We start from the raw sequence: 230686 nt of genomic DNA, 5'->3' as shown, positions 1-230686 counted from the left end.
GGAAGACTAGGATCATAAAGGCAGGGGGAACAAGTTACCTGCACCTTGACAGGATAGCTTGAATTTGGTTATATTTTGTATAATAAACATCTGATGAATGGATAAGTACAATGATACAGCCGATACAGAGAGCCGGGCATGACGCTGGAAGCCGGTACGGAATGACATTGGAATATGGTCCAGGAGGATTCGTTCTCGAGCCGTAGTCTGCTGACATAACGGTAAGGGATCGACGCGGAGCCGGCGTTAACGGCATGCCGTCATGTAAGACGGCACACGAAGCTATTACGCGGTGGGAATTACATGCGGTGTAATAGAAATTTGGGTGGTACCACGTGAGTATTCGTAACTCTCGTCCCATGTTGGACGGGAGTTTTTTGCGTTTTCTAAAGACTAAGGAGGGGTTCAGATGGCACAGGATAACCAAACATTTTATATTACGACACCGATCTATTACCCGAGCGATAAGCTGCATATTGGGCATGCATACACAACGGTTGCTGGTGATGCAATGGCAAGGTACAAGCGTCTGCGTGGCTATGATGTCTGGTATTTGACGGGGACGGATGAGCATGGACAGAAGATCGAGCGCAAGGCAAAAGAGAAGGATCAGACTCCTCAGCAATTCGTAGATGATATTGTTGTCGGTATCAAGGAGCTATGGAAGAAGCTTGAAATTTCCAATGATGACTTCATTCGGACGACTGAGCCGCGGCATAAAGAGGTTGTGGAACGAATATTCGAACAGCTGCTGAAGCAGGATGATATCTACAAGGGAGAATATGAAGGCTGGTATTGTACGCCTTGTGAATCCTTCTTCCTCGAGCGTCAGCTTGTTAATGGCAATTGCCCGGATTGTGGACGTCCAGTGGAGTTGGTTAAAGAGGAGAGCTATTTCTTCCGGATGAGCAAATATGCAGATCGATTGCTGAAGCTGTATGAAGACAACCCGCAATTTATCCAACCGGAATCCCGTAAGAATGAGATGATCAACAACTTCATTAAGCCGGGTCTTGAGGATCTGGCTGTGTCCCGGACTACATTCGATTGGGGCGTGAAGGTACCTGGCGATCCGAAGCATGTGATCTATGTGTGGATTGATGCATTGTCCAACTATATAACAGCGCTAGGCTATGGCCAAGATGGCGAAGCAGGAGCGAAGTATGAGAAGCTCTGGCCGGCTGATGTACATCTTGTCGGCAAAGAAATCGTCCGCTTCCACACTATCTATTGGCCGATTATGCTCATGGCTCTAGATCTTCCGCTTCCGAAGAAGGTATTCGCACACGGCTGGCTGTTGATGAAGGATGGCAAAATGTCGAAGTCGAAGGGCAATGTCGTCGATCCTGTAACCTTGATTGACCGTTATGGGCTTGACGCTGTCCGTTATTATCTGCTTCGCGAGGTGCCATTCGGTGCGGACGGCACGTTCACGCCAGAGAACTTCGTTGACCGTATTAACTATGATCTTGCCAATGATCTGGGCAATCTATTGAACCGGACAGTTGCAATGATCGACAAATACTTCGAAGGCTCGATTCCTGCTTATAATGGGAACGTAACGGCATTCGACAATACGCTGCAGGCTCTTGCGGCAGAGACAATTAAGCAGGTTGAGTCATCGATGGAGAACATGGAGTTCTCTGTAGCGCTTGCTGCGATCTGGCAATTCGTTAGTCGGACGAATAAATATATCGATGAAACTCAGCCTTGGGCGCTTGCCAAGGATGAAGCGAAGCGGGATGAGCTTGCTTCTGTTATGCATCATTTGGCAGAATCGCTGCGTATCACTTCGATCGTGCTGCAGCCTTTCCTAACTCATGCTCCTCGTGAGCTGTGGAAGCAGCTTGGTATTGAAGAAGGTGAACTGACCTCATGGGAAAGCACGAAGCAATTCGGATTGCTCCCAGGCGGCACACAAGTAAGCAAAGGAGCACCAATATTCCCGCGTCTTGAGACAGCTGATGAAGTAGCCTTCATTGCACAAGCTATGGGAGGAGGCGCAGCAGCGTCTCAACCTGAAGCTGAAGCTCCGTTCAAGGCTGAGGCAAGTGCACAAGCAGCGGCACCTTCTGCGGAAGAAGCCAAAGAAGAGATCGGGATCGATGAATTCGCTAAGGTGGAGCTTCGTGTAGCACAAGTCATTGCAGCTGAACCAGTTAAAAAAGCTGACAAATTGCTGAAGCTGCAGCTTGACCTGGGTTACGAGCAGCGTCAGGTTGTATCTGGAATTGCGAAGTTCTATACGCCGGAGGATATGATCGGGCGCAAAGTCATTTGTGTAACGAATCTGAAGCCAGTCAAGCTGCGTGGTGAATTGTCACAAGGGATGATACTAGCCGCTTCTCACGGTGATCAGCTGACACTTGCAACGGTACCGGATGGCATGCCCAATGGAGCAGTTGTGAAATAAATGACTGCTTGAATGAAGTCTATTGTTACACCGTCTGGGGGCAGCCCCTGACGGTTTTTTTTGCTTCGAGGGGTACGGGCCCGAGCCTGTGAAAGATTCACGAATGGTCTTGACGCAGCCTGCAAATAGTAGAAGCAATGGGTGGGTGGAAGGCGACTGTATGGAGTGATTTAGTGGTTGACAGTGCAAGGAACCACTCGTATAATCTAAAACGTAATAGTAACGATTACTAACAAGCATATAGAATGGGGAATCATAATAGTTATGAATGAAGGAATACGTAGTAAAAGAATGGTCTTATCGCTGCTGCTGCTTGCTATAGCGCTCGTATTTTCGGCCTGTGGGAACAGCTCCACTAACTCATATGTAGAAGGCAAGACGAATGTTGTAACGAGCTTTTATCCACTCTATTATTTGGCATCAGAAATCGGTGGAGAGCATGTGAACACGGTTAATCTCATACCGGCAGGCGTAGAGCCGCATGATTGGACGCCGAAGAGCCAGGATTTGAGCACCGCATCGAAAGCACAGCTGTTCCTGTATAATGGAGCAGGCCTAGAGGGCTGGACGGATGATTTTCTCAAAGGTTTGTCCAAAGACAGTAGTCTAGTGTCCGCTGAGATGAGTACCGGAATTACTCTCATTCAGGGCAGCGCCGAGGAAGAAGAAGAGCATGAGCACGAACATGAAGAAGAAGACGCCGACCATGCCCATGAGCATGCACTGGACGTTGATCCACATACGTGGGTTAGCCCTAAATCAATGATCGTTATGGCAGCCAATGTGAAGAACAGTCTAATTGAAGTAGATGAGGCGAATAAAGCCGCTTATGAGAGCAATTATACAGCATTATTGACGAAGCTTGAGGCACTGAATTCTACATTTGAGTCTGAGCTGTCACAGACTGTCCGCAAAGATATCGTCGTATCCCATCAGGCATTCGGTTATTTGACACGTGATTATGGATTGAATCAGATCGCGATTATGGGCTTATCGCCTGATGCAGAGCCGCGAGCTCAAGATTTGCTTAATATTGCGAAATACGTAAAAGCTAATAGCATTCCGTATATCTTTTTCGAGGAGCTCGTATCACCTGATCTAGCTAATACATTAGCAAGCGAAGCTGATGTCGAGACGCTGGTGCTGAATCCAGTGGAAGGCTTGACCCCTGAGCAAGAGAAACGAGGAGAAACGTATATTTCCCTGATGGAAGCGAATTTGCAAAACTTGCTCAAAGCATTACAATAATTAATGAAGTGAGGTTCTACTATGCTTCAGTCGGATAATAATCAAGCTGCTAATTGTCATGAGGATGTCATCTCACTTGAAGGTGTAACATTCTCCTATCAGCAGCAACGGGTCATAACTGGACTGGATTTCTCCGTTAGGGAACGGGATTTCATCGGTCTTATTGGAAATAATGGAGCGGGTAAAACAACACTCTTAAGGATGATAGTCGGTCTGCTGAAGCCGGAGAGCGGAACCGTGCGCTTATTCGGACAGCCTGTCTCCCAGTTCAAGCAGTGGGAGCGTATCGGTTATGTCCCACAGAAAAATGCTTTCAACCCTTTGTTCCCGGCGACGGTTCGTGAAATCGTCTTGTCGGGGCTCTACAGCAAGAATAAAATATTCCGTTCTATAACGAAGTCTGACCAGATTAAATGCGAGGATGCGCTTCATGCGATGAAGATCGAGGATTTGGCATCCAAACGAATCGGGGAGCTGTCAGGAGGACAGCAGCAGCGGGTATTCCTGGCAAGAGCATTAATCAACAATCCTTCCCTGCTAATCTTAGACGAGCCTACTGTAGGTGTGGATACAGAGACACAGGAAGGCTTCTTTCACATGATCAAGCATATGCATCAGCATCACAACATAACTTTTCTTATGGTTTCGCATGATATGGACATGATCCGGTCTTATCTTGGACAGGAGCCAGCTGCCGAGAGCGGCAAGCTGAAGTTTTACAAGAAGCATTCTCATGATCTGCAGAATTGTGAGGAAAAGGATCTAACGCACGGCCTGAGAGGGCTGCGGCAGCAAATGGAGAGCAGGAGAGAGGTTGTTCTGATTGGAGATCATAACTAGCGAATTTTTTCAACGGGCGCTTATTGGCGGTGTGCTGATCGGCATTACAGCACCGCTAATCGGTATTTTTCTGGTACTTAGACGATTGTCTATGATAGGTGACACCCTGTCACATGTATCTATCGCGGGAGTAGCCCTTGGGTTTCTAATCGGTGTATATCCAGTAGCAATTGGTCTCCTGTTCGCAGTAGCCGCTTCTTTCGCTATTGAGAAGCTTAGAAAAGCTTATAAATCGTATGCAGAGCTATCGATAGCCATTATCATGTCCGGAGGGGTAGCGCTCGCATCTATATTGTTCACGGTCGGCAAAGGCTACAATGTGAATGTGAACGGCTACCTATTCGGCAGTATCTTCACATTAGGCAATCTCGATCTAGTAACAATTGGAATCGTTACGGTCATCGTTCTGGTGGCAGTCCGTACTCAGCTGAAGGAGCTGTTCCTGCTGACCTTTGATGAGGATGCAGCAGCTGTTAGCGGCTTGCCGGTCCGCTTCTATAATGTTATGATTAGCGTGCTTACCGCACTGGTAATAAGTGCCTCTATTAAGATCGTAGGAGCCCTGCTTGTATCGGCTCTTCTGACGATTCCGGCAGCTTGCAGTCTCATTATCGCACGCAGCTTCCGCCAGAGTATTATTACCGTAGTCGTAATTGGAGAGCTTGCAGTCGTTATCGGGCTGCTGATTGCGGGTGTGTGGAACTTGGCACCTGGCGGTACGATTGTCTTGCTGCTTATCGCCATCTTGCTTATTCTGCTCTTGATCAAGCGTGGGGTTCGGACTAGCAGTTAACTTCGGGTGGAAGGTGTATAACTATTGAATGATATTAACATGTGGCTGGCATTCGGTGCTGGCCTTGCTTCCTTTATTTCGCCATGCTGCTTGCCTTTATATCCTTCTTATTTGTCTTACATAACCGGTATTTCTGTCAGTGATCTGAAGGAAAATAATCATACGAAGACCATGCGCGCCAGAACGATGACGCACACCTTGTTTTTCATCCTAGGCTTTTGTACCGTCTATTACACATTAGGGTATGGTTCGAATGTGTTCGCTGAATTTTTCAGTGAATACGAGGTGCTTATCCGGAAGCTGTCAGCCATATTAATTGTGCTGATGGGGTTATTCCTTATCGGCTTATTCCAGCCGCAGATCCTCATGAAGGAACGCAGATTGCAGATCGATCCGACGAAGAAATCAGGCTATATCGGATCTTTTGTATTCGGTATCGGCTTCTCTGCAGGCTGGACACCTTGTATTGGCCCAGCCTTAACGGCCATTCTGGCATTAGCTGCGACGGAGCCAGGCACCTGGTTCCGATTGACTACTGCTTATGCGCTTGGCTTCGCGATTCCTTTCTTCGCATTAGCATTCTTCCTGGGATCTGCCCGCTGGCTGTTGAAGTATTCGAATGTTGTCATGCGCATAGGTGGAGTAGTGATGATTCTTATGGGTATCCTGCTGTTCTCCGATCAAATGACTAAGATCACCATTTGGCTTAACCAGATTACGCCGGAGTGGATGAAGTTCTAACTATGTGAAGTATTCAATCTTCGCATTCGGAAAATGTTCGAAAATGCGCTCTGATATAAACATGCGGAGCGCATAGGCCTGTTCATCGGGATAAACGTATTTCCCCTGTCCCCAGCGACCCCACTTGTACTTTCTTTTCTCGATATCCATCTCGAGCTTAGATTTCGGATAACGTCTTTCTATGACGTTCTTGGCTGTCTTAGTGAAACGATGCTGAATGAGCTCGAAGGTCATATCCGTGTTAATGACTTCAGGTGGGAGTGTCTTCGCCAGAGAGTCTAGGAGCTCAGCATAGCCTTCCTCCCAACCTTCATGCCATATGATCGGAGCGATAATGAAGCCCATCGGATAACCCGCCTTGGCGACTTTAGCCGCAGCCTCAATGCGCTGCTCGAAGCCTGAGGTTGCAGGCTCGAAATGCTTGATTACATATTTGGCATTCACACTGAATCTTATTCGCGTATGTCCGTTATGCTTCAGATCAAGCAGAGAATCAACATGATGGAACTTCGTTACGAAGCGAAGACGGCCATTCGGCTGCTCTGCCATGAATGTAATAAGCTCGCGCAAGCTTCCTGTTATCGGCTCCAGACCAACTGGGTCAGACGTACAAGCAGCTTCGAAGCGGGTTATTTCGGGTGCCCGTTCATCGATATAGCCTTGGGCGGCATCCAGAATGTCGTTAATATTGACATACACGCGAATATACGGCTTAGCTCCGAGTGTGGTCTGTAGATAGCAATAGTGGCAATGGCCCATGCATCCTGTAGCAATCGGAATGGCATATTCAGCGGAAGGCTTGGACGTATCGAATTTCAATGTTTTCCTTACTCCGACAACTAGAGTACGCTTAGCAATTTTGTATTGCTCCAGCTCGCTGTCTCCAGGAAGATTGGTAATACGGTTGTGTGAGGTGGTCATCCGATAGGGAATGCCTTCCTTCTCCACCCATTCGAATATTCGTTTGCCCTTTGGATATTCTAGAGCACTAGGCTCGAAATAGACGAGCTCCGGTATGAAGGAGAGGGACTTGCGAGTGGACTTGGGACGTTCCAGTGATGTGGTTGCCATTGGCTTGTGCCTCCCGTGCGATCTAATGGATATTAGGTTACCTTAGTTTGCTGCGACAGGGCTTTGCTCAATCTGGAAGTTGCATGAAATTATCACTCCACCCATAATAGGTTGCAGAGCGAATGAAGAAAAGTGTATGATACTAAGAGTAACGCCGAGGAGACAAGGTGTAAAGAAGTTGGGTTAGGGGGTTCTTCAATGCCGACTCCGAGCATGGAAGACTACTTGGAACGAATTTATAAGCTTATTGATGAGAAAGGCTACGCACGCGTGTCGGATATCGCCGAAGGTCTTGAGGTACATCCATCCTCCGTCACGAAGATGATCCAGAAGCTCGACAAAGATAATTACTTAATCTATGAGAAGTACCGCGGGCTTGTTCTTACGAACAAAGGGAAGAAGATGGGCAAGAGGCTCGTCGAACGCCATCATTTGCTCGAATCTTTTCTGTCGCTGATCGGCGTCCAGGAGGAGAACATTTATCGCGATGTCGAAGGTATTGAGCATCATTTGAGTTGGGACTCTATCACTTGTATTGAAACGCTCGTTGAATATTTCCGCCGCGAGCCAGCAAGAATGGACGAGCTAAGAGGTATTCATGCCGAGATAGATACGGAATAAGGAAAGCCTGCCGCATGCGGTAGGCTTTTCTTATTGCTTGTTCTGGCATGCTGATGTTGGCTGGGCGCATATGTATTCTTGACGGAAGAGGATATTCAAGCTTGCTTCTGTTATTCTGGAGGATGCTTATGGAGATTAATGCGGTATTCGAAGGCGGCGGTGTGAAAGGGATATCTCTTGCCGGGGCAGTCAGAGCGGCTATGCAGCATGGTATCAGCTTCGGTAGAGTAGCAGGCACATCAAGCGGTTCAATTGTAGCAGCGCTGCTAGCAGCCGGCTATGACGGCTTGCAGATTAAGCGAATTGTCGAGCTGACTCCGTATTCTTCATTCCTGAAACGCTCCTTTTTATTCAATATTCAAGTGATTGGTCCAGCAGCAAGGCTGTTTATTAAAAAGGGGCTATACAGCGGAGAAGCGTTGGAGAGGTGGGTAGCAGGGTTAATGGAAGTAAAAGGGATTCGTACCTTCGGGGACCTGTCTTCCTGTAAGCTAAGAATAGTGGCATCGGACATTACGAATGGGAGATTGCTTGTTCTTCCGGATGATATGCGGTTGTATGGATATGATCCCAATATGCTGAGTGTGGCGAAGGCTGTGAGAATGAGCGCAAGTATCCCTTATTTTTTCGATCCAGTAGCCATACGCTACAACAATCCTCAGGGAATGAATAAGGCGATGAAGCAGGAAACCGCTTATGTGGTCGACGGAGGTCTATTAAGTAATTTTCCACTGTGGATATTCGATCATGAACAGCATAATAGTCGGCATCCAGTCCCTACGGTAGGCTTCCAAATGGTCGGTAAAAACGACAATAGACCGCATCCTATACGCGGTCCATTGTCGATGTTTCAAGCGATGTTCGAGACGATGCTCGAAGCCCATGATGAGCGATATATTCAGAAAAACAATCGAGATCGTACGGTGAAGATCCCTACACTCGGTGTTCGTACTACGCAATTCCATCTGCCGGCAGGGACGGCTGAGCAATTGTATCAGTCAGGCTATCAAGCATCCGACAAGTATTTTGAAGGATTTTGTTAGCTTAATGGTATTTAGGCACATCGTCGTCATCATCCTTGCCACCTTCAATGACACGGAAGGGCGCTCGGCGAGACTTCGGCCGCTGCTGAGGCTGGGTCCGGTTCTGCTTCACGTAGGGTTTCGGACCTTTATTGTTACTTCCCCAGCTGGAAGGCGGGTATTTATATAGTAGAAAAATGCCGCCAAGTATAATAATCGGAATAAGAAAACTGCTAGGATTCAGCAATAGCCCATACACAATTCCGATGACCATTAGCGCCAGTACGATAATTGACGAAGCATTCCATCTCCGCGGCATTTTTACCATTGTCTCATTCCCGCCTTTATGTTTATATTTTGGTCATTTGCTTATCCAGCTCAAGCATCCGGTTGAAGGAAGCGATAGATACAGCAACCTGCTCATCCTTCGGCTCTTTGGTGGTTAGCAGTTGCAGCCATAAGCCTGGGTACCCCAGGTATCGAAGCACGGGTGTATCACGCAGAGCATTCGTCCAACGAAGAACTTCGTAAGAAATTCCGAGTACGATTGGAATTAGCAGTACCCGAATGTACACGCGCTCCCAGATGCTATCCCAAGTAAAGATCGGCAGTGAATAGATAATAACTCCGACGATTACGGTGAAGATAATAAAGCTGCTCCCACAGCGATAGTGAAGTCGGCTGTATTTCTGTACATTGCTGACCGTTAGGCTTACACCAGCCTCGTATGCGCTTATTACCTTATGCTCTGCGCCATGATATTGAAACAAGCGCTTAATAATAGGCGTTAATGACATGAGGTACAGGTAGGCGAGCAGCAATATGATTTTGATAAGTCCTTCTAATAGGTTATGACCGATTTTGCTCTCAAATACATTTGCGAACAATAGCTCTTCAAGCGCAGCAGGTACGGCAGTAAATATAAGCTTGCCGAATATGAAGGATAAGACGCCTGCTACAGCCACGCCTACGATCATGCTTAGGCTCCAGCCTGATTTGCCTTCGGCTTTTTTGGCTGCTGCTGCTCTTTCTTCTTCGGTCTGTTCGCCAGCTTCATCCTCCGCATAGGCTTCCATGGAGAAATTCAGATGCTGAGAGCCTTTGGCGCTGGATTCCACGATTCCAACTACACCCCGCACGAGCGGGATTTTCTTCAAACGCTGTACCCAGCGCTGGGAAGTGCGGGGCACTTCATAGAACACGATTTCATCATTTTTACGTCGAACGGCGGTTACGTTAACGTGCTTACCGGCGAACATTACGCCTTCAATAACCGCTTGTCCGCCATAAATGCTTTTTGGTGTTTGCGGCAAGAGCTTGTCACCTTCCTTAAGTTGCATCGTCCCTATCAGGTGACGAAGATTATAGAATGAATTCTAAATTCTATTGTACTTGATCTATCATGCAATTGCCAACGTGGATCAGCAATGTCTCTCATGCTGCAGACCCTTCGCGAAGATGATTATGCAAGCCGATTTTTTCGCATACTACAAATAACTTGGAAGGATATGAAGAAATGGGGGCTAAGCAATGGCACAGTCAGATCAGCACTCTCCTGATGGAGACAGCAACAGCTATGGAGAGAACCATCATACGAATAAGTGGATTTATGGCCTTAAGATCGGCTTCTTCGCCGGACTCATATGGGGAGTGATAAGATGGCTGTTTTATGAAATGAAGTTCACAAGAGAACTGCCTGGGATTATGGCCGATCCGTTCTTTCGCTCTACTTTCTTGAAGACGGGGTGGGGAATTGTTATCGGTATTGGCAGCTTTATTATATTCTCCATAATTGCAGCTCTGTTATATATGTTCCTTCTCGGTAAGCTGAGAGGGCCTTGGCCGGGATTAATATATGGAGCGGTATGGTGGGCCATCGTCTTCCTCATACTGGGGCCGCTGCTTCGCATGACTCAGTCTGTTACAACAGCAGGCTGGAATACACTAAGCTCAGAATTTTGTGTTTTTCTATTATGGGGGCTGTTTATCGGCTATTCGATTGCCTTCGAATTTACGGATGAGGCGTCCAGAGAGCCGGTCACAGCACACTAACACAGTTATGACTTCTCAAGCAGCGGGCATTTGTGGTAAAATGGCAAGTGATCTTTTGCACTCTGCAAAAATCTGCTGCCTGGGAGGTGTAAAGTTGCTTAGAATCGTTGTATTAAACGGACCGAACCTCAATATGCTCGGAGTCCGCGAGCCAGGCATATATGGCACGGAAACGCTCGCTCAGATCGAAGAGGATCTAAGAGAACAAGCTGCAAAGCTTGGCGTGGAGGTTGACTTTTTCCAGTCGAACCACGAAGGCGCTCTTATTGATCGGATACATAGTGCAATCGGCCAAGCTGATGGCATCTTGATTAATCCCGGGGCTCTGACGCACTACAGCTATGCACTGAGAGATGCGCTAAGCACGGTTGCTCTACCGGTAGTTGAGGTTCATTTGTCCAATATTCATAAACGGGAGTCGTTCCGCCATGTATCGGTTATTGCTCCAGTAGCAGTCGGACAAATTGCCGGCTTCGGTGGACACAGTTATGTACTTGGATTAACGGCCCTTGTGTGCAAGCTTCAAAATGGTTAAACGTGAGAGGAGAGTCGTTCATGTCACAAGTTAGAGTGAATCGGCTGCGGCAATTACTTGTCGAACAGGGCTTGGAAGCGATCATTATCGCAAGCGAATACAATCGCAAATACATCAGTGGTTTTACCGGTTCTTCCGGTACCGTCCTCATCACGCTAGCTGACAGCTATTTATTGACAGATTTCCGTTACATGACACAAGCACCTGAGCAGGCTGTAGGATTTACTCTAATTGAGCATGGCCCTAAGCCCATTGAGAGTGTTCGTGAGCTGCTGAAGCAAAAAGGAATTCAAAGCGCCGCTTTTGAACAGGACTATGTTGCTTATGGTGAATATGCGGCTTGGGGTGGACTACTTGGCGACATTAAGCTGAAGCCAGCCTCTGGCTTGGTTGAGAAGCTGCGGATGGTTAAAGATGAAGCTGAGCTGCAGGTCATGCAGGAAGCAGCAGATTTGGCGGATGATACCTTCCAGCATATAGTGAAGCTATTGCAGCCTGGCGTCAAAGAAAGCGATATTGCGCTCGAAATGGAAATCTATATGCGCAGTCACGGTGCTACCTCGTCGTCCTTCGACACGATTGTTGCTTCTGGAGAACGCTCTGCATTGCCTCATGGCGTTGCAAGTGAGCGTATCATCGGGAATAATGAATTTGTTAAGCTGGATTTCGGCGCTTATTACAAGGGGTATTGCTCGGATATCACTCGAACAGTCGTGGTTGGAACTCCGACGGATAAGCATCGTGAAATTTACAGCATCGTGCTGGAAGCGCAGCTTCATGCTCTTGAGCATATTCGCCCTGGTATGACCGGTAAGGAAGCGGATGCACTGACACGCGACATTATTACGAAATACGGTTACGGCGAGCAATTCGGCCACAGCACCGGACATGGCCTTGGTATGGAAGTGCACGAATATCCAAGACTGTCGAAGCTTAGCGACATGATTTTAACCCCCGGCATGACTGTGACGGTTGAGCCCGGTATCTATCTCCCCGGCTTCGGTGGAGTGCGTATCGAGGATGATATCGTCATCACGGAATCCGGTATTAAAATATTAACCTCATCTCCAAAGGCATTATTGACTTTGGGATAGGAACCTATTATGCGGAAATTCAGGAGGGAATAAGCAGTGATCTCAGTAAATGATTTTAAAACAGGCTTAACCGTCGAGGTAGACGGAGATATTTTCTCAGTAACCGATTTTCAACACGTTAAACCGGGTAAAGGTGCGGCATTCGTTCGCTCCAAATTGAAAAACTTGCGTAACGGCAACGTGGTAGAAAAAACGTTCCGTGCAGGCGAGAGCATTGGCCGCGCGATCATCGAGAACCGTGCTGTTCAATATTTGTACAACTCCGGCAGCGAGTATACATTCATGGATAATGAAACGTATGACCAGTTCAACCTGGACAAATCGCAGCTTGAATGGGAGCTTAACTTCCTGAAAGAAAACATGACGGTTAACATCTCCAGCTATCAAGGCGAAATTATCGGCATCCAAATGCCGAACAGCGTAGACTTGAAAGTTGTAGAAACAGAGCCGGGCGTGAAAGGCAATACAGCACAAGGGGCAACGAAAAGCGCTAAGCTTGAGACAGGCCACAGTGTACAAGTTCCACTCTTCATTAACGAAGGCGATGTACTGCTGGTTGATACACGTGAAGGCAAATACATCTCCCGTGCTTAGCAGCTAGGGTCAGACCGTTCGAAGCTTTATTCGAGCGGTTTTTTTTATGGTTGGATATACCCAGATAAGCAGGTATTGTGTTATAATATTGTCTTGTATGTATATGTCAAGGTTGGGAGTGAATCAGCTTTGTCGTTGATAGTGATGAAGTTTGGCGGAAGCTCGGTAGGATCACCTGAGCGGATGCAGAGAGTTGCGAAACGGATAATTGAAAGTAAGCAAGCGGGCAACCGCATTGTTGTAGTCGTATCTGCTATGGGAGATACAACAGATGATCTAATCGACCAGTCGAAGCTGCTCAATCCGAATCCGCCCGCGCGGGAGATGGATATGCTGCTGACGACCGGCGAACAAATATCGGTTGCGCTCTTGTCTATGACCATACATCAGCTTGGTGATCAGGCGGTTTCCTTAACCGGCTGGCAAGCGGGTATTCGCACAGAGGCAGTGCACAGCAAAGCGAAGATAACAGATATTAGACCGGACCGGCTGTTCAAAGAGCTGGATGAGAATAACATCGTTATCGTTGCAGGCTTCCAAGGCATGTCCGAGGAAGGCGATATTACAACGCTTGGGCGCGGGGGTTCGGACACGACTGCCGTGGCGTTAGCTGCAGCGATTGAAGCGGATGTATGCGAAATCTATACCGATGTTGACGGTATTTATTCGACTGATCCGCGTGTTGTGAAATGCGCGCGTAAGCTGAATGAAATTTCGTATGACGAGATGCTGGAGCTTGCCCACTTGGGTGCAGCAGTGCTTCATCCACGCGCAGTGGAATATGCGAAGCATAACAACGTGAAGCTTGTTGTACGTTCCAGCTTTACGCAAAATGAAGGTACCAGTGTGAAGGAGGAAGCGGTCATGGAGCAGGGCGTGGTCGTTCGCGGCATCGCATTTGACAAAAATGTAGCAAGAATCAGCATTCTCGGTGTAGAGGATATACCTGGTGTGCTCGCGAAAGTGTTCGGTACATTAGCTAACAATAGCATTGATGTTGATATTATTGTACAGAGCAGTGCACAGGATGGGAAAGCAGACTTTTCCTTCACGTTATCCCTTGATGACAAGGACAAGGCGGTACAGGTGCTTGAAGGTATCCGTGGCGAGCTTTCCTTCGATGAGATCACATCAGAGCAGAACCTCGTGAAGGTATCGATCGTTGGTGCCGGCATGGTGAGCAACCCTGGAGTAGCAGCAACGATGTTCAAAGCGATCTCTGAGCTTGGTGTCAGCATCAAGCTGGTCAGCACGTCAGAGATTAAAGTTTCTTGTGTCATTGCTGCTGAGCCGCTGCAGGAAGTTGTGCGCGCGCTTCATACAGCTTATGGACTAGACACGACAGAGCAAGCATTCGTAGGCGGACCTCAAGACCGCAGATAGTGAATGCTTCAAAAAAAGGACGAAATGATAGATCAGGCTATAATCCTGATCGTGTCATTTCGTCCTTTTTTGCTTTGATATATACGGAATATCATTATGCAGATCCAGTTCAAGAGCTGATCAGCGTATCTCCTTGCAGCCTAGGTACCTCATTATATAGATCAACGAAAGAGCAGCTAACCACATCATTCTTCAATCCTAGCTTAATTAGCTTCCTCCCGCTGACTCCAGACAACACGGTATCTTGTATGAAGGAGCTGCGATGATGATAGAAGGCGAGCATCGCCATGCCGAAGTCATCCATCTCCAGAGGGGTACTCATTAGAAGCTTGAGTTTCTCCAGCAGCAAGCCCGCACATAGTCCATCCTCCATGGCGAATTCATCATTGTTGCCAGCACATAGAATAACTACATCACGACGCAGATCGACCGCCGCCTTCGCACAGGCCGAAGCGTTGAGCAAGGAAGCTGTTAATACATAATCCGCCCGCATGGACTTCTGAATAGCTCTAGTGCCATTCGTAGTCGTTAATATAATGCGATGGTTCTTAATTGCGCCAAGCCGATATTCATCAGGAGAGTTGCCCAGATCAAATCCAGGAATTTTGCGACAATAGCGTTCTCCTCCGAGTAAATCGCCAGGACGCTGAGCAGCGCGTGCTTCCATGACAGTCTCAATCGGTATAATACCGGATGCCCCGGCTGCAAGAGCAGTCACAATCGTACTAGTGGCTCTGAGAACGTCGACAATAATGGCGGTTTTATGATGAAATTGTGCGGAGCTAGCCTCATTCGTGCTGGATATCACCTGCACCTGCATAATGGTTCGTCTTCCTTTCCCCGTATCAATAAGTTCCTAAGATCCAATCATGCAAGCAATATATGCACAGAATGCTAGGCGTGTGCCCGTTAGACTGGCATGAATGCAAGACAAGCTTGCATATGATAGAGCATAGACCTAATGGAAGGCTCTTCAAAGGCATCGTTACGTCATATGCAAGGGAGGTTATTATGCTGTGATTAATAAAATCGTATTGACCATGGCCCTGCTGCGGATGACATCAGGGACAATTGAAATAAGTGCAGCTCTGCTGATGCTTCGACTGAATCAAGTGGATAAGGCGCTAGTCGTTAATTCATCTCTTGCTTTAGTAGGTCCGCTTATATTAATCGCTACGACAACAATTGGCTTGGTGGGTCTGTCGGATAAGCTATCATTCGGGAAGCTGGCTTGGATAGCGGCTGGAGTAGCTTGCTTGCTCATTGGTGTGCTGAAGAAATAGTAGATTCGATTCTACTAATTGCAAGCTTTGTAGACATATTTTTGCTAATGAAGCATACAAATGATACTACGAAGGACAAACATCCGGGAGTGATGATCACATGCTAAGCCGCGTGGTGCACCTGCTGCCGTTGGAGCTGAAGGCTGTTCTTGAGAGAATGCCAGAATCAGCTATGGAGCAGCTTGAAGAGATTCGCATACGTGAGGGAAGACCGCTCGAGATCGGGATTCGCGGGCAATCGCGATTCGCTGCGACGGACGGAACACTCCGATTAACAGCTGACGGAGCATTCAAGCCGACGGCCGATATGTGCAGAAAGCTGCTGGAGAAAATTACGAATTATTCACTCTATGCTATGGAAGAGGAGCTTAAGAGGGGGTTTATCACCGTCGCTGGCGGCCATAGAATCGGACTAGCCGGCCGTACGGTGCTGGACAGCGGGAACGTAAGAGGCATTCGCGATATTGGCGCATTCAACATTCGAATTGCGCGGGAGGTCATTGGTTCATCCAATCATCTTCTGCCCAAGCTGCTAGATCGAAGCCGCAGAACGATTCACTCCACGCTTATTCTTGCCCCTCCCCAGCAAGGGAAGACGACCATTATTCGAGATATAGCACGTTCCGTCAGCTACGGGCTGTGGGGACTTGGAGAAGCGGTTGGCTGGCAGGGCAGAAAGGTTGGAATTGTGGACGAGCGTTCGGAGATAGCAGCATCTATAAGGGGCATACCAACCTTCGATATCGGTCCTCGCACCGATGTCATGGATGCATGTCCGAAGGCGGAAGGCATGATGATGCTGCTGCGCTCCATGTCCCCGGAGATTGTAATAGCAGATGAAATAGGCCGTCCTGAGGATGGCGAGGCGATCAGGGAGGCTAGTCATGCAGGAATAAGTGTAATCGCAACTGCTCATGCTTATGATCTTCAGGATGCGCGTGGACGACCTGTTCTGCGCAAGCTGCTGGAGGATGGAGCATTCTCCCTTGTCGTTGAGCTTAGACGCACAGCCGAGGGCTTCATGCACCGGGTGGTCGCTGCTGACTCAAGTGGAAAGGGGCCTGGTGCAAGGGAGCCTACAGGTATCGATCTGCGAGGCGACATGGACCGAGCTCCCCTCGCTAGCAGTCTCCTTAGGGGCGATGGACTGTGATCAAGCTGCTAGGTGCTGTTCTGATTCTCTTCGCGGGAACAATGTACGGTTTTCAACAGGCCGCAAGGTTTGCAGCTAGGCCTCGTCAGCTTCGTCAGGTCGCCCATGCCTTGCAGCGGCTGGAGACGGAGATTGGCTATGGGCAGACGCCTCTGCCCGAGGCGCTGGAGCGGACGGCGCACAATGTTCCACCTCCCATGTCAGCCATCTTGGCGGAAGCAGCGAGCGGAATTTCTGGCTCCAGCGAGCTATCCTTTCGGGAGAGCTGGGAGCAGGCCGTTCATAACGGATGGCCGCTCACTTCGATGCGTGCTAATGAGCAAGCGGTTCTGCTGCGGCTTGGCTCAGCTCTGGGTATTAGTGACAAGGAGGATCAGATGAAGCATCTGCGTCTTGCGCTGCTTCAATTGAAGACGGAAGAAGACGCAGCAAGAGAAGATCAAGCCCGTTACGAGAAAATGTGGAAAAGCCTAGGCGTATTGATCGCAGTGCTTGTCGTCATATTGATGGTTTAGTGGGGTGCCGCTCAAATGAACATGGATGTGAGCGCCATTTTCCAAATAGCAGGCATCGGGATCATTATCGCAATGATTCATACGGTGCTTAAGCAGATGGGGAAAGAAGATATGGCGCACTGGGTTACGCTCATCGGATTTGTTGTTGTATTGTTCATGGTGGTCCGAATGCTTAATGATCTGTTTCAAGAGATCAAAACGATTTTTTTATTTCAATGAAGAGTACTGAGAAGCAGCAAGCAAGTAGGTGAACCAAGTGGAAATCATTCAAATTGTCGGTCTTGGACTTATTGCTACCGTCCTTATTCTCGTCATCAGGGAACAAAAGCCGCTGTTCGCATTCCTGCTTGCAGCATTTACAGGCATTTTCATTTTCTTATTCTTAATTGGCAAGATCGAATCGGTCATAACCGTTCTGGAAGATCTGGCAAACCGCTCTGGCATCCCATCGATCTATTTGAAGACCATTCTGAAGATCATTGGCATCGCCTATATTGCTGAATTCGGAGCACAGATTGTTCGAGATGCCGGACAAGAGAGCATAGCATCCAAGATCGAATTTGCTGGTAAAGTTCTTATACTCGTCATGGCTGTTCCTATTATCAGCGTCATTGTGGAGACGGTCATGGGCCTTCTGCCGGCGGGGAGCTGATGCGAAGAATGAATAAGTTATCCCGAGTGATTGCTAAGCTGCTTGCGGCTGTGTTGTGTTCGTTGCTGCTCTTCCTGCTGGCACCTGCTCCAGCGGTTTCAGGGGCAGAAGCTCCGAGCAGTCCGGAGGCGGGGGCAGGGATGCTGCCAGATCAACTGACAGGATCTCAGCTTGAGGATATGGACACGGAAGCGGTGGAGCAGTATTGGAATAAGCTGAAGGACGACTATGGGGGGTTTTTTCCAGATCAGCAAATACCGAGCTTCTTCGAAATGATCATGCCTGGCGGAGAAGGGCTCAAGCTGGAGACAGTGCTGAAGGGGCTGCTGAGCTATTTCTTCCACGAGGTGCTGTATAACGGTAAGCTTCTGGTCACGATCGTGATGCTTACGGTGTTCAGCATGGTACTCGAAACGCTGCAGAACGCTTTTGAACGGAACGCCGTTAGTAAAGTAGCTTACTCCATCGCTTACATGGTGCTAGTTATCATTGCGGTCAACAGCTTTCATGTGGCAATAGGCTATGCCAAGGATGCGATTGGCGGAATGATTCAATTCATGCTGGCGATGATGCCGCTGCTCCTTACACTGCTGGCTTCGATGGGCAATATCGTTACAGTGTCTGTGCTGCATCCCCTTATTATTTTTATGATACATGCGGTTGGCACATTGATCTACACCGTCGTGTTCCCGCTGCTGTTCTTCTCGGCGGTCCTGCATATCGTCAGTGCATTAACAGATAAATTCAAAGTTACACAGCTCGCTAATCTGCTCAAAAATATCGGGGTAGCCGTTATGGGGGTTCTGGTCACTGTATTTCTCGGGGTCATCTCTGTACAAGGTGCCAAAGGAGCCGTGACGGACGGCATTACGATGCGGACAGCGAAGTTCGTAACGGGTAACTTCGTTCCAGTAGTCGGACGCATGTTCTCGGATGCAGCAGATACCGTTATCTCAGCATCTATGCTTGCCAAGAACGCGATCGGTCTAGCTGGCGTGATTATTCTGCTGTTCCTCTGTGCATTCCCGGCTATCAAAATTTTGACGCTTGCGCTGATCTACAATGTATCCGCGGCGGTCATGCAGCCTCTTGGAGATTCACCGATCATTGATTGCCTGCAGACGATTGGAAAGACGATGATCTACGTATTCGCTGCACTTGCTGCTGTCAGTCTGATGTTCTTCCTGGCGGTGACGATTGTATTAACAGCCGGCAATGCTGCAATTATGGTGCGTTGACAGCAATCGTCAAGGAAAGGAGCTGGAGAGATGATTACCTGGCTGAGTGAGTGGCTGAAGGATATTATCGCTGTCATTATGCTTGCCGTGCTCGTAGAGCTTATCCTACCTAACAAATCGATGCAGCGTTATGCGAGACTTGTAATCGGCTTACTCATTCTGCTAACGATATTGTCTCCAGTGCTTCGACTATTGCAAGGCGATTTCAATGCGAGATTGAATAATGGCATACAGCTGTGGGAAGAGAGTGCCTCGGAGTACAAGATCAAGATGCCCACTCTGGAGGACATTAATCAAAATGCGACGAAGCTTAGCGAGAAGCGAAATGAGGAAGCGGCTGCCTTGACGAAGCGAACCTTGGAGTCTGCAATGAAGCAAGAACTTGTCGAGAGAACGAATGCTCCGATAGATACCGTTGAGGTGCAGCTGCGATGGGTGAAGAATGGACAAGAGATGGTGCCTTATATAGATGGCGTTATGGTCACCTTCGCATCATCGGGTCCATCCGGTATAGACAGTAATAAGGATTCACCCAAACAGCAGAGAAATGTTCAGGATGTTGAGCCTGTTGCGGTTGATGTTGATATTGGTGAGGTCGCTGTTGAGCCTGTAGGAGAAGAAGAAGCTGAGGGTGAGCATTCTGATGATGCATCAGTGAGTGAAGCCGCGGAGGTATGGGCCAGGGTGGAGCCAGCAGTTGATGAGCAAATCCGCAGTGTGCTGGCCGATGCTTGGGGGATTAAACCGGATATCATTGTCATACGTCAGCCGGCAGCAAGAGAGCTGGAAGAATAGAGCTGGGTTTGAGAGAGGGAGAGGGGTGATGCCGTGGCCAAATGGCTGGAAGGATTAGAATCCGTCGTTGGCGGAGGCGGTCCCGGAGGACCGAAGCGAGTAAAAACATTGCGTCTATTGCTTATTATCGGCTGTATTGGGGCAGCGCTTATGGTATTGAATTCCTTCCTAACCTTTGATAAGGTCGAGCCCTCCTCTCAGGATCCGAATCCTCTCCCTGTGGATGAGGCTGCATGGAACGGCAAGGTCACATCAGACAGCTCACCCTTTCAGGCCATCGAACAGCCGCTTGAGAGCAGGCTCAAAGAAATACTGGAGAAAATCGTTGGAGTCGGTACCGTGGACGTGATGGTGACGATTGATTCGACGGAGGAGACGATTTTTGAACGTGAAGAGAGTCAGTCACAATCGATTACGGACGAGAATGACAAAAACGGTGGTCGAAGACATATAAGCACGGTTACGAAGGAAGGCAAGGTCGTCATTGTAGAGGTGTCTGGTGATCAGAAGCCTATCGTAACCAAAACGATTAATCCGCGTATCCGCGGAGTGCTGATCGTCGCCAAAGGCGCTGAGAATGCGACCGTGAGACGCCTCATCATAGATGCAGTGGAGAAAGGCGTGAATGTCCCTGTCAACCGAATTTCCGTGGCGCCAAGCAAGCAATAAAACCAATTCCATTATTAGGAGGCTGTTCTTATGAACACGAAAAGACAAACGATTTGGCTCGTATCGATGCTTAGTTTAATGGTAGTATTATCAGCCTATTACTTATTCACACAGGACTCAAGCTCGCCAGATCTGCTGACAGATGGAACTCAGACGGAGCAAGGCACGAATCAAAATGCAACAAGCGCAGCAGCTGGAAGCACGGGAATTGTGCCAGATGAAGTTCAGACGACTGACAGCACGGAGATCAGCCCTGAGGATCAAGAGGTTCTGGAGCAGCTCGAAGCGCAAGGAACAGTGATCTCCAGTGATTTTGCCGAGGCACAGCTCAAACGAACCCAGCAATATGACGAGAAGTCGAATGAGCTTCTAGCTATCATAGCGAATACGCAGAAAAACACGCAAGAGCAAGTAACAGCAGCTGCTAATGAGCTTAGCCTTCTGGAAGAGAAAAACACGAAGCTGACGAGCCTAGAGGAAGAATTAATGAAGGATTTCCACACAGCCATTATCGATGAGCAGAATGACCGATACAACGTGCTGGTGGAAAGTGAAAAGCTAGAAAAAAGTCAAGCAGCTGATATTATTGAGCTTGTTATGACAACACTTGAAGTGAGCCCTGAGCAAATCTCTGTTCAGTTCGTACCTTAATAATAATCCAACTAAGGGTAATGCTACCAATAGAGGCTGGGCGGAGACTTCTCCTGCTCGGCCTCTTCCCTTTAGCCGCCAATTGAGCGTACCCTCACATCATTCGGGAACAATCTTCCCCTCCAAATGAGGATCATTAAAAAAGAGGTTCGTCTTCCGTAGTGTTTATGCTATAATATTAAACGTTATGTGAAAGAATTGTGTATAACAAACATAAAACGCCGTAAACAGGGCGGACAAGGTGGCTGCCGCTACCGTAAGAGCTTACGAAGCGGATTTGCTGCTGTAAAACTTAGGTGTAACCTTACGAAGCGGTTCTGCTACCGCAAACCTTTAAGGAGTGAAAAATTCATGTTCAAATTGAGCGAGATTAAAGAATTGATCAAACTGGTTGATCAAACCTCCGTTCAAGAGCTGGAAATTGAAAATGAAGGGGCACGTTTGCTCATTCGTAAACCAGGCAAGACAGAAGTGGTGAATGTACAAGCAGCCCCAATTACGCATACATATTCGCCATCGGCCGTTCCTGTATATGCTGAGCAACCGACTGGCAACCCAGGCGTTGCTCAACAAGCACCTGCAGCAGCTCCAACAATTAACGAGAATCTGCATCAGATCAAATCTCCGATGGTAGGTACGTTCTACAGCTCTCCTTCACCGGATGCCGCAGAATTCGTCAAAGCTGGCGATCGTGTAACGGATAAGAGCATCGTCTGCATTATTGAAGCTATGAAGCTCATGAATGAGCTGGAAGCTGAAGTGCGCGGAGAGATCGTCGAGGTGCTCGTATCTAACGGTCAACTGGTTGAATACGGTCAACCGCTCTTCCTCGTTAAGGCGGAATAACATATTTGCTCCTGATTGGAGAAACCGTTGTCTGAAAGGAGTAACTAAACGTGAAATTCCAAAAAGTATTGATTGCTAACCGCGGCGAGATTGCCGTTAGAATTATCCGTGCTTGTCGCGAGCTGGGGATTGCTACTGTTGCCGTATATTCGGAAGCCGACCGCGATTCCTTGCATGTTCGTCTAGCGGATGAGGCTTATTGCATCGGACCAACAGCTTCGAAGGACAGCTACTTGAATCTGACGAATCTGATGAGTGTTGCAACGATTACAGAATGTGATGCCGTACATCCAGGCTATGGGTTCTTAGCGGAGAATGCTGATTTCGCTGAAATATGTGAATCGTGCAACATTACATTCATCGGCCCTTCTCCAGAAGCGATTAGTAAAATGGGGGATAAAGCTGTAGCCAAGCTTACGATGAAGGCAGCGGATGTTCCAGTAATCCCAGGCTCTGATGGCCTAATTGAGAATATGGAAGAAGCTATTCGACTTGCGCGGGGTATCGGATACCCTGTCATTATAAAAGCGACTGCGGGCGGCGGAGGCAAAGGGATTCGTATTGCTGAGGATGAAGAGTCTCTCGTTCAGCAAATTACAACGGCGCAGCAGGAAGCCCAGAAGGCTTTTGGTAACGCAGGTGTATATCTAGAAAAATATTTGACGGGTATGAAGCATGTTGAGATTCAGATCATGGCTGACAAGCATGGCAACGCGGTGCATCTATTCGAGCGTGATTGCTCGGTGCAGAGACGTCGTCAGAAGCTTGTTGAGGAAGCTCCATGTCCGGTGCTGACACCAGCACTTCGTGAACGGATGGGACAAGCTGCAGTAAGAGCTGCGCTGGCTGTTAATTATTCCGGCGCAGGGACGCTTGAGTTCTTGCTTGGACCAGATGACAATTATTACTTCATGGAGATGAATACGCGTATTCAGGTCGAGCATCCGGTAACAGAGATGATTACGAACGTCGATCTGATTAAAGAAATGATCTCCGTTGCTGAGGGCAATCCGCTTTCATTTAAGCAAGAGGATCTGTCGATTAATGGCTGGGCGATTGAATGCCGGATTAATGCGGAAGATTCCGAGCGCAACTTCATGCCATCACCTGGTAACATTCCTTTTTATCTTCCACCAGGCGGTACGGGCGTTCGGGTTGATAGTGCTGTATATCCGGGCTATACGATTTCTCCGCATTATGATTCGATGATTGCGAAGCTTATCGTATGGGGTAGAACGCGTGAGGAAGCTATTGCTCGTATGAAGCGTGCTTTGTCGGAATTTGCTATTGAAGGCATTAAGACGACAATTCCGTTCCATCAGAAGCTGCTGAATCATCCTGTTTTTATCGAAGGCAATTTCGATATTAAGTTTTTAGAAGAATATGATGTGAACAGCCCGCAAACATAGTCTTATACAAACAGTAACTGTTTGTCATATTTCACGCCGAATGTTATAGTATAGGAATAAGATGCGGAGGATTCACCCGGTTTTTGAAACCTGGGACGCGCAACTTTAGGGAGGTGTACAACCATCATGAGTACAATTGCTGCAGATTATGAGAAAACGGACATTGGTACGATTCAGATCGCACCCGAAGTGATTGAAGTAATCGCCGGACTAGCTACCGTTGAGGTAGAGGGAGTAGCTGGTATGAGCGGGGGCTTCGCTGGCGGTATTGTTGAGCTGCTAGGTCGTAAGAATTTGTCCAAAGGTGTGAAAGTCGAAGTCGGTCAGCGCGAAGCTGCTGTAGACGTATCCATTATTGTGGAATACGGCAACCGAATTCCAGAGATCGCCTCGGAAATTCAGCGCAATGTGAAACGTTCCATCGAGATAATGACAGGTCTTAATGTCATTGAAGTGAACGTACATATTCACGATGTGCACTTCAAAGCATTGGATAAGCCGGATGAAGAAGAACAACAATTGCGCGTTAAATAATTAATTAGAACACTAACCCCCTCGTGATGGGCATGCCGCTCGGCGCAGGGGGTTTTATTCGCTCTGATGGGAGGAGGCCATACGTTGATTAGAATCATAGACAAGCTGCTCTTGTTTTTTTACAGCATAATCATTGGAGCGATCTCCATATTTATTGCTTGCGTCGGTTTCAAATGGATACCGAAGGGCAACCTCAGTGATATGATTGACGAATTATACCGTACCCAATCGATCCAGATTACAGTTATCGTTATTGGGCTGGTGCTATTTGTCCTTAGCTTACGTTTTTTTATCGTTTCACTACAGCGTGGTTCATCATCAGCGCCATCCATTGATCAGAGAACCGAATTTGGCGACATCCGGATTTCTATTGAAACAATTGAGAATCTTGCTCTGAAGGCGGCTTCCAAGCAACGCGGAGTCAAAGATCTGAGAGCACGCATAAGAGCTTCGGACGCAGGTCTAGATATTGTGCTGAGAGCGGTTGTAGATGGAGAGAGCTCCATCCCTGTATTGACAGAGGATATTCAACGATCGGTCAAAGAGCATCTGGAAGAAATAACAGGCATACCTGTTATGAATGTTGCAGTATTCGTAGCCAATGTTATTCAATCCGGGACCTATAAGAGTCGCGTGGAATAGAGGTGAGTTCGCCGATGTGGAGGGAGTACTGGGCATCCTATGGAAAACGGACGGTCGGCGCTGCTGCCGGACTGTTTTTTGGATTTGTGTACTTGTTTGCCGGGTTTTGGGACATGCTGTTTTTCATACTGCTCGTCTCTGCTGGATATTGGATTGGCAAACAGAAGGACTTACAGATTGGCTCTATGGTTCCATGGCAACGAATATGGGATGGGTTAATCGAAAGATTTCGTCCGTTTAGATGATCCTGTGATCTCCTCCGTACTCCGGAAGCCGGATTGCCGCAAGCTCCGGGCAGGGAAGAGATCATAGGTTTTTTTGAAGTAAAAGGCCTGTGCCTTTTGTTTCATAGACACAGACCGCTGAAATGCTGCTTACTAAATGAAAGCTTCAGCGGTTTTTATGACTTTATTACAATACAATATACATCGGCAGAGTAACTGCCCTTGGAGGGTAACATGAAACGAAGAATAGCACGTGAAATAGCAGTATCCAGCTTGTACCAGATGGAAATGAATGATGTAACAGCTACTGAAGCAGTCGATATGTTGATGGAAGAGGCTCGTTCGGAGAATGAGATCGGAGCTGAATTCATTGAGAATGACCAAACGGATCAATATGTCCGTGAGCTTGTTCTCGGAGTTGCAGAGCGCAAAGCAGCTATTGATGACATGCTGCAGCAGTTCTTGACAGGCTGGCAGGTAGACCGGCTATCACGCGTTGATCGCCAAGTTCTACGACTTGCTTGTTATGAGATGGTGTTCCGTGAAGATGTTCCGCCTAAAGCGGCCATCAACGAAGCCATTGAGCTTGCGAAGCATTTTGGCACCGAAGAATCCGGCAAGTTCGTTAATGGTGTGCTTGGCAAGCTCATGCAAGAGCTTGAGGGCATCAAGATTAATCCTGAATCGACTATTTAATTAGCGGCATACAGGCCTGCATGAAGGGGAGAGAGACACGATGAGTGCACAAGTTATTGAAGGAAAAAAGATATCTGACCAAATACGCGAAGAATTGAAAAGAGACGCTGCTGCATTGAAGGAGCTTGGAGTTGTTCCGGGTCTTGCAGTTGTACTAGTTGGTGAAGATCCTGCCTCTAAGGTATATGTAGGCTCTAAGGAGAAAGCCTGCCAGCAATTGGGCTTTTATTCCGAGGTGCACCGCCTTCCAGAGACAGCCTCTGAGGAGGAATTACTCGCTCTGATCGACAAGCTGAACAATCAGACTTCTATTAATGGTATTCTCGTGCAGCTTCCCTTGCCTAAGCACATCAATGAAAAAGCAGTTATTGATGCTATTGCAGTTGAAAAAGATGTAGATGGCTTCCATCCTGAGAGCGTAGGCAATCTTGTTATTGGCGATGACAGCCTGCTGCCATGTACACCTGCTGGCGTTATTGAGCTTATTAAACGCAGCGGAGTCGAAATTGCAGGCAAACATGCCGTTGTTATTGGTCGAAGCAACATTGTGGGCAAGCCGGTAGCGATGCTGCTGCTCAGAGAGCATGCAACGGTAACGATCTGCCACTCCCGTACGGCTAATATGGAAGAGCTTGCTAAGCAAGCGGATATTCTTGTTGTAGCCATTGGCAAAGCCAAAGCGATTGATCGTAAATTCGTTAAGCCAGGAGCTATTGTTATTGATGTTGGCATTAATCGTCTTCCAGATGGCAAGCTTGCTGGCGATGTTGATTATGAGGATTGCTTGGAGACAGCAGGACACATTACACCTGTCCCTGGTGGCGTTGGTCCGATGACCATTACTATGCTTATGACCAATACAATTACTGCTGCCAAACGTGCAAACCAAGTCGGGGAGTGACGGTTCGTATGGCGAATCAACCTCGCATTTATTCTATCAAAGAGATTAACCGATATATCGGAATGAAGCTTGAATCGGATTCCCTGCTCAGCGATGTTTGGCTGCGCGGGGAAATTTCCAATTTCACTCATCATTCAAGTGGACATATGTACTTTACTCTCAAAGATAAGGACAGTCGACTGAAATGCATTATGTTCGCTTCGCATAATGCCAAGTTGCCCTTTATCCCTCGGGAAGGTACTAAAGTGATGGCAAGAGGAAACGTGTCGGTCTATGAGCGGGACGGTAACTATCAATTTTATGTGAATTCCATGCAACCTGATGGGATTGGAAGCTTATATCTCGCCTATGAGCAGCTTAAATCTAAGCTGGAGACGGAAGGCTTGTTTGCCGAATCGCGCAAACGGCCCATTCCGCGTTTCCCTAGAGCGGTCGGAGTCATTACTTCACCTACCGGCGCGGCTGTCCGCGATATTATTATTACGCTTCATAGAAGATATCCTTCAATACCTATATACATATACCCTGTAGTCGTACAGGGAACGCAAGCTGCGCCCTCAATTGTACAAGCTATACAATCCATGAACCGTTTTGGCGAAATCGACGTATTAATTGTTGGAAGAGGCGGCGGGTCGCTTGAAGAGCTATGGGCTTTCAATGAAGAGTCAGTAGCTAGAAGCATAGCTGCGTCCATCATTCCTATTATTAGTGCTGTAGGACATGAGACTGATTTTACAATAGCAGATTTCGTTGCCGATCTACGGGCTGCTACACCAACTGCTGCTGCAGAGCTTGCAGTACCCCATGCAGCAGAGCTGGCGCAGCAATTGAGTCGTATGCAGCAGAGACTGGAGCAAGCGCTAAGATATATGCTCCAGAGTCGTAAGGAAAAGCTTCAACGTGCGCGGAGATCGCCCTTTTTCTTATACCCGCGTAAATATCTATTAGAGCAAGCGCAGCGACTGGACCGTCTGCAGGAACGGCTGCAGCAGCGCACGCTTCGTGTATCTGAACGTGGGAGAGCTAAGCTTGAGCGGTTGAGCAGCAGCTTAGCGGGCCATCATCCAGGTGAACAGGCTGCTTATGCTGTCAAGCGATTGCAGACTAATAGCAAGCGACTAGAACAAGCGATGCAAGGTGCGGTCAAACAAAGAAAAATACAGCTGTATGGTACGATTAGACAGTTGGATGCTCTAAGCCCACTAAAAGTTATGTCACGAGGCTATAGTCTTGTATACGATGAGTCAGAGCAGCATCTAATCAAATCAATTGCAGAAGTCCAGCCAGGCGATGTTGTAAAAGTCAAAGTAGCTGATGGACAGCTGGATTGCCATGTATGGTCGATGAGAGGGGCAGGAAACGATGGCAGCAAAGGACAATAAAGAACTTAGCTTTGAACAAGCGATGGAACAATTGGAGCTAATCGTCGCGCAGCTGGAGAATGGAGATGTACCGCTTGAGACGGCTATTGATTTGTTTCAGGAAGGTATGAAGCTATCCCAATTGTGCGGAGGCAAGCTTGAACAGGTAGAACGTAAAATTGAGCTTTTAATTGAAACGGAGCAAGGATTTCAGAAAAAACCGTTTGCACCAGCAAGCGAGGATAAAGGGGAATAACGTTGAACGTGCCAGTTGAAATCAACTCATACTTAGCGGAACGTGCGAAGCTGGTGGAACAATCGATTGCCAAGGCTTTGCCAACGCAGTGGAATGTTCCGGCTCAATTGCGAGAGTCGATGCTGTATTCTCTGGAAGCAGGCGGCAAAAGGCTCAGGCCCGTATTCGTTCTTGCTGCGGCGGAGGCAGTCAATGGGAGTGACTCTATACAGGAGCATGCCATGCCCGTTGCCTGTGCAATCGAATTTATCCACACGTACTCCCTCGTCCACGATGATCTGCCAGCAATGGATAATGATGATTATCGGCGCGGTAAGCTGACGAACCATAAGGTTTACGGAGAGGCACTGGCGATTCTTGCTGGCGACGCCCTGCTAACGCATGCCTTCCATCTCATACCACAGGCTGCTCGCAAGGGTGGCATAGACGCTCAGGTTGCTCTCGATATTGTCGAGGATTTAGCAATGCTGGCAGGAGCAAAAGGCATGGTAGGCGGGCAAGTGGCTGATATGCAGGGAGAGCAGGGAATTACATCTATAGAGGAGCTTGAGTACATTCATCTCCACAAAACAAGTGATTTGATCGTATTCTCCGTTACTGCGGGAGCAAGAATTGGCGGAGCATCTTCGGAGCAATTGGCGCATTTGGAACAATATGGCCGCAATATTGGTCTAGCTTTTCAAATCCAGGATGACATTCTTGACCTTATAGGTGATGAGCAGAAGCTGGGTAAAAAAACAAACAGCGACGTTGAGCAGCAAAAGGTTACCTATCCCTTCTTGCTCGGTATTGAGGAGAGTAAAGCTCGTGTTAAGCTGTTGACACGCGAAGCGAAATCGGCAGTATTGGAAGCGCGGCTCAAATCACCTGAAAGATTGCTTCAAATCGCAGATTATTTGGTACAACGTGAGTATTAACATAGCAATAGAAAGGCGTGGATTGGGAAACCATTCAGCCTTATGTTATAATTATTCAAATGTTTAACGTCTATTGGAATACGGAAATGACAGTATTCCAGAAAGCGAGGAAGCAACGTGCTGCTAGACCATATAAATGGACCTGAAGATTTGAAGCCACTATCAATGAAAGAACTGGAGCAGCTGTCGGATGAGATTCGTCAGTTTCTTATAGAAAAGCTTTCCGCTACTGGTGGACATCTAGCTCCGAACCTTGGAGTGGTGGAGCTCACACTTGTCCTCCATTATTTATTCGATAGTCCTGATGACAAATTTATTTTTGATGTGGGCCATCAATCTTACGTTCATAAAATTTTAACTGGCCGCAAAGATCGTTTTGATACTCTACGGATGTATAAGGGCTTATGCGGTTTCGTAAAGCGCTCTGAGAGCGAGCATGATGTGTGGGAAGCAGGCCATAGCAGTACTTCGTTGTCTGCTGCAATGGGCATGGCGCTTGCTCGGGATCTGAAAGGCGATAAGAATCGTGTAGTTGCTGTCATAGGTGACGGAGCTCTTACGGGCGGGATGGCCTTAGAGGCGCTCAACCATATCGGTGACGAGAAGAGAAATTTAATTGTTGTACTTAATGATAATGAAATGTCCATCGCACCGAACGTGGGAGCCCTGCATGCTTATTTGAGCAAAATACGTACGGATCGCCACTATCAGAAAGCAAAGGACGAGCTTCATCATTTACTCACTAAGGTTCCTGCAATTGGCGGGAAGCTGGCTAAGACAGCCGAGCGCTTCAAGGACAGTCTGAAATATTTGCTGGTTAGCGGTATTTTGTTCGAGCAGTTCGGTCTTACCTATCTAGGTCCTGTCGACGGACATGATATTGAGCAGATGATTGAGCTGTTCAAGCAGGCAGATTCCATTCCTGGTCCTGTACTTGTACATGTTATTACTGTCAAAGGTAAAGGTTATTCTCCTGCAGAGCAGGATTCATTCAAGTGGCATGGCATAACGCCATACAAAATTGAATCCGGCCAAGTGGTCAAGGCAGTTGGTCCTCCTATGTATACGGATGTATTCGGCAGTACGCTCATTGAGCTCGCAGAACAGGATGAGCGCATAATTGCCATTACTCCGGCAATGCCAGGTGGTTCAGGACTACTCAAATTTGCAGCCAGATTCCCGGATCGGATGATAGATGTTGGAATCGCGGAGCAGCATGCGGCTACGTTGTCTGCAGCGATGGCTTTAGAGGGTCTGAAGCCTGTTTTCGCGGTATACTCCACCTTTTTACAACGTGCATACGATCAGGTCGTACATGATATCTGTAGGCAAAATGCGAATGTCATCTTTGCGATTGATCGCGCAGGCTTCGTAGGTCCGGACGGTGAGACTCATCACGGTGTCTATGATATTGCATTCTTACGTCATGTCCCTAATCTGGTTATTATGATGCCTAAGAATGAGAATGAGCTTCGCCGCATGATGAAAACTGCGGTCGATTATAATGAAGGTCCAATCGCAATCCGGTATCCACGTGTAAGCGGTACGGGCGTACCAATGGATGATGCGCTGCTTCCTATTCCGATCGGAACCTGGGAGACAGTACGTGAGGGTGATTCAGCTGTCATTCTGGCGCTAGGGCCGATGATTACAGTAGCTGAAGAAGCAGCAGAGCTGTTGAAGCGTGACGGAATGAATGTACGCGTCGTGAACGCAAGATTTATTAAGCCGCTTGATGAGCAAATGCTGCTTGCTCTTGCTGCAGAAGGCAAGAACATCATTGTGCTTGAAGAAGGCTCAGAGCTTGGCGGGTTCGGTAGTTCTGTGCTTGAGTTCTATTCCTTGCAGGGTATCTACGGTGTACCTGTTCGTATCATTGGCGTACCGGATCTGTTCATTGAGCATGGCTCGATCAAAGAACAGCAGATTGAGGTTGGCTTGACTGCTGACAGAGTTGCAACAGAGCTTAAAAACATGCAGCCTGGCCGCAAAATGCGGGCTACAGGGCAGCACTGAATGGCTGAAGGAGAAAGATGACAACGACACCTAAGGAAAGAATAGATGTACTGCTGGTGGAGCGCGGATTCTATGACAGCAGGGTGAAGGCCAAAGCTGCATTAATGGCAGGACTGGTTCTGGTTGACGATGAGCCAATTGATAAGAGTGGAATGAAAGTGTCGAGAGATGCTGATATTAAGGTGAAGGGCGCTATTCATCCTTATGTCAGTCGTGGAGGCTTGAAGCTGGAGAAGGCCATTAAAGCATTCAGCATCGATCTCAAAGATCGTGTCATGCTTGATATTGGTGCTTCTACAGGAGGCTTTACAGACTGCGCACTTCAGAATGGCGCATCATTCGTCTATGCGATTGATGTTGGTTATAATCAGCTTGATTATTCGCTTCGCCAGGATGAACGAGTTTGTGTCATGGAAAGAACGAACTTCCGCTATACACAGCCAGCAGACTTGGAGGGTCCTCCACCAACGTTTGCTACTATAGATGTATCCTTCATTTCTTTAAAGCTTATATTGCCTGCACTAGGAGCTCTGCTTAGTCCAGGATCAGGTATTGTAGCACTTATTAAGCCGCAGTTCGAAGCCGGCAGAGAAAAGGTTGGCAAATCAGGCGTGGTACGTGATGCTGCTGTGCATGCAGAAGTACTTCGCACAGTATTGACTGCAGCTGCTGGATTTGGATATCAACTGCAGGATGTAACATTCTCACCTATTACAGGCGGGGAAGGCAATATTGAGTTTCTGGCTTATTGGCTTTGGACGAATGAGCCTAATTCTCATATTCCTAGTGATGAAGCATTGTCAGAGCTTGTTCGTCAGGCAAGTGACACTTTCATCGCTAAGAAGTCATAGTTCTTGCAAATAAGGGAATACCTTAACCATATTCATCGGTTGAGGTGTCCCTTTTATTTTTCACTTTACAGATAGGCGTTGGTTTTGATAAACTGAAGAAACCAAACATGCGTTCGCTTTGCGATATAAACAGGAATATGCATCCTTCGTCACGAACCATTTATGTAATGGATCAATTCAGACGGGGGGGCTGCATATGGAGAAGTACGGTGACTGGTTTGTTATGCTGGTTGCTGGAGCGTTTCTTTTATTTTGGCTGTACCGAGCTTTCTACCGTTGGCTGCATGAGCCTTATAGTGTGAACCGCCTGAAGCTTGGCAAAGGCGGGGTGCTGACTGCCGATGATGAGAACATTATCTTATTGGAGCGGGCAGGCTATGAGGTGTTGTCCGGCAAGCATCGTGTTCCTATTCATATTGAACTGGATGGCGAGCTGCTGGGCAGCAGACTGTATATTGATTATATTGCTGAGGCTGAAGGCAAGATGTATATCGTCAAGACAGCAAGGGATAGAATGCCGATGGATTGGACGGGCAGTGGAGTGAGAGATAGGCTTCTGGTCTATTCCCTTCTAATGCCTGAATGTGTAGGGATATTGTTCGTGGATGTGAAGGAACGTACCATACGCAAAATTGTTTTTCAAGTCAATGATTAGCATGTTTGGGGAGGAACGTTATGAAAGGCATAAGGCAATTTAAGATTAAAGAAATTATAACGAAGAATACGATCGAGACGCAGGAGGAGCTGGTGGAAGCTCTCCGAGACGCGGGCCTGCAGGTCACACAAGCTACAGTGTCCAGAGATATGAAGGAGCTTATGCTCATTAAGATCCCAGCAGGTGACGGAAGATATAAATATTCACTGCCGCAGGATCAGCAGCGACTGAATCCAGTTAATAAGCTGAAGAGAGCGCTCATTGATCATTTTGTTCATATAGATTATACGGAAAATTTAGTGGTGCTCAAATCTTTGCCGGGAACGGCAAATACGATTTGTGCCTTGATTGATAATATGGAGTGGCCAGAGGTAATGGGGACCATATGCGGAGACGATACGATTCTCATTATTTGCCGATCGAAGGATAATAGCGTTGTCCTTGTCGAGAAGCTGCTTGAGCTGCTGAATTAATCGAACATTTCTAGGAGGTAAATAACCATGCTGCGTGAGTTGTCCATTCGGAATTTAGCGGTTATTGAAGAAGTAAACGTTTCGTTTCATCGTGGATTTCATGTATTGACAGGAGAAACGGGAGCTGGTAAGTCAATTATTATTGATGCACTTAGCTTAATTGTCGGAGGACGCGGCTCCGCAGATATGGTGAGGTACGGCTGTGACAAGGCTGAGATGGAAGCGATGTTCGACCTTCCCGTCGTACATCCTGTGTGGACGGTGCTTGAGAGACTCGGTGTTCAAGCATCAAGGGAAGAAATGCTCATCATTAAGCGTGACCTGTCTTCCCAAGGAAAGAGCAGCAGTCGTGTGAATGGACAGCTCGTGACCATGACTATGCTTCGTGAAATTGGCGAATGTCTCGTCAATATACATGGACAGCATGAGCACCAATCATTGCTTCGTACAGAGCAGCATTTAGAGTGGCTGGACTTGTTCGCTGGAGATTTGCTTATTGAACGCAAGCAGGCATATAGAGCAGTGTATTCACAGCTCCATCAAGCACGGGTATCCATTCGTGAGCTTGAAGAAACGACTCGTCATAACGTTCAGATGCTTGATCTATATCGGTATCAGATCGAAGAAATCACGAATGCGAAGCTGAAGGCAGGAGAAGATGAGGCGCTGGAGGAAGAACGGCGGAAGCTGCAATATGCGGGGAAACGAATAGACAGTGTGGCTGATGCCTATTCATTGCTGTACGGCTCCAAAGGGTTAGATGCCATTAGCAAAGCAATAGCTAAGCTTACTGATATTCAAGATTATGATCCAAGTAAAATAACACCTTTACTTGAACAGCTTCAATCTGCCTTTTATCAAGCTGAAGATGCTGCATTTGAATTAAGGGATTACCGAGATAGCATTGAATCAGATCCCGAGCAGCTGGCAATGATTGAGGACAGGCTTGATATGATTAATAGTCTCAAGCGCAAATACGGTGAGACCATACCCGAAATTCTAGAATATTTGGAGCAAACTACACTTGAACGTGACAAAATTGAAAATCGCGATGAATATATGGAGAGACTGCGTAAAGACGAGCTCCGATTGTATGTACAGGCACTTGAGCTGGCACAGGAGCTATCCCAGCTCCGCAGTCATGCGTCTAAGCGTCTTGCTGAATCCATTGAGAATGAACTTCGTCAATTACAAATGTCGAATACGATATTCCGTGTACATATGGAGCAGATCGCAGCTGCCGAAGGATCATCTGATTCGATTTCTCTGAACATGAATGGATTGGATGAAGCCGTCTTCATGCTTTCAGCGAACCCTGGAGAGCCCTTGAAGCCAATCAGCAAAATTGCTTCCGGTGGTGAGATGTCGCGGATTATGCTGGCGTTGAAAGCCATTTTCGCAGAAATCGATCAAGTTCCCGTTCTTATATTTGATGAAGTCGATACAGGAGTTAGCGGAAGGGCAGCACAGGCTATAGCAGAGAAAATGTCTCAGCTATCGGAGCGCTGTCAAATTTTCTCGATCACTCATTTACCGCAAGTCGCGTGTATGGCTGATCATCATTATGAAATTCATAAGCAGGTCATTGGACAGCGAACATCTACAAGTGTGACACCGCTTATTGACAATATGCGTACAGAAGAGCTTGCAAGGATGCTTGGCGGCGTAGAAGTAACAGAAAAAACACGGCATCATGCACAAGAAATGCTTGATTTGGCACATCGACAGAAAGGAGCCTAATGACAGGCATTCAGGGAATGTTTTTGTGGTCATAAAACACTCGGGGCAGGGTAACTTAAAGGTACGCAAGTGGCGGGCGACCTTTCTCGTCATGCGATGGAATTACAGGGAGCGTGAAATCATTGAACTCCAGTCCAAGGAAGAGATGGTTTGGCTTAGTTCTCGTGTTCTTCGTTTGCGTGATCGGGCTCTCCACCCCGTTTCAACATTTTGCCGCATTCCCGAATGAACTTCGTTTATTCTCCGGCCAGCTGAAACGATTACAATATGGAGTTCCCGTTCATGCCGAAGTTACCGTGGATCCTCAAATGCTTCAAGTGAATGGTTCATCTAGCCAATCACTGTCGGTTAATTTGAATGAGCCATTATCACTGCAGCCGCATCACAGTGGTCAGACAAGTATGAAAGTGAAATTATTTGGTAAAATTCCATTCAAGACCGTTAAGGTGAATGTTGTACCCGATCTAAGAGTTATTCCAGGCGGACAGACTATTGGTGTTAAAGTCAAATCAGCAGGAATACTCGTTGTAGGACATCATCAAGTTACGGCAGAAGGCGGAGCCAAACAATCACCAGGTGAGGAAGCGGGCTTACGATTAGGCGATCTTATTGTGAAGATCGATGGTCGGTCCATTAATGAAGTGAAGAAAGTGGCAGAGCTGGTGGAGAAAGCCGGTAATGAACATCGTCCTTTAGCCATCACTTACAAAAGAAATGGGAAACTGAATGAGACGAATTTGAAGCCTGTTCTCGATGCGGAGGAGCGCAGCTGGAGGCTTGGTCTCTATATTAGAGACTCAGCGGCAGGTGTCGGCACTCTGACCTTCTATGCCCCTGAACAAGGTGTATACGGTGCTCTTGGCCATGTTATAACCGATATGGACACGCAGACACCCATTGAAGTAGGGGATGGTGAGATTCTGCAATCCAGTGTGACCTCGATTAACAAGAGTCAGAATGGGGAACCTGGCGAGAAGCGCGCTCATTTTGTGAAGGAAGGCAAAATTCTTGGGAACATCGAGAAAAACACGCCATTCGGCATTTTTGGTAAAATGAACGAGAATCCAAATCACAGTTACAGTGAGAAATCTGTACCTGTAGCCTTCGCTGAAGAGGTCAAAGAGGGTCCCGCTCAAATTCTAACGGTTGTGAATGGGCAGAAGGTTGAGCGATTCAACATTGAGATTGTTCATGTAACAAAGCAGCCTGTCGCTGCCACCAAAGGTATGGTTATCAAAATCACAGATAAACGTCTTCTTGATAAAACCGGAGGAATTGTCCAAGGGATGTCCGGAAGCCCTATTATTCAGAATGGCAAGCTCGTCGGAGCAGTAACTCATGTATTCGTTAATGATCCATCTTCAGGTTATGGATGTTTCATTGAATGGATGCTGCAAGACGCAGGTGTACTGCTGAAGGATGCCAAGCTTCAACCAACGAACAAAGAAACAGGAACTGCTGCATAACAAACAAACCGCTGAATTCGGCTCTTAAGCCTTCAGCGGTTTGTATATTTTTAAGCGACAAATGAGTAACTAAGTTTGTCGAAATAGAGCGAACTTCATCTGTAAATGTAATAAATTATTAATTATAACGAAATACAGTAAAAAAATAAAGGAAAATAATTTTCGACAGAAGGAATTTAATAAGGCGTGTCGAAAACTTAAGTCAAGACAACTAGGGGAAGGTAATCAAAAGTAAATATCATTTAAGGGAGGCCCAGACCTTGCAGAAGATCGAAGTATTGTTGGCAGACGACAACCGTGAGTTTACTAATTTGTTATCGGAGTACATATCCGAACAGAGTGATATGAATGTAAGTGGGGTAGCGTATAACGGAGAGGAAGTTCTCACCCATTTTGAAGAATCGAGAAGAATTCCGGATGTACTTATTTTAGATATTATTATGCCTCATTTAGATGGCTTGGGTGTATTGGAACGATTGAAAGAAATGAATATTTCTCCTATGCCCAAGATCATTATGCTTACTGCATTCGGTCAAGAAAATATTACTCAAAAAGCGGTTCAGCTCGGAGCTTCATACTATATTTTAAAACCGTTCGATATGGAAGTATTGGCTAACCGAGTTCGTCAACTAGTCGGCAATACGGCCTTCTCTTCATCAGCAACCTATAGCTCAGGATCAACTGTTCTGAAATCCAATGTCGTACCACTCGCAAAAGGGAAAAACCTGGATGCGAACATTACGAGCATTATTCATGAGATCGGTGTTCCTGCCCATATTAAAGGTTATCAATATTTACGTGAAGCGATTACAATGGTCTATAATAATATTGAGATACTAGGGGCCATTACCAAAACCTTATATCCAGCCATTGCCGAGAAATTCAAAACAACGCCATCCCGCGTTGAGCGCGCAATCCGTCATGCAATAGAGGTTGCTTGGACACGTGGCAACATCGACAGCATCAGCCACCTGTTCGGCTACACGATCAACATCAGCAAGTCGAAGCCAACGAACTCCGAGTTCATAGCGATGGTTGCAGATAAGCTTCGGATTGAGCATAAGGTTTCGTAAGTCTGTCACATTAATATTAATAGCAAGAAAACCGAATCCACTTAATTATTGGTTCCTTGAGAAGCCAATGATTAAGTGGATTTTATTATCGACCTCTATTTCTCGTATAGCGTTAGAAAAATTAGGCATAAATAACATCCTCCAAACATGAATGAGTGTCATCAGAGGGAGGGCTTGTATTACTTTTGAAATCGCTATCAAATAGGATTGACAATAGCAAAAATTCATGTTAATTTCTAAGAGGGAAACCGGTTTCCTATTCTGTGCAGTTAGTCTTCTTCCTACACTTCTCTTAATCCTCTCGATCGACCTTCTTCACGCAGTTTTGCATTACCGTACAACAAGCACCACTCTTGCCAACCTTCATGAACCGACACAACACTTCAATGCATCTTAGATTATTCATACATAATGAAAATGTAAACGCTTTATTAAAAGGAGGAAGTTTATGTTACGCAAGATTTGGTTCTCATATTTTCTTATTTTCGCTCTATTGTTCGTGACGCTGGCTGTTAATCTCACAGTGACGAAGCCTGAGACTGTCCATGCGGCAAGTCTAGGTACAATTGACGAGAACGACACCATTTATCAAATTATGGTGGACCGGTTTCATGATGGAGATTCAACCAACAATGCAACAGGCAACGCCATTCGTTACGGAGAGACCTCTGAGGAAGACTTCCGCTACATGAAGGGAGGAGATTGGCAGGGCGTCATCGACAAGCTGTCCTATATTCATAACATGGGATATACAGCCATCTGGATTTCGCCGGTAGCTGAGCCTCAAATGACGAACAGGGAAAACAACGGAAGTGGTAGGAATACAGCTTACCATGGCTACAATGTGAAGGACCCGAACGCAGCTAACCCTTACTTCGGAACGAAGGAGAAGCTCAAGGAGCTGGTCGACAGTGCACATGCTCTTGGCATCAAAGTCATCATCGACGTTGTGCCAAATCACATTGGCGACTACATGCTCGGCACACAGGCTTATTACGATATACCTGCCTTGCAGCCGGCTGCTCCATTCAACAATCCTTCTTGGTACCATCATAATGGCGATATTGACTGGTCTCTAACTGATGGACGCTATGATGCTTGGGCACAAAATTACTTAGAGAATCATGATCTTAGTGGACTAGATGATATTGACTTCGATGTCCCCGCAGCTAAACAAGCTATATTCGACTCAATCAAAGGCTGGTTCGATTACACTGGTGCTGACGGAGCGCGTGTTGATGCGGCTAAGCTGATGCATCCTACAGATATTGGAGAGCTGCAGAATCTGTTAGGCGTGAATACCTTCGGAGAAAACTTTGATGGCAATGCGGAATTTGTTTCTCGCTGGGTTGGTCAGAACAAGGAATGGGGAATGCTCGATTTCCCACTGTTCTTCTCTGTATTGAACAGCTTCGCGTATGGTCAATCCTTTGAATCCAATGTGAAAAGCACGCTGGCGCAGGATTCCTATTACAACGGCAATGCCAATCATATGGTTACTTTCATTGACAACCATGACCGCAACCGCTTCCTCACAGAAGCAGGCGGCAGCGTTGAAAAGCTGCAAAATGCGCTAGCCTTTATCTTCACCGTTAGAGGCATGCCTGTTGTATTCCAAGGAACAGAGCAAAATAAAGGAAATGGCCATGGCTCTATTATTACTGGCGGTATCTCAGACACATGGAACCGCTGGTCGATGGTGAAGCGTGATGCGAACGGCAATGTGATTGAGAACTACTTCAACGAGAACACAAGCACATTCCAGTACGTGGCTAAGCTAAATCAAATTCGTAAAAATAATGAAGCGCTGCGCAAAGGTACTCAGCGTGAAATGTGGGCAGCTCAGAATCTATATGCGTTCTCTCGTCGCATTGATACAGGAGCGAAGCTTGGTGAAGAAGTAATCTCTGTATTCAGCAACGCTTCAAATGGTACCCAGACGGTTACTATTCCACTGCGTGCAGAAAGCTCACTTACAGTAGGAACAGTACTGACTAATCAATTGAACACCTCAGAGACTATTACAGTAGCTGCTGGTGGAGTGACTGGCAAGCAAATTACGGTGTCCGTAAGCGCTAATTCAGCTAAAATTTACGCGAAGCAAGTTACTGATTCGGTTGCCCCAAGTGTGCCAACTAACATCGCTGCAACGGTGCAGAATGGAGCTGTGCAAGTAAGCTGGACGGCATCAACTGACAATATTGGAGTAACAGGCTATGAAGTGTACCGAGATGGAGTGAAGATCGGCACTTCAGCATCCGCTACGTATATCGACAACACGTTTACGCCGGAAACCACCCACAGCTATACGGTGAAGGCTTATGATGCAGCAGCCAACTTGTCAGCTCTAAGCGCTGCCGCCATGGTGTTAACACCGACAGGCAATAGTGTAACAATCTACTACAAGCAGGGCTATACCTCACCGAAAATTCACTATCGTCCTGTAGGCGGTACTTGGACGACATCACCTGGTGTCTCAATGCCAGCTGCAGAAGTCTCCGGTTATAACAAAATAACGATTAATTTAGGTTCTGCTACTCAATTGGAGGCCGTCTTCAATAATGGCAGTGGAACCTGGGACAGCAATAATGGCAGCAACTATCTCTTCGGAACTGGGACATGGACGTATACACCGCCAGGAAGCATCACAGCAGGGGGACCTATTGTCGATACGACAGCGCCAAGCATCCCTCAGAATGTGACTGCAACAGCAGCGTCCTCTGTATCAGCAACGGTCGCATGGACGGCCTCTTCCGATAATATCGGAGTTACAGGCTATGAGGTCTATCGTAATGCGGTGAAAGTGGGCACAAGTGCTACGACTACCTACACGGATAATGGTCTATCGGCACAGACCTTATACACCTATACGGTCAAAGCCTATGATGCCAAAGGCAATCTATCCGATGCCAGTACGGCAGCTAGTGTAACTACGCCTGAAGCACCAGCAGGCAACAGTGTAACGATCTACTATAAACAAGGCTATACCTCTCCGAAAATCCACTATCGCCCAGTAGGCGGTACTTGGACGACTTCACCTGGTGTTTCGATACCAGCAGCAGAAGTCGCGGGCTATAACAAAATAACGATTAATATTGGAACGGCAACCCAGTTGGAAGCCTGCTTCAATAACGGCAGTGGAACATGGGACAGCAACAATGGCAGCAACTACTTATTCGGTACGGGCACATGGACATATACACCGACTGGTAACATTACAGCAGGTGGTCCCGTTCCTCCAATCGTCGATACGACAGCGCCAAGCATTCCCCAGAATGTGACGGCAACAGCAGCATCTTCCGTATCAGCAACGGTCGGATGGAGTGCGTCCACAGACAATATTGGAGTAACAGGCTATGAAATTTATCGAGGTGGCGTAAAGGTAGGCACAAGTACTACAACAACATTCACAGACAGCGGTCTATCGGCACAAACCACTTATACCTACACCGTTAAGGCCTATGATGCCAATGGTAATTTGTCGGATGCCAGCACGGCTGCAAGTGTAACAACACCTGAAGCGCCGTCAGGCAATAGTGTGACGATCTATTATAAGAACACAGCGTATGCCAATCCATATATCCACTACAAGCTGGATGGTTCGACTACATGGACGACATTGCCAGGAACTGCGTTAATAGCATCGACAACCTACCCAGGCTATTACTCGACAACGGTGCAGCTTGGAAGTGCGACGGGTCTAACTGCAGCGTTCAACAATGGTAATAACATTTGGGATAACAATGGAGGCAACAACTATCATCTCAACAGCGGAACATGGAGCTTAGTGAGTGGTGGAACTCCAAGCTCGGGTGAGCCGCAAGGGGATAGCGTTACTTTCCGAGTAACCGTTCCTTCCTCAACACCAGCTAGCGGACCCGTGTATTTAACTGGATCGTTCAATTCTTGGAATGCAGCCGATGCCAATTATTTTTTGACAAAGGGTACGGATGGCGTCTATTCCATTACATTAAGCCTGCCAGCTGGAACAGCTGTCCAGTATAAAGCAACTAGAGGCTCATGGGCATCGGTTGAGGTTAATGCCAATGCGAGTGACATAAGTAATCGGACGATAACTCCAGCCGGAGGACCTCAGACAGTAGCTGTTACAGTAGCCCGCTGGAAAGATCAATAAGTAAGTTTGGAAATAGGCTGTTGAATCGTTCATCATTCAACAGCCTATCGTTTCGATTACAGTGTTGAGAGGAGATACATTCATGAGGAGATTTAGACGATTGGCATGGGGAATAGCCGGGTTAATTGGCTTGGTATTCTTCGCGCAATCATCGATTCAGCCAGTCTCGGCAGAAATAGCCGCATCCCATGTCTATCACAATCACATGCCGAATTTCTGGCCTTATTATGATACAAGCAAATATGCTACTACCCCTATTGGTGGCCCTGTTCGTTACACATACGATGGCGATGTTATCGAACTTAAGAAAAGTCCGCCAGCAGGCTACCCTTATTTTTTGTCTAATGGAACAGCAATGCCGCATGATGACTTAGTATCCTATTATTCTCATCATGCTAAGGTTGGTGCGTATTTGAGCTGGCCGTGGAGTGTAGCGAATACGCTGAAGAACAATCATCCAAGCGCGCAAATGTCAGTAACGATGTCAGGCTCTGCCGTCAATAACGTAAACAACCTTACAGCGCTAGGGAATATAAGCTCATACAACAATCCTCTGTGGTATGAGAATTGGAAGACAGCCTACAACAATCTGAAAACGCCGAATGGAAACCGGACGCTTGATCTTATCCATTTCTCCGGTCATCATTCACTCGGGCCACTTGTAGGCAATGAATATTTGCTGAAGGATTTAATCTATCAAGGGACAACACTTGCCCAACCATATTTTCTAGGCAGCAGCTATAAATCTTCCAATGGGTTTTTCCCAACTGAGCTAGGCTTCTCTGAGAGAATCATCCCTGTACTTGAGAAGCTCGGCATTGAGTGGTCGGTTATCGGGAATAATCATTTCTCCAGAACGCTGCAGGATTATCCGCTGCTTGATAGCCCAGGAATGGATACTCTAATATCTCCTCCGAACCGTGCTGATCTTCAGAACGTCAGCACCGTCGGCTCATGGACGAGTAAACAAATGTTTAATGAGCAGCAGGTTGTGTATAACAAATATCCATTTGCTTCAACCCCACACTGGGTACGTTATGTAGACCCTAGCACTGGTGATGAGAGCAAAGTGGTAGGCATTCCGGTTGCTCAGGCTGAGTCGTGGGAAGAGGGCTACATGGGTCAAGTAACAGCAGATGCCCTTAAGCCATATGAAGGACTTGTGCCTCAGAAGCAATTTTTCGTAATTGCTCATGATGGAGACAACGCATCTGGCCGCGCAGGATCAGAAGAGACATGGCGCAATGCAGGTAATGTCACGTATTCCGATACTGGAGTTAAGGGCATCGGTATTGATGAATATTTGGTCAACAATACACCTGCTGCTAATGATGTTGTACACGTTCAGGATGGCTCATGGATTGATACGCGTGATTCCTCTTCCGACCCTACTTGGTATCACTGGCGTCTGCCGTTCGGCATTTGGAAGAGCCAGTTCGCAGACTTCAATCGTGTAACAGGACTTAACTTAGCACCTAAGAAAAATTTGTCTGGTATTGATGATGGAATGACAGTTTCCTTCGAATATGGCTATCATTATCTGGAGCGGAACTTCGCTCTACTTCAAGCATCCTTGAATTATGCCAAGACAGCTGAGCAAATATGGCTGGATGAGCATCCGAATTACTGGCAGCCTACGACAGCCATTGATCATGAAGTGACCTATGAGGGCAACCAGTTGAATCCATGGATGCTGTCCTATCCAGTCAAAGGCAATGCAGCTAATGACTATGCGGGCGGTGCCAATCCTGCTGAACTGGCTTGGTATTTCCTAATGCCTGCAATGGATTCAGGATTTGGCTACTATGATGAGAACGTGGATGACAGTGTCAAGCCAGCCTTGTCCCTTAACCAATCCTTGTTCTTCTCCAAGCCTTATGTCACTCAGAAGCTCACTCAAGATCGTACTGGCCCATCGATGTGGTGGCCGCAGCGCTATCCGTACAATCCAGGAAGCGCAAATACGAGCAAAGCAGAAGGCTGGACGCTGCAGCATTTCAACAACGTATTTGGTATTTATACGTATGCCTATGATGTTAGCGGCTTAACGGATATTAAAGTGAAAATCCGTACGCATACGGAGAAAAGAGCGACTGCATCCGATAACACGTTCAAAGTGTATGATCCGGAAGCTCTTCAAGCAGCTGGTGTACCGAATATTGATCCTAGCAAAGTAAGTGATTGGACAGAATATCCGATGAATGTTCGCGATCTGAGTACGGATATTAACGGTGTTGACTGGCAAGCAAGCAGCAAAGCGATGCTTCAAAAGGTGCCTGCTACTGAAATTGGTGATTTGTATTATTCTTATATTGGAGATTACCGTGATCAGTTGCTGGATTACTATATTGAGGCAACTGATTCTAAGGGCAACGTTACGCGCAGCGATATCCAACAGGTATACGTTGGTGCAGGTAAATATAATCTGGTGAATGGCAAGTATATTGAGAGCATGCAAGGTACAATCGAGGGTACGCACCCGTTTGTTACGGATCAGCCTATCGTTCCAGACGAAGAAGCACCTACAGTACCAACTAATCTGAGTGCTACTGTTGTTAATGCATCATCCGTACAATTATCTTGGACCGCTGCAACGGATAACAATCGTATTGCAGGCTATGAGGTGTACAGGGATGGAACGAAGGTGGGCACATCCACTTCTACTACGTATACAGATAGTGGGCTTGCGTCCGATACGGATTACACATACTCGGTGAAGGCCTATGATCCTTCGGGTAATTTATCAGCTATTAGTGCGATAGTGGCGATCAAGACACCTATCGGGAACAATGTAACGATCTATTATAAGCAGGGATATACAGCTCCGAAAATTCATTATCGACCTGCCGGCGGCGCATGGACGACTTCGCCAGGCGTAGCTATCCCTGTGTCTGAGGTTGCCGGCTACAACAAAATAACGATCAACATTGGTTCAGCAGTCCAGTTGGAGGCTGCATTCAATAATGGCAGCGGGATTTGGGACAGCAACAATGGCAGCAATTATTTGTTTAATGTCGGGACTTGGACTTACGTTCCGAGCGGCACCATTAATCCGGGCGCTCCTATCATTGATATTCAGGCACCTACTGTTCCAAGCAATGTGACGGCAACGGTATCGTCAACAGCTGGAGCTGCTCTCTCATGGACGGCATCCACCGATAATGTGGGTGTAACAGGTTATGAGATATATCGGGATGGTGTGAAGATTGGAACTACCGCATCAGTCTCTTATTCGGATTCCGGTCTGGCTCCAGAGACAAGCTACAGCTATACTATCAAGTCTTATGATGCAGCTGGCAATGTGTCTGAAGTAAGTACTGCGGTTAGCATTACGACTCCAGCTGGGAACAGTGTAACGATTTACTACAAGCAGGGTTATACTGCACCAAAAATACACTACCGCCCAGTAGGTGGCACATGGACGACATCTCCAGGTGTCTCTATCCCAGCAGCAGAAGTCGCTGGCTATAACAAAATAACGATTAATCTGGGAACAGCTACTCAGCTTGAAGCTGCATTCAATAATGGCAGTGGGACATGGGACAGTAATAGCGGCAGCAATTATTTGTTCGGGGTTGGCACATGGACGTATACACCAACTGGCAATATCACATCCGGAGCTCCTGTACCGACTATTGTTGATACGATAGCACCTAGTGTGCCAAGTAATGTGGCGGCAGCGGTATCGTCTGCATCAGGTGCATTGATTACATGGACGGCATCTACCGATAATGTTGGAGTAACAGGCTATGAAGTGTATCGTGGCGGTGTGAAGATTGGAACCACCTCAACACTTTCTTATGCGGATTCCAGCTTAGCAGCGCAAACGACTTACAACTACACCATTAAGGCGTATGATGCAGCTGGTAATTTGTCTGTTGCAAGCGCTGAGGCTAGCATCACGACACCAGCTGGGAACAGCGTGACGATTTATTACAAGCAGGGTTATACCACACCCAAAATACACTATCGGCCTGTAGGTGGTACATGGACGACATCACCAGGTGTCTCGATACCAGCTGCGGAAATCGCCGGCTATAACAAAATAACGATTAATCTGGGAACAGCAACGCAGCTAGAGGCTTGCTTCAATAATGGAAGCAGTACATGGGATAGCAATGGTGGAAGCAACTATTTATTCGGAGTAGGCACATGGACGTATACACCGACAGGAAGCATAACATCAGGAGCACCAGCAGCAGCAGTTGTTGATACGATAGCGCCAAGCACTCCTACGAATGTTGCAGCGACAGCAGCATCCTCAGTATCAACTACGATTACGTGGACGGGATCTACTGATAATATTGCGGTGACAGGCTATGAAATTTATCGCGATGGTGTGAAAGTAGGGACTACAGCTTCGACGACATACACAGACACAGGGCTATTGGCACAAACGGCTTATAGCTATACGATCAAAGCTTATGATGCGGCCAGCAACCTTTCTGCTACAAGCACAGCCGTAAGCGTGACAACTTCAGCAGCACCAGCAGGCAATAGTGTAACGATCTATTATAAGAACACGGCCTATACCAATAGCTATATTCATTATAAGCTGGATGGCTCGACCACATGGACAGCATTGCCAGGTGTTTCATTAACGGCCTCAACAACGCACCCAGGCTACAAGTCGATTACCATTGCGCTTGGAAGTGCAACAGGCCTAACAGCATCTTTCAATAATGGCAGCGGCATCTGGGACAATAATGGGGGGAACAACTTTCATTTCGACACAGGGACTTGGAGCTTGGCGAGTGGTGGCAGTGTAGCTTCGGGTGAGCCGCAAGCCGATAGTGTTACTTTCCAAGTTACTGTACCTGCTAATTCACCTACAAGCAGCTCTGTTTATTTGACGGGTTCCTTTAACTCATGGAATGCAGCTGATCCTGCTTATCAGCTTACGAAGGGTACGGATGGCGTATACAGTGTGAAGCTTAATCTTAGTGCGGGTACGACAGTCACTTACAAAGTAACTAGAGGAGCGTGGACATCTGTTGAAGTGAATTCGAATGGCAGCGACATCAGCAATCGTTCAGTGACGCCAGCGGGGGGCGCACAGACGGTGCAGCTATCGGTTGCACGCTGGAAGGATTTGTAGAAGCAGGATTACTAGTATTGCAGATTGATTAATAGTCCACCAATAATATAGAGGCTATCCGCCAGGGTACAGTATTCCTGGAAGGATAGCCTCTATCATTACTTGGATTTGGGAATAGCTTGCTTATTGGATGAATCACGTATAATCAGCTGTGGTTTTAGCTGAAGACTTCGGTTCGGCTGATTCACATTCCGTATTCGTTCCATTAACATTTGGCCAGCAGCTGCGCCTAGCTCGAACGTATTGATGTTAAGGCAGGTTAGAGGAGGGGTGGTATAGGCTGATAATGGGTAGTCATCAAAAGCCGCAATGCCTAGCTTACTGGGTACATGTATATCCAATTGATTAGCAGCCCTAAGAACACCAGAGGCCGTATAATTACTCATACATACGATCGCGTCGGGCGGTTCAGCAGCTTGTAACAATGGATAGGCTAGTTGATAGCCCTGGGCTTCGTTAGCTACACCGTTCGCAATCCATTCAGATCGTATGTCCAGTCCTGCCTGCTGGAGTGAGCGCGCATATCCGTTGTATCGATTGGTGAACAGCTTCTCTGCATGCTGACCACCTACAAAAGCAATTTTAGAGTAGCCTTGTTGGAGCAAGTGTTCCGTCAGCATATAACCGCCTAGTTCATTGTCGAAGTCGACCCAGCTCGCCTGCGATTGGAATTCACCAATGGAGATAAAAGGAAACCGCAGCTCGTTGAGCTTGTCAGCCATTTCAGACGTCAGGACAGAGTTATTGGCAATAAGACCGTCTACGCGTTTGTTCAGGACAAGTCGATTAATTAAGGATTGATCAGAATCAGATAACTGCACATTGGAAATCGTAAGCTCGTATTTCATCGTACTAATAACGTTCTCTATCCCGCCAATTATATTGTAGAAGAAATGGTTCATGAACTCGCTCTCCTTGGACATGTCAATCAATAGTCCGACATTAGAGCTGCTCTGCTTAGCAAGCTGTGTGGCAATGCTGCTCGGCGTATAGTTCATTTGCTTGATAATCTCCCACACTCTCTGCTTCGTTTCCCAGGATATTTTGGGAGAATCATTCAGTACCTTGGAAACGGTTGACTTTGCTACGTTGGCTGCTTTGGCAATATCTTGAATCGTGACCTTCATTTTGTTCCTCCCTCATTAGGAAACCGGTTTCCCTCGCCAAAAAAAGAACTATCTATATGGATGAATCTCTTAACAATAGTAATAATATACCATATTATATAGACCTTATGCAGCTAGCAATTTGAATTTAATAGAATGATGAATAGTTGTACAACGATAAAAACCCGCCTAATGGTCCATAATGGACGATAGACGGGTCTCGATGGGTTCACATAGGTTAAGACTGAGGCTTAGGAGGCTTCACACGTTTGGGTCGGAAGCGAGGTGCAACATAATTGCGTTTTCTGTCCCGGAAAAAAATCCATCCGCCGATGAAGCTCACCCCCGCACCGAACATCACGAGACCGAGCAGGAACGTGAGCCACTGAAAGTCGGGTACGACTGCGTCATTGCCAAATTCAGAGAAATAATGGAATAAGGCATTTTTCATTTTCAAGAAGCCGAGGCATGCTAATATACCGGGTATAACGAGAAATAACACGGCGACTAAACGGGCGATGATCAATCTCATGAACAAAAAGTCTCCTTATTAATCATTATAAACATTTGTTAATATGATACCTTTTTCTACCTCAAGTGTCTATTTAGGAAATTTAACGATGTATTTGAGTTTGAAAAAAGGTACAATGGAACAATAGCATTAGTGTTGAAAATGCATGTTGGAGGTAATGTAATATGGCAATACAAGTAGACGTAGCCGTGCTTGGCGGAGGTCCCGGTGGTTACACGGCAGCTATTCGTGCCGCTCAGCTAGGCAAAAGCGTAGCTATTATAGAATCGGACAAGCTTGGTGGAACTTGCTTGCATCAGGGCTGCATTCCTAGCAAGTCGCTCCTGCGAAGTGCAGAGGTATATGCGACATTGCTCGAAGCAGATACATATGGGATTATGGCAACCGATATTTCGCTCGATTTCAATAAAGTGCAAGGCCGTAAGGAAAAGACAGTCGATCAGCTCTATCGCGGCTTGCAATATCTAATGAAGAAGCATGGTATTCAAATTATTCAGGGCAGAGGCCGTGTGATCGGCCCATCTATTTTCTCTCCACGCAGCGGTTCCTTGGCGGTTGAGCTGCCTGATGGCGAGATGGAATCTGTCGTATCGAAGAATCTCATCCTAGCAACAGGTTCGAGACCACGCTCCTTACCGGGGCTTAAGCCAGATGGGGTACATATTCTGACTAGTGATGAAGCATTAAGGCTTGAAGCACTCCCAGCATCCATGCTTATTATTGGTGGTGGGGTTATTGGTGTGGAGTGGGCTTCTATGCTTCAGGATTTCGGAGTGGAAGTGACGCTGGTGGAAGCGGGAGCTAGACTATTGCCTGGAGAGGATGCAGAGGTATCCGCCGAGCTTACGAGAATATTGAAGCGCCGCGGGGTTCGCGTCCTGACAGGCATTCAATTGAACACGGACAGCTATTCAGCTGCAGATGCAGGAGTATCGATATCGGGAGCCTCTGCTGAAGGTGATGTTGTACTGCAGGCGAGCAAGCTGTTGATCTCTGTAGGCCGTGAACCCAACACAGCAGGAATCGGGCTGGAGAATACAGACGTTCGAACCAAAAATGAATATATTGTTGTGAATGAGCATGGACAAACAAGCGAGCCGCATATTTATGCAATCGGCGACGTTATCGGCGGCGTTCAGCTTGCGCATGCTGCTTCACATGAAGGAATCATGGCAGCGGAGCATATCGCAGGAATCAAGAAGCCAGCGATTGATCCGAATCTAATTCCACGCTGCATCTATTCTCGTCCGGAGATCGCTTCTTATGGACTAACAGAGGACGGAGCCCGTACGAAAGGGCATGATATCAAAATCGGCAAAATACCTTTCCAAGCCATTGGCAAAGCTATCGTATTAGGTGAGACGGACGGATTCGTCAAGGTCATTGCTGATCGTAAAACAGGTGATATTCTTGGTGTTCATATGATCGGAGCGCATGCGACAGATTTGATCTCTGAAGCATCGCTTGCTGGTGTATTGGATGCTACGCCGTGGGAAGTTGGAGAAATGATTCACCCGCATCCGACCTTATCAGAAGCGCTAGGCGAGGCTATGCTTGCTGTAGATGACAAGTCACTTGCATTCTAATTCAATCATGAAGAAGAGACATCGATTTCTAGGTGTTTTCTTTTTCATTGAAATGCGGTTATAATATATAATATCAAGTCTTAGTACCAGGTTTTAATAGTAGGTTAAAGGAGGCAAAACCTCATGACCAAATTCAGTTCAACGGATCAAACATTTCTGCATACAGAATTAGGACTTTCCAACGAACAAGCGATTGAGATGTATGCGACCATGTTATTGGCGAGAAAATTTGATGAACGAAATTTATTGTTACAGCGTGCAGGTAAAATCAATTTTCACGTATCAGGGGTAGGACAAGAAGTGGCACAAGTAGCCGCTGCATTCGCCTTGGATCGGGAGAATGATTATTATCTGCCTTATTATCGTGATTATGGGTTTGTTCTTGCTGTCGGTATGACGGTGAAGGAGCTTATGCTGTCTGTATTCGCTAAGGCTGAGGATCCGAACAGCGGTGGTCGTCAAATGCCAGGACATTTCGGCAGCAAGCGTCTACGTATTGTAACGGGCTCTAGCCCTGTAACGACGCAGGTTCCACATGCCGTAGGCATCGCACTTGCCGCGAAGATGAAGAAGAAGCCGATTGTCAGCTTCGTTACCTTCGGTGAGGGCTCAAGCAATCAAGGAGACTTCCACGAGGGCTGTAACTTTGCTGGCGTGCATAAGCTGCCGGTTATTCTGATGTGCGAGAACAATCAATACGCGATATCCGTACCCGTCCACAAGCAGTTAGCTGGACGAGTTGCCGATAGAGCACTAGGCTATGGCTTCCCTGGCTTGCAAGTGGATGGCAACGATGCACTTGAGGTGTTCAGGGTAGTGAAGGAAGCCCGTGAGCGTGCAATTGCCGGTGAAGGGCCGACACTTATTGAAGCGATGATGTATCGTATTTCACCGCACTCTACCTCTGACAATGATCTGGCTTACCGGACGAAGGAAGAAGTGGATGCGAATCGTGAGAAGGACGGCATCCCTAAATATAAGCAGTATCTGGTTGACTGCGGATTATGGAATGATGAGCTCGATGCTGAGCTGCAAGCGTCAATCCGCAAGACGATTGATGAAGCGACTGAATATGGGGATAAAGCTCCATTCCCTGAGCCCGAGTCCATATTATTGCATGTCTATGCGGACGATGCGCAGCAAGGGAGTGGAAACTAATGGCGGTTATAGAATATATTGATGCCATTCGCCTCGCCATGAAGGAAGAGATGGAGCGCGATGAGGATGTATTCGTGCTTGGTGAAGACGTTGGCGTTAAGGGTGGCGTTTTTACAACAACTAAGGGTCTCTTGGAGCAATTCGGCGAGCATCGTGCAATGGATACTCCACTAGCAGAATCAGCGATTGCTGGTGTAGCCATTGGCGCTGCTATGTACGGGATGAAGCCAATCGCAGAGATGCAATATTCGGATTTCATGTTCCCTGCAACGAACCAGATCATAAGCGAGGCTGCCAAAATTCGCTATCGATCTAACAATGACTGGACTTGTCCTATTGTTATTCGAGCTCCTATTGGCGGAGGCATATTCGGAGGGCTGTATCATTCCCAATGTCCGGAATCTGTGTTTTTCGGCACGCCAGGACTTAAGATTGTGGCTCCTTACAGAGCGTATGATGCAAAGGGACTGCTTAAGGCAGCGGTGCGTGACCCTGATCCGGTCCTATTCTTCGAGAACAAGAAATGTTATAAGCTCGTGACTGGCGAAGTGCCAGACGATGATTATATCGTTCCAATCGGCCAAGCCAATGTGCTTCGCGAAGGGGATGATATAACCGTTATCGGTTATAGCGCGCCGCTGCTGTTCGTCGAGCAGGCGGCAGCTGAGCTTGCACAAGAAGGGATTAGTGCTCACATTCTGGATCTGCGTACACTGCAGCCGCTCGATAAAGAGGCGATATTGGAAGCTGTACGCAAAACAGGTAAAGTACTGATCATTCATGAAGATAACAAAACAGGCGGCATCGGAGCCGAGGTATCAGCGATTATTGCGGAAGAGCTGCTCTATGAGCTGGATGCTCCAATTCAACGTCTCTGTGGACCTGATGTTCCGGCGATGCCAATTAATCCGCCAGGCGAGAAATTCTTCTTGCTTAATAAAGAAAAAGTGAAAGAAGCTATGCGCGAATTGGCTCTATACTAAGAGCCAATTAACCAAGAGCTGGTTGGGAGATGGATAATATGAAGTCGGTGAAGGAGATCGTGATTCCGCAGCTCGCGGAGTCACTAGTATCAGCGACAATAGATAAATGGCTCAAGCAGCCAGGAGACCATATTGATCTGTATGAGCCGATCTGTGAGCTTATTACGGATAAGGTCAGTGCGGAGCTGCCCTCTACGATAACAGGAACACTAGTGGAAATATTAGTTCCAAATGGTGAGACAGTACCTGTCGGTACCCCGGTATGTCTGATTGAAACGGAAGTAGATAACGCGGAGCCGGTACAAGCTGCACCTGCTGCTTCTATCGCAGGAGCTGGACAGGCAGGCGGAGATACTGCGGATGAAAGTACGGCCATGCGCAATCGCTTCTCGCCAGCAGTACAGCAGCTAGCCGCTGAGCATGGCGTTAAGCTTACAGACGTTACTGGTACTGGCAACGGTGGACGTATTACACGTAAGGATGTTCTAGCATACGTAGCAGCAGGTACGCAAAGCTCGGCAGCCAAGTCGGAGATTAGCCAGGATGTGTCTAGAGCTGAAGTGCGTTCATCAGGTCTGCACCTGACGGAGACACCACGTTTACCTACCATTACGGCCTATAATTCTCCATCACCTGGAGGACGCGGCGAGGATTATATTGAAGTTACGCCGATTAGGAGCGCGATTGCGCGCAACATGAAGCAGAGCGTTACAGAAATTCCTCATGGCTGGATGATGATTGAAGTAGATGTCACGAATCTCGTACAGCTGCGCAATAAAATGAAGGATGAGTTCATGAAGCGTGAAGGCGTGAATTTAACTTATTTGGCATTCGTACTGAAAGCCGTAGTCAACGCTATTAAAGATTTCCCTATTATTAATTCGATGTGGGCAGTTGACAAAATCATCGTGAAACGCGATATTAATATTTCACTTGCGGTAGGGACTGAGGAATCGGTAGCTACACCTGTTATTAAAAACGCCGATCATAAAACCATATCTGGACTAGCGAAGGAAATTGATGATCTGGCGCGTCGTGGACGTGAAGGCAAGCTGACTTTGTCAGATATGCAGGGCGGTACCTTTACGGTCAATAATACAGGCTCCTTCGGTTCCATTATTACGAACCCGATCATTAATTATCCGCAAGCTGCTATTCTTACGTTCGAGTCGATTGTGAAGCGCCCGGTTGTCATTAATGATATGCTTGCGATTCGTTCGATGGCGAATATGTGTTTCTCGTTAGATCATCGTATATTGGATGGCATTATTTGCGGCCGTTTCCTTCAGCGTGTGAAGGATAATCTAGAGAGCTTCAACAGCGATACGAAATTGTATTAGAAATGGGGTACCGTCATGAATGATTCGATGCAGATTGAACATGAGAGACGGAAGCTGAATGCCACCTATATACCCATGATCGATTATGCTAAGGCTTGGGAGCTGCAGAAATCGATCGTGAAGCAAATAGACAAGGAGGAGCGTCCGGAGACGCTTCTCCTTCTTCAGCATCCGCCTACATATACGCTTGGTACGGATCGTCATCCGGAGCATCTGCTGCTGAGCGAGGAGCAGCTTCAGGAGCGGGGCATATCTGTGTATGAGATAGACCGTGGAGGCGATATTACGTTCCATGGTCCAGGTCAGCTTGTAGGTTATCCGTTACTTTATTTGGATGTTGTAGGCTTGGATCTGCATGCTTATTTGAGAAAGGTCGAACAGGCGATTATCAATTGGCTTGGGGATTATGGAATAGAAGCAAGTAGAAAGCCGGAATATACAGGGGTATGGGTAGGCAGCGAGAAGATCGCCGCCATAGGTATCAAGTTCAATAGATCTCGAAGCCGCGGAGGCTTCATAACAAGCCATGGATTTGCCCTGAATATTGAGGCCGGCATTGCGGATAGTGGATTCGATGGCATTATTCCTTGCGGTATCGAGCAATTCGGGGTTACTTCCTTCAATGACTTGACAAGTAAGAACATGACTGTTGCAGAAGCAGCTAAGGAAGTGCTGCCTCATTTCTGCAGGGTATTCGGCTATGAGGCAGAGCTATTAGTAGAACAGCCAGCCGACTGATGCTACTAAGGTTGACAATAATAGTGCGGCTACGACGAGAATCGCAACTATTCTCACATATTTTTGCATATTCAAAGGGCAACTCTCCTTTCCTTAATGAAATAATGGGAGGGTGGACAAGTGTAACTGCTTAAGCTCTATTGTAAACGATAATGCCGATTGGAGGAAATAATAATGGTACAACAACACCGAATTGTTAACGAATTTGTAGATTTGGTGAAGGTGGACAGCGAGACGAAGCATGAGCATGCGATTAGCCTAGTGCTGCGCGAGAAGTTCGAGCAGCTTGGTCTAACCATTACAGAGGATAATGCCGCAGCATTGACTGGGCATGGTGCTAACAATCTGTTCGCTTGGCTTCCAGGCACAGGCGCTGATCATGCACCTACGCTGCTGTTCACCTCACATATGGACACAGTAACACCAGGGAATGGAATTAAACCGCAGATTGACGAGGATGGCTATATTCGCAGTGACGGCACGACAATTCTAGGCAGTGACGACAAAGCAGGGCTGGCAGCGATGCTTGAGGCGATACGCGTGCTCAAGGAAGAGAATATAACGCATGGTCCGATCCAATTCGTCATTACAGTAGGAGAAGAGTCTGGACTATTAGGTGCTCGATCCTTGGATGCTTCGCTTCTAAGGGCGGATTATGGCTACGCAATCGATTCGAATGGCGAGGTTGGAGCAATCGCAGTTGCAGCTCCTACACAAGCTAAGGTCACTATTGCCGTACATGGGAAATCAGCTCATGCTGGAGTGAATCCGGAGGATGGGATTAGTGCCATACAAGTGGCATCCAAAGCGGTCTCATTAATGCCGCTTGGCCGTATTGATGAGGAAACAACTGCAAATATCGGAAGAATTGAGGGTGGTGGAGCGACGAATATCGTATGTGATTACGTAATTCTCAATGCGGAAGCTCGGAGTATCGTTCAGGATAAGCTGGATCGTCAGCTCGAGGCGATGCGGACAGCTGTTGATACAGCTGCGAAGGAGTATGGAGCAGAAGCGGAATTCGATAGTCAGATCATATACCCGGCGTACGCTCACGCGGACAATGAACCAGTCGTGAAGCTTGCGACAACAGCAGCAAGTGCAATCGGGCTAACACCGCGCACCTTCCATTCAGGCGGGGGCAGTGATGCGAATATTTTCAACGGATTAGGCATTCCTACCGTGAACTTGGCTGTAGGCTACGAGCATATCCATACAACCAAGGAACAAATTAAGGTATCCAGTCTAGTGCAGATTACAGAGCTTGTCCTGGAGATTATTAAACAATCCGCGAAAGCTTAGAGCACATTGGTTGTAACAATAAGCCTCAGACTTTCTTCCCGGCTAACAAGACGGAGAGGTCGTTTGTTGTACATTTATTTGGTTTTTGTCAGCAGCTGCTTCAGAGGCAGTTCACCAGCTTGGGATAATTTGCGCAGCTGATAACGGATCTCCCATGCTTTTCCTACAAGACGAAGCTGGTCATGTGTCATATATTGTTTCATGGCTATCGCATCCTTTATCATTTGATATAATGATAGATATGTGCGCATGGGACAAGTTATGTCACCAACAAGATAAGGGAGATGAGTGATATGAATAAGAAAGATACGAATATGTGGCGCGAGGAAACGATTAGCATAGAGCCTATTTTTGATGGAAAAATGATCTCCCTGCAAGTGGATACAGTTGCTATGCCGGATGGACGTACGGCGACAAGAGAAATCGTCAAGCATCCTGGAGCTGCGGCTGTTATGGGGCTCTTGGACGGGAAGCTGCTCGTTGTGGAGCAATTCCGCAAGCCGCTTGAGAAGTTTCAAATTGAGATTCCCGCTGGTAAGCTGGATCCCAATGAGGACCCGCTTGAAGCAGCTGCTCGTGAATTGGAGGAGGAAACAGGCTACCGCTCAACTAATCTGAAGCTTGTCAGCTCTTTCTACACCTCGCCGGGCTTCGCGGACGAGAAGCTGTATTTGTACTTCGCTGACGATCTGCAGCAAGGCGAGCAGAAGCCTGATGAAGATGAGTTTCTAGAAGTAGAAGCCATTACACTTGAAGAAGCAGAGGCTTACATAGAAGAGGGCCGTATTAGTGATGCGAAGACGATTCTAGCGGTGTACGCTTGGAAGCTGTATCAACTGACGGGCAAAATCTAATCCGCCCTCAGAGCTGATGTTCACACGCTTCTCTCGTCATAGGAATGAATAAAGGGTCATACACTTTATCATTCGGACAAGAGGGGAGTGGGCTATGCGTTCGCCTACATTTCAGGATTCTGCTAAGAATCCGTATACCTTGTATGTATTTGTAGCTGTGCTGTTCGTCGTCGGAGTCATATTCGGCGGCTTGATGGTTCAAGCTCTTACATTGGAACAGCAGCAGGAGCTCGCTTCTGACGTTAGTCAATATGTTCAACTGTTGAACAATGGGGTTGTGGCAGATGAGGCGCAATCGTTCTGGGACAGCTTCTTCTTTCATGGCAAATGGATGCTGCTGATCTGGCTGCTTGGCATAACGGTCGTCGGTATTCCCTTCGTGCTTGCGCTCGATTTCCTAAAAGGTGCATTAGTCGGCTTCGCTATCGGCTCACTAGTGACGCAGCATGCCTGGAAGGGCTTGTTGTTCTCACTCGTTTCCGTAGCTCCTCCGAACCTCATTATCGTGCCCGCGATCTTAATTACGAGCGTTGCTGCGATGTCATTCTCGACCTATGTCATTAAGAATAGACTGCTTCAGCAAAAGGGAACTTTGGCACCGCAAGTGCTGACTTTTTCTTCAACCGTACTTTTTATGATGCTGCTGCTGGTTGGTGCTGCATGGTTAGAAGCGTACTTATCACCGGTTCTCATGAAGTGGGTTGCACCACTCATAACCGCTTCTACTACTACGATCTGATGCCAAAACGTTGACTTTATTGAAGGTTAGCCCCTATAATGAAAGCAAACGTTTCCTAAAGTTGGCGCAGACATGTAGTAGGGGGGAAATCATGGAAGCCCGGATTGAGAAGATTAAACAACAGTTGCAGTCGCAGGGCTACAAATTAACCCCACAGCGTGAAGCAACTGTTCGTGTATTGCTTGAGAACGAAGAAGATCACTTAAGCGCGGAAGATGTGTTCATGCTCGTAAAGGACAAGGCTCCGGAAATCGGATTGGCTACCGTTTATAGAACATTGGAATTGCTTAGTGAAATGCATGTGGTGGAGAAGCTTAATTTTGGAGATGGTGTCGCCCGGTACGATCTTAGGACGGACAGCAGTAAACATCATCACCACCATCTAATATGTGTACAATGCGGAGCAATGGACGAGATAAAAGACGATTGGCTTCTACCGCTAGAAGAGCGGCTGGAGGAAGAATTCGGATTTACGGTTCTCGACCACCGACTGGACTTCCAAGGCGTGTGTCACCGATGCAATGCAAAAAACGAGAAATCAAATGAATCGTAAACGGCTTCGCTGCCCAGTTTCACTGGACGGCAAAGCCGTTTTGGCATTTGTAGAGCATGAATTACAATTGATCCAGCTGCAATAACCCAGAGCCTTGAGATGATACTTGGATTCCCTTCAATTGACGAGCCCATTTCTTCAGTCGGGTGGATACCTGAGTTGGCTGTAACTTGGGATTTAGTGAGAGCAGCAGGGCTGCGCCGCCGGCGACATGAGGACAAGCCATACTTGTTCCAGACAAGGTCATATACCCGCCGTTGAGCCAAGTGGATTTGATATCAACACCTGGTGCCGCTATCATGATGCCGTCGCCTCTGCTGCTGAAGGTTGCTATTCCATCAGTCCGATTGGAGGCGGCCACAGCGATCGTCTCGGGATAAGAAGCTGGCTCATCTATCCCTGAATTGAAAGGCCCCGAATTGCCCGCCGAGGCAATGATTATGATCCCTTTCTTCACAGCTCGTTTGATCACCGCATGAAGCGCTCCGCTCTCTTCTCCTCCAGCAATTCCGAAGCTCATATTGATGATTTGAATCTTATTCTTGATACACCATTCGATTCCCGAGATAATATCCGACACGTAGCCATCCCCGTTTTTATCTAAAGCTTTGACGGCGTACAGCTTAAGTTCCGGCGCCACACCTCGTGTATCACTTCCTTTATTCGCTGCAGCAATACCAGCTACATGCGTGCCATGCCCATTATCATCGGCATAGCTTCCTCCGTTAATCGTATTAATACCACCTGCAATAGATAGACCGGGATGATTAGCGATTCCCGTATCAATGATTGCCAGCTTGATCGGAGAGCCAAGCGTTTTATTCCAAGCCGTCGGAGCCTCTATCCGGCTTATATTCCATGTCACGTTCGCGGGATAAGTAACCGCGGCGAGAAGATGTGATTTATTGCGAATAGGAACGTAGCTGCGAGTGCTCTTTACAGCATGCATCTTAATTTTGACATCCTTCTCTATGCGTTTCACATCGGGGTGAGCTGCGACGGTAGTCCATGATTTGCGTTTATCGAAATGACAGCCGATGATTCGACTGCCGGGCATGCGTTTGAAAGGCTTAATGCCGCTCGCTTCCAGATACTTAAGACATCTTCTATAGGAACGGGAGTTGGTGAATGTAATAAGCCGTCGGACGGTATGCTTGGTTGCTTTGGGCTTGGAATGAATTGTCATCCATTGTTCCAGCTTAGGCATTACGGAATCCTCCTATCCAGGGTGGGCAGACAAAAACCATTAGTCCAGTTTATGGCTTTCCCTATCGATTCGGTGTGGGTGTCTGCCTTGCGGCACATATTTTTTGTTAGGAGAGGAAATCGTATCGCTGAGGACTAACATTTGTCCTTCCATGCACATACATCATATTAAGATGAGATGAGGAGGGAAATTATGAGAATTGGCATACCGAAAGAAATAAAGACTAGTGAATATCGGGTTGCTCTGACACCAGCTGGAGTCACCATGCTCCAAGCAGCAGGCCATGAAGTGATTGTAGAAGCGAGTGCAGGAGAAGGCAGCGGATTCGAGGATCGCGACTACGAACGAGAAGGTGCAAGCCTGGTGGCAACAGCGTCCGAAGTATGGGAGAGAGCAGAGCTTATCATGAAGGTAAAAGAGCCGCTGCCTTCAGAATTCGCGTTTTTTCGCAAAGGGCTAATATTGTTCACTTACCTGCATCTAGCAGCGGCCCCCGATTTAACGCAGGCTTTGGTGGACAAGGAAGTAACGGCTATCGCCTATGAAACGATTCAGCTAGCCAATGGAAGCTTGCCGCTGCTAACACCAATGAGTGAGGTTGCTGGCCGAATGGCCGTACAGGTTGGCGCTCAATTCCTGGAAGCCTTCAATGGAGGGCGTGGTGTATTGCTCGGCGGGGTGCCGGGAGTTCCACCTGCTGAGGTTGTCATAATTGGGGGTGGGATCGTAGGAACGAATGCGGCTAAGATCGCGCTTGGCATGGGTGCTAAGGTCGTCATTCTTGAGAAAAGTGCAGATCGCATGAGATATCTCGATGATATATTCGGAGGCAGGGTCCAGACGCTCATGTCCAGTCCTTATCATATTGCCGAGGCGGTAAGTATGGCTGATCTGCTCATTGGAGCTGTTCTGATACCCGGAGCTAAGGCGCCACATCTGGTGACGGAGCAAATGGTGGAAATGATGAAAAAAGGTGCGGTAATTGTCGATGTAGCGGTTGATCAAGGTGGATCTATTGCAACAGTGGATCATCCTACAACGCATAAGGACCCAATCTATGTGAAGCATGGCGTCATTCATTATGCGGTTGCGAATATTCCTGGAGCTGTACCTCGCACATCTACATTCGCACTTACGAATGTAACGATCCCTTATGCGATGGAATTGGCGAATCTGGGATGGGAGGCTGTGAGAAGAAGTGTTCCGCTTCAAAAAGGCGTTAATACGCATAGAGGCTCCGTAACCTATGAATCAGTGGCGGCAGCACATGGCATGGCATACAAATCTGTAGAGCAGTGGCTGCAGAGCATTCCATACGAGCAATTAGACCCGTGAGACGCATATTCGCTTCGTCTTCCTCATAAAGTTGTACTGGATGGGGATACGGACAACCAATCCAGCAGTGGAAAGGGGACGAAGCGGATGGTTCTGTCATTGCGCAAATGGTTCAGTCGATTAGTATTTGTTCTTATATTTGGCTTGTTGTTCATACTAGCAACGGGAGGGTACCACTTGCTTGTTGAAGTCATTTCTCCCGTTCATCCATATAAGACGCCTAAGGGAGAAGCGTTGAAAGTATTTCAAGTAGATCCGCAAACGCCGGGGTATGGCAGTGTTGCCGATCGCTTAAGATGGTTCTACTGGTATGGGGAGTAATATGTTCGACAAAATTAGGCAAGAAGAAGGATTTAAAGAGTCGAATGTGGAATATTTGTATCCAAGCTTGTCCAAAGGATAGTTAATGAAAGGAAATGCAATGAAAGCTCAAGTTCAAACCTTTATGCGGTTTTTATCCGTCGAACGCTCGTTATCTTCAAGCACTTTGGAGTCGTACGGCAGAGATTTAGAAGGACTTATCGACTATTTGGAGAAACAATCCGTAACACAGCCTGTTTCTGTTCAAAGGCATCATTTATCTCATTATTTAATGGGGCTGAAGGAAAAGGGACGCAAAGCGTCGACTCTGTCACGACATATTGCATCTATCCGCGCTTTTTTTCATTATTTGGCGGTAGAAGGCTTCATTCAGCAGAACCCTGCCATCTACATAGAAACACCTAAACAAGAGAAAAAAGCACCTAACATCATGTCTATTGAAATGGCAGGGCAGCTGCTCGAAACGCCGTTAACCGTTACAGCCTCAGGTAAGAGGGATAAAGCGATGCTGGAGCTGTTGTATGCGACAGGCATCCGTGTCTCTGAGCTTATATCTCTTAATGTCAGCAGTGTAAACCTGCAGCTCAATATTATCAGCTGTGTAGGCAGCGGCTTGAAAGAACGTATCGTACCGTTCGGACGAGTAGCGGCAGCGGCGCTGAATGATTATTTGGAGGTAGGACGAGGCGAGCTGGTCAAGCCTTTGAAGGAAGAAGAAGCATTGTTCCTGAATCTGCTGGGAACGCGTATGACAAGGCAAGGCTTCTGGAAGATGATTAAGAAATATGCCAAGGAAGCAGGTATAGAAGAAGATATTACGCCACACACACTGCGTCATTCCTTCGCAGCTCATTTGCTAGAGAATGGGGCAGACCTGCGCTCCGTGCAGGAGCTGCTTGGTCATGCGGATATATCGACGACTCAGAGATATACGAAATTATCGAAGCTTCGAATGAAGGATACTTACAATAACGCTCATCCCCGCGCCTAACAGAAGGCTAGCCTTCTCTATTTGGGATAGAAGCGGGAGGAAAGGAAACAGCATATGAAATTCGATCGAATAGCGGTAATCGTATTGGACAGCGTCGGGATTGGAGAACTGCCGGATGCCGCAGCTTTCGGTGATTCCGGAGCTCATACGCTAGGGCATATCGCTGAGAGAATAGCCGGTTTGGAGCTACCTCATCTTCGTAGATGGGGACTTGACCGAATCGCACCGATTAGTGACTGGAAGCCATCTGAAGCAGCAGCAGCGGCTTATTACGGGAAGATGGCTGAGGTATCAGTCGGCAAAGATACGATGACAGGTCACTGGGAGCTGATGGGGCTGAAGCTAACCGTTCCCTTCCAGACCTTTCCAGAGGGCTTTCCTAAGGAGCTAATTGAGGCTTTTGAGGAACGCACAGGACGCAAGGTCATCGGGAATAAGCCAGCCAGCGGCACTGAAATATTGGACGAGCTTGGCGCAGAGCAGCTGGAGACAGGTGCATGGATTGTATATACATCTGCGGACAGCGTGTTCCAAATTGCGGCCAATGAAGAGCTTATACCACTTGAGGAGCTCTACCGTGCATGTGAGATCGCAAGAGAGCTTACGATGGACGAGCGTTATGCTGTAGGCAGAGTGATCGCCAGACCCTATATAGGTAAGCCAGGCTCATTCAAGCGGACCCCTAATCGTCATGATTATGCAGTTAAGCCTCCGCAGCCTACCGTACTTGATGCCCTACAGGCGGCTGGCTATGATACGATTGCAGTTGGCAAAATCAATGACATATTCGATGGCGAGGGCATTACGGCGTCTACGCCTACCAAGAGCAATGCAGATGGGATAGCCCGTACGATTAGTGAGCTGGGGACAAGCTTCAAAGGCCTTCTCTTCACGAACTTAGTTGATTTCGATTCACTCTATGGACATCGCCGAGACCCGGCAGGCTATGCTGAGGCTCTGGAGGAATTCGATCGCGCTATTCCAGATTTGGAAGCAAAGCTAGGGGAGAGAGATTTGCTTATCATTACAGCAGATCACGGCAATGATCCGGTGCATCCCGGAACCGATCACACGCGGGAGTATGTGCCTCTTCTTGTGTACAGTCCAGTATTCCGGAATCCGGTGAGAATGGAGACTCGCGAGACCTTCTCTGATCTCGGGGCAACAATTGCCCACAATTTTGGAGTACAGGCACCACCGAATGGAACAAGCTTCCTTGACCAGCTCATCACGAGCGAGTAAGCAGCTACTTATAATGCAACTGGAGGGATACCTATGAATTTATTAAGTTCATCACATATCAAAGAAGCAGCTGCGTATATCGCAGCTCAGACTCCCCTTAAGCCTGAGATTGGGCTTATTATGGGTTCGGGCCTTGGTGTGCTCGGGGATCATATTGAGGATGCTGTTACGATTGCATATCACGATATTCCTCATTTCCCGGTGTCTACTGTTGAAGGACATGCGGGGGAGCTGCTAATTGGTCATTTATCCGGCCGTATCGTCGTTCTAATGCGCGGACGATTCCATATGTATGAAGGCTATGGTGCTGAGATTACCGCTTTTCCGGTTCGAGTTATGAAGGCCCTTGGCGTAACCTCTCTTCTCGTTACGAACGCAGCAGGCGGAGTCAACACTGACTATGAGCCAGGCAATCTGATGCTCATCTCGGATCATCTGAATATGACTGGCAAGAATCCGCTTATCGGTCCTAACGATGATGAGCTTGGAGTCAGATTCCCTGATATGTCCGAGGCATACAGCAAAAGGCTCCGTGAAGTAGCACGCCGTACCGCAGCCAGCCAAGGTCTATCGCTTCGTGAAGGTGTATACGCTGGTCTGCTCGGACCTACCTATGAGACGCCTGCAGAAATTCGTATGCTGCGTGTGCTCGGCGCGGATGCTGTCGGAATGTCGACTGTTGCTGAGGTGATTACAGCAGGTCACGCAGGCATTGAGGTGCTAGGAATTTCATGTATTAGCAACATGGCGGCGGGTATTCTGGACCAGCCATTGTCGCATGCTGAGGTAATGGAGACAACGGAACGCGTCAAGTCCCAATTCCTAGCCCTGGTAAAAGGACTAATCCCTCATTTCTAAAAAGTATTGTAACAGAAATGTAACAATTGGCTCGACTCATTGTGACAGTATTTTTTGCTCTTGTTATCGTATAATGTCCATTGATTACGAAAACTGGAGTGGAGAGAGAAATGGACAAGCAATTACTCTTAGAGATGGAAAAAATCCGCGACAAAATGGTCGAAACAGCTCTGGTTAAGCAAACTTTTCTTAACCGTGAGGTTCTTAGGCTTAGCCAATCTCTGGATGAGCTAATCGTAAGAGCTCAAGAGCAGCGAGCAATGACTCGGATGAAGTAATGCCGATGAATGGAGTGAAGGCATGCGTACGGTTGATTTAATACAGAAAAAGCGTGACGGCGGAGAGCTTAGCGCTGAGGAATTATCCTTTATTGTGGATGGCTATTGCGATGGTGTTATTCCAGATTATCAAATGTCAGCTTTCGCAATGGCTGTTTTGTTTCGCGGAATGACAGCTGCTGAGACTGCAGCCCTTACGCTTGCCATGGCTAATTCAGGCGATCAAGTTGATCTTGGGCCGATTAGCGGTATTAAGGTGGACAAGCATAGTACTGGCGGTGTAGGCGATAAAACGACCTTGATTCTCGCTCCTCTTGTTGCCTCGGTAGGTGTGCCTGTAGCCAAAATGTCAGGACGAGGCTTAGGACATACCGGAGGAACGATCGACAAGCTGGAATCAATTGAAGGCTTCCAGACTGAGCTGTCTCGCGAGAGATTTATTAATCAAGTCAACGATCTTGGACTTTCGGTAATCGGTCAGAGCGGCAATCTTGCACCTGCGGACAAAAAAATGTACGCGCTGCGAGATGTTACCGCTACGGTAGAATCGATACCTCTTATAGCAAGCTCTGTAATGAGTAAGAAAATAGCAGCTGGCGCTGATGCAATCGTGCTAGATGTTAAGACAGGCAGCGGTGCCTTCATGAAGACGCTGGAGCATTCTGAAGAGCTCGCCCAAGCAATGGTTAATATCGGAACGCAGGTTGGACGCCATACAGCGGCGGTCATTAGTGATATGGATCAGCCCCTTGGTTTCGCCATCGGCAATGCTCTTGAAGTGGCTGAGTCAATTGCTACACTCAAAGGGGAAGGGCCTGAAGACTTGACGGAGCTCAGCTTGACGCTTGGCGCACATATGGTTGTGCTAGGCGGCAAGGCATCGAATGTGGCTGAGGCTAGAGAGCTGCTGGAGAAGCAGCTTCATAACGGAGCTGCTCTGGAGAAGTTCAGACTGTTCGTAGCAGCCCAGGGCGGAGATGCATCCGTTGCTGACGATCCAAGCCGCTTGCCTCAAGCAGCAGTTACGGAGGAGGTGAAAGCCTCCGCAGCAGGCTACGTGTCCGCGATTGATGCGGAGCAGCTGGGGCTTGCAGCGATGGTGCTTGGAGCAGGCAGAGCAACCAAAGAAGCAGCGATCGATTACGCTGTCGGAATTACGATTCGCAAAAAGTTCGGTGAGTACGTAAGCTTAGGTGAGACAATTGCCGTGCTGCATGCTCGAGATCACGGACCCGCAACGACAGCTGTTGCTGATCAGGTGCGCAGCGCATATACCTTGTCTGCTGAGAAGCCGGAGGAGCGTCCACTGCTGCTGTCTGTTGTCACGCACGAAGGAGTAACGAGGTATTAACAGTAATCCTAATAAGATGTGGTAGAAGCCAGTTTATGAGCTTCCGCCGCATCTTTTTTATTTATATGCTTAAGTCTACGAGCAGGTGGAATATTTTGCATGAAAAAGGTCAAGACTGGAGAAGAAAATATAGCCGAATTGCGGCTGCTTCCTTAGTTCGTTTAATGGCAGCGTCGCAGCTTCTTTGGAGGAGACCTTGCTTATGAAAACTAACGTTTGTATCAGGCTGTTCACACTAGTTATCGCTCTTGCAGTTGTACTTCCAACCGCCGCCATGGCGAAGGAGCCGACTGCTGCTGACCAATCACAGCCACAAGCGGCAACAACGGATCTGGCACCGGAGGCTCGCTCAGCCATTCTAATGGACGCTGACAGTGGAACGATCATTTATGAGAAGAACAGTAATGATAAGCTGCCGCCAGCAAGCATTACGAAGGTCATGACGATGCTCCTCATTATGGAGGCGCTCGACGATGGCACGATCAAGCTGACTGACAAGGTGCAGGCGAGTGAATATGCGTCCTCGATGGGAGGCTCGCAAATCTTTCTTGAGCCGGGAGAGCAAATGTCAGTGGAAGAGATGATTAAAGGCATCGCACTTGCTTCAGGCAATGATGCATCCGTGGCGATGGCGGAGAAGCTAGCGGGCAGCGAACAGCAATTCGTCGCAATGATGAATGAAAGGGCTCAGCAGCTTGGATTGAAGGATACTCACTTTGTCAATTGCAATGGACTTCCTTCTGCAGATCATTATAGCTCAGCACATGATATCGCAGTCATGTCCAGAGAGCTGCTCAAGCATTCAGAAATAACGAAGTACACCGGCTTATATCAGGATTATTTGCGCAAAACGTCGGAGAAGCCATTCTGGCTGGTGAATACGAATAAGCTTGTTCGATTCTACAGCGGTGCCGATGGCTTGAAGACAGGCTTCACGAATGAAGCGAAGTTCTGCCTGACTGCCACAGCGAAGCGGGATAACCTGCGAGTTATTGCAGTCGTAATGGGAGAGCCGAATACAAAGATGAGAAATGCGGAAGTTTCGCAGATGTTCGATTACGCTTTTGCCCAATTCATGACGCATTCCATTCTCAAAGAAGGCGACACAATGGGGACAGTGGGTGTTGAGAAAGGCGCAGTTGCACAGCTCCCTCTAGTAGCGAAGCATCCATATAGTGTATTGCTCAAAAAAGGAACGCCTACGAAGGATATTCGTTATGAGCTTCAGATTGATACGCCGCTGAAGGCGCCGGTCGCCATCGGACAGTCCATCGGCAAGCTGATTGTATATCAAGGTGATGAAGTGCTGAAGGAATTCCCGATTGATGCACCAGAGTCAATCAACAAAGCAGGCTGGTGGCTGCTGCTGAAACGCTCCTTCGGTGGTCTGTTTACGTAAATATTGTCTGAATCAGTGAGGTTCCTGTCACATAATTTGTCAGCTTCTAGCGCTCTGCTTCTAGTTTTGTCGCCATGCAGGAAACAGAAGCGGGCTTGGAGAAATGCTAGTTCTATCCAAATGCGTTGCTAGAGGAGATGAACAGCGATAATGAGTTTACAAACGGAATTGGAGCATTACAGGAATGTGCTTATTGTACGCCTTCGGGGAGAACTCGACCATCATACGGCCGATCTTGTTCGGTTTAAGATGGAAGAAGCGATTGCCAGAGGCGTCAGCGATCACATTATTCTTAGCTTGAAGGAATTGCAGTTCATGGATAGCTCCGGGCTAGGCGTCATTCTCGGCAGGTACAAGCTGCTTAAGAGTAGAGGCGGCAGAATGGTCGTATGCGACGTTAATCCGAGTGTCTATCGCTTGTTTGAAATGTCAGGGCTATTCAAGATTCTAGAAATTCATGACAATGAAAGCACGGCGATTTCAAGTCTGGGGGTGGTCTCGTGAACAGACGAAACGAAATGACGCTTACCTTTAGCGCCCGCTCAGAGAATGAAGCTTTCGCACGTATTGCGGTCGCATCTTTTGTATCTCAGCTTGACCCTACAATGGAAGAGCTGAATGATCTGAAAACCGCGGTATCTGAAGCGGTAACGAACTCGATCATTCATGGCTATGACAGCGATCCTTCGGGGAAGGTTACGATTGAAGCAGCCATAGAAGGCGATGCAATATCCATTATTATTAGCGATAATGGGCGAGGAATTGAAGATCTGGATTTGGCCCGTCAGCCGCTCTACACTTCCAAGCCAGAGCTGGAGCGCTCAGGCATGGGTTTCACAATTATGGAAAATTTCATGGACCGTTTCGAGGTTTCCAGCGAGCTGGGCGGCGGTACGCGCCTTGCGATGCTGAAACGAATCGAATCGAAAAAAGCGCTCTATAACTAGAGCATAGGGGTTGAACCTCATGGATGTCGATTTGAAAAAGCAAACGGCTCAGCCGTATTTGGATGATGCAGAAGTAAAACGTCTTATTGCGCTAAGCCAGACTGGCGACACCCTGGCAAGGGACACCCTTGTCCATTGTAATATTCGATTGGTATGGTCTGTCGTTCAACGGTTCATTAACCGAGGTTATGAGCCGGAGGACTTGTTCCAGATCGGTTGTATCGGGCTACTCAAGTCTGTAGACAAATTCGATTTATCATATGATGTCAAGTTCTCAACCTATGCTGTACCGATGATCATCGGGGAAATCCAACGCTTTTTGCGTGATGACGGTACAATCAAGGTGAGCCGATCGCTTAAGGAAACCGCCAACAAGGTTCGGAAGATGAAGGACGAGCTGTCTAAGACGCTGGGACGCCTCCCAACGATCAGTGAAGTGGCAGAACGCCTCGGCATAACGCCAGAGGATGTGGTGTTCGCGCAGGAGGCTAATAAGCCGCCTACATCTATTCACGAGACGGTGTTCGAGAATGATGGCGATCCCATCACCCTCATGGATCAGATCGCGGATGAATCGCAGGAACGATGGTTCGATAAGCTTGCGCTCGTAGAAGCTATAGAAGGCCTTAATGAGCGAGAGCGATTAATCGTATACCTGCGTTATTATCGCGATAAGACACAATCCGAGGTAGCTAGCCGGCTCGGAATCTCACAAGTTCAGGTATCTCGCCTGGAGAAAAAAATACTTCAATCCATTAGAGACCAAATCGCCCAGTAAGGGCGGTTTGGTTTTTTTTACCTGATTAAGCATGACTATCCGCCTCGTCCTTTTCTCATACTACAAAGGAAGTTAACCTTAACCCAAGATATAGGCAAAGGACTGATGACAGGATGGTCAGAGCGAAGCAATCAGCCCTCTATCTTCGTCTCAAAAAAAGAATCTATATAAGGCCGGAACGCAGCGTTACCTTAGGTCAAGCTGCTCGGCTGCTCGCTATATCCGATGAGCAGGAGGAGCAGCTCAATCAGCTGGTGCTGTATCAGCATCGCAAAGCCGATGGCAATCGCGTCGTCATTGATCTGCTGCAGATCGTCAAGGCTATACGTGAGCAAGAGCCAGATTTGAGTGTTGAGGCCTATGGAGATCCGCAAGTGCTTATCATGGTGTCGGAGAAGCCGGTCAAGCCCCGAATTCTAGTGCTGCTGTTCGCGTGGCTTCTGCTGTTCTTCGGAGCAGGTCTGGCCATTATGAACTTCCATACCGATGTCAGCATGAAGGATGTTCATATTCGAATTGTAGAGCTCATTACCGGTAAGAAGACGGACCACCCGCTATGGTTCCAGATTCCGTATTCCTTCGGGATTGGCATCGGAATGATTCTGTTCTTCAATCATCTGTTCCGCAAACGGTTCAATGAAGAGCCCAATCCGCTCGAAGTTGAGTTATACGCGTATCAGGAGAATGTGAATGCCTATGTCATAGCGGATGAAATGCGCAAAAAATACGAGCATGGCAAGGCGCGGAGCGGCGATGATAGCTGATCTGCTGGCCAATCTATTCGTTGCGCTGCTTGGCTTGTCTGGTGGGCTTGCAGTCGGCAGCGGGTTGGTTTCTTTGCTCATTGTGCTTGACCTCGTTCCGAGATTAGCGCAGATTGCCCAAGCTTACCGAATGTCGTTATGGTTCGAGACAGCAGTGATCAGCGGTTCGATGTACTGGACCTTCGCTGACTTCCTCGACTGGAAGCTAAGACTATCATCAGCTGCAGTGCTAGCCGTATCCGGGCTGTTCAATGGGCTGTTCGTCGGATTACTTGCCGCTGCGTTAACCGAGGTTATGAATGTGCTGCCAATATTAGCGAAGAGAATGAATCTGTCTGATTATATGGTAAGTCTAGTGATGGCTATGGTACTGGGGAAGACGATTGGCTCCTTATTCGACTGGCTTGTTTTTCAATGGTGAAGAGGTAGGTATAAGAGGTCAGAGAGGTGTGTGCATATGAGCGATTGGAACAAAGATAGTGAGCAGTCGGATAGCGAGCACTCGCATCCATATATGAATTTGCCTAAGGAGCAGCAGAATGAGGAGATGGGCAAGCAGGCAACTCCGATTGTAGAATCGAAGTCACGGAAAGCCTCGAAGAGAGGCTCTGCCAGAGAGGACAATGAAGCGAGGAGTGAAGCGATACCGGCTGATCTGGATGAAGTGATCGAACGGTTGAAGAATGAAGTCGGCTATGAAACCAGCTTCGACGTCGTTGTGAGGGAGATGACCTTCGGTGACAGGCGAACAGCCCTATTCTTCATGAATGGCCTTGCGAAGGACACACTGTTGACGGAGGTGCTGAAGCGTCTGACTTATCTGCAGGCGGAGGATCTCTCTACTCATGCTGTTCATTCCTTTCTCGATCTGTATGTGCCAGCCGCACAAGTGAAGCAGCAGAAGGATTGGAATCTCATGCTCACAGGCGTACTCGCGGGCGAAACCGCGCTGTTCATCGACAAAGAGTCGGCAGCACTAATGATAGATGCCAAGAACTTCCCGGCGAGGGGCCCAGAGGAGCCGACGCTGGAGCGTGTTGTACGCGGCAGTAGAGACGGCTTCAACGAGACGCTGATGGTAAATATTTCACTCGTTCGGAGGAGGCTGCGTGATCCTCAGCTTCGCTATGAGCTTGTTCAGGTAGGGGCGCGAACGAAATCAGATGTATGCATCGCATATATAAATGATCTGGTTGATAAAGAGCTGCTGAAATCCATTAAAGATAAAATTGCAATGGTTAAGGTGGACGGTCTACCGCTTGCGGACAAGCAGCTGGAGGAGGCTACGGTGAAGCGGGGCTGGAACCCTTATCCAATGGTTCGTTATTCGGAACGCCCAGATGTTGTCGCTTCGCATTTGCTGGAAGGTCATGTTGTCGTTTTTGTGGATACATCACCGAGTGTCATGATCCTCCCTACTACTTTTTTTGACCTAGTGCAGCATGCGGAGGAGAATCGTCAAACCCCATTCATTGGGACCTATCTAAGATGGGTACGGTTCCTCGGTATATTCTCCTCCTTGTTCCTGCTTCCTTTATGGCTGCTGTTCGTCATGCATCCGGAGCTGAAGCCGGCAGCACTTGAATTTCTAGGTCCGACGAAGACAGGCAAGCTGCCGCTGTTCGTCCAATTTCTGCTGGTTGAGATTGGTGTGGATTTATTGCGAATGGCCTCGGTGCATACGCCATCCTCATTGGCAACGGCCATGTCATTAGTTGCAGCTATATTGATCGGGGACATAGCGGTACAGACAGGGGTGTTTATCAACGAAGTTATTTTGTATATGGCAATAGCGGCAATCGGAATGTTCGCGACCCCGAGCTATGAGCTTGGTCTGGCGAATAGGATTGTGAGGCTACTGCTCATTGTCACAGTGGCCATGTTCCAAGTTCCAGGCTTCGTTATTGCTACGACGATAGTACTGGTTACTTTATGTATGGAGCGTTCCTTCAATCGTCCCTACATGTGGCCATTCATTCCGTTCGATATGCATGCGCTGTGGAACATTATTATTAGACAGCCTATTCTCAAAAATAGAACAAGGCCTAATCTGCTGCGGGCGCAGCAGCGGGATAAAATGCCTCAGACGAAGTGAAACGATAAAAATGCAAATCAATTGTGAAATTATCCATTTCTCTGCGGGATAGATTGCGATATACTGATGATATTGGTGCAAATCGAATCTATTATAATCTTCTATCTTATTTATAAGTGGAAGAGAAAGCCGAGGGGAATATAATTATGTACTTGCATGGAACTAGTAAAATCAATGCCGAAGGGCATTTGGAAATTGGCGGCTGCGATGTAACCGGCCTAGCGCAGGAATACGGCACTCCGTTATATATTGTGGACGAAGCATTAGTACGTCAGCGTGCTTCAGAATATGTGGAAGCATTCAAAGCCTCCGGACTTAAATTCCAAGTCGCGTATGCGAGCAAAGCTTTCAGTGTAATGGCTATGTGTGCGATTGCGGAGCAAGAAGGGCTGTCTCTTGACGTTGTCTCTGACGGCGAGCTGCATACTGCACTGCAAGCTGGCTTCCCGGCTGAGCGCATTCACTTCCACGGCAACAACAAGACGCCTGATGAGATTAATATGGCTCTTGAAGCTGGAATCGGCTGCTTCGTAGTCGACAACTTCATCGAGCTGCACTTGCTTAACTCACTTGCGGCTGACAAAGGCTTGAAGGTTAAAATCCTGCTTCGCATTACGCCAGGCGTAGAAGCTCACACGCATGAATACATTTCAACTGGACAGCAAGACTCCAAGTTCGGGTTCGACCTTGCGAATGGTGCGGCTAAGCAAGCCATTCAAGAAGCTCTTACACTGGCTAATCTTGAAGTGCTCGGCGTCCACTCCCATATTGGGTCGCAAATTTTTGAAGTAGATGGCTTCCGTATGGCTGTTGATAAAGTAGCAGCATTCGCAGTAGCTATTCGCAGCGAGTTCGGCCTGACTTTCCAAGTGATCAACCTTGGCGGCGGCTTCGGCATCCGTTATGTGGAAGGCGACACACCGCTTCCAATCTCGGAATACGTTGGTGCGATTACCGATGCGATCATTTCTCACTTCACAGCAGCTGAGTTCCCACTGCCAGAAATTTGGGTTGAGCCGGGCCGCAGCATGGTCGGTGACGCTGGTACAACACTCTACACAATCGGAACGAGCAAGGATATTCCTGGCGTCCGCAAATATATTGCAGTTGACGGCGGTATGACAGATAATCCGCGTCCTGCGCTTTACCAATCGGAGTACGAAGCTGTTCTTGCGAACCGTGCCAATGAAGAGAATGAAGAGATCGTTACAGTTGCGGGCAAAGCCTGCGAGAGCGGCGACAAGCTGATTATCGATCTGAAGCTTCCAAAAGCCGAAATTGGCGATTTACTTGCTGTATTCTGTACTGGAGCATATAATTATGCGATGGCAAGCAACTACAACCGGATTCGCCGTCCAGCAGTCGTATTCGTGAAAGATGGTCAAGCAGACCTCGTTGTTAAGCGTGAGTCTCTTGAGAACATTGTCACTAACGACGTGATTCCAGCTAGACTTCGCAAAGCAACACTTGCGAACTAGAGGCGATATTTGGTAACGTAGAACTATTCGGATACAGAAAGGTAGATGTTCATACATGGCAAAACAAGCGAAAATATCTTTGGCAAACGGCGGAGAGGTTCTAATCGACCTATTCGATCAAGATGCACCTAACACAGTAGCAAACTTCGAGAAGCTTGCAAATGACGGTTTTTATAACGGACTTGTGTTCCACCGTGTTATTCCTGGCTTCGTAGCTCAAGGCGGATGCCCTAACGGAACTGGTACTGGTGGTCCTGGATATACAATCAACTGTGAGATCAACCCGAACAAGCATGAGCGCGGATCGCTCGCGATGGCTCATGCTGGCCGCAACACAGGTGGAAGCCAGTTCTATATCGGCTATGCACCACAGCCGCATCTTGATGGTCAACATACTGTTTTTGGCAAAGTGTCCAAAGGCATGGAGCATGTTGATGCATTCCAAGGCCGCGACAAAATGGAAAAGGTTGAAGTTTACGACGTTTAATGATAAGATACTAACAAAAATAATGTAACAGTGGTTTTTCCTTCGGGGTCGGGTGAAATTCCCAACCGGCGGTGATCGAGCAGGCGCATGCATTATAGGGCAACCTACATGCGGCGCTTTCTCGTTAGTCCGTGACCCGTAGCCTATCCATTATGAGCGTACAAACGCAATCGTGAATAGGAAACGGTGGACCTGGTGTAACTCCGGGACCGACAGTAAAGTCTGGATGGGAGAAGGAGACACGTTCGGAGCTTATGCTCATTCACGCTTATTTGCTTGTGCTTAAATTCACAAGCTGTTTAGGTTTGTTTGAATCGCATTTCATTACGCTTCGAATAGGCTCTCTATCTAACAACACCCCCGAAGGCAATTGCTGCCATTGGGGGTGTTGTTGCGTTCATGGAAGTACTGAATGATTCTTATTATATGAGTTTGGCTCTTGAGCTCGCTGCCAAAGCAGCAGGACAGACTGGTATTAATCCAGTAGTTGGCTGTGTCGTTGTAAAGGATGGACGGATCATCGGCGTTGGCACACATCTGAAGAGAGGGACTGGACACGCGGAGGTACATGCCTTAAATATGGCAGGAGCTGAAGCGGAAGGGGCAACGGTGTATGTGACTCTGGAGCCGTGCAGTCATTACGGTACGACTCCCCCTTGCTGTGAGCGAATTATCGAAGCAAGAGCAGCTCGCGTCGTTGTAGCTGCAACTGATCCTAACCCGCAAGTATCGGGACGAGGAATTGCCCGCCTGCTCGAAGCAGGGATTGAGGTTCAAGCGGGGCTATTGGAAGAGCAATCTCGCCTAATGAATGAGAAATTCAATAAATATATAACGACAAGACTTCCTTTTGTCACTCTGAAGACAGCAAGCACGCTTGATGGTAAGATCGCTTCTCGTACAGGCGATAGCCGCTGGGTGACCGGTTCCAAGGCTAGGGAGCAGGTACATACGCTCCGTCATCAGCATGAGGCTATAATGGTCGGAATTGGAACGGTATTAGCGGATGATCCACAGCTGACAACAAGATCAGAGGTTCCAGCGATTCATCCTGTTCGTGTTGCAGTTGACAGTGCACTGCGGATACCGCTTGATGCAAGACTAGTAACGGATGGTCTCGTAAGAACAATCATCCTAACGACAGAGAATGCGGATAAGTCCAAGGCTCAGTCATTGGCAGATGCCGGAGTTGAAGTCATTGCTTGTGGAAGCGGAGAGCGGGTTGAGCTAGGAGAGGCGATGCGTAAGCTTGGTGAGCTGGAGATTGGTTCAATACTGCTCGAGGGCGGCGGCAAGCTCAACGGAGCCATGCTGGAAGCGGGACTTATTGATAAAATAATGATCTACATGGCTCCTAAAATTATTGGAGGCTTGGATGCACCAGGAACCTTCACCTTCACTGGCTTTGAAAAAATGAGTCAAGCGGTAGAGCTCGAGCATGTACAGGTTGAGATGGCAGGAGAAGATATTTGTATATCGGGTTATCCGGTATACGGCAATTCATAGATAGGGGGTCTGCCCGTGTTTACCGGCCTGATAGAAGAAGTTGGCGTACTCAGACGGGTCACGAAGCAAGGAGAAGCGCTCGTGCTGAGCATAGAGGCGGAGCGTGTAACTGAAGGTGTGGCCCTCGGAGACAGCATTTCAGTGAATGGCGTCTGCTTGACGGTGACCTCCTTCAATCGCACGAGCTTCTCGGCAGATGTTATGCCTGAAACGTATCGGCATTCTAATCTGCAGCAGCTGAGGCCTGGACAATCGGTTAATCTCGAGCGGGCAATGCTGGCAGGCGGACGTTTCGGTGGGCATATTGTTCAAGGTCATGTGGATGGAACGGGTGTTATTACTGGCAGAGAAACAGATGCGAATGCGGTCGTATTCAGTGTTCGGCTGGACGATGCAGAACAGCTTAGGTATGTGATACCTAAGGGCTCGATTACGATAGATGGCATTAGTCTTACGGTAGTTGGGACGAAGCCTGACGGCTTCTCTGTATCCGTTATTCCGCACACCCTTGGAGAAACAGCACTGCTGAGTAAAAAGCCAGGCGATACGGTCAATATCGAATGTGATGTTATCGGCAAGTATGTTGATCATTTGCTTCATTACAGGCAGTCTAATGACACTAGATCTGCGGGCTCAGCTAAGGGTGGGAGCAAGCTGTCGGCTGCTTTCTTGAGTGAGAATGGCTTTTTGTAATGGATAATACATGCTTCATATGACAAGAAGGAGGGAAGCTAATTGGGACACGATAGAGAACAAGAGCTAGATTTGCAGTTCAACACAATAGAAGAAGCCATTGCGGATCTGCTCGCGGGTAAACCGGTCATTGTTGTTGACGACGAGGATCGTGAGAATGAAGGTGATCTTATCGCACTTGCAGCGAAAGCGACGCCAGAAGTTATTAATTTCATGATTACGGAAGCAAGAGGACTTGTGTGTGTACCGATAACGAAAGAGCGTGCAGAGCAATTGGAGCTGCCGCCAATGGTCACCCAGAACACAGACTTTCATGGGACAGCATTCACGGTGTCCGTTGACCATATCTCAACGACGACAGGCATATCTGCTTATGAGCGTTCTCAGACCGTTAAGGGCTTAATAGATCCACAGACGACTGCAGCCGATTTCCGTAAGCCTGGGCATATTTTTCCGCTCATAGCGAAAGAGGGCGGCGTACTGCGCCGTGCCGGGCATACAGAGGCGGCAATCGACTTGGCTATTATGTGCAATTCTGAGCCTGCTGGTGTCATCTGTGAAATTATTAATGAAGATGGCACGATGGCAAGAATGCCTGATCTGCTTGTCTTCAAGGAAAAGCATGATCTGAAGCTGATAACGATTCAGGGAATGATTGCTTATCGTAATGAGAAAGAAAAGCTTGTGGAGCGTATTATTGATGTGAACATGCCTACGGATTATGGTGTGTTCCGCGCATATGCCTACACGAATGAGATCGACGGTAAAGAGCATGTCGCGCTTGTGAAAGGCGAGCTTGATCAGCCCGTACTGGTTCGTGTTCATTCTGAATGCTTGACAGGAGATGTGTTCCATTCGCATCGTTGTGACTGCGGACCGCAGTTCGATGCAGCGATGAGACAGATTGAGGAAGAAGGCCGCGGAGTGCTTCTCTATATGCGTCAAGAGGGAAGAGGCATCGGGCTGATTAACAAGCTGAAGGCTTATGCTCTCCAAGAGCAGGGGCTTGATACAGTTGATGCGAACTTGAAGCTGGGCTTCCCAGCCGACCTGCGTGATTATGGCATAGGCGCGCAGATCCTGAAGGATCTTGGTATTAAGCAGATGCGTCTATTGACGAATAATCCTCGCAAGATCAAAGGGTTGGAAGGCTATGGAATTGAAGTGGTTGAGCGTGTTCCTATTCAGATGAAATCGAATAAGGACAATGATGCCTACCTTCGAACGAAGCAGTCGAAGCTAGGTCATATGATGCGCTTTGAACAAGCAGAAATTCAAGAATAACGATAAATTAAATTTAGGAGGGCTAACATGCCACACGTATATGAAGGTCATTTAGTATCAGAAGGGTTAAAATATGGCGTAGTAGTAGGAAGATTCAATGAGTTCATCTCCAGCAAGCTGCTTGGAGGAGCACTCGACGCATTCAAGCGTCACGGCGCGAAGGATGAGGATGTAGAGATTGCTTGGGTGCCTGGAGCCTTCGAAATTCCGGTTATTGCACAAAAGATGGCTGAGAGTGGCAAATACGACGCTGTCATCACTCTAGGTGCTGTTATTAGAGGGTCAACGCCACATTTCGATTTCGTATGCAATGAAGCTGCCAAAGGCGTGGCTGCTATTGCTCTCAAGACAGGCGTACCGACGATCTTCGGCGTTCTTACCGTAGATTCGATTGAGCAAGCAATTGAGCGTGCGGGTACAAAAGCTGGAAATAAAGGGTATGAAGCAGCAGCTTCTGCAATTGAAATGGCCAATTTGACGAAATTGCTGTTATAATCAAATAGATGCGTTTGTTACGCGAACATTTGCCGGTGCCGCCTCATTCATAGAGGGCGGCACCGTTTACGCTTGGGCGGGGGGAAAAAAGAAGTGACGGTGCTTTACAAGCTAGAATCCTTTGAAGGGCCGCTCGATTTGCTGCTTCATCTTATTGATAAGGCTGAGATCGACATCCATGAAGTGTCCATCAGTGAAATTACGGATCAATATATGGAGTACTTGCATGCGATGAAGGAGCTGGAGCTTGATCTAACAAGCGAGTTTCTCGTGATGGCGGCTACACTATTATCAATTAAGAGCAAGCAGCTTCTTCCGAAGCCACCCGTCTTTGAAGACGAGTATGACGATTGGCAGGATGATGGTCTTGATCCTAGAGATGAGCTTATTCAGAAGCTGATAGAATACCGTAAGTTCAAGCAAATTGCGGAGCAGCTTCGAGAGAAAGAACTGGAGCGGAGTCTCGTATTCTCCAGAGAGCCAGATGATATGACACCGTTCATGAAAGAACAGATTACTAATCCGCTTGAAGGTCTTCATATTTCGGACCTTGTTGCAGCCTTTCAGCGTGCTGTACGAAAGGCGGCAAGGCGGAACATTGTAGCTACCGTTCAGAGGGATGAAATATCTGTGAAGGATCGGATTAGAGATATTGTCGAAGTGCTGAAGCAATTCGAAACGGTTCGGTTTTCTAAGCTCATACGCGAGAATATGCATAAGCATGAGATTGTAGTTACGTTCCTTGCCATCCTGGAGCTGATGAAGATGAAGCATATTCGTTGTTATCAGCATCAGCTGTTTGAAGATATCGTTATTCATTGGAGAGGAGAAGCTGCGGACAGTGGATTATCCGAAATTGAAATCAATTATTGAAGGCCTGCTATTCATGGCTGGAGACGAAGGCTTGAACAAGCGTCAGCTCGCCGATATTATGGAGCTGGATGCGGAGCTTGCAGCGGATCTAGTGTACGAGCTGCATCGTGACTTAGCTAGGGAGGGGAGAGGCGTTCAGGTTACCGAAGTGGCGGGAGCTTACAGGCTTACTACACACCCTGAGCATGCCGCTTATTTCGAGCGGATGGCGTATACCCCAACAAGGTCACAGATCTCTCAGGCTGCTTTGGAGACGCTATCCATTGTAGCGTACAGACAGCCTATTACACGAATAGATATTGAAGAAATTCGTGGAGTCAAGACAGACCGAGCGATTCAATCGCTTGTGTCCAAGGATCTTATCGAAGAAGTAGGGCGGGCAGAGGCTATTGGTCGGCCTATCCTATATGGCACAACGAAATCATTCCTCGATTATTTTGGATTATCCAGTATCAAGGCATTGCCGGAGCCAGGCCAAGTCGATATGGACGAAGCTCTCGAGGAGCAGACCCAAATGCTCTTCGAGCGTCTAGGCGAACGGCAGATTACAATTGATGAGTTACCTTAACACCATTGATGAATGAGAAATATCTACGAATAAGAGCGTAGAGGGTGTAATCATTGTGGAGAAGCGCAAGCGCTCGCCTTTGTCCCCGAATTTCAACCGCTAAGCGGTTTGTAATGAAGAAATTCGGGGACAACAGCGATCGGAGCAATGATTCACCTGCGAAGTGGAAACTATTCCTTGTATAGGTACGGAGCGTTCGAAGAGCAGAACAACTCTTCGAGCGCTTTTTTTTTGAATGAGAAATTTGATGGAATAAGAAGCGGAGCGGGAGTATCATTGTGGAGAAGCGCAAGCGCTCGCCTTTGTCCCCGAATTTCAACCGCTAAGCGGTTTGTAATGAAGAAATTCGGGGACAACAGCGATCGGAGCAATGATACTCCCGCGAAGCGAGAACTATTCCATCAATATTTAGAATGAGATTTGGCCGCCGGGTCATACTAAATTCAGGCCCATATTAGGGAAACGGAGGAAGCATTCATGCTCAGTTACCCCTACGGTTGGATAACGGCAGCCGGTCTCTTTTTTTTGCTCATCATGGCAGGGGTAATCGTATCTCCGGTAGTCATAACTAGCCGAATGAATCGCAGCGGCGATGATGATAATATCGAAGTGGACGTCAAGGCCATTCTCGGATTATTCCGTTATCAGGTCCAAGTTCCCACGATCAACTTCAAAGGGCTATCCCTTCGTATCCATGAGCAGACGGAAGAATCAAGGCCAGGTATGATAAGCAAGAATGAGAAGGATGACGAGATCGATTCGGATAAAATTGCCAAAGCCGTAGACAAAATGAAGGAAATCGTACATATGACCAATAATTTGAAGGGCTGGGCCAGAAATACTCTAACGAAGGTGAGGCTGACAGAATGGAAGTGGACAACCTCAGTTGGCACTGGAGACGCCATGTGGACAGCCATGACAACTGGATTTATTTGGTCTATTAAGACGACGATGATTGGCGTTATCTCACAGATGGTTAAGCTAAGAGCGGAGCCTCGGCTGGATGTGCAGCCCGTCTATCAAAAGGCTTGTTTTACTACAGAATGGTCATGCATAGCTCAAATCCCCTTCGGTTATGCTATCCTTGCCGGACTGCAACTTCTAGTCCGTATAAGGAAAGAGAAAGGAGGCGTTAAAGCATGGCAGAACATCCTATTCAAGGCTTAATGCAAACCGCAATGGAAAATATTAAGGAAATGGTCGATGTCAATACGATCGTAGGCGATCCGGTTCAGACGCCTGACGGCAGCATCATTATGCCAATCTCCAAAGTCGGCTTTGGCTTTGTAGCAGGGGGTAGCGATATCCGATTCGATGGGTCGGACAGCTCTTCATCTCCTTCTGACGGCAATAACCACAATGCATCCGTATCCCTTCCCTTCGGTGGTGGCAGCGGGGGCGGCGTATCTATCACACCAATTGCCTTCCTAGTTGTCGGCACTCAAGGCGTGAAAATTGTTCCGCTCGACAATCAGACGCATTTGCTGGAACGTATTATTGATTCGGCTCCTCAGGTATTTGATAAGGTACAGTCGATGATAAAGACGCCAGCCACTACAAGTGATTACATTACGAGTGGAACCGATACTCTTATTTAAGCAGACTGCCCGCAAGGGCAGTTTTTCATTTTGTGGGAGGGATAAAAAAGCACGTGAATGGAAAGACAAACAAAATGATGCTGCTTAACGTGACTGAATGAGGTCCTAAGCGCATATAATGTACAAGATTGTTTACCACAAAGCTCATACAACAGAAAGGAGAAGCTTCTGATCATGAAAGGAAGACAATACAGCCGAATTTTAATTGGCCTGCTCCTACTCAGCTTCATAAGCTGGACAAGCGTGCCGACTATGGTGTACACGGCTCCTAAGTCTCTGTATACGAATGCGAAGGCTTCGGCAGTTATTGATGTGAAATCAGGCCGGCTGATCTACAGCAGCAATGGCGATCAGTCGATGAGAATAGCAAGTCTGACCAAAATTATGACAGCGATAGTAGCTATTGAGCATGGCAAGCTGTCTGATATGGTGAAGACAAGCAAGCGTGCTGTCGGTAAAGAAGGCTCATCGATTTATTTGCAGCTGGATGAGGAGATGACGCTTCTTAACATGCTATACGGGTTGATGCTACGCTCAGGCAATGATGCTGCAACTGCGATAGCAGAGCATGTTGGCGGTTCAGAGGAAGGATTTGTGCTGCTTATGAACGAGAAAGCGTCTTTCCTCGGCTTGAACAACAGTCAGTTCATGAATCCACATGGATTGGATGAGGATGGGCATTATTCTTCAGCCAATGACCTTGCCAAGCTGACCGCCTACGCACTTAGAAATCCGGTATTCGCAGAAATTGTAAGCACGAAGGTGAAACAAGTTCCTAATCCGCATGAGCAATGGCAATATACTTGGACGAACAAAAATAAAATGCTCTCCATGTATGAAGGAGCTGATGGTGTCAAAACCGGTTATACGAAAAAATCATTACGCTGTCTGGTTAGCTCAGCTACTCGAGACGGTCAACAGCTTGCTGCTGTAACGATCAATGATGGGGATGATTGGGCGGATCACAAGCAGATGCTGAATTGGGGATTTAAGAACTATCCTTTGGTTGAAGTGGCTAGTAAAGGACAAACACTGACAGGGTATCCGTATGCTGTTGGTCAGACATTCCAATACCCGCTAACACAAGAGGAGAAGGATAGCCTTCAATCCAAGCTGGTTATCGAGGATATCAATACGACACGCTATGCACTGGGTGAACGCGGAGCGCTGGAATGGTATTTGAATGGGCAGAGAGTAGGCTCTATCCCGGTCTATGATGCAGGAAGCAGCCGGCTTAAGCTGCCGGAGCATTCACCGATGACGGAGGCTTCGTTGGCAGACTATCGGGAAGCACAACGTACAAGCCGTTCAATTATCATTTCCATTATGTCTGTATGTCGAGCATTATTTGGCTAATCGGGGGAGGAGGCCATTCTATGGTGAACTGGATATGGTTGTTTTTTATCGTTATTAGTGTCATATCGGCGGCAATTAATGGGAAGATCGACGCTGTTACACAAGCGGCATTCGAAGGGGCTAAGTCAGGAGTAACAATCAGCTTTGGTCTAATCAGCATCATGGTATTCTGGTTAGGCATGATGCGAATAGCAGATGATGCAGGTCTTCTGAGGAAGCTTGCTCATCTGCTAGGACCTATCGTGAGGCTGCTGTTCCCTGATGTGCCTAAGAACCATCCTGCGTTAGGCTACATAATGAGCAACTTAAGTGCCAATCTATTCGGACTTGGCAATGCAGCAACACCGATGGGCATCAAAGCGATGCAGGAGCTTCAGAAGCTGAACCCTAATCCATCCACTGCAACGCCTGCCATGTGCACGCTGCTCGCGCTCAATACCTCGAGTATTACCCTTGTTCCCACAACTTTAATTGCGATCAGAATGAATTATGGCTCAGCCAATCCGACGGAGATTGTAGGAACCACTCTGGCGGCGACCTTCCTTGCTACAGGAGCAGCTATTCTGGCAGATCGATACTACCGGAGAAAATCACCACCGCCTCCGTCAAGTAAGATAGGGACCATGCTGACTCCAACAGATAGGAGAGAAGGTAAGCCTTCTGGCGACCGTATCTCAGCTTCCTCCACAACAGCAGACGGAGGAGGCGGTCAGCTTGCTTGACGTATTTACTCGTTTGTCCGCATGGCTCATACCTGCAATCATTGTGTTCATTCCTTTATATGCTGCTTTTCGAAAAGTACCTGTGTACGAGACCTTTGTAGAAGGAGCCAAGGATGGCTTCGGAACGGCTATAGCTATTATTCCGCATCTAGTGGGTATGCTGGTCGCAATCAGCATGTTCCGTGCCTCAGGGGCAATGGACATGCTGCTCGGGCTAGTGCGACCGCTGTTCGACTCATTAGGCATACCTAGCGAGATTCTTCCCCTCGGCATCCTTAGACCTCTTACTGGAGCGGGATCACTTGCTTTTACAGCCGATCTCATTCAAACGCATGGGCCAGATTCAATGATTGGGAGAATCGCGTCAACCATTCAAGGCAGCACAGATACAACCTTGTACGTATTGACGGTATATTTCGGTGCTATTGGGATTAAGAAAAGCGGGTACGCTCTAAAAGTTGGATTATTTTCCGATTTAGTCGGATTTTTGGCCGCCATTTTTATTTGCTTGTACATATTCGGGTAATGATGCTTGTGCTTTGCCTTCCATATCGTTATGATGGAGTTTGAGGTGAAGGCATTGGAACGTTTACAAAAAATATTAGCACAAGCGGGTATCGCTTCCCGTAGAAAATGCGAAGAAATGATTCAGGCTGGCCAAGTTGAAGTTAATGGCGAGAAGGTCACGACACTTGGTGTAAAAGCGGATCCGGAAACAGATGTAATTACCGTTAATGGAAAGCCGATCCGCAGCGAGAAAAAGCTGTATTTAATGTTGAATAAGCCTAAAGGTGTCATCACAAGCGCGAAAGATCCGCAAGGGCGCAAAGTGGTGGCTGATTTTTTGCCTGGGATCAAAGAGCGTGTCTATCCCGTCGGAAGACTCGATTATGATACCGAAGGACTGCTGCTGTTAACGAATGATGGCGAATTCGCCAACCTGTTGACGCATCCGAGCCATCATGTACCGAAAACCTATTACGCAACTGTCAAAGGGGTTCCTCACGGTACCTTACTGGAGAAACTCCAAAGAGGTATACAGCTGGAGGACGGTATGACTGCGCCTGCAGAGGCTGATTATCAGGATGTTGATACGGAGAGTAATGTAGCTACCATCCGCATTACGATCTATGAAGGACGTAATCGCCAGGTCCGCCGGATGTTCGATGCAATCAATCATCCTGTGACTCGTCTAAGACGTGTAAAATTCGGGGAACTCGGGCTAATGAACCTTGCGAGAGGCCAATATCGCCATCTGACTCCGGTTGAAGTGAAAGAGCTGCGAGAAGCAGCGCGCAAGACACATAAAGTTCATAAAAAGTAAACGGCGGCAGCGGTTATTGCCGCCCGATTTTCGTTATAATGGAAATATTGCAAGCTAACAGGGCATGAAATGTAGGTGATGAGTAAGGTATGGGCAAGTATAGAAAACCAGTGCAAATTGTCATTCTGCTTGCCGTACTCATCGTCGGCGGATATGCAATTGGCACGACTTTGTTCGCTGCGGATGAAAGCGGCATCCTGAAGGTAGGGAGCACTCCGCCTGATTTCACTCTTGTGGATTTGGATGGCAATACGCATCAGCTGTCCGATTACAAGGGGAAGCCAGTCGTAATTAACTTCTGGGGAACCTTCTGTCCCCCATGTGTCAAAGAAATGCCTGAGTTTGAGCGTCAATTCGCCAAATGGAAGGACGAGGGCCTGGAGATATTAGCGATTAATTTGAGTGAGGATACGCTGACGGTTAACAATTTCGTACGGCGCTTTGAGCTTAATTATCCGATTCTACGGGACGTGAGCAGGAAGACGGAGCGAAGCTACGGATTGCGATCCTATCCAACAACCTTCTTCGTCAAGCCTGATGGTACGATTATGGAGATAAAAGTCGGTGGATTGACAGAACAAGACATTGATGATCAAGTCAATCAGCTTCTTAAGTACTAGGAGGTTTCCCTGTGTTATCTATACATAACACTAAGTGTGAATGTGGGCATCAGAATGCGGTTGGAACCGTGCTGTGTGAAAGCTGCGGCAAGCCGCTAATAGAGGGTGCAGAGTCAGATACGCCGCTTGAGATGCGTTATGATGGAGCAGCACGTCGATCGCAAAAAAGCAATCCGAATCCGATTGATCGGATTTGGAATTTTTTCTCTTCGGTCAAAATCGCGATTTATTTAATTGTCCTGACGTTTCTGTCAGCCATGCTTGGAACGATTTATCCACAAGAAAATACGTTTTTGAACAATTTTGATCCATCGGTGTATTACGAAGAGACGTATGGTCTTCCCGGCAGAATCTATTATTTGCTCGGATTATCGCATACCTTCGAGAGCTGGTGGTTTATTACCCTTCTAGTGATGATTGGTACCTCACTCGTCATTTGCAGCCTGGATAGAATTCTTCCTCTATACAAGGCGCTTAATAAGCAGCAAGTGCGCAAGCATCTGCGGTTTATTACTCGTCAGAAGACGGTCTATTCCGCACAGATTGAAGGGAAACCGGAGGAGTGGGTCGAACAATTCGCCGCTCAGCTGCAGAAGAAGCATTACCGGGTGTATAAAGATGGCTCCGCCATGCTTGCAGAGAAAAACCGATTCAGTCGATGGGGTCCGTATATTAACCATATCGGCCTTATTTTGTTTCTGCTCTCTATTCTCGCAAGAAGCATACCAGGATGGCAGATGGATGCATACATAACGATACCTGACGGGGATACCGTACGAATCGAAGGTACGAATTATTTTGTTAAGAATGAGAAGTTCACGGTTGAGTATTACACGGATGATGAGCTGCCGGAAGAGCTCAAGGGCCAGCTTCGAGCTAAGCTCTATGAGACGAAGGCCGTGCTCTATACGTGTACGAGCAATTGCGCAGAAACTAGCGATTCGCCGGTTCTTGAAGAAGTAAACAGACATAATATCGTGGTGAACAGCCCGCTTAATTATAATGGGCTTAAGCTGTACCAGTTCGATTATGATGTTACGCCTAAGCTTAAAGCAGTTACTCCTGTTCTTCTCGATGTGAAGACGGGCGAGGAGTACGGAACGTTCGATCTGCCGATGAAGGACGCTCCGCTGGATTATGAGCTAGGACCTTACCAAATGAAACTCATAGCTAATTATATGGAATTCGATATTGGCGACGATGGAGAGCCGGTTACGCTAAGCCGTGAGCCTAATGCACCTGCATTCGTTTTTCTAATTAAAGGACCTGGACTTGCTGAGAACGGACAGCCTTATATGTACTTCCCAATGCAGAAGGATAAGGAGAAGTTCGGTCAGGATAAGATCAATGCGTCCATAGCGGACAAGCTTGAGATCAAGGTTCAAGGGATGGACAATGTGTATTTCGCAGAAGCCTCTACCTACTTGAATGTTCGGATCGACAAAGCACTGAATTTCGTGTGGATTGGTGCGGCCATCTCGATGATTGGCTTATTGATGGGGTCTTACTGGCAGCATAGACGGATTTGGCTGCGGATTGACGATGGACAGCTGTCACTCGGTGCTCATACGAATAAAAACTGGTATGGCATGCGAGCGGATGTAGCCTCATCCTTGCACAAAATCGGAATAACCGTAGATCCAAAGTCGTTAGATAACGGAGGGAATAACGCGTGAGTTTAGTTGATCTGAGCAGTGACGCATTTATTATTGCTTTCTTTCTTTATTGCTTTGCTTTTTTATTTTATGTAATCGCTATTGCAGGCAAGAAATGGAGCAACCGGGATTCACAGAAGCATGAGAGTAAGTGGAGCCGTATTGCTTTTATAACATCATCGCTTGGTCTGGCTGCCCATCTGACCTTCTTCTTCACAAGATGGATAGGAAGTGGTCAGATTCCGACGAGCAATATGTATGAATTTATTACATTTCTAGGTATGGCTATTATGATCGCCTTTACAATCATCTACGGCATCTATAGAAAACCATTGCTGGGCATGTTCACCCTGCCGTTAACCGTACTAGTCATCGCTTATGCATCGGTATTCCCGCAAGAGGTTCAACCGCTCATACCTGCGCTCAGCTCGATATGGCTTAAGGTACATGTTACGACTGCTGCGCTCGGTGAAGCCTTCTTCGCTGTAGGCTTCGCGGCTGGACTGATGTATTTGCTGCGGGTGGTCGATTTCAAGGGCAAGACGAAGTCGGCTAAGAAGGCACAATTCTGGGTTGAGTTTACTTTATACACGATTATTATTATTATTGGATTCATCGTAGCTGTATTTGCCTTCCGAGGAATGGGCTACGAAGCGCAATTCACGCAAGAACAATCGGTTGTCGATAGCAAAGGTGTTGTACAGACGTCAACAGAGACTGTTGATTATACGCTTCCTCCGATCGTTAAGCCTTATAATAGTGAGAAAGTCCAAATGGATTCGTTCATCGGTATGAAAGAGCCCTTGTTTGAAGCACCCTATTGGATGAATGGTGTGAATGCGGGTCGCAAGCTGAATACGGTCCTGTGGTCCATTATTGCAGGTTCTATTATTTACGGTTTATTACGCCTTGTATTCCGTAAGCCACTTGGCGCAGTTATCCATCCCCTTATGGAAGGAATCGATCCTGAGGACTTGGATGAGATCAGCTATCGTGCTATTGCGATCGGATTCCCGATCTTTACACTCGGCGCATTGATCTTCGCGATGATCTGGGCGAATATTGCCTGGGGCAGGTTCTGGGGCTGGGATCCTAAAGAAGTATGGGCACTAATCTCATGGTTGTATTATAGCGCGTATCTGCATTTCCGTTTATCTCGTGGATGGCAGGGTATGCGTTCATCATGGCTCGCCGTTATCGGTTTTGTAGTCATATTATTCACACTCGTCGGCGTTAACCTGATTATCGCTGGATTACATTCCTACGCAGGCGTGTAACAGTTTTGCAACTTGAAAGGAGCTAAGCCTCATGTCCGACTATGCGAGCCGTATTCTAGTTGTGGACGACGAAGAAAGAATTCGTCGTTTGCTCAAAATGTATTTGGAGAAGGAAGGCTATATTATCGATGAAGCGGAGGATGGCGAGTCGGCGTTGCGGTTAGCAACATCGACCGATTATGCGCTTATTCTGCTTGACGTTATGCTACCAGGTATAGATGGCGTCGAGGTATGCTCAAGGCTCCGTCAGGTGAAAGCGACACCGGTCATTATGCTTACAGCCAAAGGCGAAGAGATGAACCGTGTGCAAGGCTTCGAGGTTGGTGCAGATGATTATGTAGTGAAGCCATTCAGCCCACGTGAAGTTATTTATCGCGTAAAAGCGATTCTGCGTCGTTCCTCAGCAACAGCCTTCTTGACCAAAGAAGTGAATTCAAGCAACAACATTGTATTCCCTCATCTTGTGATTGAGCATGATGCTCACCGTGTATCCGCTGGAGGGCAAGAGGTTAGCCTTACACCGAAAGAATACGAGCTGCTTCATTATTTGGCTGTGTCACCCGATAAAGTATTTTCCCGCGAAGAGCTGCTTAAGGATGTATGGAACTACGAGTTTTTTGGGGATTTGCGCACAGTCGATACGCATGTGAAGCGACTCCGTGAGAAGCTGAATAAGGTCTCGCCTGATGCTGCAGCAATGATCACAACGGTATGGGGTGTCGGCTATAAGCTTGAGGTTCCCAAATAATGAAGCTTGTGCTGACCTGGTTTAACAATCTGCTGCGAAGCGTTGTTGGGAAGCTGTGGGCGACCATCGTCATACTTGTTGGAATAGTCCTGCTTATTCTAGGCGTGTTTTTACTGCAATATATCGATATTGCCTTCAAAAAAGACTATCAGCATGATATCAAGGTCTTGTTCGTTATTGTTGCGATTATCGGCTTTTTGCTGTCCACCTTCTTTGCCTTTTTCTTATCATCCAAAATTCAGCAGCCATTGCTGGAATTGAAGAAGGCCGCTGATTCTATCTCAGAGGGCAATTACAAGACAAGAGTGATGATTCGCTCGACCGATGAGATTGGACAGCTTGCCAATACCTTCAACCGGATGACAGAGCAGCTGGAGAAGCTGATTCATGATTTGAACCATGAGAAGGAGCATCTTTCCAGTATTCTGAGGAGCATGGGGGATGCTGTCATTACCTTCGATGCCGAAGGTAAGGTGATTCTAACGAATCCGCTCGGACAGCTGCTTCTCGATCGATGGACGGATATCGATCTGGAGTGGCAGGATCCTGAGGATGGATCAATCGCGTACAGCAGCGTGCCAGGTCCTCTGAGAGACACATTTGTGACGGTAACGCTTGAAGGCAGGGACTTCACGAATAAAGTGCAGGTTCACAATAACGTCTGGTCTGTCGTTATGGCTCCATTGAAGACGGAAGGGACGATACGCGGAGCTGTTGCTGTTATCCGGAACGTAACGGAGGAGCACAAGCTGGAGAAGCTAAGACGAGACTTTGTAGCTAACGTCTCGCATGAGATTCGAACGCCGCTGTCGATGCTGCAAGGGTATAGCGAGGCGCTGCTGGACGATATCGTCGCTTCTCCTGAAGAGGAGCGCGAGCTCGTACAGGTCATCTATGATGAGTCCCTGCGCATGGGCAGGCTCGTGAATGATTTCCTCGATATGGCCAGAATGGAAGCCGGTCATGTGGAGCTGAATCTGCAAGAGGTTGATCTGCGGCAGGTTGTAACGCGCGTTCACCGCAAGTTCCAGGTATATGCGAAGGAACGTGATGTATCTCTGCTCATGGAGCTGTCAAGTCAGGTACTGACCGTTATACATGCCGATGAGGACAGAATCGAGCAGGTACTGACGAATCTGCTGGATAATGCCCTTCGGCATACACCATCAGGTAAGACGATTCGAATGTCGGGAGAGTTGTCAGGCGCGGGCAAGAATCAATATATTTTATTGAAAATTGCTGACGAGGGTCAAGGTATTCCAAGCGAGGATGTTCCGTATATTTTCGAGCGCTTCTACAAGGCGGATAAGGCTCGTAAGCGAGGACAGTCAGGAGGAACCGGATTAGGTCTGGCAATCGTCAAAAATATCATTACACAGCATAACGGCCGGTTAGAGGTGAATAGTGTAGTGGGAAAAGGTACGACATTTCTCATTATGCTGCCTGTCGAATCCAATCAATAGTTGTCAAGACGCTCCCGCATGGGAGCGTTTTTTTGTTGAATGAGCGAGGTTAATCTTGTTGTTCGTGAAACATTGTACGGCGAATGTTGAATAAAGGGAGAAGATGTAAGGAGTTTTTCGCAAATAGCAAGACCCTCGTCCATTCATGGATGAGGGTCTTGCAGTAATCCTATTTAAGTCTATTCTAGAAAAGATTAATTTCTTTTGCTGTATTCAGATCAGACATGCTTGTCAGCTGCTCGAGAATCGATTTAGGAGCGCCTTTGTCTACACGGAGCACCATAATAGCCGATCCGCCTTCAAGCTGGCGTCCAACCTGCATTGTAGCGATATTCACATCATTGCTGCCAAGCAGAGTACCGACACGACCGATGATACCCGGTTTGTCATTATGCGAGATTAGAATCAGATGACCTTCCGGCGTTACATCAACTGGGAAGTTATCGATCTGAACAACTCGCTCGCCATAGCCTGTCAGCATAGTACCAGCGACAAAACGTTCTTCCTTCTTCGTGCGGAGAGATACGGTTACCAGGTTCGTGAAGTCTTTGGCTGCATGTGATTTCTGAATAACAATGTTTACATCGCGTTCTTTGGCAAGGTGCATCGAGTTAACGATGTTAACTTGGTCAGAACCAAGGTGATGTGACAGCACGCCTTTGACAATATGACGAGTAAGCGGCTGAGTGTCGACCTCTGCAAGCTCACCGGAGTAGCGTACAACGATTTCCTGCACGGCGCCTTCTGTCATTTGAGCTGCGAAGCTGCCCAGCTTAGCTCCTAGCGTGTAGTAAGGAGACAGCTTGCTCTGTAGAACAGCCGGAATAGGAGGCATGTTCACAGCATTGCTGAACGGCTCGTTGCGCAAGATATGAAGCACTTGCTCGGATACGTCGATTGCAACATTCTCTTGAGCCTCAATTGTCGATGCTCCAAGATGCGGAGTAACGATAATTTGCGGATGCTTAAGGAATGGGTGATCCTCAGCAGGAGGCTCAACCTCGAATACGTCGAAGGCAGCGCCTGCAACAACGCCGTTGTCAATTGCATCAACAAGCGCAAGCTCGTCAATGATACCGCCGCGTGCGCAGTTAATGATACGCATGCCAGGCTTCATCACTTCGAATTGCTTCTTGCCAATCATATGGCGAGTTTCTGGTGTAAGTGGAGTGTGTACAGTCATGAAATCGGCATTGCGAACGATCTCATCTACAGTAGCAAGCTTGATGCCGAGCTTCTCTGCACGATCTTCCGTCATGAACGGATCGTAGCCAAGAATTTCCATGTCGAATGCTTTAGCACGCTTAGCAACCTCGCTGCCGATACGTCCCATGCCGAGTACACCGAGCTTTTTGTTGCGAAGCTCAACACCCAGGAATGATTTGCGATCCCATACACCGCCGACTGTTTTCATGTAAGCTTGCGGAATATGACGAGCTACTGCCATCATCATTGCAAAGGTATGCTCAGATGTCGTAATTGTATTACCGTCCGGAGCGTTAATGACGATGATCCCGCGTTGTGTTGCCGCATCTAGATCAATGTTGTCAACGCCTACGCCTGCACGGCCTACTACTTTCAACTGCTTGCCAGCTTCCATGATGCGAGGAGTAACTCGCGTCTGGCTGCGTACAAGCAGGGCATCATATTCACCAATAATGGCTACTAGTTCATCTTCGCTTAAACCTGGTTTTTTGTCGACTGCTACATCCTCCGCGTCTACAAGCTGTTGAATGCCCAGATCGCTGATCGGATCGGATACTAACACTTTAAACATATGCAGATTGCCCCCTAAAATTATTGTGAAGCCAGAAGCAGCTTCATAAGCATTCGCTAAAGGTTTTGTGAAGTTCCAGCCAATTGAGAGCATGCTCTGACAATTGAGGAATAGGCTTCACATCCATTTGCTAGATCGATAATGATGCGAAAACAAAAAACCTCGCCTCGGCACCCAAGTGTAATGAGCCGGACGAGAAATTCGTCTTTGAAAGCAGTTAGTGAAGCATGACTGCCGTTAAGGATAACCTTTACTATTTTATAGCACGAAGGTGCACAATTGCAATGCTCAAACTTGATCAAATGTGAAATTTTCGTTATGATTCAACCATTGAATCGTTAATTACATGCAGGGGAGAGACCGAAATGGCGCAATGGCAGGATATAAGTCCACAAGTATTGTTAGCGCTGGTGTCAGAGCATCAGCTTGAGAAAGAGCAAATTATAGATGTGCGCGAGCAGCAGGAATGGGATTATTATCATTTGGAATCATCCGTCCATATCCCAATGAATACGATTCCACACAGGCTTGGAGAATTAGATGATGACAAGCCCATATATATTGTGTGTGCACATGGCGTAAGAAGCGAGGCCGTGTGCCGGTACTTAGAAGAACAAGGCTACAGCAGACTCCACAACGTAACAGGTGGAATGGCAGCTATAGCCTCATTGCAAGGGTTTCAATATGATTAATGCTTCATTCGCAGCAAGCTGTTAACCAACATCGACGGAGAAGAAGGGCAGGAGCGGAAGCTCTTCATTCGCGTACAGTCTAGATTTGATCTGAATGAAGTCGCCACTGCGAACGGCTTCGGTATCAATCAGAAGCTCCACTACAGATGTGATGGTGCGGATCTTCATTTTGGAAGCTTGTCCTGAACTAATAAATTCGTCGACCCGGCTCGTTAGATCCTGGGGATAATAGGAAGTTATTTGCTTGCGTGAGAGCAAATGATCTGCCATTAGCTTGTTTTTGACGGTGAGCGGAAGTGCTTCCCACTTACTGATCTCAAGCACATTAGAGAATTTGAACTCTCCAGGAATGTCTGGATTTACAGATGCGCTCCACTTCAGCATTGCTCCATAATAGGATTGCTGGGCAGTTAGAGCTTGATTAACAGCGGATAGATAGGTCTGATCCTTCTCAATTGCCTTCAACAATTCTTCAGGACTAAGCGATTTAGAGCTCGATACTGTTTTGTCTGCTGCTTTCTCGAATTGTTCCAGACTTGTTATAATGGCTGCCTGAGCATCACCAAGCAATGGAGATTTCTGCATATCGACAGAGATCGCTTCCGTACGCTTTTTCTTAGCGAAGGCGGATAGATCCTTGAACATGGAAGCTAGTTCTTTGGTCTCGCCTGACGATAATTGGCTGATTGAGCTGGACCATTCGTTCTGAAATTCCCGATAGGGCAGAAATACGGTATGATAGAATGATACGAGATCCTGCTGCTGATAAGGAGTGGAGCTAGCCGCTTCTTTGGAACTATTAAGCATCTTCATTTCATATTTGTTTTCTACCTTGTCAGATCCGATCTTAATGCCGTAGAAGAAAGCACCTACAGCACATATAAGCATAAAGATAAAGCCTAAACAAAATAACATTGCAGTACCAGATAACCGTTTCTCCATCACAAATCTCCCTTTATGTATGATAATACTGTCGTTTGTGCCTTATCAGTATAGGTGAATGGCTTATAAAAGGAAATATGAACCTTCTAGACAGGCGGGAAGCTATGAAAAAATTTGACATCCGTAAAATTCGTGTGCGCAAGGTGACCGTGGACGAGCTCGACGACCGCATGCTGCTCATTAATTTGTACATGACTCAGGCACTTACTCTTATTATCGGTTTGATCTGGGTATTATTTCAGCGTCAAAACCCAATTAAACTATTATATTTCCCAAAAGAGCTGACTTTTGTATATTGGGGGCTGGGACTTGCAGCAGCGGTAATCATTGTGGACCTCCTTATTTCTAAATGGGTTCCAGAGGAAGCTGCAGATGATGGCGGAGTAAATGACCGTATTTTCAAGAACAGGCCAGTATGGCACATCATTGTGCTTTCATTCGTAGTTGCAGTATGTGAAGAGATGCTATTCCGGGGTGCGGTTCAGCACTCATTCGGTCCGTATTGGACAAGTATTATATTTGCAGCGATCCATGTCCGTTATTTGAAGCATTGGATACCAACGGCACTTGTATTTAGCATCAGCTATGGTTTAGGCTGGATTTATATACAAACGGAGTCACTGTGGGCTCCGATTCTGGCACATTTTGTCATTGATCTGATTATGGGTCTGATTATTCGATTTAGGAGGGAGTAGGGAGAGCATTCATGAGCAGGGTAGAAAAATTCGGGGGTTCTAGAGGGAAATTGCAACAAGATCAGGCGGCTGTGCCGCCTGACATCGAAGCCGATACGAATACCGAGGCGCCACTGCCGCCAAGAAGAAAAAAATTTCCTTCAAGCGCTCAAAAGATAAATAAATGGTATTATAATTTATTGTTCGTATTATTCGTTGTGCTCGTAGCCGGACTATTCTGGTACGGAACTAAGTATTCGGAGTAAGCGAGATGGTTGCTGGATCAATGAATCCGTAGCCTTTTTCTTCAAGCTTATTTAATAGATCATCCAGTGCTTCAGCTGTCCAAGAGAGCTCATGCATGAGAATATTCGCACCTGGATGGAGCTGATCAAGGACATTCTGGGTAATTTCTTCCGGTTTGCCTGGCGATTTCTGCTCCCAATCCAGGGAACCATTCGACCACGTCATGAACAACATGCCGTGGTTTTTTGCTATTTCCTTGACCTTATCGCCGCCTGAGCCATATGGAGGGCGGAAAAAGATGGGAGACTCGCCGATTAGTGCCTCTACATCCTTCTGAACATCACCAAGCTGCTGCTCAATTGTATCAGCAGTCTGCTCTTTTAGATTAATGTGATCCCAGGAATGGTTGCCGACGGTCTGACCTCTAGCATGAATTAGCTTAAGTAGATCTGGATGCTGCTTCACACGATAGCCATTGACGAAGAAGATTGCCTTCGCATTATGCTTATCTAAGGTATCCAACAGACTAGTTAGTACTTCCTCATTATGTGGACCATCATCGAAGGTGAGAAGGACGACATTCTTCGGTGTATCTTCGTTAATGGGGATGAAACGATATACGTTATTCATCTCATAGAGCTTCGCTTGCTTGACAGGAGGGGCGCTCTCAGCAGGCTCCGCCACGGGTGTTGGTACTGGTGTAGGTAATGGTGTAGGGGATGAAGATGCTGGTTGAATGGTCGGCTGAATAGTTGTATTCAAGCTTGTAGGCTCATTGCTTCCTGAACAGGATGTGAGCAAAGCTACGGCAGTTAGAGTAGCCTTCCCGATTGTCAGAGATCGTGATATTCGCTTCATGATTAACCTCCGCTGCTTATCTGTAATTGTTGGGCAAGGGACACTTCCCTGATTTTATCTATAGTGTATCATATTCACTTTTTGAACGCTTAAGAGTCGTTTCCTTAATTTGAATAGGATGATCATGCAGGCATTAGGTCAAAATAATCGGTGAATTCTTATCTCAAGGGAGGTCACACGGTTATGAAGCTTAGCGGTTTTTTATTCGGAGGAGTAATTGGCGTAGCTGCATCGATTTATGTATCTCGCAAGAAGCCTGGAACAGCAGCATGGGCAGCTAGCGCTTTATCCTCAGCATGCTCAGCAATAGGCAAGAAGACTGTGTCCATGATGATGAATGGCAATTGGAAAGCACAGGCGATGTCCTCTGCCCCAAAGCCTACAGACGGTACCGCCGTAAAATCAGAAGGAGGCTGGGGACAGATTGAATCCCTCATCAACAGCGACCCAGTACTGAAGGAACAGACGAATCAGATTTTGGCGGAATCGTCCTCTACTACGCACTGACAACTGAAAACAAAGGGCAGAATCGCTTGATGCAAGCATGGCAGACATGCAGCTCAAACGATTCTTTTTTTACCCAATTTAGGTGCAATCCAAGGACAGACATGATAAAGTAGATACATAATTGGATTTGATCAAATTTGATCACATCTTCTTAATAATTTCATACGCTGTTACAACAGATGCTGCAGAGGAGGATCCTGTCATGAAGATCGAGCGACTGAGTCAGGACAAGATAAGGATTTTCCTGACGTTCGACGACCTGCTGGAACGGGGGATCCAGAAGGAAGACATGTGGCGCGAAATTCCAAAAGTACACGAACTATTCAGTGAAATGATGGATCAAGCATACAGTGAACTTGGATTCGATGCCAGCGGCCCATTAGCGGTCGAAGTGTTTGCCCTCCCCGCCCAAGGAATGGTAGTGATTGTCACCCGTGGCAAGATGAACGGTCAATCCGATGAACGGGCAACCGAAGATGAAGACACGGAAGACGAGATATACGAGATGGAAGTTACGCTCGAGCAAAGTGATATCGTAATGTATTCCTTCCGCGAATTTGAGGATGTCATTAATGTATGCAAGCAGCTCCAATCGGCAGCTTTAACAGATGACGGACGATTATATGCCTACAATGGAAAATGGATTCTAGCGCTTGAACCAGCGCTTATCGAAACTTCCCGGCATAATGCCGTTATTGCGTTGCTGGCTGAATACGGAGAAGCGACATCCGTCACATATGCGATGCTAGAGGAGTACGGCAAGGTCATCATGCCTGAAGAGGCCGTAAAGCAAATTTGCACTCATTTCTACAAATAAGCAAGCCGAGAATAGAGCATCTGCAGGCGGATAGGCGTCTTGCTGGATGCTCTTCTTATGTATATATGGTTAGAAGGCGAATATGGTTGGAATGACACGTTCATATTACATGTAGACCAAGTAGACGAAGGCGGTGAATCGATGATGTCTGACATACATTCGTATGATGTGTTGCAGTCTACACAAATTGTAATTGAACAGGCGCTTCGTAAGCTGGGGCATAGCGATGAGATGATTGCCTTGCTTAAGGAGCCGCTGAGAGTGTTGACAGTCCGAATTCCTGTGAAAATGGATAATGGCTTATCGAAGGTGTTTACCGGTTACCGCTCACAGCATAATGATGCTATCGGACCAACGAAAGGCGGCGTCCGGTTTCATCCAGGTGTAACGGAGAATGAGGTTAAGGCTTTGTCCATATGGATGAGTCTTAAATGCGGGATAGCTGATCTGCCATACGGTGGAGGCAAAGGCGGCGTTATTTGTGATCCCCGGCAAATGTCATTCGGCGAGCTGGAGCGTCTTAGCCGTGGCTATGTGCGAGCAGTCAGTCAAATCGTCGGCCCATCCAAAGACATTCCAGCGCCGGATGTGATGACGAATTCGCAGATCATGGCTTGGATGATGGATGAATACAGCCGGATCAGGGAATTCGACTCTCCCGGCTTTATTACGGGGAAGCCTCTTGTATTAGGCGGCTCCAAGGGACGTGAGACAGCGACTGCAAGAGGAGTCGTCATCATGATTCATGAAGCGTTGGCGCTGAAGGGCATCGAGCTGAGCAATGCTCGCATTGTCATTCAAGGCTTCGGTAATGCTGGGAGCTATCTTGCCAAATTTATGCATGATGCAGGGGCTCGTGTAATAGGTATATCGGATGTGAACGCGGCGTTGTATAATGAAGAAGGATTAGATATTCCTTCCCTCGTAGATCGACGCGATTCGTTCGGGAATGTGACCAATCTATTCTCAGAGACGATAACCAATGATGAGCTATTGGAGCTCGAGTGTGATGTACTAGTTCCGGCAGCTATAGAAAACCAATTGACGGAGCAGAATGCACCGAATGTTCGAGCATCCATCATTGTGGAGGCAGCTAACGGACCAACAACACTCGAAGCAACGAAGATATTGACCGATCGAGGTATTCTTCTTGTTCCTGATGTGCTTGCCAGCTCTGGTGGGGTGATCGTATCCTACTTCGAATGGGTACAGAACAACCAAGGTTATTATTGGGAAGAGGATGAAGTGGATATGAAGCTTCGTCTGATGATGATTCGAGGATTTAAGCAAGTGTATGATATTCATAAGAGTAGAAATGTAGATATGCGTTTGGCGGCTTATATGGCTGGTGTGCGGAAAATGGCGGAAGCTGTGCGCTATCGCGGTTGGGTATAGCGAGCGCAATGTTCGGAGGTGAACTTACGAATGCTTTTGTTTTCCGTATTAACAGCAGCAGTTGCACCCGGTGTGTCACTGCTCACTTATTTGTATCTGAAAGATCGTTATGATACCGAGCCGATTCATATGGTTGTTCGTATGTTCTTGCTCGGTGTGCTCATCGTGCTGCCAATCATCGTCATACAGCGCGGATTGCAGCTATGGTTAGGCGATCATCCTATTGTTTTCTCCTTCTTCGAATCAGCGGGGGTAGAGGAATTCATGAAATGGTTCGTACTCTATCACATGATCTACAATCACACGGAATTCGATGAGCCTTACGATGGTATTGTGTATGCAGCTTCGATCTCATTAGGATTTGCAACGCTTGAGAACGTATTATATGCGATCCTGTCACCTGCCACATTCGGAACGCTGCTGGTGAGGGCGCTTCTTCCCGTATCGGGCCACGCCTTGTTTGGCATTCTAATGGGCTACTATATGGGGAAAGCCAAGTTCGAGCCAAAAGCAAGCAGGAGAAAGCTATACCTTGCCATATCATTAACACTGCCATTGATGCTGCATGGGGTGTACGATTGGATTATGCTTACCCTTCGCACCAATTGGATGTATTTTATAATTCCATTCATGTTCGTGCTATGGATATGGGGATTAAGAACGATGCAGCGTGCGAATGCACGGTCGCCATTTCGTTTTCTCACATCTGATGATGAGATTAAATTATAATGGTTCCGTCCATACTTACAATTAATGACAGTTGTAACTTGGGAGGCATGGATGGAAGCGGCAAGAATAAAAGTAACGATTCGTTGCAATGTATGTGGAGAAAAGTTTGTGCTTCGAGGAAAGCGCGAGAAAGGCGCTATTGATACGGGGTTCAAGCAGTGCATATGCAATAACAGCCACGATCTGGATGTAGAAGAACACAGTATTTAGAACAGATGCATAAAGCTCCCTTTGTCAAACCAAACTATTGTTAGGTTTTGCACAAGAAGGGAGCTTTTCTGTTATGTACAAACGACTCAGCGCGGTGCTCTTCCCCGTAATGACCCTCTTAATGATTGGTACTGCCTATTGGGGCTATCAAGAGCATCAGGAAAAAAATTCGATTCTCATTAAGGCAGAGAACCAATATCAGCGTGCATTCCATGATCTAACCTATCATGTTGAGCAATTGCATCAACAGCTAGGCAATACGCTAGCGGTCAACTCTACCTCGCAGGGCTATCATCGTAAAGGGCTTGTTAATGTGTGGAGGCTCACAGGTGAGGCTCAGAACGAAATTAACCAGCTGCCACTGACCTTGCTTCCATTTAATGAAGCAGATGACTTCTTGTCGCGCATTGCTAACTTTGCGTACAAGACCTCGGTGAGAGATTTAACGAAGGAGCCATTGTCTAAAGACGAGTTCAAAACTTTAAAGACGCTCTACGCGAAGTCCGAGGAAATTTCTAAGGATTTGTCTAGCATGCAGAATGAGGTGCTCAGCAACAATCTTCGTTGGATGGATGTAGAGCTTGCACTGGCATCCAAAGAAACAGGCAAGAAGAATACAATCATTGACGGCTTCAAAACCGTAGATAACAAAGTAAGCCAATATCCCGAAATCAATTGGGGTCCTTCTGTATCCAGTATGTATCAGAAGAGAACCATCAATATGCTCAGCGGGAAATTGGTTACTGCAGACGATATTAAGGAGCATGTTGCTAAATTTGTCGGGAAGAATGTCGGTGATGTGAAGGTTGTGGAGAACGGCAAGGGAACACAATATGCCTCATACTCCGCGACAGTAACCCATCCGGAATCCGGTCAAAAGATGCAGATGGATTACACCCAAAGGGGCGGGAAGCTGATCTGGTTCATGGACTCTCGTGATATAGGAGAGAAGAAGCTTGATCTCAAGCAGGCTAGAGCCGCTGCTGATAAATTTCTGAATGACCATGATCTCAAAGGTATGCAGGCGATTAGCTATGACATGTATAAGAATACGGGTACCTTGAGCTATGTAGGCAAGCAGGATAATGTTCTGATTTATCCGGATATGCTGACGGTTAAGATTGCCTTGGACAATGGAGAGGCTGTTGGCCTGCAAGCGAATGATTATGTGTATGAGCATCATAAGCGCACAATTCCGACAGCGCATCTGACAGAAGCTGAAGCACGGAAAGCCATTAATCCGGAAATGAAAATAACGAAGTCACAAAAAGCGCTCATTCTGAGCGATATAGGCCAGGAGGTTCTATGCTACGAGTACACAGGCAGAATCAATGGCAGCGATTACCGGATATACATTAACTCAGAGACTGGGCTTGAAGAAGCAATTGAAGAGCTGTCTCCACTTGATAAAGCAGTAGCAGCTAGTAAATAACCATATGGCTCCTCTTGATTTGACGTGTTATAATGACACCAATATGGGAGGGGAGCCAATTGTTGCCTAGAGTAAACCAGATGTTATATTTCGAGATTGCTTCCTCTGATGAAGCTGAAGCAGCCGTCGAGTACAAAGCAAGAATAGCTGACGAGCTGGAGGACGGTTTACTTATTGAGAATCCAATCAATAGTCAGACTGGCCGAATGAAACGACTTTTTTTGGGTGATGAGCTCTCTGTCTATTTTTTATCTGACGACGGGATTAAGAACTATTTTGATTCACATGTCATCGGATTCCGGGAAGAAGTCATTCGATTAATCAAAATACGCAAGCCTGATCCTGATCGGATAACGAAAGTTCAACGCCGTCATTTCTTGCGTGTGTCCGCGGAGCTAGAGATTGCTGTTAATATAGCTGATCAGATGAGATTTGTTTCGATGACAGACGATGTTGGCGGTGGGGGCATATCTCTCATATGCGATGGAAAATGGTCTATTCAGCAGGGGATGGAGCTGGATTGCTGGCTTCTAATACCTTTCAAGAACGGGTCTATTGAGCATACTTCCTTCAAAGGTGAGGTTGTCAGGGTTGTTGTGCTGGAGAGCGGCCGTAAGCAGGTTATGATAAAATTCGCCAGCATTACCGACAGCGAACGCCAGAAGATAATCCGTTATTGCTTCGAGCGACAGCTGGAATTCCGCAATCGATGAATAGAGCCAGCTAAGGATAGACATGCTATGCACGAACAGGGAATATAAGGGAGTGCAGTATGCGGAAGTGGTTAGTTGCTTGGTTAGTTGGAAGAGAAGATAAGAGGGATACTGAGTATCTGAAGCAAATGTCGGATGCTGTTAGTAGACGATTGCTACATATCGTAGTCTTATTATTTATTGTAGTTGTTCTATCGCAAATGCTGCTGCAGAACGACTCGATTAGACATTGGGTGACTGGAGTTGACCGTATGGAAGGGAAAGCTTACAAGTAATCGACAGATTGCTGGAAGCTCTTTCTTGCATTTATAAAGGCTGCCGTTTTTGCATCTATGTCTATAGTGTGGTATAATTTTCACGATCGCAGGCAGAGCCTGCTTTTTTCTTGAGAGGTTTGCGTCGCATCTATTGAGCATTCGGCCAGCCGTCTCTATATAAGGGGGTTGACTGGTAGTGATGCTGCAAGACGGTGACAGCGACCGGATTAACATTGCGATTGACGGGCCTGCAGGTGCAGGTAAAAGTACAGTTGCACGCAAAGTTGCCGAACAGCTAGGTTATGTGTATATCGACACAGGCGCGATGTATCGGGCTGTAACACTTAGCGCCGGAAGAGCAGGGATTAAGCCGCAGGATGAGCTTGAGCTTGCCGCACATGCAAGGAAGCTTGATATCAAGCTTAAGCCGGGAGACCGGGGACAAATGGTATTCCTGAACGGAGAAGATGTAACAGATCTAATACGTTCAAGAGAAGTGACGCTATCCGTATCACAGGTTGCTGCCAATGAGACAGTTAGGGACGTGCTTGGAACGATGCAGCGCGGGCTAGCTGAACGAAAAGGCGTTGTGATGGACGGACGCGATATCGGTTCGCATGTACTGCCGAATGCGGAGTTGAAAGTTTTTCTAACCGCAACCGTACAAGAGCGAGCGCTTCGCCGCTTCAACGAAATTTCGGATACGCAATCTGTCACACTAGAGCAGCTCGCAAGAGAAATTGCTGAGCGGGATCGGTTGGATGAACAGCGCGAGCTGTCGCCGCTTGTCTGCGCGAAGGACGCAATCGTTCTAGACAGCACGACCCTGTCGATAGACGAGGTTGTAGCGACAATTGTCAAATTAAGCCGAACCAAATTGGCGGAGGCGAAGTAAACTATGTTATATCGCATTTGCAGATTTCTTCTCCGCGTCATCTACAACGTATTGTTCCGGCTGGAAGCAAAGGGCCTCGAGAACATACCGTCCGAAGGACCGGTAATCTTGTGCTCGAACCATATTAGTCTTCTAGATCCGCCGACGGTTGGCATAAAGGTGAAGCGTAAAGTTCATTATATGGCGAAGCAGGAGCTGTTCAATATTCCGGTTTTTGGTCCGCTAATCCGGGCTGTCGGTGCTTTTCCTGTGAAACGTGGCGGTGTCAGCAAAGAAGCTATTCGTTCGGCCATCACTCTTCTTAAAGAAGGCGAAGTGATGGGGATTTTCCCAGAAGGAACTCGTAACAACGAGGAAGGCTCAGCAGCTAAGAAGGGTGCAGCAATGATCGCCATTCGCAGTGGAGCGACTGTGGTTCCAGTAGCCATCATAGGTCGATACAAGCCATTCCGCAAAATGAAAATTATGTACGGCACACCGGTTGATCTTACAGCACTCATACAAGAATCTTCACCGGATATGCTGGAGCGTGTAACAGACGCTATTATGTCTCGCATTCGTGAGATGACGAAAGAAAATAAGTAATAAATGTTTTAAATGCTGCTTACCGTTATAGACGCAAGCGGATTTAAATAAAGTTGGGGTATGAATTGAGGAGGTTATTTCAATGTCAGAAGAAATTAATGTTCAGGACTCCGTAGCACAGGAGAATCAAGAGGCTATGGATAATTTTGTGTCAGTGAAAAAAGGTGACACAGTTACAGGCACGATCGTCAAAATCGAAGATAACCAAGTATATGTAAGCCTTGGATATAAATATGACGGTGTTATTCCTCTTCGCGAGCTATCTGCGATTCAGCTTGAGAATGCTGCAGATGCTGCTCAAATCGGTCAAGAGATCGAATTGAAAGTGGTTAGCATCGATGATGAGAAAGAAAAGCTTGTTCTTTCGAAACGTCTAATCGTTGGCGAGAAATCTTGGGATGTTCTTCAAGAGAAATTCGAGAGCGGAGAAATCTTCGAAGTTGTCGTTGCTGACGTTGTTAAAGGCGGCCTAGTCGTTGATGTTGGCGTTCGTGGATTTATTCCTGCATCGATGGTTGAGCGTCATTTTGTTGAAGATTTCAGCGATTACAAAGGTCGCACACTTCGCGTTAAAGTGAAAGAAATCGACCGTGAGAACAACAAAGTCATTCTTTCCCAAAAAGAAGTTCTGGATGCTGAATTCGAGCAAAGCAAACAAAAAGTTATCGCTGCTCTTGAGCCAGGACAACAGCTGGAAGGTACTGTACAACGTCTGACTCCATTCGGCGCATTCGTCGATATCGGTGGAATTGATGGCCTCGTACACGTATCTGAGCTTTCATGGCAGCACGTTGCACATCCGAAGGATGTCGTTGCTGAAGGCCAAGCGGTTACTGTTAAAGTACTTAAAGTTGATCCAGCAGCAGGTAAAATCAGCCTGAGCTTGAAAGCTGCTCAACCAGGTCCTTGGGAATCTGCTGCGGGTGAGTTCAATATTGGCGATATCGTAACAGGTACAGTACGTCGTATCGTTACATTCGGCGCATTCGTTGAAATTGCTCCAGGCGTTGAAGGCCTTGTACACATTTCACAAATCGCACACCGCCACATCGCAACACCTTACGATGTATTGAAAGAAGGCCAAGAAGTTCAAGCGAAAGTGCTTGATTTCAACGCTGCTGAGAAACGCGTAAGCCTGAGCATCAAAGAAACAGAAGAAGCTCCTGAGCAAACACAAGAGCAAGCTCCAAGACCAGGCAGACAACAACGTGAGCGTTCGCCTAAGCAAGAAGATCTTGGCAACAACCCGAACGTTAGCCTTAACAGCTCAAGCATGAGCTACTCACTGGCTGAGCGGTTCGGCGACAAGCTGAGCAAATTGAAATAATACGATTCGATTCGAATCGGTACGATATGAATAACTTAAGAGGCTATTCCTGATTTGTAACATCAGGAATAGCCTCTTTTATTTGGAGCATAATAGGTCGACAAGAGGTGATTATGCTGTGAATCCAGGATTTCTAACTTTATGGATAATAACGATGCTGCTCATATTGATTACAACAGGCTGGGGGGATTATGTGTGGCTGAATATAGATAAAAGGAAGCTGGCTATAGTTAGCTTTTGCTGCCTGCTGCTTCAGCCGCTGCAGTGGTCTTTCACAATTCGCATGGTTGAAATTGAGCTTCATGCCAGCGTTATCGTTGCGATAATTGCCGCATTGTTCGCAATGAGAGGGCGTATCTTATGGGACGCTGGCTTTTATTTGCTGCTATGCGGAGCACTAACAGGAATGATATGGGGAAGCATTCAAAAAATGTACAGTGCCGACCCTGTCTTCTACTGGATTGACCCTGTCTGGGATGCCCCGATTCTAGGAGGCTTGCTTGCCGCTGCTTTCTCAGCCAAGGTTCCTAATCAATTCGCTGTCCTGCTGCTCTCTGCCTCTGCCGCGGAATTGGTCCATGCGGCCTTGCTGAGCGGCAGATATATCGGGGAGGTCGGCTCTCTTTCTTGGTGGGATGGCTTATGGATAGCGTTCGCCAGCGCGAGATTGGCAAGTATGATGTTCCAGGGTCTTCGGACAATCGCCGTCAGGATTGTTTCAATCGCATGGAGAAATAAAGGAGGGAGCTCCCCGGAATGAACACCTATTTAGTTGAACATAAGCACCTGCTAGGCGTTCTAATGGGGATTGTATTCGGCATCGTGTCACGTCTGCTCATGCTGAAGACGGACTATAGACAATATCCGACATACCCTCATGGTCGAATAATCCACATTTCGCTAGGCGTGATTGCAGCTGCGCTCGGGGCGGTCGCTGTTCCGGCATTATTCAACAAAGACTACACAGCAATTACTTTTTTGTCGCTTGCTGCACAGCAATTCCGTGATGTAAGGAAGATGGAACGGGAAACATTAACAAAAATCGACAGTATGGAGCTTGTTGGACGAGGTTCGACCTATATAGAGGGTATTGCGATGGTATTCGAAGGTCGTAATTATTTAGTTATAATGACGGCTCTCCTTACCAGCTTGTTTGCGATATTATTTAATGTATTCGTCGGAGTCTTGGGTGGCGTGCTCTCGCTATTGCTTGTACGTCACCTTCGTTCCGGCAAGTCTGTGTCCCATATCGCAACCGCAGAATCAGCTAGTGTACGGGTAGACGGACCTGATTTGTTCGTCGATGACATTTATATTATGAATGTGGGTTTGAAGGCGAATCAATCCATTATACAGGAAAGGGGGATGGGATTTATTCTTCATCCTCGTAATGCCAATGCGAAGGTGACATTAAGCAATCTGGGCCAGCGTCAAGCGATATTGTTCGACCTGTCGACGATTATGGGTGTTTATCGAGATGACGGTGAGCCAGCTCTAATTCCTATGGCGAAGCTGGATATGAAGGATGGACGACTAGCTGTATTTTTACTGCCTCAGGAGACAGACGTTCAGAAAGCGCTTAAAGTAATCGAGGGAGTTCCGATTCTCGAATCAGCGGTGCGTATGCCAAGCGAGGCATCGGTCAACAAGAAGGAGGCTCCTGATCATGGCTAATATTGTTGCTGTCGTATCTATTCATCAGCATGAGGTTGCCGGAGGAGCACCGATTTTTATTGCAGGCAATGAAGCTGAACTTCAGCAAACTTCCTTTCTGTTAGAGAAAATATTGGATGCAAGTGCACATGACCTGAAAAACGGTACAATCATCCTCGTTAACCACCATTAAGATGAAAAGTTAGCCAAGTTCGCTGTTTTTTGCTATGATGGTTAGCGTGAGTATTTTTGAAGGAGTGAAAAATTAACTATGGCAAGACCCGTTATCGCCATTGTCGGGCGTCCGAATGTGGGTAAATCCACAATATTTAACCGGGTGGTCGGCGACAGGCTCGCGATTGTTGAAGATAAACCGGGAGTAACCCGGGACAGGCTATATAGCCCTGGAGAATGGAATGGAACACCATTTAGTATCGTCGATACAGGCGGTATTGAAATTGATGGTGAAGATGAGATTATGAAATCCGTGCGTATGCAAGCAGAACTGGCTATCGAAGAGGCGGATGTCATTATTTTTATGGTAGACGCCAAAACCGGCTTGACGCATGCGGATGACGAGGTTGCACAGATGCTGTTCCGCTCTCGTAAGCCTGTCGTTCTAGCTGTAAATAAAGTAGATAATCTTAATCGTATGGACGAGGTCTATGAGTTCTATGGACTGGGCTTCGGGCAACCGATCGCTATCTCTGGTTCACATGGCCTTGGTATCGGTGATCTTCTAGACGCAGCTGTCGAGAAGCTGCCTCCTATTGAAGAAGACAACTACGATGAGGACGTTATTCGTGTAGCTCTAATTGGACGTCCGAATGTAGGGAAATCTTCGCTCGTCAATGCCCTCCTTGGTGAGGAACGCGTTATTGTAAGTGACGTGGCTGGAACGACGAGAGATGCGATTGATACACCGTTCGAGAAGGATGGACAGCGTTATGTCCTTATCGATACAGCAGGTATGAGAAAGCGCGGCAAGGTGTACGAATCAACAGAGAAATACAGTGTCATGAGAGCGCTGAAGGCGATTGAACGTGCGGATGTCGTGCTTGTTCTCATTAATGGCGAGGAAGGCATTATTGAGCAAGACAAGCATATTGCCGGATACGCGCATGAAGCTGGGAAGGCGTCTATTTTTGTCGTGAACAAGTGGGATGTTGTTGAAAAAGACGATAAAACAATGAAGGAATTTACGCAGAAAATCCGTGATCATTTCTTGTTCATGTCTTATGCACCGATTACCTATCTATCAGCCTTGACTAAGAGCCGTCTGCATAAGCTGCTTCCGATCGTCAATCATGTATCTGAACAGCATGCTATGCGTATTCAAACGCATCTGCTGAATGATGTCGTTGCTGATGCAGTGGCGTATAATCCGCCTCCTACAGATAAAGGCAAACGATTGCGTATTAACTATGTGACGCAAGTGGCTACTAAGCCGCCATCCATTGTGATCTTCGTTAACGATCCAGAGATGATGCATTTCTCTTATGAGCGTTACTTGGAAAATAAAATTCGTGCAGCTTTTGACTTTGAAGGAACGCCTGTCCGGTTATTTACTAGACGGAAGTCCGATGAAGATTAGGGGAGAAGAAGCTTGTTGTATGCCGCTATCGCAGTAATTGTCAGTTATTTGTTAGGCTCTGTTTCTTTTAGTATCGTCATAGCCAAATGGGTGAAAGGCATAGATATCAGGCAGCATGGGAGCGGTAACGCTGGCGCTACGAATACGATAAGGGTTCTCGGCAAGGGGCCGGGACTTCTCGTATTCTTTCTCGATATAGCCAAGGGTATTGCTGCTGTACTAATCGGTCGCTGGCTCGGTATGGCAGAGGATGATTGGACAGCAGCTATTTGCGGGCTTGCAGCTATAATCGGACATAACTGGCCGATCTGGTTCCGCTTCAAGGGCGGGAAAGGCATAGCGACAACTGTAGGCGTCATTGCTACGCTTGCCTTTTTGCCAGCTTTATATGCAGGTCTCGTTGCTATTCTAGCTATCGTAATTACGCGCTATGTTTCTTTGGGCTCACTATTATTCGCTGCTCTAACACCGATATTCATTGCACTAATCCATTATTCATTTCCTTTATTGACGATCAGTCTACTATTGTGCGTATTTGCTTTTGTGAGACATCGTTCGAACATTGTCAAGCTGATACAAGGAACAGAGAATAAACTTGGTGCAAAGAAAGGAATGTGAGCGGCGCATGACAGATGTGAAGTCCGTGCAGAAGCGCTATGCGGCGGTATTAGTTGCAGGCAGTTGGGGTACAGCTCTAGCATCCGTATTAGCTAATAACGGTTATGAAGTGTCGCTGTGGACCCGCAGTAGCGAGCAAGCTGAGCGTATTAATCGGGATCGGGAGAACGCCAAGTATCTGCCTGGTATCGGGCTGCCAGCAACACTTCAGGCAACGACTGATCTTAAGGAAGCGCTGACGGGGGCAGAGCTGGCTCTATTCGTCGCTCCGTCCTCAGCAATGAGAGAGGTTGCGAGGCAGGCTGCGCCGTACTTGTCAGAGGATACGTTATGTATTCATGCAACCAAAGGCTTCGAAGCCGATACGCTTAAGCGGATGACTACCGTTCTATCGGAGGAGCTGAATCGTTCGGCAGAAGAGATCGTCGTTCTATCTGGCCCAAGCCATGCAGAAGAGGTTATTCGCAAGCAGCCTACAACAGTTGTTGTAGCTTCAGTTGATCTGAAGGCAGCGGAGCGTGCGCAGGATGCCTTCATGAGCCATTACTTCCGCGTCTATACGAATCCTGATGTCGTTGGGGTAGAGGTTGCTGGGGCCATTAAGAATATTATTGCTCTCGGTGCCGGCTTGTCTGATGGACTTGGATTCGGTGATAATGCGAAGGCTGCTCTCCTAACGAGAGGGCTCGCAGAGATCAGCCGTCTAGGAACTGCGATGGGGGCGAATCCGTTAACCTTCGCAGGCCTTGCAGGAGTAGGTGATCTGGTCGTTACCTGTACGAGTCAGCACAGCCGTAATTGGCGAGCGGGTTCGATGCTGGCCGATGGCACCCCGCTTGAAGAGGTGCTGAGTGCAATGGGAATGGTTGTAGAAGGCGTTCGAACGACTCGAGCTGCTTACAATCTAGCCAAGGAATATGACGTAGAAATGCCGATTACGATGGAGCTATATGAGGTGTTATTCGCGAGCCGCTCGCCAAGAATGGCTGTTGAGAACCTGATGGGCCGGTTAAAAACACACGAAATCGAGCAGCTGGAGTAATACTGGCGCCTACACCAATCAAATGTCCCCCTCATATGATGTTTTAAGCGAAGGGTTATGCATTTTGCTAAAGGCAGACATGTCAGGAGGGGTGAAGCATGGGTAAAGATCTTTCCAAAGATGTGCTTGGCGCCATTAATAAAAAAACAGGCAAGAACATTACCGAGAATTCGGTCAAGAAGCTGGCCAGTGGTGTTACTAACTCTACAATGCAGAGTGAAGCTGAGCTGCGCAAGCTAATTAAGCAGGTATCAGATATGGCTAAGGTGCCTGTAGCAGAATCGACAGTCAACGATATTGTTAAGGCTGTTAAGGCAAGTGGAATGAACATGAGCAATATGGAAACTTTAATGAAAATGATGATGAAAAAATAATGTTCGGGGCAAAAGCGAAAGGCGCTGCTGAAGCGTAGCGAATCAGCAAAGGCGCCTTATCGGCTTTTGTCCTTTTTTGCATGTGATGGTATAATAAGTATTGCTATTTATTACGTATGTTGACTAGGAGAAGATTTGTTCATGGATTCAATGACGAAGATGTGGGTGTCTTTAATTGGAATTGGGCTGATGGCGATAGCGGCAGTTATTATAACGTTCGCTAGGCTCAAAACCAAAGGCGTGTTGAAATTTATTTTATCTTTTTTCGCGTTCGTTGTTCTAGTAATTGGTTTTATTTGTGGAGTACTGTCTATTATTTAGATAACATCATGCATACATAAGCAACCTGAAAGGAATCTTCTATCGTATGATTGAACTGAAGGGAAGAACGAAATCAGCTGTTGTAGAAGGAGAAGTGGGGGTATCACTGCTCCGACTCGCGCTTAACCATCGTATCGACTGGGCTTCCTCCTGTACCCGTGGGACTTGTGCCAGATGCCGATGCTTGATTACAGAGGGTGGGGATGGCCTGGAAGGAATAACAGATGCAGAATGGGACCGCATGGACCCTGAGGAATTCGAGGAAGGTTACCGCCTTGCTTGCCAAGCTATCGTGAAGAGCAAGGATACGGTGATTAAAGCGATCAATAAGCCTTATTTCTAGTTGATCAATACTGCGGAATGCAAGCAGCATTATCGGATGCAGGCTCTGTCGTTTACGCTTAGAAGGAAGTGCAGGTAATGAACGTAAGAGGACGAATCGAGAATGCCCTGTCTGTCATTAGTACTGCTGCTGCGGGATCTGATGCAGAATGGGTGATCGGCGGAAGCGCGGGCTTAATGCTTCGCGGCTTATCGCTTGCTAGCGAACCTAGAGATTTGGATATATACAGCGATGACGCCGATGTCGAACGTCTTTATGGGATATTGCAGCCTTACGCAGTAGATAAGCCTCAGCTCAATGAAAGCGGGATATACCGTTCTATATTATGTCATTTTCAGATTGAAGGTATAGCGGTTGAGCTTGTTGGTGGATTTGTTGTTCGAGCTCATGGCTGCCGTTATGAGACAGAGGTCAGATCGGTGCTGCTGCCTCATTCCGAGCGCATTCCGTTGCACGGCGGCGGCTACGTTCCTGTCGTCCCTCTGGCTCATGAGCTGTGGTTCAACGTGCTGAGAGACCGGATAGACCGTTCGCAGCTCATCATAGACGCTTATAGCCGTCATATCGATCGTCACAGCGCTGCAATGGCAGAGCTGGAAGGGCGCAACCAGTTCTCGGATGAAGCGAAGGATCATGTGCACCGCTGGATTGCTGAGCGGCATGCGGGTGTGTTGTTATGAGTGCTGAGGTTACCTTCTGGCCTTCGGGGAAGAAGATTAAGGTGAGACCCGGAATGACACTGCTTGATGCTGCTCGTCATGCGAAGATCCCGATCCAAACGAGATGCGGAGGGAAAGCAGCTTGCTTTATGTGCAAGGTTGAAATAAAGCCTGGCAGTGATCTGATGCCCATCGCAGATATGGAGGAGCGCAAGCTGTCGGGTCTTGAGGAACAGAACATTCGTCTATCCTGTCAAGCGAGGGTAAGGGGTCATGCTGAGGTGATAGTACCGCTTGATCCGCTCCGTGCAGCAGTACAGCGCCAGCTCGCTAGACAAGCAGAGCAGGACGATGAATTGTGGTAAAGTGAAGAATCGTTCATTAACGAAAACATTGAATTTGTTCGCTGCTTAGGGGGATTTCAAGCTAATGGTCATGAAACGTAATTCTATTCAAGGCAAAGGCATGCTGCCACTTATTGTGATAGCTGCTATTGTCATGCTGAGCGGTTGTATGTATCCGAAAGATCAGTTGAAGCAGAATCAAGGTGCGCCCAAAGAAGCGGTCCGTAATGTGCAGGCCGCAATAGAGGAGTATCAGACCGATACGGGGATGCTGCCGATGAAGAACAGTACATCAGACACTCCGCTGTATGAGAAGTTCATTGTTGATTTTGTCCAGCTGCAAGGAAAAGGTTACTTAGGTGATATCCCTTCTGCAGCGTTCGAGAAGGGCGGCAATTATTATTTTCTCATCATTAACGAAGAGACAGAGCCAACAGTTAAGCTTATGAACTTAGTAAGCTATCAGCAGATTAACGATCTAGCGAGCAAAGTTCAAGCTTACGCCAATAGTCATAATGGTGAATGGCCGAAGGCTGAAGAGGTCTATCCGGGCTATTATTACATTGACTATAATAAGCTGAACCAGAAGGCTCCTGCTATTCGTAGTGAATATTCAGGTCAGACGCTAGCAGCTCTTGTCGATGAGCAGGGCAGAGTATACACCGACTATGGTCTAGATATTATGCAGGCTGTACAGAAGCAAGGGACCACTGAATTCGAGGAGGATCTTGATCTGAGAACGCTGCTAGTCGATTCAGATGTGTATGTGCCGGTCAAAGCTCCTGTCTATCATTGGATTAATGAGCAACCGCAAGCGGTTGCTCATTAATAATAATAATGGCAGTGTGTATTTCAAATCCTCTTTAACGACCTCATGGTCTCGTTGAAGGGGATTTTTTTGGCATACAATGCCGGTTTTATTCATATAACTCAATCTTGGAAGGGCAAGAACGTGACCCGATAGTAGAAAAAAAGATTTCACGAAAGGAATCGTCATAATCGGTAAGCCAGGACATATGCTATTACTAGTCCAAAAAGCTGTACGAGTTGCGTCGCTGGCCTGCCCTCTTGTCCGGTGGAAGGCGGCGAACCGGAAAATCAATTGGGAGGGGATATTCAGTGGAGAAAGTGGACATTTTTAAGGACATTGCCGAGCGAACTGGCGGGGATATTTACCTCGGGGTAGTAGGGGCAGTCCGTACGGGCAAATCAACGTTTATCAAACGGTTTATGGAGACGGTTGTGCTTCCTAGCATTACAAGCGAAGCGGATCGGGTAAGAGCCGTTGACGAACTTCCTCAAAGCGCCGCAGGTAGAACGATTATGACAACTGAACCGAAGTTTGTTCCGAATCAAGCGGTACAGCTTAAGGTTAGTGAAGGACTTGAGGTAAATGTCCGACTTGTGGATTGCGTAGGCTACGCAGTAGAAGGCGCCAAAGGATATGAGGATGAGAATGGCCCTCGTATGATTACGACTCCTTGGTTCGATGAGCCGATTCCGTTCCAGGAAGCTGCAGAAATCGGAACGAGGAAGGTTATTCAGGAGCATTCTACGCTTGGCGTCGTCGTTACGACGGACGGTTCCATTGCCGAAATTCCGCGCAGCTCCTATGTGGAAGCGGAAGAGCGGGTTATTAGTGAACTGAAGGAAGTCGGCAAGCCATTCGTACTCATTATTAACTCAACGCGCCCTCGCAGTGAAGAAGCCCTTCAACTACGCGGAGAGCTTCAAGCTAAATACGATATACCGGTTATTACCCTGAGTGTTGCTACAATGGGAGAGGAGGAAGTTATCTCTGTCCTTCGTGAAGTGCTCTATGAGTTCCCGGTTCATGAAGTGAATGTGAATCTTCCTAGCTGGGTTATGGTGCTCAATGAACAGCACTGGCTGCGCAGCAACTATGAGAACTCGGTAAGAGATACCGTTAAGGATATCCGCCGATTAAGAGATGTTGATCGTGTCGTCTCTCAATTCATGGACTATGACTTCATTGCGAGAGCTGGCCTAAGCGGAATGAATATGGGCCAAGGTGTTGCTGAGATTGATCTCTACGCACCTGATGAGCTGTATGACCGCATTCTCATGGAGGTTGTTGGCGTTGAGATTCGAGGCAAGGACCATCTGCTTCAGCTCATGCAGGAATTCTCCCATGCGAAGCGGGAATACGACCGATTTGCAGAGGCGCTCGAAATGGTCAAAGCTACCGGATACGGCATAGCAGCTCCAACTCTTGCTGAGATGGCGCTGGATGAGCCGGAGCTCATCCGTCAAGGCTCGAGATTCGGCGTCAGACTGAAAGCTACAGCTCCATCAATCCATATGATCCGGGTAGATGTGGAATCTGAATTCGCGCCAATCATTGGCTCGGAGAAGCAGACAGAGGAGCTGGTCAGATACCTCATGCAGGACTTCGAGGCTGATCCGATCAAGATCTGGGAGTCCGACATATTCGGGCGTTCCCTGCACTCCTTAGTGCGTGAAGGCATTCAAGGCAAAATCGCAATGATGCCGGATAACGCTCGCTACAAGCTGCAAGAAACGCTTGGCCGAATTATTAATGAAGGCTCCGGCGGTTTAATCGCAATTATTCTGTAGTATTCATGACTGCAGTAGACCTATAGGCTGTAAACGATAAAGTGGCGGTGCAAGAGCTAATCTTGCACCGCCACTTTATCGTTTCTCCAAGGGATAAGAGCTGGAGTGCGTCTTCCAATAGCTTGCATAGCAACATTTTGATTGGGAAAATGCAATAAATCTATTGCTTTTATAAAAATCCGTTACTATAATGACAGTTGTCGCGGTTTTATTTACCACAGTAAAGTAATAAATCCGATTGACATACTTGGTTAACGTGATATGATAGCAATTAGAATATATGATATAAGAAAAGTTAAAGGGAGAGAGAAGCATGAAACAATGGGGTAAAATTTCTTTGACAGCACTTCTTCTAGTAGTACTATTGGTTGTTGCTGCTTGCGGCAACAAAGCTAACAATGAAACAGCTAACGAAGGAGCTGCAACAGAGACGCCTGCTGCAACCAATGCAGGAGCAGCTTCTGGGAATAGTGAGCTAGACGCACTGAAAGGCAAAAAAATTGCGCTCGTGATGCAGTTTAATACAGGTACTTTCTCCTCGCAGTATGTTGAAGGTGTACAGGAACAAGTGAAGAAATTCGGCGGAGAAGTAACCGTATTCGCTTCGGATAACGATCTTGCTAAGATGTCTTCTAATCTTGATGCAGCAATCAACCAAGGTTATGATGGTATTCTGATTGACCACGGACAAGCAGCTGCTCTTGAAGCAGGCGTGAAGAAAGCGGTAGAAAAAGGAATTTCGGTAGTTGTATTCGATGCAGACGTGAAAGTTGATGGCGTACCGGTTCTTCAACAGGATGACCAAGCAATGGCAGATCTTACTCTGGAGCAGTTGGCTAAAGATGCAGGCAGCAAAGGAACAATCGTTAAGGTATGGGTAGCAGGCTTCGCACCAATGGAGCGTCGTCAAGTTGCCTACAAAGCATTCCAAGAGAAGTATCCTGACATCAAAGAGATTGCTGCATTCGGTAACGCGAACAACCCAGCAATCGATACACAAGCACAAATGGAAGCTATTCTGAAGCAATACCCGAACAAAGGCGATATTACAGCAGTCTGGGCAGCATGGGATGAATTCGCTAAAGGCGCTTCACGTGCCATTCAACAAGCTGGCAGAACTGAAATTAAAGTATATGGTATTGATATGAGTGATGAGGATCTGCAAATGATTCAAGATCCTGCGAGCCCTTGGATTGCTTCTGCAGCTGTTGATCCAAAGGATATCGGACGTGTACAAGTACGTACGCTTTACAAAGAGTTCAAAGGGGAAGAGAACGAGCCTGTCATTGTATTGAAGCCTGTATACGTACACCGTGATCAATTGCCAGAAGAAAAAGTAAACACAACGCAATTGGCAGAATACATCGAAGGATGGGGCAGCAGCGATCAAGCGTACGAAGATTGGATGAAAGAACTGGAAGGCACGAATGAATAACTAAGTAGTCGGTTATACGGGACGCTGGAGAGGTGCAGACGATGAGCGTAATCAAACAACTTCAAATGAAGGGGATCCGGAAAACTTTTTCCGGCGTCCCCGCCCTCCAGAGCGTCGATTTCACTCTGCAGAGTGGTGAAGTTCATGCTCTGCTTGGTGCTAATGGAGCCGGTAAGAGCACACTGATGAAAATTTTGTCAGGTGCATATAGCCAAGATGAGGGAATCGTGACTATTGACGGACAGCAAGTTCATATTGAATCACCCGGGGATGCCAAACGATTGGGCATCCATTGTGTTTATCAGGAAGTAGATACCGCTCTAGTATCACAGCTAAGCGTAGCAGAGAATGTTATGCTTGATCGAATCTCAGCTGCCGAAAGCAGCTTATGGCTGAACTGGGGCAAGCTCGAGAAAGAGGCGGAGACGACACTCGCTCGTCTAGGTGCTGCCATTCCAGTACGCAAGAAGGCTGGAGACCTAAGCCTGGCCGAGAAGCAGCTGGTGCTTATTGCTAGACTGCTCACGGAGAAAGCCAAATACGTTATTTTCGACGAACCGACCGCACCGCTAAGCCTTGATGAAGCGGAGCGGTTATTCCGTGTCATAGGACAATTGAAGCAGGATGGAATTGGCATCGTATTTATCTCCCATCGTCTTCCCGAAATTTTCCGTATCTGTGATCGGATAACGGTCATGCGTGATGGAGCGAAGGTCATGACCGAGAACAGCAGCGATGTAACGATGGAGGAAGTCGTACAGGCGATGCTGGGACGTGTCTTTACGGAGGAATATCCGAAGGCTCAGGCAGCCATCGGTGATGCGCTTCTTCAAGTATCGAATATCAGGCAAGGCCATCGTGTGCGTGATGTAAGCTTCGATGCACGGAGTGGGGAAATCGTTGCGATAGTGGGGCTGGTTGGTGCCGGCAAGACGGAGCTGTCACGACTGCTCTTCCGCGCTGACAAAGCTGATGGAGGAACGATTACAGTTGGCGGCCAAGTCATTAAAAATGGCGAGCCGGCAGATGCTCTTGCAGGGGGAATCGTGCTTGTGCCAGAGGAACGCCGAAGCCAAGGTATTCTCGTAGAAGAATCGGTAGCTCGGAACCTAAGTCTCCCGATTCTAAAGGCATTGTCGCGCTTCGGGTTTATATCAGGCAGGAAAGAGCTGAACAATGCCGAAGCGGTTATCGGCAAATTAGGTATTAAAACCTCTTCTCCTGCACAGAAGACAGCTTTCTTGAGCGGCGGCAATCAGCAGAAGGTATCCATTGGCAAATGGCTTCCGACGGATGCCAGTGTCTATTTGTTCGATGAGCCGACCAAAGGTGTTGATATTGGAGCGAAGAGCGACATATTCCGAATTATCGGCACACTAGCGGTACAGGGAAAAGCGATCGTGTATTTGACCTGTGAGTTTACAGAGGCACTCGGCATTGCCGACCGGATATTAGTGATGTGCGACGGTACGCTGGTGAAGGAATTCAGCAGAGGCGAAGCCACGCAAGAACTGCTGATGCTGCATGCCAGCGGCGGGGAGGGAGAGCAAGCATGAAGGAAAATACGTTAAACTTCATATTTAAATATGGTTCATTGATCGTTATCGCACTCGTAATCTTGTTCTTCTCATTATGGGACGAGCATTTCTTCACTTATGCCAATCTATCTGACATTCTTAGATCGATCTCCATCGTTACATTCGTAGCCATTGGAGTGACATTCTCACTGACAGTCGACGGTTTCGACTTATCTGTAGGGTCTACAGTTTCACTTACGACTGTGGTGACAGCAGCAATGATGGTGTGGTACCAACAGCCTCTTATCCTGGTTATTGTGGTGGCTCTTCTCATTGGCGCCCTTGTCGGCTTGCTGAATTCCCTGCTCATTGTCCGCATCCGTATTCCGGATTTGCTGGCAACTCTGGCAGTTATGTATATTGTGGCAGGTATTCACAAGACGTATACGAAAGGCTATTCGATCTATAACAACATGCCTATGCCTGATGGCTCAACAGCGCCAGGCACATTCGATCCGTCCTTCTTATGGCTCGGTCAAGGTAAAATTCTCGGTGTTCCCGTTCCAGTCGTATTGATGGTCGTCGCCGTTATCGGCGTGCATCTGTTCTTCAAATATACGAAGTGGGGCCGTCAGATGCATACCACAGGCGGTAACGAAGAGGCTGCTAGACTCTCAGGCGTTCGCGTTCGCCGCGTCCGTATGGCAGCTTACATCGCGTCTGGTGTGTTCGCTGCTATCGGTGGTATTTTATATGCGGCTAGGGTAGGAACCGGTCAGATTGATGCAGGAGCACCTATGATGATGGAAGCTGTAGCGGCTGTATTTGTCGGTTATTCTGTGTTCGGAGCAGGCAAGCCTAACGTGATTGGTACCTTCTTCGGAGCCATCCTGATTGGGGTGCTGCTCAACGGTATGACCATGATGAAGGTGCAGTATTATGCGAATGATATTGTCAAAGGCACGGTGCTTGTGCTTGCACTTGCTGTTACTTTCATCCATCTGTCCAGACGCCGGAATAGCTGACCTAGTAACTGAAAATAAATGAAAACGGCCTAAACCGTGTGAACTACTTGAAATTGCCAAACGGCTGTATTACTATAGGTTTGTTCAAAGATAAGATAAAAAGGTATATTTTTGAAGTTTTCAGTGAATAAGAGGGATAAGATGACTCTCAATTACCTTCAGGGAGGTGAAACAATGAATAAAACTGATTTGATTTCCAAAGTAGCTGAATTGTCTGATCTGTCTAAGAAAGATGCAACGAAAGCAGTAGATGCTGTATTCGATGCTATTTCCGATGCTCTTCAGAGCGGTGACAAGGTTCAACTGGTAGGCTTCGGCAACTTCGAGGTTCGTGAACGCCAAGCCCGTAAAGGACGCAACCCGCAAACTGGTGAAGAGATTGATATCGCAGCAAGCAAAATGCCTGCTTTTAAACCCGGTAAATCTCTTAAAGACCTCGTGTCCAATTAAGTATAAGTATAACGAATTAAGTTCCACACAAGCGTCCGGACGATAACGTTCGGGCGCTTTCGTTATAGTGGGGGCTTAGCGGAACTGCTGCTTTACAAGTAGGTAGGACCCTTTTATAATGAATAATACTGACCAAGGCATACCTATGGTATGTTAGCTGTACAAGGAGGGTTTACAGATGGAACCTAATCAAGGTGATTACATAGTCATAAAAGCAAAAGATCAAGGTGTTCAAGTCATCGGCTTGACACGAGGGCAAGATACGAAGTTCCATCACACTGAGAAGCTGGACAAGAATGAAATTATGATCGCCCAGTTCACTAATCATACCTCTGCCATTAAGATTCGCGGCAAAGCCATTGTTATGACGAAATACGGTACGATGGAAACCGATCAATAAGATTGCATAAAGCACAGCCAGAACCAAGACTCCCTCCTGCCAACGAGCAGAATGGGAGTTTTTTTGTCTGCAGGCATAGCTTTCTGTATTTGGTTGTACAATGGGATATGGGGATATTCAGGTTCGTCCATATTTGAGTGTACAAGTACATATGTTCAAATACAGCCTGCTGCATGGAGGAATAGAGGATGCGTATCTTAAAACCATATATGGTAGCATTTGCTGCAACGCTGGTAATTACCTTATCGCTGTCCTGGCTGCCTCATTCCGGCGAAGCACCATGGAGGAGCAAGGAAGAGGTTGCAGTCTTTCATCCTGCTGCAGTCAAGAGGCTCAGCAATAGCAATCTTGTGGATGTCATAGTTGGTCTACAGCTGTCTGGACGTATCACGAAGGTGGAGTGGGATCATGCGATCCTCTCGCTCGAATTCATGGTCGATAGCGATACCGAGACACCCGCCGAGCAGTGGTTCGATGATATGGAGAAGATCATTCGGTTATCCTTTATACAGATGGAGAATGTCAATCGACTGCTTATTCGGTTCGTAGATACGGAAACGCAGGTACCCATTAAGTCCAGCTTGCTGTTCGCAGCCGATGTCAGAAGAACGGACAGCTGGCTGTATGATCAATTCGATCATTTGAGCAGCGCTGATCCTCTGCATGACGACTTGTGGAAAAAAAGGCTGCGGATCAGTTTCACTTCTGCTTGGGAAAAGAAATATGGCCGCGTTAACAGTTACACGGCTGTACCGCTGCAATCCTCATAATAACATGCTAATGAGCTGCAGCGAGATGCAGTGGGCTGAATCGTATGCTCTTTCATAAAGTTGTGCTATAATAGTTTAGATTATTGAGCGGCGATATCTGCTTCTCTCTTCGGAGGCTTACCCCATGAAACCATACCGTGTCCATGAAATTGCAAAAAAATATGTAGATTATGACATGATTCAGCTTCACACAGAACTACCAGCTTACCCAGATGCTCGGCTCAGGCTGACGTACTTATTTCTCAATCAGCAGCATGCCATAGAAAACAACAGTGAGCTGTACACGCTTGCTGCATCGCTCGTGCAGCTCGGGATGGATACGCATGATCTGATCGACACGGAAACGGACAAACGACTAGAGCAGGAAATGCGCTCTCGGCAGATGCAGGTGCTTGCAGGCGATTACTTCAGTACGCATTTCTATCAGCTATTGTCTGGAGCTGGTCAAGTGGAGATGGTTGCGAGGTTAAGTGCAGCTGTCTGCGAGGTTAATCGATTGAAAATGAACTTATACTTAACTATGAAGCAGAACAAATTATCCGCTGAGCACTATTTGAATCAAATGGTGGAGCTCAAGAGTGAATTATTCCAGGTGTTTGCCGAGATGCTTGAGGGCGTATTCGCCAGATTGTGGTCGGAGCTGCTGAACGGACTCAGCCGCTGTGAAGTTATTCTGGAGGAACTATCCAGAAGCAAATCGCCGAGCCGGTTTCATATGAGCTGGGCTTATTGGCATGTTCTGGAGGAAGGTACGGAGGAAGAGAAAGCGCAGCTCGAAGCGGGTCTGGGAGATCTGACTCTCATTCACCTCTTACTAGAGAAGTATGATATCAGCGGGAAGCTGAGAGCGAGGCTTGTATTAGCAGTCAATGGCGTGCGCTCGGCTGCCTCTAAACTCGGAACGGACGAGCTTGTCAGTGAACTATATCAGATTACAGAGACGTTCCTGGGCAGCCAGGAAGAAACGACTGCTGTTGTTAACGAATTGAGGTGACGGAAGCAAAGATGGATACGAACTCGAAAGAGCATGTACATGCTGTATTTGAGAGCATCGCTCCCAAATATGATTTAATGAATGATCTACTTAGCTTCCGCAGGCACAAGGCTTGGCGGAAGTTTACGATGCGCAAAATGAATATCCAAAAGGGCGAGACAGCGCTCGATCTTTGCTGTGGAACCTGCGATTGGACCATAGCACTTGCTGAGGCAAGCGGTACAGGCCATATCACGGGTCTTGATTTCAGCCAGAACATGCTTGATGTGGGTGCAGTTAAGATTAATAAACAAGGACTTAACAAGCAGATCACTTTAATTCAAGGCAATGCGATGAAGCTTCCCTTCGATGATAATTCTTTTGATTACGTAACGATTGGATTCGGACTAAGGAATGTCCCTGATTTCCTACAGGTGCTTGAGGAGATGGAGCGCGTCGTTAAGCCGGGCGGACAGGTTGTATGCTTGGAGCTGTCCAAGCCGGATTGGCAGCCATTCAAGTTCGTGTATTATTTGTATTTCGAGCGGATATTGCCGCTGCTCGGCAAACTGGTAGCTAAGAGCTTCCAGCAATACAAATGGCTCCCGGACTCCCTGAAAGTTTTCCCTGACCTTAAGCAATTATCGGAGTTATTCCGCAAGGCAGGTCTTGGGCAAGTGAAAGCATTCCCTCTAACGGGGGGAATCGCTGCACTGCATTTAGCTACAAAGGAGAAGAAGCAGCAATGATTCGCAAACTACGAACTATTCTAGAAATGATCAAATTTGAACACACCGTGTTCGCATTGCCTTTTGCTTTTATGGGTGCCGTGCTCGGTGCCGTTGTGATGGAGAAGCGATTGCCTACTTGGGCTGAGATTGGCTGGGTTGCTCTTGCCATGTTCGGAGCTCGCAGCGCTGCGATGAGCTTGAATCGACTAATCGACAAGGCGATTGATCTGCGTAACCCGCGTACGGAGAGCAGAGCTTTACCAGCTGGACTATTGAAATCAGCGGAAGTGCTGCTATTCATCATCGTTACCTTCGCCATTCTCTTTATCGCTGCTGCGAATCTTCATCCGATAGCAATGAAGCTTATGCCGATAGCAGTTGTATTGCTTGTGCTGTATTCTTACACGAAGCGCTTTACTTGGCTGTGCCATGTCGTGCTTGGATTAACGATTGGCTTATCTCCTCTAGGTGGATGGGTTGCTGTTACAGGCTCCTTCGACATAGCAGCGTGGATTCTCTATATTACCATAGCACTATGGATTGCCGGCTTCGATATTGTATATGCCACACAGGATTTTGAGTTTGACCGCAAATCAGGCGTACATTCGATACCAGCTCGATTCGGAATCGCGAAGGCTTTGTGGATTGCAAGAGCATTCCACATCGTTACGGCAATCGGATTTATGACTTTATTCTGGTTAACAGACCTCAGCTGGGCATACTTAGCAGGTACGATTCTTTCAATCCTTATTTTGTTCTATCAGCATTTCCTTGTTAAGCCAGATGATCTGTCCCGTGTTCAACTGGCCTTCTTCGGGATGAACGGAACGTTAAGCGTGGTATTGTTCGTGTTCACAATATTTGACTTGCTGGTGCTTCACCAGTGGTAGGCCTGCCAGTGTCCAGCAAGCGCAAGCGTTGGGTGGTCGGTATAACAGGTGCCAGCGGTTCCATCTATGGCATTCGCCTTATTGAGGAGCTGTTAAAAGCTGACTACCTCGTACATCTGGTCGTTACGGAAGCGGGCTGGCGTGTTCTGAAGGAAGAGCTTGGCTGGGAGGCTGCACGCAGGCAAGCGGCTATTGAACAGCATTTCGGCAGCGCACTGGATTCCGGCACACTCATCTTCCATCCGAATGCTGATATAGGCGCAACGATTGCAAGCGGCTCCTTCCGAGTAGAAGGCATGGCAGTCGTTCCTTGCTCGATGGGAACACTGGCGACTATCGCGCATGGCATATCGGATGATCTGCTCGCAAGGGCGGCGGATGTTATGCTGAAGGAAGGCCGCAGGCTAATTCTCATGCCGAGGGAGACTCCGCTGCATGCGATTCACCTAGAGAATATGCTTGCCTTATCGCGCTTAGGTGTTACGATGATTCCAGCTATGCCGGCTTTTTATAATAAGCCTCAATCGATGGATGAGATGATTAATTTCATGGTTGGAAAAGTGATGGACAATATGTCCATCGAGCATGACCTGTACAGAAGATGGGGAGATGAACAGCATGAGCATCAATCCTAATGAGCCTCTCGTCGTCGGACGAATTGATTATGCCAATGCCTGGCCGTTGTTTCATCATTTAGACAGCTTCATCAGCGATTCTAAGACAGATATTCAAGTCGTATCGAAGGTGCCTGCACAATTGAACCAGATGCTGCAGGAAGGCGGCTTGCAGGTATCTGCGATTTCTTCTTATTCCTATGGGAAGAATAGTGAGGACTATGTACTTCTGCCTAACCTCTCAGTTGGTTCAGAGGGCAATGTGCATTCAATATTGTTATTTCTGAAGGAGCCCATTGAGACGAATCCTCCTAAGCGCATCGCGGTTACGACGACCTCAGCAACTTCGGTTAATCTGCTCAAAATATTAATGACGAAGTATTATGAGCTCGATCCCGTATATGAGGCGGCCGAGCCTGATTTGGAACATATGCTGGCGAACGCCGATGCAGCTCTGCTCATTGGGGATACGGCCATTCATGCGTCCTGGGAAGAAAAAGGCAGACAAGTGATTGATCTTGGTGGTGTGTGGAATGCGTGGACGGGGCTTGCCATGACTTACGCGGTAGTCGCTGCTCGCAAGGAAACCGCCGATTTGTATCCATCAGAACTAAGCTCTCTCTACGATGCGTTGCTTGCCAGCAAGCATAGGAGCTTAAGTGATTTAACACCATTAGTCGATAAAGCATGCTCAGAGCTGGGAGGAACTCCTGCTTATTGGAACATGTATTTCAAGAACCTGCAGTACCATTTTGGTCGCAAGCAGCAGGAAGGTCTTACTTTGTACTTCCGATATGCACAGGAGCTTGGGCTTCTTGAGAAGGATGTAGCTCTAAGGTTTATATATGAAGACGAATCTGCCGAATAGGTGAAGGAATGAAACTACTAGACATTTTTGCGAAATTAAAAGGTGATATTAGCCAGATCGAACAAGAGCTTGAGCGCAGTGTCACATTCGATGATGCTGTCCTAAGCGAAGCCTCGCTTCATCTGCTCAAAGCAGGGGGGAAGCGGCTTCGGCCCGTTTTTGTTCTCTTGTCAGGCAAGTTCGGCCAATATAACCTTGATGTATTGAAGAAAATAGCGGTTCCGCTTGAACTCATACATATGTCCTCCCTTGTGCATGACGATGTTATCGATGATGCATCTACTCGGCGTGGTCAATTGACGGTTAAGTCCAAGTGGGACAACCGTATTGCCATGTATACGGGAGATTATATTTTTGGCAAGGCGCTGACGATTGCTACAGAAATTAAGAATCCTTTTATTCATCAGATGCTCGCAAAAGCGCTAGTCCAGATGAGTATTGGAGAGATGGAGCAAATCCGATTCTTCTTCAATACCGATCAGAGCATTCGAAATTATCTGCTTCGTATTCGGCGGAAGACGGCTCTTCTCATCGCTGTAAGCTGTCAGCTTGGAGCAGCAGCCTCAGAAGCAGATAGGAAGACGGTTAATGCAATGTACCGGTATGGTTATAATGTCGGTATGGCTTTCCAGATTCGTGATGACTTGCTCGATTTGTTCGGAACACAGAAGCAGATTGGCAAGCCGCCAGGCTCGGATATTCGTCAAGGCAATATTACACTGCCTGTCATTCTGGCCCTTCAGGATGTCAAGGTGCGTGAGCCGCTGCTACTAGAAATTGCACGAATCAAGCAATTCAATGGAGAAGTGGATACGAAGTCAGCTATAGCGCTTATTAAAAGCAGCAGTGGAGTTCAGATCGCTGACCAGATGGCTACAAGATATATTGAAAAAGCTCTTCATGCATTAGAGGATTTGCCAAGCATCGGGGCGAAGAAGAACTTGATCGATATTGCACACTTTGTCGGCAAACGTAATTACTAAGCTGTGAATGAAAGGGAGGATAATGATGGAACAAACATTTCTGATGATTAAACCTGATGGCGTCCAACGCGGATTAATCGGAGAGATCGTATCCAGATTCGAGAAGAAGGGCCTGCAGCTCGTAGCTGCTAAGTTCATGGCTGTTAGCCGCGAGCTTGCTGAACGTCATTATGCCGAGCATGAAGGAAAGCCTTTTTATGAGCCGCTTCTTGATTTTGTAACCTCCGGCCCTGTATTTGCGATGGTGTGGAAAGGTGATAACGTTATTGCATTAACAAGAGCCCTCATTGGGAAGACGAATGCGGTTGAGGCTCAACCTGGAACGATCCGTTCAGACTATGCCATACATACCAATCTTAATTTGATTCATGGCTCTGACTCTGCAGAGAGTGCAGCTCGAGAAATTGGCATATTCTTTACTCCCGATCAACTAGTAGAATACGAACATACGATGCAGCGCTGGATCTAAGACCAGAAGGACGCTGCCATAACGGGGGGCGCATATGTCACAGGATGTTGATTTCGAAACCTTTGTCAAGAAGATGAAGGAAAAGACGAATATCGATCTATCGCAGTACAAGGAAGCGCAGATGAAACGCAGGCTCACGACGCTGCGACAAAAGCATGGCTTCGATACCTTCGAGCTCTATTGGCGAGCGATTGAGAACAACCGCAGCTTATTGAATGAATTCCTTGATCGGATGACGATCAATGTATCTGAGTTTTGGCGCAACCCGAATCGTTGGGAAGTGCTGCAGCAGCAGTTCTTCCCACAAATGCTGCAAGGCGGCTCGAATATTAAGGTATGGAGTGCGGCATGTTCAACGGGTGAAGAGCCTTATACCATTGCAATGATTTTGTCTGAGCTGAATGCTCTAGGCCGTTCGAAGATTATTGCGACTGATCTTGATGCTGTTGTGCTTCAGAAGGCAATGGAGGGGCAATATTTGGAGCGTTCATTGCGTGATGTGCCAGCGAATTGCAAGGACAAATATTTTAAGGCGGAGGATGGCGCATTCGCTATCTCTGAGCATCTGAAGCAGGCGATTACATTCAAGCAGCAGAATCTGCTCCATGATACGTTCGACAGCACATTTGATCTCATTGTCTGCAGGAACGTCATGATCTATTTCACAGAAGAAGCCAAGCACTTATTGTATCATAAATTTGCCCAAGCCCTTCGACCTGGCGGACTCTTGTTCGTTGGCAGTACGGAGCAGATTTTCTCACCTTCTCAGTACGGCTTCGAGACGGCAGATACATTCTTTTATAGACGAAGCTTGAAATAATGTATATGGCTTTCCAACTTCTCCAATACTAGTGCTAAGAGACACTGCTATGGAGGATGACAATGGACAAGCGAAAAGTAATTAATGCGTACCGAAGCGGATTCGTATCCATTCAGGAATGTGCGCAAATTCTTGGGCTGGACAACCGACAAATGTCTGGTCTTGTGAATGATCCACGGCTGGCGGCAGAGTCAGCGGCTCTGCTCGTCAAACGCTCAGTGAACAGCTAGACAACAGGTCAATATTAAAGGTAAGGCAGGCGATATGCCTGCCTTTTTTGTTGCGTCTAAGGGTGCCGCAGCTAGGGTAGCATTTCTTGTCAAACTATCGAGGCTGTACTATAATGAGCAAAGATGTTTCGGGGAAGCTGGCGCAGTAAAGGCTAGCTTGAAGGAGGAGCTTTAAGTTGAGTTTACGTTATTTGACAGCGGGAGAAACACATGGTCCCCAATTGACTGCTATTATCGAGGGACTGCCAAGTAATCTGACCATTAATTTCGAGGAAGTCAACTTTCAGCTAGAGCGCCGTCAGAAGGGTCATGGTCGCGGCCGTCGGATGCAAATCGAGAAGGATAAGGCGAATATTGTCGGAGGCGTTCGTCATGGACGGACAACTGGCGGACCAGTAGCTCTTATCGTAGAGAACAATGACTGGAAGCATTGGACTAATGTTATGAATATCGAGCCTATTGAAGGCGGAGATGAAGAGAAACGCCGGGTGCATCGTCCAAGACCAGGACATGCGGACCTGAATGGCGGATTGAAATATAATTTGAAGGATCTACGTAATGTGCTGGAGCGCTCCAGTGCACGCGAGACTGCAGCTCGTGTAGCAGTCGGAGCTGTGGCTCGTCAGCTGTTGTCTGAGTTCGGCATCAAGGTAGCGGGCCAAGTGATTCGCATCGGCGAGATCGAAGCGCCAGCTAATCAGCTGCCGGTTGATGAATTGATCCGACTGACGGAGGAATCTCCTGTACGGGTCGTTGATAAAGAGACGGAAGAGAAGATGACAGCTTATATCGATCAGATCAAAGCTGAAGGCGATTCCATCGGTGGAATTGTGGAGTGTATTGTTGAAGGTGTGCCTATCGGACTTGGCAGCCATGTGCAATGGGATCGCAAGCTGGATTCTCGCATTGCTGGGGCAGTCGTATCGATCAATGCGTTCAAGGGCTGTGAGATCGGTATCGGGTTTGAGGCGGCTAAGCTTCGCGGTTCTCAGGTGCATGACGAAATTCTATATGATGAAGAGAAGGGGTATATCCGCGCATCTAACCGTCTAGGCGGGTTTGAAGGCGGGATGACGAATGGTGAGCAAATCGTCGTGCGCGGCGTGATGAAGCCGATCCCTACGCTCTACAAGCCTCTTCGCAGCGTTGATATCGACACGAAGGAGCCTTTCACTGCACAAGTGGAACGTTCGGACAGCTGCGCGGTTCCTGCGGCAAGCGTCGTAATGGAGCATGTTGTGGCATGGGAAGTTGCGAGAGCCTTCCTGGAGAAGTTCGGTGGGGATTCAGTAGAAGAGATTCGCGCGAACTTGAATAACTACTTAGAACAATTAGGACGGTACTAATATGAGGGAGCTTAAGGTTGAATTAGGTGAACGCTCGTATCCCATATATATCGGGGAGGGTCTCTTGGAGGAGGCTGCTTCTTACTTCATTAAGCATGAGATTAGTACCAAATCTCCGCTTCTTATTATTACAGATACGAGGGTAGCTCCAATTTATTTGGAGAAGCTTGTGAATCAGCTGCGGGCTGGAGGGTATATGGTCGCAAGCGCGGTTGTTCCTAACGGTGAAGGCTCCAAATCCTTATCCCAGCTGGAGCAGCTTGTAACAAAAGCTCTAGAGGCTGGACTTGACCGCAAGTCTACAATCGTTGCACTAGGTGGCGGTGTAGTAGGTGATCTTGCAGGCTATGTTGCCGCATCGTATATGCGCGGAATTAAGTTCGTACAGATTCCAACGACGATATTGGCGCATGACAGCAGTGTTGGCGGCAAGGTTGCGGTCAACCATCCATTAGCCAAGAACATTATCGGTGCCTTCCATCAGCCTGAATTGGTGCTCTATGATCTGAAAACACTTCAATCTCTGCCGTCCCGTGAGGTAAGCGCTGGCCTAGCTGAGGCTGTGAAGCATGGACTGATCTGGGATGCTTCCTTCGTAAAGTGGTTTGAAGAGAATGCGGATAAGCTTCTAGCTCTAGAGCCGGATGCGCTTGGCTATGCCCTATACAAAGGTTGCAGCGTGAAAGCCTCCGTAGTCTCACAAGATGAGAGAGAGAATGATTTGCGCGCTATCTTGAACCTAGGTCACACGATTGGTCATGCTATTGAAGCTGTAGGGGGCTACAATAAGGTTCTGCATGGCGAAGCCATTGCTATTGGTATGGTCGGGTCAGCAAAGCTTGGCGTACGTTACGGGGCATCTGAAGAGGTGTACACGGTTACGAAGCGAGTGCTTGCGAAGTGTGGACTGCCTGTTATACTACCGGCTGAATACGATGTGGATGCGATTATGGATGCCATGATGCATGACAAAAAGTTCAGTGAGAGCACGATGGTGTTCGTCGTACCAACAGCAATCGGAGAAGTTGAGATCAAGAAGGACGTCCCTGCAGCATGGATCAGGGAAATCGTCGAGCAATTGAAAGAGGAGGCTTAAGCAGCATGAGTGTTAGAGGAATTCGCGGTGCGATAACCGTAGATGTGAATGAGCAGCAGCTGATATTAAAAGCAACGCTTGAGCTGCTTAATCAAGTTGTACAAGAAAATGCAATCGTTCCTGAAGATATTTGCAGTCTATTAATTACGGTTACGAATGATCTGGATTCCACCTTCCCGGCAAGTGCAATTCGCCAAATGTCAGGCTGGGAGCTTGTACCCCTTATGTGTGCGCTTGAGGTTCCGGTTAAAGGCAGTCTAGAGCGTTGTATCCGCTTCATGCTGCTCGTGAACACAGACAAAGGCCAAGCCGAGATCAATCACGTATACCTCGGCGGGGCCAAAGCGCTTCGTCCTGATTTATCAAAAGCATAGGTTGACGATTAGCGGAATCGTGTTGTATATTGAGACATGACAGTGAGCATAGATTAGTGAGCATTTAGTAGGTAAGCAGGCTTTTAGTTGAGTAGAGATGAGTAGAGCAGAGCAGAGTGCAGTACAATAGAGACTACGTTCCATAGGGGCGAGGATTATTTCTTATTTTCCTTGATCATTGACGCCCTTGGTCTATTCTTTATTTGTGCGCAATCACTTTCGTTATCATCTTAATCAACGCCCCTGCTTCGGCAGGGGCTTTTTTTGTTATAACCCACCCGAAGAAACGGTGCCAGCTCTCGCAAGGCTTTCATTGTGGTAGTCAGTGCAGCGAAGAAGACGTAATCACTCTGGAGAAGCGTAGCGTTCGCCTTTGTCCACGAATTTCAACCGCTGAAGCGGTCTGAAATGAAGAAATTCGTGGACAACAGCGATCGGAAGAGTGATTCGTCTACGTAGCGGACACTGCATCCGGTAAAGCTTGCCAAGCAAAACCTTTAGGAGGACCTCTAATGAACAGTGAACTGCAACAAGTAAAGAAGCTTGCCGGATCTTATAATCTTATCCCAATAGTCCGCTATATGATGGCGGATACGGAAACGCCAATTCGCTTATTCCAGCATTTTGCCAAAGAAGATCATGCGTTTCTGCTCGAAAGCGTAGAGGGCGGAGTGAAATGGGCCAGACATTCCTTCATTGGCACAGACCCATTCATGATGCTGTACGGCAAGAATGGCGAGATGGTGCTGGAGCATAACGGTGTGAAGCAAACGTTCGGTGATAAGCCGATTGAGCTTCTCAAAGGGCATTTGCGCTCGTTCCGCAGTCCGGCGATGCCAGACCTGCCACCATTTACTGGGGGAGCAATCGGTTTCTTCGGCTATGACCTACTGCAATATTATGAGAACCTTCCAGCTCATCGGATTGATGATCTCCAAATGAATGATCTGCAGTTCATGTTCTGTGATCAGGTTATTGTATTCGATCACTTCAAGCAGCAGATTCAAATAATCGGCAATGTTCATATTCCGCAAATTGCAACGGATTCTGCCATTGAAGAAGCCTATGCGCGTGCGACAGCGAAGATTGATGCCACCATTGAAAGGCTGCAGCAGCCGATTGCGATCCCGGTTACGACAGGGGCATCGACGGCGGTCGATCCGGAGCTAGGACATATCGAGTCCAACTTGACCAAAGAACAGTTCATCGCCAATGTGGATAAATCCAAAGAATACATTCGTGCAGGAGATATTTTCCAGGTGGTGCTATCCCAGCGCTTCAATATTGAGACAGACATTGATCCGCTTCATGTATATCGTGTATTGCGCACGATGAATCCATCTCCTTACATGTATTATTTGAAAATGGGAGAAGAGGTTATCGTCGGTACGTCGCCTGAGGCGCTAGTGAAGGTGAACGGTGACAAGCTGGAGACGAGGCCGATTGCCGGAACACGGCCTAGAGGACGCACGCCGGAGGAAGACAAGGCGCTGGAGCTGGAGCTTCTAGCTGATGAGAAGGAGCGGGCTGAGCATCTCATGCTTGTTGATCTGGGCCGTAACGATATCGGACGCGTATCTGAATTCGGATCGGTACGCTGCGACTCCTTCATGGAGATCGAGCGCTACTCGCATGTGATGCACATCGTATCGAATGTGTCTGGCAAGCTTCGTGAGGATAAAGATTTCTTCGATGCTTTCTTGTCCTGCCTGCCAGCAGGAACGGTGTCAGGAGCTCCGAAGCTTCGGGCGATGCAGATTATTGCTGAGCTTGAGAATGAAGCGCGCGGCGCATATGCAGGGGCTATCGGTTATCTAGGCTTCGGTGGCTCAATGGACACTTGTATCACAATTCGTACCATTATATTCAAGAACGGCAGAGCCTACGTGCAGAGCGGAGCAGGCATCGTATGGGACTCCGTTCCAGAGAGTGAATATATGGAGACCGTCAACAAAGCGAAAGCGCTGCTCAAAGCAATCCGTGCGGCAGAGATTATTTTCGGCAAAAAAGCTGCGGATACGGCTAGTGCAATTAACACCGATTATTATGTGAGCTCTGGGGAGGTGCCTAGACCATGACTCTAATAACCCAAGCTGTGACAATGGCAAGCGCGCTGAATAAGCTGATCGGCAGTGCTGATCTCACTAGGGAAGAATCCCGAGGTGTGATGGAGATTATTATGAATGGGGAAGCTACACCGGCTCAGATTGCTGGTGTAGTTACGGCTCTTCGGATGAAAGGCGAAACCAAGGAAGAAATTACAGGATTTGCTGAAGTGATGAGAGCTCATTCCAGTCATGTGCAGACGAAACAGGAAGGGCTGCTGGATACTTGCGGAACAGGCGGATCAGGCATTCATAAGTTCAATATCTCGACAGCTTCTTCCATCATTGCTTCTGCAGCTGGCATTCGTGTTGCCAAGCACGGCAATCGGGCAATGTCTGGCAAAGCAGGAAGCGCAGATGTTCTTGAAGCTCTTGGCGTTCAAATTACGCTTACGCCGGAGCAAGCGTCCGAATGCTTGAATCGGATTGGGATCTGCTTTATGTTCGCGCAGCTGTATCATCCATCCCTGAAGCATGCCGCAGTTCCTCGTCGAGAGCTGGGCATTCGAACGATCTTCAATATGCTTGGCCCGCTAACGAATCCTGCTGGAGCGGACCGTCAGCTTCTCGGATTATATGATTCGACGAAGACGGAGACCGTAGCGGAGGTGCTTGGAGAGCTAGGCGTCAAGAGAGCGATGGTTGTAAGCAGTCTTGATGGATTGGATGAGATCAGTATTTCTGCCCCAACCCAAATATCAGAGCTTCTTGATGGTCAAGTTCGCACGTTCGAACTTACGCCAGAGGAGATGGGCTTATCCCGTTATCCCATTGAAGAAGTCATGGGCGGCAGCGCTCAGGAGAACGCTTCGTTAATTCAGGCTATATTCAGCGGGGAACAGCGTGGTGCTTATCGAGATATAGTGCTGGCTAACGCGGGTGCTTGTATATATGTTGGAGGCATGGCAGAGACGCTTGCTGAAGGTGCGGCAATAGCAGCCGAAGTCATTGATTCGGGTAGATCCGAGCTGCAGCTGCGTAATCTCATACAAACGACAGGAGAGTTGACACATGTTTCTGGATAAAATCGTAAATACCAAGCGGAATGAAGTCGGACTGCTTGCTGATCAATTCCATCTGTCTGAATACGAACGTCAAATTTCGGAGCTGTCTGCATGCCGTGGCTTCGAGAAGGCGCTCACCACTGGGCGTAAGAGAGAGCTCGGTCTGATTGCTGAAGTGAAGAAGGCTTCGCCTTCGAAAGGTCTGATTCGGGCAGATTTTCACCCGGCAGAGCTTGCACTCGCTTATGAACGTGCAGGTACAGATTGCATATCAGTGCTGACCGATGTTGATTATTTTCAAGGCTCGAACGAGTATCTGACGTTAATCCACAATACCGTTCAAGTGCCGCTCCTGCGCAAGGATTTCATTATTGATTATCGTCAAGTGTACGAAGCTCGCCTAATTGGCGCAGATGCAATTCTGCTCATTGCAGCGATCCTGACGCAAGCGGAGCTGTCTGAATTATATGACATAGCTAAATCGCTCGGTATGGATGTGCTTGTTGAAGTGCATAACCGCGAGGAGCTGGAGCAAGTGCTCGAGCTGGATAAAGCAACGCTCATTGGGGTTAATAACCGTGATTTGAAATCATTCGTAACCGATCTCCATACAACAGAGCAGCTGATTGGCCTCATGCCGAAGGGTGTGACGGTCATTAGTGAGAGCGGCATTGCAGGTACAGCTGATATGGATTATTTGAAGTCCGTTGGTGCCCAGGGCGTCCTTATCGGAGAGCATTTCATGCGTCAACCGGATGCTGGCCAAGCGATCATTGATCTCATGGGAACGGTGAAGGGCTAATGACGGATATCCCGCGTATCAAAATATGTGGATTGAAGGATACCGATACGATTGCTGCAATGGATGGTCTGCCTATTCATGAGATAGGCTTTGTCTTTGCTCCAAGCAAGCGGCAGGTTGAGCCTGCTCTTGCGGCAGAATTAATTAATGCTGCACAACAGCTGCGAACAGCGGACGGCTTGAGGCCGCAGACGGTTGGCGTATTCGTTAATGCTGATCTTGAGCAGCTGCGCGAGATTATTGCAGTTGCCCCGCTTGATGTTATTCAGCTGCACGGACAGGAAACCCCCGAGCTTGCGCATTCCATTAAGAATGCACTGCCGGTAAAGGTTTGGAAAGTGTTCTCTATTGGCGGACAGTCTGATGACGGTACAAAAGCTGCTGATAAGCTTGCTCCATATAAGGGTGCTGTCGATGCTGTCCTAATTGATACAGCGGGCGGCGGTACTGGTCAGACCTTCGATTGGGGCGTAATCGCGCAATATAGAGAGGCTGCCATTGCAATAGGAGCGCAGCTCTATGTTGCTGGAGGTCTGCATGAAGGCAATGTGAATGAGCTGCTGAGCGGGTATACTCCCGATGGTATAGATGTGTCTAGCGGTGTGGAGACAGAAGGACGCAAGGATATTTTCAAAATCAGACAATTTGTTGGGAAGGTGTTGGCATAATGACTCAGCTGCCAGATGACAAAGGACGCTTCGGTAAGTTCGGTGGACGTTACGTACCGGAAACACTAATGAACGCGCTCCTCGAATTAGAAGAAGCCTACAAACACTACTCTAAGGACGCTCAATTTCAGGATGAGATTCGTTACCTGCTGCATAAATATTCTGGCCGTCCTACGTCGCTCTATTACGCAGAACGCCTCAGTGAGCATCTGGGCGGAGCCAAAATATACTTGAAGCGTGAGGATCTTAACCATACTGGTGCCCACAAAATAAACAATACGATTGGTCAAGGTGTACTTGCCAAGCGGATGGGTAAGCCGAAGATTATTGCCGAGACCGGCGCTGGACAGCACGGTGTAGCTTCGGCTACAGTAGCTGCGCTGCTTGGGCTTGAGTGCAAGGTATTCATGGGTGAAGAAGATACGAAGCGTCAGCAGCTGAATGTATTCCGAATGAAGCTGCTTGGTTCTGAAGTAGTGCCTGTACTGTCCGGTACGCGTACGCTCAAAGATGCTTGCAATGAGGCTCTTCGTTACTGGGTCAGCAATGTGAATGACACGTATTACATTCTAGGCTCAGCAACAGGACCACATCCTTATCCGATGATGGTAAGGGACTTCCAACGGATTATAGGCGATGAAGCTCGTCAGCAGATTCTGACTGATGAAGGAAGGCTTCCCGATTATGTTGTTGCAGCAGTTGGGGGCGGAAGCAATGCAATCGGCATTTTCTATCCGTTCATTGAGGATGATTCCGTTAAGCTTATCGGAGTTGAGGCCGCAGGGCGCGGTGTAGATACGGATGAGCATGCAGCGACCATGACCAAAGGCAGTCACGGCGTATTCCAAGGCTCGCTCAGTTATTTGCTTCAGGACGAACATGGGCAAGTACTACCGGCGCATTCGATTTCGGCTGGACTTGATTATCCTGGCATAGGTCCGGAGCATTCTTACTTGAAGGATTCGGGTCGTGCTGAGTATGTTCCGATTACGGATGCGGAGGCTCTAGAAGGCCTGCAGCTGCTGTCACGCACAGAAGGCATCATTCCTGCCCTAGAGTCGGCGCATGCCATTGCACAGACGATGAAGCTTGCTCCAACGCTGAATAAGGACCAAGTAATCGTCGTCAGCTTATCTGGCCGTGGCGATAAAGATGTAGAAGCCATTATGGGCTATCTCGGAGGTGCGAACAATGAATCTCATTGATTCTACATTTGCAAGACTTAAGGAAGAGGGGAAAACAGCTCTCATTCCATTTATTACAGTTGGTGACCCGGATGTTCAGACTACAATCGCCATTGTCCAAAAGCTGGAGGAATCTGGTGCAGATCTGATTGAGCTGGGTGTTCCTTACTCCGATCCGCTTGCTGATGGTCCAGTCATTCAGCGAGCCTCTGAACGGGCATTAATCAATCGCATCTCGATTAGAGATGTGATTGAGACAGCTGCTGCTGCACGTGAAGCAGGGGTCAAGCTGCCTTTCATTCTGTTTACTTACTTCAATCCGGTGCTTCAGTTCGGACTTGAAGCATTCATGAAGCTGGTGAAACAGAAGGGGATTGACGGACTTATTATACCTGATCTGCCGATTGAAGAGGATGAGGAGGTTCGTCAGTTGGCTGAGGCAGCGAATGTGCATTTGATTCCGCTTGTCGCACCGACTTCCAAGGATCGTGTCGTACGTATCTCTCGCAAGGCCCGCGGCTTCGTCTACTGCGTATCGTCGCTTGGCGTAACCGGTGTACGTGCTGACTTCCACACCGGCATTGACGAATTCCTTGCAACTGTACGTGAAGCGACCGATCTGCCGATTGCCGTAGGATTCGGAATATCAAGCCGTGAGCATGTAGCTCGGTTCTCGAAGCAATGTGATGGTGTTGTTGTAGGCAGCGCAATTGTTCGCAAAATCGAAGATACTCTTCCGATGCTTGCGGATTCCGACCAGCGTGAAGCTGGACTGAAACAGATAGGCGATTATGTTGCTGAACTAAAGGGTTAATAGAATGAATGGAACAGAGCCTCCTGGCAAGTATGCAGGAGGCTCTATTCACGTTCTAACCCTTTAAAACCGAAACAAGATATGAGACAATAGAGGACATGTACATTGTCTTAGCCATTACTATGAAGAGGTGAACGGCCCATGCAGCCAAAAAGCAATATCATACACCTTCCTGTCTATCAGCCAGGCAAGCCGGTTGAGGATGTTAAGAGGGAGCTTGGATTAACTGAAGTGATTAAGCTTGCTTCCAATGAGAACCCGTTCGGATACTCCGAACAGGCCAAAGCAGCTATTATAAGGGGATTGGACCATATTCCTATTTATCCGGATGGAGCGAGCGTGGAATTAACCGCTGCATTGGCGGAGAAGCTAGGCATTCAATCGAATCAAATTATTTTTGGGACAGGATCAAGCGACATTATTCTGATGCTGTGCCGTGCATTCCTTGCACCTGGTGACGAGACGATCATGGCCGACGAAACCTTCCCGCAGTATAAGCACAACGCGGAAGTGGAGAATGCTCGAATTATAGAAGTGCCCCTGCAAGATGGTAAGCATGATCTAACAGCTATGCTAGCCAAAATAACAGATCGGACGAAGCTTGTGTGGGTGTGTAATCCGAACAATCCAACGGGAACAATCGTCACGCAATCGGAGCTGACAAGCTTCTTAGATAATGTGCCGGCTCATGTCCTAGTTGTACTGGATGAAGCCTATTGCGAATTCGTAGAAGATCCGGATTTCCCTGACGGTGTGAAGCTGCTTGATCAGTATCGCAATGTTATTGTGCTGCGCACTTTTTCGAAAATTCATGGTCTTGCTACGCTTAGAATCGGATATGGTGTTGGACATGCTGACGTTATCCGCTTCATTAATCAAGTGCGTGAGCCATTTAATACTTCACATCTTGCGCAGACAGCAGCGCTTGCATCATTGAAGGATCCGTCCTTCGTTGCTTATACGCATGAACATAACAGAGCAGGCATCGTCTACCTCTGTGAACAGTTCGATCGCCTTGACTTGCCGTATTTCCCTGCCAATGGTAATTTTGTAATGGTCGATGTCAAGCGTTCATCACCTGAAATATTCGATGCTCTGCTGCGTAAAGGCTTCATAGTAAGATCTCGCTGGACTTTCTATCCGACTCACATTCGTGTAACGGTGGGAACGAAAGAACAGAATGAGAAGTTCATTGCGGCTCTAGAGCAAGTATTGCAGGAATCGGCGGTGCTCGGTTAACCATATGGTGAAAATAGCGATATTCGGGGTAGGTTTAATCGGGGGCTCACTCGCTCTCTGCTTCAAAGGCAAGCCGGATCTAACAGTGATTGGCTATTCTAACCGCCAGTCTTCCGTAGAGAAATATATGCAGCGCGGCGTAGTCGATCATGCCACAACGTCAATGCGGGAAGCGGCCGTAGATGCCGACTTTATTTTTCTATGTGTGCCAGTAGGCAATCTGGAACAATATGTGACGGAATTGAACGCATTGCCGTTGAAGCCGGGCTGTGTCATTACGGATGTTGGCAGCACGAAGGCTTCTGTCGTTGAGTGCGGGCGACGTCTCCAGCTTCAGGATGTTTCCTTTATTGGTGGGCATCCGATGGCTGGTTCAGAGCGGTCAGGCGTTGAGGCAGCATCTATACATTTATTCGAGAACGCATTTTATGTATTGACGCCGGATGAAACAACGCCTAGTGATGCTCTGGAGAGGCTGAAAGCCCTGCTCGTGCATACAAGGGCTCATATTGTGAGTGTCGATGCGAAGTCCCATGATGAGATTGTAGGTGCAATTAGCCATCTTCCGCATATTATTGCCGTTGCACTGGTGAACCAGATTAGAGGCTATAGCGAGAGTAATGGTCTATACGAATCGCTTGCAGCTGGAGGGTTCCGTGACATCACAAGAATTGCTGCCAGTGATCCGATCGTATGGCGCGATATTCTAACGAATAATCGCAGTGTGTTGCTTAAGCTCCTTAAGGACTGGAACGCCGAAACGGCTAAATTCGTTGCTATGCTGGAATCTCTTGATGGGGACGGCATAGAGGTAGCATTCCGTCATGCAGGAGACTTCCGCAGCAGATTGCCGGAACGCCGTAAGGGAATGATTGTATCAACGTATGAATGTTACGCAGAAGTAGCTGATCACCCAGGCATTATTGGCAAAATTGCCAGTCAACTCGGTAATGAGCAGATTAACCTGAGCAATATTCAAATCATTGAGAGCAGGGAAGAGGTGCCTGGTGTGCTTAGGCTGTCTTTCCGCACACAGGATGATTTGGATCAGGCAATGGTTCTGCTCAGCAACACGGGATATGCTGTTCATCAATAATAAGTATCACAGCACCATGCGAATAATGAAACGAGAAGGGGAGGCACTCCTAGGGCGTCTCCTCTTTGTTGTGTAATGGGGATTTGCTGCTCGAGCAGGTTCAATCGATTAAAATGACCCAATCCAAGGTTAAAGCGTTTCCAAACTATTTTAATAAAAAATGAAAACGCTTATTGACAACTTGGAAGCGTATACATATAATAAAAGTACAGTATGGTTTCTCTCCACTCCTATCCAAATTCTTCGCACAATGTGCGAACCACCTATTCTAATAATAGGTGGTTTTTTTTTTATATTTAAATTTACTCATTTATCGGACGAATGATGGGGTCTATGATACAATACATAGGGATGTTTCACTTGTTAAATTATGGGTTAAAATCCTTTATGTCGAAAGAAGAAGGAATTTGAGAGCACGACTCGAATTAATGATAGACTCGTATTTTCAGAATTTTTTATGATAAAGACCGCAACTTTTCGCTTCCGGTTCGGTATAAGGTTACATAATCGAACTGGGAAGAAGAATTCGCAGGTGAGGAGGTTCGCCTGTCATGACTGATTCCCAATTAATACGTGAAATCAAAGAAGGCGACATCGAGCTGTACTCTGAGTTGATGCGTCGATACCAACGAAAGATTCTCTCTTTCATCTATCATATGCTTAAGAGCGCGAAGCTTGAGTTACTTGCTGAAGATTTATGCTCTGAGACATTCTATAAAGCTTATCGCAGCCTTCATTCGTTCCGAGAGGTGGATGCTTCTTTCTCGACGTGGCTGTACACCATTGCACGTAACACGGTACTTAGCGAGCTTCGTAAGCAGAAAGCGGCTAACCTTTCACTGGACGATTCGGGTATCGTGCCAACGACTGCTCCGGACTCTGCTCCAGAGCAGCAGGTGCTGCGCAATGAACGAATGGCGATGGTTCGTGAAGCCATTAACAATTTGCCAGAGAAGCAACGCTCGGCACTTATTCTTCGGGAATATGATCAACTGGACTATCAAGAGATTGCGAACATACTAGGGCAGACGGTCAGTTCTGTTAAGTCGCTGCTTTTCCGGGCAAGAGCGAGTGTCAAGACACAGCTTGAGCCTTATTTCGGGGAAGCCTCGATGGTGGAAGAATACGAAGGGATGAAGACGCGATGAAATGCGATGACGTTCAAGATAGGTTTGGCGTCTATTGGAGCTTATCCGAGGACGACGCTGAACGTGAGGCGCTAGAAGCGCATTTATTGGATTGCGAGTACTGCTCCGAACAGTTCCGTCTATGGGAAGAGAGCGAAGAATTGCTGCGCTGTATTCCTGAAGAAGATGAAGCGGTATTCGGTTCAATCGAGCATGTTAATCGCAATGTAATGGAACGCATATACGCGGAACAATCTTGGCTCATACCTGTCGCGCACAAGAGCTATAATTTCTCAAGATCCTTCCGGCGCAATCTGGCTATAGCAGTAGCAGGCTGCATGGCAATGTTTGCTTGCGCGCTAATCTTCTTCATTATTGGGAATGAGCATGGAACATCACCTCAGCAAATGGCTCAATTGACTGGCTTGATGGATACCGCAAATGCGTCTGGAAACGGTTTGGTTATTAGTGCCGAATTCGAGGTGCCTGTAGCAAGCATCAGTGATCCATTCGTCCTGAAGGTAGTGCCTACTTATCCTCAATATTGGGTAGCCTTATCTTTACTGGGCATAATCATAACGTTATTAATATTGAATTGGCTGTCACGAACACGAAACTAACGACATTCAGGGTTCCCCATCGGGAGCCTCTGTTCTTGTTCCTTAGACGATGAAAGGCAGGGCGACAGATTGATTATTGGATTCGTTCGACATGGCAATACAGAGTGGAATACATTAGGTAAAATTCAAGGTCAGACGGATATTCCGCTTAGCGAGCTTGGCGTAACTCAAGCGCAGGCATTAGCACAGCGGCTCTACGCTGATCATGAGCAATGGGATGCTATCATTTCCAGTGATCTGCAGCGTGCACACGAGACCGCAAGAATAATTGCTGGCAAGCTCGATATCCCCCATCTAGATAGTGATATACGGCTTCGTGAGCGGCGCTTCGGTGATATTGAAGGAACGACAGAGTCAGAGAGGCTGGAGAGATGGGGAGCGGATTGGCGCAATGCAGCTGCAGGGCAAGAGTCGGATGCGGATGTTCGATCACGTGGACTACTGTTTCTCGAGGATTGGCAAACACTTAGGTCAAGTGCAAGGCTGCTTGTTGTCACTCATGGTGGCTTCCTATCTCAAATGTTCTCTGAGCTTTGTTCCGGTCTGGAGAAGCAATATCTGAACAATATGTCCTATTCGATTCTTGAGCATGCGGATGGGCAGTGGAGTCCGCTTCTATATAATTGCTCACGACATCTAAGCGTATAGCAATCATGGATTCAGCTGAATGCTCTCGATACAGAGGAGCCTAACGACAGGTCAACATCGTTAGGCTCCTTTTTACTGTGCAGCAATGGACATATCTCTATGTAGGGCGGCTAATTTTTCAGCAGTTGGTTATAAAATCTGATTATTTTCCCATAATGGTACTAACTATTGCTGACGAATCAAATATCGAGCTTGCGAAGTGGTAATGCGGCAGCGCTGGAACTGCGGAAAGGAGAGATAACATGAATTTCTCGGATATGCTGGGTTACGCTGATATTCAGCAGCTCAGTCGAATTGCCTCCGTGTATCGGTGTGAGTGCAATGGGCACTCCAAAAATGATTTGATTCAGTCTATTCTCTCAACCGTAAGCCGAAACGATGTGTTTGAAGCGCAGATTAGCAGTATGAAATTGGAGGAAATGCGATTTCTTAATTCTCTCCTGTTCGAGAAAAGGGATTCGTTCAGTCTAGAGGAGCTAATCGCGAGGGTGCAGCAGAGTAAATTCGGAGAAATTCAGCCACAGGAGCAGCCTGAGCCGGAGAAGAAGCCGAAGCGTACAAGAAAGAAACAAGCGGCAATCGATCCTCCGAAGGAAGCTGGGCCGCGTGACATGATTGCAAGGTTCAAGCATCAAGGCTGGCTATTCAATGGATTTAGCGGCCCCAATCGCTACTTGTTCCAGGTTCCGAACGATCTGCGGACAAGATTCCGTGATACGCTGAAACGAAGGTTCGCAGCAGAGCTTCACTATACCGATGAACCGCATGTATATCGGGATGAGCAGCAGCTAATGCAGGATGATATTCATCAGCTGCTTCATTATGTCTATCATAACGAAGTTCAGCTGTCAGCGGACGGTTCCATGTACAAGCGGTTCAGTGGACAAATTCTGGAGAGGCTGGCGATTCGAGAGGAGCTTCCAGCTAAGGGTGAGTGGAGATTCGGCTACGGCAGACATTTTCACCATTATCCGAACCGTATGTCCTTGCTGTATGATTACTGCAGCTTTATGAAGTATTTCAGCGAGAGCAATATGATTCTAACGTTAACAGCAAGCGGGCAAGAGAGACTCATAGCTGGCAAATCACCTGCCGAGCTGGAACAGCTGTATAAGTTCTGGTTGAAGCTGTACAAAGGGCCTATCTCGAATCTATTGGCGCTTGTACACTGGATGAATGCTCTAGCTGAGCAGTGGGTAACTGTAGAGTCTCTCCGTAAAGTGTTGATTCCGCTCATCAAGCCCTTCTATTATGACACGGCTGACCGCATTCTCGAGCAGCGCATCATAGGCATGATGGTTCACCTTGGAATGCTCCGATTGGGCGAGCATCAAGAGCATGGGGCGGTTGTGCGGATGACGAAAGCGGGCAGAGCAGTCATTGCAGGGGTAAGCTTAGACGAGCATGACAGAATGTTTCTATGTTAAATGGTTCTATTGAATGGTCTTGCAATATAGGCAAAGACACATTAATGAGAATAGGGGCAATCGTACTAAACGGCAAGCAGGTTGCTGAATATGCTTAAGTAGGAGCCGGTTCGATTGTAACGAAGAGTACAAGATTACGAGCCTATACTCATTCTCTTGAATCACCTGCTAGAAGTCGCTCAGGGAATGGACAGATGCGATTAGCTTCAATGAAGAGGACGATGGACGCAGTGGGGGAAGCTGAAGAGATAGGATCTCTTAAACGCCGGTTGGAGGTGTATCCTATGGACAAAATGAAGGTTACGTATGAGGCAATGTTAGGTCTGGCTGCAGAAATGGTATTGGACGATGCTGTGCTTAAATTTCGCACCGATCAGATTTACAAAGCGATTGATCGCGCGCTTGCGGGCGGGGATGAGGATACTTTTTACCGCTTGGCCAAACAATTAAACCAAATGAAAAATTAGACTAACGCTAACGTTAATAAAAGCTTCCGTGAAGATGAGAAGGCTCTGAGCAGTCTTTTCATTGTTACGGAAGTTTTTTTGTTAAATAGCAATTGGCAATTAACGCAAATGAGGGTAACATAGAGTCGATGTGCTGAAACAATTATTAATTGGTGTTGAAGGAGACAAGCTTATGAAATTCAGTGATCTATCGGATAAACAATGGGAGGAGCTTCGTCCCTATCTAGATACTTGCCTGCTGCCAGTTACTGGCATGACCGGTCACGAGCAGCCCTTTGAAGCGACAGCTGCGTTAGAGAAGCTGAGAGACGTCATGGATCTCGTTGAAATACCGTTCAAGGGAAGAGTAGTTACCTATCCTGCTATGCATTATATCAGTGAGGAGACGAAGGCTGCGGTAGTTAATCAGCTATGTATGTCTTTGAGAGGGACAGGCTTTCGTTATGTCATAGTTGTCTCTCCAGTATTTGTTGAGGAGGATAGATATTCGGCAGCAGATCTTGTTCTATGTCCCGATCAAATGGGTGATAATCCTCTGTCTTCTGCTGTTTCACAAGCTGTGCAGACACTGTGGAAACCGATTGTCAATGAGTAAGTTCTGCCTCATTTGTATAAATAAATTAGTAATTGGGGAAAACAAATGCCAGACAAGGTCAAATGTGACAAATTAATTACAAATTTATGAACGACATTTCATAGGTAAACAAATCTCCAGCCATATTCTTGACGCTCCTAAGCACCTAGGCTATTATAAGTTATGTCCTAGTTCGTCATGTGTTTTTGCCGTGGGGCAAAACACGAGATATGGTTGGCAAAGGGGGTAGAACAGAAGATGAGTAACCACGAACATCAAGAAACCGCGCACCGACCGGTTCAGCGTAAAGAGATGTCACGGCGTCAATTTTTGTCGTATACGCTCGGCGGTACGACTGCATTTATGATGGGCGGCGCAGTATTGCCAATGGTTCGTTTTGCAGTAGACCCGCTGTTAGAAAAAAAGGGTGAAGGCACTTGGGTAAAAGTAGTTGAAGAGAACAAAATAACTGCTGAGCCGCAAGAATTCAAGTTCCAAATTCACCAGGTAGACGGGTGGTACATAAGCGATCCAGAGCTATCAGCTTGGATTTCCAAAGATGCAAACAACCAAATTTTTGCACTTTCGCCGGTATGTAAGCATTTGGGCTGTACAATCGGTTGGAACACGAAAGGCCTGAATGAATATGATTGTCCTTGTCATGACGCACGTTACACCAAAGACGGCAAGAACATCACGGTTGCACCGAATCCACTGGATGAATACGAAGTGAAGGTTGAAGATGGCTTTGTGTATTTGGGTCCAGTTAAAGCGAATTCACGAGTAGGCTAAGGAGGGCGTATTTCAGATGTTTAAAACGATATACAACTGGATTGATGAACGTCTTGATATTACGCCGCTATGGCGGGATGTCGCAGACCACGAAGTGCCAGAGCATGTTAACCCAGCTCATCACTTCTCCGCATTCGTCTATTGCTTCGGCGGATTGACGTTTTTTATTACCATTATTCAAATCTTGTCCGGTATGTTCCTGACCATGTACTATGTGCCGGATATTATTAATGCTTATGCAAGCGTTGACTATTTGAACCATAAGGTTGCATTTGGCGGCATCGTTCGCGGCATGCACCACTTTGGAGCGAGTCTAGTCATCGTTATGATGTTCTTACATACTTTGCGTGTATTCTTCACTGGGTCGTACAAGGCTCCACGTGAGATGAACTGGGTAGTAGGGATGCTGATTTTCTTCATTATGCTAGGACTCGGCTTCACTGGCTACCTGCTTCCTTGGGATAACAAAGCTTACTTCGCTACAAAAGTAGGCGTGCAGATCGCTGAATCCGTACCTTATATTGGACCGTATATTGGTAAATTCCTGTATGGCGGCGATATTGTAGGTGCGCAAACGTTGACTCGTTTCTTCGCGATTCACGTATTTTTCTTGCCAGGCGCGTTGATCGCTATGCTCGCGGCGCATTTCATTATGATCCGGAAGCAAGGGATCGCGGGACCACTTTAAGCGAAGGGAGGAATTACTGCTATGGCGCATGGTCATAAATCTAACGAGAAGGTCGTTTATGTCGGCGACTCCCGGGTTAAGAAGAGCAATCACCCGAATATTCCGCCTGACTATACTTCATTCCCTGGTAAATCGGAAGCGTTCATTCCGAACTTCTTGCTTAAGGAGTGGATGGTTGGTTGTGTTGTACTCGTCGGCTTCTTGGTGTGGACGATTGCAGAACCGGCTCCGCTTGGTTATCCAGCAGATCCATTGAACGCAGCATTCATTCCGATGCCAGACTGGTACTTCTTGTTCCTGTATCAATTCTTGAAATATCCATATGTATCACAAGAATATATTGTACTGGGTACGATAGGTATTCCAGGCGTTATGTTCGGAGCGTTAATGCTTGCACCGTTTCTTGATACAGGCAAAGAGCGTAGGTTCTATCGGAGGCCGATTGCTTCATCACTAATGCTTCTGTCATTAGTTTCAGTCGTCTACCTGACCGTTGTCTCATGGGATCACTACCAGCATCAGCTGGAGATCACGAATACGATTCCTGAGCATCATGTAAGGGAAGAGAAGGCTCGCGAAGCCATCGAGAAAGGTGAAGAGCCGCCTAATCCTATAAGCCAGCCTGAGACTGCATCTATCCCAATTGTCGATGCTAATGATCCTGCAATGGCTATTGTGCAAGCACAATGTATAGGATGTCATGCTACAGATTTGAAGGGCCAAGGAGACTTCCCGGCACTAACTGGCGTTGGGGATAAATATTCCAAAGAGGAATTGACCGATATTGTAACGAACGGTAGGGGTCAAATGCCAGCATTCGAGGGCAATCTGTCTACTGAAGAAATCGATCAATTAACGACTTGGCTGGCTAAACAAAAGGCACCTACTGAATAATTGAAACAGGCAGAAACCTGATCGCATAATGCGATCAGGTTTTTTTCCAAGAGAAGGGATCGAATGAATTTGACATTATCGTGGTTTTGGAGCCGCTCTTTCTTAATGAGTCGATTGATGCTGTGGGGATTGTTCATTATTAATTTCTTAGGTACGGTATATGGCTACATCTGGTACAACAATCAATTGACAGAGACGCTGGAAACCCAGCCACTATGGCAAATTGTATTTGTTCCTGACAGTCCTACAGCTAGTCTATTCTTCACCATCGTACTGCTGTATTTCCTGTTCCCGCCGCGCTCGGCTTCCAAATTCGTGAATGGCGCACGGATGATTATTGAAGGACTCGCCGTAGTAACTTCCGTTAAGTATGGAATTTGGGCTGTAGCCATGATCGTAGCTGGCGGAGCGCAAGGTGGCGAGCTGAACTGGCAGCATGCGATGCTGAGCGCTTCACATCTGGGGATGGCTCTTGAGGTACTGCTGTATGCCAGATTTATGAAGGCAGGCTGGCTGGCTGTCTTTATCGGAACGCTATGGCTGCTGCTCAACGATACGATTGATTACACATTCGGGATATTCCCATGGCTTGCCAAGGAGCTGATGGATGACCTGCCGGAGGTTGAGCTGTTTACTTATTGTTTATCTATCTTCAGCTTCATTGTGGGCTGGCTGGCACTTCGAGCGAGAAAACAGTTATAACTATGGACATCCCCTCATAGAATGCTCTATGGGGGGATGTCCATGAAGATACGAGTTGCCATACCATTCGTCTTATGTATCATCATGACGATCTGTTCGATTATTACGGTGCTTGCTTATTCGCCCAGTCAGGCGTTAAGTGCAAATAGTTCAGATCGTGAGCTGATGCGATTGGATGAAGCTGCCAATCAATTGTATAAGGCAGCATATACGAACAATCGCCAAGCAGGGTATAAATATGTCCAGCAAATAGATAAGCTGCTGCAGAATGAATATTTGCAGGATACGGGTCGATCGGCAGGCTGGGTATTGGTTCAAGATAGTGTCATGTCTATAGAGGCATCTCTAGAGAATGGGAGATTGCAGTCAGATTGGCTAACTGCAGCTGCAAGCATTCACTTGACTACCGATGCATTGCTCCGACCAGGAAATGCGTTATGGCTTCAGTACGAGAAAATCATGCTTGAGGATTTGCTGAGGATCAATAAGGCATGGAACAGGCAGACTGGAGATGGCGCGACTGCAGCCAGAGCAGCAATGAACAGCTTCACTGCCCATTTGTCCCGAATAGAAGCTGCTGCGGCTATGCAGCGTCCACAAGAGCGCATTGAGGAGCTCAACGAGCGAATCAGGTATACAAATGTATTGCTCGAAGCGGGGATGAAAGGACAGTCGAAGCAAGATTGGACTGATAACTCTATTGACGATCTGAGAGGGGCATTAACACGATTATTCTCAGATGGGGTCATCATGGAGGAAGAGCCTGTTATTGCACCACTTGTGACTGCTAATCCAATCAGCTGGACTTTTCTTATCGGAGCTATCATTATGGCTGTTCTCACTTACACAGGCTGGAGAAAGTACAAACAGGAGCCTTACGGAATCAAGCCGCTTTCTTAACGCTACGATCAATCTTCCTTGAAGCCTTCTCCGAGCACATCATGGACTTCGCTAATGACAATGAATGCCCGGGGGTCGATATTGCGTATAATCGTTTTGAGGCGGCGAATTTCCTGCCTCTGAATGACGCAGTATACGACCTCCTTCGCATGTCCAGAGAAAGCTCCCTTAGCTGGAATAAGTGTAACTCCGCGATCCAGCTCTTGCGTAATCAAGTCCGCAATAGCACTGCCATGCTCTGTTATAATAGAAAATGCTTTGGCAGAGTATGCTCCATCTTGAATGAAGTCAATTAATTTAGATGCGACAAACACAGTTACCAGTGTGTACAGCACCTTTTCAATAGGAATATAAAATAAGGATACACCGATAATGACAGCATCGAAGCTTAATATGACCTGACCCATGCTGAAGGTTTTTCGACCGGATATCATTCTGGCTATAATATCTACACCGCCAGTTGTGCCGCCGAAGCGGAAGACGATGCCCAGTCCCGTACCCAATGTAACACCAGCGTAGAGTGCGGCTAGTATGTAGTCTTGCGAGGTGTGGAAGGGGACGATCCAGCCTTTGCGAATGCTTTTCTCCAGTAGGGCAAGGAATAGGGAGAGCGAGACTACTCCAATGATCGTATAGGCCATTGCTTTGCTTCCGAGCTTCCGCCAGCCTATGAGAAAGAGTGGAATATTAAGCAGTAATGTCGACAGTGACAGCTGCCAGCCTACAGCATAATTAAGAAGGATGGCAATACCAGTTACTCCTCCTTCCATTAATTGATTCGGAATCACAAAGTAATGCAAGCCGAATGCATATATCGCAGTACCGATTAATATAGGGACAATCGTTTGTAATTGAATGGCAATCTTCCTCAGCATCATAAGACTCCTTTTTTAAGTTAGGCTTGCCTCCAGCACGATTGCTTAAACAGACGCTTCAAAAAACATTGTTTTCGTCGACTCTTTACGTTAACATATGAATTATTAGCGATATCTACCTACTCGGAAAGGGAACATTCATTATGTCGGAAAAATCGTTAGCTGACGTTCAGCGTGAAGTCGATGCTTATATTTCTCAATTCAAGGAAGGCTACTTCAGTCCGCTTGCTCTTATGGCAAGAATGAGTGAGGAAGTAGGTGAGCTAGCCCGCGAAGTGAATCACTTCTATGGGGAGAAGCCTAAGAAGGCTGATGAAGAAGATAACTCCATCGAGATGGAGCTTGGCGATATTTTATTTATTTTGTCCTGTTTTGCAAATTCGCTTGATATTGATTTGACTGAAGCCCACAATAAAGTGATGCATAAATTCAATACACGCGACGCTAATCGGTGGACGAAGAAAAACGCTGAACAGTAGAACACCCTCTTACATATGCTGTACCATCAACCTGTGTACAAGGAGGATGGGCAGATGGATGGTGAAAGCTGCGTTAAAAAAGCGTATAGCTACATCTTGAACAGTGATTTTGAACAAGCGATATACTGGTTCGAGCAAGCGATAGCTGCAGATCCAAACAATGCCAGCTATTATCACAAATGCGCAGTATCTTGCGCTAGAAGCGGCAAGTGGAGCAAAGCTCATCACTACGCTGAGCAAGCCGTTCTAATGGATTCAGAGCATTCCGAATATGAGTATTATCTCCACACTATAGAAGCTAAGCTGCTGGTCGCTTCAGCAGAACGGATGCTAGCGGCAGATCAGCCGGGCTATTCAGACGCACTGCCCTTGCTTCAGCAAGCAGCAGATCTGGACCCGCTGAGCTTTGAAGCATTTTTCTTAATGGCATTGGTGTACGCAGAGATTGGGCAGCTCGATGCTGCGTCTGTGAATGCGCGGGAAGCGGTCAGACTTGATCCGGGACATTCAGCCGCCCGCAGGCTGTTCGCAGATGTGAACCGCAAACGGCGAATGCTGCGGCACCGTATGTTAGGAAGACAAAGAAATAGGAAAAGGTGATAAGGATGGCAATCATTAAAGTAGCAGTTGTCGGAGCAAGTGGTCGAATGGGCCGTGAGGTTGTCAAAATGGTGCTGGAGGATGAGACGCTGGCGCTCGTCGCTGCCGTCGCCCCTTCAGCAGGTCCTGTTGATGCAGGCGTATTTGCTGGGAAATCAAACACAGGAGTTATTGTGAGCGCGACATTGGAAGAGGCGCTAAATGGAAGCGATGCGGATGTGCTCGTTGATTTCACGGTGCCTGCAGTAGCATACAGCAATACGAAGACAGCGATTGAATATGGCGTTCGCCCTATCATTGGGACAACGGGCTTCACTCCAGAGCAAATCGATGAGCTGGACAAGCTGTCTCAAGAGAAAGGACTAGGCGCTTTAATTGCACCGAACTTCTCAATTGGGGCTATTCTCATGATGAAATTCGCCGCCGAAGCGTCTAAATATATGCCTCATGTAGAGATTATTGAGTATCATGGCGACCAGAAGCTGGATGCCCCATCAGGAACCTCCATTAAGACGGCGGAGCTTATCTCTCAAGTACGTCAAGAGCTCCGTCAGGGTAATCCACATGAGGAAGAGACTATAGAAGGTGCTCGCGGCGGCTATTATAACGGCTTCCGGATACATAGTGTCAGATTGCCAGGTGTATTCGCTCAGCAAGAGGTTGTATTCGGCGGTTATGGGCAGACACTCAAAATTCGCCACGACTCCTATGATCGTGCTGGATATATGCCTGGCGTTAATGTGGCTATCAAAAAAATCATGACGTACTCGGGCTTGATTTACGGCTTTGAACATCTAATGGATTAATTACATTAAAGGGAGAGGTAACGCAGATGTTAAATATTGCATTCATCGCACATGACCGTAAAAAAGAAGAAATGGTTAATTTCGTAATCGCCTATGAGCATGTGTTCACGCCTCATCATTTATTCTCTACAGGTACTACAGGCACTCGAATAATGGAACAGACAAGCTTGTCCATTCATCGCTTCATGTCTGGTCCGCTCGGTGGAGATCAGCAGATCGGTGCGATGGTCGCACAGAACGAAATGGATCTCATCATCTTCCTACGTGATCCACTTATGGCACAGCCGCATGAACCGGATATTACGGCTTTGCTCCGTCTATGTGATGTACAAGGTATTCCTGTTGCAACGAATATAGCTTCTTCCGAACTTCTTGTAAAAGCGCTCGAGCGCGGAGATTTCGCATGGCGGGAGCTTGTTCATAAATATAAGCAAGGTGAACAGGCATGAGTGAAGCCTTAGATATTCTCATATTCGGAGCACATGCGGATGATGCGGAGATCGGAATGGGCGGTACAATTGCAAAGCATACAGCAGCAGGTAAGCGTGTAGGGATATGTGATCTAACACAAGCGGAAATGTCGTCTAACGGCACCGTGGAACTGAGGAAGCAGGAAGCTGCTGACGCTTCCTCGGTGCTTGGTTTATATTCCAGAACGAATCTCGGTCTGCCTGATCGAGGGCTTGAGAATAGCAAACCGCATATTGATGCTATCGTAGCTGAAATTCGGAGAAGCAGGCCTCGTATCGTGTTCGCGCCTTATTGGATTGATCGGCATCCTGACCATATTGCTTGCAGCAAGCTGGTTGAAGAGGCTGTATTCAATGCCAAGCTGCGAAGATACATGCCTGAGCTTCCTGCTGTTCAAGTAGAGCAGCTCATCTATTACTATATTAATGACGTGGACCAAGTATCGCTTGTTGTCGACGTATCCGAGTATTACGATCAGAAAACACAGTCACTGCTTGCGTACCGATCACAATTCCAAGTAACCAGCAGCAGTGAAGACCGTGTCGATACGCCTCTTACGGACCGTTATGTGGAGCGGGTACATGCAAGAGATGCTCTGCTTGGGCAAGCAAGAGGATGGAACTACGCAGAGGGCTTTGCTATTAAGCGGCCGCATGCGGTTGAACAATTTTGATTACACTATTATAGATAGACTAAATGTACAATGATGAAGAATAGAATATAGAACAGCATGCATAGCCCAGGGGGTGAAGCTATAATGACGCGTAAATTAAAAATAGGAATAACCTGTTATCCTACCCTAGGAGGCTCTGGTGTTGTTGCTACAGAGCTTGGGAAATTGTTGGCCGAGAAGGGTCATGAAATACATTTCATTACACATAGCATTCCATTTCGACTAGGTCATTTTCATAAAAACATTTTTTTTCATGAAGTCGAAGTTAACGATTATTATGTATTCAGATATCCGCCATATGACTTGTCATTAGCGAGCAAGATGGCACAGATTGCAAAGAGGGAAAAGCTGGATCTCCTTCATGTTCATTATGCTGTTCCGCATGCTGTATGTGCTTTTTTGGCGAAGCAAATGGTCGGAGATCATCTCAAGACGGTTACAACGCTTCATGGTACTGATATTACTGTCCTTGCTCAGGATGAGTCACTTAAAGATTTAATTCGATTGGCAATCAATCAAAGCGATGCAGCAACAGCTGTATCCAAGGATTTGATCAATGAAACCAGACAGCTGCTCGACATCACGAAGCCGATTGATCTGACTTATAACTTTGTAGACAAACGGGTTTATTACCCGAGAGATACAGCGTCTCTCAGAGCTGATTACGCAGAGCCCCATGAGAAGGTGCTCATGCATATTTCAAACTTCCGCCCGGTCAAACGTGTGGGGGATGTCATTGATATTTTTGAACAAGTATCAAGAAGGCTTCCTGCTAAGCTGCTGCTGGTCGGAGAAGGACCTGAGCTGTCCAAAATTCAATGTAAGATTAGGCAGATGGGACTTGAGGATCGCGTTCATTTCCTTGGTAAGCAAGAGGATGTAGCACAAGTTATCTCCCTCGCTGACCTATTGCTTCTGCCATCGGAGAAGGAGAGCTTCGGGCTTGTCGCATTAGAGGCGATGGCATGCGGCGTTCCGACCATTGGTTCGACTGCAGGGGGTATTCCTGAGCTCGTCATTCATGGCACAACAGGGTATTTATGTCCTATTGGTGATGTTGACGGAATGGCTGGCTATGCGACGCGTCTGCTTAAGGACGAGAAATTGCATCAGCAGTTCAGGGAAGCAAGTATTCACAGAGCAAGGAATGAATTCTGCAATGATGTAATAACGGCTCAATATGAGCAGATTTATTATAGAGTTCTAGGAATTGAAGCAGCCGTGCCTATACCTGTGTGCACGGATTAGATAATCAAATATAGTACGTATTGCTGGCATGCCAGAAGTGAGGAGGTTGTCGGTTCCATGACGAATCGCCTCGTTATGCCGGAGCTTATGAGGCAGGCGCTGCCCGTTCTGGAGCGTCTGCTCGAGCATGGATTTGAAGCTGTATTTGTTGGTGGCTGTGTAAGGGATGCTCTGATGGGACAGCCCATCCAAGATATCGACATTGCTACCTCGGCGAAACCCGAACAGGTGCTTGAGCTGTTCTCGCGCTGCATTCCGACAGGGGTGCAGCATGGCACGGTAACTGTTCTGCAAGATGGAGCCTCCTACGAGGTTACCACTTATCGGAAGGAATCTGCCTATGAGAAGCATCGGAGACCATCGAGTGTACAGTTTATATCTGAGCTGGACGGTGATCTTGAACGAAGAGATTTGACGATTAATGCTCTTGCTATGCGTGCAGATGGCGAGCTGTATGATCCATTCCGTGGTATTGCGGATATCCAGAATGGCATCATCAGATGTGTCGGCGATCCGGATGCACGGTTTCAAGAGGATGCTCTGCGAATGCTCCGAGCAATTCGCTTCTCCTCCCAATTCGGATTTCGAATTGCCCATCGGACGTGGAGAGCAATAATTCATCATCGTGAGCTGCTGGTACATATTGCAATGGAACGTGTTCTCACTGAGCTTGATAAGATGATGGGCGGCAGCAGACCCGAATCAGCGGTTCGGCTGTTGGCTTCAAGCGGCTTGCTGAACTGTACGGGAGCTAAGCTTCCTATTGTTCCTGTACTCCTAGCTCATTGTGACGCTGAGAGAAAACCGCTGCTGCCTTGGCTGAATCAGTTAGAGACAGCTGAGCTTCGCTGGATAGGTCTGTTCACGACGTCTGGTATTACCGTAGAAGATTGTGAGGATACTGCTAGAGCACTGAGAATGCCCAATGATCGCAGATTACAGCTTATCGCTGCTAGTAGCCTTCAGTTGGATATGCATATTCTGGATACCTCTGTGAATAAGACTCTGCATGCTGGATGGATTTCTCTTGTTCTTCGTTACGGCAAGGCAATGGCAGAACAGTGGCTGCAAGTCATAGCTAACAATCCTGCACACGCCTATCATAGCCTTGTCGAACAATTGGAAGAATGGGTTCAGCAGATGCCAGTGCACAATGTTAAGCAGCTGGCTGTGAATGGACGACAGTTGTCCGATTGCTTGCAGCGCAAGCCAGGCGCCTGGACGGGTGAACTGCTGCAGCGACTGCTGCTGGCTGTTGCGTTAAGAGAGCTGACTAATGAGCAGGAGCAGCTGTATAGGCAAGCTAGACTGTGGAATAACGAGGGCACTGACCATGAATAATATTGAGCTTCTAGAGCTGTTTGAAGGACATGCAGGACAATATGTCTCTGGCGAGCAGATCAGCCAACAGCTGAATGTAAGCAGAACGGCCGTATGGAAAAAGATTAAAAAGCTAGAAGCCGAAGGCTATCAATTCGAGGCATCTCGCAAGCTCGGCTATCGATTGCTGTCTGTTCCGGACAAGCTTCCGATAGACGAGATTATGGAGAAGCAGCAGTCCCATCAGTTCGGGAGATCGATCCGGTATTTCGAACAAGTAGAGTCTACGCAGGATATTGCGAAGAAATTAGCGGAGAAGGGCGCTCCTGAAGGAACGCTCGTTATAGCAGAGCAGCAGCTTAGCGGCCGCGGAAGAATGGGGAGAGGCTGGATCTCGCCGAAAGGGAAAGGCGTATGGATGAGCCTCATCATGAGGCCATCTGTGCCCGTTTATTTTGCGCCACAATTGACGCTACTCGCAGCCGTAGCCTTGTGCCGCAGCTTAAGGCGAATGACTTCCTTGCCAATTGGCATCAAATGGCCGAATGATCTATTAATTGAAGGAAAGAAAATAAGTGGAATTCTGCTGGAATCGATTGCCGAGGATGAGCGTCTATGCTATGTCATCGCTGGTATTGGCGTTAGTGTTAATCTAGAGGAAGCCGACTATCCCACAGAATTGCTGGAGCGTGCAACCTCCCTTCGTATAGCAGGGGAAGAGAAGTGGGACAGAGCAGACATCATTACGGATTTCTTGCAGGAATGGGAACAGCTGTATGTCATGTATCAAGAAAAAGGCTTCGCTCCTATTATAACCTTATGGGAGGCGTTGTCTGTCTCGCTTCATAAACCGGCTACCCTTACGACTCCGCAAGGTGTCATTGAAGGGGTTCCGATTGGGCTCGATCCAAGTGGTGCCATAACGGTGAAGAAGACAGACGGAAGTACTGTGGTTGTATTCTCAGCAGAAATGGGCGAGCCCGTGAACGGATAACGTTTACGGATCGCTATTTTTTTGCTACTATGAAGAAGAGCAGGCGGTATCCGTACGGAGCTGCACTGACGGTTGGTAAGCTGTAACGAAAGATTGACCATGCACACTCTGCTCTGAGCCGAAGGGACCGAGACAGAAGGAAGCAACCATTAAGCAATCGTTTCCTTTTTCGTTCGGGAACCTTTTTAGCAGCGGCTAAAAGGTTTTTTTGTGTTTATCCTAACAACTTAAAGGGGATGAGAGCATCATGAGGAAACGATTAACGATTACGAACTTGAAAAAAATGAAACAGGACAAGAATGCCATAACGATGCTGACGGCTTACGATTATCCGTCTGCTACACTTGCTGAAGAAGCTGGCATTGATGTTATTCTGGTGGGAGACTCACTTGGCAATGTCGTACTTGGTTACGATACGACTATTCCAGTCACTCTCGATGATATGATCTACCATTCACGAGCTGTTGCACGCGGTGCACGCAATACGTTCATCGTCGTGGATATGCCGTTCATGACTTATAATATTGGACGCGAAACGACTCTTCGCAACGCGGCAAGACTGATGCAGGAGGGCGGAGGCCAAGCTCTGAAGCTGGAAGGCGGAACTGAAATTACGGAAGATGTATCCGCATTAGTTAAGGCAGGCATTCCCGTCATGGGTCATATTGGATTAACGCCACAGTCTGTTCATCAGCTTGGCGGCTACAAGGTTCAAGGAAAGCTCGAGAAAGAGGCGCTCAAGCTGATGGAGGATGCCAAGGCTCTCGAGAAGGCTGGTGCCTTTGCCATCGTACTGGAGCTTGTGACAGAGCCGCTGGCTGAAGCGATCACACGCGAGCTCTCGATACCGACCATATCCATCGGAGCAGGCAGAGGCTGCGACGGACAAGTTCTGGTCTATCACGATCTTATTCAATACTCTTCTCCATATTTCGAGAAGCGCTTCGTCAAAACCTATGCAGATGTCGGTACCACCATTCGTGAAGCCATCAGCGCATATGTGGACGAAGTGAAATCAGGTACCTTCCCGGCTGAGCAGCACGTGTTCGGCGCGCTCCCAGAGGCTTCTGATGCGGTTAAGGAGCTGTATGGAGCGGGATCCTCAACTGATGAGAGCAAGAAGCAGCCAAGAGAGGAGGTTCGTTCAAGGTGATTGTATGTCGAACGATTAAGGAGCTCCATCAGGAGCTCTCTCATATACGGACAAGCTTACCGAGCCAATCCACAATCGGATTAGTGCCTACGATGGGCTTCCTGCATGAAGGTCATGCGAGCTTGATGCGACGCTCGGCTTCAGAAAACCATGCAACTGTCCTGTCGATATTTGTTAATCCGCTGCAATTCGGACCGAATGAAGATTTCGAGCGTTATCCGAGAAATGAAGAACGGGATTTGGAGCTTGCTGAGCAGAACGGAATTGATGTCGTGTTCATGCCAGAGGTCCAAGACATGTACCCCAATGCACCATTGACCACTGTAATAGTGAATCAAGTGACGGATCGTCTATGTGGTGCTTCAAGGCCGGGGCATTTCGATGGTGTAGGTACTGTAGTAAGTAAGCTGTTCCATTTGGTTCAGCCAGATTATGCCTATTTCGGAATGAAGGACGCTCAGCAAGTTGCTGTTATCGTGCAGATGACGGAGGATCTGAATTTCCCAGTAACCATTGTTCCATGTCCAATTGTTCGTGAGCCTGACGGACTTGCACTCAGCTCGCGCAATGTGTATTTGAGTGCTGAGCAGCGTCAGCAGGCAGTTGTCTTGTCGCGGTCACTCTCGCAGGCTAGAGAATGGGCTGCACAGCCTGGTGTGACCTCTGAGCAGGTCGTAGCTCAAGTCAAAGAAGCTATTGCTGAAGCAAGTCTGGCTGAGATCGATTACGTGGAATGGCTGAATTATCCAAGCTTGACGCCGCTTGATAACAATGAGTTGCTTCAACTCGAGTCGAACCGATATATTTTGGCGTTAGCCGTTAAATTTGGAACAACCAGGTTAATTGATAATGAACTATTCATTGGAGCTGAGGTGAATGACTGTGTATAGAACGATGATGAAATCCAAGCTGCACCGCGCTACTGTGACAGAAGCGAATCTTAATTATGTAGGCAGTATTACAATTGATGAGGATTTAATGGATGCAGCGAATATTTGGGAGAACGAGAAGGTACAAATCGTCAACAACAACAATGGCGCTCGGTTTGAGACTTATGTCATAACGGGGCAGCGCGGTTCTGGAGTAATATGCTTGAATGGAGCAGCTGCTCGTCAAGTTCAGCCTGGTGATCAAGTCATTATTATTTCTTATGCGAACATGACAGATGAAGAAGCAAGACAGCATAAGCCAATCGTGACGATATTAGACAGTGTGAATAAACCGCTCACTAGTCTGACGGAAGAAATCCATGCCACAATTTTGTAAGATGCAGCCTTATAGAAGTCCCTGTGTTATGTAACGACTGGTACCGAGTATGAAAAGACCCGCCTTAACAAAGAATGAGCATAACACTCCTAAATTCTTTGGTGAAGGCGGGATGCGGTATATGTTTCAACATATGTTTGCTGCCATGAACGAAATGCTTGAACATCTTATTGAAGCCTATCCGGAATCGGGTGGGGAACAGAAGCAGCAATATGAAGAACAGCTGATGATGCTCAAGAAGGTGAACGATTCATTAGTGGAGCAATGGATCGAGTTCGAGGAAAAGCTTAGTGATTTTGTTGAAATGCAGGGCACTTTGGATCTGTCCATGGATAAGCAGCAGCCTTCCGCTGCTGCTCTAATGAATGCAGGTGCCGCAGCAGCTGCTATGGCTGCGGCATCGGAATCATTAACCGCAACAACGGAAGCTGCAGCGCCGGAACAACCGGAAATCACCAAGCAGCCCTATAACAGTGAGCTGGATATGGTGCTTCCTTACGAACTGGCTGAAATGATTTCTAAAGGTCAAGGGTATTATAAGTTATTTATGTTCTCCCATGCAGCCTCCCAATTTCAGATGGCTGTCAGCAATTTGCCGGAATGCAATCTGGCTCGCCTGTATTTAGCGATGACTTTCATGCATCTTCAGAATTGGAGCGAAGCGCAACGACATTTTCAGCTATTAGTTGCTTTAACGGACTATCCGAAGTGGCGTGCTTTAGGCTATAATGCCCTTGGGTGCATTCAAGCGGTCTACATGAACTTGGAGCAAGCAGAGCAATTATTTATTCAAGCTTATGACACTTGCCCGAGCTTCAAGGACCCGTTAAACAACTTGAAATGTTGTAAAGAAACGCCGCAGCAATTGTCCTTATTTTTTGGTAGTACCGAGCTTTGCTGCTTGTGAAGGGATCGGTCGTTAATGAAATTTGCCGTATTAGATTTGGAAACGACGGGACATAGTGCAACTGATGAAATTCTTGAGGTTGGTCTCGTTATTCTTGATAATGATTTGGAGGTTGTACAAACGTTCAATACGTTTGTACAGCCTACTATTCCAATTCCAGCGTTTATAACTCAGCTAACTGGAATTGATGCCGCCATGGTAGCTGACGCTCCAGCGCTTGATGAAGTTCTGATGCAGCTCATTCCTCTGCTTGATGACGCTGTTCTAGTTGCCCATAATGTCAACTTCGATGCAGGCTTCTTGAATCAAGCGCTCGATCGCAGCGGCTATCATATGTTCGGTGGACGAAGGCTGGACACGATCGAATTATTGAAGGTGCTCTATCCATCCATTACGTCCTACCAGCTTGGAGCAGTATCCGAGCAATTCGGTATCACCCATGAACAGCATCATCGTGCTGACAGCGATGCGATGGCTACAGCCATTTTATTTGCTGAATCCGTACGCAAGCTCAGAAACCTGCCGCTGCTTACTTTGCAGCGGCTATCCTTTCTTATAGACAGCAGCAGCGATCTTAGCTGGTTCATAGGTCTAGCGCTGCAGCAGGCAGAGCAGCAGACGATGTTCGAGACGAATGATTATGAGTACTTTAATCAGTTCGCTTTGAAGGCTGGTGAATGGACTGAAGAACAGCCAGCACGAGCCGGTGCTGATGAACAGCCGCTAAGCGACTTTTCTTTTGAGCAATATTTGGATGCAATTAAACAGAAATTTATTGAGAAATTCCCAGGCTATGAGGAACGAGAAGCACAGACGACCATGTTCCATGAGGTATATGACTCTCTGAATAGTGGCCGTCATTTGTTGATTGAAGCGGGTACTGGAACAGGTAAATCTCTCGGTTATTTGATTCCCTCCCTTTATTATGGTGTCCGTGAGGAGAAGAAGATAGTCGTAAGCACGCATACGATTAATTTGCAGGAGCAGCTGCGTCATCGGGACGTGCCATTGCTCAAGGAATTGCTGCCTTTTGACTTCCGTGCTTCTATATTCAAGGGACGCGGCAATTATTTATGTCTACGAAAATTCGAGAATAAAATAAATACACGCGATTTGGCTTCTCCGTATGAGGATGCAATTACCGCTTCACAGATGGTGGTATGGCTAGGGGAGACAGAGACGGGTGATCAAGAAGAGCTTAATTTCAACAATAAAGGAACCGACTTCTGGTCTACAGTGGCTAGTGATGCGGACTCGTGTCTGAATAGGCAATGCCCATGGTTCAAGCGCTGCTATTATCATCGTGCCAAGCATGAGGCTAACATTGCAGATGTATGCATAACGAATCACTCGATGCTGTTCACTGATATTCGAGCGGATCATCGACTGCTTCCAGGCTATAATCATCTCATCATTGATGAAGCCCATCATATGGAGGAGGTAGCCAGCAAGCATCTGGGTATGCAGTTATCCTATTATTCCTTAATGAATGCTACGATGCGATTGTTCAAAGACAGCCGTTCCGGTCTGCTTCCCTCGCTCCGATTCAAGCTCCAGCAGGAGGGTGACGAGAGGGCAAATGCATGGGTGGAAACCATCGATACAGTAATACCCGTGTTCAATGAAGTTAAGGAGCACTGGGATAAATTATTCGAGATGTTCTACAGCTTCGTAGGCAATTCGTCGGACGTCAGCAATGATAATGGCCAAGCCGTCTGCCGCTTACGCAGTGATAATCTGCCAACAGGCTGGGATGACGCCATCACCGTTGAGGATAATGTACATGCAGAGCTAGGACGAGTTACACGTACAGTGGATAAAATGGTGTCTGATATAAAAGAGCGTCTGGATGATACGACTATTCAGGCGACTATTACGGATATTAATGGTGCTATTCGTGATTTAATGCGTGTGAAGGATGATTTGCGCACGTTCATGAAGATGGATCAAGCAACAGAAGTGCCTTGGATTGAAGCTACCACTGCTAATCGCTATAGATCCGTACATTTATATTCCGTACCGGTTGATGTAAGTAGTCAGCTGCAGCAATATTTCTTCGACGTGAAGGAGAGCATCATTCTAACGTCTGCCACTCTTTCTGTTCAGAAGTCGTTCCAATATGCCGAAGAGCAGCTTGGACTAACCGGATTTGAGCAGACGAACAGGCTGAAGACGGTACAGCTGCCTTCTCCATTCAATTATAGGGATCAAGCGCTCGTTATTATTCCGCGCAACTTCCCAACGCTTAAAGGCGCTGGAGGAGATCAGCAGTTCGTCTCGATGCTCGTCAGTTCATTAGCTTCTGCAGCGATGGAGACGAAAGGGCGCATGCTCGTGCTGTTCACCTCGTACCGGATGCTTAAGCAAGTGTATGAACCGCTCAAAGAAGCGTTAACTGGTTCTAGCATTCAAGTGCTGGGTCAAGGAATAGACAGTGGCAATCGAACGAAGCTCACCCGAAGGTTCACACAGCAGCCAGAGTCTGTATTGCTTGGAACAAGCAGCTTCTGGGAAGGTGTAGACATACCTGGAGACGCTTTAACATGCCTTGCAATTGTGAGGCTGCCGTTCCAGCCACCGAATCATCCGCTTGTTGAGGCGAAATCCGAAATGCTGCAGAAGCAGAAACAGAATCCTTTTATGAAATTATCTATACCACAAGCGGTTATTCGCTTCAAGCAAGGCTTCGGTAGACTCGTTCGGACCTCACAGGATAAAGGGATTGTCATTATCTATGATACGAGAGTAATAGAGACGTATTATGGCAAACACTTTTTGTATTCTCTGCCTGGACCAAAAATCGAGCATATGCATATTGAACAGATTGTGCCAAGAATGCGTGAGTGGCTTGCGGAAGGGAAGAATGAAGGCTGATGAAACAGACGAAGATTTCAGAGGCAGTCGTAAGACGGCTGCCTATTTACCTTCAAGTGCTCAATGAGCTGGATAATCGAGAAGTTCAAACCGTTTCCTCACAGGAGCTTGGGGTGAAGCTTGATCTTAACCCAGCTCAAATCCGTAAGGATTTAGCTTATTTCGGTGATTTCGGCCGCAAAGGAATTGGCTATGATGTGACTCATCTTATTGATAAGATTCGGCAAATATTAAAGCTCGATCGAGCGATTAATGTCGTACTCATCGGTGCTGGTAATTTAGGGCATGCCCTCTGTAATTACAATACTTATTCGAAAGATAATATGAAGATAGTTGCTGTCTTCGATGTTCACCCATCCAAAATTGGCACGAAGATCAATAACTTGACCGTTATGCCGATGGAGACGCTCAAGAAGACAGTAGCTGAATATGATATTCGTATCGGTATTATTACTGTACCTAGTCACGAAGCCCAGAATGTAGCGAACCAAATTGTCGAGGCCGGTGTAGAGGGTATTCTTAACTTCGCTCCGGCTATTCTACGAGTACCAGAAGAGGTTCGGGTTCATCATGCAGATTTCACAAGAGAGCTGTTAAGTCTAGCTTATTATTTGGAAAAAGGAAGGAACGATGAAAATGAGTCAGACTTGGATTGAGAATGGTTTATTCGTTACTATGGATGAGAAACAACCTGTTGTTCGTGGTCATATGGTTATTACCAATGATCGAATTACATACATTGGCGAAGCCCAGCCTGAGAATTTGGAACAATCAGTAGAGCGAGTCGATGGAAGCAAGCACGCTTACATGCCTGGCTTGATTAATACGCATGGACACGCCGCAATGACATTGCTGAGAGGGTACTCTGACGATCAGAATTTGCAGGTATGGCTGGAGCAGAAGATGTGGCCGATGGAAGGCAGATACATTGACAAAGATACAAGGGCTGGAAGCGCTCTTGCGATTGTAGAGATGTTGAAGTCAGGTACGACTACCTTTGTAGATATGTACGATCGAATGGATCAAGTAGCACTTATGGTGGAGCAGTCAGGTATCAGAGGATGTTTGACAAGAGGAGTAATCGGCCTGTGCTCAGAAGCTGAGCAGCAGTCGAAGCTCACTGAAGCCATTGCTTTTGCACGTGATTGGAATGGCAAGGCAGATGGTCGAATCACAACGATGATATCACCACATGCTCCGTATACCTGCCCTCCGGATTATATAGAGAAATTCGTTCAAGCGGCTCATGATTATGATCTTCCGGTTCATACCCATATGTCAGAAACAATGGCAGAAGTGGAGCAAAATGTTCGGGATTACGGCGTACGTCCAGTTGAGCATCTGGATCGCCTCGGACTCTTCTCACGTCCTGCGCTAGTTGCACATGCTGTACACTTGAATGATGAGGAAATCGCTCTGCTTGCTGATCGGAAGGTAGCTGTATCGCATAATCCGGTTAGCAATCTGAAGCTTGCAAGTGGAATTGCACGTGTACCTGATTTGTTGAAGGCAGGAGTGACAGTCTCGCTTGGTACAGACAGTGCAGCGAGCAACAATAACTTGGATTTGTTCAAGGAAATTAAGTTTGCGGCACTTCTTCATAAAGGCGTATCAGGCGATCCTACGGTTGTTCCTGCTATGGAAGCGTTGCGCATGGGCACCTTGTATGGAGCTCGCTCAATCTGGCAAGAAGGCTCCATAGGTCAGCTCATTGTTGGGATGAAGGCTGATTTCATTGCTCTAGATATTGAACAGCCGCATTATTATCCGCAGACTGATCTCGTATCCCACCTCGTATATTCGGGTTCAGGCCGCGATGTTACGGATGTATGGGTTGATGGTAAGCAGGTTGTCAGCAAGGGGCAATGCACGCTTCTGGATGAAGAACAAATCCGGTATGAGGCAGCAGCAAGCTTCGACCGTCTGCTGAAGGGCTAGCTGTTATGCGGGTAAGCACTAGAAAGCGTAAGGCCTTCATGACTCCTGGCCGAACTCTTGCCGTTGTTGGCGTTCTATTGGCAGCTCTTGCTGCGGGTATGCTTATATATTACAATACCGTACAAAATCCATTCTGGATGACGGAGAAGACCATCAAATCTCAAGCCATTGAAGCTGCTGGGCTTACGTCAGTTACTGCGATTACCAAGCATGTATGGGATAAGCAGACCTGGGTTGTTGAGGGTGAGGATGAGGCGGGAGAAGAGGTCTTCGTCTTCGTCACTCCTCCGGTAACTCAAGCTGATGAGGCAGGAGAAGAAGAAATAATAACGCAAGGAACCGAGCTGATTGTGAAATCTTCTGAAGCGGTAAGAAAGGCGGATGTGCGGGCAGCATTCCGCCAAGCCAAACCAGATTTGATCATAAAGCGAGTTCAGCCTGGCGTAATGAATGGACAGCTCGTATGGGAAGTATTCTATATGAGTGATGAGAATGTAGATAAATATTATTATGATTTCTACAGCTTCCGTGACGGTACGCTGCTTAATGAATACCGTCTGCCTGCCAGCTCTGCTGGATAATCACGATTGCTTCCTATTTTTACACCCTCTTCTGTCTATTATAATGTGATATACTTTCGTATAGCGGTGTTGATATACGAATGATGTATTACATTATGGACAGAGGGGGATTTATGAATGAAGCTACGAGTTGTTCCGACACTTATAACTGTTGCAGCCTCCGTTCTGATCTTGTTTGGAGGATGGCTTCTCTATAATCAAGTTGCGATTGATGCACCATTACAAAAAGCGGTTAAAGAAGTGGACGGTATTGTCCAAGCGGACACTCCCATTCTAGATAAAGAAGTTGTTTCTATCCAATTAACGTTGGAGCCTGATGCGAACTTGAAGTCTATATATGATTCAATTAATGAAAAAGGCAAAGATATAATCGGCACTAGGGAGCTGCAGCTTACTATTAAGGACCCAGATTCCAGTGTACGATTAGATCAAATCTGGTCTTCGGCATTATTCGATGTAGCACAGGCGATGGAAACCAAGCAATACTCAGATATACCAGCTTCCTTAGAGCAGTTAGCTGAGCAATATCAAGGTGTTCAAGTTGTTACAGATATGGATGATAAGAATGTATATATTACGTTAAAAGATGATTCTGCATCGAAATACGTCGTGCTTCCTCGTGTACCAGCACAGCTGGAGGTGTCGACCTATGCTTAAATATTGGAAAGAAATGCTGGTCGGCTTCGTACCTGTTCTATTAGCGTTCTTAATGTACACGGGCGTTAACATTGTTCCGTTTCTAATGCTTGCTGTATTGGGTGCAGTGGTGTTATTCGCTTCTCGTGGGGGAAAAACACGAATGACTGCAGCTCAAGGCTCCAGAAAATCGTCTGAGCTGAAGAAGGTTTCTCTAACCTTCGAACAGATCGGAGGGCAGGAACGTGCGAAGCAGGAGCTTATAGAGGCTCTCGACTTTCTTGTGAAGTATGAAGAGATGAAGAAGCTTGGCATTCGTCCTATGAAAGGCATTCTGCTGACCGGACCTCCGGGAACAGGTAAAACCTTAATGGCTAAGGCAGCCGCACACTATACAGATTCTATTTATCTGGCTGCTTCGGGCAGTGAATTTGTGGAAATGTATGTAGGTGTAGGGGCAGGCCGCATTCGTGATTTGTTCAAGGAAGCTAGGCAAAAAGCGAAGAAGGCAAACAAAAGCAATGCGGTTATTTTTATAGATGAGATCGATGTAATTGGCGGTAAGCGGGATGGCGGTCAGCATCGCGAATACGATCAGACTCTTAATCAGCTGCTTACAGAAATGGATGGCATCCGGTCTGACGAATCACCGCGTATTCTGATTATTGCAGCTACGAATAGGAAGGAAATGCTGGACAGTGCGCTCCTCCGACCAGGCCGGTTCGACCGTCATATAGGCGTAGAGCTTCCTGACAAGAAGGGACGTCTGCATATCCTTACTCTTCATGCTGCGAATAAACCGCTTGATTCCTCAGTTGATTTGGACAAAATTGCAACGGAATCGTTCGGATTCTCTGGCGCCCAGCTCGAAGGGGTAATGAATGAGGGTGCAATCTATGCCTTGCGTGACAATAGCGCTGCTATCATGGAGCACCATCTGGGCATGGCCATTGATAAGGTCATGATGGGTGAGAAGACTGACCGCGAAGCAACCAAAGAGGAGCGCGAGCGTATTGCGCTTCATGAGCTAGGTCATGCTATAGCAGCTGAGATTGTTCGCCCTGGCAGTGTGTCGCAGGTTGCGCTGTCCCCGCGTGGGCAAGCGCTGGGCTATGTTCGCCATAATCCGCAGCAGGATCAATATTTGTATACACGAGAATTTTTGAATGGACAAATTATGATTGCTCTGGCGGGGGCTGCTGCTGAAGAGATGTTCTATGGTGATCGAAGCACGGGCTCTCGCGGCGACTTCGATCAAGCGATGAATATCGTTCGGACTTTGGTCGAGTCGGGCTTAACGGAGCTTGGAATTATTGATTCGAAGATGATGACACCTGATAGCTGGGCCACCATTAACCGCTCAATTCTCGATGATCTGATGCTTCGGACGAAGACCATGCTGGAAGCGAAGCGCTCGGTATTCCTCCAAGCATTAGACGTAGTTATCCGTGAAGAGACCATCAGCGGCAAAGATTTCCGTGATTTGCTTCACAAACTCTCGAATATCGCTTAAAATGTCACAATTTGAAGGCGGACACGTTGTCTGCCTTCTTTTTTTTCTGAAAATCGTTATAATAAAGAAGAGTATAAATATAAAGAGAATGTTTCTCAATAAACATCAAGAGAAACAAAACAAGGAGAGAATCATGTCTATCAAAAAAGTAGGAGTAATTGGAGCCGGTACGATGGGGCAAGGTATAGCAGAGATGCTTGCTTCTAATGGCCTGGACGTCTATCTAATGGAGCGTTCGTCAGAGCGTTTGACATACGGCAAAGAAATGATCGAGCTTAGTCTGGAAAGACAGATCGAGAAATGGGCACTTACACAGTCAGAGAAGAAGCTTATTCTCAACCGTATTCATCTGTGTGAGAACTACGACAACCTTGCGGATTGTGAACTCGTTATTGAATCGATTACGGAGGATCTTGAGAGCAAGAAGGCCGTATTCGAGCAGGTTGACCGTATTTGTCCTCCAGATGTGATACTGGCGAGCAATACGTCAACACTTAGCCTAACTGAACTGGCAAGTGTAACGAAGAACCCGGATCGGGTTATCGGTACGCATTTTATTTATCCAGTATCTAAGATCGACCTAGTTGAGATTGTTCGGGGACTCAAAACCTCAGAGGATACATTCGTCAGAACGAAGCAATTCGTCGAGGAAGTTATTCAGAAAAAAGGGATTATGGTGTTTGAATCACCGGGCTTTGTAACTTCCCGGCTTATTTGTCTGCTGATTAATGAGGCGCTTCATGTTCTGGAAGAAGGCGTTGCATCGGCTGAAGATATCGACAATGCGATGAGAATTGGATATTCATTCCAGCATGGTCCGTTCGAGATGGCTGACCGTTTCGGATTGGATTCTGTTCTAGCAGCACTTGATCGGATGTTCCGTGAATATGGTGAGCTGAAATACCGTCCGTCAATCGTGCTGAAGAAGATGGTTCGCGCTGGCAATCTTGGTGTCAAAACAGGCGAAGGATTTTTCAAATATGATAAGGATGGGGACCGAATCTAATGATAGTACTCGTAATTAATGCAGGCAGCTCTTCTTTGAAATATCAATTGTATAACATGAAGGATGAATCGGTGCTTGCAAGCGGCAGAGTAGAGCGGATCGGCATGGATTCCTCCATCGTTACGCATGAGCCACCGGACAAGCCAGAGGTGCGTGATGTTAGTGAAATTCTGGACCATGTGACTGCCGTTAAAAGAGTAATCGATATGCTGACACACCCGGAATATGGTGCCGTTGCATCGATGGCTGAGATTCAAGCAGTCGGTCATCGCGTTGTTCATGGTGGAGAAGTATTCCAGAGCTCTGTACTTGTTACTCCTGACGTGAAGCTTGAGATTCGCAAGCTGTTCGATCTTGCGCCGCTTCACAATCCAGCTCACATGATGGGCATAATGGCGGTTGAGGCGAATATGCCTAACGTGCCGCAGGTGCTTGTATTCGATACAGCCTTCCATCAGTCGATGCCGAATACCTCGTATTTGTATCCTATTCCAACGGTACTGTACAGCAGACACAAAATTCGCCGTTACGGCTTCCACGGTACTTCTCATCAGTATGTGAGCCAACAAGGCGCTGAGCTGCTTGGACAATCATTGGAGTCCCTCAAAATGGTCTCTTGCCACATTGGCAATGGTGCTAGCTGTACCGCTATCTTGGATGGCAAATCATTGGATACGAGTATGGGAATGACACCACTGGAAGGTCTCATGATGGGAACACGTAGTGGAGATATCGACCCTGCAATCGTACCGTTTGTTATGAATAAAGAGGAATTGACATTGAATGAGGTTAATTCCATGCTTAACAAGCACAGCGGAATGCTTGCTGTTTCCGGCATCAGCAGTGATATGCGCGAAGTAACGGAAGCGATGGATGAAGGCGACCGTAAGGCGAAGCTGGCATTTGATATGTATACTTATCGTGTGCGCAAATACATCGGTTCTTACGCTGCTGCTATGAATGGCATTGATGTATTGGTCTTTACAGCAGGCGTCGGTGAGAATTCATCGGTTCTTCGTAAAGCAGTATGCGAAGGACTTACTTTCCTTGGCATTGAGCTTGATGAAGCCCGCAATGCAGAACGCAGCAAGCAAGCTCGAGTCATCTCGACTGCTGCTTCCCGTGTGAAAGTGCTTGTCGTTCCGACGAACGAGGAGCTGTTGATTGCGCGTGATACCTACACGATTGCTCAAGAACAAGCTTAAAATTCGATGAAGCCTTAACATTATGAGGTAGGAGGGATGAGAATCGTGAGCAATGACGACATGTGGAAAGCTTATTCACGCGGCATGGCTGCTGTAATGAATGAGGGAGGCGTGCATGTGTCGGCGCTGCTGCTGCGCTCTTATCGCCATCTGGATTTATCCGATACGGAAGCCATGCTGCTGCTGCAGCTTATGCTGTTTCGTGAGTCGGAGGGAGTTGAATTCCCGACTCCTGAACAATTGGCAGAACGGCTCGGAACAACTGTACGGTCCGTTGAACAGCTGCTCGGACGATTGATGAAGGATGGTTTTCTCGCTATTGACGATCAATTCGATTCTTTATCTGGCATTCAGTCTGAGCAATATAATTGGAGTGGATGGCTGCTGAGGGCAGCTGAATGGGCTGCACAGGAGAAGCGTGAGACGAGGAAAGCGGAGCGTCAGCCTGTGAAGCGTGGGACTGCAGATCCGACGAACTTATTTTCTGTTTTTGAGCAAGAATTCGGCAGGCTGCTGTCTCCAATGGAATGTGAGACGATTAGCAGCTGGCTCGATCAAGACAAATATCAGGATGAGCTGATTCGCTTCGCTCTCAAAGAGGCTGTATTCTCTGGCAAACTGAATTTCAAGTACATCGATCGTATCCTGATTGATTGGGGTCGCAATCGAGTGACCAATGCGGATGAAGCGAGAGTGCATTCACAGAAATTCAGAGGCGTGCGTGGTTAGCTTGATCTATGACAAAGAGGCAGTGCTATGTGGCACTGCCTCTTTTGTTTGTTACCGGGTCAATTAAGAATGCCTACTGCGCGATTTCTAATCGAATAATTTCTGCGGCCTTGAAGCTCCCGTTGCTTGGACTAATATCCTCCGGCTTCATGAGCGTAATTCGAATGAGATCTCCCTTGGAGAAATCTTCGAATTGCAGGGAGCTTCCTTCTTGCTCCTTCAGTGTAGTATCGCTAGTTATTGCGATATCGCATAAGTAACCAATTGCATTGATATCTCCAGTCTTATTCCGGTTTACCTCGTCCGAGCAATTCACAAGGAAGCTGCCTTGGTTAATCGTATCAATCGTTTCCTCGAATAAGCTTACCTTGCTGCAAGCTGTCAGCATCAAGCTTAGTAGAATGACTATTACGGTTATCTTTTTAATATCCATCGCCCCCTAATACTACGGTACAGCTGCTTATGAATTAGACGGCTCCGGTTCAATTATAGTTGCAAAAGCATATTCGAGAGCTGCGTCTTAACTGACCGCCAACGTGTGATAAACCCAACACACTCGTAATTAAACCCTCCCGCCTCAAATAGCGAAATTACTTTCGCTGCTGGCGAACCTCATTTCGCTCATTTACAGAGAATAATTGCTTCACAGGAGGTTTAAACGAATCAGTTGCTTCTACAGCTTGCGCGATGGCTTGCGTGCGAACAATATACGGGCAGCGTGAACGTGTGGGACACCAGAGGAGCTGCAAGGGAAGCGGCAGCTGTAAGAATCAATGATATCCCAGTCTTGATAGTGCTCCAGCATCTCATTGTCCCCATATAAATATTCATTCGTCCCCCAATCCGGAGCGAGAGGCAAATCATCCTGATGGGTAAAAGCAAATAGAGCATGAATGCCGCCATCGGAAGTTATAGCCTTGAGTCGTTCGAACTGACGATTGCGGAGCGATGGCTCCAAATACTGCAAAGCTCCGATGGAATAGACAACCTCAAACTCCGATACAAGTTCATCTTTCTCCTTGAGCAGCCATTCATTCATATTGGAGCAGATTGTTGTAAGTTCCACGCCAGCACTAGATGCAAGCTCTAAAGCCTTCTGAAGCCCGTTAGAGCTAATGTCGAATGCTGTCACAACCATACCCTGCTTAGCAAAATAAACACTGTCACGGCCCTCTCCGGCGCCGAGATCAAGTAATCGCAGGCTACTGGAGTCGTTCGCAAGCAACTGTCCGTTGTTAAGTCTGCTTACGAGTTGTACAGCAAGCTCATTCGGCTCTAATCCCCACACATAAGAGTCCTGCTTGTACATGTCATCTAATTGCTCCTTGTTCATCTCATAACCTCCTCCTAGCTGAATTGTTTTACTGCAATAAGCAATGAGATTCTGTCTTCCACATGATCGAATACGATGGAATAGCCATGCTCCTGCAGCCAAGTAAGCACGCTCTCATGGCATGGCAGCGCAGAGTTGCTAGAGGTGGGAGGGAAGAGGGATTGCTGTACTGCTTGCGGCTGAATATCGGTAATAACGATTCTGCCTTGAGGCTGAAGAACGCGATCCATCTCTCTAATGGCTATGAGCTGCTGGGATGCATTCAAATGCCGTATTACGAAGCTTGCGGCTACAAAAGAATAGGCTTGAGCTGCGATCGGCAAGGCCAGCATATTACCAAGCTTCTGCTCCACATGCGGCAGTCGACTGCGCAGCACGGCAAGCATCTCGGCAGATTGCTCAATGACACACATTCGAGCGCCTGCTGCAGTTAGCTTCACTGTAAGGTTGCCTGTGCCTGCACCAAGCTCAAGTCCATGCTCACCCAGTGCAGGATCAATCCAATCGACCGTCCGGCGATGCCCTTCCTCATACTGGTGCGGTGTTAGTTCAGCGGCTAAGGCAGCCTGCGGTGCAGATTGACCATAACGAAGTGCAAGCTCATCATAATCCCATTCATCCTTCCAAGCCGAACGCATTGTCCGAATATGCTTAAGTTGGCCAGCAAGCTGTTCTGCCAGCTCAAGCTCCGGAACCGACTGCTGCTGCCAAGCATCAATTGTATGCTCCAGTGCTTGCAGCTTCTGTGCTGAGGCGAGCCATTCCTCGTATAACAGAGAACGAGCTTCATCTACCTTGCGCAAGAAAGCCGCTTTATCCTCGATAACGCTCAGCGCATCAGCTGTCGTGTGAATGGGCATGCCAAGCTCCCTAAGTGCAACGATCCACTTCAAACGGTTCATATCGTCATCACTATACTGGCGGTAACCGTTGTCTTTGTCTTTGACGGGGTGGATAAGCCCCTTCTCCTCATAGAACCGCAGTGTTCGAGGTGTAATCCCAAGCCGTTGAGCTGCTTCATGAACCTTCAATTCTATCACCCCTATATATGATCATGAACGATTACGTAACGTTAAGGTCAACACCCAAATGACATATTAGCTTCAAAAAAAAGACCGAGCCTTAAGCGTAAGCCTCAGGTTCGGTCCTCGGTGCCTTATTTTCTTCCGTTCAACAGTTCCCAGCGATACACATATTCGAAGATGAATTCGAATGCTTCCAGATGGCGCTTCGCTTCAAAGGCATTCGCCCCCCAAGCATAGATCCCATGCTTACGCAGCAGAATGCCAGGAATACGCTCGACTAATCGCTCTGTGACCTCCGGTACGATGCGGGCAATCTCTGCAAAGTTGGAGACGATAGGGATATCGATGTGGGCTTCCTCATCCCAAATATTAAGTCCTTTAATCAGCTCTACGCCATCGACCGGTACTGCTTTGCGATCCCAGAACCATTCTGAAATTACGCTATTGTACACGGAATGAATATGGAAAATAGCGCCAGCGCCAGTCAGCCTGTAAATCTCATTATGGATCAGCGTTTCAGCAGAAGGCTTGAGGGAGGTTGCTTCGCATGCCTTGCCATCCTGATCGACGATAAGATAATCCTCCGGTGTATGTACCGTCTTATCTTTGCCGCTTGCCGTTATAGCGAATTGGAACTCTTCAGGCGTATAATCACCAACGCGAATGGAGAGGTTGCCGCTTGTTCCAGGGAACCAGCCGCGTGAAGCGAAGAGCTCCTTCACTTCACGAAGCTCAGCGAATGCTTGCTGCTTCTGTTCTAATCTTACATCTTTATATGCCATGGATGATTACGTCCTTTCCTGATCGAGCTTGCTAATAATATCGTGGAAGCTGTCGAACTCATGATGCGGCAGACCAAGCTCCTGGCATTTGACTGTCAGAATGGAGCGGGAGAATACAAGATCAGCCAGCTTGGCGCCTTCAAAATCGGTCACGCTGTCACCGATCAGAATACGTTCATATTGGTCTACTGGGAATCTGCGCATAATGGTCGTTTTGCACATGCCGCAGTCATTCGTACAGCTGCCGTCACAAGGATTGGGCCATGTAATAGCAATAGTGTCTCCGCTGAAATCACTGCCATTGCAATAGATATGATCTTGAGGAATGCCGAACTGCTCAAGAATAGGGAAGACGAAGAAGTCTATGCCGCCGCTCGTCACATAAAACTCAATATCATGGTTAGCGCAGTATGCCAGCAAATCGGCAAACCCTTCACGGATACGGGCATTATTGATTCCATAGTCAACGACTTCCTGCTTCATTGAGGTAGGAAGAAGATGGAACATTTGTCCAACCCCGTCACGAATAGAAATCTGCTGTGAGAGAACTTGCTCTGCGATAGACTCCCAGCCTGGCGGGTTGAAATGGCGTATAATCGCGATGATATTATCATTAACGGTAATCGTACCGTCAAAGTCACAGAAGATGATGCGTTTCTTAGCTGTCAATGTCATTCCTTAATCCCCCATGCGTCTATCGCTGCTTGCAGCGGTTCATTACCTGGCTGTGCTGCCGCTTCTCTAAGCGGAATACCTTGTGTAGCTGCTGAGATGGCGATACGGAAGGCTTGTCCGCCAGCTGCTGTCCCCATCGGATGTCCGTGGATGCCGCCGCCTGCATTGACGACGACATCATGTCCGAAGTCACGCAGAATAAGAGGCACGAGCCCTGGATGAATACCAGCAGATGGAACAGGGAAGCTGGTCCGTAACGTGCTCGATGGTGCCAGCAATACGTCCTTCACGGCTAGATTCTCTTCCCGAGGCATGACGACTGAGCCGTAAGGAGAAGGGAAGAGAACCAGATCTGCACCTGCCAGCCTCATCAGCTTGCCCAGTAGTACGGATGCGCTTATCCCATAATGCGGAGAGGGATAGAGAGCACCAGCCATTGCTGGATGTGCTGCGATAGGAACGTTAATCGAAGCATCCTTGCTCAGCTCATGCAGAACGTCATATCCGTAAGCCAGCACATTGAACAGCAGGGCATTGGCACCAGCAGCGATTGCTTTGCGTGCCTGCTCGGCCAGCTTAGACGTAGGTCCGGTCAAATTGACCGCATACAGAAGCTTTTGGCCAGTTTCCTGTTGAGCGTGAGCTGCCGCTTCCATGCACGCCTCAACACGTTTCTCAAGCGGAGTCAATGGATTCTCGAACAGAATTTCATCATCCTTGATTAAGTCAACGCCGCCAAGGGCTTGCTTATAGAACTGGTCCTGAAGATTGGCTAAATCATGACCAACAACGGATTTGAAGATGCTCATAAGCAATGGACGATCATGTACACCAAGCAAGTCGCGAACGCCGTTAAGGCCGAAGGCGGGGCCAGGGAAAGCAGATCCGAATTCCTCAGAAACATCGATATCGATGAGCTTAATTCGTCCATCCATGGACAGCTTGCCGAAGATCGTCACGAGCAGGGCAGGAATATCGCGGCTGAAGTTGATGTCTGGGTAAGCGATCCGAATATCGGCATAGCGTTCTCCATCTGCTGGTTCATGAACTTCAACAGATAAGACTTTGCCCAAGTGCTTCTCCATCTCGGCTTTGCGCGCTTCAGGAAGCTCCGTCCAGCTTCCAACCGTCAAGCCGACAGCTATGGATAATGCTTTTTTATGAAAATCAGCTTTCTCATCGAAGCTGCGGTATGTTGCTATGCATACTTGGCTCATTGCTGTATACTCCTCTCAATTTCGGCACCGATTTCACCGGCTCTCTCGGCTGAACGGAGCATTCCTTGTACGACAGCCTCAGAGAAGCCGTGTCGATCCATGGTTTCAATAGCTGCTTGTGTTGTGCCATTAGGTGAAGTGACTTTCCTTCTCAGATCAGCTGGCTCCTCACCAGTTGATTTGATCATCTCGACTGCGCCCAGCATGGTTTGTACGATGAGCTCCTTGGCAGCATCAGGCTGGAGACCAAGCTTGCCGGCTGCCGTCATCATCGCTTCCATGAAGTAGTACACATATGCGGGACCGCTGCCCGACACGCCGACAATCGAATCCTGAAGAGCTTCGTCTACGACAGTAGTAATACCTACGGATTGGAAAACAGCTTCAGACAGCTGCTTCTGTTCAGGTGTTACAGTACTTGAATAGCTGATGCCGGTTACGCCTAAGCCAATCGTGCTGGACGTATTCGGCATTGTCCGGATAATAGGCAGCTGTCTGCCAAGCAGTCTTTCAATGGATGAGATAGAAAGGCCCGCAATGACCGAAATGATAATCTGCTTCCCCAATATATAAGGCTTAATGGCTTCAAGAGCTGCGGGAGCATCCTTGGGCTTCATCGCCAGAAATATGATATCTGCTTGCTGAAGAAACTGCTCGTTACTCGAACCGCTCAGAATCGTTTGAATGCCATAACGTGAGTTAAGCTCGTTAAGGCGATCAGCATTCTGACGATTCAACATAGAAATATGTGCAGGCGAGGTCAGCTTCTGATTAATAATTCCCCGTACAATAGCTTCAGCCATTGACCCAGCCCCGTAGAAGCAGAGCTGCAGCGATTGAATGCTGGGCGCCGCTCCCGTTTCAGTTGATAATTTCATAAATAACAATCCTCCAGCCTTGTAGTGGTTTCCTATTCAAGATCAGACGCTTATCCGCGGATCTGACCGTTTCCGTATATCCGGTATTTCGTAGATGTTAGGGCAGGAAGTCCCATCGGTCCACGAGCATGCAGCTTCTGTGTGCTGATGCCAATCTCCGCTCCAAATCCGAATTCGAAGCCATCGGTGAAGCGAGTCGAAGCATTATGATACACAGCCGCAGCGTCTACCTCTTGTAAGAAGCGGTCGGCGTTATGTGTATCAGTCGTTACGATACATTCCGAATGCTTGGTACCGAACTTCCTTATGTGTGTTAAGGCTTCATCTAAGTTTGCTACAATTCGAATATTTAAAACATAATCACTATATTCGGTTGCGAAATCCTCTTCCGTTGCCAGTACCGCTTGAGGGATTCGCGTAACGGTGTTCTCACACCCACGCAGCTCAACACCTGCTGCAATGAACTTATCTGCAAGCTGAGAGAGATGACGGTCAGCAAAAGCTTCATGAACAAGCAATGTCTCCATCGAATTGCATACCGATGGACGTTGAACTTTGGCGTTGAGGGCTATTGCTTCTGTCATCTCATAGTCAGCACTTTCATCAGCGAACGTATGGCAGATACCAGCTCCTGTCTCAATGACTGGAACGGTTGCGTTCTCAACCACATTGCGAATAAGTGAAGCTCCGCCGCGAGGGATAATGACATCGAGTAGACCATTTAGCTTCAGCATTTCGTTGACGGAAGCGCGATCTGAATCTTCAATCAGCTGGATAGCATCAGATGGAACATCCGTAGCCTTCAGCGCTTCCTGCAAGATACTGATGATCTGACGATTGGATTCCAGAGCAGCAGATCCTCCACGAAGCACAACGGAGTTGCCAGTCTTCAAGCATAGGCTGGCAGCATCAACAGTAACATTCGGACGAGCTTCATAAATCATACCAATAACACCAAGTGGAACTCTTGATTTCTCTACATGAAGACCGTTCGGACGGTCGAATTGCTCGAGCACCTCGCCAACAGGGTCTGGAAGATCGACAATGAGACGCAGGGCATCAGAGATAGAGCGGATACGAGTCTCATCGAGAGCAAGTCTGTCCAGAAGGGAAGAGCTTGTGCCTTGCTCACGGCCATTCTCAAGATCCTTCTTATTCGCTTCAATTATAGAAGACTGCTGGCTGATGAGTGCATCTGCCATGGCTAATAAACCGATATTTTTTTGCTCAGTGGTAAGTTTATTCATTGTACTCGCTGCGGCTTGCGCTAATGCTGCTTTTACTCTAACCTCGCTGTTCATTCACACAACCTCCTGTTTATATTGCTGAATAGACTAATTTAATGAGATCCATTCATCTCGATGAATGACTTCAATGCGGTTGACATCAACACGGCGCCGTACCTCTTCGGTACTGAGGCCAGCAACAGCCTGAACCTGCCAAGCATCATAATTGACTACACCACGTCCAATGGTCTGACCGCCTTGACTAACAACCTCGACGACATCGCCATGGTGGAAGTCTCCAATACTCTCACGAATGCCGGCAGGCAGCAAGCTCTTGCCGCCTTGCAGCAGAGCGTTCTCTGCACCTTCATCGACGAAGATACGCCCTTGAGGCATAGAGTGGAAGCCAAGCCACTGCTTCTTCATCGGCAAGCTTTGAAGCTGAGTATCGAAGTAGGTACCGCGTCCCGTTCCGGCTGCTGCAAGACTTAGATCGCCAGGCTGCTGCACTTTGCCGATGAAGGTGCGAACGCCGCCCCGCATTGCTATGCGAGCTGCTTCAATCTTGGAGCGCATACCGCCAGTACCGACAGAGGAGCCTGCGCCGCCAGCCAGCTTCATAATATCTTCCGATATTTGATCAACTCGCTCAATCTTGACTGCGAGCGGGTTCTTACGAGGGTCCTCAGTATATAAGCCGTCCATGTCTGTAATAATAACAAGCTGCGAAGCCTTGGTCATCGTAGCAACGAGTGCAGATAAGTTGTCATTGTCGCCGAACTTTATCTCGTCCGTTGCGACCGTATCATTCTCATTAATGATAGGAATCGTCTTAAGACGAAGCAGCTCTTCGATAGTCATTAGAGCATTCTGGATACGCTTGCGATTGGAGAAGTCAGCACGGGTGAGCAGAATTTGCGCAGCGCCGATCCCATGTTGACTGAATGCTTCTTGGTAAGCCTGCATGAGCAGTGCCTGACCGACAGCCGCCGCCGCCTGCTTCTCATGAACGGCCTTTGGCCTTGTGGCATAGCCCACTTGGCGGAAGCCCGCAGCTACGGCACCCGAGGTAACGAGAATGACCGTGCTGCCTTCCTTATGCATAGCAGCAAGCTCTGCTGCGAAATATGCGATCCGTTCGCGGTTTAACCCGCCTTCTTCCGATGTAAGAGAGCTGCTTCCGATTTTTACAATGATTCGTTCCGCCATAATCTGATCCCTTCCCATATCTTGACAAAATAAAAAGACCTTCGTCCAATAAAGGACGAAAGTCTGAGCTTCCGCGGTACCACCTTTGTTGACCGAATGTCCATAAGACATGCAATCCAGCTTAAGCCTTGTAACAGTAGGCGCTGTCCGGCTCATCACCGGCCGTTCGGGGGAAGGGTTCAGCGAGCGATCGAGGTAAATTCTTGCAGCCTAAGGAATTTACTCTCTGTCCACGATCTATTCAAGCTTACTAGTCCCGTCATCACGTTTGGTGTTTAATTAATGTTAGCATATCATGATCTGGGATTGCTGTAAAGCAAGGCAGGTGAAGGGTTTATACGCTTTTATTACAACATAAAAAGACAGGCTGGGTTCATACGCCCAGCCTGCCATTACCTTAGAATAAGCCTAGCTTGCCAATCCGCTCGACAGCTTCAATGAGCCGTTCCTCACTCGTCAGCAGTCCAAGACGGACATAGCCTTCACCGTGTGATCCGAAGCCTACGCCTGGCGCAACCACTACATCGGCCTCATACAGTACCAGATCCGCAAAGGACTCGGAGGTATAGCCAATCGGTACTGGGAGCCAGACGAAGAATGAGCCGCCTGGGCGATCGGTCTTCCAACCGATGCGATCCAGAGCACCGAACAATGCTTCACGCCTGCTCTCATACATGGCGTTCAGCTCGGTTACACATTGCTGAGGTCCAGTCAATGCAGTCGCAGCTGCTTCCTGGATACCACCGAACAGGCTGCAATAATAGTGGTCCTGGATCAGGTTGATCAATGACACGATCTCAGCATTGCCGATTGCGAAGCCTACACGCCAGCCAGCCATGTTATAGGATTTGGATAGGGTATAGAATTCAATTCCAACTTCCTTAGCTCCTGGCGTCTGTAGGAAGCTGATTGGACGCTTGCCATCGAAGCCAATAGCGCCATAAGCGAAGTCACTTGCTATTACAACGCCGTTCTCCTTAGCGAACTTGACCGTTTCCTCGTAAAATTCAGAGGTAGCAACAGCGCCTGTCGGATTGTTCGGATAGTTCATGAACATGAGCTTAGCACGTTCTAATGCATCAGCACTAATTGCCGAATAATCTGGCAAGTAGCTCCGGTCAGCTGTAAGCGGCATGAAATGCATCTCTGCTCCAGCAAGCGCCACCCCTGACCAATAATCCGGGTAACCAGGGTCAGGAACAAGACACACATCACCTGGATTAAGCAAGCATTGCGCAATCTCGACAAGACCGGTCTTGCCACCGAATAGTATTGCGACTTCACTAGCAGGGTCCAGATCTACATCGTAGTCTTCTTTATAACGCTTAGCGACCGCTTCTTTCAGGAAGGCGTAGCCACTGAATGGTGGATATTTATGGTACATCGGATTTGCTGCGGCCTCCTGCAGCTTCGCAACAATATGCGGCGGTGTCGGCTGGTCGGGGTTTCCTTGTCCCAGATTGATGACATCCCGTCCTTTAGCTGCTTGTGCATTAGCTTTGCCTACGAGCTTGGCGAAAAACTGTGTAGGCAGCAAAGACATCCGATCCGCTGGTTTTATTACATGATTCCCAATTTGTGTTTCCATTCATTCACACTCCACAATAGCTCTCTAATTTAAACGACATTAGCTTAAATGTAGCATGTAAAAACCTTTTATGTCGAGTACATTAGTCGGCATGGCGCAGGAATGAGTCAGACGTCTCGCTAGGCTTAGGTTGCTGGCAGACCGACTTTTTGAATAAATGGCTTGATATCAGCTGAGAACAGGAGCAGGTAAGGTCTGCGTTTCTCATCAAATACGAGCAGAAGCGGCGGCTTGCCATCGCAATAGAACAAGAACACTTCATCCGTTGCGAAGTCAAGCTCATTAATCTTAATAGCTGCAGGCTTCTCAAGCGGTATACGGTAGACATAGCTGCAGCTCTCGTCATTCGTTAATTGCGGCGCAAGGCCTGTGATGGAACCAATCCAGCTGGAGGCATAATCCTGAAATTGCTTATCATTGGGCGTGGATAGAACCACTTTCCCTGCTTTCACGTCGAATACTTGAACTGGCTTGAAGGTTGCCTCAGGAGCTTCTTGTGCGGCTTGTGCGAATGGGGCTGAGGCATAGAAGGATAGAGAGCAAATTATGAGCAGCATGGCTGCTAATCGGTTTAGATGCATGAGTTGTAATCTCTCCTTTGGTCGAGTTGATAAAAGCTTCTCGAATAAGATTCCCAACTTGACACAGAACGATGAGCGGGTATCATTAGGTAAAATAATGCTCGATAAGCAGGAGGCTAATGAAATGACACAACAATTGCGCATTGCAATGCTGCAAATGGATATAGATGTAGGGAAGCCAGAAGTCAATTTTGCGAAGCTCGCAGGCTTACTCGAGGAGGCTGCTGCTCAAGCCGTTAAGCCGGATGTTATTGTCTTCCCAGAGATGTGGAATACCGGCTATGCACTTACCGAAATTACGGAGCTTGCCGACCTTAATGGAGGGAAGACCAAAGCGTTCGTATCCGACTTTTGCCGCAAGCATGCCATTAACGTCATCGCTGGATCTATTGCAGAGAGCAAGGACAATGGCGAAGTGTACAATACGATCTATGCCTTCGACCGTGAGGGCAATGAGATTGGAGACTATTCCAAAATCCACTTGTTCCGCTTGATGGACGAGGAGAAGTATTTGGCAGCTGGAGACAAGGTCGGATCATTATCGCTTGAGGGTGCTGGAGCGGGTATGATGATCTGCTATGATATTCGGTTCCCAGAGCTTGCACGCAAGCTTGCGCTTAATGGCGCTAAGCTGCTGTTCGTTCCAGCAGAATGGCCGCATCCCCGTCTGCATCACTGGCGTACACTGCTTACCGCACGGGCCATTGAGAATCAAATGTTCGTCGTTGCCTGCAATCGTGTCGGTAGAAGCGGCGATACAGCCTTCTTCGGACATTCGATGGTTATTGATCCTTGGGGTGAAGTGATTGCCGAAGCAGGCGAAGAAGAAGCGATCATCTATGCCGACATTGATCTGTCGCTTGTTGATTCCGTCCGCTCCAAAATTCCCGTATTCGAGGATCGCAGACCATTACTCTATTAATAGTATCTACCTATAATGACTTATAGTCTTATTCATTGTTCGAATAAAAGCATCTGCCGCTTTGGATAAATACCGGCCTTTGCGGCTAGCGATAACAAGAGTACGAGACGGACTTGATGCAAGCGGCAGATAGACGGGGGCGAAATCGCTCCCTTTTTGCCGTGTCAGCATCTTGGGAACGAAGGCAATGCCCATTCCACCAGCTACAAGTGATTGAATCGTTTCCATATTGCTGCTCTCGAACACAATATTAGGCGTGAAGCCCGATTGCTGGCATAGCTCTACCGTAATTTGCCGGAAGCCTTGTCCTTTTTTCAGACCGATAAATGGCTCATTGATGAGTTCATTGACTTCAATTGCGTCGGTACGTTCGGCAAGGTGATGCTGAGCCGGCACTGCGAGCCAGATTTCCTCTTCCATTAAGGGCTCCCATGCCAAGGAAGTGTCTGCAAGAGGCAGTGAGAGAAGACTGAGATCAGTACCGCCGCTTGCAGTAAGCTGCTCTAGCCTGGATGAGGTATCTTCGACAAGCACGACTTCAATCTGAGGATATTGCGCACCGAATACCGGAAGGACCAATGGCAGAATATGCGAGCCTGTAATAGGGAGAGTACCGACTACTAGACGGCCGCGACGCATTTGAGCCATATCATCCATTTCCTGCTTCAGCTGTTCGACAGCATCTAGTATAGTCTGTGATTTGTCCACGAATACCTGACCAGCCTGCGTTAGCTCTACCGAGTTGGTCGTCCTTCGAAATAGGAGCACACCGAGCTCCTGCTCTAGCTTGGACAGCTGCTGGCTTAGCGAAGGCTGTGCGATATGAAGCTTCTCGGCTGCCCGTGAGAAGTTTTTCTCGATTGCTATTTGAATGACATATTGAAGCTGCCTTAGTTCCATATGGAATCGTCTCCTTAAATAGGCTAATACTAGCATTATAGTCGTTACCTATAAATATTATAGATATTATATCTTGGTTCAATCAAGAAAGAAATGCTATGCTAGGAGCATCTAATAAAGAACATAGCGATTTATTGAAACGATGGGGTGAATTTAATGACGAAAAGAACACTGTTTGAGAAGATCTGGGACAATCACGTCATTCATCAGGAAGAAGGCAAGCCGAGCGTAATCTATATCGACCTTCAACTGGTGCATGAGGTTACATCACCGCAAGCATTCGAAGGACTTCGCTTGTCCGGCCGTAAGGTGCGCCGTCCTGACTTGACATTCGCAACGATGGATCATAACGTACCAACGAAAGACCGTTTCAACATTAAAGATCCGATCTCGAAGCAGCAGATCGACACGCTGACACAGAACTGCAAAGATTTCGGCGTTAAGCTGTTCGACCTTGATAACATTGACCAAGGTGTCGTGCACGTTATGGGTCCAGAAATCGGTCTTACTCATCCGGGTAAAACGATCGTATGCGGCGACAGCCATACTTCGACGCATGGTGCATTCGGAGCTCTAGCATTCGGTATCGGTACTTCCGAGGTTGAGCATGTTATGGCTACGCAATGTCTGCAGCAGTCCAAAGCCAAAACAATGGAAGTTCGCTTCAAAGGCTCTCGTAAGCCAGGCGTGACAGCAAAGGACATGATCCTAGGCGTTATCGCGCAATACGGCACTGACTTCGCAACGGGCTATGTTATTGAATATACAGGCGAAGCGATTCGTACACTTACGATGGAAGAGCGTATGACAGTCTGCAACATGTCGATCGAAGGCGGCGCGCGCGCAGGCCTTATCGCACCAGACGAAACAACGTTCAACTATCTCAAAGGCCGTGAGTATTCACCTGCCAACTACGAGGCAGCTGTAGAAGAGTGGAAGCTTCTGACTACGGATGAAGGCGCAACGTACGACACGATCGTTGACTTCGACGTTGATTCCCTGATCCCGCAAGTTACTTGGGGAACTAGCCCAGGTATGGGTACAGACATTACTTCTTCTGTTCCTTATCCGGATCAATTGCCTACTGAGAACGAACGCAAAGCAGCTGAGAAAGCTCTTGAATATATGGATCTTAAGCCAGGTACTCCGATGACAGAAATCGAAATTGATTATGTCTTCATCGGATCATGTACGAATGGACGTATCGAAGACCTTCGCGCTGCTGCTGAAGTAGCAAGAGGCTACAAAGTAAGCGACCGTGTAACGGCAATTGTCGTACCTGGATCTGGACGCGTTAAGATTCAAGCGGAAAAAGAAGGCTTGGACAAAGTCTTCATCGAAGCTGGCTTCGAATGGCGTGAGGCAGGCTGCTCGATGTGCCTCGCAATGAACCCGGACGTACTTGAGCCAGGACAACGCTGTGCATCGACCTCCAACCGTAACTTCGAGGGTCGTCAAGGCCGCGGCGGACGTACGCACCTTGTATCTCCAGCAATGGCTGTAGCAGCTGCTGTCAAAGGCCGCTTCACAGATGTTCGTGACTGGGAAATCAAAACTGAAGTGTTGAACTAATTGAACGTGTGAGAGGGGTATTACCGATATGGAACCATTTAAACAGCTAACGGGCATCGTTGCTCCAGTAGACCGCGTCAATGTTGACACGGATGCTATTATTCCTAAGCAATTCCTGAAACGCATCGAGCGCAGCGGCTTTGGCCAATTCTTGTTCTTCGAATGGCGTTTCCACGAGAATGGTGAAGTGAACGAATCATTCGAACCGAACAAACCGCGTTATGAGAATGCTTCTGTTCTTATCTCGCGCGCTAACTTTGGCTGCGGATCTTCTCGTGAGCACGCGCCTTGGGCTATTCTGGACTATGGCTTCAAAGTCATCATCGCACCGTCTTATGCGGATATTTTCTATAACAACTGCTTCAAAAACAGCATTCTTCCTATCATCCTAAGTGAAGAACAAGTAGAGGATCTGTTCCAACGCACAGCGAAGCATGAAGGCTACAAGCTGTCTGTTGATCTGGAGAACAACCTTCTTACTGATGAGTACGGCCTCGAGATCGTGTTCAACATTGATGAGCACCGCCGTCAATTCCTGCTTCAAGGCTTGGATGACATCGGCTTGACGCTGCAGCATGAAGATAAAATTACGGCTTATGAGCAAAAACAAGCCGCTAAACTAGCGAAATAATTAGCGATCAAGAGGACGGTTCTTCCCATAGGAGGAAATCGTCCTCTTTTTTCCTATGTACGCAACTTTTCCTGTCATCATGCGTCTACTATTTGTCTGGTCAAGTCGAATAATGTATTCGATTGCGGGCAATTTCAGTCATCGAGGTGGAAAATGAAGAAGGTTGTACCCATTCTGTTGTTTATGTCGGTTCTGTTCTCTATGTTCGCTAATGTCGGACAAGCTGCTACTTCGTCACCGAAAATTTATTTGAACGGTGAGGAGCTTGTACCACTCGTTGCGCCCGAGATCGTAGGTAATGGTTATACGATCGTCCCAATTAGACTGATCTCCGAGAGTGTTGGTTATCAGGTTACATGGGCGGCCTCTACACAAACAGTCACAATACATAACGGTGATGACACTATCGTCCTTACGATTAACAAAGACATTGCAATCGTGAACAACGAGCAGGTGAAGCTGGATACACCTGCTGTAGTGAAGAAGGGAACAACGCTAGTTCCGCTCCGGTTTATTGGCGATCAGCTCGGAATGACCGTGAATTGGGACAGTAAGACGAAGTCTGTTCATCTGTTCAAGGACCCGGAGGATACAGATCCTGGTGAGGTGGGGACAGAAACACCTGGTACTGATCCAACTGCGCTTCTTACATCCATTCAGTATGATGAGCAGAATAGTGTTCTGATTACATATGAGGGTGTATTGAGTGCGAGTAAGCCGCAGGTACTCAGCAATCCGAAGAGACTCGTATTTGATTTCGTGAATGCGGGCTACTCCGATTCCTTCATACCGGCTATTGAAGCTGGTAAAAGTACAGGAACGATTGCAGTAGCCTCACATCCTACACTCACCCAGATCAGATATTCGTTATTTTCGGCCGATCCTTCAACCGCTCGAGTAGTGCTTGATTTATCAGCGGATTCGGATTATGAGATTGTAGAAGCAGCAGGACAGTTCCGCATTAACGTTACCAAGTCTACAGTTACAACGCCGCCGACAACGACACCTGGTGAAGGCAGCGGTGGATCAGAAACTAAGGTCTATACGATCGTGCTCGATGCAGGTCACGGAGCTAAGGACCCCGGTGCTCAGAGTATTATTGCAGGCAAATGGGAGAAGCAAACCAATCTTGCTGTAACGTTAAAAGTCAAAGCGCTACTTGATAAAGAGAAAAATATTAAACCGCTGCTCACTCGCAGTGATGATACTTTCTTAGAGTTATCCGAGCGAGTCAAAATTGCTAACAATGCAAAAGCGGACTTATTTATCTCCTTCCATGCAAACAGTACCACCAGCTCAACTGTAACAGGGACTGAAACCTATTACAGCCGTGCTAATAGCAAACAGTTCGCGACGGTCATTCATAAATATTTGCTCAAAGGTACAGGACTGAAGGATCGCGGCGTTAAGACAGCTAATTTTAGAGTGATTAAAGATACGACTATGCCGGCCATTTTGCTGGAAACCGGATTTTTATCGAATAAAGGAGATTCCGATATTTTGTTCAGCGACACAGCTCAGAACAAAATTGCAGCACAGATCGTTGCTGGCATTAAGGAGTACTTAAATCTTTCATAGAAAGCGGTGTTCCAAGCATATGAACAAACCATTGGTAGGTACAATTGCGGTATTGGCACTAACAGCTATATTGGCTGGCTGTGGAGGCGGAGACAAGCCGTCTGATGCGGCATCGGGTGGCGCAACGAATACACCAGCGCCAACTGCATCCCCGGCACCCGTAGAACAGAAGCAGCAGAAGGAAATTAATGTATATTACACGGACGTTGAACTGACTGATGTTGTAGGTCAAAAAGTGTCTGTGGAATACGATACGGATACAGAGCTGGTAGAGGCGACAATAGCGAGCCTTCAGCAGGATGGCGAGGACGGAGCGGTTTCTCTATGGAAGCCGATTCCGTTCAATAAGATTGCTCTTGAAGCGGGAGCGTTGACGCTGGATATCCACTTGCCTGATGAAGCAAGGCTTGGCGCACCAGGAGAAGAGCTTGCCATTCAATCTCTATTGAAGACGTTATTCGAGCTTGATGTTGTGCAATCTATTGATTTACTCGTTGATGGGGAAGCTGCTGAGAGCCTAATGGGCCACGTAGAGCTAGAGCATCCATATACGAGAACTGAACAGGAGGAGAACTAATTCATGAACTCGCAATCATCCCGCACTAAAATTATTGCAGGCGCGCTAGCCTTTTCCCTATTAGCAGGCAGTCCAGCGGTTCTTTCTCTAAGTAAAGAAGGGATTGCCTATGCTGCTGCTTCGCAAACGACGCCTTTCTCAGACGTAGTCGCCGGACATTGGGCTGAGAAGCACATTGCTAAGCTTGCCTTGCAAGGGATTGTGAATGGTTATACAGGAGGAACGTTCCGCCCGAATAACAACGTGACACAAGAAGAAGCGGTTGTGATGGCTCTGAGATTTGCAGGCCTCGCTGATGAAGCTAGGCTTGATGATATTATCGTATATCCCAATTCATTCAAAGTAGGCGCTTATTTCAAGCCTTATATCATGCTCGCTTTCGAAAAGGGATTGCTTGATCAGGATCTGGAATATGAGCTGGCTGCAGGTGATACCAAAACAGCATGGGGATCCCTTCCCGCATCAAGGGAATGGGTAACGAAGCTGCTAGTAAAGGCGATAGAGGAAGAAGATACAGCGAAAGCGATGGAGTCAAGTAGCTCGGCATTCGCTGATGCGGCTCAGGTTGATGCCAAATACAAAGGCTTCGTGAACGCTGCCGTATCCCTTGGACTTGTCAAAGGGGTTACCACGACTAAATTTGATCCGAAGGCTGCGGTTAACCGTGCGAGTCTTGCGACCTTGTTCAGCCGTGCGGAGAATCTATACCCTGTTGAATATGAGGGTCAGACGAATGGGATTATTACGAGCATCAGTAGTTCATCCATAAGTATCTACAGCAATAAAGTGGATGCTGCTTATGAGATTGGGGCAGATACACTGTTCTATACCTCTGACAAAGAAACACCAATCACTCTTAATCAGCTATCGCTGTATACAGATGTAACGATTATCGGCAAGGACGGAAAAGCGCTGTACATTGAAGCCATCGGCACAACGCCATACGTCAAATCCGTTTCAGCTAAAATGGACAGAATCAGCACAACAACGGACAAGTATTTCTATGCTTGGGTGAATGATGAGCCTGTCAAAATGGTGTATGACAATAATCTCGTTGTGAAGGATACAGCAGGCAATACAATTAAGCTGAGCGATATCAAACGCGACACGGCACTGACGGTAAAACAGGATACGTTCCGTGACACGCCGCGAGTAGTCGAGATTGTAGCTGCTCAGACAACAGGCGCTGGTACAGTGACGGGTCATTTCTATTCCGCTGACAGCACTCTCATCACGTATACGACTGAGGATGGAAGCTTGGAATCCAAATTCCTCGCGGCTGAACCGACGATTATCGTAGAGGGTGTAGCGGAGCCAACCGTTGCAGATCTGCTTCGTAATGTAGATGAAGTCAAGCTGACGCTTAACGATCAGCAGCAGGTAACGAAGATTGAAGTTGTGAACCGTAATGTTCAAATACTGAACGGCTCCCAAATCGTGAATTACAACAAAGAGAACAAGCTTCTGACTATTGTCGATTCATCAGGCACGACACCTTATGTTCTATACCTGAACAACATGACCAAAATCAATTATAACGGTTCGGATATTACGATTGACAAGGCTGCAAGCTATTTGACGGCTGGCCGCAAAATTACGCTTTCTTACACAGGCAGCTCGGTTGTGTCACTGGAGTTTATCTATAAACAGACAGGCACGCTTGTCTCGGTTAATACGTCCAGCAATACGATTACCTTGAAGCTGGCGAATGGCTCGACCGTGAACGTTCCCTACAGCTCACCAACCATTCAAATTCCAGGCATTAATTTCCCTGTTCTGAAAGACTTGCAGGCAGGGGACACGGTTACAGCTTTATTGGACGGTTCACAGGATAAAGCTTCGACGATACAAGTTCACAAAACGATTCAATACGAGATTGTGTCTGTGAATGCGGCTAATAAGCGAGTAACCGTTAAGAATGCTGCACAGGTTCAACAGGAGCTGCTGCTCTCAGGCATTACAATGACTAATGAAGCGGGTACGGAGGTCACGCTTGCATCTCTGACACCTGGCATGATACTGAATGTTCCTTACATCGGCAACACCATTCTGTCTGCCAAAACCATTGCTCTGTCCTATGGCACAATAAGTGCAGTATCCAGCGATAGCGTGACGTATAAGACACAAGCTGGCGCTGTACAGACGCTCTCTCTTGCCGCTGGGGTCAAGGTCATTAAAGGGACACAGACGGGTACGTCGTCCTCTCTGCTAGCCGTTGGAGACCTTGTTGAGGTGTATAAGGACGAGAAGGAAATTCCTGTTGTTACCGTTGCTGTAGGAGAGAAGAGAACGTTCTGGCAATATACAGCTGCTGACGGCCTATTATGGACATTGAAGTCTTCTTCTAATGACAATAGCAATTATTATACGATTTCGGATGAAACGAAGCTGTCTTACAAGGGCAGCTCGATTAAGCTCGATACGATCAAAGAAGGCGATACACTGCTCATTTATGCTTTTAGACATCAGGCTTTTGAAGTCATAAAGCAGTAAATTCGTAATGTTGTGTGAAAAAACTGCCCATTTGGGCAGTTTTTTATTTATTTACAAGTTATAATGGTTGCGTAGCGAGACAAATTTCGCTAAACTTTGAACGATAGTGTATGGAATAGGTGATGCTTGAAAAGCCGGATATGCTTAAAGAGCAGAACCTTTGGGAGAGAGGACGATGAATGCGAAACAGAAGATGCGCCATATATTGGATACGTTAGCTGAGATGTTTCCTGATGCCTACTGCGAGCTGAATCACAGCAATCCATTCGAGCTGACGATTGCCGTACTGCTGTCTGCCCAATGCACGGATGAAACGGTCAATAAAGTAACGGTATCCTTGTTCGAGAAGTATAAGGGACCGGAAGATTATTTGGCTGTTCCTGTGGAAGAGCTGGAGCAGGATATTAGACGAATTGGACTGTTCCGCAGTAAAGCATCCAACATTCAGAAGCTATGTCGCATCATCATCGATAAATATGATGGGGAGATTCCGTCTAAGCATGAGCAGCTGGTTGAGCTGCCTGGGGTAGGTCGCAAGACAGCCAATGTAGTCGTCTCTAACGCATTTGGCGTACCTGCAATTGCCGTAGATACACATGTGGATCGTGTATCGAAGCGTCTAGGCGCAGCGAAGCCTGATGACTCCGTGCTTGAAGTAGAGAAGAAGCTGATGAAGCTTGTGCCTCGCGAAGAATGGACGTTAACCCATCACCGGCTCATTTTTTTCGGCCGCTATCATTGCAAGGCGCAAAACCCGCAGTGCCCCATATGTCCTTTGTTGGATATATGCAAAGAAGGTCAACGACGTATGAAGCCGGGCAAAAATACGAAAACTAAAAATATGGCAACGAAACCGAAAATAGCCAATGAAGGATGAGATGACTATGAAATGTATTTCCGTGTATACTAGCAGCTTTGAACAATTTTCCGATATTTATGAGCAGGTTCTTGAATCCCCTCCACAAGAGCATGAAGACATTCTAGTAGAAGGCATCACAGTGAGCGGCTCGGGCGATGTGCCTGACCAATACATTGAACGTATGCGTCAGAAGCCGGAAGTCGTTGTTATGAAGGAGAAAGAGCGCAACATTATGATTCTACAGCACGGCAACGTGTTCGAGATTTGTCTGCCGTCAGAAGAGGAAGCTGTATAGGATATGGTTGAAACAACAGTACGAAGCATGACGGATGCACTGGCTGAATCGGCGGCAGCAATGGCTGCCGCTGGCGATACGCTGCATGCGAAGCAAGTATTGGAGTTGGACAGTAAGCTGACCGAAGGTCGGCTTACTGTTGCTTTCTGCGGACATTTCTCCGCTGGGAAGTCAACGCTTATCAATCGGCTTTGCGGAGCGGAGCTGCTGCCTTCAAGTCCGATACCGACCAGCGCTAATGTGGTATCGATTCGTGGAGGAGAAAAGGCGAGTGCAAGCATAGTAAGAGAGAGTGACGGTCATAACGTTACGGTGGACGTACCGCTCGAAGAGCTGGATGCTTACTGTAAAGATGGCGAACAGATTGCCTCTGTAGCGATCTCGTATCCGACAGAGAGATTAGGCAACCATACGGTTCTGCTAGATACGCCGGGTATTGATTCAACAGATGATGCACACCGGATGGCAACAGAGTCTGCCTTACATTTAGCTGATGTAGTGTTCTATGTGATGGATTATAATCATGTCCAATCCGAGATTAACTTCGCCTTCGCGAAGCAGTTGAAGGACTGGGGCAAGCCCTTATACTTTATCGTTAATCAGATTGATAAGCATCGTGACAGAGAGCTGTCGTTCGAGCAGTATCGTACAAGCGTGGAGGAAGCGTTCCAAGCATGGCATCTAGAGCCTGCGGGGATCGTTTATTTGTCTTTACGTCAGCCTGATCACCCGCATCAGGAATGGGAGCAGCTGGAGCAGCTTCTTGTGAAGCTTGCTGAGCTGCATGAGCCGCTGGCAGCATACAGTGTGGATGCGTCGCTGCGACATTTGCTTGCGGAGCATGGGAAGTGGTGCGAGACGCGAGATGAGCCGGAGAAAGAGCGGCTTATCTTGGAGGCTGGCGGTGAGGACGAAGCAGTACGTGTAACAGGCGAGATGGCTCGTCTGAAGAAGGAAGCAGAGAGGCTGTCAGCTGGGCCTGAAGAGCTGAGGCTGAAGCTTCGGGTTCAACTGCAAGCCCTGATCGACAATGCGATTATTACGCCTGCTCCTATTCGGGATAAGGCACATGAGTTTTTGGAGAGCCGCAGGCCTGGCTTCAAGATGGGCCTGCTGTTCGCCGGTGCGAAGACAGCAGCAGAGCAGGAACGCCGTTTAGAAGCGTTCCGGACTGATTTCGCGGGGCAAGTCAGCGCAGCCATCGATTGGCATGTGAAGGACGCGCTGCGCCGTGCAGCGGAGGAGGCCGGTTATTCGGCCGAGACGCTGGAGGAGAAGCTGGCGCAGTCCCTGTCTTGGCAGCCCGAGGCGGCATGGCTCGGGGATAAGGTCAATACCGGAGCCGTGTTCGGCAACGAGTATACGATGGTCTATACCCGCGAGCTTGCCGCGGAGGTGAAGGGGTTGTATCGCAAGCGCGCATACGAGATCGTAGACGCGCTTGTGGAGCATGCCGCTGCTGCTAGCAAAGCTGCAGCAGCGGAGGTTATGGGGCAGCTGGCGGCGCTTAGCGCGCAGGCTGGTGCTCTTGCGCAGCTGGCGGCGCTGGCGGAGCGCGCTGCCGCTGCAGCGGCGCGGCTAGCCGCCGCGCTGCCGCCAGCTGCGCCGCGGCCGGCGCTGCCGGCGCCGCGCGCCAGCGCTGGCGCAGCTGCGCCAGCGGCTGCGCCGCAAGCGGCCGGCGTGCCGCACGGCCGCGCAGCCGCTGCGGCGCGCACAGCCGCGCCGCAAGCGAGCACAGCGCTCGCGGGCGGAGCCGCGCTTGCGCAGCAGCATGGCGCCGCGAAGCGGCTTGAGCGCGCAGCAAGCCTGCTTGCGCCGCATGCATCGCTAGCCTCATCGGCCGAGGCGATGCAAGACAAAGCGAACCGGCTGAAGGACAGCCGGTTCACGATCGCGCTGTTCGGAGCGTTCAGCGCGGGCAAATCCTCGCTCGCCAATGCCCTGATCGGCGAGCCTGTGCTTCCGGTGTCGCCGAATCCGACGACCGCCGCGATCAACCGTCTTGTTCCGCCATCGGCAGAACATCCGCATGGTACGGCACTCGTCGTGATGAAGTCACGCGATGCCGTTCTAGAGGATTTGCGCTACTCGCTTGCTCTGCTTGGCGAGGACGCTTCTGAAGCTGCCGTGCCGGATGCAGCAGCGCTTATGCGCCTTATTGATCGCTTGTCTCCAGATGCGATACATGCCGGAGGCAGACCTCACTATAGCTTCCTCCGCGCCGCACGTGCAGGCTGGGAGACGCATGAGTCGCTGCTCGGCACACAGATCTCTGTAGCTCAGTCGGAGTATGAGCAGTATGTAGCACAGGAATCACGCTCCTGCTTCGTAAGTGAGATCGAGCTCCACTACGATTGTCCGCTGACAAGGCAGGGAATCGTACTCGTCGATACGCCGGGAGCAGATTCAGTCAATGCCCGTCATACTGGCGTTGCCTTCAATTATATTAAGAACGCAGATGCGGTCTTGTTCGTCACCTATTACAATCACGCCTTCTCACAGGCGGACCGGCAGTTCCTCATGCAGCTGGGCCGTGTGAAGGATCAATTCGAGCTCGATAAAATGTTCTTCCTAGTCAATGCGGCAGACTTGGCTGCTGATCAGGAGGAGCTGACTGGCGTATTGAAGCATGTTCAGCATAATCTGCTGCAGCATGGCATCCGCTTCCCGCGGCTCTATCCGGTGTCCAGTCTGCAAGCCATTGACGCGAAGCTGGAGGGCGACCAGAAACTATTGGAGCAGTCTGGACTTGCGGCATTCGAGCAGTCCTTCCTTAGCTTCGTGCAGAATGATCTTGGCAAGCTAGCTGTAGAGTCAGCCGAGCAGGAGATTACAAGGGCGATTACAACTGTGGGCGGTTGGCTGAGCAGGGCTGCAGGCGATGCAGCTTCCAGACTTGCTGAACGCGAGCAGCTGAGCCAACTCCGCCTGGAGGGTGAGGCACTGCTTGCCGCGTTCCAGACGAGCGAGGCTCCGGCACAACAGGCGCAAGAGCTGAATGAGCTGCTCTACTACGTCGTTCAACGGATTCAGCTGAGATTCGGAGAGTTCTATAATTATGCATTCAACCCGTCCTCACTGCAGGATGATGGGCGAGATTTGCGCAAAATGGTATGGACCTCATGGCTCGAGCTTCAACGCCTTGTCCAAACCGAGCTGTCGCAGGAGCTCCAAGCAACGACGCTGCGGATGGAGCGAGTATTGAATGGCCTGCTTGGCAAGCAGTACAGCTTGCTGCAGGAGCAGCTTGAGGCTCTATTAGTCGGCTATAGCGGCATTCCATTCTCAGCAGCAGAGCTTGCGACATTGGAAGCAGCAGGTGATTGGCAGGCAGCTGAGGTAGATGTCAAATGGCTGTGGAGCCGCTTCAAATCTCCTAGGCAGTTCTTTGAAGGGGAGGGCAAGGCTGATCTTCGCAAAGAGCTGGAGACACTCATTGCACCTTCGCTTCAGACGTGGATGCAGCGCTATATGGATAAATGGTCAATCCAGTATGGAGAAATGTGGGGAGAAAGTGCTCAATCGGCAGGAGCAGCCCTTCTTCTTGACATGCAGGGGTACATCCAAGGCGTGCAAAGCTCCTTGGCCGACGATGCGGATATGGGGGCGCTCAAGCAGCTTCATGAACAGCTGATTCATCTCGAGTCGTCAACAATTGCATAGATATCAATCGAAATTATAGCTAGATGCTCTCAGAGGCCCATAAATACTTCTGAGAGCTTTTTTATTTTTTAGTGTGTTTATGTGCAAAAATGGAGGAATAGGTATAACTAGGGGATGATTTAGGACTATTTGGGAGCATACCCCCTTAATGTTTTCCAATTCGCCATATTCGGCTGTTTCATTCAATTATTCGGAAATTTCTACTGTTTGCTCCTCTGTAGGGATGCTGATAATATTCACTCATACTTATAAAAAATAGAACAGGGAGATGGATTTACTTGGACGTTTTTAAGCAATTAAAACGTTTTTATTGGAATGATTGGAAGTTTCTCGTAACCTCCATCGTCGCCCTCATGTGCGTGACGGCACTCGGGCTTGTCTATCCGAACTTGCTGCGGATTCTAATTGATGATGTCATTGGGCCGAAGGATTTCGACAGAGTGCCTGCGCTGGCGCTGACCGTAGTTGGAGTCATTTCATTAAAAGCCCTCATGCAGTTTATTCACGGCTTTCTGGGAGGAAGGTTAGGTAACCGGGTTGCAAAGAATCTTCGCAATGCTTCATACGACAAGCTACAAACGCTTTCTTTTCAATATTATGACAGGGCTAAGACTGGCGATCTCATGTCCCGCCTTACAGCTGACCTGGAAGCCATCCGTCAATTCATCGGCTTCGGGTTTGCACAGATCCTGAACGTTGTCCTGATGATTGTTTTCGGCGGCATCATGATGATGACTATTCATTGGCAATTAACGTTGATTACGCTCGTCACCATTCCATTCTTAGCGCTAACAGCTTTACGATTCGAGAAGACGATTCATCCTGCATTTCGTGAGATGCGCCAAGCGATGAGTAATTTAACGACTGCCGTTCAAGAGAATATAACAGGTGTAAGAACGGTCAAATCCTATGCGCGTGAGCCTCATGAGGTGACTAAATTCTCGGTGCGCAATGAGGCTTATCAGAAAAACCAAGTAGGAGCAGCCTCGATATGGGCAAAATTTTTCCCAATCATGGAGCTGTTCGCGAATTTAAGTCCAGTCATTCTGCTCGTGGCTGGGGGAACGCTCGTTATTAACGGATCCTTGAAGCTTGGGGAATTAGTCGCATTCTTCAGCTTGATCTGGTACATTATCGGCCCGATGTGGGGAATTGGGTTCCACATTAATAACTATACTCAGTTCAAAGCATCTGGGGAACGGGTTCTAGGACTTTTGAACGAGCATGTGCATGTCAAAAACATCGAGCAGGCTATTGTCCTTGATGACAGCACAGTAAAAGGACATGTGAAGTTTAATAGCGTTACCTTCCATTATCCAGACAAAGCGCCTGCACTTACTGATGTGAGCTTTGATGTGCCTGCTGGTAACGTAATCGGTCTGCTTGGGTCTACAGGCTCAGGGAAGTCGACGATTATCCAGCTTCTCATGCATGCTTACAATGTGAAGAAAGGGACCATTACTCTTGATGGCATAGATATCAATAACCTAGATATTGAGAGCCTTCGCAGTCAAATCGCACCTGTCTTCCAAGAGACCTTCCTGTTCTCGGCAACGATTCGCGCTAACATTGCTTATGGTGTGCGGGAAGTAACGAACGAGCAGATTGAATACGCTGCCAAGCTTGCCAAAGCGCATGATTTCATTATGGAGTTGCCGCTTGGGTATGACACGATCGTCGGGGAACGGGGATTAGGTCTGTCCGGCGGACAGAAGCAGCGGATTGCGATCGCTCGCGCACTTATTAAGAACCCGCGTATTCTCATCCTAGATGATGCGACGAGCGCTGTTGATATGGAGACAGAGCATGAAATCCAAGCCGGCTTCAAGGAGCTTATGGCGGGACGCACGACATTCATTATCGCCCATCGGATATCTTCCTTGCGGCATGCTGATGAGATAATCGTACTGGACAAAGGCCATGTGGTGCAGCGCGGTACGCATAACGAGCTGGTGAAGCAAGCCGGACCGTACCGGGAAACTTACACGATTCAATATGCGGATCATCCGCTTGAAGAGATGGAAGCGGAGACGACGCAGCGGAAAAGGAGTATTGTCCAATGAGTACCAGCTCGAGCTCTAATAAGAGCAGTAAAAAGAATATAAACGACAAGAAAGAACGATTCGTCTATCAGGATGATGAGCTGATCGAGAAATCCTTTAACTGGTCGCAGCTCAGCCGCTTGTTTAATTACATGAAACCGTACACCAAGCAGCTTATACCAGTCATTTTCATGATGGTCATCGGAACGCTGACTCGTCTAGGTGTGCCTGCACTTATTATACTGGCTATTGATGAGGCGATTCAGCCTGAGTCCGGTGAGGCTAGTCTTACTAAGCTCTATTGGTATGCCTCTATTATGGTTGTTCTCTATGTTATTCAATGGGCATCCAACACGTACCGGATTAAGTATACGAATATTATCGGTCAGAAGGTTATCTATGATCTTAGGACGCACTTATTCCAGCATATTCAGAAGCTGTCATTCCGGTTTTATGATAAACGTCCAGCCGGCTCAGTACTTGTACGCGTCACGAATGACGTGAATGCGCTGCAGGATCTGTTCACGAACGGTGTTGTGAACTTGCTGATGGACTGCATTCAGCTGGTAGGTATCGTCGTGATTCTGCTTAGCTGGAACTTCAAGCTGGGGCTTGCAGTGATGATTACGGTTCCGCTTATGTTCATTGTGTCGACTTCACTGCGCAAGCGTATCCGCTTCGCATGGCAGGATGTACGGATGAAGCAATCACGAATCAACGCGCATCTTAATGAAAGTATTCAAGGGATGAAGGTAACGCAAGCTTATGTTCAGGAAAAAGACAATATGCGCTTCTTCGACCATATGAATAAAGTCAACATTTTGGCATGGAACAAAGCATCTGCCCTCAACCAGTTATTTGGTCCAGTTATTGAGGTTACAGCTGCGATCGGTACCTTGATCCTGTTCTGGTACGGCTCTCATCTGATTCAGCAGGGTGCTATTACGGTTGGTCTTCTCGTCGGCTTCGCGAATTATATCGGTAACTTCTGGGACCCTATCAACAGACTTGGCCAGATGTACTCCCAGCTTCTAATCGCGATGGCATCCTCAGAGAGGATCTTCGAATTCATCGATGAGGAGCCGTCAGTAGGAGAGCTGACCACAGCCAAACCGCTGGCTTCTATACGCGGAGATGTGAAATTCGACAACATTGTATTCGAATATGAGAAGGGCCGTCCTGCACTCAAAGGCATTAGTCTTGATGTGAAGGCGGGTCAATCCATTGCGCTTGTCGGCCATACGGGTTCAGGCAAAAGTACAATCATTAACCTGCTATGCCGCTTCTATGATCCGGTAGAGGGTCGCGTATTGATTGACGGACAAGATATACGGGATACAACGATAGAAAGCTTGCGTTCGCAGGTCGGAATCGTACTGCAGGACACGTTTATTTTTGCAGGTACGATACGTGATAATATTCGCTATGGCAGGCTTGATGCTACAGATGCGGATATTGTGGAGGCAGCTAAGGCCGTTCATGCTCATGATTTTATTATGAATTTGCCTGATGGCTATGATACGGAGGTTGAGGAACGAGGCAATATGCTCTCGATGGGCCAGCGGCAGCTGTTGTCCTTTGCCCGTGCTTTGCTCGCTAATCCTCGTGTACTCATTCTGGATGAAGCGACAGCGAGCATCGATACGGAGACCGAGCTGCGCATTCAGGAAGCGCTCAAGACGCTGCTTGCTGGACGCACATCCTTCATGATTGCTCACCGACTGTCTACCATTCGCAACGCCGACGAAATTGTCGTTCTTGATCATGGACGAATTGTAGAGCAGGGTAATCACGAAGCTCTAATTGCCAAAGGCGGTATCTATAACGGATTAATTGAAGCGCAATATCGATTCTTGTCCGCATAGTCTTGATTTTTAATGAAGGAACCTCCACAATGGAAGAAAAACATACCCGTTAACTGTGTATTGAGAGGTTCATGCACAGCTAACGGGTACACTTCCGGGAGGTTCTTTGTCGTTATGTATGGATCACCATTGTCATCGCAAGCTCGCAAGTTGTTATTGCTTGGTTCAGGAGAGCTCGGAAAAGAGGTCGTTCTAGAGGCACAGCGTCTAGGAGTGGAGACGATTGCTGTAGATCGCTATGCGAATGCACCTGCGATGCAGGTCGCTCACCGCTTTTATGTAACGGATATGCTCGATGGAGCCGCAATCAGACGTATTATTGAAGAGGAGCGTCCTGATTTTATCGTGCCTGAGATTGAAGCGATAGCTACAGAGGCACTGATCGAGCTAGAGCAGGAGGGCTTCAATGTTATTCCAACTGCTCGTGCAGCAAGACTGACAATGGACCGCGAAGGCATCCGCAGACTGGCAGCTGAGACGCTTGGTTTGCCAACGGCACCTTATCGATTCGCTGATTCTTTGGACGAGCTTAAGCAGGCTGCGCGGGAGCTTGGTTATCCATGTGTGATCAAGCCAATTATGAGCTCGTCTGGCAAAGGGCAGAGTGTATGCCGCTCCGAGGAGGATATCGATGGCTGCTGGAATTACGCGATGGAAGGCGGCCGCGCTAAGAAACAACGTATCATTGTAGAAGGCTTTGTTACATTCGAATCCGAAATTACGCTGCTGACTATACGCTCTGTGTCGGGCACCAGCTTCTGTGCTCCAATTGGCCATGTACAGAAGGATGGGGATTATATCGAATCTTGGCAGCCGCATGGCATGACACCAGCGCAAGTGGAACAGGCAGAAGCAATTGCTCTGCAAATAACCGAGGAGCTCGGTGGCTATGGTCTGTATGGGGTAGAGCTGTTTATTACGCAGGACGGCGTTCTGTTCAGTGAGGTCTCACCGCGTCCACATGATACTGGCATGGTGACGATGGCGACTCAAGATTTATCCGAATTCGCGCTTCATGTTCGTGCGATTCTTGGCTTCCCTATTCCAACCATTCGACTGTTGTCGCCTGGTGCATCCCATACGCTGAAAGCGGATCGTGAGCATACTTCCTTCCGAATTGGCGGAGTTGAGGCCGCACTGGCGCTGCCTAACACTCAGGTTCGCGTATTCGGCAAGCCGGAGACGAAGGTAGGACGCCGGATGGCAGTTGCTTTAAGTACTGCGCCAGACGTCGAACAGGCGCGCGAGATCGCACGTCAAGCAGCAGAAAGCTTATTTATCGAGTACAGCGAATAGTAAATAGAGTGCATAGGAAGGCTCAATTGCCGGACTGTGCACTTTTTTTAAATGTAGCAGTAGCAACCCATTAACTACATAGCTACCTTAGAAGCAGAATGTCAAGCACCAAGCCCACTAATAAGCACCAAGATGCCCATAGAAGCCAACTCAGCAGCTTGAATCCCAAACTTCCTACTCCCGTGCGGGCATCTAAGCTCAAAAACGACCTTAGATGCCCGCACAGCAGCTGGAAACCCACCAACAAGCACGAAAACGACCTTAGATAGCCCCAAACGAGCCACTATCCACCAGAAAAACTCAACTAAGCTCAAAAACGACCTTAGATGCCCGCCCAGGAGCTGGAAACCCACAAACAAGCACGAAAACGACCTTAGATAGCCCCAAACCAGCCACGATCCACCAGAAAAGCTGAAGTAAGCTCAAAAACGACCTTAGATGCCCGCACAGCAGCTGAAAACCCACCAGCAAGCACGAAAACGACCTTAGATAGCACCAAACTACACATTATCCACCAGAAAAGCTCAACTAAGCTCAAAAAAGACCTTAGCTGCCCGCACAGCAGCTGAAAACCCACCAGCAAGCACGAAAACGACCTTAGATAGCCCCAAACTAGCCAATATCCACCAGAAAAGCTCACCTAAGCTCAAAAAAGACCTTAGATGCCCGCTCAGGAGATCTCAACCGCACCAAAGCATTCAAACAGTGGGCTGAAGTACAATCCAACTTTCTGTAACCATTCCTCCGATCAGCACAAACAAAGCAACCATCCCCCAGTATTTCACCTAGGAACGGCCGCTTCATTACCGTTATTTTGTTTTACGCCAGAATACGCCTGTTATATCAATCGTGAGAATGGGTTCTGTAATGTTGTGCATCGCACGATAATCGTGAACCGCTGCAGCACAATAGCCAATGGAGTAATCATCGATAATGATAAAGCCGCCGATTGCTATTTTCGGATATAAGCTAGTTAAGCTGTCCATTGTGGAGGAGTACATAGCACCATCCAGTCTCGCTATCGCGATCTGCTTAATGGGAGCACTCGGCAGCGTGTCTTTGAACCATCCCTTCAGGAAGGTAACCTGATCATCCAGCAGATCGTATTTGGCGAAGTTATTCTTCACCTCGGGCAGTGAAACGCGCAGGAAGTCTTGGGTATGAAATGTAGAGGTTTGATCAATTGGATATTTGGGATCAGGCTCTGGTAGTCCTTGGAAGGAGTCTGCCACATACACTTTACGATCGGTTACACCGCTTGCCTTGAGAAAGCCACGCATGAAAATACAGGAGCCGCCTCGCCAAACCCCCGTTTCGATGAAATCTCCGGGAATGTTCTCTCGCAGTACGGTTTCCATAGCTAGATGCAGCTGGTTCATCCGAATTCTTCCAATCATGCTATGAGCGATTTGTGGCCAGTCAAGGCCCTGCCTGCGGTTCTCGACCGTCGCTCCAGGCTCATGCTCAAGCCAAATTTCGAATAAAATTGTTTTTTTGAGAAGCTCCAAATATAGCTCTTTGTTATGATCATAGGCCATCTCCATACGTCCTCTCGCAATCACTTATTATCATTAAAAGTAATATATTAGCAATTGCCCGAGGTGGTGTGTGCATGCATCCGGCATGCTGAACCCATTATTTTATAAAGCAGGCTTACAATTCCGATTTTACGGAAAAACTTAAGTTTACGGCGGCAGTTATCTGCTCATGAATCTATAGGAAAGGATTGTCGGGGATGTCATCAAATCGCTTATGGTCCATTCTTGGCTTGTGTTCACTTCTGGCTACTGTCATTCTCATAACCGGCTTCGGGTTAGCTACGAGGGATTTGTTATTCCCTCCAGCCTCTGTAGAAGAGCAGCCAGCTCCTCAGCCCAGCCCAGAGACAAGCACGATAGACAGTGCAAGTGAGATTCGTATTGTAGCTATTGGAGATTCTTTGACAAAAGGAACAGGCGATCCCACTGGTGAAGGGTATATACGGCAGGTAGTTAGCAGTCTCGAAGCGGTCCAGAACAAGCCTGTTACGCTACTCAATAATCTAGCGATCAATGGGCAGCGTGCTGATCAGCTTGCGGATAAACTGAAGTCAGAGCAGGGATTGCAGCAAGCACTCAAGCAAGCGAATTTAATCATACTGACGATAGGCGGCAATGATCTCTTTCAATTTGCGCTCAATAGCCGTACACCAGGTGAGCCAGGGATTCGGATGTCCGAACTTGTTGATGATCTGGCGACTGGTTTGCAGCGTCTTGATGATGTGTTCGCTGAGCTGAACCGAATCAATCCGACAGCACAGGTCGTGTACATCGGGCTATATAATCCTTTCTTTGATTTGGAGGATCTAAAAGACGGCAGTCTAGAAGTACAGGAGTGGAATAAGCAGGCTTATACAATGCTGCATGCCTATCCATCTATGCTAATGGTACCAACCTTTGATCTATTCGAGAACAAAATTGGGCAATATTTGTCCTCGGATCATTTTCACCCGAATCATGAAGGCTATCAGGCTATTGCGGCGAGAATTATTCAATCTCTGTAAGTCAAGGAGGTGAAAGGACGATGACCACGGTCTTGTCTGTCGATCAATTGAACAAAACGATAAAAGGCGTACCCATCATTCATAATATAAGCTTTGAGGTGCGAGCTGGCGAAATATTCGGCTTCCTCGGTCCGAACGGCTCCGGGAAAACAACGACAATTCGAATGCTCGTTGATCTGATTAAGCCCACCTCAGGCAAAATTATGGTATGCGGTTATGATGTCCAGCGCAGCCCCGAGCAGGCATTGCGACATATTGGCTGTATCGTTGAGAATCCTGAGGTATATGCATACTTATCGGGATGGGAGAACCTCGAATATTTTGCAAGAATGCTGGATGGAATAGATGAGGCTCGCATACGCGAGGTTGTAGATATCGTGCGCCTGACAGAGCGTATTCACGATAAAGTTCGCAATTATTCGCTGGGTATGAGGCAGAGACTTGGTATTGCTCAAGCTCTGCTGGGACGTCCAAAGCTGCTCATATTGGATGAGCCGACGAATGGACTCGATCCCAAGGGAATTAAGGAGCTTAGAGCGTTTGTTCGAATGCTGGCAAGTGAAGGACTTAGCCTGTTCATATCCAGTCATTTACTCAGTGAAATCCAGCTCATGTGTGATCGGGTAGCCATTATAAGTCAAGGAAGGCTGTTAGCTGTAGGAGAGGTAGATGAATTGGTCAAGCAGGCAGGCTCATATGTCTTATGGCAGTTGGACAAACCCGAGGAGGGCAGGCTGCTGCTGGAGAAGGAGGCTGAGCTGAGCTTAATTGGTGATGAGGAGCATCATATTGATGAGGGGCTGTTGGCTGGCATGCCAGGGGTAATTATTACGACAATGCCACAGAATAGAATTCCCGAGGTTATTAGCAAGCTTGCTGCACAAGGTATTGCTATTTATGATGTGCACAAGGTGGCGCCGACACTAGAAGAGCTGTTCCTGAACATGACGGAGGGAGAACGGATTGAGTAGGATATTGCCTTTAATTCAGAATGAGACGCTAAAAATATGGAAGAAAAAGCGTTTTTTGGTCATTATGCTCATTCTTCTTGTGCTCATACCGATATTTACTTATGCAGAGCTTAAGGTCGCTCAGAACAATGCGGAGAAGTTCAAAGATTGGCGCAATCAAGTACTCCAGCAAATGACTGATATGCAAAATACGCTGTCAAGTGATAGAATTCCAGAGGAATGGAAGCGATCGCGGCGTGTCATGGTACAGCAGCTGCAATATTATTTGGACCATGATATTAATCCAAGCGATCCGAACGGCGTAACCTTTACACGTGGCTTTATGGATAATTCGGTCACCTTGTTCATCCCACTGCTGGTGCTGGCAATTGGCTCAGATCTTGTATCGGGTGAGCGATCTACAGGGACGATCAAGATGCTGTTAACGAAGCCGGTGAAACGATGGAAGGTGCTGCTCAGCAAGCTGGTTGCCCTAACGCTGTATGTATCACTGACGATTATTGTTACGGAATTGCTGTGTTACCTCATATCCGGCTTGCTGTTTGGTTACGGTGGCTGGACCATGCCTGTATTCACAGGGTTCGTTCTTAATGGCTCGAATGTGGACAGCAGCTATGTACATGCCGTGCCGCAATGGCTATATATGCTGATGCAGGGTGGTCTTGTATGGGTAGCATCCATGACTGTAGCGATACTGGCGCTGATGATATCGGTGCTTATTCGGAGCACAGCAGCGAGTATTGTGACGATGATGGCAGCTGTAATTACAGGAACCATTCTGTCGAGTATGTCTTCCTCCTGGCACAGCGCCAAATATTTGTTTGCCGTTAACCTGAAGTTGACAGGCTATTTGGATGGTTCGCCACCTCCAATCGAAGGGATGTCATTTTTGTTTTCCCTTGCGGTGCTTGCGATTTGGGCTATTATTGGGCTTGTAATTTCCTTTGGTGTCTTTACTAAACAGGACATTTTGAATTAGAATAGCTTGAAGATGCGGAATCGTGAACGTTTTCGCCTAGATAAGAATGGATCATTCAGCTCCAAACCTGTTAAGTCTATTTCCTACAAGTAAGTCTGAATATTAAAATGAATGCTTAAAAAGCGATTTTGTTCCAAAATTTAAGCAAAAGCTTACGAAGTAATTTTGTACCACCAATTTTAAGCGAATGCTTAAAAAGCGATTTTGTTCCAAAATTTAAGCAAAAGCTTACGAAGTAATTTTGTACCACCAATTTTAAGCGAATGCTTAAAAAGCGATTTTGTTCCAAAATTTTAAGGAGGCCAGCAAATGGCAGAGCAAATAGACAGCACCTTGAACAACTCGGCCACCGATCGGAATTATGAAGCCGATGACATACAAGTACTTGAAGGTCTGACCGCCGTTCGCAAACGCCCAGGGATGTATATTGGCAGTACAAGTACTTCAGGGCTGCATCACCTCGTCTGGGAAATTGTGGATAATGCCGTGGACGAGCATTTGGCGAAATATTGTTCGGCGATTGACGTAACACTCAATAAGAACGGTTCAGTAACGGTATATGACAACGGCCGCGGTATTCCTACCGGCATGCATAAGACCGGTATTCCAACACCGCAAGTCGTATTTACGATTCTTCACGCAGGCGGCAAGTTCGGCGGCGGGGGATATAAGAAGTCTGGCGGCCTTCATGGTGTAGGCGCTTCCGTAACGAATGCGTTGTCAGAATGGCTTGAGGTCGAGATATTCCGTGACAATAAAATACATAAGCAGCGGTTCGAATATTGGGTAGACTCCAAAGGAAAAGAGCATGTTGGGGAGCCTACTACTGGGCTGGAAGTAGTTGGAACGACGAACAAAACAGGCACGAAGGTAACCTTCAAGCCAGATGCTCGTGTGTTCCAGAATGGAACTTCAATCAACTATGATACGCTTTCTGAGCGGCTGCAGGAGATCGCTTTTCTGAACTCGGGCCTTAAGGTGACGATCAAAGATGATCGCAGCGGCAAGCAGGATATTTTCCATTATGAGGGCGGCGCAAGACAGTTCGTGCAGTTCTTGAATGAAGAAAAGACAGTTCTGCATGAGGTTGTCCATTTTGCCGGGGAACGTGATGATATTGAGGTTGAGGTAGCGCTGCAGTATAACGATGGTTATACCGAAACGTTGGCTTCATTCGTTAACTCAATACCGACTCGTGGCGGTGGTACGCATGAAACAGGCTTCAAAACCGCATATACTCGAGTTATGAACGATTATGCTCGCAAGATGGCTCTTATTCGGGAGAAGGATAAGAACCTTGAAGGTAATGACCTGCGCGAAGGCATGATGGCTGTCATCAACATTAAGATGTCTGAGGTTGAATTCGTCGGACAGACGAAGGACCAGCTTGGCAGCTCATCCGCTCGAAGCGTAGTAGATGCAGTCGTATCGGAGAAAATGCAGGTATTCTTGGAAGAGAATCCTCAGGTTGCACAGATGCTGCTGAAGAAATCTGTACAAGCGTCCAAGGCGCGTGAAGCAGCACGCAAGGCGCGTGAAGAAATTCGCAGCGGCAAGAAGAAGAGCGAGAGCTCTAACCTCAACGGTAAGCTGACTCCTGCGCAGTCGAAGGACTATACGCGTAATGAGCTGTTTATTGTGGAAGGGGATTCCGCTGGAGGCTCTGCTAAGCAGGGCCGTGACTCGAAGCATCAGGCGATACTGCCGCTCAAGGGCAAGCCGATGAACCCCGAAAAAGCCAAGCTGATTGATATCCTTAAAAATGATGAATATAAAGCGATTATATCGGCAATTGGAGCGGGCGTTGGCCCAGAATTCGATTCGAATGAGGGCAATTATAACAAAATTATTATTATGACGGATGCGGATACGGATGGAGCCCATATCCAGGTTCTACTGTTGACATTCTTCTATCGTTATATGAAACCGCTGATCGATGCAGGCAAAGTCTATATTGCACAGCCGCCCTTATACAAGATTACTCGTAAATCGGGCAAGCTGGAGACCGTACGTTATGCTTGGACCGATGAGCAGCTTCAGAATTATTTGAAGGAATTCGGGAAAAACTTCGAGCTCCAGCGTTATAAAGGTCTTGGCGAGATGAATCCCGAGCAGCTGTGGGAAACGACGATGGACCCGGAGACCAGAACACTTTTACAGGTGCAGATTGAAGATGCGGCGAAGGCTGAGAGACGCGTATCTGCACTGATGGGAGACAAAGTAGATCCGCGTAAGCGTTGGATTATGGAAAACGTGGACTTTACGGAATATGAGGAATAGGAGGTACAGGTATGGGCATGCTCGAACAGTTTCTTCCAGCGTTTCTCGAAGAGGTCGTAGGTGACCGCTTCGGACGCTATTCAAAATATATTATTCAAGACCGTGCGATACCAGATGTTCGCGACGGCTTGAAGCCTGTACAGCGGCGTATTCTATATGCCATGTACGATTCTAACAATACCCCTGACAAGGCCTACCGCAAGTCTGCAAAGACGGTAGGGGACGTCATGGGTAACTATCACCCGCATGGAGATTCTTCCATATATGAAGGTATGGTCAGAATGGCGCAGCCGTGGAAAATGGGTCATGTACTCGTAGACGGCCACGGCAACTGGGGCTCGATGGACGATGATCCAGCTGCGGCTATGCGGTATACAGAGGCACGGCTATCGCCGATTGCGATGGAGCTGCTTCGTGATATTGACAAACGCACGGTTATGTTCAAGGATAATTTCGATAATTCCACCAAGGAGCCGGTCGTGCTGCCATCGCGCTATCCCAACCTGCTCGTTAATGGGACTAGCGGCATCTCTGCCGGCTTTGCCACGGAAATTCCTCCCCATAACCTTAGGGAGATCATCGACGCTTGTATCGCCTTCATGATGCGTCCTGAGCTGACTCTAGATGAGCTGATGCAGATTGTGAAAGGTCCGGACTTCCCGACTGGCGGCGTTATTATGGGCGAAGATGGCATACGCGATGCTTATTCAACGGGGAAAGGCAAAATTCATCATCGCTCCAAGGTTACAATCGAGGATATGCGCGGTGGACGCCAACAGATTACGATTACGGAAATTCCGTATCAGGTAGTGAAATCGCGTCTTGTAACCGCAATGGAAAATATTCGACTAGAGAAGAAGGTCGAAGGCATTGCAGAGGTACGGGATGAGAGCGGCCGGAACGGTTTGAGGATCGTAGTGGAATTGAAGAAGGAAGCCGATGCGAACGGAATTCTAGCGTATTTGCTGAAGAAGACCGATCTTCAAGTGACCTATAACTTCAATATGGTGGCAATTGTCAACAAAACGCCGCAACAGCTCGGCATTAAGCAGATTCTGAATGCGTACATTGATCATCAGAAGGAAGTCGTTACGCATCGGACGAAATATGAGCTTGAGAAGGCAGAAGATCGCGCGCATGTGGTTGAAGGTCTTGCCAAAGCGCTGAATTTGCTGGATGAGGTTATTGCAACGATCAAAGCTTCGAAGAATCGTGCTGACGCCCAGAATAATCTAGTCGCGAAGTTTGATTTCAGCGAACGCCAAGCAGATGCCATTCTTACGTTGCAGCTGTACCGACTGACGAATCTTGAGATTACGTCCCTTGAGAAAGAGCTCAAGGAAATGATGAAGAAGATTGCTTACCTGAGATCGATTCTAGACAGCGATAAGAAGCTGATGGGTGTCATTAAGGATGAGCTGATCGAAATTCGTGACAAGTACGGTATTGATCGTCGTTCAGATATTCGTGGCGAGGTCGAGGAGCTGAAGGTGAACCTGGAGGTTATGGTCACACCAGAGGATGTTCTTGTCACACTCAGTCATGAGGGTTATATTAAGCGTACAAGCATGCTGTCCTTCACGCGTTCAGGTGGGGAACTGGATACAGCAGGAGTCAAGGATGGTGATGTCATCCGCGGCCTATATGAAGTAAATACGATTGAGAATCTATTATTATTTACGAAAAAAGGCCACTATTATATGCTTCCTGTTCACCTAATTCCAGAGTTTAAATGGAAGGACACCGGAACTGCTATCGTTAATATCGTACCGATACCTAAGGATGACTCCATCGTGAGCATTATACCGATTAAAGATTTCAACTTGCCCGGTGTATCGCTTGTATTCGTTACGAAGCGCGGTCAAGTGAAGCGTACAGAGCTTAAGGATTATGCGACTACACGCTCGACTGCTATCGCAGCTGCTAAGGTAGCTGAGGGTGATGAGCTAATCCGTATTGCACTGAGTGACGGTACGAAGCAATTGCTGCTCGTGAGCAAGCAGGGAATGAGTATTCGGTTCGCGGAGAGTGAAGTGAATACCATGGGCCGTGTAGCAGGCGGTGTACGTGGTATACAGCTCAAAGAGGATGATGAGCTCATTGCAGCAGAATGGGTATCCGATGATGAAGGGGAAGTGCTCGTCGTGACGGATATCGGTTATGCCAAGCGGACACTGCTGCTGGACTATCCGGTTCAGGGCAGAGGCGGCAAGGGCGTCCAGACCTTCGAGTTCAAAGAAGGCAAGCGTGTGAAGCCTAACGGTGCTGTACTGGCATCTGCCCTCTATTGCAAGGAAGCACTAGATATTGTGGCGCTTACATCTTCTGGTGCGAAGCTTGCAGCTTCCTCCGAGAAAGCGCCAATTGAAGACCGGAAATCCTTCGGGCGTTCATTACTTCCGGTCGAGAAGAATGATGTGATTACCTCTATATTTGTACGTTCAGCGCTCTCTATTAATCATAAGGCCGATTAGGCGGGTCGAATCGCTCGATTAATTGAAGTAAGGCGTCAAGCATAACCCACAATGGGACCAGCTCATCCGGGCGGTCCAGCCATTGTGGGTCTTTTATTATGCCATAAGCTTTAATTTTACGAATGATTTCGGCTTTGTGGTCATCCATCGGGATCACTCCTTCAAGGGTAGCATGGGGGAGTTGGATTGAAAAAATAGTCAGGTGCCTACGCTCATTGTATGTCTACTCTTGTCAAAATGTTCGGAATTATATCGATTAATGACTCAAATTATTAATTGCATTAACCTTTTATTCGACATAGGTGAATGGTATAATAAGGAATATGGAGAAAATGGGACAGGAAGCGGGTGTCGTTATGGTTTCTGAAGAATTTACTCGATTATGGACAAAGATGACAAGAGAATGGAAGATCAGTCTGGAAGATGGTCTGGCTCCATTAACAGAAGGTCAACTGAATGTGCTTGAAATTCTGTTGCAGCATGAGCCGATGAAGCCATCGGATTTGCTCCGGTTTTTGTCTACTACACCAGCAGCTATTACTACACTGCTTGATCGTATGGAGCGTAATGAATTAATTGTTCGTACAAGAGATGATAATGATCGAAGAATTGTATGGGTGTCTGTGTCGGAGAAGGGGAAGGCGGAAGCCCAGCGCGGCAGTGAAATTCGTTCAAAGTTAATAGGTGAAGCGCTGGACCGTATATCCGCACATAATCAGCAATTGCTAGTATATTTGTTAGGTAAAGTTGCTAATGCTTAAGGATTAGAAGGAGTAGTAATCATAGCGTTAAGCCGGCCGCGTAGCAGCTGCAGAGTATTATCCAACCTATCGTAGTCGGCTTTCGTCAACAGACTGTCTTCCTTAATGGCAAGTGTCTCTTCAACCGGTAGAATTCTATACTTATAGCTGCTGTTTTGCTCATATCGATGAACCCAAGTTGGAATGGCTTCAATCTCACCAAGCTCGATCTCGCCACTCGTTAGATTTTTACGTATTAGAACCTTGAAGATTGCCCCGTAATCCTTCGTATCTCCGCGTTGATTCGAGATGAAATTCCCCAATGAATAAATGATAAGTCCACGTCTAACTGATCCATCAGAATCAGTCGCTTCCAGAACCTCGTAAGGCTGTATAACATGCGGATGGGAGCCTGCAATAATGTCTGCCCCTTCAGCTATGAGCTTTCTTGCCAGCTTCATCTGATCTGCGTTCGGCTTCGTTTCATACTCTGTTCCAAAATGAAGGGCAATAGTCACAAAGTCTGCTCCTGCTGCCTTTAACGCATGAATGTCCTCAATGATTCGGCTCTCATCAATTAGAGAAACCAGATAGGGCTTACCGTCAGGCAATGGAATGCCATTAGTCCCATAAGTATAAGCGAGCAATCCCATCTTAATGCCATTATGCTCCACGATGACGTGTTGATCGGCTTCCTCTTGCGACTCAGCTGTTCCTTTGAGAGTGAATGAATATTGTTTCAAATTTTGAAGCGTCAGCCGGACCCCTTTTTCCCCTTTATCCAAGGAGTGGTTATTCGCATTCGTTACAATGTTGAAGCCGGCTTTCTCCAAGGCATCTAATATCTGCAGCGGAGCGTTGAAGCTGGGATAGCCTGTATAGCCGAAGGAGCTGCCGGCAACAGGTGTCTCTAGATTCGCCATGACCCAATCACCGCTCCTCAGCAGAGAACTTACTTCTGCGAAAAAAGGATCGAAATTATAGGTCTTTTCCTTGGCATTATACGCACCAGGAAGCTGGGGCTTATGCATCATGACATCACCAGCAGCAATCCACACAGCCTCGGAATATTGAGGCTCTGGAGTTGGAGTAGGCTGGGGAGGATCGGGTGTCGTAAGTAATGTGGCCTCTGGCGTCTCAGTCTCTGCTGTAGGGCTTATGGCAGCTGTGGTGGGGCTGCTCATCGCTGACTCCGAATCTGGCCGATTAGACCAGAAGGAGAGCTCATCACCGCCTGCAAGTACGGCAATGAAGATCAGCATGCCTGATGCTGCAAACAACAGGAGAAGGAAGCCGAAGGCGTAGCGCTTCTTACGCTTCTGGCGCATGCGGATTAGACCCTTCCTTTACGTATATGGTGGATGCCGTTTCCAACTGGTCAGCCGTCCACCATGACCATGCTGGTGAGCCACAAGGGGTGGAGCGGAAGAGAAGCGCTTCTTTTGTTATCGGGTGAGCTACGGAGACAGATGTCGACCATAGGGCAATATCACTGACAGAAGATGTTGGAGGAGCCCCATATTTGCGGTCAGCGACAAGTGGGCATCCAATATGGGCCATCTGTGCACGGATTTGATGCGGCCTTCCTGTGTGGAGCAGGACAGCTACTAGGGAGTAGCCTCCAGATTGTGCAGTAACCTGGTATTCCAGAATAGCTTCCTTCGCCTCAGGAACAGGAGCATTGTATACAGTGACCTGATTGCGCTTCGTATCCTTCAAGATGTAATGGCGAATTCGAGCATGTGTTGCGGGAGGTCGACCATGAACGATACACATATAGGTTTTGCCAAAAGAACGGCTGCGGACAGCTTCAGAGAGCCTAGATGCAGCCTTCGACGTTTTGGCGAACAGCATTGCGCCACCGACTGGACGGTCCAGTCGGTGAACAAGCCCGAGGAATACATTGCCGGGCTTATTATGGCGCTCTTTGAGATCCTGCTTGAGCAGCGTCAGCATATCGGGATCACCGGTCTCATCCTCTTGCGAAGGTATGCCCGGAAGCTTCACGACAGCAAGCAGATGATTATCCTCGTAAAGGACAGGTATTGATGGGGTGTTCGAACGATTGCCGTTCATTATAGAGACTCCCAGCGCCCAAGAATGCCGCAAGGCAGATTAAGGCCAGTCTGTGTAATCGGCAGTCCAATTTCCCCACAATTGATCTCGCCGCCGAATTTGCGACCCATCGTCATATGCAGCAGGTTATGCAGGACAGAAGGGGACAAACCGGTTGTATACGAATTGATCAGCAGGAACAACGGGTTGTCGGACAAGATGCTTGTACAGAACTCGAGGAAAGGATATAGATTCTCTTCCAGCTTCCAGGTTTCTCCGTTCGGTCCACGGCCATAGGATGGCGGGTCCATAATAATGGCATCATATTGGCGTCCACGACGCTGCTCACGCTGTACAAACTTGAATACATCGTCCGTAATATAACGGATAGGTGCATTCTCTAAGCCTGAGAGCTGAGCGTTCTCTTTGGCCCATTGAACCATGCCTTTCGCCGCATCTACGTGTACAACGTCTGCGCCAGCAGCAGCAGCAGCTACGGTAGCTCCGCCCGAGTAGGCGAACAGATTGAGTACGCGGATAGGACGTCCTGCACTTCGAATCTTATCCATCATCCAGCTCCAGTTCACCGCTTGCTCAGGGAATAGTCCCGTATGCTTGAAGTTGGTTGGCTTAATATGGAACTTCAATTCACCATAAGAGATCGTCCATCTCTCAGGAAGCGTATCGCTCAGCTGCCATTGGCCTCCTCCAGATGCACTGCGGTGATAATGGCCGTCTACTTGCTTCCACATTCCTGTTTCTTTGACGATAGGCCAAATGATTTGCGGGTCTGGTCTCCGGAGAATATGAGAGCCCCAGCGCTCAAGCTTGTCGCCGCCTCCTGTATCAATTACCTCATAATCCGTCCATTTATTTGCTAGATACATGTTATAGTAATCCTTCCTTGGTGTGAGTTTTGTATTATAATGAAGTCAACGATTAATTATAACGAAGCAAGCAAGTTGAAGCAATTGGAGGCGGGTAATATTCGTAAATTTAGTATCGGTTGGTCATCAGGGTTGGCAGTAAGTGCTATTATTTTCATTATAATAGCAAGATTAGTAAGCGAAGGAGCGTCATTAGCGCTTGATCGCAAGGTGTCGGAGTCATTTCTTACGATACATAATGATTTTTGGACAGCTTTTTTTCGTTTCATCTCATCCATAGGCTCAACTGTAGGTATTATTATGATCACACTTGCACTAACCGTATGGTTCATGTGGCGGGCAGGTATAGTGAAAGCGTTACCGATAATCGGCGGCGTATTACTTGCCTATGTTGTCAATACGGTCATTAAGAATGGTATTGATCGCGATAGACCCCTCGGTGCTTGGGGAATTGCAGCGGACGGTGCGAGCTTCCCGAGCGCTAATGCGATGCTAGCTGTCGTATTGTATGGGTTGGCAGCCTCATTATATTGCAGAGAAGCCGGACTCAGTCGGTCAGCCAAGCTGTCAGCAGTTGGCGCTGCGGTGGCTCTAACTCTCCTTATGGGAATATCACGCTTGTATTTCGGAGTGCATTATGCCACAGATATCATTGGCGGATATGCGGCGGGATTGGCTGTGTTGTGCTTCATTATGATTCTCATCCATTCAAGATGGCTTAAGAGCCGCATGTCCTAATGACAGCGGCTACTCTGCCTCTTTAATGATACTTAGCATTTTGTCGATGGACGCCTTGCGTTTGTCTTGATCCATGTTGCTTAGCAGCCTGAATATTTCGATTGTTTCCACAGTCAATGTTGGGTCCGTATGACGCGATTCGCCTTCAATAATATAATCGGTCGACACTTGAAAAAAGGCGGCAAGCTTGATCAACGTTTCATAAACGGGTTGACGGTTGTTAATCTCATAATGGCTGTAAGCGGATCGCGTAATTCCGATTGTACGAGCAACGGCTTCTTGTGATAAGCTTCGTTGCACGCGAAGCTCCTTCAAGCGATCTCCCATAGTCATTATTAGTACTCCTTACTCCAAAAAAAAGGTGTTATGGTACGAAAGAATCAGATCCCGCTATAAGTAATTTATGATACAAATTGTATCATTGTCAAGCTTTATGTGAAAAATGTACAAGAAAAGAGGAAAAAAAGAATGGTTATGACATTTGAGTGCGAATGTGGCAACAAAACTTCGCTTTTTGCAACAGGGGACAGAGATGAGAATGGAAGAGAATATATCGAGATTGAGGATGATGAGAGGATGTCCTTCATTGTTGGGGAGTCAGGTGTACTGTTTAAATGCACATTTTGCAGCTATACATATCGTTTGGACAAGCTGGTATAAAATTATAATAAGACATAGCGTTACCCTAGATTAATTCATACTACAAGCTAACATCGATGCACAAGTGATGTTAGCTTATTCACTATGTAGCTTCTAGCGATCATCCTTATGATAATAAGATTCGGATGGTGTTGGATTGAATGGAGTAAATACGTTCAAACTTCGACTCATAGTAACCGACATCATAAAGCGACAAGTCAACAAGGTCGCCAAATGTAGTTGGGAGCTTGCAATTCCATTGTATGAAGTCGAAGTGTAGTGGAAAGCTGGCGGCGTTCGGATTCGGAGAGTGAACATACACAGCGTCAGCGCCAGTATCCTCCTCATGGATACATATCCAAGATTGATAAAGCTATAACCATAATTTCTTATAATACCTTCTGTTACCACGGAGTTCCAGCGCACCCCCAGCCGATAATGCTGACCTTTGTGCAATATAATCGGTGTTCCAGCGCCCCTCGAGCCGATAATACTGACCTTTGTGCAACATAATCGGTGTTCCAGCGCACCTCTAGCCAATAATGCTGACCTTTGTGCAACATAATCGGTGTTCCAGCGCTCCTTTAGCTGATAATGCTGACATTTGTGCAACATAATCGGTGTTCCAGCGCTCCTCCAGCCCATAATACTGACCTTTGTGCAACATAATCGGTGTTCCAGCGCCCCTCCAGCCCATAATACTGACCTTTGTGCAACATAATCGGTGTTCCAGCGCCCCTCGAGCCGATAATGCTGTGCTTAACTGTCTTGACGGCCTTATGCAGCCACATGCTTTGTTCGAACAATTTGTATTGTCGTAGCAGTACTCGTGAGTCTTCTTCTTCTTTTGGCGAATAGAATCGACTGTATCCATTCAATTAATCTCCTTTAGTGTAGTTTGAACGATAAGGTCCTCAAGCCACGACCGTTATATACGCCTGTGAATTCGACAGTAAATTTTAACAACCTTCAAAAAAAATGATTGCGCTTTCACATAAAGGTAGGTATAATTCAAAATACATCACGACGAATTGAGTGCCTTTACAGAAAAACATATTTCAATTGATCGTGATGAATTTGTTAGACGATACTACAAATTAAAAAAGAAGAAAGAAATGGATTGAGTTAAGGAAATACTATGCTGAAGATCATCTTGGTAAAGGGGAATGAGTATGAAAAAATGGTTTGCGATTGCACTGTCGAGTTTGTTGACGCTGGGGATGCTTGCGGGCTGCGGGTCCAAGAGTGCTACCGATGGAGATTCTTCGAACGGCAAGGACGTTAAGCTCAGCTTTATTCATTGGCGCGGTGAAGACACGAAGGTGTTCAATGAACTCATTAGCCAGTTTGAGGAGGAAAACCCAGGTATCACAGTAGAGATGAATGTATTCCCTTCGGAGCAATATCTGGCTTCTGCTCAATCCAAATTGCTGGACGGCTCCTCTGGCGATGTGTTCGCTGCTTACCCGGGAGCACAGTATGACAGCATCCAAGAGGCTGGCTTGTATGAGGATATAAGCGGCTCGAGCTTTCTAACGAACTTCACCGCCAGCTTAATCGAAGCCGGACAAACAGACGGCAAGCAGTATGCTATTCCTTATCAACTAGTCTACAATCAGCCCGTATACAACAAGAAGATCTTCGAAAAGCTAGGGCTAGATATTCCTGCTGATTGGGACAGCTTCCTGGAGACAGCTCAGAAGCTTAAAGATAACGGATATATCCCGATCGCCTTCCCAGGTGCAGATATTGGTCCAGGACAATTCATGAATACGATGATGATGAACAATAATACCGATGAGGATATTTGGGCCAAGGTCGAAAGCGGCGAGGCTAAAATAACCGACGATTGGTGGGTTAAGACGCTCACGCAATTCAAAGAGCTGAATGATAAAGGCTATTTCCAAGAATCATCGCTTGGTACGAAGAAGGATACAGCAAGTGTGCTGTTCGCTCAGGAAAAAGCCGCTATGCTGGCAACGGGTTCTTATATGATGTCATCGAACATTCAGCAGAACCCGGATCTAGAGCAAGGCTTATTGGCACCGATTACAGTTGCAAAAGATGAAGCCGTATTCGAAGGTGTTCACACAACGACCTTTATGCTTGGTGTCAATGCAAGATCCAAGCATAAGGAAGAAGCGAAGAAATTCATTGAGTTCCTGAGCAAATCGGAGGTTGCATCTAAGTATGCGAATGAAACAGGACAGCTAGTAACCGTCGAGGGTGTAACGTATTCAACCAAAGAGCTGCAGGAGAGTGCAGAGTGGATGAGCAAAAAGACACGTTTCCAGCCGCGTTACCTGATATCCAATTCCAGTATTGAGAAAGCTGTAGTCTCATCGATTCAGAGTGTACTTGCAGGCAAGGAACCTGCTGCAGCTGCCAAGGAAGCGCAAGCTATTGTAGATCAGAATTTGAAAAAATAATGCTGAATCGGCTGGACGAGCCGCCTCTTATGCGGCTCGCCCTCCTAAAGGCCGTCAGCTGGGAGGAGTGCTAAAGTGAAGAGGAGCAAGCTCCTGTATGTGTTTTTGTTGCCGGGTACCTTACTTTACTTGTTGTTTTTTATCTATCCTACGATTAACGGCTTGAAGCTGTCGTTCACGGATTGGAACGGGATTAACCCCGTCTACAATTATGTGGGGTTCGACCAGTATATCCATCTGGCGAAGGATACAGTGTTCCACAAAGCGTTCGGGAACAACATGAAGTTCATGTTCACAGTTGTAGTGCTGCAGACAAGCCTGTCGTTGTTATTTGCACTATTGCTGGTAAAAAATTCGAAGATTAACGTTTATTTGAGAGCATTATTATTTTTTCCAACCATTGTATCGTCTGTATCCGTTGCGTTCATCTGGGCGTTCATGTACGACCCGAACGTAGGTATGGTCAATATGGTTCTCGATTGGTTCGGTCTGGGAGCACTTGGACAGAGCTGGCTAGGAGATCCGCAGATTGCTATTTACTCCATCGCATTTACACAGATTTGGGCACACACAGGCCAGATGATGGTTATCTTTATCGCCGGTCTGCAAGCTATTCCTGAAGAGTTATATGAAGCTGTTCATCTAGAAGGTGCCAATCGTTGGCAAGTATTCCGCTTTGTAACATGGCCTCTTGTAGCACCAGCGGCGACGATGGTAGCTGCTTATACGACCATTCAATCGTTCAAAGCGTTCGACCTGATCTATGCGATGACTGGAGGCGGACCGGCCTATTCGACCGAAATTTTGTCCACCTTCATTTATCATACAGCTTTCCAAGGTATGGAATTCGGCTATGCTGCCGCCGCTTCAATGGTGTTTATGGTGATTATCGGTTTAATTACGTTCGTGCAGTTCCGACTATTGAAAGGGAACCGCGCCGTCTAACCGACAGCTCATACAGGAGGTGAATTGTAGATGATAAACACCAAGAAAAGCGCTGGAGCATCGACCTTGCGTTGGGTTCTACTGACAGCGTTCGCACTGTTAATCGTTGTACCGTTATCTATCGTTGTCTTTGCTTCATTTAAGAGTACCCCAGAGCTGTTCACTCATCCAATTGGATGGCCGAAAGAGATTATATTTGATAATTATTGGAAAATGCTAACGGAATACTCGCTAGGGACCTATTTCATTAACAGTGTCATTGTTACAGTCGTAACCGTTGCAGCGATTCTATTCCTCTCCAGTCTGCTTGCTTATGCAGTTGTTCGAATGAATAGTTGGCTGTCGATGGGGATATTCGCTTTGTTCGTTGCTGGGATGATGGTGCCGCCACAGGTTAACATGATCCCGATTTACTCTCTTGTTTATGATTTGGGGCTGACGAACAACCGATTCGGACTCATTCTAGTCTCGATTGCAGTATTTATGCCGACGGCAATGTTCATTATTACTGGATTTATGAGACAGCTGCCAGGTGAGCTTTATGAAGCTGCTTCCATTGATGGAGCTGGGGAATGGCGCATGTATTTCCGAATCGTGCTTCCGGTCTCCATGCCATCGATCACGGCGGGAGGGATTTTCCTCAGCGTTATGGTATGGAACGACTTATTGTATCCATTGCTGTTCATCACTTCGAATGACAAGAAGACGCTGCCGCTCGCCCTGCTGCAATTCCAAGGGGAATTTATTACGGATTTCCCGATGATATTCGCAGGAGTAATCGTTGCTTCCGTCCCAATGGTCCTCGCGTATTTGTTGCTGCAACGCTATTTTGTTGAAGGTGTCACCGCTGGCTCAGTTAAAGGATAGGCCGGCATTTCCTTATAAAATCTTACTAAATTATACGAATTGGAAGGGGAAACTAACATGAAATACTTTTTAGACAGTGCCAAAATCGAGGAAATTCGTTATGCATATAAAAACTGGGGTATCGATGGGGTTACGACAAACCCTCGCCATATCCAGCTCAGCGGTAAGCCGTTTCTAACTGTACTAGGAGAGCTCGGCTCGGAGTTTGCTGGAGTGAATGACTTCCCTATCTCAGCAGAAATCAATCCACATCTCGATGATGCCGCGACTATGGTTGCGGAGGGCAAGAAAATTGCAGCGCTGTCTCCTAACTTTATCGTAAAAATTCCTTGTATTGAGCAAGGGCTGATCGCCGCCAAGGAGCTTGAGGCTGAAGGAATCCGTACGAATGTTACGCTTGTGTTCTCTCCATCCCAAGCTCTGCAGCCGGCACGTATCGGTGCCAAGTTCGTATCGCCGTTCGTAGGCTGGAAAGAGAATAGCGGTGAGGATACGAACGCTTATATTACGGATATCGTTAGTATTTATAAAAACTATGGTTACGAGACCGAAGTAATTGTCGCTGCTCTGCGCAATGGTAAACAAATTGTTGATGCGGCAAAAGCCGGCGCTCATATTGTTACTTGTGGGTTCGATGTCTATAAAGCTAGCTTGCAGCATCCCTTCACAGACTATGGCCTTGGTGTATTCCGCAAAGCATGGGATGAGACGACCGTCTAGTAAGTACTCAGGAGGCAGATATGGTGAACTTGCAACGGTTGCAGCAGTGCAACCCACATTTGAAATTATTGTCCGTACATTCGGATGCATTTATTCCATACGGTCGAATTGTAGAAGGATACGAGTGGGAGGAATTGCTCACTGAGCTGCAAGACAGACAAATTCCTGAGGAAGGCAATATTTATGTAGCGTCAGATGAAGCTATGGAGCAGCTCGTTATTCGGAGTGAGCTGGAGTCCCGCCATTATGGCGGCATGCCGATCCAGATCGGTTATTGCAACGGACGTAATTCTCATCTTAACGGACTTGAATATCACAAATGCAGTGAAATTAATGTGGCGGCTGATGACATTGTGCTGTTGCTGGGACGCGTTCAGGATATTCAAGCAAGCAGCTATGCGGCGGCGGAGAAGGCGGAGGCCTTCTACGTTCCGCGTGGTACCGCAATTGAGATTTATCCTACGACGCTGCATTTTGCACCGTGCAAGACGAAGGATGGAGGATTCCGCTGCATCGTGGTGCTGACTGCGGGTACGAATACACCGCTTGCTGGGACTGTTACAGCCGGCAATGATGAGGATAAGCTGTTATTCATGCGCAACAAATGGCTGCTCGCTCACCCAGAGCGCAAGCTGTTGATCGACAAGGGAGCTTATCCCGGCATCGAAGGGGCTAATGTGAGAGTCATCTATCAGAATGAGGAGGACATCGGGAATGGGTAATGTCTTAAGCAACAGCTGGCAGCTCCGCGAGCTTGGCGGCGGAGGGTTTGAATTGGAGCTTGACGGAACGGTATTGCTTCGCCACACAGCGGACAATCCATTGCTTTTTGTCGGCTGGGGCGAAGAGACAATGGACATGTACCGCGGCAACTTCGATATCCGCGACTATGTTATAGAACGCAATGCTCTTCGGTTCACGAAAGTACGGACTCACCAGGGCGTTACTGAAATTGCATTCTCGGCGACGGAAGACGCATCCTCCCTCCTTACATTACGCGTAGTCCATAGCGCCGAAGACCCTGCTTTCTTGAAATTAGATATTGTGAAAGACCATTCTGCTGCAATTAACCGATTCTGGCTGCGAGTCGCTGCGAAGCAGGAAGAGATGGTATTCGGCTGTGGAGAACAGCTGTCCCATCTGAATATGCGCGGCAAGAACTTCCCATTATGGACAAGTGAACCAGGTGTTGGGCGTAATAAGAACACTTATGTTACATGGCAAGCAGATGTACTCGATAGAGCCGGCGGAGATTACTACAACACGAATTATCCCCAGCCGACTTTTATTTCCAGTCGCAAATATTTGCTGCATGTTGATACGACAGCATACGCTGACTTTGATTTCCGTCAAGCTTCGTTCCACGAGCTACAGGTATGGGAAGTCCCACGCAGCATATGGTTTGCAGTAGAGCCCACTTACTTGCAGCTGGCGGAACGGGCCTCCGCATTGTTCGGACGCCAGCCTGAGCTTCCGGACTGGACCTATAACGGCGTATGGCTTGGAATCCAAGGCGGAACTGAAGTGGTAGAGGAAAAGCTGACTCGTGTCTTGGACAAAGGCGTCAAGGTTGGTGGAATCTGGTGCCAGGATTGGCAAGGCAAGCGAATTACGTCCTTCGGCAAACGGCTTAATTGGAATTGGAAATGGAATCCACAGGAATACCCAGAGCTTGATAAGAAAATTCCGAAGTGGAAGGAGCAGGGTATCCGTTTTCTCGGCTATATTAACCCATATGTAGTAGTTGAAGGTGACCTATTTGCTCACGCCAAGGAACATGGCTATTTGGCTCTCAATGGGCAAGGCGATGTATATTGTGTGGATTTCGGCGAATTCGACTGCGGCATTGTAGACTTCACGAATCCGGATGCTTGCTTGTGGTATAAGTCGGTAATCAAGACGAATATGCTCGACTTCGGTCTGGATGGCTGGATGGCTGATTTCGGCGAATATTTGCCAATTGACGTCGTACTCCACAGCGGGGAGTCCGCTAAGCTAATGCATAATGCATGGCCTGTTCTATGGGCGAAAATCAATTATGAAGCGGTTGAGGAAGCAGGCAAGCTGGGCGAGGCGGTCTACTTCATGCGTGCCGGTTATACCGGAACACAGAAATATTGTACGCTACTCTGGGGCGGCGATCAAAGCGTCGACTGGACGCTGGATGATGGGCTAGCTTCTGTAATCCCGGCGGCACTGTCATCAGGCATGCTGGGTAATGGCCTTCACCATAGTGATATCGGCGGCTATACAAGCCTTCATGGCAACAAGCGATCCAAGGAGTTGTTCATGCGTTGGGCTGAGATGGGCGCATTCACGCCAGTTATGCGAACGCATGAAGGCAATCGGCCGGGTGATTGCTGGCAGTTCGACAGCGATGACGAGACTTTGGAGCATTTCGCCAGGATGACGAATATATATGTTCAGCTGGCTCCATATACGAAGAATCTAGTGAAGCTGAACACAGAGCGAGGTATTCCGCTGCAGCGTCCGCTATTCATGCATTATGAAGGGGATACGCAATCCTATTCGGAGCAGTACAGCTATTTGTACGGACAGGATTTGCTAGTCTCACCCGTTCATGAGGAAGGTCGTACGGATTGGAGTGTTTATTTGCCGCCTGACCGCTGGGTTCATCTATGGACAGGTGAAGTATACGAAGGTGGCTGCGAAGTGGTTATTGCTGCACCATTGGGACAACCTCCAGTCTTTTACCGGAAAGCGTCAGCATACAAAGAGCTGTTTCAAGAGTTAGCTCATCTATAAAGTACTGCGATGGAGAAGCTGTTGTGCTTATCCAAACCATATTATGAATTCTAAAAGGTAGGTATGATGAATATGACATTGAGCATCATTTATTTGCCGATAGCCCGCAAAACGTTTGATCTCGACGCTGCAAATGCCGTACACGCACAAACCTCGGCTTGGCTTGGGGAGCTGGGTGCAGAGGTGTTGGAACCGGAGGGGCTGCTGACTTCTGTGGAAGAAATGGAGGCATTCCTGAACTTGCATAAGGACAGGACGGTTGATGCCATTGTCTATCAGAGCGTGACGTTCGCAGACGGGGAGTTCATTGCCCGTGCATCAGAACTTCGCTCAGAGCCTGTCATCGTGTGGTCGGTTCGTGAGCCGAGTGTCGGCGGCCGTCTACGCTTGAACTCACTGACCGGCGGCAATAGCACATCCAATGTGCTGATGAATCTTCGTCGCCCCTTTGCCTTTCTATTCGGCAACCCGGATGAAGAGCGTTTGCAGCATTTGATGCAGAAGGAATTGCGTGTATGCCGAGCTATGAAGCGACTTCGTGAGATGAAAGTTGGAGTCGTTGGTGATCACCCTCCGGGCTTCTTCTTCTCAGGAGCGGATGAGAATGCGCTTGAGCAGCTGCTTGGTGTGAGTATTCTGAAGCTTGATCTGCAAGAGGCGTTCCGTGAAAGTGTTAAGCTTGAAGAATCTCAGTGGCAGGCTGCCGTTGATCGTGCAGAGAAACAGGTTGTCGGTCTGAATAGATCCGATGAATCGGTTCGCAAGTTCGCGCAATTCTACTCTTATATTGAGAACCAGATTAAAGGTAAGGGCGTTGAGGCAATGGCATTCCGCTGCTGGCCTGAATTTTTCAATGATTTCGGTGCAGCTGCTTGCTCAACGTTATCCCAGTTCACGGAAATCGGTATCGTATCTGCCTGCGAATCTGATATTCACGGCTCGTTATCCATGTTTCTGTTACGTGAGTTAAGCGAAGGACAAGCACCATATCTGGGCGATCTTGTTCACGTAGATGAAGAACGTAATGCTTTTGTATTCTGGCATTGCGGCGCAGGCGCATTCTCATTGGCTAATCCGTCTACAGGAGCCGTAGCAGGTGTTCATCCGAACCGCAAAATGGGCTTTGCCATGGATTTCGGACTGAAAGCTGGAGGTGTAACTCTCTTCAGGCTCGGCAGCACGCCAGATGGACTCCGCTTCATCATTATGAAGGGCGAAGCACTTGATGTGCCGCAGCCTTTCAGTGGAACCTCGGTTACTGTACGTATGGATTCAAATGTACTGCCATTATTAGATAAAATTATGCTTGCTGGTGCCGAGCCTCATTTTGCAATGGTCTATGCAGATGTCGTAGAAGAGTTGGAAGAACTGGGACGGATGCTTGGCATTCCTGTCATTTATCTTTCGTAGGGCAACAGCTATAATGAAAGAAAACTAGCGAGCGGCATATCTACCTGTCACATCAGGATGTATTTGTCGACATGGGAAGAGGAATTTAGTATGAGAGCGGATTCCGTTGATCCGAATAAGAATGTTTCGTTGTATCAGCAAGTTCGGGATATCCTGATCCAGAACATTATGAATCAGAAATGGAAGCCAGGCACGTTGATTCCAACTGAACAAGAGCTAATGGAGCTGTATCACGTTAGTCGTACGACTATTCGTCAGGCCATCAATATGCTCTGCCAGGATGGCTTGCTAGAGAAACGACAGGGTAAGGGAACGATAGTGAAATCCCGCAAGCTGATCGGAAATCTAGGGCAGCTGAAAGGGTTCGCCGAGGAAGTGGTAGAGCGTGGTCTAAATCCCCATTCTTTGTTGCTGCGGGCCGAATTCTCAACGCTTCTTCATGTCGAGAAAACAATTCTACAGATTCCTGAGAACGAGCAGGTGCTGCTAATTGAGCGTATCCGGTTCGCGAATGATATACCGATCGCCTTTGAGCGGAGCTGCTGGCCTGAGTGGGCTGGTCACCTCTTGATGAAGAGCGACCTGAACACAGCCAAATATTATGAAATACTAGAGAGTAACAATATATATATCAAACGGGCAAAAGAGAATATATCAGCGATTAATGCTACTCAGCTGGAGGCAGATATGCTAGGCATACGAGGTGGCGAGGCGCTTCTAGAAATGACTCGTCTCAGCTTCGGTATCGATGACAGGCCACTCGAATATACAAGAACGAAATATCGCAGTGATCAATACACGTATGACATTGAGCTAACAAGGTAGACTGGTTACAACATCACAAGAACGGGGTGGAACTAACAATGACAATAGAAAATAAACACTATGGTCTGCTGATTAACAATCTGTGGGTGAACAAGCAGGAAAAGATGGATGTGCTGAACAAATATACTGGGGCAGTAGTCGGTACGGTTTCTGTTGCGGATAAAGAGGATGCAGATGCTGCTGTTGAGGCCGCAAGCAAAGCGATGAAGCAGACATTTTCGCCATATGAGCGGTACACGATTCTATCCAAGGTTGCACAATTGCTCCAAGAGCGCAAGGAAGCGTTCGCGCAAGTCATGGCTGCTGAAGTCGGCAAGCCCATTCGAGATTCCCGAATAGAGGTTGACCGTGCAGCACAAACGTTAATCATATCCGCAGAGGAAGCCAAACGAATTCACGGCGAAGGTATTCCTGTCGAAGCGTCTCCTGGTTCCGAGAATCGAATGGCATTCACAATTCGCGTACCGGTTGGAGTTGTAGTAGCTATTACTCCTTTCAATGTGCCGTTGAATCTAGTCTGTCATAAGATTGGTCCAGCAATTGCTGCGGGCAACAGCGTCGTATTGAAGCCAGCGGAGCCCACACCGTTCGTAGCGCTTATGTTGGCTGAACTGTTTGTGGAAGCGGGCTTGCCAGCAGGACGGTTGAACGTTCTTACAGGCTCTGGTCCTGATATTGGTGAGTGGCTTACTGCTAATCAGGATGTATCCATGTTCTCATTCACAGGAAGCCCTCGTGTAGGCCAATGGATTCGAGAGCATGCTGGAATTCGCAAAGTTGCACTGGAGCTTGGCAATAACTCTGCAACCATCGTGCATCATGATAGCAACCTAGACCAAGCAGCAGCGATGGTGGCAGGCAAAAGCTTCAATAATGCAGGGCAAGTATGTATATCTGTTCAACGCGTCTATGTTCATGAATCCGTTATGGATCTATTCTTGGACAAGCTTACAGCACAGACTGCTAAGCTGACTGTTGGTGATCCGTTTAATGAAACAACCGATGTCGGCCCAATGATTGCCGAGAAGGAAGCAGAGCGAGTGGAGAGCTGGATTAACGAAGCAGTCAGCCAAGGTGCACGCTTAGTTATCGGCGGTACGCGAGAGGGTGCAGTCGTCAGTCCAACTATTCTAGCTGATGTCACAGCAGATATGAAGGTATGCCGCCTTGAAGTGTTCGGTCCGGTCGTATCTGTGGATACGTATAGTGATATCGATGAGGCGATTGCGAAGGTGAATGATTCCAGCTATGGGCTGCAAGCCGGACTATTCACGAAGGATCTTGGCATTGCGATGAAGGCAGCCAAAGAAATCGAGGTTGGCGGATTGATAGTCAATGATGCCTCTGCTTACCGGGCTGATGCGATGCCTTACGGCGGTGTAAAGATGAGCGGCACCGGTAAGGAAGGTCCGAGGTACGTCATTGAAGAAATGACAGAAGAACGTATCGTTGTATTCAATCTGTAATGAGCGGCGGCACCTTAGCAGCAACAACCGAGCTCAACAGATTTTTGGAGAAATGGATCTATCTCGTTATGCCGCTGTTTATGCTTATCGGTATGATGGCAGGTTCGAACGTTAGTAAGCTGCAAATCGCTACTCCGGTCTTATTCATTATCATTACGTTTCTATCCTCGCTTACAGCAGATTACCGCAAGCTGCCCGGATTGTTCAAAAAACCGGGCTTGCTTACGCTGTTTTTAGTAGTGATGCATCTGCTGTACCCGCTCGTTGTATTCCGTATAACGAAATATTGGTTTGCAGGGCAGCCGGAGCTAGCTGTGGGCATTACGATTGCAGTGCTACTGCCGCTTGGTGTAACCTCGATCTTCTGGGTTAATTACAATCGGGGCAATATTGAGCTCATCTTGTCCATGGTGACGGTGGACACACTGCTGAGCCCGCTGGTAGTGCCAGTCACTATGGCAGCAATTGTAGGCTCGTCAATCCAATTAGAGACTAGCACTCTCATCTGGAGCCTGATCAAGCTCGTTGTTCTGCCATCGGTTCTTGGCATGGCAGCAGGAGAATGGCTTCGTCGTAGAAGCGCACAAAGGAGAGTTCTCCCGTTCACCTCGCTGCTCGGAAAGCTCTGTCTTTACGGTGTTCTTACGCTTAATGCGGCGGCGATCAGTGGGCCGCTGCGTGCTATTGGGAGCAAGGCGGTAGGTATAGTAATAGCTGTCTTGGGTGTCATGCTTGTCGGCTATTGCATTAGCTATGCTATTGGCAAATTGTGCTTTAAGGGTCATGACTCAATTGTTGCTATTGCTTATGCAGGCGGTGTCCGTAATTATACGGTCGGAGTGGTGCTTGCAGGTATGTTCTTCACTCCGCTCACGACATTGCCTATTCTGCTGGCAATGCTGCTGCAGCATCCTGTCGCTCTGCTGTTCTATTACGTGTTCCGCCGCAGTGCGACAGTGAACGGAAAGGAGCTTTCATCATAATGGAACAAACCTATGTGCTAAGCATTGACCAAGGAACGACTAGTACGCGTGCCATGCTGTTCACTCATGACGGTGAGGTAAAGGCGATCGTTCAACGTGAGTTCACACAATATTTTCCCAAGCCAGGGTGGGTAGAGCACGATGCAAAGGAAATTTGGTCGCTTACGATGGAACTCATAGAACAGTTGCTTACTGTTGCCGAAGTAACGGCAGAGCAGGTAGCAGCCATTGGCATTACGAATCAACGCGAGACAACTGTCGTATGGGACAAGCATACCGGTGAGCCTATCCACCATGCCATTGTATGGCAGAGCCGGCAGACGGAACGCTTATGTCAGGACTGGGTTGAAGCGGGCTACGAAGCTGTCATTAAGCAGCGTACAGGACTCATAATCGACCCTTACTTCAGCGCATCAAAAATCCGGTGGCTGCTTGACCATACTGAAGGAGCAGCTAAGAGGGCGGAGCGGGGTGAGCTGCTGTTTGGTACGATCGACAGCTGGCTCATATGGAAGCTGACAAGAGCAGAACGTCATGTGACGGACTGCTCCAATGCGTCACGGACCATGCTCTATAACATCCATACGAGGAAGTGGGATGAGGAGCTGCTGAAGCTGCTGCGAATTCCTGCAGCTATGCTGCCAGAGGTTCGGCCCTCCAGTGAGGTATATGGAACAGCTCTAATACGCGGAGTAGAGGTTCCAGTTGCAGGAGCTATTGGAGACCAGCAAGCCTCATTATTCGGACAAGCTTGCTTCGGGGCGGGTGATGTGAAGAATACGTATGGCACCGGCTGCTTCCTGCTTATGAATACGGGAGAAGAAGCCGTTGTATCTGGTCATGGCTTGCTTACAACGATTGCATGGCAAATTGGTGATTCCGTGCAGTATGCGCTTGAAGGCAGCGTATTTGTGGCTGGAAGTGTTATTCAGTGGCTGCGCGATGGTCTTGGAATCATTACAGATGCTTCAGAAACCGAGCTGCTAGCGGAATCCGTAGAATCAGCGGACGGTGTATATTTAGTCCCAGCATTCGTTGGTCTCGGGGCTCCGCACTGGAATGCAAATGCACGAGGCGCTCTATTCGGCATTACACGGGGGACAGGGAGAGCGCATATCGTAAGGTCAGCGCTGGAGTCGCTTAGCTTCCAGACGAAGGATGTTGTACGGGCAATGGAGGAGGATGCAAGGATGCCATTAAGCCGTTTGAGCGTTGACGGCGGTGCCGTATCGAATAGCTTCCTCCTGCAGCATCAGGCGGATATGCTGGGCATTCCCGTTGAACGTACGAGGGTCAAGGAAACGACAGCCCTTGGCGCTGCCTTTATGGCCGGTCTGGCGGTCGGTTTCTGGAAGGATAAGCAGGAAATCTCGTTAATTAAGAAGTCAGAGCGAGTCTTTCATCCTTCCATTAGTGAGATCGAGCGGAATAGACAGTATGCTGGATGGCTATCCGCGGTTAAATCAACGATTTCACATTCCCTGTAACTGAAGAATGATAGATACCAATCACTTACTAGAAAGAAGTAAATCCTTGCAATGGTTGATGGGATGGCAATGGCAATCCCCCATTAACTATTGCGAGGATTTTTTTATTCGTAATAGAGTTACGGCTATCATTTGGATTATCCTACCTTATGAGAAACATTTTCCATTATATATGGTATAATTTCAAATAGAAATGGGGGGATTCTGAATGAAATCAACTCGAATAGCACTCCTTATTCTGTTCATTCTAGTAATGAGCGGTTGCAGCAATAATGATGAACGAACCTCAAATTTAGGAGTTATAGCGAATGAACAGCCGGAGAGCTCTGCAACGACTAGCACGACTAGCACGACTAGCCCTGAAGCTGATGATAAGACTGCTCAGAGCAGCTTTGCTTATTTTTTGCCGATGGACGAAGAGCTTATAGCACATGTAATGGTATCGGATACCGATATGGTCGGTATTACTCGAGATGATGATAATGGGCTGTATCAAATTAAACAGTATTCATTCACTAGTAAAAGAGTAGACCTGCTATGGGAAACGGATCAGGATATGTGGACGATTAGCTTCGATGAGGAGGAGAATGTTGTCTCCTTTCCTGTTAACTATTATGACGAAGAGGAAACAGATACCGATTGGTTGTCTCTTGACCTGCAGACACACAGGGTCAGTCCAAGAGCCCAATCGGAGAATCCGGTCTGGACCCTGCTCTATGAAGAGGATGGCATATGGGGGGAGAATAAACGAACAACAGATCGCGTCCACTGGACACATGGAACACAGGAATGCTGCGCATATTGGCTGGAGGGCGGCAAGCAGTTCGTCTATATAGACAGGACAGGTACTACCATTGTGGATGGCTCAGGCTTTGAACAGCTGTTGAAGAGGTATGATATTGCATCAGGTACAACTCAGACACTGCTTCCTGAGCAGCAGGTGTGGAGGATTGTAGGCTGGCTAGAGCCTGGTCGTACGCTTATTGTCGATCATGCATTCAACGAAGGGGTAAGCATTAACTATACAGCTCTCTATGTGGTTGACCTGATTGAAGGGACTGAACAGCCGCTAGGCGAAGGTCTAGGTGATTACGGTAATTACTCGGATGTCGTATTCTCAGAGAAAGCAGGTAGGGTTATTCTGCAGAAGGATGCAAAGGCATTCCTATTAGATGTTCATAGCGGGGAGCTAAGTCAGTTTGCCGCTTGGGAAGACAGTGAGCAGGGCGACGGTTCATATCGGAAGTATGCTTTTTCACCGGATGGCCGCAGGCTTGCCTATCATGTGGAGAATACGAAAGAGGAGTCAACAGTAGAAAAGCTGTATGTTAGTGATCAGGACGGCAATGGGGCAATGGAGGTTCTGGGCAGCAATGAGCCGTTACAACTAATTTCCTGGTCGCCATCTGGACAGCATTTATTGGTACAAGTTAGCGAAGGCATGGGATTAGTAAACGTTATGGATTAATACTAGCAAACAGACCAATGCTTCTATATCGAGTATTGGTCTGTTGCTATTGTCAGGTTATTTATTAACCCTTCTGTTCAAAAAATGCAATCTGATTCTTCAGCGATGAAGATTGCTTGCGGAGGAAGTCAGATGCAGAAGCAATCTCCTCCATAAGCGCGGTCTGCTCCTGAGTGGAGGAGAACACCTCTTTGGCAGCATTATGGATGGACTGTGCCGCCGATGATATCTGTGCCACTTCCTGGAATGTTAGCAGAACTTGCTCCGCCTGAATGAACAGCATATCGGATATGTTATCGAATGCGCGTGAAACTTCGCCCGTCGTTCCGATCATATGCTGGAGAGCGGCTGTCGCTGCTGCACCTCGCTGTGATTCTTGTCTTGCGGATTCAGCTTGCAGCGTAATCCGCCGTGAAGCAGAGTCGATCTCTGAACGAATATGTACGATTAACTGCTTGATGGATTGAACGGCATCTCCGCTTTGCTCTGCTAATTTCTTGACCTCGCCGGCTACAACAGCGAAGCCGCTGCCGTGCTCGCCAGCTCTGGCAGCTTCAATAGAAGCGTTAAGGGCAAGGAGGTGGGTTTGATCAGCAATTTCCCCTACTAAAATAGAGATTCCGTTAATCTGCTCAGCTTGCTCATTCAGCTTCTGCATAGTCTGAGCGGATTGCTCACTCGCATCTGCAACGGATTGTACACCATCGACTAAAGACTGAATCAGTATGGAATTGTCTGCTATGGATGAGACCATATCGTTCGTAATCACTCGAGCTGCGGCAGCTTGCTGCTCTATATTAGCTGAATTACCCTTCATCTTCTCCACAGAACGGAATAACCTCTGGGTGGAGACGGATTGCAGCTCGGCTCCTTCGGCGATCTGTTCCGAGGTGTTGGTAATGCTCTCAATATGATGCGCTGCGTGGCCAATGGCATCACTGAGCTCGGTTGTATAGGAATCGGTCTGCTCATGAGAAGAGGCGATACCTTCAACGACACTTCCCAGATGTCCCATCATTTTGCCAAAGGAAAGCCCGAGAGCTCTTAATTCGTCATCGGATTTGCTCGGATCAATCTGAGCCTTCAGATTACCGGCAGAGGCTTGCTCGGCGGCGGCAGTCATTTGAGAGATGGGCTTAACAAGCATTCTTGCGGCTAACCAGCCTAGGAAGGCTGTCCAGAACACACCCATTAATAAGGTAATGGTTATGAACAGCCATTCTGACAAATAAGGGGCAGCGATATCTTGAAGGACGAAAATAAAAAAAGCGCTTGTGCCATAGGTTACAGCAGATACAACTGAAATCCCAGTTACGATTTTTTTGACGAGGCTAAACTTAAAGGTTTGTGACATGGTGGCCTCCTAGTATAAAAGTTTTGTTATTCCTATCGTAACGTTCCGGCCGCAGGTTGTATTTCGGGGAATGCCCTGAAATCGATAGGGGAAAAGTCCTGATTCTGATAGGGAATTAAATAGAGTGAGCTAGACAGATTAGTGCAAACGTTTGTATAAAATTGAGTATCACAGGGTAAAAAGTTGCATGTTTTAAATGAAAATCGTAGTTATACGCAATATTTTCAAAATATTGGTGTGCAAACGATATACTTCTCAGATTAATTATAGTATTATAGTTCTAGTATTAAGCGCTTACAAAACAAGATTAACGTAAAAGGGGATGGGCTGTAATGAGTAAGCTCAAAATCGGGAGAAACCCTCGTAATTCTGTAGGGACCAAGCTGTTCTTAATTGTATTTCTAAGTATTGTATTGCTTATTTCTGCGCTTGGCGTTAGCTCCTTCCAATTATCCAAACAAATTATTACAGACGAGGTTGCTGAGGCACAGCAGCAGACGATTAATCTGGCTGCAGATAAGATGGACGCGATGCTTGAGACCTATTCGGGTCTAAGCAGGCAATTGCTCGTCGACAAAGAGATACTTGAGCAGTTCAAGCAGCTAAGTATGATGGACTTGGATAGGAATGAGAAAAACACAAGAGAAACGTATTTGCGAGATCAGCTGGAGAGCATGCGTGCATCCCACCCGGCTATCGCAGCACTTCGGCTCATCCCGAAATCACTTGATATGGGGAGAATCGTATCAACATCTGGAGCGAGCTCACCCGAAATTAATGATTCAACGAAGGCAGAGCTCAATAAAGTAATAGAAGCTGATGGTGAAACGATCTATCTTCCTTCCATGTCTAAGGGATTGTTCGGCTACGCCTCACAGCCGATGTTCACGATGGGACGGTTGTTGAAAAATATGAATCAACGTGATTCTGAATATCTCATTATTATGGAATTCCCCGTTCAAATACTTGCGGATACGTTCGCGAAGCTGAAGTTCGGTGAGAAGGGTGCCATCACGCTTGTAACTGACAGCAATCAGGTTGTGTACAGCTCCTCGGAGAGCATTCAGATCGGAGAGCAGGCAGCGCCATATACAGCTGAACAATTGGTCGTAAGACAGCAATCGAGTATTACAGGGTGGACGGTAGAAGGCTCCGTATGGCTTGAGGATATTTTGTCCAGAACGGATAGCATCCTTCTGCTAACGGTAGTGATGTGTGGTATTGCAGCAATCGTGGCTATTCTTATCGGATACATACTCGTTAGAATGGTTGCCCGTCCTCTAGAGCAAATATGCGGATTAATGGAGCAAGCGGAGAAAGGCAATCTAACGGTGCGTGCTTCTAGGAAGGGTCGTGATGAGATAGCTCGTCTTAGCAGCAGCTTCGATCGGATGCTTACTCAGATTAGCGGCTTGGTCATTCGGACGAATGCTTCAGCTAAGCTGCTTAAAGGGCGGGCAGAGGAGCTTATCCATGTATCGAATGAAATGAGTAAATCCTCCGAGCATATCAATAATGCCACTGGTCAAATTGCGGGTGGTGCGATGCAATTGGCCAATGAAGCAGAGAAAGGCCTAGAAAGTGTGGATACGATTAAACGGACGATGGAAGAGGTAGCAGTTACGAATAACGGCTTGAATCATTCCTCGGATCGCTTCCAGCAGACAAGCTCGGAAGCCGCTGTTCAAATGACTGAGCTAGTCGTCCTAACGAACGACACGGAGCAGAAATCGCGGGCTCTTGTTGATCGGATCAACCAATTGAAGAAGAGTACCGCGTCTATCCGTCAGTTATTGGATGTAATGAATGCTATTGCACGTCAGACGAACATTCTGTCACTCAATGCAGCTATTGAAGCAGCCCGTTCAGGAGCAGCAGGCAAGGGGTTCATGGTTGTAGCAGGGGAGATTAGACAGCTTGCTGAGCAATCCAAGCAATCTATTGTAATGGTCAATGAAATGACAGCAACCATTGAGCAGGAGATGGAAGCCACTGCAGCTGAGCTGCATGCAGTAGTGCCTATCTTGCAGGATCAGAGTGAAGCGGTCAACACAGCGGCCCGAACTTTCGGTCATATGGAGAGTGAGATGAAGCAGGTCATTCGTGAAATTGCAGACTCCTCCAAATCCATCGAGGAACTTTCTCTCATGCAGCAGAATCTGGTGTTAACCATCGGTAACGTTAGTGCGGTATCGGAGCAGTCTGCTGCCTCATCGATGGAAGTGACAGCCCTGACGGCTAATCAGCTGTCCATCAGTGAGAAGCTTGTAGAAGTGTCTAATGAATTAGATGCCTTATCGGCAGATCTTCATGAGCAGCTTGCGATATTTCAGACTGCTTGATTCTTGGCAGTTATGACAACGCCAGCTTTATTCCGCTTACGTTGAACAGCGGCACTAATGAGATAGACAGTCAAGAAAATGACCATCACTCCAGCCGAATAGCGATACATGACGGAATAATTCGTCGCGGACGCTATAACACCGAGCAGCATGGAGCCAGCAGCAACCCCGAAGTCGATGGAGTTATAGTACAAGCTGTTAGCGCTGCTGTGCTGTTCAGGCGGCGCTTCACGCAGCATCCATGCTTGAGTAGTAGGCTGAATAGCGCCGAAGCCAAGACCATACAGCAGGGCAGAGACTATAACGAGTGGCATGGAGTCTGCATAGGAAAGAATGAGCAAGCTCGCGATAACGACTAATGCGCCAGGAATAAGGATCGGCATTGGACCTTTACGATCGAAGATTCGGCCAGAGATAGGGCGAATAATGAGAACGGTAAAGGCGATGAACAAGAAGAACAGCCCAATCTGTCCGAGGCTCTTCTGATCACCGAACAAGGCAAGGAATCCAAGTACGCCACCGTAAGTAACAGACATTAACGTATTAAGAATGGCAGGGAGCAGCATGCGGGACATGGATGATTTCTTATCCATGTTCTTGCTTGCTGCTGCTTGCTGTTTGGCCTTAACAGGCTGCGGTGGAATACTCCGCGTGACTACAAGCAACGGGATAATAAGAGCGGCAGCTACTGTCCCCATCATGGCGAGGGATGTGAATCCGTAGTCCTTAATTACTGACAGACCAATCATAGGACCAATCGACATAGCGATACTGGTAGAAAGGCCGAAGTATCCGATGCCCTCACCTAAGCGATTGTGAGGAATAATCTGCGATACCAGTGTAGGCAGGACAGTACTTGTCATCCCGAATCCGATACCGAATAGCACCCGTAGGACGAGCAGCTGTGTCATTGAGCCAGCAAACGGGTATAGTACCGTTGCCGCAGCAGCGATTACGATACCGATGAAGAGAATCGTATTCTGATGAATGATACGGAGCATAGCAGCAGTGGCGAAGCGGGTTATAATAGCTGCAATAGCGAATAAGCTAGTCAACAAGCTAAGTGTGAAATCTCCGGGGTGAAACTGTTCTTTTGCATAAGTAGGGAAAGGGGATAGCAGCATTGGACCTCTGTCAAGAAAGTGGACAACATCAATCATTTAGCTTCCCCTTTTGTAATACATGGACTCAAACTGAACAGGCGATACGTACCCTAAAGTTCCGTGAATTCGCT

The 230686-nt window shown here is 47.6% G+C and carries 234 protein-coding genes and 1 riboswitch (1 of these 235 cut by a window edge); of the genes, 200 read left to right on the top strand and 34 right to left on the bottom strand.

Features of this window, described 5'->3' with window-relative positions; translation table 11 throughout:
- The 6 genes from yidD to AC6ESP_RS06375 all read left to right on the top strand — a co-directional run.
- Nucleotides 1-10, top strand: partial view of a membrane protein insertion efficiency factor YidD gene (yidD, locus tag AC6ESP_RS06400; RefSeq protein WP_497095856.1) — the 3' end only. It extends 233 nt beyond the left edge of the window; the window shows 10 of its 243 coding nt (coding positions 234-243); its start codon lies off the left edge, out of view; it ends in the stop codon at nt 8-10.
- A gap of 399 nt (nt 11-409) precedes the next feature.
- Entirely contained in the window at nt 410-2413 is a 2004-nt protein-coding gene (gene metG / locus AC6ESP_RS06395) for a methionine--tRNA ligase (RefSeq protein WP_497095855.1), read from the top strand.
- 264 nt (nt 2414-2677) lie between these two features.
- On the top strand, nt 2678-3661 hold the full coding sequence (locus AC6ESP_RS06390) for a metal ABC transporter solute-binding protein, Zn/Mn family (protein WP_497095854.1): 984 nt from the start codon (nt 2678-2680) through the stop codon (nt 3659-3661).
- A 21-nt stretch (nt 3662-3682) separates the two neighbouring features.
- Nucleotides 3683-4501, top strand: a complete 819-nt coding sequence (locus AC6ESP_RS06385; RefSeq protein ID WP_497095853.1) for a metal ABC transporter ATP-binding protein — start codon at nt 3683-3685, stop codon at nt 4499-4501.
- The gene (locus AC6ESP_RS06380; RefSeq protein WP_497095852.1) at nt 4485-5294 is read left to right on the top strand and encodes a metal ABC transporter permease; all 810 of its coding nucleotides are present in this window, start codon (nt 4485-4487) and stop codon (nt 5292-5294) included. Before AC6ESP_RS06385 ends, AC6ESP_RS06380 begins: the two co-directional genes overlap by 17 nt.
- Before the next feature lie 24 nt (nt 5295-5318).
- Complete coding sequence (locus tag AC6ESP_RS06375; protein ID WP_497095851.1) at nt 5319-6035, top strand: cytochrome c biogenesis CcdA family protein; 717 nt, start codon at nt 5319-5321, stop codon at nt 6033-6035.
- Here AC6ESP_RS06375 and splB read toward each other — a convergent pair whose 3' ends face one another.
- Nucleotides 6036-7106, bottom strand: a complete 1071-nt coding sequence (gene splB, locus AC6ESP_RS06370; RefSeq protein ID WP_497095850.1) for a spore photoproduct lyase — start codon at nt 7104-7106, stop codon at nt 6036-6038. It abuts the gene before it with no gap.
- 198 nt (nt 7107-7304) lie between these two features.
- Here splB and mntR point away from each other — a divergent pair, with 198 nt between their 5' ends.
- A complete protein-coding gene (mntR, locus tag AC6ESP_RS06365) occupies nt 7305-7727 on the top strand; it encodes a transcriptional regulator MntR (RefSeq protein ID WP_497095849.1) in 423 nt (140 codons plus the stop codon).
- 128 nt (nt 7728-7855) lie between these two features.
- On the top strand, nt 7856-8770 hold the full coding sequence (locus AC6ESP_RS06360) for a patatin-like phospholipase family protein (protein ID WP_497095848.1): 915 nt from the start codon (nt 7856-7858) through the stop codon (nt 8768-8770).
- A 1-nt stretch (nt 8771) separates the two neighbouring features.
- Here AC6ESP_RS06360 and AC6ESP_RS06355 read toward each other — a convergent pair whose 3' ends face one another.
- Together AC6ESP_RS06355 and AC6ESP_RS06350 are read right to left on the bottom strand one after the other, a co-directional pair.
- On the bottom strand, nt 8772-9077 hold the full coding sequence (locus AC6ESP_RS06355; protein ID WP_497095847.1) for a hypothetical protein: 306 nt from the start codon (nt 9075-9077) through the stop codon (nt 8772-8774).
- A gap of 22 nt (nt 9078-9099) precedes the next feature.
- On the bottom strand, nt 9100-10089 hold the full coding sequence (locus AC6ESP_RS06350; RefSeq protein ID WP_497095846.1) for a DUF1385 domain-containing protein: 990 nt from the start codon (nt 10087-10089) through the stop codon (nt 9100-9102).
- Between the two features lie 190 nt (nt 10090-10279).
- Here AC6ESP_RS06350 and AC6ESP_RS06345 point away from each other — a divergent pair, with 190 nt between their 5' ends.
- The 5 genes from AC6ESP_RS06345 (at nt 10280) to AC6ESP_RS06325 (ending at nt 14407) form a co-directional block, all read left to right on the top strand.
- A complete protein-coding gene (locus AC6ESP_RS06345; RefSeq protein WP_497095845.1) occupies nt 10280-10801 on the top strand; it encodes a YqhR family membrane protein in 522 nt (173 codons plus the stop codon).
- A gap of 94 nt (nt 10802-10895) precedes the next feature.
- Nucleotides 10896-11336, top strand: a complete 441-nt coding sequence (gene aroQ, locus AC6ESP_RS06340) for a type II 3-dehydroquinate dehydratase (protein WP_497095844.1) — start codon at nt 10896-10898, stop codon at nt 11334-11336.
- Between the two features lie 20 nt (nt 11337-11356).
- Nucleotides 11357-12430, top strand: a complete 1074-nt coding sequence (locus AC6ESP_RS06335; RefSeq protein WP_497095843.1) for a M24 family metallopeptidase — start codon at nt 11357-11359, stop codon at nt 12428-12430.
- 36 nt (nt 12431-12466) lie between these two features.
- On the top strand, nt 12467-13024 hold the full coding sequence (efp, locus tag AC6ESP_RS06330; protein WP_497095842.1) for an elongation factor P: 558 nt from the start codon (nt 12467-12469) through the stop codon (nt 13022-13024).
- Between the two features lie 129 nt (nt 13025-13153).
- Nucleotides 13154-14407 (top strand): aspartate kinase, encoded by a 1254-nt coding sequence (locus tag AC6ESP_RS06325; RefSeq protein ID WP_497095841.1) that lies wholly within the window; start codon nt 13154-13156, stop codon nt 14405-14407.
- A gap of 109 nt (nt 14408-14516) precedes the next feature.
- Here AC6ESP_RS06325 and AC6ESP_RS06320 read toward each other — a convergent pair whose 3' ends face one another.
- The gene (locus AC6ESP_RS06320; protein WP_497095840.1) at nt 14517-15227 is read right to left on the bottom strand and encodes a 2-phosphosulfolactate phosphatase; all 711 of its coding nucleotides are present in this window, start codon (nt 15225-15227) and stop codon (nt 14517-14519) included.
- A 196-nt stretch (nt 15228-15423) separates the two neighbouring features.
- Between AC6ESP_RS06320 and AC6ESP_RS06315 the strand changes: the two genes are divergently transcribed.
- From AC6ESP_RS06315 to AC6ESP_RS06180, 28 genes are all read left to right on the top strand, one after another.
- Nucleotides 15424-15690 carry a YqhV family protein gene (locus AC6ESP_RS06315; RefSeq protein WP_497095839.1) on the top strand — a complete coding sequence of 89 codons (267 nt, stop codon included), beginning with the start codon at nt 15424-15426 and terminating at the stop codon, nt 15688-15690.
- 100 nt (nt 15691-15790) lie between these two features.
- The gene (spoIIIAA, locus tag AC6ESP_RS06310; protein ID WP_497095838.1) at nt 15791-16843 is read left to right on the top strand and encodes a stage III sporulation protein AA; all 1053 of its coding nucleotides are present in this window, start codon (nt 15791-15793) and stop codon (nt 16841-16843) included.
- Nucleotides 16840-17358, top strand: a complete 519-nt coding sequence (gene spoIIIAB, locus AC6ESP_RS06305; protein WP_497095837.1) for a stage III sporulation protein SpoIIIAB — start codon at nt 16840-16842, stop codon at nt 17356-17358. Before spoIIIAA ends, spoIIIAB begins: the two co-directional genes overlap by 4 nt.
- 15 nt (nt 17359-17373) lie before the next feature.
- Complete coding sequence (spoIIIAC, locus tag AC6ESP_RS06300) at nt 17374-17577, top strand: stage III sporulation protein AC (RefSeq protein WP_497095836.1); 204 nt, start codon at nt 17374-17376, stop codon at nt 17575-17577.
- 37 nt (nt 17578-17614) lie between these two features.
- Nucleotides 17615-18010, top strand: coding sequence for a stage III sporulation protein AD (gene spoIIIAD, locus AC6ESP_RS06295; protein WP_497095835.1), 396 nt, complete (start codon nt 17615-17617; stop codon nt 18008-18010).
- The gene (spoIIIAE, locus tag AC6ESP_RS06290) at nt 18010-19248 is read left to right on the top strand and encodes a stage III sporulation protein AE (protein WP_497095834.1); all 1239 of its coding nucleotides are present in this window, start codon (nt 18010-18012) and stop codon (nt 19246-19248) included. The genes spoIIIAD and spoIIIAE overlap by 1 nt, the downstream gene beginning before the upstream one ends.
- 30 nt (nt 19249-19278) lie before the next feature.
- Nucleotides 19279-20043 carry a stage III sporulation protein AF gene (gene spoIIIAF / locus AC6ESP_RS06285; protein ID WP_497095833.1) on the top strand — a complete coding sequence of 255 codons (765 nt, stop codon included), beginning with the start codon at nt 19279-19281 and terminating at the stop codon, nt 20041-20043.
- Between the two features lie 33 nt (nt 20044-20076).
- Complete coding sequence (gene spoIIIAG, locus AC6ESP_RS06280) at nt 20077-20712, top strand: stage III sporulation protein AG (protein ID WP_497095832.1); 636 nt, start codon at nt 20077-20079, stop codon at nt 20710-20712.
- 30 nt (nt 20713-20742) lie between these two features.
- A complete protein-coding gene (locus AC6ESP_RS06275; protein ID WP_497095831.1) occupies nt 20743-21363 on the top strand; it encodes a SpoIIIAH-like family protein in 621 nt (206 codons plus the stop codon).
- Between the two features lie 351 nt (nt 21364-21714).
- On the top strand, nt 21715-22209 hold the full coding sequence (gene accB, locus AC6ESP_RS06270) for an acetyl-CoA carboxylase biotin carboxyl carrier protein (RefSeq protein ID WP_497095830.1): 495 nt from the start codon (nt 21715-21717) through the stop codon (nt 22207-22209).
- A 50-nt stretch (nt 22210-22259) separates the two neighbouring features.
- The gene (gene accC, locus AC6ESP_RS06265; protein ID WP_497095829.1) at nt 22260-23618 is read left to right on the top strand and encodes an acetyl-CoA carboxylase biotin carboxylase subunit; all 1359 of its coding nucleotides are present in this window, start codon (nt 22260-22262) and stop codon (nt 23616-23618) included.
- A 126-nt stretch (nt 23619-23744) separates the two neighbouring features.
- Nucleotides 23745-24152, top strand: a complete 408-nt coding sequence (locus AC6ESP_RS06260; protein WP_497095828.1) for an Asp23/Gls24 family envelope stress response protein — start codon at nt 23745-23747, stop codon at nt 24150-24152.
- Between the two features lie 84 nt (nt 24153-24236).
- Nucleotides 24237-24794, top strand: a complete 558-nt coding sequence (amaP, locus tag AC6ESP_RS06255) for an alkaline shock response membrane anchor protein AmaP (RefSeq protein ID WP_497095827.1) — start codon at nt 24237-24239, stop codon at nt 24792-24794.
- Nucleotides 24795-24808: 14 nt separating this feature from the next.
- Complete coding sequence (locus AC6ESP_RS06250) at nt 24809-25039, top strand: DUF2273 domain-containing protein (RefSeq protein WP_497095826.1); 231 nt, start codon at nt 24809-24811, stop codon at nt 25037-25039.
- A gap of 213 nt (nt 25040-25252) precedes the next feature.
- The gene (nusB, locus tag AC6ESP_RS06245; protein ID WP_497095825.1) at nt 25253-25714 is read left to right on the top strand and encodes a transcription antitermination factor NusB; all 462 of its coding nucleotides are present in this window, start codon (nt 25253-25255) and stop codon (nt 25712-25714) included.
- A gap of 40 nt (nt 25715-25754) precedes the next feature.
- A complete protein-coding gene (gene folD / locus AC6ESP_RS06240; RefSeq protein ID WP_497095824.1) occupies nt 25755-26615 on the top strand; it encodes a bifunctional methylenetetrahydrofolate dehydrogenase/methenyltetrahydrofolate cyclohydrolase FolD in 861 nt (286 codons plus the stop codon).
- Between the two features lie 8 nt (nt 26616-26623).
- Nucleotides 26624-27997: an exodeoxyribonuclease VII large subunit gene (xseA, locus tag AC6ESP_RS06235; protein ID WP_497095823.1), complete on the top strand. Its 1374-nt coding sequence runs from the start codon at nt 26624-26626 to the stop codon at nt 27995-27997.
- A complete protein-coding gene (gene xseB, locus AC6ESP_RS06230; RefSeq protein WP_497095822.1) occupies nt 27978-28232 on the top strand; it encodes an exodeoxyribonuclease VII small subunit in 255 nt (84 codons plus the stop codon). Before xseA ends, xseB begins: the two co-directional genes overlap by 20 nt.
- 2 nt (nt 28233-28234) lie before the next feature.
- Nucleotides 28235-29149, top strand: a complete 915-nt coding sequence (locus tag AC6ESP_RS06225) for a polyprenyl synthetase family protein (RefSeq protein WP_497095821.1) — start codon at nt 28235-28237, stop codon at nt 29147-29149.
- Nucleotides 29150-29266: 117 nt separating this feature from the next.
- The gene (dxs, locus tag AC6ESP_RS06220; RefSeq protein ID WP_497095820.1) at nt 29267-31165 is read left to right on the top strand and encodes a 1-deoxy-D-xylulose-5-phosphate synthase; all 1899 of its coding nucleotides are present in this window, start codon (nt 29267-29269) and stop codon (nt 31163-31165) included.
- A gap of 17 nt (nt 31166-31182) precedes the next feature.
- Nucleotides 31183-32016 (top strand): TlyA family RNA methyltransferase, encoded by an 834-nt coding sequence (locus tag AC6ESP_RS06215; protein WP_497095819.1) that lies wholly within the window; start codon nt 31183-31185, stop codon nt 32014-32016.
- 196 nt (nt 32017-32212) lie between these two features.
- A complete protein-coding gene (locus tag AC6ESP_RS06210; protein WP_497095818.1) occupies nt 32213-32671 on the top strand; it encodes a hypothetical protein in 459 nt (152 codons plus the stop codon).
- Nucleotides 32672-32691: 20 nt separating this feature from the next.
- Nucleotides 32692-33144 (top strand): transcriptional regulator AhrC/ArgR, encoded by a 453-nt coding sequence (ahrC, locus tag AC6ESP_RS06205; protein ID WP_497095817.1) that lies wholly within the window; start codon nt 32692-32694, stop codon nt 33142-33144.
- Nucleotides 33145-33171: 27 nt separating this feature from the next.
- The gene (gene recN / locus AC6ESP_RS06200; RefSeq protein WP_497095816.1) at nt 33172-34884 is read left to right on the top strand and encodes a DNA repair protein RecN; all 1713 of its coding nucleotides are present in this window, start codon (nt 33172-33174) and stop codon (nt 34882-34884) included.
- A 122-nt stretch (nt 34885-35006) separates the two neighbouring features.
- A complete protein-coding gene (gene spoIVB / locus AC6ESP_RS06195) occupies nt 35007-36350 on the top strand; it encodes a SpoIVB peptidase (RefSeq protein WP_497095815.1) in 1344 nt (447 codons plus the stop codon).
- A gap of 260 nt (nt 36351-36610) precedes the next feature.
- On the top strand, nt 36611-37423 hold the full coding sequence (spo0A, locus tag AC6ESP_RS06190; protein ID WP_497095814.1) for a sporulation transcription factor Spo0A: 813 nt from the start codon (nt 36611-36613) through the stop codon (nt 37421-37423).
- Between the two features lie 448 nt (nt 37424-37871).
- Nucleotides 37872-41558 (top strand): carbohydrate binding domain-containing protein, encoded by a 3687-nt coding sequence (locus AC6ESP_RS06185; RefSeq protein WP_497095813.1) that lies wholly within the window; start codon nt 37872-37874, stop codon nt 41556-41558.
- 82 nt (nt 41559-41640) lie between these two features.
- Nucleotides 41641-46656 (top strand): carbohydrate binding domain-containing protein, encoded by a 5016-nt coding sequence (locus AC6ESP_RS06180; RefSeq protein ID WP_497095812.1) that lies wholly within the window; start codon nt 41641-41643, stop codon nt 46654-46656.
- A 98-nt stretch (nt 46657-46754) separates the two neighbouring features.
- Here the strand turns inward: AC6ESP_RS06180 and AC6ESP_RS06175 are convergent, their stop codons facing one another.
- Both AC6ESP_RS06175 and AC6ESP_RS06170 read right to left on the bottom strand, forming a co-directional pair.
- A complete protein-coding gene (locus AC6ESP_RS06175; protein ID WP_497095811.1) occupies nt 46755-47783 on the bottom strand; it encodes a LacI family DNA-binding transcriptional regulator in 1029 nt (342 codons plus the stop codon).
- 217 nt (nt 47784-48000) lie between these two features.
- A complete protein-coding gene (locus tag AC6ESP_RS06170) occupies nt 48001-48294 on the bottom strand; it encodes a DUF2627 domain-containing protein (RefSeq protein WP_497095810.1) in 294 nt (97 codons plus the stop codon).
- A 164-nt stretch (nt 48295-48458) separates the two neighbouring features.
- On the opposite strand from AC6ESP_RS06170, the gene lpdA reads away from it, so the two are divergent.
- The 5 genes from lpdA (at nt 48459) to lipB (ending at nt 54099) form a co-directional block, all read left to right on the top strand.
- Nucleotides 48459-49880: a dihydrolipoyl dehydrogenase gene (lpdA, locus tag AC6ESP_RS06165; protein WP_497095809.1), complete on the top strand. Its 1422-nt coding sequence runs from the start codon at nt 48459-48461 to the stop codon at nt 49878-49880.
- Nucleotides 49881-50003: 123 nt separating this feature from the next.
- On the top strand, nt 50004-51038 hold the full coding sequence (locus AC6ESP_RS06160) for a thiamine pyrophosphate-dependent dehydrogenase E1 component subunit alpha (RefSeq protein ID WP_497095808.1): 1035 nt from the start codon (nt 50004-50006) through the stop codon (nt 51036-51038).
- Nucleotides 51038-52021 carry an alpha-ketoacid dehydrogenase subunit beta gene (locus tag AC6ESP_RS06155; RefSeq protein ID WP_497095807.1) on the top strand — a complete coding sequence of 328 codons (984 nt, stop codon included), beginning with the start codon at nt 51038-51040 and terminating at the stop codon, nt 52019-52021. The genes AC6ESP_RS06160 and AC6ESP_RS06155 overlap by 1 nt, the downstream gene beginning before the upstream one ends.
- Before the next feature lie 29 nt (nt 52022-52050).
- Entirely contained in the window at nt 52051-53361 is a 1311-nt protein-coding gene (locus AC6ESP_RS06150; RefSeq protein ID WP_497095806.1) for a dihydrolipoamide acetyltransferase family protein, read from the top strand.
- A gap of 15 nt (nt 53362-53376) precedes the next feature.
- Nucleotides 53377-54099 carry a lipoyl(octanoyl) transferase LipB gene (gene lipB / locus AC6ESP_RS06145; protein ID WP_497095805.1) on the top strand — a complete coding sequence of 241 codons (723 nt, stop codon included), beginning with the start codon at nt 53377-53379 and terminating at the stop codon, nt 54097-54099.
- Here the strand turns inward: lipB and AC6ESP_RS06140 are convergent.
- A complete protein-coding gene (locus AC6ESP_RS06140; RefSeq protein ID WP_497095886.1) occupies nt 54076-54168 on the bottom strand; it encodes a stressosome-associated protein Prli42 in 93 nt (30 codons plus the stop codon). The genes lipB and AC6ESP_RS06140 overlap by 24 nt on opposite strands.
- Nucleotides 54169-54273: 105 nt before the next feature.
- On the opposite strand from AC6ESP_RS06140, the gene AC6ESP_RS06135 reads away from it, so the two are divergent.
- Complete coding sequence (locus tag AC6ESP_RS06135; protein WP_497095804.1) at nt 54274-55401, top strand: M20/M25/M40 family metallo-hydrolase; 1128 nt, start codon at nt 54274-54276, stop codon at nt 55399-55401.
- A 74-nt stretch (nt 55402-55475) separates the two neighbouring features.
- On the opposite strand, the gene mciZ is transcribed toward AC6ESP_RS06135, so the two are convergent.
- On the bottom strand, nt 55476-55604 hold the full coding sequence (gene mciZ / locus AC6ESP_RS06130; RefSeq protein WP_497095803.1) for a Z-ring formation inhibitor MciZ: 129 nt from the start codon (nt 55602-55604) through the stop codon (nt 55476-55478).
- A 90-nt stretch (nt 55605-55694) separates the two neighbouring features.
- Here mciZ and AC6ESP_RS06125 point away from each other — a divergent pair, with 90 nt between their 5' ends.
- The 3 genes from AC6ESP_RS06125 (at nt 55695) to fur (ending at nt 57547) form a co-directional block, all read left to right on the top strand.
- The gene (locus AC6ESP_RS06125; protein ID WP_497095802.1) at nt 55695-56255 is read left to right on the top strand and encodes an NUDIX domain-containing protein; all 561 of its coding nucleotides are present in this window, start codon (nt 55695-55697) and stop codon (nt 56253-56255) included.
- A gap of 94 nt (nt 56256-56349) precedes the next feature.
- The gene (gene spoIIM, locus AC6ESP_RS06120) at nt 56350-56994 is read left to right on the top strand and encodes a stage II sporulation protein M (protein ID WP_497095801.1); all 645 of its coding nucleotides are present in this window, start codon (nt 56350-56352) and stop codon (nt 56992-56994) included.
- Between the two features lie 91 nt (nt 56995-57085).
- Nucleotides 57086-57547 (top strand): ferric iron uptake transcriptional regulator, encoded by a 462-nt coding sequence (gene fur, locus AC6ESP_RS06115; protein WP_497095800.1) that lies wholly within the window; start codon nt 57086-57088, stop codon nt 57545-57547.
- 61 nt (nt 57548-57608) lie between these two features.
- Here fur and AC6ESP_RS06110 read toward each other — a convergent pair whose 3' ends face one another.
- Nucleotides 57609-58754, bottom strand: a complete 1146-nt coding sequence (locus AC6ESP_RS06110) for a S8 family peptidase (RefSeq protein ID WP_497095799.1) — start codon at nt 58752-58754, stop codon at nt 57609-57611.
- A gap of 192 nt (nt 58755-58946) precedes the next feature.
- On the opposite strand from AC6ESP_RS06110, the gene ald reads away from it, so the two are divergent.
- From ald to AC6ESP_RS05945, 33 genes are all read left to right on the top strand, one after another.
- Nucleotides 58947-60089: an alanine dehydrogenase gene (gene ald, locus AC6ESP_RS06105; RefSeq protein WP_497095798.1), complete on the top strand. Its 1143-nt coding sequence runs from the start codon at nt 58947-58949 to the stop codon at nt 60087-60089.
- An 87-nt stretch (nt 60090-60176) separates the two neighbouring features.
- Nucleotides 60177-60410, top strand: a complete 234-nt coding sequence (locus AC6ESP_RS06100) for a DUF4227 family protein (RefSeq protein WP_497095797.1) — start codon at nt 60177-60179, stop codon at nt 60408-60410.
- Between the two features lie 100 nt (nt 60411-60510).
- Entirely contained in the window at nt 60511-61401 is an 891-nt protein-coding gene (gene xerD, locus AC6ESP_RS06095) for a site-specific tyrosine recombinase XerD (RefSeq protein ID WP_497095796.1), read from the top strand.
- A 54-nt stretch (nt 61402-61455) separates the two neighbouring features.
- Nucleotides 61456-62643, top strand: a complete 1188-nt coding sequence (locus AC6ESP_RS06090) for a phosphopentomutase (protein WP_497095795.1) — start codon at nt 61456-61458, stop codon at nt 62641-62643.
- A 33-nt stretch (nt 62644-62676) separates the two neighbouring features.
- Nucleotides 62677-63501 carry a purine-nucleoside phosphorylase gene (locus AC6ESP_RS06085; protein WP_497095794.1) on the top strand — a complete coding sequence of 275 codons (825 nt, stop codon included), beginning with the start codon at nt 62677-62679 and terminating at the stop codon, nt 63499-63501.
- 110 nt (nt 63502-63611) lie between these two features.
- Nucleotides 63612-63779: an aspartyl-phosphate phosphatase Spo0E family protein gene (locus AC6ESP_RS06080; protein WP_497095793.1), complete on the top strand. Its 168-nt coding sequence runs from the start codon at nt 63612-63614 to the stop codon at nt 63777-63779.
- Between the two features lie 22 nt (nt 63780-63801).
- Complete coding sequence (locus tag AC6ESP_RS06075; RefSeq protein ID WP_497095792.1) at nt 63802-65130, top strand: pyrimidine-nucleoside phosphorylase; 1329 nt, start codon at nt 63802-63804, stop codon at nt 65128-65130.
- A gap of 202 nt (nt 65131-65332) precedes the next feature.
- A complete protein-coding gene (locus tag AC6ESP_RS06070; RefSeq protein ID WP_497095791.1) occupies nt 65333-66529 on the top strand; it encodes a D-alanyl-D-alanine carboxypeptidase family protein in 1197 nt (398 codons plus the stop codon).
- 150 nt (nt 66530-66679) lie between these two features.
- Nucleotides 66680-67033 (top strand): anti-sigma F factor antagonist, encoded by a 354-nt coding sequence (spoIIAA, locus tag AC6ESP_RS06065; protein ID WP_497095790.1) that lies wholly within the window; start codon nt 66680-66682, stop codon nt 67031-67033.
- Between the two features lie 14 nt (nt 67034-67047).
- Entirely contained in the window at nt 67048-67476 is a 429-nt protein-coding gene (gene spoIIAB / locus AC6ESP_RS06060) for an anti-sigma F factor (protein WP_497095885.1), read from the top strand.
- A 19-nt stretch (nt 67477-67495) separates the two neighbouring features.
- Nucleotides 67496-68254, top strand: a complete 759-nt coding sequence (gene sigF, locus AC6ESP_RS06055; protein ID WP_497095789.1) for an RNA polymerase sporulation sigma factor SigF — start codon at nt 67496-67498, stop codon at nt 68252-68254.
- 113 nt (nt 68255-68367) lie between these two features.
- Nucleotides 68368-69018 carry a stage V sporulation protein AA gene (locus AC6ESP_RS06050; protein WP_497095788.1) on the top strand — a complete coding sequence of 217 codons (651 nt, stop codon included), beginning with the start codon at nt 68368-68370 and terminating at the stop codon, nt 69016-69018.
- The gene (locus AC6ESP_RS06045) at nt 68963-69439 is read left to right on the top strand and encodes a stage V sporulation protein AB (RefSeq protein ID WP_497095787.1); all 477 of its coding nucleotides are present in this window, start codon (nt 68963-68965) and stop codon (nt 69437-69439) included. The genes AC6ESP_RS06050 and AC6ESP_RS06045 overlap by 56 nt, the downstream gene beginning before the upstream one ends.
- 36 nt (nt 69440-69475) lie before the next feature.
- Complete coding sequence (locus tag AC6ESP_RS06040; protein ID WP_497095786.1) at nt 69476-71113, top strand: spore germination protein; 1638 nt, start codon at nt 69476-69478, stop codon at nt 71111-71113.
- Nucleotides 71114-71259: 146 nt separating this feature from the next.
- Nucleotides 71260-72591 carry a diaminopimelate decarboxylase gene (gene lysA, locus AC6ESP_RS06035; RefSeq protein WP_497095785.1) on the top strand — a complete coding sequence of 444 codons (1332 nt, stop codon included), beginning with the start codon at nt 71260-71262 and terminating at the stop codon, nt 72589-72591.
- Nucleotides 72592-72646: 55 nt separating this feature from the next.
- Entirely contained in the window at nt 72647-73078 is a 432-nt protein-coding gene (locus tag AC6ESP_RS06030) for a peptidylprolyl isomerase (protein WP_497095784.1), read from the top strand.
- A 34-nt stretch (nt 73079-73112) separates the two neighbouring features.
- A riboswitch (FMN riboswitch) is annotated at nt 73113-73320 on the top strand.
- Nucleotides 73321-73477: 157 nt separating this feature from the next.
- Nucleotides 73478-74584 (top strand): bifunctional diaminohydroxyphosphoribosylaminopyrimidine deaminase/5-amino-6-(5-phosphoribosylamino)uracil reductase RibD, encoded by a 1107-nt coding sequence (gene ribD / locus AC6ESP_RS06025; RefSeq protein WP_497095783.1) that lies wholly within the window; start codon nt 73478-73480, stop codon nt 74582-74584.
- A 15-nt stretch (nt 74585-74599) separates the two neighbouring features.
- Nucleotides 74600-75277, top strand: coding sequence for a riboflavin synthase (gene ribE, locus AC6ESP_RS06020; protein ID WP_497095782.1), 678 nt, complete (start codon nt 74600-74602; stop codon nt 75275-75277).
- A gap of 42 nt (nt 75278-75319) precedes the next feature.
- Nucleotides 75320-76561: a bifunctional 3,4-dihydroxy-2-butanone-4-phosphate synthase/GTP cyclohydrolase II gene (locus tag AC6ESP_RS06015; RefSeq protein WP_497095781.1), complete on the top strand. Its 1242-nt coding sequence runs from the start codon at nt 75320-75322 to the stop codon at nt 76559-76561.
- Between the two features lie 27 nt (nt 76562-76588).
- Nucleotides 76589-77056: a 6,7-dimethyl-8-ribityllumazine synthase gene (gene ribH, locus AC6ESP_RS06010; RefSeq protein ID WP_497095780.1), complete on the top strand. Its 468-nt coding sequence runs from the start codon at nt 76589-76591 to the stop codon at nt 77054-77056.
- Nucleotides 77057-77149: 93 nt separating this feature from the next.
- Nucleotides 77150-77929 (top strand): segregation and condensation protein A, encoded by a 780-nt coding sequence (locus AC6ESP_RS06005; RefSeq protein ID WP_497095779.1) that lies wholly within the window; start codon nt 77150-77152, stop codon nt 77927-77929.
- The gene (gene scpB, locus AC6ESP_RS06000; RefSeq protein ID WP_497095778.1) at nt 77898-78497 is read left to right on the top strand and encodes an SMC-Scp complex subunit ScpB; all 600 of its coding nucleotides are present in this window, start codon (nt 77898-77900) and stop codon (nt 78495-78497) included. The genes AC6ESP_RS06005 and scpB overlap by 32 nt, the downstream gene beginning before the upstream one ends.
- A gap of 477 nt (nt 78498-78974) precedes the next feature.
- Nucleotides 78975-79664, top strand: coding sequence for a DUF2953 domain-containing protein (locus AC6ESP_RS05995; RefSeq protein WP_497095777.1), 690 nt, complete (start codon nt 78975-78977; stop codon nt 79662-79664).
- A complete protein-coding gene (gene ytfJ, locus AC6ESP_RS05990) occupies nt 79637-80095 on the top strand; it encodes a GerW family sporulation protein (RefSeq protein ID WP_497095776.1) in 459 nt (152 codons plus the stop codon). The genes AC6ESP_RS05995 and ytfJ overlap by 28 nt, the downstream gene beginning before the upstream one ends.
- A gap of 174 nt (nt 80096-80269) precedes the next feature.
- Nucleotides 80270-81451 (top strand): D-alanyl-D-alanine carboxypeptidase family protein, encoded by a 1182-nt coding sequence (locus AC6ESP_RS05985; protein WP_497095775.1) that lies wholly within the window; start codon nt 80270-80272, stop codon nt 81449-81451.
- A 20-nt stretch (nt 81452-81471) separates the two neighbouring features.
- On the top strand, nt 81472-82173 hold the full coding sequence (locus AC6ESP_RS05980) for a nucleoside recognition domain-containing protein (RefSeq protein ID WP_497095774.1): 702 nt from the start codon (nt 81472-81474) through the stop codon (nt 82171-82173).
- A complete protein-coding gene (locus tag AC6ESP_RS05975) occupies nt 82166-82699 on the top strand; it encodes a spore maturation protein (protein ID WP_497095773.1) in 534 nt (177 codons plus the stop codon). Before AC6ESP_RS05980 ends, AC6ESP_RS05975 begins: the two co-directional genes overlap by 8 nt.
- A 54-nt stretch (nt 82700-82753) precedes the next feature.
- Nucleotides 82754-83497, top strand: coding sequence for a pseudouridine synthase (locus tag AC6ESP_RS05970; protein ID WP_497095884.1), 744 nt, complete (start codon nt 82754-82756; stop codon nt 83495-83497).
- Nucleotides 83498-83586: 89 nt separating this feature from the next.
- Nucleotides 83587-84117, top strand: a complete 531-nt coding sequence (resA, locus tag AC6ESP_RS05965; protein ID WP_497095772.1) for a thiol-disulfide oxidoreductase ResA — start codon at nt 83587-83589, stop codon at nt 84115-84117.
- A gap of 11 nt (nt 84118-84128) precedes the next feature.
- Nucleotides 84129-85793, top strand: coding sequence for a cytochrome c biogenesis protein ResB (gene resB / locus AC6ESP_RS05960; RefSeq protein ID WP_497095771.1), 1665 nt, complete (start codon nt 84129-84131; stop codon nt 85791-85793).
- Nucleotides 85790-87049, top strand: coding sequence for a cytochrome c biogenesis protein CcsA (gene ccsA / locus AC6ESP_RS05955; RefSeq protein ID WP_497095770.1), 1260 nt, complete (start codon nt 85790-85792; stop codon nt 87047-87049). Before resB ends, ccsA begins: the two co-directional genes overlap by 4 nt.
- Nucleotides 87050-87080: 31 nt before the next feature.
- Nucleotides 87081-87797: a response regulator transcription factor gene (locus tag AC6ESP_RS05950; protein WP_497095769.1), complete on the top strand. Its 717-nt coding sequence runs from the start codon at nt 87081-87083 to the stop codon at nt 87795-87797.
- Nucleotides 87797-89260 carry an ATP-binding protein gene (locus AC6ESP_RS05945; protein ID WP_497095768.1) on the top strand — a complete coding sequence of 488 codons (1464 nt, stop codon included), beginning with the start codon at nt 87797-87799 and terminating at the stop codon, nt 89258-89260. The genes AC6ESP_RS05950 and AC6ESP_RS05945 overlap by 1 nt, the downstream gene beginning before the upstream one ends.
- A 184-nt stretch (nt 89261-89444) precedes the next feature.
- On the opposite strand, the gene serA is transcribed toward AC6ESP_RS05945, so the two are convergent.
- On the bottom strand, nt 89445-91037 hold the full coding sequence (serA, locus tag AC6ESP_RS05940) for a phosphoglycerate dehydrogenase (RefSeq protein WP_497095767.1): 1593 nt from the start codon (nt 91035-91037) through the stop codon (nt 89445-89447).
- Between the two features lie 365 nt (nt 91038-91402).
- On the opposite strand from serA, the gene AC6ESP_RS05935 reads away from it, so the two are divergent.
- On the top strand, nt 91403-91729 hold the full coding sequence (locus tag AC6ESP_RS05935; RefSeq protein ID WP_497095766.1) for a rhodanese-like domain-containing protein: 327 nt from the start codon (nt 91403-91405) through the stop codon (nt 91727-91729).
- Nucleotides 91730-91750: 21 nt separating this feature from the next.
- Here AC6ESP_RS05935 and AC6ESP_RS05930 read toward each other — a convergent pair whose 3' ends face one another.
- Entirely contained in the window at nt 91751-92671 is a 921-nt protein-coding gene (locus AC6ESP_RS05930; protein WP_497095765.1) for a hypothetical protein, read from the bottom strand.
- Nucleotides 92672-92775: 104 nt separating this feature from the next.
- On the opposite strand from AC6ESP_RS05930, the gene AC6ESP_RS05925 reads away from it, so the two are divergent.
- Nucleotides 92776-93366 (top strand): CPBP family intramembrane glutamic endopeptidase, encoded by a 591-nt coding sequence (locus AC6ESP_RS05925; protein ID WP_497095764.1) that lies wholly within the window; start codon nt 92776-92778, stop codon nt 93364-93366.
- Between the two features lie 11 nt (nt 93367-93377).
- Nucleotides 93378-93611, top strand: coding sequence for a hypothetical protein (locus AC6ESP_RS05920; RefSeq protein WP_497095763.1), 234 nt, complete (start codon nt 93378-93380; stop codon nt 93609-93611).
- Here AC6ESP_RS05920 and AC6ESP_RS05915 read toward each other — a convergent pair.
- Nucleotides 93595-94449 (bottom strand): polysaccharide deacetylase family protein, encoded by an 855-nt coding sequence (locus AC6ESP_RS05915; protein ID WP_497095762.1) that lies wholly within the window; start codon nt 94447-94449, stop codon nt 93595-93597. The two genes, AC6ESP_RS05920 and AC6ESP_RS05915, sit on opposite strands and share 17 nt — an antisense overlap.
- Before the next feature lie 183 nt (nt 94450-94632).
- On the opposite strand from AC6ESP_RS05915, the gene AC6ESP_RS05910 reads away from it, so the two are divergent.
- The 61 genes from AC6ESP_RS05910 (at nt 94633) to AC6ESP_RS05610 (ending at nt 145604) form a co-directional block, all read left to right on the top strand.
- Entirely contained in the window at nt 94633-94956 is a 324-nt protein-coding gene (locus AC6ESP_RS05910; protein ID WP_497095761.1) for a hypothetical protein, read from the top strand.
- Between the two features lie 202 nt (nt 94957-95158).
- On the top strand, nt 95159-95773 hold the full coding sequence (locus tag AC6ESP_RS05905) for a genetic competence negative regulator (protein WP_497095760.1): 615 nt from the start codon (nt 95159-95161) through the stop codon (nt 95771-95773).
- A 144-nt stretch (nt 95774-95917) separates the two neighbouring features.
- The gene (locus AC6ESP_RS05900; protein WP_497095883.1) at nt 95918-97168 is read left to right on the top strand and encodes a Glu/Leu/Phe/Val family dehydrogenase; all 1251 of its coding nucleotides are present in this window, start codon (nt 95918-95920) and stop codon (nt 97166-97168) included.
- A gap of 30 nt (nt 97169-97198) precedes the next feature.
- The gene (prsW, locus tag AC6ESP_RS05895) at nt 97199-97897 is read left to right on the top strand and encodes a glutamic-type intramembrane protease PrsW (protein ID WP_497095759.1); all 699 of its coding nucleotides are present in this window, start codon (nt 97199-97201) and stop codon (nt 97895-97897) included.
- A gap of 24 nt (nt 97898-97921) precedes the next feature.
- Nucleotides 97922-98107, top strand: coding sequence for a hypothetical protein (locus AC6ESP_RS05890; RefSeq protein ID WP_497095758.1), 186 nt, complete (start codon nt 97922-97924; stop codon nt 98105-98107).
- 73 nt (nt 98108-98180) lie between these two features.
- Nucleotides 98181-99539 carry a germination protein YpeB gene (gene ypeB, locus AC6ESP_RS05885; protein WP_497095757.1) on the top strand — a complete coding sequence of 453 codons (1359 nt, stop codon included), beginning with the start codon at nt 98181-98183 and terminating at the stop codon, nt 99537-99539.
- 59 nt (nt 99540-99598) lie between these two features.
- The gene (locus AC6ESP_RS05880) at nt 99599-100252 is read left to right on the top strand and encodes a flagellar brake protein (protein ID WP_497095756.1); all 654 of its coding nucleotides are present in this window, start codon (nt 99599-99601) and stop codon (nt 100250-100252) included.
- A 59-nt stretch (nt 100253-100311) separates the two neighbouring features.
- Entirely contained in the window at nt 100312-100527 is a 216-nt protein-coding gene (locus AC6ESP_RS05875; protein ID WP_497095755.1) for a hypothetical protein, read from the top strand.
- 181 nt (nt 100528-100708) lie between these two features.
- Nucleotides 100709-101404 carry a (d)CMP kinase gene (cmk, locus tag AC6ESP_RS05870; protein WP_497095882.1) on the top strand — a complete coding sequence of 232 codons (696 nt, stop codon included), beginning with the start codon at nt 100709-100711 and terminating at the stop codon, nt 101402-101404.
- A gap of 3 nt (nt 101405-101407) precedes the next feature.
- A complete protein-coding gene (locus AC6ESP_RS05865) occupies nt 101408-101989 on the top strand; it encodes a lysophospholipid acyltransferase family protein (protein WP_497095754.1) in 582 nt (193 codons plus the stop codon).
- An 82-nt stretch (nt 101990-102071) separates the two neighbouring features.
- Complete coding sequence (rpsA, locus tag AC6ESP_RS05860; protein ID WP_497095753.1) at nt 102072-103316, top strand: 30S ribosomal protein S1; 1245 nt, start codon at nt 102072-102074, stop codon at nt 103314-103316.
- A gap of 118 nt (nt 103317-103434) precedes the next feature.
- Nucleotides 103435-104076, top strand: coding sequence for a YphA family membrane protein (locus AC6ESP_RS05855; protein ID WP_497095752.1), 642 nt, complete (start codon nt 103435-103437; stop codon nt 104074-104076).
- The gene (locus AC6ESP_RS05850; RefSeq protein ID WP_497095751.1) at nt 104073-104990 is read left to right on the top strand and encodes a YIEGIA family protein; all 918 of its coding nucleotides are present in this window, start codon (nt 104073-104075) and stop codon (nt 104988-104990) included. Before AC6ESP_RS05855 ends, AC6ESP_RS05850 begins: the two co-directional genes overlap by 4 nt.
- A complete protein-coding gene (locus tag AC6ESP_RS05845; protein WP_497095750.1) occupies nt 104983-105162 on the top strand; it encodes a capping complex subunit for YIEGIA in 180 nt (59 codons plus the stop codon). The genes AC6ESP_RS05850 and AC6ESP_RS05845 overlap by 8 nt, the downstream gene beginning before the upstream one ends.
- Nucleotides 105163-105240: 78 nt before the next feature.
- Nucleotides 105241-106563: a ribosome biogenesis GTPase Der gene (der, locus tag AC6ESP_RS05840; protein WP_497095749.1), complete on the top strand. Its 1323-nt coding sequence runs from the start codon at nt 105241-105243 to the stop codon at nt 106561-106563.
- Between the two features lie 12 nt (nt 106564-106575).
- On the top strand, nt 106576-107181 hold the full coding sequence (gene plsY, locus AC6ESP_RS05835) for a glycerol-3-phosphate 1-O-acyltransferase PlsY (RefSeq protein WP_497095748.1): 606 nt from the start codon (nt 106576-106578) through the stop codon (nt 107179-107181).
- Nucleotides 107182-107188: 7 nt separating this feature from the next.
- Nucleotides 107189-108223 (top strand): NAD(P)H-dependent glycerol-3-phosphate dehydrogenase, encoded by a 1035-nt coding sequence (locus AC6ESP_RS05830; RefSeq protein ID WP_497095881.1) that lies wholly within the window; start codon nt 107189-107191, stop codon nt 108221-108223.
- Nucleotides 108224-108321: 98 nt separating this feature from the next.
- Nucleotides 108322-108597 (top strand): stage VI sporulation protein F, encoded by a 276-nt coding sequence (locus tag AC6ESP_RS05825; RefSeq protein WP_497095747.1) that lies wholly within the window; start codon nt 108322-108324, stop codon nt 108595-108597.
- 141 nt (nt 108598-108738) lie between these two features.
- Nucleotides 108739-108918: a DUF2768 family protein gene (locus AC6ESP_RS05820; protein WP_497095746.1), complete on the top strand. Its 180-nt coding sequence runs from the start codon at nt 108739-108741 to the stop codon at nt 108916-108918.
- A gap of 46 nt (nt 108919-108964) precedes the next feature.
- Nucleotides 108965-109261 (top strand): 2Fe-2S iron-sulfur cluster-binding protein, encoded by a 297-nt coding sequence (locus AC6ESP_RS05815; protein WP_497095745.1) that lies wholly within the window; start codon nt 108965-108967, stop codon nt 109259-109261.
- Between the two features lie 77 nt (nt 109262-109338).
- A complete protein-coding gene (locus AC6ESP_RS05810) occupies nt 109339-109941 on the top strand; it encodes a nucleotidyltransferase family protein (protein WP_497095744.1) in 603 nt (200 codons plus the stop codon).
- Entirely contained in the window at nt 109938-110285 is a 348-nt protein-coding gene (locus AC6ESP_RS05805) for a 2Fe-2S iron-sulfur cluster-binding protein (protein ID WP_497095743.1), read from the top strand. Before AC6ESP_RS05810 ends, AC6ESP_RS05805 begins: the two co-directional genes overlap by 4 nt.
- Before the next feature lie 64 nt (nt 110286-110349).
- Nucleotides 110350-111093, top strand: a complete 744-nt coding sequence (locus AC6ESP_RS05800; protein WP_497095742.1) for a YphF family lipoprotein — start codon at nt 110350-110352, stop codon at nt 111091-111093.
- Nucleotides 111094-111383: 290 nt separating this feature from the next.
- Nucleotides 111384-112862 (top strand): stage IV sporulation protein A, encoded by a 1479-nt coding sequence (spoIVA, locus tag AC6ESP_RS05795; RefSeq protein WP_497095741.1) that lies wholly within the window; start codon nt 111384-111386, stop codon nt 112860-112862.
- Between the two features lie 313 nt (nt 112863-113175).
- The gene (locus AC6ESP_RS05790; protein WP_497095740.1) at nt 113176-114297 is read left to right on the top strand and encodes a sugar ABC transporter substrate-binding protein; all 1122 of its coding nucleotides are present in this window, start codon (nt 113176-113178) and stop codon (nt 114295-114297) included.
- Between the two features lie 41 nt (nt 114298-114338).
- Nucleotides 114339-115853 (top strand): sugar ABC transporter ATP-binding protein, encoded by a 1515-nt coding sequence (locus AC6ESP_RS05785; protein WP_497095739.1) that lies wholly within the window; start codon nt 114339-114341, stop codon nt 115851-115853.
- A complete protein-coding gene (locus tag AC6ESP_RS05780; RefSeq protein WP_497095738.1) occupies nt 115850-116839 on the top strand; it encodes an ABC transporter permease in 990 nt (329 codons plus the stop codon). Before AC6ESP_RS05785 ends, AC6ESP_RS05780 begins: the two co-directional genes overlap by 4 nt.
- A gap of 174 nt (nt 116840-117013) precedes the next feature.
- Nucleotides 117014-117289 (top strand): HU family DNA-binding protein, encoded by a 276-nt coding sequence (locus AC6ESP_RS05775; protein WP_497095737.1) that lies wholly within the window; start codon nt 117014-117016, stop codon nt 117287-117289.
- A 178-nt stretch (nt 117290-117467) separates the two neighbouring features.
- Nucleotides 117468-117689 carry a trp RNA-binding attenuation protein MtrB gene (gene mtrB / locus AC6ESP_RS05770; protein WP_497095736.1) on the top strand — a complete coding sequence of 74 codons (222 nt, stop codon included), beginning with the start codon at nt 117468-117470 and terminating at the stop codon, nt 117687-117689.
- Between the two features lie 188 nt (nt 117690-117877).
- Nucleotides 117878-118459, top strand: a complete 582-nt coding sequence (locus AC6ESP_RS05765) for a hypothetical protein (RefSeq protein WP_497095735.1) — start codon at nt 117878-117880, stop codon at nt 118457-118459.
- A 124-nt stretch (nt 118460-118583) separates the two neighbouring features.
- Nucleotides 118584-119453 carry a heptaprenyl diphosphate synthase component 1 gene (locus AC6ESP_RS05760; RefSeq protein ID WP_497095734.1) on the top strand — a complete coding sequence of 290 codons (870 nt, stop codon included), beginning with the start codon at nt 118584-118586 and terminating at the stop codon, nt 119451-119453.
- An 11-nt stretch (nt 119454-119464) separates the two neighbouring features.
- The gene (locus AC6ESP_RS05755; protein WP_497095880.1) at nt 119465-120181 is read left to right on the top strand and encodes a demethylmenaquinone methyltransferase; all 717 of its coding nucleotides are present in this window, start codon (nt 119465-119467) and stop codon (nt 120179-120181) included.
- Nucleotides 120178-121053, top strand: coding sequence for a UbiA-like polyprenyltransferase (locus tag AC6ESP_RS05750; protein ID WP_497095733.1), 876 nt, complete (start codon nt 120178-120180; stop codon nt 121051-121053). Before AC6ESP_RS05755 ends, AC6ESP_RS05750 begins: the two co-directional genes overlap by 4 nt.
- An 8-nt stretch (nt 121054-121061) precedes the next feature.
- Nucleotides 121062-121688: a UbiX family flavin prenyltransferase gene (locus tag AC6ESP_RS05745; protein WP_497095732.1), complete on the top strand. Its 627-nt coding sequence runs from the start codon at nt 121062-121064 to the stop codon at nt 121686-121688.
- Nucleotides 121672-122535: a menaquinone biosynthetic enzyme MqnA/MqnD family protein gene (locus tag AC6ESP_RS05740; protein ID WP_497095731.1), complete on the top strand. Its 864-nt coding sequence runs from the start codon at nt 121672-121674 to the stop codon at nt 122533-122535. The genes AC6ESP_RS05745 and AC6ESP_RS05740 overlap by 17 nt, the downstream gene beginning before the upstream one ends.
- 8 nt (nt 122536-122543) lie before the next feature.
- Entirely contained in the window at nt 122544-123518 is a 975-nt protein-coding gene (locus AC6ESP_RS05735; RefSeq protein WP_497095730.1) for a polyprenyl synthetase family protein, read from the top strand.
- 25 nt (nt 123519-123543) lie between these two features.
- The gene (gene ndk / locus AC6ESP_RS05730; protein ID WP_497095729.1) at nt 123544-123987 is read left to right on the top strand and encodes a nucleoside-diphosphate kinase; all 444 of its coding nucleotides are present in this window, start codon (nt 123544-123546) and stop codon (nt 123985-123987) included.
- Nucleotides 123988-124021: 34 nt separating this feature from the next.
- Nucleotides 124022-124807 carry a CheR family methyltransferase gene (locus AC6ESP_RS05725; RefSeq protein ID WP_497095728.1) on the top strand — a complete coding sequence of 262 codons (786 nt, stop codon included), beginning with the start codon at nt 124022-124024 and terminating at the stop codon, nt 124805-124807.
- Nucleotides 124808-124869: 62 nt separating this feature from the next.
- A complete protein-coding gene (locus AC6ESP_RS05720; protein ID WP_497095727.1) occupies nt 124870-125037 on the top strand; it encodes a hypothetical protein in 168 nt (55 codons plus the stop codon).
- 176 nt (nt 125038-125213) lie between these two features.
- Nucleotides 125214-126383, top strand: a complete 1170-nt coding sequence (gene aroC / locus AC6ESP_RS05715) for a chorismate synthase (protein ID WP_497095726.1) — start codon at nt 125214-125216, stop codon at nt 126381-126383.
- Between the two features lies 1 nt (nt 126384).
- On the top strand, nt 126385-127479 hold the full coding sequence (aroB, locus tag AC6ESP_RS05710; RefSeq protein WP_497095725.1) for a 3-dehydroquinate synthase: 1095 nt from the start codon (nt 126385-126387) through the stop codon (nt 127477-127479).
- Between the two features lie 5 nt (nt 127480-127484).
- Nucleotides 127485-127853, top strand: coding sequence for a chorismate mutase (gene aroH / locus AC6ESP_RS05705; protein WP_497095724.1), 369 nt, complete (start codon nt 127485-127487; stop codon nt 127851-127853).
- Between the two features lie 512 nt (nt 127854-128365).
- The gene (trpE, locus tag AC6ESP_RS05700) at nt 128366-129931 is read left to right on the top strand and encodes an anthranilate synthase component I (RefSeq protein ID WP_497095723.1); all 1566 of its coding nucleotides are present in this window, start codon (nt 128366-128368) and stop codon (nt 129929-129931) included.
- Nucleotides 129928-130983, top strand: a complete 1056-nt coding sequence (gene trpD, locus AC6ESP_RS05695) for an anthranilate phosphoribosyltransferase (RefSeq protein ID WP_497095722.1) — start codon at nt 129928-129930, stop codon at nt 130981-130983. The genes trpE and trpD overlap by 4 nt, the downstream gene beginning before the upstream one ends.
- Complete coding sequence (gene trpC / locus AC6ESP_RS05690) at nt 130970-131764, top strand: indole-3-glycerol phosphate synthase TrpC (protein ID WP_497095721.1); 795 nt, start codon at nt 130970-130972, stop codon at nt 131762-131764. Before trpD ends, trpC begins: the two co-directional genes overlap by 14 nt.
- Nucleotides 131764-132432 (top strand): phosphoribosylanthranilate isomerase, encoded by a 669-nt coding sequence (locus AC6ESP_RS05685; RefSeq protein WP_497095720.1) that lies wholly within the window; start codon nt 131764-131766, stop codon nt 132430-132432. The genes trpC and AC6ESP_RS05685 overlap by 1 nt, the downstream gene beginning before the upstream one ends.
- The gene (trpB, locus tag AC6ESP_RS05680) at nt 132432-133637 is read left to right on the top strand and encodes a tryptophan synthase subunit beta (protein ID WP_497095719.1); all 1206 of its coding nucleotides are present in this window, start codon (nt 132432-132434) and stop codon (nt 133635-133637) included. The genes AC6ESP_RS05685 and trpB overlap by 1 nt, the downstream gene beginning before the upstream one ends.
- On the top strand, nt 133624-134430 hold the full coding sequence (gene trpA / locus AC6ESP_RS05675; RefSeq protein ID WP_497095718.1) for a tryptophan synthase subunit alpha: 807 nt from the start codon (nt 133624-133626) through the stop codon (nt 134428-134430). Before trpB ends, trpA begins: the two co-directional genes overlap by 14 nt.
- 141 nt (nt 134431-134571) lie before the next feature.
- Nucleotides 134572-135669: a histidinol-phosphate transaminase gene (gene hisC, locus AC6ESP_RS05670; protein ID WP_497095717.1), complete on the top strand. Its 1098-nt coding sequence runs from the start codon at nt 134572-134574 to the stop codon at nt 135667-135669.
- Between the two features lie 4 nt (nt 135670-135673).
- The gene (locus AC6ESP_RS05665; RefSeq protein ID WP_497095716.1) at nt 135674-136765 is read left to right on the top strand and encodes a prephenate dehydrogenase; all 1092 of its coding nucleotides are present in this window, start codon (nt 135674-135676) and stop codon (nt 136763-136765) included.
- Nucleotides 136766-137316: 551 nt separating this feature from the next.
- Entirely contained in the window at nt 137317-137913 is a 597-nt protein-coding gene (locus AC6ESP_RS05660) for an RNA polymerase sigma factor (RefSeq protein ID WP_497095715.1), read from the top strand.
- Nucleotides 137910-138512 carry an anti-sigma factor family protein gene (locus tag AC6ESP_RS05655; RefSeq protein ID WP_497095714.1) on the top strand — a complete coding sequence of 201 codons (603 nt, stop codon included), beginning with the start codon at nt 137910-137912 and terminating at the stop codon, nt 138510-138512. The genes AC6ESP_RS05660 and AC6ESP_RS05655 overlap by 4 nt, the downstream gene beginning before the upstream one ends.
- A 69-nt stretch (nt 138513-138581) precedes the next feature.
- Nucleotides 138582-139160: a histidine phosphatase family protein gene (locus AC6ESP_RS05650; RefSeq protein ID WP_497095713.1), complete on the top strand. Its 579-nt coding sequence runs from the start codon at nt 138582-138584 to the stop codon at nt 139158-139160.
- 242 nt (nt 139161-139402) lie between these two features.
- Nucleotides 139403-140587, top strand: coding sequence for a hypothetical protein (locus AC6ESP_RS05645; protein WP_497095712.1), 1185 nt, complete (start codon nt 139403-139405; stop codon nt 140585-140587).
- Between the two features lie 284 nt (nt 140588-140871).
- The gene (locus AC6ESP_RS05640) at nt 140872-141054 is read left to right on the top strand and encodes an IDEAL domain-containing protein (protein ID WP_497095711.1); all 183 of its coding nucleotides are present in this window, start codon (nt 140872-140874) and stop codon (nt 141052-141054) included.
- Nucleotides 141055-141226: 172 nt separating this feature from the next.
- Nucleotides 141227-141649, top strand: a complete 423-nt coding sequence (locus AC6ESP_RS05635; RefSeq protein ID WP_497095710.1) for a DUF2487 family protein — start codon at nt 141227-141229, stop codon at nt 141647-141649.
- 237 nt (nt 141650-141886) lie between these two features.
- Entirely contained in the window at nt 141887-142420 is a 534-nt protein-coding gene (locus AC6ESP_RS05630) for a Rieske 2Fe-2S domain-containing protein (protein ID WP_497095709.1), read from the top strand.
- Nucleotides 142421-142436: 16 nt separating this feature from the next.
- Complete coding sequence (qcrB, locus tag AC6ESP_RS05625) at nt 142437-143108, top strand: menaquinol-cytochrome c reductase cytochrome b subunit (RefSeq protein ID WP_497095708.1); 672 nt, start codon at nt 142437-142439, stop codon at nt 143106-143108.
- 21 nt (nt 143109-143129) lie between these two features.
- Entirely contained in the window at nt 143130-144002 is an 873-nt protein-coding gene (locus tag AC6ESP_RS05620) for a c-type cytochrome (protein ID WP_497095707.1), read from the top strand.
- A gap of 69 nt (nt 144003-144071) precedes the next feature.
- Nucleotides 144072-144704 (top strand): DUF1405 domain-containing protein, encoded by a 633-nt coding sequence (locus AC6ESP_RS05615; RefSeq protein ID WP_497095879.1) that lies wholly within the window; start codon nt 144072-144074, stop codon nt 144702-144704.
- Between the two features lie 42 nt (nt 144705-144746).
- Nucleotides 144747-145604, top strand: a complete 858-nt coding sequence (locus AC6ESP_RS05610; RefSeq protein ID WP_497095706.1) for a sporulation protein YpjB — start codon at nt 144747-144749, stop codon at nt 145602-145604.
- An 8-nt stretch (nt 145605-145612) separates the two neighbouring features.
- On the opposite strand, the gene AC6ESP_RS05605 is transcribed toward AC6ESP_RS05610, so the two are convergent.
- Nucleotides 145613-146482, bottom strand: a complete 870-nt coding sequence (locus tag AC6ESP_RS05605; protein WP_497095705.1) for a YitT family protein — start codon at nt 146480-146482, stop codon at nt 145613-145615.
- A 140-nt stretch (nt 146483-146622) separates the two neighbouring features.
- Between AC6ESP_RS05605 and AC6ESP_RS05600 the strand changes: the two genes are divergently transcribed.
- The 21 genes from AC6ESP_RS05600 to AC6ESP_RS05500 all read left to right on the top strand — a co-directional run bounded on the left by AC6ESP_RS05600 (nt 146623) and on the right by AC6ESP_RS05500 (nt 166878).
- A complete protein-coding gene (locus AC6ESP_RS05600; protein WP_497095704.1) occupies nt 146623-146958 on the top strand; it encodes a nucleotide pyrophosphohydrolase in 336 nt (111 codons plus the stop codon).
- Between the two features lie 54 nt (nt 146959-147012).
- Complete coding sequence (locus AC6ESP_RS05595) at nt 147013-147558, top strand: tetratricopeptide repeat protein (RefSeq protein ID WP_497095703.1); 546 nt, start codon at nt 147013-147015, stop codon at nt 147556-147558.
- 5 nt (nt 147559-147563) lie between these two features.
- The gene (gene dapB, locus AC6ESP_RS05590) at nt 147564-148364 is read left to right on the top strand and encodes a 4-hydroxy-tetrahydrodipicolinate reductase (protein WP_497095702.1); all 801 of its coding nucleotides are present in this window, start codon (nt 147564-147566) and stop codon (nt 148362-148364) included.
- 26 nt (nt 148365-148390) lie between these two features.
- Nucleotides 148391-148813, top strand: a complete 423-nt coding sequence (locus tag AC6ESP_RS05585; protein ID WP_497095701.1) for a methylglyoxal synthase — start codon at nt 148391-148393, stop codon at nt 148811-148813.
- Nucleotides 148810-149508, top strand: coding sequence for a bacillithiol biosynthesis deacetylase BshB1 (gene bshB1, locus AC6ESP_RS05580; RefSeq protein WP_497095700.1), 699 nt, complete (start codon nt 148810-148812; stop codon nt 149506-149508). The genes AC6ESP_RS05585 and bshB1 overlap by 4 nt, the downstream gene beginning before the upstream one ends.
- 84 nt (nt 149509-149592) lie before the next feature.
- Complete coding sequence (gene bshA, locus AC6ESP_RS05575) at nt 149593-150756, top strand: N-acetyl-alpha-D-glucosaminyl L-malate synthase BshA (RefSeq protein WP_497095699.1); 1164 nt, start codon at nt 149593-149595, stop codon at nt 150754-150756.
- Nucleotides 150757-150813: 57 nt separating this feature from the next.
- Nucleotides 150814-152097 carry a CCA tRNA nucleotidyltransferase gene (locus AC6ESP_RS05570; protein WP_497095698.1) on the top strand — a complete coding sequence of 428 codons (1284 nt, stop codon included), beginning with the start codon at nt 150814-150816 and terminating at the stop codon, nt 152095-152097.
- Nucleotides 152090-153070: a biotin--[acetyl-CoA-carboxylase] ligase gene (locus tag AC6ESP_RS05565; RefSeq protein WP_497095697.1), complete on the top strand. Its 981-nt coding sequence runs from the start codon at nt 152090-152092 to the stop codon at nt 153068-153070. Before AC6ESP_RS05570 ends, AC6ESP_RS05565 begins: the two co-directional genes overlap by 8 nt.
- 247 nt (nt 153071-153317) lie before the next feature.
- On the top strand, nt 153318-154223 hold the full coding sequence (gene panB, locus AC6ESP_RS05560) for a 3-methyl-2-oxobutanoate hydroxymethyltransferase (RefSeq protein ID WP_497095696.1): 906 nt from the start codon (nt 153318-153320) through the stop codon (nt 154221-154223).
- Entirely contained in the window at nt 154220-155113 is an 894-nt protein-coding gene (panC, locus tag AC6ESP_RS05555) for a pantoate--beta-alanine ligase (RefSeq protein WP_497095695.1), read from the top strand. Before panB ends, panC begins: the two co-directional genes overlap by 4 nt.
- Entirely contained in the window at nt 155106-155489 is a 384-nt protein-coding gene (panD, locus tag AC6ESP_RS05550; RefSeq protein WP_497095878.1) for an aspartate 1-decarboxylase, read from the top strand. Before panC ends, panD begins: the two co-directional genes overlap by 8 nt.
- A 121-nt stretch (nt 155490-155610) precedes the next feature.
- Nucleotides 155611-156396 (top strand): hypothetical protein, encoded by a 786-nt coding sequence (locus AC6ESP_RS05545; protein ID WP_497095694.1) that lies wholly within the window; start codon nt 155611-155613, stop codon nt 156394-156396.
- Nucleotides 156397-156411: 15 nt separating this feature from the next.
- A complete protein-coding gene (gene dinG / locus AC6ESP_RS05540; protein ID WP_497095693.1) occupies nt 156412-159270 on the top strand; it encodes an ATP-dependent DNA helicase DinG in 2859 nt (952 codons plus the stop codon).
- Nucleotides 159270-159926 carry a redox-sensing transcriptional repressor Rex gene (locus tag AC6ESP_RS05535; RefSeq protein WP_497095692.1) on the top strand — a complete coding sequence of 219 codons (657 nt, stop codon included), beginning with the start codon at nt 159270-159272 and terminating at the stop codon, nt 159924-159926. Before dinG ends, AC6ESP_RS05535 begins: the two co-directional genes overlap by 1 nt.
- Nucleotides 159901-161208: an amidohydrolase gene (locus AC6ESP_RS05530; RefSeq protein ID WP_497095691.1), complete on the top strand. Its 1308-nt coding sequence runs from the start codon at nt 159901-159903 to the stop codon at nt 161206-161208. Before AC6ESP_RS05535 ends, AC6ESP_RS05530 begins: the two co-directional genes overlap by 26 nt.
- A gap of 5 nt (nt 161209-161213) precedes the next feature.
- Nucleotides 161214-161789, top strand: a complete 576-nt coding sequence (locus AC6ESP_RS05525) for a cell wall elongation regulator TseB-like domain-containing protein (RefSeq protein ID WP_497095690.1) — start codon at nt 161214-161216, stop codon at nt 161787-161789.
- Nucleotides 161790-161906: 117 nt separating this feature from the next.
- Nucleotides 161907-162446, top strand: coding sequence for a hypothetical protein (locus AC6ESP_RS05520; protein WP_497095689.1), 540 nt, complete (start codon nt 161907-161909; stop codon nt 162444-162446).
- A complete protein-coding gene (locus tag AC6ESP_RS05515) occupies nt 162439-163938 on the top strand; it encodes an AAA family ATPase (RefSeq protein ID WP_497095688.1) in 1500 nt (499 codons plus the stop codon). Before AC6ESP_RS05520 ends, AC6ESP_RS05515 begins: the two co-directional genes overlap by 8 nt.
- Nucleotides 163939-164071: 133 nt before the next feature.
- Nucleotides 164072-164944 carry a 3-hydroxyacyl-CoA dehydrogenase family protein gene (locus tag AC6ESP_RS05510; protein ID WP_497095687.1) on the top strand — a complete coding sequence of 291 codons (873 nt, stop codon included), beginning with the start codon at nt 164072-164074 and terminating at the stop codon, nt 164942-164944.
- Entirely contained in the window at nt 164944-166149 is a 1206-nt protein-coding gene (locus tag AC6ESP_RS05505; protein WP_497095686.1) for an acetate/propionate family kinase, read from the top strand. The genes AC6ESP_RS05510 and AC6ESP_RS05505 overlap by 1 nt, the downstream gene beginning before the upstream one ends.
- 45 nt (nt 166150-166194) lie before the next feature.
- Nucleotides 166195-166878 carry a DnaD domain protein gene (locus tag AC6ESP_RS05500; protein ID WP_497095685.1) on the top strand — a complete coding sequence of 228 codons (684 nt, stop codon included), beginning with the start codon at nt 166195-166197 and terminating at the stop codon, nt 166876-166878.
- 73 nt (nt 166879-166951) lie between these two features.
- On the opposite strand, the gene AC6ESP_RS05495 is transcribed toward AC6ESP_RS05500, so the two are convergent.
- The 11 genes from AC6ESP_RS05495 to AC6ESP_RS05445 all read right to left on the bottom strand — a co-directional run bounded on the left by AC6ESP_RS05495 (nt 166952) and on the right by AC6ESP_RS05445 (nt 177392).
- Nucleotides 166952-167311, bottom strand: a complete 360-nt coding sequence (locus AC6ESP_RS05495) for a hypothetical protein (protein WP_497095684.1) — start codon at nt 167309-167311, stop codon at nt 166952-166954.
- A 240-nt stretch (nt 167312-167551) separates the two neighbouring features.
- Nucleotides 167552-168211, bottom strand: a complete 660-nt coding sequence (locus AC6ESP_RS05490) for an SAM-dependent methyltransferase (protein ID WP_497095683.1) — start codon at nt 168209-168211, stop codon at nt 167552-167554.
- 14 nt (nt 168212-168225) lie between these two features.
- Nucleotides 168226-169242, bottom strand: a complete 1017-nt coding sequence (locus AC6ESP_RS05485; RefSeq protein ID WP_497095682.1) for a MerR family transcriptional regulator — start codon at nt 169240-169242, stop codon at nt 168226-168228.
- 125 nt (nt 169243-169367) lie between these two features.
- A complete protein-coding gene (gene mtnB / locus AC6ESP_RS05480) occupies nt 169368-170018 on the bottom strand; it encodes a methylthioribulose 1-phosphate dehydratase (protein WP_497095681.1) in 651 nt (216 codons plus the stop codon).
- A gap of 6 nt (nt 170019-170024) precedes the next feature.
- The gene (locus AC6ESP_RS05475; RefSeq protein ID WP_497095680.1) at nt 170025-170693 is read right to left on the bottom strand and encodes a 2-hydroxy-3-keto-5-methylthiopentenyl-1-phosphate phosphatase; all 669 of its coding nucleotides are present in this window, start codon (nt 170691-170693) and stop codon (nt 170025-170027) included.
- The gene (locus tag AC6ESP_RS05470) at nt 170690-171910 is read right to left on the bottom strand and encodes a 2,3-diketo-5-methylthiopentyl-1-phosphate enolase (RefSeq protein WP_497095679.1); all 1221 of its coding nucleotides are present in this window, start codon (nt 171908-171910) and stop codon (nt 170690-170692) included. Before AC6ESP_RS05470 ends, AC6ESP_RS05475 begins: the two co-directional genes overlap by 4 nt.
- A complete protein-coding gene (proC, locus tag AC6ESP_RS05465; protein ID WP_497095678.1) occupies nt 171907-172788 on the bottom strand; it encodes a pyrroline-5-carboxylate reductase in 882 nt (293 codons plus the stop codon). Before proC ends, AC6ESP_RS05470 begins: the two co-directional genes overlap by 4 nt.
- Before the next feature lie 50 nt (nt 172789-172838).
- Nucleotides 172839-174089, bottom strand: a complete 1251-nt coding sequence (locus AC6ESP_RS05460; RefSeq protein ID WP_497095677.1) for a glutamate-5-semialdehyde dehydrogenase — start codon at nt 174087-174089, stop codon at nt 172839-172841.
- 33 nt (nt 174090-174122) lie between these two features.
- Nucleotides 174123-175223, bottom strand: a complete 1101-nt coding sequence (proB, locus tag AC6ESP_RS05455; RefSeq protein ID WP_497095877.1) for a glutamate 5-kinase — start codon at nt 175221-175223, stop codon at nt 174123-174125.
- A gap of 397 nt (nt 175224-175620) precedes the next feature.
- Nucleotides 175621-176811: a pyridoxal phosphate-dependent aminotransferase gene (locus tag AC6ESP_RS05450; RefSeq protein ID WP_497095676.1), complete on the bottom strand. Its 1191-nt coding sequence runs from the start codon at nt 176809-176811 to the stop codon at nt 175621-175623.
- A 125-nt stretch (nt 176812-176936) separates the two neighbouring features.
- Nucleotides 176937-177392 carry a hypothetical protein gene (locus tag AC6ESP_RS05445; protein WP_497095675.1) on the bottom strand — a complete coding sequence of 152 codons (456 nt, stop codon included), beginning with the start codon at nt 177390-177392 and terminating at the stop codon, nt 176937-176939.
- Nucleotides 177393-177516: 124 nt separating this feature from the next.
- Between AC6ESP_RS05445 and AC6ESP_RS05440 the strand changes: the two genes are divergently transcribed.
- A complete protein-coding gene (locus AC6ESP_RS05440) occupies nt 177517-178314 on the top strand; it encodes a carbon-nitrogen family hydrolase (RefSeq protein ID WP_497095674.1) in 798 nt (265 codons plus the stop codon).
- A gap of 6 nt (nt 178315-178320) precedes the next feature.
- On the opposite strand, the gene AC6ESP_RS05435 is transcribed toward AC6ESP_RS05440, so the two are convergent.
- On the bottom strand, nt 178321-179214 hold the full coding sequence (locus AC6ESP_RS05435; RefSeq protein ID WP_497095673.1) for a LysR family transcriptional regulator: 894 nt from the start codon (nt 179212-179214) through the stop codon (nt 178321-178323).
- A gap of 156 nt (nt 179215-179370) precedes the next feature.
- Between AC6ESP_RS05435 and leuC the strand changes: the two genes are divergently transcribed.
- The 11 genes from leuC to purT all read left to right on the top strand — a co-directional run bounded on the left by leuC (nt 179371) and on the right by purT (nt 196085).
- Entirely contained in the window at nt 179371-180786 is a 1416-nt protein-coding gene (gene leuC, locus AC6ESP_RS05430; RefSeq protein WP_497095672.1) for a 3-isopropylmalate dehydratase large subunit, read from the top strand.
- A gap of 28 nt (nt 180787-180814) precedes the next feature.
- The gene (leuD, locus tag AC6ESP_RS05425; protein ID WP_497095671.1) at nt 180815-181417 is read left to right on the top strand and encodes a 3-isopropylmalate dehydratase small subunit; all 603 of its coding nucleotides are present in this window, start codon (nt 180815-180817) and stop codon (nt 181415-181417) included.
- A 153-nt stretch (nt 181418-181570) separates the two neighbouring features.
- Nucleotides 181571-182995, top strand: a complete 1425-nt coding sequence (locus tag AC6ESP_RS05420) for an N-acetylmuramoyl-L-alanine amidase family protein (protein WP_497095670.1) — start codon at nt 181571-181573, stop codon at nt 182993-182995.
- 19 nt (nt 182996-183014) lie between these two features.
- Entirely contained in the window at nt 183015-183572 is a 558-nt protein-coding gene (locus tag AC6ESP_RS05415) for a GerMN domain-containing protein (protein WP_497095669.1), read from the top strand.
- 3 nt (nt 183573-183575) lie between these two features.
- On the top strand, nt 183576-186065 hold the full coding sequence (locus AC6ESP_RS05410) for an S-layer homology domain-containing protein (protein WP_497095668.1): 2490 nt from the start codon (nt 183576-183578) through the stop codon (nt 186063-186065).
- A gap of 175 nt (nt 186066-186240) precedes the next feature.
- Entirely contained in the window at nt 186241-186942 is a 702-nt protein-coding gene (nth, locus tag AC6ESP_RS05405) for an endonuclease III (protein WP_497095667.1), read from the top strand.
- Nucleotides 186943-186949: 7 nt separating this feature from the next.
- A complete protein-coding gene (locus AC6ESP_RS05400) occupies nt 186950-187219 on the top strand; it encodes an NAD/NADP transhydrogenase alpha subunit (RefSeq protein ID WP_497095876.1) in 270 nt (89 codons plus the stop codon).
- Between the two features lie 3 nt (nt 187220-187222).
- Nucleotides 187223-190882, top strand: a complete 3660-nt coding sequence (locus tag AC6ESP_RS05395; protein ID WP_497095666.1) for a dynamin family protein — start codon at nt 187223-187225, stop codon at nt 190880-190882.
- Nucleotides 190883-191160: 278 nt separating this feature from the next.
- Nucleotides 191161-192945: an ABC transporter ATP-binding protein gene (locus tag AC6ESP_RS05390; RefSeq protein ID WP_497095665.1), complete on the top strand. Its 1785-nt coding sequence runs from the start codon at nt 191161-191163 to the stop codon at nt 192943-192945.
- Nucleotides 192942-194789, top strand: coding sequence for an ABC transporter ATP-binding protein (locus tag AC6ESP_RS05385; protein WP_497095664.1), 1848 nt, complete (start codon nt 192942-192944; stop codon nt 194787-194789). The genes AC6ESP_RS05390 and AC6ESP_RS05385 overlap by 4 nt, the downstream gene beginning before the upstream one ends.
- Nucleotides 194790-194903: 114 nt before the next feature.
- Nucleotides 194904-196085 (top strand): formate-dependent phosphoribosylglycinamide formyltransferase, encoded by a 1182-nt coding sequence (gene purT / locus AC6ESP_RS05380; protein WP_497095663.1) that lies wholly within the window; start codon nt 194904-194906, stop codon nt 196083-196085.
- 809 nt (nt 196086-196894) lie between these two features.
- Here the strand turns inward: purT and AC6ESP_RS05375 are convergent.
- Nucleotides 196895-197623: a TylF/MycF family methyltransferase gene (locus AC6ESP_RS05375; RefSeq protein ID WP_497095875.1), complete on the bottom strand. Its 729-nt coding sequence runs from the start codon at nt 197621-197623 to the stop codon at nt 196895-196897.
- Nucleotides 197624-197820: 197 nt separating this feature from the next.
- Here AC6ESP_RS05375 and AC6ESP_RS05370 point away from each other — a divergent pair, with 197 nt between their 5' ends.
- The 5 genes from AC6ESP_RS05370 to gyrA all read left to right on the top strand — a co-directional run bounded on the left by AC6ESP_RS05370 (nt 197821) and on the right by gyrA (nt 205331).
- Entirely contained in the window at nt 197821-198627 is an 807-nt protein-coding gene (locus AC6ESP_RS05370; RefSeq protein ID WP_497095662.1) for a GDSL-type esterase/lipase family protein, read from the top strand.
- A 20-nt stretch (nt 198628-198647) separates the two neighbouring features.
- On the top strand, nt 198648-199598 hold the full coding sequence (locus AC6ESP_RS05365; protein ID WP_497095661.1) for an ABC transporter ATP-binding protein: 951 nt from the start codon (nt 198648-198650) through the stop codon (nt 199596-199598).
- Complete coding sequence (locus AC6ESP_RS05360) at nt 199591-200577, top strand: ABC transporter permease (protein ID WP_497095660.1); 987 nt, start codon at nt 199591-199593, stop codon at nt 200575-200577. Before AC6ESP_RS05365 ends, AC6ESP_RS05360 begins: the two co-directional genes overlap by 8 nt.
- A gap of 309 nt (nt 200578-200886) precedes the next feature.
- Nucleotides 200887-202857, top strand: coding sequence for a DNA topoisomerase IV subunit B (parE, locus tag AC6ESP_RS05355; RefSeq protein ID WP_497095659.1), 1971 nt, complete (start codon nt 200887-200889; stop codon nt 202855-202857).
- Nucleotides 202858-202868: 11 nt separating this feature from the next.
- On the top strand, nt 202869-205331 hold the full coding sequence (gene gyrA / locus AC6ESP_RS05350) for a DNA gyrase subunit A (protein WP_497095658.1): 2463 nt from the start codon (nt 202869-202871) through the stop codon (nt 205329-205331).
- Here the strand turns inward: gyrA and AC6ESP_RS05345 are convergent.
- Nucleotides 205312-205479 carry a hypothetical protein gene (locus AC6ESP_RS05345; RefSeq protein WP_497095657.1) on the bottom strand — a complete coding sequence of 56 codons (168 nt, stop codon included), beginning with the start codon at nt 205477-205479 and terminating at the stop codon, nt 205312-205314. The two genes, gyrA and AC6ESP_RS05345, sit on opposite strands and share 20 nt — an antisense overlap.
- Before the next feature lie 208 nt (nt 205480-205687).
- Here AC6ESP_RS05345 and AC6ESP_RS05340 point away from each other — a divergent pair, with 208 nt between their 5' ends.
- Complete coding sequence (locus tag AC6ESP_RS05340; protein WP_497095874.1) at nt 205688-206092, top strand: MarR family transcriptional regulator; 405 nt, start codon at nt 205688-205690, stop codon at nt 206090-206092.
- Here the strand turns inward: AC6ESP_RS05340 and AC6ESP_RS05335 are convergent.
- From AC6ESP_RS05335 to AC6ESP_RS05325, 3 genes are read right to left on the bottom strand one after another with little or no spacing between them, the layout of a single operon-like run.
- Nucleotides 206089-207399 (bottom strand): CapA family protein, encoded by a 1311-nt coding sequence (locus tag AC6ESP_RS05335; RefSeq protein WP_497095656.1) that lies wholly within the window; start codon nt 207397-207399, stop codon nt 206089-206091. The genes AC6ESP_RS05340 and AC6ESP_RS05335 overlap by 4 nt on opposite strands.
- Nucleotides 207383-208147: an RluA family pseudouridine synthase gene (locus tag AC6ESP_RS05330; RefSeq protein ID WP_497095655.1), complete on the bottom strand. Its 765-nt coding sequence runs from the start codon at nt 208145-208147 to the stop codon at nt 207383-207385. Before AC6ESP_RS05330 ends, AC6ESP_RS05335 begins: the two co-directional genes overlap by 17 nt.
- The gene (locus AC6ESP_RS05325; protein ID WP_497095654.1) at nt 208147-209013 is read right to left on the bottom strand and encodes a class I SAM-dependent methyltransferase; all 867 of its coding nucleotides are present in this window, start codon (nt 209011-209013) and stop codon (nt 208147-208149) included. The genes AC6ESP_RS05330 and AC6ESP_RS05325 overlap by 1 nt, the downstream gene beginning before the upstream one ends.
- A gap of 39 nt (nt 209014-209052) precedes the next feature.
- Here AC6ESP_RS05325 and AC6ESP_RS05320 point away from each other — a divergent pair, with 39 nt between their 5' ends.
- The gene (locus tag AC6ESP_RS05320; protein WP_497095653.1) at nt 209053-209751 is read left to right on the top strand and encodes a phosphatase PAP2 family protein; all 699 of its coding nucleotides are present in this window, start codon (nt 209053-209055) and stop codon (nt 209749-209751) included.
- Between the two features lie 9 nt (nt 209752-209760).
- Here the strand turns inward: AC6ESP_RS05320 and AC6ESP_RS05315 are convergent, their stop codons facing one another.
- Together AC6ESP_RS05315 and AC6ESP_RS05310 are read right to left on the bottom strand one after the other, a co-directional pair.
- Nucleotides 209761-210084, bottom strand: coding sequence for a helix-turn-helix domain-containing protein (locus AC6ESP_RS05315; protein ID WP_497095652.1), 324 nt, complete (start codon nt 210082-210084; stop codon nt 209761-209763).
- A gap of 838 nt (nt 210085-210922) precedes the next feature.
- Entirely contained in the window at nt 210923-211264 is a 342-nt protein-coding gene (locus tag AC6ESP_RS05310) for a hypothetical protein (protein WP_497095651.1), read from the bottom strand.
- Between the two features lie 298 nt (nt 211265-211562).
- On the opposite strand from AC6ESP_RS05310, the gene AC6ESP_RS05305 reads away from it, so the two are divergent.
- The 12 genes from AC6ESP_RS05305 to AC6ESP_RS05250 all read left to right on the top strand — a co-directional run bounded on the left by AC6ESP_RS05305 (nt 211563) and on the right by AC6ESP_RS05250 (nt 225756).
- Nucleotides 211563-212819, top strand: coding sequence for an ABC transporter substrate-binding protein (locus tag AC6ESP_RS05305; RefSeq protein ID WP_497095650.1), 1257 nt, complete (start codon nt 211563-211565; stop codon nt 212817-212819).
- Nucleotides 212820-212894: 75 nt separating this feature from the next.
- On the top strand, nt 212895-213764 hold the full coding sequence (locus tag AC6ESP_RS05300) for a carbohydrate ABC transporter permease (RefSeq protein WP_497095649.1): 870 nt from the start codon (nt 212895-212897) through the stop codon (nt 213762-213764).
- Between the two features lie 30 nt (nt 213765-213794).
- Nucleotides 213795-214631 carry a carbohydrate ABC transporter permease gene (locus AC6ESP_RS05295; RefSeq protein ID WP_497095648.1) on the top strand — a complete coding sequence of 279 codons (837 nt, stop codon included), beginning with the start codon at nt 213795-213797 and terminating at the stop codon, nt 214629-214631.
- Between the two features lie 57 nt (nt 214632-214688).
- A complete protein-coding gene (locus AC6ESP_RS05290; RefSeq protein ID WP_497095647.1) occupies nt 214689-215351 on the top strand; it encodes a transaldolase family protein in 663 nt (220 codons plus the stop codon).
- A gap of 20 nt (nt 215352-215371) precedes the next feature.
- Nucleotides 215372-216073 carry a DUF4867 family protein gene (locus tag AC6ESP_RS05285; RefSeq protein ID WP_497095646.1) on the top strand — a complete coding sequence of 234 codons (702 nt, stop codon included), beginning with the start codon at nt 215372-215374 and terminating at the stop codon, nt 216071-216073.
- Nucleotides 216066-218117: an alpha-glucosidase gene (locus AC6ESP_RS05280; RefSeq protein WP_497095645.1), complete on the top strand. Its 2052-nt coding sequence runs from the start codon at nt 216066-216068 to the stop codon at nt 218115-218117. The genes AC6ESP_RS05285 and AC6ESP_RS05280 overlap by 8 nt, the downstream gene beginning before the upstream one ends.
- 66 nt (nt 218118-218183) lie before the next feature.
- The gene (gene sftI, locus AC6ESP_RS05275) at nt 218184-219527 is read left to right on the top strand and encodes a sulfoquinovose isomerase (RefSeq protein WP_497095644.1); all 1344 of its coding nucleotides are present in this window, start codon (nt 218184-218186) and stop codon (nt 219525-219527) included.
- A gap of 90 nt (nt 219528-219617) precedes the next feature.
- Nucleotides 219618-220352, top strand: a complete 735-nt coding sequence (locus tag AC6ESP_RS05270) for a GntR family transcriptional regulator (RefSeq protein WP_497095643.1) — start codon at nt 219618-219620, stop codon at nt 220350-220352.
- A 38-nt stretch (nt 220353-220390) separates the two neighbouring features.
- The gene (locus AC6ESP_RS05265; RefSeq protein WP_497095642.1) at nt 220391-221818 is read left to right on the top strand and encodes an aldehyde dehydrogenase family protein; all 1428 of its coding nucleotides are present in this window, start codon (nt 220391-220393) and stop codon (nt 221816-221818) included.
- Nucleotides 221818-222801, top strand: a complete 984-nt coding sequence (locus AC6ESP_RS05260; RefSeq protein ID WP_497095641.1) for a bile acid:sodium symporter family protein — start codon at nt 221818-221820, stop codon at nt 222799-222801. The genes AC6ESP_RS05265 and AC6ESP_RS05260 overlap by 1 nt, the downstream gene beginning before the upstream one ends.
- A complete protein-coding gene (gene glpK, locus AC6ESP_RS05255; RefSeq protein WP_497095640.1) occupies nt 222801-224288 on the top strand; it encodes a glycerol kinase GlpK in 1488 nt (495 codons plus the stop codon). Before AC6ESP_RS05260 ends, glpK begins: the two co-directional genes overlap by 1 nt.
- Nucleotides 224289-224496: 208 nt before the next feature.
- The gene (locus AC6ESP_RS05250; RefSeq protein WP_497095639.1) at nt 224497-225756 is read left to right on the top strand and encodes a TolB-like translocation protein; all 1260 of its coding nucleotides are present in this window, start codon (nt 224497-224499) and stop codon (nt 225754-225756) included.
- A 64-nt stretch (nt 225757-225820) separates the two neighbouring features.
- Here the strand turns inward: AC6ESP_RS05250 and AC6ESP_RS05245 are convergent, their stop codons facing one another.
- Complete coding sequence (locus AC6ESP_RS05245; protein ID WP_497095638.1) at nt 225821-227110, bottom strand: methyl-accepting chemotaxis protein; 1290 nt, start codon at nt 227108-227110, stop codon at nt 225821-225823.
- 332 nt (nt 227111-227442) lie between these two features.
- Between AC6ESP_RS05245 and AC6ESP_RS05240 the strand changes: the two genes are divergently transcribed.
- A complete protein-coding gene (locus AC6ESP_RS05240) occupies nt 227443-229452 on the top strand; it encodes a methyl-accepting chemotaxis protein (protein WP_497095637.1) in 2010 nt (669 codons plus the stop codon).
- Here AC6ESP_RS05240 and AC6ESP_RS05235 read toward each other — a convergent pair.
- Nucleotides 229440-230612, bottom strand: coding sequence for an MFS transporter (locus AC6ESP_RS05235; RefSeq protein ID WP_497095636.1), 1173 nt, complete (start codon nt 230610-230612; stop codon nt 229440-229442). The genes AC6ESP_RS05240 and AC6ESP_RS05235 overlap by 13 nt on opposite strands.
- Nucleotides 230613-230686: the final 74 nt, after the last annotated feature.

Source organism: Paenibacillus xinjiangensis (assembly GCF_059686975.1).
The sequence above is the reverse complement of the archived record's forward strand: the minus strand, read 5'-3'. Positions and strand labels throughout refer to the sequence as shown.

Bases quoted from the DNA above. Each gene is read 5' to 3' on its own strand.
- metG (WP_497095855.1), top strand. From the start codon at position 410: ATGGCACAGGATAACCAAACATTTTATATTACGACACCGATCTATTAC.
- AC6ESP_RS06390 (WP_497095854.1), top strand. From the start codon at position 2,678: ATGAATGAAGGAATACGTAGTAAAAGAATGGTCTTATCGCTGCTGCTG.
- AC6ESP_RS06385 (WP_497095853.1), top strand. From the start codon at position 3,683: ATGCTTCAGTCGGATAATAATCAAGCTGCTAATTGTCATGAGGATGTC.
- splB (WP_497095850.1), bottom strand. From the start codon at position 7,106: ATGGCAACCACATCACTGGAACGTCCCAAGTCCACTCGCAAGTCCCTC.
- mntR (WP_497095849.1), top strand. From the start codon at position 7,305: ATGCCGACTCCGAGCATGGAAGACTACTTGGAACGAATTTATAAGCTT.
- AC6ESP_RS06360 (WP_497095848.1), top strand. From the start codon at position 7,856: ATGGAGATTAATGCGGTATTCGAAGGCGGCGGTGTGAAAGGGATATCT.
- AC6ESP_RS06355 (WP_497095847.1), bottom strand. From the start codon at position 9,077: ATGGTAAAAATGCCGCGGAGATGGAATGCTTCGTCAATTATCGTACTG.
- AC6ESP_RS06350 (WP_497095846.1), bottom strand. From the start codon at position 10,089: ATGCAACTTAAGGAAGGTGACAAGCTCTTGCCGCAAACACCAAAAAGC.
- AC6ESP_RS06345 (WP_497095845.1), top strand. From the start codon at position 10,280: ATGGCACAGTCAGATCAGCACTCTCCTGATGGAGACAGCAACAGCTAT.
- AC6ESP_RS06335 (WP_497095843.1), top strand. From the start codon at position 11,357: ATGTCACAAGTTAGAGTGAATCGGCTGCGGCAATTACTTGTCGAACAG.
- AC6ESP_RS06320 (WP_497095840.1), bottom strand. From the start codon at position 15,227: ATGCAGGTGCAGGTGATATCCAGCACGAATGAGGCTAGCTCCGCACAA.
- spoIIIAA (WP_497095838.1), top strand. From the start codon at position 15,791: ATGCTAAGCCGCGTGGTGCACCTGCTGCCGTTGGAGCTGAAGGCTGTT.
- spoIIIAC (WP_497095836.1), top strand. From the start codon at position 17,374: ATGAACATGGATGTGAGCGCCATTTTCCAAATAGCAGGCATCGGGATC.
- spoIIIAE (WP_497095834.1), top strand. From the start codon at position 18,010: ATGCGAAGAATGAATAAGTTATCCCGAGTGATTGCTAAGCTGCTTGCG.
- spoIIIAF (WP_497095833.1), top strand. From the start codon at position 19,279: ATGATTACCTGGCTGAGTGAGTGGCTGAAGGATATTATCGCTGTCATT.
- AC6ESP_RS06275 (WP_497095831.1), top strand. From the start codon at position 20,743: ATGAACACGAAAAGACAAACGATTTGGCTCGTATCGATGCTTAGTTTA.
- accB (WP_497095830.1), top strand. From the start codon at position 21,715: ATGTTCAAATTGAGCGAGATTAAAGAATTGATCAAACTGGTTGATCAA.
- AC6ESP_RS06260 (WP_497095828.1), top strand. From the start codon at position 23,745: ATGAGTACAATTGCTGCAGATTATGAGAAAACGGACATTGGTACGATT.
- AC6ESP_RS06250 (WP_497095826.1), top strand. From the start codon at position 24,809: ATGTGGAGGGAGTACTGGGCATCCTATGGAAAACGGACGGTCGGCGCT.
- nusB (WP_497095825.1), top strand. From the start codon at position 25,253: ATGAAACGAAGAATAGCACGTGAAATAGCAGTATCCAGCTTGTACCAG.
- folD (WP_497095824.1), top strand. From the start codon at position 25,755: ATGAGTGCACAAGTTATTGAAGGAAAAAAGATATCTGACCAAATACGC.
- xseA (WP_497095823.1), top strand. From the start codon at position 26,624: ATGGCGAATCAACCTCGCATTTATTCTATCAAAGAGATTAACCGATAT.
- xseB (WP_497095822.1), top strand. From the start codon at position 27,978: ATGGCAGCAAAGGACAATAAAGAACTTAGCTTTGAACAAGCGATGGAA.
- AC6ESP_RS06215 (WP_497095819.1), top strand. From the start codon at position 31,183: ATGACAACGACACCTAAGGAAAGAATAGATGTACTGCTGGTGGAGCGC.
- AC6ESP_RS06210 (WP_497095818.1), top strand. From the start codon at position 32,213: ATGGAGAAGTACGGTGACTGGTTTGTTATGCTGGTTGCTGGAGCGTTT.
- ahrC (WP_497095817.1), top strand. From the start codon at position 32,692: ATGAAAGGCATAAGGCAATTTAAGATTAAAGAAATTATAACGAAGAAT.
- recN (WP_497095816.1), top strand. From the start codon at position 33,172: ATGCTGCGTGAGTTGTCCATTCGGAATTTAGCGGTTATTGAAGAAGTA.
- AC6ESP_RS06185 (WP_497095813.1), top strand. From the start codon at position 37,872: ATGTTACGCAAGATTTGGTTCTCATATTTTCTTATTTTCGCTCTATTG.
- AC6ESP_RS06180 (WP_497095812.1), top strand. From the start codon at position 41,641: ATGAGGAGATTTAGACGATTGGCATGGGGAATAGCCGGGTTAATTGGC.
- AC6ESP_RS06175 (WP_497095811.1), bottom strand. From the start codon at position 47,783: ATGAAGGTCACGATTCAAGATATTGCCAAAGCAGCCAACGTAGCAAAG.
- AC6ESP_RS06170 (WP_497095810.1), bottom strand. From the start codon at position 48,294: ATGAGATTGATCATCGCCCGTTTAGTCGCCGTGTTATTTCTCGTTATA.
- lpdA (WP_497095809.1), top strand. From the start codon at position 48,459: ATGGCAATACAAGTAGACGTAGCCGTGCTTGGCGGAGGTCCCGGTGGT.
- AC6ESP_RS06160 (WP_497095808.1), top strand. From the start codon at position 50,004: ATGACCAAATTCAGTTCAACGGATCAAACATTTCTGCATACAGAATTA.
- AC6ESP_RS06155 (WP_497095807.1), top strand. From the start codon at position 51,038: ATGGCGGTTATAGAATATATTGATGCCATTCGCCTCGCCATGAAGGAA.
- AC6ESP_RS06150 (WP_497095806.1), top strand. From the start codon at position 52,051: ATGGATAATATGAAGTCGGTGAAGGAGATCGTGATTCCGCAGCTCGCG.
- lipB (WP_497095805.1), top strand. From the start codon at position 53,377: ATGAATGATTCGATGCAGATTGAACATGAGAGACGGAAGCTGAATGCC.
- AC6ESP_RS06140 (WP_497095886.1), bottom strand. From the start codon at position 54,168: ATGCAAAAATATGTGAGAATAGTTGCGATTCTCGTCGTAGCCGCACTA.
- AC6ESP_RS06135 (WP_497095804.1), top strand. From the start codon at position 54,274: ATGGTACAACAACACCGAATTGTTAACGAATTTGTAGATTTGGTGAAG.
- mciZ (WP_497095803.1), bottom strand. From the start codon at position 55,604: ATGAAACAATATATGACACATGACCAGCTTCGTCTTGTAGGAAAAGCA.
- AC6ESP_RS06125 (WP_497095802.1), top strand. From the start codon at position 55,695: ATGAATAAGAAAGATACGAATATGTGGCGCGAGGAAACGATTAGCATA.
- spoIIM (WP_497095801.1), top strand. From the start codon at position 56,350: ATGCGTTCGCCTACATTTCAGGATTCTGCTAAGAATCCGTATACCTTG.
- fur (WP_497095800.1), top strand. From the start codon at position 57,086: ATGGAAGCCCGGATTGAGAAGATTAAACAACAGTTGCAGTCGCAGGGC.
- AC6ESP_RS06110 (WP_497095799.1), bottom strand. From the start codon at position 58,754: ATGCCTAAGCTGGAACAATGGATGACAATTCATTCCAAGCCCAAAGCA.
- ald (WP_497095798.1), top strand. From the start codon at position 58,947: ATGAGAATTGGCATACCGAAAGAAATAAAGACTAGTGAATATCGGGTT.
- AC6ESP_RS06100 (WP_497095797.1), top strand. From the start codon at position 60,177: ATGGTTCTGTCATTGCGCAAATGGTTCAGTCGATTAGTATTTGTTCTT.
- xerD (WP_497095796.1), top strand. From the start codon at position 60,511: ATGAAAGCTCAAGTTCAAACCTTTATGCGGTTTTTATCCGTCGAACGC.
- AC6ESP_RS06090 (WP_497095795.1), top strand. From the start codon at position 61,456: ATGAAATTCGATCGAATAGCGGTAATCGTATTGGACAGCGTCGGGATT.
- AC6ESP_RS06085 (WP_497095794.1), top strand. From the start codon at position 62,677: ATGAATTTATTAAGTTCATCACATATCAAAGAAGCAGCTGCGTATATC.
- AC6ESP_RS06080 (WP_497095793.1), top strand. From the start codon at position 63,612: ATGGACAAGCAATTACTCTTAGAGATGGAAAAAATCCGCGACAAAATG.
- AC6ESP_RS06075 (WP_497095792.1), top strand. From the start codon at position 63,802: ATGCGTACGGTTGATTTAATACAGAAAAAGCGTGACGGCGGAGAGCTT.
- AC6ESP_RS06070 (WP_497095791.1), top strand. From the start codon at position 65,333: ATGAAAACTAACGTTTGTATCAGGCTGTTCACACTAGTTATCGCTCTT.
- spoIIAA (WP_497095790.1), top strand. From the start codon at position 66,680: ATGAGTTTACAAACGGAATTGGAGCATTACAGGAATGTGCTTATTGTA.
- spoIIAB (WP_497095885.1), top strand. From the start codon at position 67,048: ATGACGCTTACCTTTAGCGCCCGCTCAGAGAATGAAGCTTTCGCACGT.
- sigF (WP_497095789.1), top strand. From the start codon at position 67,496: ATGGATGTCGATTTGAAAAAGCAAACGGCTCAGCCGTATTTGGATGAT.
- AC6ESP_RS06050 (WP_497095788.1), top strand. From the start codon at position 68,368: ATGGTCAGAGCGAAGCAATCAGCCCTCTATCTTCGTCTCAAAAAAAGA.
- AC6ESP_RS06045 (WP_497095787.1), top strand. From the start codon at position 68,963: ATGAAATGCGCAAAAAATACGAGCATGGCAAGGCGCGGAGCGGCGATG.
- AC6ESP_RS06040 (WP_497095786.1), top strand. From the start codon at position 69,476: ATGAGCGATTGGAACAAAGATAGTGAGCAGTCGGATAGCGAGCACTCG.
- lysA (WP_497095785.1), top strand. From the start codon at position 71,260: ATGTACTTGCATGGAACTAGTAAAATCAATGCCGAAGGGCATTTGGAA.
- AC6ESP_RS06030 (WP_497095784.1), top strand. From the start codon at position 72,647: ATGGCAAAACAAGCGAAAATATCTTTGGCAAACGGCGGAGAGGTTCTA.
- ribD (WP_497095783.1), top strand. From the start codon at position 73,478: ATGGAAGTACTGAATGATTCTTATTATATGAGTTTGGCTCTTGAGCTC.
- ribH (WP_497095780.1), top strand. From the start codon at position 76,589: ATGCCACACGTATATGAAGGTCATTTAGTATCAGAAGGGTTAAAATAT.
- AC6ESP_RS05995 (WP_497095777.1), top strand. From the start codon at position 78,975: ATGCTCAGTTACCCCTACGGTTGGATAACGGCAGCCGGTCTCTTTTTT.
- ytfJ (WP_497095776.1), top strand. From the start codon at position 79,637: ATGGCAGAACATCCTATTCAAGGCTTAATGCAAACCGCAATGGAAAAT.
- AC6ESP_RS05985 (WP_497095775.1), top strand. From the start codon at position 80,270: ATGAAAGGAAGACAATACAGCCGAATTTTAATTGGCCTGCTCCTACTC.
- AC6ESP_RS05980 (WP_497095774.1), top strand. From the start codon at position 81,472: ATGGTGAACTGGATATGGTTGTTTTTTATCGTTATTAGTGTCATATCG.
- resA (WP_497095772.1), top strand. From the start codon at position 83,587: ATGGGCAAGTATAGAAAACCAGTGCAAATTGTCATTCTGCTTGCCGTA.
- AC6ESP_RS05950 (WP_497095769.1), top strand. From the start codon at position 87,081: ATGTCCGACTATGCGAGCCGTATTCTAGTTGTGGACGACGAAGAAAGA.
- AC6ESP_RS05945 (WP_497095768.1), top strand. From the start codon at position 87,797: ATGAAGCTTGTGCTGACCTGGTTTAACAATCTGCTGCGAAGCGTTGTT.
- serA (WP_497095767.1), bottom strand. From the start codon at position 91,037: ATGTTTAAAGTGTTAGTATCCGATCCGATCAGCGATCTGGGCATTCAA.
- AC6ESP_RS05935 (WP_497095766.1), top strand. From the start codon at position 91,403: ATGGCGCAATGGCAGGATATAAGTCCACAAGTATTGTTAGCGCTGGTG.
- AC6ESP_RS05930 (WP_497095765.1), bottom strand. From the start codon at position 92,671: ATGGAGAAACGGTTATCTGGTACTGCAATGTTATTTTGTTTAGGCTTT.
- AC6ESP_RS05925 (WP_497095764.1), top strand. From the start codon at position 92,776: ATGAAAAAATTTGACATCCGTAAAATTCGTGTGCGCAAGGTGACCGTG.
- AC6ESP_RS05920 (WP_497095763.1), top strand. From the start codon at position 93,378: ATGAGCAGGGTAGAAAAATTCGGGGGTTCTAGAGGGAAATTGCAACAA.
- AC6ESP_RS05915 (WP_497095762.1), bottom strand. From the start codon at position 94,449: ATGAAGCGAATATCACGATCTCTGACAATCGGGAAGGCTACTCTAACT.
- AC6ESP_RS05910 (WP_497095761.1), top strand. From the start codon at position 94,633: ATGAAGCTTAGCGGTTTTTTATTCGGAGGAGTAATTGGCGTAGCTGCA.
- AC6ESP_RS05905 (WP_497095760.1), top strand. From the start codon at position 95,159: ATGAAGATCGAGCGACTGAGTCAGGACAAGATAAGGATTTTCCTGACG.
- AC6ESP_RS05900 (WP_497095883.1), top strand. From the start codon at position 95,918: ATGTCTGACATACATTCGTATGATGTGTTGCAGTCTACACAAATTGTA.
- prsW (WP_497095759.1), top strand. From the start codon at position 97,199: ATGCTTTTGTTTTCCGTATTAACAGCAGCAGTTGCACCCGGTGTGTCA.
- AC6ESP_RS05890 (WP_497095758.1), top strand. From the start codon at position 97,922: ATGACAGTTGTAACTTGGGAGGCATGGATGGAAGCGGCAAGAATAAAA.
- ypeB (WP_497095757.1), top strand. From the start codon at position 98,181: ATGTACAAACGACTCAGCGCGGTGCTCTTCCCCGTAATGACCCTCTTA.
- AC6ESP_RS05875 (WP_497095755.1), top strand. From the start codon at position 100,312: ATGCGGAAGTGGTTAGTTGCTTGGTTAGTTGGAAGAGAAGATAAGAGG.
- cmk (WP_497095882.1), top strand. From the start codon at position 100,709: ATGCTGCAAGACGGTGACAGCGACCGGATTAACATTGCGATTGACGGG.
- AC6ESP_RS05865 (WP_497095754.1), top strand. From the start codon at position 101,408: ATGTTATATCGCATTTGCAGATTTCTTCTCCGCGTCATCTACAACGTA.
- rpsA (WP_497095753.1), top strand. From the start codon at position 102,072: ATGTCAGAAGAAATTAATGTTCAGGACTCCGTAGCACAGGAGAATCAA.
- AC6ESP_RS05850 (WP_497095751.1), top strand. From the start codon at position 104,073: ATGAACACCTATTTAGTTGAACATAAGCACCTGCTAGGCGTTCTAATG.
- AC6ESP_RS05845 (WP_497095750.1), top strand. From the start codon at position 104,983: ATGGCTAATATTGTTGCTGTCGTATCTATTCATCAGCATGAGGTTGCC.
- der (WP_497095749.1), top strand. From the start codon at position 105,241: ATGGCAAGACCCGTTATCGCCATTGTCGGGCGTCCGAATGTGGGTAAA.
- AC6ESP_RS05830 (WP_497095881.1), top strand. From the start codon at position 107,189: ATGACAGATGTGAAGTCCGTGCAGAAGCGCTATGCGGCGGTATTAGTT.
- AC6ESP_RS05825 (WP_497095747.1), top strand. From the start codon at position 108,322: ATGGGTAAAGATCTTTCCAAAGATGTGCTTGGCGCCATTAATAAAAAA.
- AC6ESP_RS05820 (WP_497095746.1), top strand. From the start codon at position 108,739: ATGGATTCAATGACGAAGATGTGGGTGTCTTTAATTGGAATTGGGCTG.
- AC6ESP_RS05815 (WP_497095745.1), top strand. From the start codon at position 108,965: ATGATTGAACTGAAGGGAAGAACGAAATCAGCTGTTGTAGAAGGAGAA.
- AC6ESP_RS05810 (WP_497095744.1), top strand. From the start codon at position 109,339: ATGAACGTAAGAGGACGAATCGAGAATGCCCTGTCTGTCATTAGTACT.
- AC6ESP_RS05805 (WP_497095743.1), top strand. From the start codon at position 109,938: ATGAGTGCTGAGGTTACCTTCTGGCCTTCGGGGAAGAAGATTAAGGTG.
- AC6ESP_RS05800 (WP_497095742.1), top strand. From the start codon at position 110,350: ATGGTCATGAAACGTAATTCTATTCAAGGCAAAGGCATGCTGCCACTT.
- AC6ESP_RS05790 (WP_497095740.1), top strand. From the start codon at position 113,176: ATGAAACAATGGGGTAAAATTTCTTTGACAGCACTTCTTCTAGTAGTA.
- AC6ESP_RS05785 (WP_497095739.1), top strand. From the start codon at position 114,339: ATGAGCGTAATCAAACAACTTCAAATGAAGGGGATCCGGAAAACTTTT.
- AC6ESP_RS05780 (WP_497095738.1), top strand. From the start codon at position 115,850: ATGAAGGAAAATACGTTAAACTTCATATTTAAATATGGTTCATTGATC.
- AC6ESP_RS05775 (WP_497095737.1), top strand. From the start codon at position 117,014: ATGAATAAAACTGATTTGATTTCCAAAGTAGCTGAATTGTCTGATCTG.
- mtrB (WP_497095736.1), top strand. From the start codon at position 117,468: ATGGAACCTAATCAAGGTGATTACATAGTCATAAAAGCAAAAGATCAA.
- AC6ESP_RS05765 (WP_497095735.1), top strand. From the start codon at position 117,878: ATGCGTATCTTAAAACCATATATGGTAGCATTTGCTGCAACGCTGGTA.
- AC6ESP_RS05760 (WP_497095734.1), top strand. From the start codon at position 118,584: ATGAAACCATACCGTGTCCATGAAATTGCAAAAAAATATGTAGATTAT.
- AC6ESP_RS05755 (WP_497095880.1), top strand. From the start codon at position 119,465: ATGGATACGAACTCGAAAGAGCATGTACATGCTGTATTTGAGAGCATC.
- AC6ESP_RS05750 (WP_497095733.1), top strand. From the start codon at position 120,178: ATGATTCGCAAACTACGAACTATTCTAGAAATGATCAAATTTGAACAC.
- AC6ESP_RS05740 (WP_497095731.1), top strand. From the start codon at position 121,672: ATGAGCATCAATCCTAATGAGCCTCTCGTCGTCGGACGAATTGATTAT.
- AC6ESP_RS05735 (WP_497095730.1), top strand. From the start codon at position 122,544: ATGAAACTACTAGACATTTTTGCGAAATTAAAAGGTGATATTAGCCAG.
- ndk (WP_497095729.1), top strand. From the start codon at position 123,544: ATGGAACAAACATTTCTGATGATTAAACCTGATGGCGTCCAACGCGGA.
- AC6ESP_RS05725 (WP_497095728.1), top strand. From the start codon at position 124,022: ATGTCACAGGATGTTGATTTCGAAACCTTTGTCAAGAAGATGAAGGAA.
- AC6ESP_RS05720 (WP_497095727.1), top strand. From the start codon at position 124,870: ATGGACAAGCGAAAAGTAATTAATGCGTACCGAAGCGGATTCGTATCC.
- aroB (WP_497095725.1), top strand. From the start codon at position 126,385: ATGAGGGAGCTTAAGGTTGAATTAGGTGAACGCTCGTATCCCATATAT.
- aroH (WP_497095724.1), top strand. From the start codon at position 127,485: ATGAGTGTTAGAGGAATTCGCGGTGCGATAACCGTAGATGTGAATGAG.
- trpE (WP_497095723.1), top strand. From the start codon at position 128,366: ATGAACAGTGAACTGCAACAAGTAAAGAAGCTTGCCGGATCTTATAAT.
- trpD (WP_497095722.1), top strand. From the start codon at position 129,928: ATGACTCTAATAACCCAAGCTGTGACAATGGCAAGCGCGCTGAATAAG.
- trpC (WP_497095721.1), top strand. From the start codon at position 130,970: ATGTTTCTGGATAAAATCGTAAATACCAAGCGGAATGAAGTCGGACTG.
- AC6ESP_RS05685 (WP_497095720.1), top strand. From the start codon at position 131,764: ATGACGGATATCCCGCGTATCAAAATATGTGGATTGAAGGATACCGAT.
- trpB (WP_497095719.1), top strand. From the start codon at position 132,432: ATGACTCAGCTGCCAGATGACAAAGGACGCTTCGGTAAGTTCGGTGGA.
- trpA (WP_497095718.1), top strand. From the start codon at position 133,624: ATGAATCTCATTGATTCTACATTTGCAAGACTTAAGGAAGAGGGGAAA.
- hisC (WP_497095717.1), top strand. From the start codon at position 134,572: ATGCAGCCAAAAAGCAATATCATACACCTTCCTGTCTATCAGCCAGGC.
- AC6ESP_RS05665 (WP_497095716.1), top strand. From the start codon at position 135,674: ATGGTGAAAATAGCGATATTCGGGGTAGGTTTAATCGGGGGCTCACTC.
- AC6ESP_RS05660 (WP_497095715.1), top strand. From the start codon at position 137,317: ATGACTGATTCCCAATTAATACGTGAAATCAAAGAAGGCGACATCGAG.
- AC6ESP_RS05655 (WP_497095714.1), top strand. From the start codon at position 137,910: ATGAAATGCGATGACGTTCAAGATAGGTTTGGCGTCTATTGGAGCTTA.
- AC6ESP_RS05645 (WP_497095712.1), top strand. From the start codon at position 139,403: ATGAATTTCTCGGATATGCTGGGTTACGCTGATATTCAGCAGCTCAGT.
- AC6ESP_RS05640 (WP_497095711.1), top strand. From the start codon at position 140,872: ATGGACAAAATGAAGGTTACGTATGAGGCAATGTTAGGTCTGGCTGCA.
- AC6ESP_RS05635 (WP_497095710.1), top strand. From the start codon at position 141,227: ATGAAATTCAGTGATCTATCGGATAAACAATGGGAGGAGCTTCGTCCC.
- AC6ESP_RS05630 (WP_497095709.1), top strand. From the start codon at position 141,887: ATGAGTAACCACGAACATCAAGAAACCGCGCACCGACCGGTTCAGCGT.
- qcrB (WP_497095708.1), top strand. From the start codon at position 142,437: ATGTTTAAAACGATATACAACTGGATTGATGAACGTCTTGATATTACG.
- AC6ESP_RS05620 (WP_497095707.1), top strand. From the start codon at position 143,130: ATGGCGCATGGTCATAAATCTAACGAGAAGGTCGTTTATGTCGGCGAC.
- AC6ESP_RS05610 (WP_497095706.1), top strand. From the start codon at position 144,747: ATGAAGATACGAGTTGCCATACCATTCGTCTTATGTATCATCATGACG.
- AC6ESP_RS05605 (WP_497095705.1), bottom strand. From the start codon at position 146,482: ATGATGCTGAGGAAGATTGCCATTCAATTACAAACGATTGTCCCTATA.
- AC6ESP_RS05600 (WP_497095704.1), top strand. From the start codon at position 146,623: ATGTCGGAAAAATCGTTAGCTGACGTTCAGCGTGAAGTCGATGCTTAT.
- AC6ESP_RS05595 (WP_497095703.1), top strand. From the start codon at position 147,013: ATGGATGGTGAAAGCTGCGTTAAAAAAGCGTATAGCTACATCTTGAAC.
- dapB (WP_497095702.1), top strand. From the start codon at position 147,564: ATGGCAATCATTAAAGTAGCAGTTGTCGGAGCAAGTGGTCGAATGGGC.
- AC6ESP_RS05585 (WP_497095701.1), top strand. From the start codon at position 148,391: ATGTTAAATATTGCATTCATCGCACATGACCGTAAAAAAGAAGAAATG.
- bshB1 (WP_497095700.1), top strand. From the start codon at position 148,810: ATGAGTGAAGCCTTAGATATTCTCATATTCGGAGCACATGCGGATGAT.
- bshA (WP_497095699.1), top strand. From the start codon at position 149,593: ATGACGCGTAAATTAAAAATAGGAATAACCTGTTATCCTACCCTAGGA.
- AC6ESP_RS05570 (WP_497095698.1), top strand. From the start codon at position 150,814: ATGACGAATCGCCTCGTTATGCCGGAGCTTATGAGGCAGGCGCTGCCC.
- AC6ESP_RS05565 (WP_497095697.1), top strand. From the start codon at position 152,090: ATGAATAATATTGAGCTTCTAGAGCTGTTTGAAGGACATGCAGGACAA.
- panB (WP_497095696.1), top strand. From the start codon at position 153,318: ATGAGGAAACGATTAACGATTACGAACTTGAAAAAAATGAAACAGGAC.
- AC6ESP_RS05545 (WP_497095694.1), top strand. From the start codon at position 155,611: ATGTTTCAACATATGTTTGCTGCCATGAACGAAATGCTTGAACATCTT.
- dinG (WP_497095693.1), top strand. From the start codon at position 156,412: ATGAAATTTGCCGTATTAGATTTGGAAACGACGGGACATAGTGCAACT.
- AC6ESP_RS05535 (WP_497095692.1), top strand. From the start codon at position 159,270: ATGAAACAGACGAAGATTTCAGAGGCAGTCGTAAGACGGCTGCCTATT.
- AC6ESP_RS05530 (WP_497095691.1), top strand. From the start codon at position 159,901: ATGAAAATGAGTCAGACTTGGATTGAGAATGGTTTATTCGTTACTATG.
- AC6ESP_RS05525 (WP_497095690.1), top strand. From the start codon at position 161,214: ATGCGGGTAAGCACTAGAAAGCGTAAGGCCTTCATGACTCCTGGCCGA.
- AC6ESP_RS05520 (WP_497095689.1), top strand. From the start codon at position 161,907: ATGAAGCTACGAGTTGTTCCGACACTTATAACTGTTGCAGCCTCCGTT.
- AC6ESP_RS05515 (WP_497095688.1), top strand. From the start codon at position 162,439: ATGCTTAAATATTGGAAAGAAATGCTGGTCGGCTTCGTACCTGTTCTA.
- AC6ESP_RS05510 (WP_497095687.1), top strand. From the start codon at position 164,072: ATGTCTATCAAAAAAGTAGGAGTAATTGGAGCCGGTACGATGGGGCAA.
- AC6ESP_RS05505 (WP_497095686.1), top strand. From the start codon at position 164,944: ATGATAGTACTCGTAATTAATGCAGGCAGCTCTTCTTTGAAATATCAA.
- AC6ESP_RS05495 (WP_497095684.1), bottom strand. From the start codon at position 167,311: ATGGATATTAAAAAGATAACCGTAATAGTCATTCTACTAAGCTTGATG.
- AC6ESP_RS05490 (WP_497095683.1), bottom strand. From the start codon at position 168,211: ATGAACAAGGAGCAATTAGATGACATGTACAAGCAGGACTCTTATGTG.
- mtnB (WP_497095681.1), bottom strand. From the start codon at position 170,018: ATGGCATATAAAGATGTAAGATTAGAACAGAAGCAGCAAGCATTCGCT.
- AC6ESP_RS05475 (WP_497095680.1), bottom strand. From the start codon at position 170,693: ATGACATTGACAGCTAAGAAACGCATCATCTTCTGTGACTTTGACGGT.
- AC6ESP_RS05470 (WP_497095679.1), bottom strand. From the start codon at position 171,910: ATGAGCCAAGTATGCATAGCAACATACCGCAGCTTCGATGAGAAAGCT.
- proC (WP_497095678.1), bottom strand. From the start codon at position 172,788: ATGAAATTATCAACTGAAACGGGAGCGGCGCCCAGCATTCAATCGCTG.
- AC6ESP_RS05460 (WP_497095677.1), bottom strand. From the start codon at position 174,089: ATGAACAGCGAGGTTAGAGTAAAAGCAGCATTAGCGCAAGCCGCAGCG.
- proB (WP_497095877.1), bottom strand. From the start codon at position 175,223: ATGGCGGAACGAATCATTGTAAAAATCGGAAGCAGCTCTCTTACATCG.
- AC6ESP_RS05450 (WP_497095676.1), bottom strand. From the start codon at position 176,811: ATGGAAACACAAATTGGGAATCATGTAATAAAACCAGCGGATCGGATG.
- AC6ESP_RS05445 (WP_497095675.1), bottom strand. From the start codon at position 177,392: ATGCATCTAAACCGATTAGCAGCCATGCTGCTCATAATTTGCTCTCTA.
- AC6ESP_RS05440 (WP_497095674.1), top strand. From the start codon at position 177,517: ATGACACAACAATTGCGCATTGCAATGCTGCAAATGGATATAGATGTA.
- AC6ESP_RS05435 (WP_497095673.1), bottom strand. From the start codon at position 179,214: ATGGAACTAAGGCAGCTTCAATATGTCATTCAAATAGCAATCGAGAAA.
- leuC (WP_497095672.1), top strand. From the start codon at position 179,371: ATGACGAAAAGAACACTGTTTGAGAAGATCTGGGACAATCACGTCATT.
- leuD (WP_497095671.1), top strand. From the start codon at position 180,815: ATGGAACCATTTAAACAGCTAACGGGCATCGTTGCTCCAGTAGACCGC.
- AC6ESP_RS05420 (WP_497095670.1), top strand. From the start codon at position 181,571: ATGAAGAAGGTTGTACCCATTCTGTTGTTTATGTCGGTTCTGTTCTCT.
- AC6ESP_RS05415 (WP_497095669.1), top strand. From the start codon at position 183,015: ATGAACAAACCATTGGTAGGTACAATTGCGGTATTGGCACTAACAGCT.
- AC6ESP_RS05410 (WP_497095668.1), top strand. From the start codon at position 183,576: ATGAACTCGCAATCATCCCGCACTAAAATTATTGCAGGCGCGCTAGCC.
- nth (WP_497095667.1), top strand. From the start codon at position 186,241: ATGAATGCGAAACAGAAGATGCGCCATATATTGGATACGTTAGCTGAG.
- AC6ESP_RS05400 (WP_497095876.1), top strand. From the start codon at position 186,950: ATGAAATGTATTTCCGTGTATACTAGCAGCTTTGAACAATTTTCCGAT.
- AC6ESP_RS05395 (WP_497095666.1), top strand. From the start codon at position 187,223: ATGGTTGAAACAACAGTACGAAGCATGACGGATGCACTGGCTGAATCG.
- AC6ESP_RS05385 (WP_497095664.1), top strand. From the start codon at position 192,942: ATGAGTACCAGCTCGAGCTCTAATAAGAGCAGTAAAAAGAATATAAAC.
- purT (WP_497095663.1), top strand. From the start codon at position 194,904: ATGTATGGATCACCATTGTCATCGCAAGCTCGCAAGTTGTTATTGCTT.
- AC6ESP_RS05375 (WP_497095875.1), bottom strand. From the start codon at position 197,623: ATGGCCTATGATCATAACAAAGAGCTATATTTGGAGCTTCTCAAAAAA.
- AC6ESP_RS05370 (WP_497095662.1), top strand. From the start codon at position 197,821: ATGTCATCAAATCGCTTATGGTCCATTCTTGGCTTGTGTTCACTTCTG.
- AC6ESP_RS05365 (WP_497095661.1), top strand. From the start codon at position 198,648: ATGACCACGGTCTTGTCTGTCGATCAATTGAACAAAACGATAAAAGGC.
- parE (WP_497095659.1), top strand. From the start codon at position 200,887: ATGGCAGAGCAAATAGACAGCACCTTGAACAACTCGGCCACCGATCGG.
- gyrA (WP_497095658.1), top strand. From the start codon at position 202,869: ATGGGCATGCTCGAACAGTTTCTTCCAGCGTTTCTCGAAGAGGTCGTA.
- AC6ESP_RS05345 (WP_497095657.1), bottom strand. From the start codon at position 205,479: ATGGATGACCACAAAGCCGAAATCATTCGTAAAATTAAAGCTTATGGC.
- AC6ESP_RS05340 (WP_497095874.1), top strand. From the start codon at position 205,688: ATGGTTTCTGAAGAATTTACTCGATTATGGACAAAGATGACAAGAGAA.
- AC6ESP_RS05335 (WP_497095656.1), bottom strand. From the start codon at position 207,399: ATGCGCCAGAAGCGTAAGAAGCGCTACGCCTTCGGCTTCCTTCTCCTG.
- AC6ESP_RS05330 (WP_497095655.1), bottom strand. From the start codon at position 208,147: ATGAACGGCAATCGTTCGAACACCCCATCAATACCTGTCCTTTACGAG.
- AC6ESP_RS05325 (WP_497095654.1), bottom strand. From the start codon at position 209,013: ATGTATCTAGCAAATAAATGGACGGATTATGAGGTAATTGATACAGGA.
- AC6ESP_RS05320 (WP_497095653.1), top strand. From the start codon at position 209,053: ATGAAGTCAACGATTAATTATAACGAAGCAAGCAAGTTGAAGCAATTG.
- AC6ESP_RS05315 (WP_497095652.1), bottom strand. From the start codon at position 210,084: ATGACTATGGGAGATCGCTTGAAGGAGCTTCGCGTGCAACGAAGCTTA.
- AC6ESP_RS05310 (WP_497095651.1), bottom strand. From the start codon at position 211,264: ATGGATACAGTCGATTCTATTCGCCAAAAGAAGAAGAAGACTCACGAG.
- AC6ESP_RS05305 (WP_497095650.1), top strand. From the start codon at position 211,563: ATGAAAAAATGGTTTGCGATTGCACTGTCGAGTTTGTTGACGCTGGGG.
- AC6ESP_RS05295 (WP_497095648.1), top strand. From the start codon at position 213,795: ATGATAAACACCAAGAAAAGCGCTGGAGCATCGACCTTGCGTTGGGTT.
- AC6ESP_RS05290 (WP_497095647.1), top strand. From the start codon at position 214,689: ATGAAATACTTTTTAGACAGTGCCAAAATCGAGGAAATTCGTTATGCA.
- AC6ESP_RS05285 (WP_497095646.1), top strand. From the start codon at position 215,372: ATGGTGAACTTGCAACGGTTGCAGCAGTGCAACCCACATTTGAAATTA.
- AC6ESP_RS05280 (WP_497095645.1), top strand. From the start codon at position 216,066: ATGGGTAATGTCTTAAGCAACAGCTGGCAGCTCCGCGAGCTTGGCGGC.
- sftI (WP_497095644.1), top strand. From the start codon at position 218,184: ATGAATATGACATTGAGCATCATTTATTTGCCGATAGCCCGCAAAACG.
- AC6ESP_RS05270 (WP_497095643.1), top strand. From the start codon at position 219,618: ATGAGAGCGGATTCCGTTGATCCGAATAAGAATGTTTCGTTGTATCAG.
- AC6ESP_RS05265 (WP_497095642.1), top strand. From the start codon at position 220,391: ATGACAATAGAAAATAAACACTATGGTCTGCTGATTAACAATCTGTGG.
- AC6ESP_RS05260 (WP_497095641.1), top strand. From the start codon at position 221,818: ATGAGCGGCGGCACCTTAGCAGCAACAACCGAGCTCAACAGATTTTTG.
- glpK (WP_497095640.1), top strand. From the start codon at position 222,801: ATGGAACAAACCTATGTGCTAAGCATTGACCAAGGAACGACTAGTACG.
- AC6ESP_RS05250 (WP_497095639.1), top strand. From the start codon at position 224,497: ATGAAATCAACTCGAATAGCACTCCTTATTCTGTTCATTCTAGTAATG.
- AC6ESP_RS05245 (WP_497095638.1), bottom strand. From the start codon at position 227,110: ATGTCACAAACCTTTAAGTTTAGCCTCGTCAAAAAAATCGTAACTGGG.
- AC6ESP_RS05240 (WP_497095637.1), top strand. From the start codon at position 227,443: ATGAGTAAGCTCAAAATCGGGAGAAACCCTCGTAATTCTGTAGGGACC.
- AC6ESP_RS05235 (WP_497095636.1), bottom strand. From the start codon at position 230,612: ATGATTGATGTTGTCCACTTTCTTGACAGAGGTCCAATGCTGCTATCC.